General features: G+C 66.7%; 212 protein-coding genes, 1 tRNA gene and 1 riboswitch (2 of these 214 cut by a window edge). Of the genes, 144 read left to right on the top strand and 69 right to left on the bottom strand.

Annotation, left to right across the window (positions count from 1 at the left end):
• The 5 genes in view from ACSQ3M_RS11260 to ACSQ3M_RS11240 are tightly spaced (each overlapping or abutting the next) and all read left to right on the top strand, a layout consistent with a single transcriptional unit that may run on beyond the window.
• Positions 1–85: the final stretch of an ABC transporter ATP-binding protein gene (locus ACSQ3M_RS11260; RefSeq protein ID WP_436150145.1), read on the top strand. 881 nt of this gene lie to the left of the window's left edge; the window shows 85 of its 966 coding nt (coding positions 882–966); its start codon lies beyond the left edge, outside the window; its stop codon occupies positions 83–85.
• Complete coding sequence (locus ACSQ3M_RS11255) at positions 82–960, top strand: ATP-binding cassette domain-containing protein (RefSeq protein WP_436150144.1); 879 nt, start codon at positions 82–84, stop codon at positions 958–960. The genes ACSQ3M_RS11260 and ACSQ3M_RS11255 overlap by 4 nt, the downstream gene beginning before the upstream one ends.
• On the top strand, positions 947–3,022 hold the full coding sequence (locus ACSQ3M_RS11250; protein ID WP_436150143.1) for a hydantoinase/oxoprolinase family protein: 2,076 nt from the start codon (positions 947–949) through the stop codon (positions 3,020–3,022). The genes ACSQ3M_RS11255 and ACSQ3M_RS11250 overlap by 14 nt, the downstream gene beginning before the upstream one ends.
• Positions 3,019–4,761, top strand: coding sequence for a hydantoinase B/oxoprolinase family protein (locus ACSQ3M_RS11245; protein WP_436150142.1), 1,743 nt, complete (start codon positions 3,019–3,021; stop codon positions 4,759–4,761). The genes ACSQ3M_RS11250 and ACSQ3M_RS11245 overlap by 4 nt, the downstream gene beginning before the upstream one ends.
• The gene (locus ACSQ3M_RS11240; protein WP_436150141.1) at positions 4,758–5,915 is read left to right on the top strand and encodes a DSD1 family PLP-dependent enzyme; all 1,158 of its coding nucleotides are present in this window, start codon (positions 4,758–4,760) and stop codon (positions 5,913–5,915) included. Before ACSQ3M_RS11245 ends, ACSQ3M_RS11240 begins: the two co-directional genes overlap by 4 nt.
• Before the next feature lie 81 nt (positions 5,916–5,996).
• On the opposite strand, the gene ACSQ3M_RS11235 is transcribed toward ACSQ3M_RS11240, so the two are convergent.
• Positions 5,997–6,890, bottom strand: coding sequence for a helix-turn-helix domain-containing protein (locus ACSQ3M_RS11235; protein ID WP_436150140.1), 894 nt, complete (start codon positions 6,888–6,890; stop codon positions 5,997–5,999).
• A 229-nt stretch (positions 6,891–7,119) separates the two neighbouring features.
• Between ACSQ3M_RS11235 and ACSQ3M_RS11230 the strand changes: the two genes are divergently transcribed.
• The 5 genes from ACSQ3M_RS11230 (at position 7,120) to ACSQ3M_RS11210 (ending at position 14,203) form a co-directional block, all read left to right on the top strand.
• Positions 7,120–9,333, top strand: coding sequence for a TonB-dependent siderophore receptor (locus ACSQ3M_RS11230; protein WP_436150139.1), 2,214 nt, complete (start codon positions 7,120–7,122; stop codon positions 9,331–9,333).
• 78 nt (positions 9,334–9,411) lie between these two features.
• Complete coding sequence (locus tag ACSQ3M_RS11225; RefSeq protein WP_436150138.1) at positions 9,412–10,290, top strand: ABC transporter substrate-binding protein; 879 nt, start codon at positions 9,412–9,414, stop codon at positions 10,288–10,290.
• Entirely contained in the window at positions 10,283–12,280 is a 1,998-nt protein-coding gene (gene fhuB, locus ACSQ3M_RS11220) for a Fe(3+)-hydroxamate ABC transporter permease FhuB (RefSeq protein ID WP_436150137.1), read from the top strand. The genes ACSQ3M_RS11225 and fhuB overlap by 8 nt, the downstream gene beginning before the upstream one ends.
• Entirely contained in the window at positions 12,273–13,352 is a 1,080-nt protein-coding gene (locus ACSQ3M_RS11215) for a siderophore-interacting protein (protein WP_436150136.1), read from the top strand. The genes fhuB and ACSQ3M_RS11215 overlap by 8 nt, the downstream gene beginning before the upstream one ends.
• Positions 13,352–14,203, top strand: a complete 852-nt coding sequence (locus ACSQ3M_RS11210) for an ATP-binding cassette domain-containing protein (protein ID WP_436150135.1) — start codon at positions 13,352–13,354, stop codon at positions 14,201–14,203. The genes ACSQ3M_RS11215 and ACSQ3M_RS11210 overlap by 1 nt, the downstream gene beginning before the upstream one ends.
• A gap of 46 nt (positions 14,204–14,249) precedes the next feature.
• On the opposite strand, the gene hpaH is transcribed toward ACSQ3M_RS11210, so the two are convergent.
• From hpaH to ACSQ3M_RS11195, 3 genes are all read right to left on the bottom strand, one after another.
• Positions 14,250–15,053 carry a 2-oxo-hept-4-ene-1,7-dioate hydratase gene (hpaH, locus tag ACSQ3M_RS11205; protein ID WP_436150134.1) on the bottom strand — a complete coding sequence of 268 codons (804 nt, stop codon included), beginning with the start codon at positions 15,051–15,053 and terminating at the stop codon, positions 14,250–14,252.
• 3 nt (positions 15,054–15,056) lie between these two features.
• Positions 15,057–15,920: a fumarylacetoacetate hydrolase family protein gene (locus ACSQ3M_RS11200; RefSeq protein ID WP_436150304.1), complete on the bottom strand. Its 864-nt coding sequence runs from the start codon at positions 15,918–15,920 to the stop codon at positions 15,057–15,059.
• A gap of 157 nt (positions 15,921–16,077) precedes the next feature.
• Entirely contained in the window at positions 16,078–16,920 is an 843-nt protein-coding gene (locus ACSQ3M_RS11195) for a LysR family transcriptional regulator (protein WP_436150303.1), read from the bottom strand.
• A gap of 120 nt (positions 16,921–17,040) precedes the next feature.
• Between ACSQ3M_RS11195 and ACSQ3M_RS11190 the strand changes: the two genes are divergently transcribed.
• The gene (locus ACSQ3M_RS11190; protein WP_436150133.1) at positions 17,041–18,351 is read left to right on the top strand and encodes an aspartate aminotransferase family protein; all 1,311 of its coding nucleotides are present in this window, start codon (positions 17,041–17,043) and stop codon (positions 18,349–18,351) included.
• Between the two features lie 27 nt (positions 18,352–18,378).
• Here ACSQ3M_RS11190 and ACSQ3M_RS11185 read toward each other — a convergent pair whose 3' ends face one another.
• Both ACSQ3M_RS11185 and ACSQ3M_RS11180 read right to left on the bottom strand, forming a co-directional pair.
• Entirely contained in the window at positions 18,379–19,020 is a 642-nt protein-coding gene (locus ACSQ3M_RS11185) for an NrsF family protein (protein WP_436150132.1), read from the bottom strand.
• A gap of 82 nt (positions 19,021–19,102) precedes the next feature.
• On the bottom strand, positions 19,103–19,672 hold the full coding sequence (locus ACSQ3M_RS11180) for a sigma-70 family RNA polymerase sigma factor (protein WP_436150131.1): 570 nt from the start codon (positions 19,670–19,672) through the stop codon (positions 19,103–19,105).
• 179 nt (positions 19,673–19,851) lie between these two features.
• Between ACSQ3M_RS11180 and ACSQ3M_RS11175 the strand changes: the two genes are divergently transcribed.
• The 11 genes from ACSQ3M_RS11175 (at position 19,852) to ACSQ3M_RS11125 (ending at position 31,910) form a co-directional block, all read left to right on the top strand.
• Positions 19,852–21,501 carry a thiamine pyrophosphate-binding protein gene (locus tag ACSQ3M_RS11175; RefSeq protein ID WP_436150130.1) on the top strand — a complete coding sequence of 550 codons (1,650 nt, stop codon included), beginning with the start codon at positions 19,852–19,854 and terminating at the stop codon, positions 21,499–21,501.
• Positions 21,501–22,700 carry an OpgC family protein gene (locus tag ACSQ3M_RS11170; RefSeq protein WP_436150129.1) on the top strand — a complete coding sequence of 400 codons (1,200 nt, stop codon included), beginning with the start codon at positions 21,501–21,503 and terminating at the stop codon, positions 22,698–22,700. The genes ACSQ3M_RS11175 and ACSQ3M_RS11170 overlap by 1 nt, the downstream gene beginning before the upstream one ends.
• Before the next feature lie 70 nt (positions 22,701–22,770).
• Positions 22,771–24,156 carry a tetratricopeptide repeat protein gene (locus ACSQ3M_RS11165; protein WP_436150128.1) on the top strand — a complete coding sequence of 462 codons (1,386 nt, stop codon included), beginning with the start codon at positions 22,771–22,773 and terminating at the stop codon, positions 24,154–24,156.
• Between the two features lie 22 nt (positions 24,157–24,178).
• Positions 24,179–24,664, top strand: a complete 486-nt coding sequence (locus tag ACSQ3M_RS11160) for a hypothetical protein (protein ID WP_436150127.1) — start codon at positions 24,179–24,181, stop codon at positions 24,662–24,664.
• Between the two features lie 23 nt (positions 24,665–24,687).
• The gene (locus tag ACSQ3M_RS11155) at positions 24,688–25,167 is read left to right on the top strand and encodes a YHS domain-containing (seleno)protein (protein WP_436150126.1); all 480 of its coding nucleotides are present in this window, start codon (positions 24,688–24,690) and stop codon (positions 25,165–25,167) included.
• Positions 25,168–25,454: 287 nt separating this feature from the next.
• On the top strand, positions 25,455–26,462 hold the full coding sequence (locus tag ACSQ3M_RS11150) for a LacI family DNA-binding transcriptional regulator (protein WP_436150125.1): 1,008 nt from the start codon (positions 25,455–25,457) through the stop codon (positions 26,460–26,462).
• Positions 26,463–26,540: 78 nt separating this feature from the next.
• Entirely contained in the window at positions 26,541–27,824 is a 1,284-nt protein-coding gene (locus ACSQ3M_RS11145) for an extracellular solute-binding protein (RefSeq protein WP_436150124.1), read from the top strand.
• 74 nt (positions 27,825–27,898) lie between these two features.
• Complete coding sequence (locus ACSQ3M_RS11140) at positions 27,899–28,747, top strand: carbohydrate ABC transporter permease (protein WP_436150123.1); 849 nt, start codon at positions 27,899–27,901, stop codon at positions 28,745–28,747.
• Entirely contained in the window at positions 28,744–29,550 is an 807-nt protein-coding gene (locus ACSQ3M_RS11135; protein WP_436150122.1) for a carbohydrate ABC transporter permease, read from the top strand. Before ACSQ3M_RS11140 ends, ACSQ3M_RS11135 begins: the two co-directional genes overlap by 4 nt.
• Before the next feature lie 11 nt (positions 29,551–29,561).
• Positions 29,562–30,608 carry an ABC transporter ATP-binding protein gene (locus ACSQ3M_RS11130; protein ID WP_436150121.1) on the top strand — a complete coding sequence of 349 codons (1,047 nt, stop codon included), beginning with the start codon at positions 29,562–29,564 and terminating at the stop codon, positions 30,606–30,608.
• Positions 30,609–30,611: 3 nt separating this feature from the next.
• Positions 30,612–31,910, top strand: a complete 1,299-nt coding sequence (locus ACSQ3M_RS11125) for an MGH1-like glycoside hydrolase domain-containing protein (protein WP_436150120.1) — start codon at positions 30,612–30,614, stop codon at positions 31,908–31,910.
• A 49-nt stretch (positions 31,911–31,959) separates the two neighbouring features.
• Here ACSQ3M_RS11125 and ACSQ3M_RS11120 read toward each other — a convergent pair whose 3' ends face one another.
• Positions 31,960–32,865 (bottom strand): LysR substrate-binding domain-containing protein, encoded by a 906-nt coding sequence (locus tag ACSQ3M_RS11120; protein WP_436150119.1) that lies wholly within the window; start codon positions 32,863–32,865, stop codon positions 31,960–31,962.
• 158 nt (positions 32,866–33,023) lie between these two features.
• On the opposite strand from ACSQ3M_RS11120, the gene ACSQ3M_RS11115 reads away from it, so the two are divergent.
• The 10 genes from ACSQ3M_RS11115 (at position 33,024) to ACSQ3M_RS11070 (ending at position 43,460) form a co-directional block, all read left to right on the top strand.
• On the top strand, positions 33,024–33,602 hold the full coding sequence (locus ACSQ3M_RS11115) for a VOC family protein (RefSeq protein ID WP_436150118.1): 579 nt from the start codon (positions 33,024–33,026) through the stop codon (positions 33,600–33,602).
• Positions 33,599–34,042: a nuclear transport factor 2 family protein gene (locus tag ACSQ3M_RS11110; protein ID WP_436150117.1), complete on the top strand. Its 444-nt coding sequence runs from the start codon at positions 33,599–33,601 to the stop codon at positions 34,040–34,042. Before ACSQ3M_RS11115 ends, ACSQ3M_RS11110 begins: the two co-directional genes overlap by 4 nt.
• 61 nt (positions 34,043–34,103) lie before the next feature.
• Positions 34,104–34,988: a fumarylacetoacetate hydrolase family protein gene (locus ACSQ3M_RS11105; protein ID WP_436150116.1), complete on the top strand. Its 885-nt coding sequence runs from the start codon at positions 34,104–34,106 to the stop codon at positions 34,986–34,988.
• A gap of 26 nt (positions 34,989–35,014) precedes the next feature.
• Entirely contained in the window at positions 35,015–36,676 is a 1,662-nt protein-coding gene (locus tag ACSQ3M_RS11100; RefSeq protein WP_436150115.1) for an FAD-dependent monooxygenase, read from the top strand.
• A 30-nt stretch (positions 36,677–36,706) separates the two neighbouring features.
• Positions 36,707–37,741, top strand: coding sequence for a TRAP transporter substrate-binding protein (locus ACSQ3M_RS11095; protein ID WP_436150114.1), 1,035 nt, complete (start codon positions 36,707–36,709; stop codon positions 37,739–37,741).
• Positions 37,738–38,283, top strand: a complete 546-nt coding sequence (locus ACSQ3M_RS11090; protein WP_436150113.1) for a TRAP transporter small permease — start codon at positions 37,738–37,740, stop codon at positions 38,281–38,283. The genes ACSQ3M_RS11095 and ACSQ3M_RS11090 overlap by 4 nt, the downstream gene beginning before the upstream one ends.
• The gene (locus ACSQ3M_RS11085) at positions 38,280–39,587 is read left to right on the top strand and encodes a TRAP transporter large permease (RefSeq protein WP_436150112.1); all 1,308 of its coding nucleotides are present in this window, start codon (positions 38,280–38,282) and stop codon (positions 39,585–39,587) included. Before ACSQ3M_RS11090 ends, ACSQ3M_RS11085 begins: the two co-directional genes overlap by 4 nt.
• Positions 39,588–39,687: 100 nt before the next feature.
• A riboswitch (glycine riboswitch) is annotated at positions 39,688–39,788 on the top strand.
• Positions 39,789–39,937: 149 nt separating this feature from the next.
• Entirely contained in the window at positions 39,938–41,182 is a 1,245-nt protein-coding gene (locus ACSQ3M_RS11080) for a D-amino acid dehydrogenase (RefSeq protein ID WP_436150302.1), read from the top strand.
• Between the two features lie 213 nt (positions 41,183–41,395).
• Positions 41,396–43,123: a cis-3-hydroxy-L-proline dehydratase gene (lhpI, locus tag ACSQ3M_RS11075; RefSeq protein ID WP_436150111.1), complete on the top strand. Its 1,728-nt coding sequence runs from the start codon at positions 41,396–41,398 to the stop codon at positions 43,121–43,123.
• Positions 43,124–43,253: 130 nt separating this feature from the next.
• The gene (locus tag ACSQ3M_RS11070) at positions 43,254–43,460 is read left to right on the top strand and encodes a hypothetical protein (protein ID WP_436150110.1); all 207 of its coding nucleotides are present in this window, start codon (positions 43,254–43,256) and stop codon (positions 43,458–43,460) included.
• 17 nt (positions 43,461–43,477) lie between these two features.
• Here ACSQ3M_RS11070 and ACSQ3M_RS11065 read toward each other — a convergent pair whose 3' ends face one another.
• Together ACSQ3M_RS11065 and ACSQ3M_RS11060 are read right to left on the bottom strand one after the other, a co-directional pair.
• Complete coding sequence (locus ACSQ3M_RS11065) at positions 43,478–44,677, bottom strand: Gfo/Idh/MocA family protein (protein WP_436150109.1); 1,200 nt, start codon at positions 44,675–44,677, stop codon at positions 43,478–43,480.
• Between the two features lie 10 nt (positions 44,678–44,687).
• A complete protein-coding gene (locus ACSQ3M_RS11060) occupies positions 44,688–45,647 on the bottom strand; it encodes a PDR/VanB family oxidoreductase (protein ID WP_436150108.1) in 960 nt (319 codons plus the stop codon).
• Between the two features lie 114 nt (positions 45,648–45,761).
• On the opposite strand from ACSQ3M_RS11060, the gene ACSQ3M_RS11055 reads away from it, so the two are divergent.
• The 3 genes from ACSQ3M_RS11055 to ACSQ3M_RS11045 all read left to right on the top strand — a co-directional run bounded on the left by ACSQ3M_RS11055 (position 45,762) and on the right by ACSQ3M_RS11045 (position 50,562).
• Entirely contained in the window at positions 45,762–47,096 is a 1,335-nt protein-coding gene (locus tag ACSQ3M_RS11055; protein ID WP_436150107.1) for a Rieske 2Fe-2S domain-containing protein, read from the top strand.
• Positions 47,097–47,232: 136 nt separating this feature from the next.
• Entirely contained in the window at positions 47,233–48,696 is a 1,464-nt protein-coding gene (locus tag ACSQ3M_RS11050) for an aldehyde dehydrogenase family protein (protein ID WP_436150106.1), read from the top strand.
• 78 nt (positions 48,697–48,774) lie between these two features.
• Positions 48,775–50,562: a thiamine pyrophosphate-binding protein gene (locus tag ACSQ3M_RS11045; RefSeq protein WP_436150105.1), complete on the top strand. Its 1,788-nt coding sequence runs from the start codon at positions 48,775–48,777 to the stop codon at positions 50,560–50,562.
• A gap of 14 nt (positions 50,563–50,576) precedes the next feature.
• Here the strand turns inward: ACSQ3M_RS11045 and ACSQ3M_RS11040 are convergent, their stop codons facing one another.
• Positions 50,577–51,083, bottom strand: coding sequence for a MarR family winged helix-turn-helix transcriptional regulator (locus ACSQ3M_RS11040; RefSeq protein ID WP_436150104.1), 507 nt, complete (start codon positions 51,081–51,083; stop codon positions 50,577–50,579).
• Positions 51,084–51,405: 322 nt separating this feature from the next.
• Here ACSQ3M_RS11040 and ACSQ3M_RS11035 point away from each other — a divergent pair, with 322 nt between their 5' ends.
• From ACSQ3M_RS11035 to ACSQ3M_RS11000, 8 genes are all read left to right on the top strand, one after another.
• Complete coding sequence (locus tag ACSQ3M_RS11035) at positions 51,406–52,257, top strand: ABC transporter ATP-binding protein (RefSeq protein WP_436150103.1); 852 nt, start codon at positions 51,406–51,408, stop codon at positions 52,255–52,257.
• Positions 52,258–52,260: 3 nt separating this feature from the next.
• The gene (locus tag ACSQ3M_RS11030; protein WP_436150102.1) at positions 52,261–53,016 is read left to right on the top strand and encodes an ABC transporter permease; all 756 of its coding nucleotides are present in this window, start codon (positions 52,261–52,263) and stop codon (positions 53,014–53,016) included.
• A 72-nt stretch (positions 53,017–53,088) separates the two neighbouring features.
• Positions 53,089–54,021 (top strand): LysR family transcriptional regulator, encoded by a 933-nt coding sequence (locus tag ACSQ3M_RS11025; protein ID WP_436150101.1) that lies wholly within the window; start codon positions 53,089–53,091, stop codon positions 54,019–54,021.
• A gap of 236 nt (positions 54,022–54,257) precedes the next feature.
• Positions 54,258–55,250, top strand: coding sequence for an ABC transporter substrate-binding protein (locus tag ACSQ3M_RS11020; RefSeq protein WP_436150100.1), 993 nt, complete (start codon positions 54,258–54,260; stop codon positions 55,248–55,250).
• A gap of 96 nt (positions 55,251–55,346) precedes the next feature.
• A complete protein-coding gene (locus ACSQ3M_RS11015; RefSeq protein ID WP_436150099.1) occupies positions 55,347–56,312 on the top strand; it encodes an ABC transporter substrate-binding protein in 966 nt (321 codons plus the stop codon).
• Positions 56,313–56,354: 42 nt separating this feature from the next.
• Positions 56,355–57,167, top strand: a complete 813-nt coding sequence (locus tag ACSQ3M_RS11010) for an ABC transporter permease (protein WP_436150098.1) — start codon at positions 56,355–56,357, stop codon at positions 57,165–57,167.
• Entirely contained in the window at positions 57,157–58,098 is a 942-nt protein-coding gene (locus tag ACSQ3M_RS11005; protein WP_436150097.1) for a DMT family transporter, read from the top strand. Before ACSQ3M_RS11010 ends, ACSQ3M_RS11005 begins: the two co-directional genes overlap by 11 nt.
• An 83-nt stretch (positions 58,099–58,181) precedes the next feature.
• On the top strand, positions 58,182–58,397 hold the full coding sequence (locus ACSQ3M_RS11000; RefSeq protein ID WP_436150096.1) for a DUF4287 domain-containing protein: 216 nt from the start codon (positions 58,182–58,184) through the stop codon (positions 58,395–58,397).
• A gap of 189 nt (positions 58,398–58,586) precedes the next feature.
• Here the strand turns inward: ACSQ3M_RS11000 and ACSQ3M_RS10995 are convergent.
• Positions 58,587–58,673: transfer RNA gene (locus ACSQ3M_RS10995), tRNA-Leu, on the bottom strand.
• A gap of 182 nt (positions 58,674–58,855) precedes the next feature.
• Between ACSQ3M_RS10995 and ACSQ3M_RS10990 the strand changes: the two genes are divergently transcribed.
• Positions 58,856–59,860: a complex I NDUFA9 subunit family protein gene (locus tag ACSQ3M_RS10990; protein ID WP_436150095.1), complete on the top strand. Its 1,005-nt coding sequence runs from the start codon at positions 58,856–58,858 to the stop codon at positions 59,858–59,860.
• A gap of 6 nt (positions 59,861–59,866) precedes the next feature.
• On the opposite strand, the gene ACSQ3M_RS10985 is transcribed toward ACSQ3M_RS10990, so the two are convergent.
• The gene (locus ACSQ3M_RS10985; protein WP_436150094.1) at positions 59,867–60,856 is read right to left on the bottom strand and encodes a quinone oxidoreductase family protein; all 990 of its coding nucleotides are present in this window, start codon (positions 60,854–60,856) and stop codon (positions 59,867–59,869) included.
• Between the two features lie 102 nt (positions 60,857–60,958).
• Between ACSQ3M_RS10985 and ACSQ3M_RS10980 the strand changes: the two genes are divergently transcribed.
• Positions 60,959–61,345, top strand: coding sequence for a winged helix-turn-helix transcriptional regulator (locus ACSQ3M_RS10980; protein ID WP_436150093.1), 387 nt, complete (start codon positions 60,959–60,961; stop codon positions 61,343–61,345).
• A gap of 58 nt (positions 61,346–61,403) precedes the next feature.
• Here ACSQ3M_RS10980 and ACSQ3M_RS10975 read toward each other — a convergent pair whose 3' ends face one another.
• A complete protein-coding gene (locus ACSQ3M_RS10975; protein ID WP_436150092.1) occupies positions 61,404–62,399 on the bottom strand; it encodes a 2-hydroxyacid dehydrogenase in 996 nt (331 codons plus the stop codon).
• Between the two features lie 350 nt (positions 62,400–62,749).
• Here ACSQ3M_RS10975 and ACSQ3M_RS10970 point away from each other — a divergent pair, with 350 nt between their 5' ends.
• Positions 62,750–63,286: an SH3 domain-containing protein gene (locus ACSQ3M_RS10970; protein WP_436150091.1), complete on the top strand. Its 537-nt coding sequence runs from the start codon at positions 62,750–62,752 to the stop codon at positions 63,284–63,286.
• 32 nt (positions 63,287–63,318) lie between these two features.
• Here ACSQ3M_RS10970 and irr read toward each other — a convergent pair whose 3' ends face one another.
• Complete coding sequence (gene irr, locus ACSQ3M_RS10965; RefSeq protein ID WP_436150090.1) at positions 63,319–63,780, bottom strand: Fur family transcriptional regulator Irr; 462 nt, start codon at positions 63,778–63,780, stop codon at positions 63,319–63,321.
• Between the two features lie 257 nt (positions 63,781–64,037).
• Between irr and fabA the strand changes: the two genes are divergently transcribed.
• The 7 genes from fabA (at position 64,038) to ACSQ3M_RS10930 (ending at position 68,343) form a co-directional block, all read left to right on the top strand.
• Positions 64,038–64,550: a 3-hydroxyacyl-[acyl-carrier-protein] dehydratase FabA gene (gene fabA / locus ACSQ3M_RS10960; RefSeq protein ID WP_110490985.1), complete on the top strand. Its 513-nt coding sequence runs from the start codon at positions 64,038–64,040 to the stop codon at positions 64,548–64,550.
• 232 nt (positions 64,551–64,782) lie between these two features.
• A complete protein-coding gene (fabB, locus tag ACSQ3M_RS10955) occupies positions 64,783–66,009 on the top strand; it encodes a beta-ketoacyl-ACP synthase I (protein WP_436150089.1) in 1,227 nt (408 codons plus the stop codon).
• Positions 66,010–66,139: 130 nt separating this feature from the next.
• Positions 66,140–66,430 (top strand): DUF3303 domain-containing protein, encoded by a 291-nt coding sequence (locus ACSQ3M_RS10950; protein ID WP_436150088.1) that lies wholly within the window; start codon positions 66,140–66,142, stop codon positions 66,428–66,430.
• A gap of 55 nt (positions 66,431–66,485) precedes the next feature.
• A complete protein-coding gene (locus ACSQ3M_RS10945) occupies positions 66,486–66,728 on the top strand; it encodes a type II toxin-antitoxin system VapB family antitoxin (RefSeq protein WP_436097004.1) in 243 nt (80 codons plus the stop codon).
• Positions 66,728–67,138, top strand: coding sequence for a type II toxin-antitoxin system VapC family toxin (locus ACSQ3M_RS10940; protein WP_436150087.1), 411 nt, complete (start codon positions 66,728–66,730; stop codon positions 67,136–67,138). Before ACSQ3M_RS10945 ends, ACSQ3M_RS10940 begins: the two co-directional genes overlap by 1 nt.
• Positions 67,139–67,160: 22 nt before the next feature.
• Positions 67,161–67,994, top strand: a complete 834-nt coding sequence (fabI, locus tag ACSQ3M_RS10935; protein ID WP_436150086.1) for an enoyl-ACP reductase FabI — start codon at positions 67,161–67,163, stop codon at positions 67,992–67,994.
• 103 nt (positions 67,995–68,097) lie between these two features.
• Positions 68,098–68,343 (top strand): DUF2188 domain-containing protein, encoded by a 246-nt coding sequence (locus ACSQ3M_RS10930; protein WP_126113984.1) that lies wholly within the window; start codon positions 68,098–68,100, stop codon positions 68,341–68,343.
• Positions 68,344–68,352: 9 nt separating this feature from the next.
• Here the strand turns inward: ACSQ3M_RS10930 and ACSQ3M_RS10925 are convergent, their stop codons facing one another.
• From ACSQ3M_RS10925 to ACSQ3M_RS10905, 5 genes are all read right to left on the bottom strand, one after another.
• On the bottom strand, positions 68,353–68,718 hold the full coding sequence (locus ACSQ3M_RS10925; protein WP_436150085.1) for a hypothetical protein: 366 nt from the start codon (positions 68,716–68,718) through the stop codon (positions 68,353–68,355).
• Positions 68,719–68,772: 54 nt separating this feature from the next.
• Positions 68,773–69,966, bottom strand: a complete 1,194-nt coding sequence (gene metZ, locus ACSQ3M_RS10920; protein WP_436150084.1) for an O-succinylhomoserine sulfhydrylase — start codon at positions 69,964–69,966, stop codon at positions 68,773–68,775.
• Positions 69,967–70,110: 144 nt separating this feature from the next.
• Positions 70,111–70,530, bottom strand: a complete 420-nt coding sequence (gene arsC / locus ACSQ3M_RS10915) for an arsenate reductase (glutaredoxin) (protein ID WP_436150083.1) — start codon at positions 70,528–70,530, stop codon at positions 70,111–70,113.
• Positions 70,527–71,225, bottom strand: a complete 699-nt coding sequence (locus ACSQ3M_RS10910; RefSeq protein ID WP_436150082.1) for an aquaporin — start codon at positions 71,223–71,225, stop codon at positions 70,527–70,529. The genes arsC and ACSQ3M_RS10910 overlap by 4 nt, the downstream gene beginning before the upstream one ends.
• Complete coding sequence (locus ACSQ3M_RS10905; RefSeq protein ID WP_436150081.1) at positions 71,222–71,569, bottom strand: ArsR/SmtB family transcription factor; 348 nt, start codon at positions 71,567–71,569, stop codon at positions 71,222–71,224. Before ACSQ3M_RS10905 ends, ACSQ3M_RS10910 begins: the two co-directional genes overlap by 4 nt.
• A gap of 46 nt (positions 71,570–71,615) precedes the next feature.
• On the opposite strand from ACSQ3M_RS10905, the gene ACSQ3M_RS10900 reads away from it, so the two are divergent.
• Positions 71,616–72,140 (top strand): DUF6428 family protein, encoded by a 525-nt coding sequence (locus tag ACSQ3M_RS10900; RefSeq protein ID WP_436150080.1) that lies wholly within the window; start codon positions 71,616–71,618, stop codon positions 72,138–72,140.
• Between the two features lie 73 nt (positions 72,141–72,213).
• Here ACSQ3M_RS10900 and ACSQ3M_RS10895 read toward each other — a convergent pair whose 3' ends face one another.
• The 3 genes from ACSQ3M_RS10895 to ACSQ3M_RS10885 form a co-directional block, all read right to left on the bottom strand.
• Positions 72,214–72,990 (bottom strand): ABC transporter ATP-binding protein, encoded by a 777-nt coding sequence (locus ACSQ3M_RS10895; RefSeq protein WP_436150079.1) that lies wholly within the window; start codon positions 72,988–72,990, stop codon positions 72,214–72,216.
• Positions 72,966–73,718 carry an ABC transporter permease gene (locus ACSQ3M_RS10890; protein WP_436150078.1) on the bottom strand — a complete coding sequence of 251 codons (753 nt, stop codon included), beginning with the start codon at positions 73,716–73,718 and terminating at the stop codon, positions 72,966–72,968. Before ACSQ3M_RS10890 ends, ACSQ3M_RS10895 begins: the two co-directional genes overlap by 25 nt.
• A gap of 132 nt (positions 73,719–73,850) precedes the next feature.
• Positions 73,851–74,879: an ABC transporter substrate-binding protein gene (locus tag ACSQ3M_RS10885; protein ID WP_436150077.1), complete on the bottom strand. Its 1,029-nt coding sequence runs from the start codon at positions 74,877–74,879 to the stop codon at positions 73,851–73,853.
• A 155-nt stretch (positions 74,880–75,034) separates the two neighbouring features.
• Here ACSQ3M_RS10885 and ACSQ3M_RS10880 point away from each other — a divergent pair, with 155 nt between their 5' ends.
• The 4 genes from ACSQ3M_RS10880 to ACSQ3M_RS10865 all read left to right on the top strand — a co-directional run bounded on the left by ACSQ3M_RS10880 (position 75,035) and on the right by ACSQ3M_RS10865 (position 77,824).
• Entirely contained in the window at positions 75,035–75,505 is a 471-nt protein-coding gene (locus ACSQ3M_RS10880; RefSeq protein WP_436150076.1) for an Lrp/AsnC family transcriptional regulator, read from the top strand.
• 307 nt (positions 75,506–75,812) lie between these two features.
• Positions 75,813–76,499 carry a fumarylacetoacetate hydrolase family protein gene (locus ACSQ3M_RS10875; RefSeq protein WP_436150075.1) on the top strand — a complete coding sequence of 229 codons (687 nt, stop codon included), beginning with the start codon at positions 75,813–75,815 and terminating at the stop codon, positions 76,497–76,499.
• A 24-nt stretch (positions 76,500–76,523) separates the two neighbouring features.
• On the top strand, positions 76,524–77,453 hold the full coding sequence (locus tag ACSQ3M_RS10870) for a dihydrodipicolinate synthase family protein (protein ID WP_436150074.1): 930 nt from the start codon (positions 76,524–76,526) through the stop codon (positions 77,451–77,453).
• A 215-nt stretch (positions 77,454–77,668) separates the two neighbouring features.
• Positions 77,669–77,824: a hypothetical protein gene (locus tag ACSQ3M_RS10865; RefSeq protein ID WP_436150073.1), complete on the top strand. Its 156-nt coding sequence runs from the start codon at positions 77,669–77,671 to the stop codon at positions 77,822–77,824.
• Between the two features lie 157 nt (positions 77,825–77,981).
• Here ACSQ3M_RS10865 and ACSQ3M_RS10860 read toward each other — a convergent pair whose 3' ends face one another.
• From ACSQ3M_RS10860 to ACSQ3M_RS10835, 6 genes are read right to left on the bottom strand one after another with little or no spacing between them, the layout of a single operon-like run.
• Positions 77,982–78,854 (bottom strand): alpha/beta hydrolase, encoded by an 873-nt coding sequence (locus tag ACSQ3M_RS10860; protein WP_436150072.1) that lies wholly within the window; start codon positions 78,852–78,854, stop codon positions 77,982–77,984.
• Positions 78,851–79,858 carry an ABC transporter ATP-binding protein gene (locus ACSQ3M_RS10855; protein WP_436150071.1) on the bottom strand — a complete coding sequence of 336 codons (1,008 nt, stop codon included), beginning with the start codon at positions 79,856–79,858 and terminating at the stop codon, positions 78,851–78,853. The genes ACSQ3M_RS10860 and ACSQ3M_RS10855 overlap by 4 nt, the downstream gene beginning before the upstream one ends.
• Positions 79,855–80,838 carry an ABC transporter ATP-binding protein gene (locus tag ACSQ3M_RS10850; protein ID WP_436150070.1) on the bottom strand — a complete coding sequence of 328 codons (984 nt, stop codon included), beginning with the start codon at positions 80,836–80,838 and terminating at the stop codon, positions 79,855–79,857. Before ACSQ3M_RS10850 ends, ACSQ3M_RS10855 begins: the two co-directional genes overlap by 4 nt.
• Positions 80,835–81,743 (bottom strand): ABC transporter permease, encoded by a 909-nt coding sequence (locus ACSQ3M_RS10845; RefSeq protein ID WP_436150069.1) that lies wholly within the window; start codon positions 81,741–81,743, stop codon positions 80,835–80,837. Before ACSQ3M_RS10845 ends, ACSQ3M_RS10850 begins: the two co-directional genes overlap by 4 nt.
• Positions 81,740–82,717 (bottom strand): ABC transporter permease, encoded by a 978-nt coding sequence (locus ACSQ3M_RS10840; RefSeq protein ID WP_436150068.1) that lies wholly within the window; start codon positions 82,715–82,717, stop codon positions 81,740–81,742. The genes ACSQ3M_RS10845 and ACSQ3M_RS10840 overlap by 4 nt, the downstream gene beginning before the upstream one ends.
• 30 nt (positions 82,718–82,747) lie before the next feature.
• Positions 82,748–84,358, bottom strand: coding sequence for an ABC transporter substrate-binding protein (locus ACSQ3M_RS10835; RefSeq protein ID WP_436150067.1), 1,611 nt, complete (start codon positions 84,356–84,358; stop codon positions 82,748–82,750).
• Between the two features lie 97 nt (positions 84,359–84,455).
• On the opposite strand from ACSQ3M_RS10835, the gene ACSQ3M_RS10830 reads away from it, so the two are divergent.
• On the top strand, positions 84,456–85,328 hold the full coding sequence (locus tag ACSQ3M_RS10830) for a MurR/RpiR family transcriptional regulator (protein WP_436150066.1): 873 nt from the start codon (positions 84,456–84,458) through the stop codon (positions 85,326–85,328).
• A 109-nt stretch (positions 85,329–85,437) separates the two neighbouring features.
• On the opposite strand, the gene ACSQ3M_RS10825 is transcribed toward ACSQ3M_RS10830, so the two are convergent.
• The 9 genes from ACSQ3M_RS10825 to ACSQ3M_RS10785 all read right to left on the bottom strand — a co-directional run bounded on the left by ACSQ3M_RS10825 (position 85,438) and on the right by ACSQ3M_RS10785 (position 96,263).
• Positions 85,438–86,472: a Gfo/Idh/MocA family protein gene (locus ACSQ3M_RS10825; protein WP_436150065.1), complete on the bottom strand. Its 1,035-nt coding sequence runs from the start codon at positions 86,470–86,472 to the stop codon at positions 85,438–85,440.
• A 7-nt stretch (positions 86,473–86,479) separates the two neighbouring features.
• A complete protein-coding gene (aroQ, locus tag ACSQ3M_RS10820; protein WP_346362638.1) occupies positions 86,480–86,929 on the bottom strand; it encodes a type II 3-dehydroquinate dehydratase in 450 nt (149 codons plus the stop codon).
• Between the two features lie 76 nt (positions 86,930–87,005).
• The gene (locus ACSQ3M_RS10815) at positions 87,006–87,968 is read right to left on the bottom strand and encodes a succinylglutamate desuccinylase/aspartoacylase family protein (protein WP_436150064.1); all 963 of its coding nucleotides are present in this window, start codon (positions 87,966–87,968) and stop codon (positions 87,006–87,008) included.
• A gap of 45 nt (positions 87,969–88,013) precedes the next feature.
• Positions 88,014–88,835 (bottom strand): ABC transporter permease, encoded by an 822-nt coding sequence (locus ACSQ3M_RS10810; protein ID WP_126113963.1) that lies wholly within the window; start codon positions 88,833–88,835, stop codon positions 88,014–88,016.
• Between the two features lie 9 nt (positions 88,836–88,844).
• Positions 88,845–89,780 carry an ABC transporter permease gene (locus ACSQ3M_RS10805; RefSeq protein ID WP_436150063.1) on the bottom strand — a complete coding sequence of 312 codons (936 nt, stop codon included), beginning with the start codon at positions 89,778–89,780 and terminating at the stop codon, positions 88,845–88,847.
• A gap of 205 nt (positions 89,781–89,985) precedes the next feature.
• On the bottom strand, positions 89,986–91,575 hold the full coding sequence (locus ACSQ3M_RS10800) for an ABC transporter substrate-binding protein (protein ID WP_436150301.1): 1,590 nt from the start codon (positions 91,573–91,575) through the stop codon (positions 89,986–89,988).
• Between the two features lie 195 nt (positions 91,576–91,770).
• Positions 91,771–93,399 carry an amidohydrolase gene (locus ACSQ3M_RS10795; RefSeq protein ID WP_436150062.1) on the bottom strand — a complete coding sequence of 543 codons (1,629 nt, stop codon included), beginning with the start codon at positions 93,397–93,399 and terminating at the stop codon, positions 91,771–91,773.
• A gap of 96 nt (positions 93,400–93,495) precedes the next feature.
• The gene (locus ACSQ3M_RS10790; RefSeq protein ID WP_436150061.1) at positions 93,496–94,983 is read right to left on the bottom strand and encodes a M81 family metallopeptidase; all 1,488 of its coding nucleotides are present in this window, start codon (positions 94,981–94,983) and stop codon (positions 93,496–93,498) included.
• A 152-nt stretch (positions 94,984–95,135) separates the two neighbouring features.
• Entirely contained in the window at positions 95,136–96,263 is a 1,128-nt protein-coding gene (locus tag ACSQ3M_RS10785; RefSeq protein WP_436150060.1) for a saccharopine dehydrogenase C-terminal domain-containing protein, read from the bottom strand.
• Between the two features lie 120 nt (positions 96,264–96,383).
• Here ACSQ3M_RS10785 and ACSQ3M_RS10780 point away from each other — a divergent pair, with 120 nt between their 5' ends.
• On the top strand, positions 96,384–96,815 hold the full coding sequence (locus ACSQ3M_RS10780; RefSeq protein WP_436150059.1) for an Lrp/AsnC family transcriptional regulator: 432 nt from the start codon (positions 96,384–96,386) through the stop codon (positions 96,813–96,815).
• A gap of 1 nt (position 96,816) precedes the next feature.
• On the opposite strand, the gene ACSQ3M_RS10775 is transcribed toward ACSQ3M_RS10780, so the two are convergent.
• Positions 96,817–97,620 carry an IclR family transcriptional regulator gene (locus ACSQ3M_RS10775; protein ID WP_436150058.1) on the bottom strand — a complete coding sequence of 268 codons (804 nt, stop codon included), beginning with the start codon at positions 97,618–97,620 and terminating at the stop codon, positions 96,817–96,819.
• 221 nt (positions 97,621–97,841) lie between these two features.
• Between ACSQ3M_RS10775 and ACSQ3M_RS10770 the strand changes: the two genes are divergently transcribed.
• The 7 genes from ACSQ3M_RS10770 to ACSQ3M_RS10740 all read left to right on the top strand — a co-directional run bounded on the left by ACSQ3M_RS10770 (position 97,842) and on the right by ACSQ3M_RS10740 (position 107,455).
• Positions 97,842–99,413: an ABC transporter substrate-binding protein gene (locus ACSQ3M_RS10770; protein ID WP_436150057.1), complete on the top strand. Its 1,572-nt coding sequence runs from the start codon at positions 97,842–97,844 to the stop codon at positions 99,411–99,413.
• Positions 99,414–99,615: 202 nt separating this feature from the next.
• On the top strand, positions 99,616–100,593 hold the full coding sequence (locus ACSQ3M_RS10765) for an ABC transporter permease (RefSeq protein WP_436150056.1): 978 nt from the start codon (positions 99,616–99,618) through the stop codon (positions 100,591–100,593).
• Positions 100,590–101,426 carry an ABC transporter permease gene (locus ACSQ3M_RS10760; protein ID WP_436150055.1) on the top strand — a complete coding sequence of 279 codons (837 nt, stop codon included), beginning with the start codon at positions 100,590–100,592 and terminating at the stop codon, positions 101,424–101,426. The genes ACSQ3M_RS10765 and ACSQ3M_RS10760 overlap by 4 nt, the downstream gene beginning before the upstream one ends.
• The gene (locus ACSQ3M_RS10755; RefSeq protein ID WP_436150054.1) at positions 101,426–103,033 is read left to right on the top strand and encodes an ABC transporter ATP-binding protein; all 1,608 of its coding nucleotides are present in this window, start codon (positions 101,426–101,428) and stop codon (positions 103,031–103,033) included. The genes ACSQ3M_RS10760 and ACSQ3M_RS10755 overlap by 1 nt, the downstream gene beginning before the upstream one ends.
• A gap of 134 nt (positions 103,034–103,167) precedes the next feature.
• A complete protein-coding gene (locus ACSQ3M_RS10750; protein ID WP_436150053.1) occupies positions 103,168–104,457 on the top strand; it encodes an ArgE/DapE family deacylase in 1,290 nt (429 codons plus the stop codon).
• 90 nt (positions 104,458–104,547) lie between these two features.
• Positions 104,548–105,432: a DMT family transporter gene (locus tag ACSQ3M_RS10745; protein ID WP_436150052.1), complete on the top strand. Its 885-nt coding sequence runs from the start codon at positions 104,548–104,550 to the stop codon at positions 105,430–105,432.
• A 67-nt stretch (positions 105,433–105,499) separates the two neighbouring features.
• Positions 105,500–107,455, top strand: a complete 1,956-nt coding sequence (locus ACSQ3M_RS10740; RefSeq protein WP_436150051.1) for a PAS domain S-box protein — start codon at positions 105,500–105,502, stop codon at positions 107,453–107,455.
• A 3-nt stretch (positions 107,456–107,458) separates the two neighbouring features.
• Here the strand turns inward: ACSQ3M_RS10740 and ACSQ3M_RS10735 are convergent, their stop codons facing one another.
• From ACSQ3M_RS10735 to ACSQ3M_RS10710, 6 genes are all read right to left on the bottom strand, one after another.
• Positions 107,459–108,478 (bottom strand): LacI family DNA-binding transcriptional regulator, encoded by a 1,020-nt coding sequence (locus ACSQ3M_RS10735; RefSeq protein ID WP_436150050.1) that lies wholly within the window; start codon positions 108,476–108,478, stop codon positions 107,459–107,461.
• Positions 108,479–108,619: 141 nt separating this feature from the next.
• Positions 108,620–109,744, bottom strand: coding sequence for a substrate-binding domain-containing protein (locus tag ACSQ3M_RS10730; RefSeq protein ID WP_436150049.1), 1,125 nt, complete (start codon positions 109,742–109,744; stop codon positions 108,620–108,622).
• 83 nt (positions 109,745–109,827) lie between these two features.
• Positions 109,828–110,811 (bottom strand): ABC transporter permease, encoded by a 984-nt coding sequence (locus tag ACSQ3M_RS10725; protein ID WP_436150048.1) that lies wholly within the window; start codon positions 110,809–110,811, stop codon positions 109,828–109,830.
• Positions 110,808–111,788 carry an ABC transporter permease gene (locus ACSQ3M_RS10720; protein ID WP_436150047.1) on the bottom strand — a complete coding sequence of 327 codons (981 nt, stop codon included), beginning with the start codon at positions 111,786–111,788 and terminating at the stop codon, positions 110,808–110,810. The genes ACSQ3M_RS10725 and ACSQ3M_RS10720 overlap by 4 nt, the downstream gene beginning before the upstream one ends.
• A complete protein-coding gene (locus ACSQ3M_RS10715; RefSeq protein WP_436150046.1) occupies positions 111,785–113,299 on the bottom strand; it encodes a sugar ABC transporter ATP-binding protein in 1,515 nt (504 codons plus the stop codon). The genes ACSQ3M_RS10720 and ACSQ3M_RS10715 overlap by 4 nt, the downstream gene beginning before the upstream one ends.
• A complete protein-coding gene (locus ACSQ3M_RS10710; protein ID WP_436150045.1) occupies positions 113,296–114,171 on the bottom strand; it encodes a sugar phosphate isomerase/epimerase family protein in 876 nt (291 codons plus the stop codon). The genes ACSQ3M_RS10715 and ACSQ3M_RS10710 overlap by 4 nt, the downstream gene beginning before the upstream one ends.
• Between ACSQ3M_RS10710 and ACSQ3M_RS10705 the strand changes: the two genes are divergently transcribed.
• Positions 114,170–114,313, top strand: a complete 144-nt coding sequence (locus tag ACSQ3M_RS10705) for a hypothetical protein (protein WP_436150044.1) — start codon at positions 114,170–114,172, stop codon at positions 114,311–114,313. The two genes, ACSQ3M_RS10710 and ACSQ3M_RS10705, sit on opposite strands and share 2 nt — an antisense overlap.
• Before the next feature lie 93 nt (positions 114,314–114,406).
• Here the strand turns inward: ACSQ3M_RS10705 and ACSQ3M_RS10700 are convergent, their stop codons facing one another.
• Positions 114,407–115,099 carry a protein-L-isoaspartate(D-aspartate) O-methyltransferase gene (locus tag ACSQ3M_RS10700; protein WP_436150043.1) on the bottom strand — a complete coding sequence of 231 codons (693 nt, stop codon included), beginning with the start codon at positions 115,097–115,099 and terminating at the stop codon, positions 114,407–114,409.
• A gap of 284 nt (positions 115,100–115,383) precedes the next feature.
• Here ACSQ3M_RS10700 and ACSQ3M_RS10695 point away from each other — a divergent pair, with 284 nt between their 5' ends.
• Positions 115,384–116,451: an NAD/NADP octopine/nopaline dehydrogenase family protein gene (locus tag ACSQ3M_RS10695; protein WP_436150042.1), complete on the top strand. Its 1,068-nt coding sequence runs from the start codon at positions 115,384–115,386 to the stop codon at positions 116,449–116,451.
• Between the two features lie 5 nt (positions 116,452–116,456).
• Here ACSQ3M_RS10695 and ACSQ3M_RS10690 read toward each other — a convergent pair whose 3' ends face one another.
• Together ACSQ3M_RS10690 and ACSQ3M_RS10685 are read right to left on the bottom strand one after the other, a co-directional pair.
• Positions 116,457–117,032, bottom strand: a complete 576-nt coding sequence (locus ACSQ3M_RS10690) for a peroxidase-related enzyme (RefSeq protein ID WP_436150041.1) — start codon at positions 117,030–117,032, stop codon at positions 116,457–116,459.
• The gene (locus tag ACSQ3M_RS10685; RefSeq protein ID WP_436150040.1) at positions 117,029–117,523 is read right to left on the bottom strand and encodes a CMD domain-containing protein; all 495 of its coding nucleotides are present in this window, start codon (positions 117,521–117,523) and stop codon (positions 117,029–117,031) included. The genes ACSQ3M_RS10690 and ACSQ3M_RS10685 overlap by 4 nt, the downstream gene beginning before the upstream one ends.
• A 116-nt stretch (positions 117,524–117,639) precedes the next feature.
• Here ACSQ3M_RS10685 and ACSQ3M_RS10680 point away from each other — a divergent pair, with 116 nt between their 5' ends.
• The 5 genes from ACSQ3M_RS10680 to ACSQ3M_RS10660 are packed head-to-tail and all read left to right on the top strand — an operon-like array spanning position 117,640 to position 123,045.
• A complete protein-coding gene (locus ACSQ3M_RS10680; RefSeq protein WP_436150039.1) occupies positions 117,640–118,620 on the top strand; it encodes a LysR family transcriptional regulator in 981 nt (326 codons plus the stop codon).
• Complete coding sequence (locus ACSQ3M_RS10675) at positions 118,617–120,083, top strand: NAD(P)-binding domain-containing protein (RefSeq protein ID WP_436150038.1); 1,467 nt, start codon at positions 118,617–118,619, stop codon at positions 120,081–120,083. The genes ACSQ3M_RS10680 and ACSQ3M_RS10675 overlap by 4 nt, the downstream gene beginning before the upstream one ends.
• A 12-nt stretch (positions 120,084–120,095) precedes the next feature.
• Entirely contained in the window at positions 120,096–121,058 is a 963-nt protein-coding gene (locus ACSQ3M_RS10670) for a Bug family tripartite tricarboxylate transporter substrate binding protein (RefSeq protein WP_436150037.1), read from the top strand.
• Entirely contained in the window at positions 121,049–121,552 is a 504-nt protein-coding gene (locus ACSQ3M_RS10665) for a tripartite tricarboxylate transporter TctB family protein (protein WP_436150036.1), read from the top strand. Before ACSQ3M_RS10670 ends, ACSQ3M_RS10665 begins: the two co-directional genes overlap by 10 nt.
• Complete coding sequence (locus ACSQ3M_RS10660; protein WP_436150035.1) at positions 121,549–123,045, top strand: tripartite tricarboxylate transporter permease; 1,497 nt, start codon at positions 121,549–121,551, stop codon at positions 123,043–123,045. Before ACSQ3M_RS10665 ends, ACSQ3M_RS10660 begins: the two co-directional genes overlap by 4 nt.
• 46 nt (positions 123,046–123,091) lie before the next feature.
• On the opposite strand, the gene leuA is transcribed toward ACSQ3M_RS10660, so the two are convergent.
• Positions 123,092–124,759: a 2-isopropylmalate synthase gene (gene leuA, locus ACSQ3M_RS10655; RefSeq protein ID WP_436150300.1), complete on the bottom strand. Its 1,668-nt coding sequence runs from the start codon at positions 124,757–124,759 to the stop codon at positions 123,092–123,094.
• A 300-nt stretch (positions 124,760–125,059) separates the two neighbouring features.
• On the opposite strand from leuA, the gene ACSQ3M_RS10650 reads away from it, so the two are divergent.
• From ACSQ3M_RS10650 to ACSQ3M_RS10635, 4 genes are all read left to right on the top strand, one after another.
• Positions 125,060–126,001, top strand: a complete 942-nt coding sequence (locus ACSQ3M_RS10650) for an ABC transporter permease (RefSeq protein ID WP_436150034.1) — start codon at positions 125,060–125,062, stop codon at positions 125,999–126,001.
• On the top strand, positions 125,998–126,876 hold the full coding sequence (locus tag ACSQ3M_RS10645) for an ABC transporter permease (protein WP_436150033.1): 879 nt from the start codon (positions 125,998–126,000) through the stop codon (positions 126,874–126,876). The genes ACSQ3M_RS10650 and ACSQ3M_RS10645 overlap by 4 nt, the downstream gene beginning before the upstream one ends.
• A 4-nt stretch (positions 126,877–126,880) precedes the next feature.
• Positions 126,881–127,651, top strand: coding sequence for a glycerophosphodiester phosphodiesterase (locus tag ACSQ3M_RS10640; RefSeq protein ID WP_436150032.1), 771 nt, complete (start codon positions 126,881–126,883; stop codon positions 127,649–127,651).
• 65 nt (positions 127,652–127,716) lie between these two features.
• Positions 127,717–129,279: an ABC transporter substrate-binding protein gene (locus ACSQ3M_RS10635; protein WP_436150031.1), complete on the top strand. Its 1,563-nt coding sequence runs from the start codon at positions 127,717–127,719 to the stop codon at positions 129,277–129,279.
• Between the two features lie 66 nt (positions 129,280–129,345).
• On the opposite strand, the gene ACSQ3M_RS10630 is transcribed toward ACSQ3M_RS10635, so the two are convergent.
• The 3 genes from ACSQ3M_RS10630 to ACSQ3M_RS10620 are packed head-to-tail and all read right to left on the bottom strand — an operon-like array spanning position 129,346 to position 132,911.
• Positions 129,346–130,815, bottom strand: coding sequence for an alkaline phosphatase family protein (locus ACSQ3M_RS10630; RefSeq protein ID WP_436150030.1), 1,470 nt, complete (start codon positions 130,813–130,815; stop codon positions 129,346–129,348).
• Positions 130,816–130,839: 24 nt separating this feature from the next.
• Positions 130,840–131,829 (bottom strand): ABC transporter ATP-binding protein, encoded by a 990-nt coding sequence (locus tag ACSQ3M_RS10625; RefSeq protein ID WP_436150029.1) that lies wholly within the window; start codon positions 131,827–131,829, stop codon positions 130,840–130,842.
• Positions 131,826–132,911 (bottom strand): ABC transporter ATP-binding protein, encoded by a 1,086-nt coding sequence (locus ACSQ3M_RS10620; RefSeq protein ID WP_436150028.1) that lies wholly within the window; start codon positions 132,909–132,911, stop codon positions 131,826–131,828. Before ACSQ3M_RS10620 ends, ACSQ3M_RS10625 begins: the two co-directional genes overlap by 4 nt.
• A 261-nt stretch (positions 132,912–133,172) precedes the next feature.
• Between ACSQ3M_RS10620 and ACSQ3M_RS10615 the strand changes: the two genes are divergently transcribed.
• The 5 genes from ACSQ3M_RS10615 (at position 133,173) to ACSQ3M_RS10595 (ending at position 139,506) form a co-directional block, all read left to right on the top strand.
• Positions 133,173–134,030, top strand: a complete 858-nt coding sequence (locus ACSQ3M_RS10615; RefSeq protein WP_436150027.1) for a helix-turn-helix transcriptional regulator — start codon at positions 133,173–133,175, stop codon at positions 134,028–134,030.
• A gap of 154 nt (positions 134,031–134,184) precedes the next feature.
• Positions 134,185–136,362 (top strand): TonB-dependent siderophore receptor, encoded by a 2,178-nt coding sequence (locus ACSQ3M_RS10610; RefSeq protein WP_436150026.1) that lies wholly within the window; start codon positions 134,185–134,187, stop codon positions 136,360–136,362.
• Positions 136,363–136,373: 11 nt separating this feature from the next.
• Positions 136,374–137,228 (top strand): alpha/beta hydrolase, encoded by an 855-nt coding sequence (locus tag ACSQ3M_RS10605; protein WP_436150025.1) that lies wholly within the window; start codon positions 136,374–136,376, stop codon positions 137,226–137,228.
• The gene (locus ACSQ3M_RS10600; RefSeq protein WP_436150024.1) at positions 137,225–138,364 is read left to right on the top strand and encodes an ABC transporter substrate-binding protein; all 1,140 of its coding nucleotides are present in this window, start codon (positions 137,225–137,227) and stop codon (positions 138,362–138,364) included. Before ACSQ3M_RS10605 ends, ACSQ3M_RS10600 begins: the two co-directional genes overlap by 4 nt.
• Positions 138,365–138,393: 29 nt before the next feature.
• On the top strand, positions 138,394–139,506 hold the full coding sequence (locus ACSQ3M_RS10595) for a DUF2218 domain-containing protein (RefSeq protein WP_436150023.1): 1,113 nt from the start codon (positions 138,394–138,396) through the stop codon (positions 139,504–139,506).
• Positions 139,507–139,537: 31 nt separating this feature from the next.
• Here ACSQ3M_RS10595 and ACSQ3M_RS10590 read toward each other — a convergent pair whose 3' ends face one another.
• Genes ACSQ3M_RS10590 through ACSQ3M_RS10570 form a run of 5 tightly spaced genes read right to left on the bottom strand, consistent with a single transcriptional unit; the run spans position 139,538 to position 143,581 of the window.
• The gene (locus ACSQ3M_RS10590; protein WP_436150022.1) at positions 139,538–139,873 is read right to left on the bottom strand and encodes a hypothetical protein; all 336 of its coding nucleotides are present in this window, start codon (positions 139,871–139,873) and stop codon (positions 139,538–139,540) included.
• Complete coding sequence (locus ACSQ3M_RS10585; protein ID WP_436150021.1) at positions 139,873–140,757, bottom strand: DUF6772 family protein; 885 nt, start codon at positions 140,755–140,757, stop codon at positions 139,873–139,875. The genes ACSQ3M_RS10590 and ACSQ3M_RS10585 overlap by 1 nt, the downstream gene beginning before the upstream one ends.
• A gap of 4 nt (positions 140,758–140,761) precedes the next feature.
• Complete coding sequence (locus ACSQ3M_RS10580; RefSeq protein WP_436150020.1) at positions 140,762–141,589, bottom strand: carbohydrate ABC transporter permease; 828 nt, start codon at positions 141,587–141,589, stop codon at positions 140,762–140,764.
• Positions 141,582–142,457 (bottom strand): carbohydrate ABC transporter permease, encoded by an 876-nt coding sequence (locus ACSQ3M_RS10575; RefSeq protein ID WP_436150019.1) that lies wholly within the window; start codon positions 142,455–142,457, stop codon positions 141,582–141,584. Before ACSQ3M_RS10575 ends, ACSQ3M_RS10580 begins: the two co-directional genes overlap by 8 nt.
• Positions 142,457–143,581 (bottom strand): mandelate racemase/muconate lactonizing enzyme family protein, encoded by a 1,125-nt coding sequence (locus ACSQ3M_RS10570; protein WP_436150018.1) that lies wholly within the window; start codon positions 143,579–143,581, stop codon positions 142,457–142,459. Before ACSQ3M_RS10570 ends, ACSQ3M_RS10575 begins: the two co-directional genes overlap by 1 nt.
• A gap of 96 nt (positions 143,582–143,677) precedes the next feature.
• Between ACSQ3M_RS10570 and ACSQ3M_RS10565 the strand changes: the two genes are divergently transcribed.
• Genes ACSQ3M_RS10565 through ACSQ3M_RS10550 form a run of 4 tightly spaced genes read left to right on the top strand, consistent with a single transcriptional unit; the run spans position 143,678 to position 147,838 of the window.
• Positions 143,678–144,469 carry a FadR/GntR family transcriptional regulator gene (locus ACSQ3M_RS10565; protein WP_436150017.1) on the top strand — a complete coding sequence of 264 codons (792 nt, stop codon included), beginning with the start codon at positions 143,678–143,680 and terminating at the stop codon, positions 144,467–144,469.
• On the top strand, positions 144,441–145,742 hold the full coding sequence (locus ACSQ3M_RS10560; protein WP_436150016.1) for an ABC transporter substrate-binding protein: 1,302 nt from the start codon (positions 144,441–144,443) through the stop codon (positions 145,740–145,742). Before ACSQ3M_RS10565 ends, ACSQ3M_RS10560 begins: the two co-directional genes overlap by 29 nt.
• A 54-nt stretch (positions 145,743–145,796) precedes the next feature.
• Entirely contained in the window at positions 145,797–147,086 is a 1,290-nt protein-coding gene (locus ACSQ3M_RS10555; protein ID WP_436150015.1) for an ABC transporter substrate-binding protein, read from the top strand.
• The gene (locus ACSQ3M_RS10550; protein WP_436150014.1) at positions 147,086–147,838 is read left to right on the top strand and encodes an SDR family NAD(P)-dependent oxidoreductase; all 753 of its coding nucleotides are present in this window, start codon (positions 147,086–147,088) and stop codon (positions 147,836–147,838) included. Before ACSQ3M_RS10555 ends, ACSQ3M_RS10550 begins: the two co-directional genes overlap by 1 nt.
• 7 nt (positions 147,839–147,845) lie before the next feature.
• Here the strand turns inward: ACSQ3M_RS10550 and ACSQ3M_RS10545 are convergent, their stop codons facing one another.
• Positions 147,846–149,234, bottom strand: coding sequence for an ATP-binding protein (locus ACSQ3M_RS10545; RefSeq protein WP_436150013.1), 1,389 nt, complete (start codon positions 149,232–149,234; stop codon positions 147,846–147,848).
• Positions 149,234–149,998: a response regulator gene (locus tag ACSQ3M_RS10540; protein WP_436150012.1), complete on the bottom strand. Its 765-nt coding sequence runs from the start codon at positions 149,996–149,998 to the stop codon at positions 149,234–149,236. Before ACSQ3M_RS10540 ends, ACSQ3M_RS10545 begins: the two co-directional genes overlap by 1 nt.
• Before the next feature lie 178 nt (positions 149,999–150,176).
• Between ACSQ3M_RS10540 and ACSQ3M_RS10535 the strand changes: the two genes are divergently transcribed.
• The 11 genes from ACSQ3M_RS10535 (at position 150,177) to ACSQ3M_RS10485 (ending at position 158,299) form a co-directional block, all read left to right on the top strand.
• A complete protein-coding gene (locus ACSQ3M_RS10535) occupies positions 150,177–150,392 on the top strand; it encodes a hypothetical protein (RefSeq protein ID WP_436150011.1) in 216 nt (71 codons plus the stop codon).
• Positions 150,389–151,873 (top strand): TolC family protein, encoded by a 1,485-nt coding sequence (locus ACSQ3M_RS10530; RefSeq protein ID WP_436150010.1) that lies wholly within the window; start codon positions 150,389–150,391, stop codon positions 151,871–151,873. Before ACSQ3M_RS10535 ends, ACSQ3M_RS10530 begins: the two co-directional genes overlap by 4 nt.
• A 21-nt stretch (positions 151,874–151,894) precedes the next feature.
• A complete protein-coding gene (locus tag ACSQ3M_RS10525) occupies positions 151,895–153,331 on the top strand; it encodes a multicopper oxidase family protein (protein WP_436150009.1) in 1,437 nt (478 codons plus the stop codon).
• Between the two features lie 28 nt (positions 153,332–153,359).
• Positions 153,360–153,842: a cupredoxin domain-containing protein gene (locus ACSQ3M_RS10520; RefSeq protein WP_436150008.1), complete on the top strand. Its 483-nt coding sequence runs from the start codon at positions 153,360–153,362 to the stop codon at positions 153,840–153,842.
• A 21-nt stretch (positions 153,843–153,863) separates the two neighbouring features.
• On the top strand, positions 153,864–154,142 hold the full coding sequence (locus ACSQ3M_RS10515; protein WP_436150007.1) for a copper-binding protein: 279 nt from the start codon (positions 153,864–153,866) through the stop codon (positions 154,140–154,142).
• On the top strand, positions 154,139–154,429 hold the full coding sequence (locus ACSQ3M_RS10510; RefSeq protein WP_436150006.1) for a hypothetical protein: 291 nt from the start codon (positions 154,139–154,141) through the stop codon (positions 154,427–154,429). Before ACSQ3M_RS10515 ends, ACSQ3M_RS10510 begins: the two co-directional genes overlap by 4 nt.
• A gap of 147 nt (positions 154,430–154,576) precedes the next feature.
• Positions 154,577–155,317, top strand: coding sequence for a GntR family transcriptional regulator (locus tag ACSQ3M_RS10505; RefSeq protein ID WP_436150005.1), 741 nt, complete (start codon positions 154,577–154,579; stop codon positions 155,315–155,317).
• 179 nt (positions 155,318–155,496) lie between these two features.
• Entirely contained in the window at positions 155,497–155,895 is a 399-nt protein-coding gene (locus ACSQ3M_RS10500; RefSeq protein WP_126115457.1) for a cupin domain-containing protein, read from the top strand.
• A gap of 26 nt (positions 155,896–155,921) precedes the next feature.
• Complete coding sequence (locus tag ACSQ3M_RS10495) at positions 155,922–156,977, top strand: Ldh family oxidoreductase (RefSeq protein ID WP_436150004.1); 1,056 nt, start codon at positions 155,922–155,924, stop codon at positions 156,975–156,977.
• Positions 156,978–156,994: 17 nt separating this feature from the next.
• Positions 156,995–157,393: a RidA family protein gene (locus tag ACSQ3M_RS10490; protein ID WP_436150003.1), complete on the top strand. Its 399-nt coding sequence runs from the start codon at positions 156,995–156,997 to the stop codon at positions 157,391–157,393.
• 6 nt (positions 157,394–157,399) lie between these two features.
• On the top strand, positions 157,400–158,299 hold the full coding sequence (locus ACSQ3M_RS10485) for a fumarylacetoacetate hydrolase family protein (protein WP_436150002.1): 900 nt from the start codon (positions 157,400–157,402) through the stop codon (positions 158,297–158,299).
• A gap of 55 nt (positions 158,300–158,354) precedes the next feature.
• Here the strand turns inward: ACSQ3M_RS10485 and ACSQ3M_RS10480 are convergent, their stop codons facing one another.
• The 8 genes from ACSQ3M_RS10480 to ACSQ3M_RS10445 all read right to left on the bottom strand — a co-directional run bounded on the left by ACSQ3M_RS10480 (position 158,355) and on the right by ACSQ3M_RS10445 (position 164,353).
• A complete protein-coding gene (locus tag ACSQ3M_RS10480; RefSeq protein ID WP_436150001.1) occupies positions 158,355–159,308 on the bottom strand; it encodes an amidohydrolase family protein in 954 nt (317 codons plus the stop codon).
• Entirely contained in the window at positions 159,305–159,868 is a 564-nt protein-coding gene (locus ACSQ3M_RS10475) for an NADPH-dependent FMN reductase (RefSeq protein ID WP_436150000.1), read from the bottom strand. The genes ACSQ3M_RS10480 and ACSQ3M_RS10475 overlap by 4 nt, the downstream gene beginning before the upstream one ends.
• A 24-nt stretch (positions 159,869–159,892) precedes the next feature.
• Positions 159,893–160,663: an ABC transporter permease gene (locus tag ACSQ3M_RS10470; protein WP_436149999.1), complete on the bottom strand. Its 771-nt coding sequence runs from the start codon at positions 160,661–160,663 to the stop codon at positions 159,893–159,895.
• An 11-nt stretch (positions 160,664–160,674) separates the two neighbouring features.
• The gene (locus ACSQ3M_RS10465; RefSeq protein WP_436149998.1) at positions 160,675–161,487 is read right to left on the bottom strand and encodes an ABC transporter ATP-binding protein; all 813 of its coding nucleotides are present in this window, start codon (positions 161,485–161,487) and stop codon (positions 160,675–160,677) included.
• Positions 161,484–162,494, bottom strand: coding sequence for an ABC transporter substrate-binding protein (locus tag ACSQ3M_RS10460; RefSeq protein WP_436149997.1), 1,011 nt, complete (start codon positions 162,492–162,494; stop codon positions 161,484–161,486). The genes ACSQ3M_RS10465 and ACSQ3M_RS10460 overlap by 4 nt, the downstream gene beginning before the upstream one ends.
• Positions 162,495–162,581: 87 nt before the next feature.
• A complete protein-coding gene (locus tag ACSQ3M_RS10455; protein WP_436149996.1) occupies positions 162,582–163,553 on the bottom strand; it encodes a Bug family tripartite tricarboxylate transporter substrate binding protein in 972 nt (323 codons plus the stop codon).
• Entirely contained in the window at positions 163,550–163,876 is a 327-nt protein-coding gene (locus ACSQ3M_RS10450) for an AraC family ligand binding domain-containing protein (RefSeq protein WP_436149995.1), read from the bottom strand. The genes ACSQ3M_RS10455 and ACSQ3M_RS10450 overlap by 4 nt, the downstream gene beginning before the upstream one ends.
• 246 nt (positions 163,877–164,122) lie before the next feature.
• Positions 164,123–164,353: a hypothetical protein gene (locus ACSQ3M_RS10445; RefSeq protein WP_436149994.1), complete on the bottom strand. Its 231-nt coding sequence runs from the start codon at positions 164,351–164,353 to the stop codon at positions 164,123–164,125.
• On the opposite strand from ACSQ3M_RS10445, the gene ACSQ3M_RS10440 reads away from it, so the two are divergent.
• The 9 genes from ACSQ3M_RS10440 to ACSQ3M_RS10400 all read left to right on the top strand — a co-directional run bounded on the left by ACSQ3M_RS10440 (position 164,352) and on the right by ACSQ3M_RS10400 (position 174,307).
• Positions 164,352–165,056 (top strand): L,D-transpeptidase, encoded by a 705-nt coding sequence (locus ACSQ3M_RS10440; RefSeq protein WP_436149993.1) that lies wholly within the window; start codon positions 164,352–164,354, stop codon positions 165,054–165,056. The genes ACSQ3M_RS10445 and ACSQ3M_RS10440 overlap by 2 nt on opposite strands.
• A 113-nt stretch (positions 165,057–165,169) precedes the next feature.
• Positions 165,170–165,919 (top strand): SDR family NAD(P)-dependent oxidoreductase, encoded by a 750-nt coding sequence (locus ACSQ3M_RS10435; protein WP_436149992.1) that lies wholly within the window; start codon positions 165,170–165,172, stop codon positions 165,917–165,919.
• Between the two features lie 191 nt (positions 165,920–166,110).
• Complete coding sequence (locus tag ACSQ3M_RS10430) at positions 166,111–167,763, top strand: ABC transporter substrate-binding protein (RefSeq protein ID WP_436149991.1); 1,653 nt, start codon at positions 166,111–166,113, stop codon at positions 167,761–167,763.
• Positions 167,764–167,969: 206 nt separating this feature from the next.
• Positions 167,970–169,568 carry an ABC transporter substrate-binding protein gene (locus ACSQ3M_RS10425; RefSeq protein ID WP_436149990.1) on the top strand — a complete coding sequence of 533 codons (1,599 nt, stop codon included), beginning with the start codon at positions 167,970–167,972 and terminating at the stop codon, positions 169,566–169,568.
• A 37-nt stretch (positions 169,569–169,605) separates the two neighbouring features.
• Positions 169,606–170,559, top strand: coding sequence for an ABC transporter permease (locus ACSQ3M_RS10420; protein WP_436149989.1), 954 nt, complete (start codon positions 169,606–169,608; stop codon positions 170,557–170,559).
• Position 170,560: 1 nt separating this feature from the next.
• The gene (locus ACSQ3M_RS10415) at positions 170,561–171,460 is read left to right on the top strand and encodes an ABC transporter permease (protein ID WP_436149988.1); all 900 of its coding nucleotides are present in this window, start codon (positions 170,561–170,563) and stop codon (positions 171,458–171,460) included.
• A 3-nt stretch (positions 171,461–171,463) separates the two neighbouring features.
• Positions 171,464–172,504, top strand: coding sequence for an ABC transporter ATP-binding protein (locus tag ACSQ3M_RS10410; protein WP_436149987.1), 1,041 nt, complete (start codon positions 171,464–171,466; stop codon positions 172,502–172,504).
• Positions 172,501–173,496: an ABC transporter ATP-binding protein gene (locus tag ACSQ3M_RS10405; protein ID WP_436149986.1), complete on the top strand. Its 996-nt coding sequence runs from the start codon at positions 172,501–172,503 to the stop codon at positions 173,494–173,496. Before ACSQ3M_RS10410 ends, ACSQ3M_RS10405 begins: the two co-directional genes overlap by 4 nt.
• A 169-nt stretch (positions 173,497–173,665) precedes the next feature.
• Complete coding sequence (locus ACSQ3M_RS10400) at positions 173,666–174,307, top strand: alpha/beta hydrolase family protein (protein WP_436149985.1); 642 nt, start codon at positions 173,666–173,668, stop codon at positions 174,305–174,307.
• A gap of 63 nt (positions 174,308–174,370) precedes the next feature.
• Here the strand turns inward: ACSQ3M_RS10400 and ACSQ3M_RS10395 are convergent, their stop codons facing one another.
• Positions 174,371–175,279, bottom strand: coding sequence for a LysR substrate-binding domain-containing protein (locus ACSQ3M_RS10395; RefSeq protein ID WP_436149984.1), 909 nt, complete (start codon positions 175,277–175,279; stop codon positions 174,371–174,373).
• Between the two features lie 128 nt (positions 175,280–175,407).
• Here ACSQ3M_RS10395 and ACSQ3M_RS10390 point away from each other — a divergent pair, with 128 nt between their 5' ends.
• The 5 genes from ACSQ3M_RS10390 to ACSQ3M_RS10370 all read left to right on the top strand — a co-directional run bounded on the left by ACSQ3M_RS10390 (position 175,408) and on the right by ACSQ3M_RS10370 (position 180,294).
• Positions 175,408–176,502 carry an ABC transporter ATP-binding protein gene (locus ACSQ3M_RS10390; RefSeq protein ID WP_436149983.1) on the top strand — a complete coding sequence of 365 codons (1,095 nt, stop codon included), beginning with the start codon at positions 175,408–175,410 and terminating at the stop codon, positions 176,500–176,502.
• The gene (locus ACSQ3M_RS10385; protein WP_436149982.1) at positions 176,499–177,350 is read left to right on the top strand and encodes an ABC transporter permease; all 852 of its coding nucleotides are present in this window, start codon (positions 176,499–176,501) and stop codon (positions 177,348–177,350) included. The genes ACSQ3M_RS10390 and ACSQ3M_RS10385 overlap by 4 nt, the downstream gene beginning before the upstream one ends.
• Positions 177,351–177,352: 2 nt before the next feature.
• The gene (locus tag ACSQ3M_RS10380; RefSeq protein WP_436149981.1) at positions 177,353–178,156 is read left to right on the top strand and encodes an ABC transporter permease; all 804 of its coding nucleotides are present in this window, start codon (positions 177,353–177,355) and stop codon (positions 178,154–178,156) included.
• Between the two features lie 19 nt (positions 178,157–178,175).
• On the top strand, positions 178,176–179,294 hold the full coding sequence (locus ACSQ3M_RS10375; protein WP_436149980.1) for an ABC transporter substrate-binding protein: 1,119 nt from the start codon (positions 178,176–178,178) through the stop codon (positions 179,292–179,294).
• A 64-nt stretch (positions 179,295–179,358) separates the two neighbouring features.
• Positions 179,359–180,294 (top strand): arginase family protein, encoded by a 936-nt coding sequence (locus ACSQ3M_RS10370; RefSeq protein ID WP_436149979.1) that lies wholly within the window; start codon positions 179,359–179,361, stop codon positions 180,292–180,294.
• A gap of 170 nt (positions 180,295–180,464) precedes the next feature.
• Here ACSQ3M_RS10370 and ACSQ3M_RS10365 read toward each other — a convergent pair whose 3' ends face one another.
• Positions 180,465–181,202, bottom strand: a complete 738-nt coding sequence (locus ACSQ3M_RS10365) for an FCD domain-containing protein (protein WP_436149978.1) — start codon at positions 181,200–181,202, stop codon at positions 180,465–180,467.
• 127 nt (positions 181,203–181,329) lie between these two features.
• Here ACSQ3M_RS10365 and ACSQ3M_RS10360 point away from each other — a divergent pair, with 127 nt between their 5' ends.
• The 9 genes from ACSQ3M_RS10360 to ACSQ3M_RS10320 all read left to right on the top strand — a co-directional run bounded on the left by ACSQ3M_RS10360 (position 181,330) and on the right by ACSQ3M_RS10320 (position 189,611).
• Positions 181,330–182,454, top strand: coding sequence for a cupin domain-containing protein (locus tag ACSQ3M_RS10360; protein ID WP_436149977.1), 1,125 nt, complete (start codon positions 181,330–181,332; stop codon positions 182,452–182,454).
• 12 nt (positions 182,455–182,466) lie between these two features.
• Positions 182,467–183,378 (top strand): fumarylacetoacetate hydrolase family protein, encoded by a 912-nt coding sequence (locus tag ACSQ3M_RS10355; RefSeq protein ID WP_436149976.1) that lies wholly within the window; start codon positions 182,467–182,469, stop codon positions 183,376–183,378.
• Between the two features lie 63 nt (positions 183,379–183,441).
• The gene (locus tag ACSQ3M_RS10350) at positions 183,442–184,632 is read left to right on the top strand and encodes an ABC transporter substrate-binding protein (protein WP_436149975.1); all 1,191 of its coding nucleotides are present in this window, start codon (positions 183,442–183,444) and stop codon (positions 184,630–184,632) included.
• Positions 184,633–184,694: 62 nt separating this feature from the next.
• Positions 184,695–185,609: a branched-chain amino acid ABC transporter permease gene (locus ACSQ3M_RS10345; RefSeq protein WP_436149974.1), complete on the top strand. Its 915-nt coding sequence runs from the start codon at positions 184,695–184,697 to the stop codon at positions 185,607–185,609.
• A gap of 8 nt (positions 185,610–185,617) precedes the next feature.
• Positions 185,618–186,589, top strand: a complete 972-nt coding sequence (locus ACSQ3M_RS10340; RefSeq protein WP_436149973.1) for a branched-chain amino acid ABC transporter permease — start codon at positions 185,618–185,620, stop codon at positions 186,587–186,589.
• Entirely contained in the window at positions 186,582–187,358 is a 777-nt protein-coding gene (locus tag ACSQ3M_RS10335; protein WP_436149972.1) for an ABC transporter ATP-binding protein, read from the top strand. The genes ACSQ3M_RS10340 and ACSQ3M_RS10335 overlap by 8 nt, the downstream gene beginning before the upstream one ends.
• Positions 187,352–188,047: an ABC transporter ATP-binding protein gene (locus ACSQ3M_RS10330; RefSeq protein WP_436149971.1), complete on the top strand. Its 696-nt coding sequence runs from the start codon at positions 187,352–187,354 to the stop codon at positions 188,045–188,047. The genes ACSQ3M_RS10335 and ACSQ3M_RS10330 overlap by 7 nt, the downstream gene beginning before the upstream one ends.
• A gap of 10 nt (positions 188,048–188,057) precedes the next feature.
• The gene (locus ACSQ3M_RS10325; RefSeq protein WP_436149970.1) at positions 188,058–188,945 is read left to right on the top strand and encodes an alpha/beta hydrolase; all 888 of its coding nucleotides are present in this window, start codon (positions 188,058–188,060) and stop codon (positions 188,943–188,945) included.
• A 9-nt stretch (positions 188,946–188,954) separates the two neighbouring features.
• Positions 188,955–189,611 (top strand): flavin reductase family protein, encoded by a 657-nt coding sequence (locus ACSQ3M_RS10320; RefSeq protein ID WP_436149969.1) that lies wholly within the window; start codon positions 188,955–188,957, stop codon positions 189,609–189,611.
• Between the two features lie 581 nt (positions 189,612–190,192).
• Here ACSQ3M_RS10320 and ACSQ3M_RS10315 read toward each other — a convergent pair.
• The gene (locus ACSQ3M_RS10315; protein ID WP_436149968.1) at positions 190,193–191,050 is read right to left on the bottom strand and encodes a MurR/RpiR family transcriptional regulator; all 858 of its coding nucleotides are present in this window, start codon (positions 191,048–191,050) and stop codon (positions 190,193–190,195) included.
• 155 nt (positions 191,051–191,205) lie between these two features.
• Here ACSQ3M_RS10315 and ACSQ3M_RS10310 point away from each other — a divergent pair, with 155 nt between their 5' ends.
• From ACSQ3M_RS10310 to ACSQ3M_RS10200, 23 genes are all read left to right on the top strand, one after another.
• Positions 191,206–192,495: an ABC transporter substrate-binding protein gene (locus tag ACSQ3M_RS10310; RefSeq protein ID WP_436149967.1), complete on the top strand. Its 1,290-nt coding sequence runs from the start codon at positions 191,206–191,208 to the stop codon at positions 192,493–192,495.
• A gap of 71 nt (positions 192,496–192,566) precedes the next feature.
• Positions 192,567–193,487 (top strand): branched-chain amino acid ABC transporter permease, encoded by a 921-nt coding sequence (locus ACSQ3M_RS10305; protein ID WP_436149966.1) that lies wholly within the window; start codon positions 192,567–192,569, stop codon positions 193,485–193,487.
• A gap of 4 nt (positions 193,488–193,491) precedes the next feature.
• On the top strand, positions 193,492–194,520 hold the full coding sequence (locus tag ACSQ3M_RS10300) for a branched-chain amino acid ABC transporter permease (protein ID WP_436149965.1): 1,029 nt from the start codon (positions 193,492–193,494) through the stop codon (positions 194,518–194,520).
• A complete protein-coding gene (locus ACSQ3M_RS10295) occupies positions 194,520–195,269 on the top strand; it encodes an ABC transporter ATP-binding protein (RefSeq protein WP_436149964.1) in 750 nt (249 codons plus the stop codon). Before ACSQ3M_RS10300 ends, ACSQ3M_RS10295 begins: the two co-directional genes overlap by 1 nt.
• Positions 195,262–195,957, top strand: coding sequence for an ABC transporter ATP-binding protein (locus ACSQ3M_RS10290; RefSeq protein ID WP_436149963.1), 696 nt, complete (start codon positions 195,262–195,264; stop codon positions 195,955–195,957). The genes ACSQ3M_RS10295 and ACSQ3M_RS10290 overlap by 8 nt, the downstream gene beginning before the upstream one ends.
• A gap of 2 nt (positions 195,958–195,959) precedes the next feature.
• Positions 195,960–196,601, top strand: a complete 642-nt coding sequence (locus tag ACSQ3M_RS10285) for an ATP-binding cassette domain-containing protein (RefSeq protein ID WP_436149962.1) — start codon at positions 195,960–195,962, stop codon at positions 196,599–196,601.
• Positions 196,598–197,419 (top strand): SDR family NAD(P)-dependent oxidoreductase, encoded by an 822-nt coding sequence (locus ACSQ3M_RS10280; RefSeq protein ID WP_436149961.1) that lies wholly within the window; start codon positions 196,598–196,600, stop codon positions 197,417–197,419. Before ACSQ3M_RS10285 ends, ACSQ3M_RS10280 begins: the two co-directional genes overlap by 4 nt.
• Entirely contained in the window at positions 197,416–199,140 is a 1,725-nt protein-coding gene (araD, locus tag ACSQ3M_RS10275; protein ID WP_436149960.1) for an L-arabinonate dehydratase, read from the top strand. The genes ACSQ3M_RS10280 and araD overlap by 4 nt, the downstream gene beginning before the upstream one ends.
• A gap of 17 nt (positions 199,141–199,157) precedes the next feature.
• Positions 199,158–200,597 (top strand): NAD-dependent succinate-semialdehyde dehydrogenase, encoded by a 1,440-nt coding sequence (locus ACSQ3M_RS10270; protein WP_436149959.1) that lies wholly within the window; start codon positions 199,158–199,160, stop codon positions 200,595–200,597.
• A gap of 313 nt (positions 200,598–200,910) precedes the next feature.
• Positions 200,911–202,266: a winged helix-turn-helix domain-containing protein gene (locus ACSQ3M_RS10265; RefSeq protein ID WP_436149958.1), complete on the top strand. Its 1,356-nt coding sequence runs from the start codon at positions 200,911–200,913 to the stop codon at positions 202,264–202,266.
• Between the two features lie 625 nt (positions 202,267–202,891).
• Positions 202,892–209,386: an autotransporter-associated beta strand repeat-containing protein gene (locus ACSQ3M_RS10260; RefSeq protein ID WP_436149957.1), complete on the top strand. Its 6,495-nt coding sequence runs from the start codon at positions 202,892–202,894 to the stop codon at positions 209,384–209,386.
• Between the two features lie 803 nt (positions 209,387–210,189).
• Positions 210,190–211,512 (top strand): extracellular solute-binding protein, encoded by a 1,323-nt coding sequence (locus tag ACSQ3M_RS10255; protein WP_436149956.1) that lies wholly within the window; start codon positions 210,190–210,192, stop codon positions 211,510–211,512.
• Positions 211,513–211,561: 49 nt separating this feature from the next.
• Positions 211,562–212,467, top strand: a complete 906-nt coding sequence (locus tag ACSQ3M_RS10250) for a carbohydrate ABC transporter permease (RefSeq protein ID WP_436149955.1) — start codon at positions 211,562–211,564, stop codon at positions 212,465–212,467.
• A gap of 1 nt (position 212,468) precedes the next feature.
• Complete coding sequence (locus ACSQ3M_RS10245) at positions 212,469–213,314, top strand: carbohydrate ABC transporter permease (RefSeq protein ID WP_436149954.1); 846 nt, start codon at positions 212,469–212,471, stop codon at positions 213,312–213,314.
• A gap of 56 nt (positions 213,315–213,370) precedes the next feature.
• Entirely contained in the window at positions 213,371–214,180 is an 810-nt protein-coding gene (locus ACSQ3M_RS10240) for a GntR family transcriptional regulator (RefSeq protein ID WP_436149953.1), read from the top strand.
• A complete protein-coding gene (locus tag ACSQ3M_RS10235) occupies positions 214,180–216,324 on the top strand; it encodes a DUF3604 domain-containing protein (RefSeq protein WP_436149952.1) in 2,145 nt (714 codons plus the stop codon). The genes ACSQ3M_RS10240 and ACSQ3M_RS10235 overlap by 1 nt, the downstream gene beginning before the upstream one ends.
• A gap of 23 nt (positions 216,325–216,347) precedes the next feature.
• Positions 216,348–217,118: an ABC transporter ATP-binding protein gene (locus ACSQ3M_RS10230; RefSeq protein WP_436149951.1), complete on the top strand. Its 771-nt coding sequence runs from the start codon at positions 216,348–216,350 to the stop codon at positions 217,116–217,118.
• Positions 217,115–217,915 (top strand): ABC transporter permease, encoded by an 801-nt coding sequence (locus ACSQ3M_RS10225; protein ID WP_436149950.1) that lies wholly within the window; start codon positions 217,115–217,117, stop codon positions 217,913–217,915. Before ACSQ3M_RS10230 ends, ACSQ3M_RS10225 begins: the two co-directional genes overlap by 4 nt.
• On the top strand, positions 217,912–218,667 hold the full coding sequence (locus ACSQ3M_RS10220) for an ABC transporter permease (RefSeq protein ID WP_436149949.1): 756 nt from the start codon (positions 217,912–217,914) through the stop codon (positions 218,665–218,667). The genes ACSQ3M_RS10225 and ACSQ3M_RS10220 overlap by 4 nt, the downstream gene beginning before the upstream one ends.
• Positions 218,668–218,707: 40 nt before the next feature.
• The gene (locus ACSQ3M_RS10215; protein WP_436149948.1) at positions 218,708–219,736 is read left to right on the top strand and encodes an ABC transporter substrate-binding protein; all 1,029 of its coding nucleotides are present in this window, start codon (positions 218,708–218,710) and stop codon (positions 219,734–219,736) included.
• Positions 219,736–220,767, top strand: coding sequence for a Gfo/Idh/MocA family protein (locus tag ACSQ3M_RS10210; RefSeq protein ID WP_436149947.1), 1,032 nt, complete (start codon positions 219,736–219,738; stop codon positions 220,765–220,767). The genes ACSQ3M_RS10215 and ACSQ3M_RS10210 overlap by 1 nt, the downstream gene beginning before the upstream one ends.
• Before the next feature lie 9 nt (positions 220,768–220,776).
• A complete protein-coding gene (locus ACSQ3M_RS10205; RefSeq protein WP_436149946.1) occupies positions 220,777–221,823 on the top strand; it encodes a Gfo/Idh/MocA family protein in 1,047 nt (348 codons plus the stop codon).
• A gap of 2 nt (positions 221,824–221,825) precedes the next feature.
• Positions 221,826–222,154: the beginning of a Gfo/Idh/MocA family protein gene (locus ACSQ3M_RS10200; protein ID WP_436149945.1), read on the top strand. The gene runs 664 nt beyond the window's last position; only the first 329 of its 993 coding nucleotides appear in the window; its start codon is at positions 221,826–221,828; its stop codon lies off the right edge, out of view.

Raw genomic sequence — 222,154 nt, 5'->3', positions numbered from 1 at the left:
CGATGCCGCCGAGCCCTGCGCCGTCGATATGCCGCCGCTGGTCACCGAAGCCGGGCACCGCACCGCCTGCTGGAGGCCGCGATGACCGGCCCGATCCTCTCGCTGCGCGGCGTCTCCAAGTCCTTCGCGCAAGGCGGGCTGCTCGATCGTCTGCTCGGGCGCGATGGCCGGCTCGTCGCACTCGAAGCTGTCAGCCTCGACGTCATGCGTGGTGACGTCGTCGGCGTCGTCGGCGAGAGCGGCTCCGGCAAGTCGACGTTGGCCGGGCTCGCGGTCGGGCTGGCGCAGCCGACCTCCGGCGAGGTGCTGCTCGACGGCGCGCCGATGTCTGAGCTGATGCGCGACCACGCCGGCCCATGGCGCCGGCGCGTGCAGATGATCTTCCAGGATTCCAGCAGCGCGCTTAACCCGCGCAAGAGCGTGACGCGTTGCCTTGGCGAGACGCTGGCGCTGCGCGGCGTGCCCAAGGCGCAGCGCGAAAGCGAGATCGCCGAACTGCTGACTCTGGTCGGGCTTGGGCCCGAGATCGGCCCACGCCTGCCGCACGAGCTTTCTGGCGGGCAGCGCCAGCGCATCGGCCTGGCACGGGCCCTGGCGATGAAGCCGGAGGTGCTGATCGCCGACGAGCCGGTCTCGGCCCTCGATGTCTCCTTGCAGGCGCAGGTGATCAACCTCCTGTCGCGCCTGACCCGCGAACTCGGCCTGACGCTCCTCTTCATCAGCCACGACCTCGCTTTGGTGCGCACCCTGTGCAGCCGCATCGTCGTGATGCGCAAGGGCGTGATCGTCGAGCAGGGGCCCTGTCTCGACGTGCTCGACCGGCCGCAGCACCCCTACACGCAAGCCCTCATCTCGGCAGTGCCGAAGGGCCTCGCCGGTCGGCGCACGCCGCTGCCGCGACGGGCCCCGGATGGCGCAGCGATCCCAGAAACCCGGGAAGATATCCATGGCGCAGCATAGCTACCGGATCGGCATCGACATCGGCGGCACCTTCACCGATGTCGTCGTCGCGCGCGATGACGGGTTGATCGAGACCCGCAAGGTGCCCTCGACCCCGGACGATTACAGCCGCGGCATCGCCCAGGCGCTGAAGGCGCTGATCGAGGACTATCAGACCACGCCTGACTGCATCACCGGCATCGTTCACGCCACCACCGTCGCGACCAATGCCATCCTCGAATACAAGGGCGCCCGCACCGGCCTTCTGACCACAGAGGGCTTTCGCGACGTGCTCGAAATGCGCCGCCTGCGCATCCCGGTGCTCTACGACCTGCAATACGACAAGCCGAAGCCGCTCGCGGCCAGGCATTTGCGGCTTGAGGCGCGCGAACGGCTCGCTGCGGATGGCTCGGTACGGATCCCGCTCTCGGAAGAGGACGTCGTCGCGGCGGCGCGGCGCTTTCGCGAGGAGGGCGTCGAGGCGGTCGCGATCAGCTTCCTGCACGCCTACGCCAATCCCGCGCACGAGATCGAGGCCGAGGCGATCCTGCGCGCCGAACTCGGCGACGGCGTCTATATCTGCCGCGGCTCCGAGATCCTGCCCGAGATCCGGGAATACGAGCGCACCTCGACCGTGGTGGTGAACGCCTATATCGGCCCGGTTGTGCGCAACTACGCCAGCGCGCTGACGGCGCGGCTCGCCTCGATCGGTGTCGCCTGCCAGGTCGAAATGATGCATTCCGGCGGCGGCATCATGCGGCTGGGCTCGGCCGTGAAGCGCGCCGCCTCGCTGGTCGAATCCGGTCCTGCCGCCGGCGTCATCGCCTGCGCGCGGCTGGTTTCGGGGAGCGACGAGCCCAGCATCATCTCCTTCGACATGGGTGGGACCACCGCCAAGGCGGCGCTGATCGAGCACGGCGAGCCGGCCCGCACCACCGAGTACGAGGTCGGGGCCGGCATCAATCTGTCGAGCAAGCTGGTCAAGGGCGGCGGATATCCGATCAAGATGCCCTTCATCGACGTCTCCGAGATCGGCGCAGGCGGTGGCAGCATCGTCGCCATCGACAGGATGAACCAGGTCTCGGTCGGCCCGCAGAGCGCCGGCGCCTGGCCCGGCCCGGTCTGCTACGGGCTCGGTGGCCGGCAGGCGACGCTAACCGACGCCTTCTTGACGCTCGGCTACATCAACGATGTCGCGCTCGCCGGCGGCAGCTTTCCGCTCAAGGCCGATGCCGGCCGCGCTGCGTTGAACGATCAGGTGGCGCGTCCGCTTGGCCTCGACCTGACGCAGACGGCGCGCGGTGTGCTGACGCTCGCGGTCACCACGATGACGCGGGCGGTCAAGGCGGTCTCGACCTATCGCGGTCGCGATCCGCGCCAGGCGACGCTGGTCGCTTTCGGCGGTAACGGCCCGGTGGTTGCGGCGGAGGTCGCGAGTGCGCTCGGCATCCGCCGCGTCATCGTCCCGCGCGCCGCCGGCGTCTTCAGCGCACTCGGCCTGCTGCGTTCCGATGTCGAGCAGGAGTTCGTGCGACCGTCGCGGCGGCGGGCGGGAGAACTGGACGATGCGGGGCTGGTGCAGCTCTTCGCCGAGCTCGGCGCGGACGCACGCAGCATCCTTTCGCTGGAAGGCTATGATCTCGCTCAGGCCGAATTCCGCTATGCCGCCGACCTGCGCTATGTCGGCCAGGCCTATGAACTGACTGTGCCGGCGAAGCGCTTCGACATCGCCGAGCTGGCCGAGCTCTTCCATCGCGAGCATGAGCGGACCTATGGCCACCGCTCGCAGAAGGACGCGGTCCATCTCGTCAACGCCCGCCTGACAGTGCGCCTGCCGCTGGTCGCGCCGCGCCACCAGTTCGCGGCGGAAGCGCCGATGCGGCGCGCCGATCGGACTGTCTCCTTCAACGCCAGCGGGGCCGCAGCCTCAATCGCCGTGATCAGCCGTGCCGATCTCGACGGTACCGCAAGGCGCGGCCCCTTCGTCGTCGAGGAGTACGACTGCACCTGCGTCGTCGGGCCGGGCCAGAGCGCAAGGCTCGACGAGGCCGGCAACATCGACATCGCCCTGGAGGCGGCATGAGCATGCGCGAGATCGACCCGATCACCCTGGAGGTGATCCGCAACGCGCTCGCCTCGACCGCGGACGAGATGGCGCTGATCGTGATGCGCTCGGCCTATTCGCCGGTGGTGCGCGACATCATGGATTACTCGACCGCGCTCTGCGATGCGAAGGGCAGGGTGATCGCGCAGGGCCTGACCCTGCCGATCCAGCTCTGCTCCTTCCCGCGCATCATGGGCTTTGTCAGCGAGCGCTATGGCGGCGGGCTGAAGCAGGGCGATGTCCTGATCGCCAACGATCCCTACGGTTCCGGCGGCCAGCACCTGCCGGACATCTATATCCTGAAACCGATCTTCGTCGCCGGCCGGCTCTCGGGCTTTGCCGCAACTGTCGCGCATCACACCGATCTCGGTGGCATCGTGCCCGGCTCGGTCGCGATCTACGCCACCGAGATCCAGCAGGAAGGCCTGCGCATCCCGCTGCTCAAGCTCTACGAGGCCGGCGAGGCGGTCGATTCCGTCTTCCGCATCATCGAGGCCAATACCCGCTCGCCGGTGGAGGTGCTCGGCGACATTCGCGCCCAGATCGCCGCGTGCAATGTCGCCGAGGAAGGGCTGAAGACCCTGATCGGCCGTTACGGCGCGGAAGAACTCGATGCCTATATCGACGCTCTGCACGACCATGCCGAGGCGATGATGCGCGATGTCATCCGCGCCTTGCCCAACGGCGTCTACCGCGCCACCGACTATATCGACGGCGTTGGCGAGAACCCCGAGCCGCTGCCGATCGTCGCGACCGTCACCGTCGCCGACGACACGATCGACATCGATTTCACCGGTACCGCCGGCCAGGTCGCAGCTTCGATCAACTGCCCGATCTCGCTGCCGGAATCGGCCTCCTTCTGCGCGATCCGCTGCCTGTCGCAGCAGGACATCCCGAACTGCGAGGGTTACCTCAGGCCGATCACGGTCCGTGCGCCCGAGGGCTGCCTAGTCAATCCGCGCTATCCGGCGGCCTGCGGTGCCCGCGGCGTCGTCGGCTATCGCGTCTTCGACGCGATCATGCAGGCGCTGGCGCAGATCGTGCCCGAGCGCGCCATGGGCGGCTCGGAGGGCGGGCCCTATCTACTGGCCGCTGGCGGCACTCATGAAGGACGGCCCTTCGTGCTCAACGAGATGGTGGTGGGCACCTGGGGCGCGCGCGCCGGCAAGGACGGCATCGAGGGCATTTCCAATCCTGCAGCAAACCTCTCCAACCAGCCGGTCGAGATGATCGAGGCCGACATGCCGGTCGAAGTGCTGCGCTATGGCCTCGTGCCTGATAGCGGTGGCCCCGGCGAGTTCCGCGGCGGGCTCTCCCTCATCCGCGAATTCCGCTTCCTGGCGCCGGTCCGCTTCGTCCTACGGGGCGACCGGCGCGATCACCCGCCCTTCGGTATCGAGGGCGGCCGCCCCGGCGCACCCTCCGCTCATATTCTCGTCCGGGCCGATGGCGCGGAGCAGGTGCTGCCGACCATGCCGATGGAGAGTTTTTCTGCTCGCGCTGGAGACGTCTTCCGACTCATTGGAGCGGGTGGCGGCGGCTATGGCGACGCGTTGCAGCGCGACCCGATCCGCATTGAGGAGGATCTGCGCGAGGGCAAGGTCACCCCGGCGGGCGCTGCCCGCGACTATGGTGTGGTCTTCGCTGCCGATGGCACAACGATCGATCTCGCGGCCACGACGCGCCGGCGAGCCGAACTTGCGGGAGCCCGGCCATGACCATGTCGTTGTTCGGCGCGGCTGCGCTCAACCAGAAGCTCGTGGGCGAAGCCGGCAGCCGGGCCCGGCTGGAGACGCCGGCGGCCGTGCTCGATCTCGACCTGTTCGAGCACAACATCGCGCTGATGGCAGAGACCTGTCGCAAGGCCGGGCTGAATCTCCGGCCGCACGCGAAATCGCATAAATGCGCCGAGATCGCGCGTCGGCAGATGGCGGCCGGGGCGCTCGGAAATTGCTGCGCCAAGCCCGGCGAATTGCTGGCGCTGTTCGAGGGCGGCGTCCGCGACCTTTTGCTCAGCGCGCCGATCGCAAGTCCGGCGAAGATCGACGCCCTGGCGCGCGCTGCCGCTGCCGGCGGGCGCATCGGCGTCGTGGTCGACCGGGCCGATCTCGCCACCGCCTATGCCGAGGCGGCGCGGCGGCATGGCACCGCCTTCGACGTACTGGTCGATCTCGATGTCGGGCTGAAGCGCAGCGGCGTCGCGACGCCGGCCGAGGCGGTCGCGCTGGCTAGGCTCGTTTCGGGGCTGGCCGGCCTGCGCTATCGCGGCGTCCAGGCTTATCAGGGCCGCGTCCAGCACATCGACGATTTCGCTGCGCGCCGCGTTGCCAACCAGGAGATGGGCCGGCTGCTCGCGTTGATGCTGGAAGCCCTGCGCGAGGCCGGGCTGGCGCCGGAGATCGTCTCGGGCGGCGGCACCGGCAGCCATCTCCTCGACGGCGAGGATCGTCTGCTGACCGAGATTCAGGCCGGCTCCTACGTCTTCATGGACGAAGCCTACAATACCGTCGATATGCATGGCCTGGGCGGGCCGGAGTTTCGTCCGGCGCTGCGCATCGCGGTGACCGTGATCGGACATAGCTCGCTCGGTTTTGCGATCACCGATGGCGGCAGCAAGAGCTTTGCGCTGGACGGTCCGCCGCCGCGTGTCTTCCTCGACGGCGAATTGGTTGGGCGGATCGAATGGTGTGGCGACGAGTTCGGTCGCATCCTTCCGGCGGAAGGGCAGGGCACGCTGCCGATCAGCACGATCGTCGAATGCACGGCCCCGCATTGCGACCCGACGATCAACCTGCACGATATCCTGCACGTGGTCAGGGGCGACAGGCTGATCGAGCTGTGGCCCGTCGAGGCCCGCGGCAGAGCCGATTAGCTCGCGACGATTCCTCGGGGTGCGTGCCGCGCCGCCCCGAACCGCCGTCCGAAAGGGGCGGCGGCGCGCCCGGCGGCCTGGCTAGCTTGATGGCTGCGCCGCCGCGCCGCGGCGCCAGGCGGCCGGCGTCTCGCCGACCATGCGGCGGAAGACGCGGGTGAAATGCGCCTGGTCGGAGAAGCCGGCATCCGCCGCGATCTCGGTCAAGGGCCGGTCGCCCGCTGCGAGCAGGCGCTGGCCGCGCTCGATCCGCGCCTTGAGCTGCCATTGGTGCGGCGGCAGGCCGGTCGAGGCCTTGAAGGCGTGGCTGAAATGCGATTGCGACATGCCGACGAGCTCGGCGAGGTCCTGCAGCCGGATCGTGCCCGCCGCATGGTCGTTGATGTGGTCGGTCACCGCCTTGAGCTGCCAGCTGCTCAGCGGCGTGCGCTGGCGTGGCGCGTTGGCGCGCACACCGAAGAGATCGATCAGGACCGCGAGCACCAGTCCGTCGCCATAGAGGTCATGCCGCGCATCCGGTTCGGCACACTCGCCGGCGATCAATCGCGCCAATGTCAGAATGCGCTCGTTCGAGAAGGCGATACGCGGCTGCGCCAGCCGCTCGGGCGACAAGGCTTCACCGAGCCGCTCACTGACGGTGGCGGCATCGAAATGCAGGTCGAGATGGCGGATGCGCATGCGCTGCTGCGTGCGTCCCCAGACCGGCAAGCCGGCCGGCATGAAGCTGATGGCATTGGCGCGGGCCCGGCTGGAAATCCCCGGCTCATGCGGATTGAGCCGCGTCTCGAAATTGCCGCCGACCTTGTCGAGCACCACGAACAGGCGCGGATGCTCGGAGACGTACTCGCCGCTGGCGCCGGCCTGGCATTCAGCCTGCCAGAGATCGGCGACGACGCCGTTCCAGACCCGGTATTTGAGCGAGCCGATGACGCTGATGCCTTCGCGGACCGAGCGCATGCGCGGCTGGAAACCCATCTTTAGCCTCCGCAGTGCCGGATGATCGCGCCTCGGCGCGTGTTCAAAATGCAACGTGATCAGCGCAATTGTAGACGCGCGCCCAAGAACGTTCAATGCATGACAGGAACGATCAATCCCGCCTCGCGCGATACTGATATTGCCCAACGGAAAGCTGAGCGCTGCTTTTGAACAGTTCTAAGTTCGATCAGTTCTGAAGTGGCGGCAATTATTGGGGCTGAGATCGAGAATGTGCTACTATCTGGCGATGAAGACTAGATTTCTTCTTGGCTCGACTGCGTCGCTCGCTCTGCTTTGTGCCGGGACTGCCTGGGCGCAAGGGCAGCCCGCTCCCACGGTCCAACTCGACACCATCACGGTCGAGGGTGAGGGCGGCGCCACCGGGCCGGTCAACGGCTATGTTGCGACGCGCTCGACCGCGGGCTCGAAGGCGAACACGCCAATCACTGCGATCCCGCAGGCGGTCTCGGTGCTCGGCCGCGACGAGATCGACGACCGCAAGGCGCTCAAGGTCGACGAGGCACTGCGCTACACCGCGGGCGTCGCTGCCCAGGCCTTCGGGCCCGATCCCGATACCGACTGGATCTTCATCCGCGGCTTCCAGGCGACGCAGACCGGCGTCTTCATGGACGGGCTGCAGCTCTACGGCTACGGCTTCGGCGGCTTCCAGATCAATCCGTTCCTGCTCGAACGCGTCGAGGTGCTGAAAGGCCCGGCCTCGGTGCTCTATGGCGGCTCGACCCCCGGCGGCATCGTCAATCTCGTCAGCAAGCGCCCTACGGCCAAGAATTTCGGCTATGTCGAGGCCGGCATCAACAATTTCGGCAACGCCTATGTCGGCCTCGATGTCGGCCTCAGCGACAAGCAGGGGGTCTGGAGCACGCGCCTGACCGGCAAGCTCTCCGGCGGCGACCAGTACACCGACGTCGCCAAGGATTTCCGCGGCACGATCATGCCGCAGATCACCTATCAGCCGACCGGCGCCACCCGCATCACCGCCTATGGCATCTATTCGGCGCTCGACCAGATCCATGTCGGCGGTGGCTTCCTGCCCTATGTCGGCACGGTGGTGAACGCGCCCTTCGGCAAGATCCGGCGCAAGGCCTTCCTCGGCGAGCCCTCGATCGATGATCAGGAGCGCACCGAGATGCTGCTCGGCTACGAGTTCCAGCATCAGTTCGCCAACAACTGGAACTTCACCCAGAACCTGCGCTACGGCACGATGAAGGGTTCGCAGCTCGGGCCCTACGGCTTCGGCTATGCTGGCCCCGATGCGCCCTTCGGCGACCGACTGCAGCCGCTCGGACCCGACTACCAACTCTACCGCATCGGCTTCCAGGAGAAGACGCGGGTTCGGACCTTCACGATCGACAACCGCATCGACGGCAAGGTCGTCACCGGCCCGCTTGAGCACTCGCTGCTCTTCGGCATCGACTACAAATACTTCAACATCGACCACACCCAGGCCTCGGGCGGCGCGACCACGATCAGCGTCACCAATCCGATCTATGGGGCGCAGCAGGGCCCGACCGGCGTCTACCTCAACCAGAACCTGAAGCATCATCAGATCGGCTTCTATGCTCAGGATCAGATCCGCTTCGGCGGCGGCTTCCTGCTGACGCTGAACGGCCGCTACGACTATGTCGACAAGAAGTCGGTCAGCCCCGCCGGCCTGCTGTTCTCGCCGACCTATGACAAGAAGGAAGCGTCCTGGAGCGGCCGCGCCGGCCTCGGCTACGAGTTCGCCAACGGGCTCACCCCCTATGTCAGCGCGGCGACCTTCTTCACCCCTGTCTTCGACGCCGTGCCCAATCTGCTCGGCGGGCCCGGCCAACCCTTCCGGCCGGAAGAGGGCCGGCAGTTCGAGGCCGGCGTGAAGTACAAGCCGACCTTCATGGACGCGCTGTTCACCGCATCGGTCTTCCAGATCACCAAGCAGAACGTGCTCAACCCGGCCCCGACCGCGCTCAACCCGTTCGCGCAGCAGCAGCTCGGCGAGGTAACCTCGCGCGGCGTCGAGTTCGAGGCCAAGGCCAACATCACCAAGGACCTGAAGCTGCTCGCCTCCTTCACCGCCTTCGACCTGAAGACGACCAAGGATACCCGCCCGCTGCTGGTCGGCAGGACGCCGGTCGTCGTGCCCGAGGTCACCGCCTCGGCCTGGCTCGACTACACCGTGCCCGAAGGCTTCTTCAAAGGTATCGGGCTCGGTGCCGGCGTGCGCTATGTCGGCAGCTCCTACGCCAATGCCGAGAACACACTGAAGGTGCCGTCGGCGACCTTGGTCGATGCCGCGATCCGCTATCAGATCGGCAATTGGGGCATGGCGCTCAACGTCACCAACCTGTTCGACAAGGCCTATGTGAAGAGCTGCAACGGCCAGTCCGGCTGCGGTTATGGCGATGCTCGCACGGTCACCGTCTCCGCCAATTATCGCTGGTAGAGGCGTTGCACCCGGTACAAAGGCCGCAGCGCCTGCTGCGGCCTTTGCCTGTGATAGACCGCTGATATGACCGACCCGATGGCGTTCCCGACCCGACGCTCCACGCTCGCCATGCTGGCGGCGGTGGCCCTGCCGCGGTCGGCGCAGGCGGCGGGTCTTCGCATCGCGACGGTGGATTGGTCGGTGCTGGAAACGCTGCTCGCACTCGGCGTTGCTCCGGTCGCCGCCCCCGAGCTTCTGCAGTTCCGCGAGGTTGCGGTCGAGCCGCAGGTGCCGGGAACGGTGACCGATCTCGGCCTGCGCGGCACGGTCAATTTCGAACTGCTGCTGCTCTCCCGGCCGGAGCTGATCTATTCGTCGAGCTTCTATGCCAGCTCGGAGCCGCGGCTACTGCGGATCGCGCCGGTGGAACGTTTCTCGATCTATGCGCCGGGCCGGCCGCCCTTCGAGCCGGCGGCAGCGATGATGCGCAGCATCGGCGAGCGTCTCGGCATGGGCGGCATCGCCGAGCGCTATCTCGCCGAGACCGAAGTCGAGTTCGCTCCCCTGCGCGAACGCCTGAAGCCGCATGCGGGGCGCCCGGTGATCCCGATCAATCTCGGCGATGCCAGGCATTTCCGCGTCTTCGGCGCCGACAGCATGTTCGGCGAAGTACTGAAGCGACTCGGCCTCGCCAACGCCTGGACCGATGATACCAGCTATTCCGCCACGGCGCCGGTCGGTCTCGAGGCGCTGGTGCGTGTACCCGACGCCTGGATCGCCCTGATCCCGCCCGTGCCGCCCGGCGCATTGGAGGTGCTCGCGCGGAGTGCTTTCTGGAATGCTTTGCCCAATCTGCGCGAGGGACGGCTGCTGCGGCTCGCCTCGATCAATCCCTATGGCGGCCTGCCGGCGGCGCGGCGGTTCGCCCGGCTCCTGACCGAAGCAGTGCTGGCGGCGGAGGCGGGCCGTGGCTGACACTGCCCTGCCGCTGCGACGGCTACCACATCGCGATCTCGGCCTCTGGTTCCTCGCTGTGCTGGCGGCTGCGCTGCTCTTTGCTGCCGTGGCAGCGACACGCCCGGCGCTGCCGGCCTCGGGCGAGCTCGCCCGAACGCTCCAATCCATCCTGCTTTGGCACAGCCTGGTGCCGCGCAGCGTCACCGCACTGATCTGCGGTGCAGCGCTCGGCCTTGCCGCCGTTCTACTGCAGCGCGTGCTGCGCAACCCGGTCGCGGATGCATCGACGCTCGGTGTCGTCTCCGGCGCGCAGCTCGCCTTGACGGCCGCGACGGCCTACGCGCCAGCCCTGATCGTCTTGTCGCGCGAAGGTGTCGCGCTGGCGGGGGCCATCGCCGCTGTCGCGCTCGTGCTCGGCCTGAGCTGGCGGCGCGGGCTCGATCCGATGACGGTCATCCTCTCCGGCATGGTCGTCGCGCTGATCGCGGCGGCGCTGAGCGCGACCGTTATCCTCGCCAAGGGCGACTACGTGCTTTCGCTCTTCATCTGGGGCGCCGGTTCGCTCAACCAGCAGAGCTGGGATGCCGCGCTGGCACTCGGCCCGCGCCTGCTGCTCGGTGGCATCGCCGCAGCGCTGCTATTGCGCCCGCTCGGCCTGCTTGGTCTCGGCGACGACGTCGCCCGCAGTCTCGGCCTCGCCTTGCACGCCGCGCGGTTCGCGGTGCTCGGCGTAGCGGTCTGGCTCGCGGCCAGCGTCACCGCCGAGGTCGGCGTCATCGGTTTCGTCGGCCTCGCCGCGCCGACGCTGGCACGCGAATTCGGCGCGCGTACGCAACGCCAGCTGCTGCTGGCGGCGCCTGCGCTCGGCGCACTCCTGCTCTCGATCACCGACAGCGCAGTGCAGTTGCTCGGTTCCGGCTTCAACGACTTCGCTCCGACCGGCGCTGCCACCGCCTTGTTCGGTGGGCCACTGCTGCTCTGGCTGATGCGCCGCGTGCCTCCCGCACCGCCCGCGCAGACCGTCGATGCGCTGGCCCTGACGCGCCGCATCGCACGGCCATTCCTGGCGCTGGCCGCCCTCGCGGTGGCGATCGCGATCATCGCTCTGCTCGGCCTCGTCCTCGGCCGCGGGCCGCAGGGCTGGGGGCTGGCGACCGGCGCGCTCTTCGCCGATCTGCTGCCCTTCCGAGGGCCGCGCCTGGTCGCTGCCGGCGCGGCCGGCGCCCTGCTCGGCGCTGCCGGCTGCCTGATGCAGCGCCTCACCGCCAACCCATTGGCCGGGCCGGAAGTGCTTGGCGTCAGTGCCGGCGGCGGCGTCGGGCTGACGCTTGCACTCGCATTATTGCCCTTCAGCCCGTTCTCAATGCTCGCCGGCATCGCCGGCGGCTCGCTCACCGTGCTCCTCATCATGCTGATGCTGGCGGGCCGTCCGGGCATCGGCTCGCAACGCCTTTTGCTTGCTGGCATCGCCATGGGCGCGCTCTGCATGGCACTGGTCTCGACCGCGCTCGCGAAGGGCGATCTGCGCGCTTATGTGCTGCTGACCTGGCTGTCGGGCTCGACCAATCGCGCCGGCGAATTCGAGGTCTGGATTGGCTTGATCGGCTGCGTCGTCCTGATCGCGCCGCTCTTCCTCGCCGCGCGTTGGCTGGATCTGATGCCGCTCGGCGAGGCGACGAGCCGCGGCCTCGGCCTCGGTGTCGAACGCAGCCGCCTAATTCTCGCCGCCGTTGCGGCTCTGGCAACGGCGGTCGCGTCGCTGTTGACCGGGCCGCTCAGCCTGGTCGGGCTGATCGCGCCGCATCTGTCGCGCCTCGCCGGCTTTGCGCGCAGTCGCGACCAGCTCGCCGCCTCGGCCCTGATCGGCTGCGGCGTGATGATCCTGGCCGATTGGCTCGCGCGCCTCGTCGCCTTCCCTTATCAGGTGCCGACTGGGCTGTTTGCGGCACTGATCGGCGGACCCTATCTGATCTGGCTCTTGAACCGCACAGGGAACCGGCATGGCTAACGAGACCAAGCTGCAAGCCACAGCGAGCGTTGCTCTGGCGGATCCGGCAGCCATGCTCGAGCGGCTCTGCGGCCATTTCGTCGAGCATGGCGAGGTGACCCGCCGCGACGGCGGGACCCGGCTCGACGGCCCGTTCGGGTCGGTTAACCTGACCGTGGGTGAAGGCGCACTGCGCATCGCCGTGACCTGTCCCGACGAGAGCCGGCTATTCGTCGTCAAGTCCTCTGTCGCCGAGCATCTCGTCGAGTTCGCGGAGGGCGAGACCGTCTCGCTGAGCTGGCAGGGCGATGCTCCCGCGCAGACGCGCATTCCCTATTTCCGTGAGGTCGTGGTGCGTGGCGCCCGCGACATCACCCCGGCGATGCGGCGTATCACCGTCGCCTGCGACGATCCCCGCCATTTCACCAGCGGCGGCCTGCATGTGCGCGTGCTGATCCCACCGCGCGGGCGCGCGCCGACCTGGCCGAGTGTCGGCCCCGACAGCCGGGTGATCTGGCCGGCGGGCGAGGATGCGCTGGCCAAGCGCACCTATACCATCCGCGCGATCGACCATGCTCGCGGCGAGCTCGATATCGACGTCGTGCTGCACGACGATTCGCTTGGCTCGATCTGGGCACGCGAGGCGCAAACGGGTGACCGCATCGGCCTGCTCGGGCCGGGCGGCGGCGACGTGATCCCGGCCGACTGGTATCTGCTCTGCGGCGACGAAACCGCCTTGCCGGCGATCGCGCGGATCGCCGAGGAATTGCCGAGTTCCGCCCGAGCCAGCATCGTCATTGAAGTGGCTGATGCCAGCGAGCAGCAGGATATCGCCTCGCAGGCTGCGATCGAGGTGACCTGGCTGCATCGCAAGGGCGCGCCTGCCGGCTCGACCGATCTGCTGACACAGGCGGTGCGCGGTATCGCCCTGCCGGAGCATGGCAGACCGTTCGTCTTCGCCGGCTGCGAGCAGGCGACGGCCCGCGCGATCCGCAAACACCTGCGCAGCGAGCGCCAGCTGCCGAAGGATCGGCATCTCGTCGCGGCCTATTGGCGCAAGGGCCACGCCGATGTCCACGACCACGGTGATTGATGCAGACTGAAACCATCTCCAGCCCAGCCGACCTCATCGACATAGCATCGCCTGATCGCGCAGCCGACGCCGCTTCAAGCGAGCCGCTCTTCGCGCTGGAGGGCGTCGGCTTCTCCGTCGGTGACCGCGTCCTGCTCGAGCCGCTGACGCTCGATCTCGATGCAGGCAAGGTGATCGGCATCCTCGGTCATAACGGCTCGGGCAAGTCGACGCTGCTGAAGCTACTGGCGCGCCAGCAACGGCCCTCGCGAGGGGCCTTGCGCTTCGCCGGCCGCCCGATCGAGAGCTGGGACAATCGCGCTTTCGCCCGCAAGCTCGCCTACCTGCCGCAGCAGACGCCGCCCGCGGCCGGGATGCTGGTCAAGGAGCTGGTCGCGCTCGGCCGCTACCCCTGGCACGGCGCGCTCGGCCGCTTCGGGCAGCGCGATCGCGACAAGGTCGCGCAGGCGATGGCGCTGACCGATGTCGAGCCCTTCGCCGATCGCCTGGCCGACAGCCTCTCCGGCGGCGAGCGCCAGCGCGCCTGGCTGGCGATGCTGGTTGCACAGGATGCGCAATGCCTGCTGCTCGACGAGCCCATCGCGGCGCTCGATCTCTCCCATCAGGTCGAGGTGCTGACGCTGGTGCGGCAGCTCTCGCACCAGGGGGGTCTCGGCATCGTCGTCGTGCTGCATGACGTCAACATGGCCGCCCGCTTCTGCGACGAGATCGTCGCGCTCCACTCCGGTCGGCTGGTCGCGCGCGGCACGCCCGAGCAGATCGTGCGGCCCGATATCCTGCGCGCGATCTATGGCATCGAGGTCGGCGTGATGCCCCATCCAGACGGCGGCCGGCCGCTCGCCTTCGTCTGACGCTGCGCCCAGAAGCGTTCTGTGTGGCGCACCGTCACTTGCGTGCTTACTCGAAGAAGCAGCTCACGGTGCCGAGCGGGCCGTAATCGGCTGTGATCGTGTCGCCGTGGCGGGCTTCGACAGGTCGGATGAAGGACCCCGCCAGCACGATCTGTCCCGCCTTGATCTCGCCGCCATAATTCGCGAGCCGGTTGGCGAGCCAGGCGATGCCGCGTGCCGGGTCGTTGAGCACCCCGGCGCCGAGGCCGGTCTCCTCGACCTGGCCGTTGCGCGAGACGATGGCGCCGACCCAGCGCAGATCGACCTGATCAGGGCGCATCGCGCGCCCGCCGGCGACGATGCCGGCATTGGCGGCATTGTCCGAGATGGTGTCGACGATGGTGCGGGCCTTCTTCGTCTGCGGATCGACGCGCAGGATGCGGGTGTCGAGGATCTCCAGCGCCGGAACGACGTAGTCGGTCGCGTTGAGCACGTCGAAGACCGTGACGCCCGGCCCCTGCAGGTCGCCCTTCATGACGAAGGCGATCTCGGCCTCGATGCGCGGCTGGATGAAGCGGTCCTTGGGAATGTTGCTGCCATCGTCGAAGCGCATGTCGTCGAACAGCACGCCGGAATCGGGCGTGTCGATGTCGAGCGCGTACTGCATCGCCTTCGAGGTCAGGCCGATCTTCCAGCCGATGATCGTGCGGCCGGCCGCGCGCTTGCGCTCCACCCAGGCGGCCTGGACTGCATAGGCATCGTCCATCGTCATCTGCGGAAAGCGCAGCGACATCAGGCCGGTCTGCTGGCGTGTCCTCTCGGCTTCGTCGAGGCTGAGGGCGGCAGCTGAGATTTCGTCGGAGGACAGCATCGCTCAGGCCTCGTCGGAGATGGTGTTGCGGAGGAGGCCGATACCCTCGGCCTCGACCTCGACGACGTCGCCCGGCTTCAGCCAGATCGGCGGGTCGAACCGCGCGCCGGCGCCGGTCGGCGTGCCGGTGATCAGGATGTCGCCGGGGACGAGCGTCGTGAAGGTCGAGATGTAGCTGATGATCTTCCTGAACGAGAAGATCATGCGACTGGTCCGGTCGCTTTGGCGGACCTCGCCGTTGACCCTGGTGGTCAGGGCGATGTCGGCGATCTGCGCCTCATCGGTGAAGGGCACCAGCCAGGGACCGATCGAACCGGAGCGGTCGAAGTTCTTGCCCTGGGTGACGTTGAACTTGGCGTGCCGCACCCAGTCACGCAGCGTCCCCTCATTCGACAGCGTCAGCGCCGCGATGTGGCCGAGCGCGTCGCGCTCGGCAATGCGCCGCCCCGCCTTGCCGATCACGATCGCGATCTCGCCCTCGTAGTCGAGCTGCTCGCTCTCGGGCGGCCTGATCAGCGGCTGCTCATGCGCGGTGAACGAGCGCAGGAACCGCGGAAACAGCGACGGATTCGGCGGCGCTTCCTGCCCATCCTTGTACTCGGCATTGCGGTCGGGGAAATTCACGCCGACGCAGATGATCTTCTCGGGTGCGAGGCTCGGAATCTCGTAGCGGAGGCCGTCGAGCGGCAGATCCGGAGCCAGCGTCGCACCCTTCTCCGCCAGGAGCGCAAAAGCTTGGTCGATAACGACGTGCTGCAGCGTCGGCCATTGCGCCCGATACCGGGCAGACAGGTCGACGACGCCGTTCGCAACGATCAGGCCATAGCGCGCTTCAGTGTCGTGACGAAAACTGACGAACTTTGGGATCAAGGATCGTATCCTCATGATTGGCGAGGCGATGAACCGCTGAATTTACGCATGGCGCCCGCTCTCAGGGGTTCTGGATGGAAGCCCACGAGTGCTGCGCCATATCAATTAATTATCATGTTAATCAGTTTTCATGACGCGGTGTCAATCAGCGGGTTCAAAGCCTCGGCAGCTCGACCCTGATGTGCTCGCCAAGGGCTTTCGCGGCCGCCGATGGTTGCTGATCGGCGAACTCCACAGCGATGCCGATCGAGGGAAGCGGCGGTAGCCCAACGTGCACGATATGGAGATCGGGTGGCACGGCCGTCTCGGTCAGCACGCTGATCGCATGTCCGGAGCGGGCGATTGCGATCAGCCCGGCAAGGCTGTTGCTGGCGAAGGCGATCCGGTAGCGCCGGCCGACCGCTTCCATCGCGTCGCAGGCAGCTCGATGATCGAGCGTCATCGGCGCCGACAGCGCCAAAGGCAGGCTGGTGCTGTGGAGTATGGCGGGCTGCGCTTCGTTCGCGACCCAGACGAAGCGCTCCGGCCGAATGACCTCCTTGCTGGCGGCATCGGCGAGCGAGACGAGCGCCATCTCGATCTGGCGGCGATGCAGCAGCGGCCGCAATTCCGAGGTCGGCGCGCAAACCATGCGCAATTCGACATCGGGGTGCAGTGCGCAGAAGCCGCGCAGCAGGTTCGGCAGGAAGGCGATCGAATAATCCTCGGGGCAGCCCAGGTTCAACGCGCCCTTGAGCCCGGTCCCGCGCATGTCGGCGAGAACTTCGTCGTGGGCGGCAACCAGGGCCTCGGCCTGAGCCAGGAATTTGTGGCCCGCCGTGGTCAGGTGCACCCCTGAGCCGCTTCGATGCAGAAGCGGTTGGCCGATCTGGCCTTCAAGGCGCTGCATCTGCATGCTCAGCGCCGACTGCGTCCGCCCGATCTGGAGCGAAGCGAGGCTGATCGAGCCGGTGCGCGCGATCACGGCGAAGTTCCTGAGCAATACGAGGTCGAGCATCGACGCGCCATCAATCCAATCGATATCGGATTGAAGAAGTATCAATTTGCCTGCTGAGGCAAGCATCGGTAGCGCTCTGGAACGGCAATTGCTGAGAAGACTGCCGAAAAGGGGAACGTGATGTCGCTCAATGCCGATCCCGCCTTCTGGGCTGTCGCGGACAAGCACCTGACGCGTTATGGGCCCAGCTTCGAATCGATCATCGTCGAGCGGGCCGAGGGCTCCTTCGTCTACGATGCCGATGGTCGCGGCATTCTCGACTTCACCTCCGGCCAGATGAGCGCTGTGCTCGGCCATACCCATCCCGACATCGTCGCGACGGTCAACCGGCAGATGGCGTCGGTGGCGCATCTGTTCAGCGGCATGCTCTCGCGCCCGGTCGCGGCACTGGCCGAACGGCTGGCTGCGCTCGCACCCGGGCTTGACCGGGTGCAATTGCTGACCACGGGAGCCGAGTCGAACGAGGCCGCCATCCGCATGGCCAAGCTGGTGACCGGCGGCCATGAGGTCGTCGCCTTCGCCCAGAGCTGGCATGGCATGACCGGTGCGGCGGCGTCGGCGACCTACAGCGCCGGCCGACGCGGTTACGGGCCGGCTGCGGCGGGCTCCTTCGTGATCCCCGCGCCGAATTCCTATCGCCCGCGCTTCAAGCATCCCGATGGCAGCAATGACTGGCAGGCCGAGCTCGACGATGCGTTCGAGCTGATCGATCGGCAGTCGACCGGGAATCTGGCGGCCTTCATCGCCGAGCCGATCCTGTCGAGCGGCGGCATTCTCGAGCTGCCGCCCGGCTACCTGGCTGCGCTCAAGCGCAAATGCGAGGAGCGCGGCATGCTTCTGGTTCTCGACGAGGCGCAGACCGGCGTCGGCCGGACTGGCCACATGTTCGCCTTCCAGCGCGACGGGGTGACGCCGGACATCCTGACGCTCTCCAAGACCCTCGGCTCCGGCCTGCCGCTGGCGGCGGTGATGACGACGGAGGCGATCGAGCAGAAAGCCTTCGAACGCGGCTTCCTGTTCTACACCACCCACGTCTCCGATCCGCTGACGGCGGCGGTCGGCGTAACCGTTCTCGATGTGGTCGAGCGCGATGGCCTCGTCGCCCAGGCCCGCGAGCGCGGCGAGCGATTGAAGCAGGGGCTGCTCGCCCTCCAGCAGAAATACGAATGCGTCGGGGACGTGCGCGGGCGAGGGCTGCTGCTCGGGCTCGAGGTCGTGAGCGACAGGCAGAGCAAGGCGCCGGGCTTCGAGCTCGGGGCGCGGATCATGGAAGAGGCCATGCGCCGCGGCCTGAGCATGAACATCGTCAAGCTCCCCGGCATGGGCGGCGTCTTCCGCATCGCGCCACCGCTGACGGTCTCGGACGCCGAGATCGACCACGGCCTCGCAATCATGTCCGACGCGATCGAGACCGCCGCCAGAGCGCAATGAGCCTGGCGGGCTGTTCGGCCGCGTCGATTACCAGCGCAGGAAACGCGGCAGGACGAGCGCCGCCAGGCCTGAGACCAGGGCCATCGCGATCGTGTACCAGGTCGCCAGAAATGGCGCCGCATCGTCCGGGCAGTGCAAGGCGTAGGCGACCGTCGCGAGCCCGGCCGAGGCAAGGCCGGCGGAGGCGCCGGTGAGTGTGCTGTCGACCGGGGCCCCGCGGCGCGCCAGCAGCAGCAAGGCGAGCAGCGGGACCATCGAATAGGCCGAGACATAGATCAGACAGCTATTCCAATAGCGACCGAAGGTCAGCGTGCCCCATTGCGCGGCCGGGGCCTGAGCCAGCGCGACAGCGGCCCAGATAGCGACTAGCATGACCGGAATAGCTGCCAGCGGTGCCAGCCGCCTCGGCTTCAGCCCGGGCCGCAAGCTCTGCTGGAACAGGATGAGCGCGACCACCGCGATGCTGCCGCCGAACAGCAGCTTGGCGATGACCGGCATCGTCATGATCGCAGCCGCCAGGTCGGGACGGGTGCCGAGCGTGTTGACGAGCAGCAACGCGGTGACGGCGAGCGCGGCTACGGCCGTAAGCCAGGTCGCATGGCTCAACCGGCCGGTATCGACCGGCTGGTGGCCGGCAGCCATGAGGGAGATCAGCTCGTCGGTCTTCATGTCCAGTTCCGCCCCGGGGGTGGTTCAGGGGAGTTCGCCGCAAGCCGGCGAAAGGTTACGCTGCCGCGCATCTTCGAGCCGGTCATGGCGGGCGCCCGCGCCGCGACAGGAACTTCGCCATCGCCTGAAGGCCGCGATGGATCGCGACCTTGGCGGCCGTCTCGGTCATGCCCTCGACGCCCGCAACCTCGGCGATGCTGGCGCCCTGGAGCTTGACCTGCTCGACCAGGCGGCGCGTGCGCTCCGGCAGCGCCTGCATGGCGCGTTCGAGGTCGAGTCTGGCGTCGGCCGCACCGCTTTCCGGCGCGGCCAGCTGATAAGCCTCGTCGTCGAGCGGCAAATTCCCGGCATGGCGGCCGGTCCGGCGCAAATGGTCGATGAGCTTGTAGCGCGCGATCGCATGGGCCCAGGCCGTCACCGGGCTCGACGGCTCATAGGTATGGCGGGAGAGATGCAGCGCTAGCAGCGTCTCCTGCAGCACGTCCTCGGCCTCGCTCGGTTCGCTGCGGCCGGTGCGCGCCAGCAGCCGGCGCAGATAACCGCGCAGACGGGCGCTGATCGCATCGAGGAAGACCTTGTAGGCCGCGGCATCGCCGGCGAGCGCGGCGAGGAAGATTGGCCGAAGCTCGGTTTCGAGGTCGTCCAGCGACAAGGCTTGCTTTTCCAGAATGGCGCGAACTCGCCAATGCGTGCCATGGCGCGGGCAAGGTCACAAGCCGTCGTTGCCTTTTCGACGCTTTGGTCGGGCTCATAGCCAAAGAGCCTGTAACCAAACCCCCTCCGATTGCGATCTCGTCAGCAAGCCGCTGCAGCGGCCGGCGGAGAGATCGTATGCGGCAGGACCTCGAGCGAAGCGAGACAGGGGCAACCGATAGCCCTGCGCCGATGGTGACGGGCGCGGATCTGCTGGCGGCGCGGCTGCGGGCTGCCGGCGCGACCCACGCCTTCGGCATTCCCGGCGGCGAAGTGCTGGCCCTTGTCGACGCGCTGAAGCGGGCCGGCATCCGCTTTGAGCTCGCCAAGCACGAGAACGCCGCCGGCTTCATGGCCGAGGGGCTCTGGCATGCGACCGGCGCCTTGCCCGTCCTGGTCGCGACGCTGGGGCCTGGCGTCGCCAATGCGGTCAACGTCGTCGCCAATGCCCAGCAGGACCGGGTGCCGCTGATCTTCGTCACCGGCTGCGTCGACCAGGCCCTCGCCGAGAGCTACACGCATCAGATCTTCGACCATCAGGCCGTGCTGCGCCCTCTGGTCAAGGCGAGCTTCCGTGCCGCGCCCGGCACCGAGGATCTGGTCGCCGAAAAGGCTGTCGCGCTCGCCCGGCGCGGCCGCCCCGGCCCGGTGCATATCGACCTGCCGATCTCGGTCGCCGAAGCGCGCACGCCCTGGCGAACACCGCCGGTGACACCGGTGATGCAGCCTGCTGTCTCCGCAGATCTGAGCTTCGCCCGGGGTTTGCTCGCGCAGGCGCAGAGGCCGCTGGTCATCGCCGGGCTCGACCTCGTCAACCAGGGTGGCGCCGCCGCGCTCGATCGCTGTCTCCAACGGACCGGCGCGCCTCTGCTGACGACCTACAAGGCCAAGGGACTCGTGCCGGAGGGCGACGCGCGCGTCATCGGCGGTGTCGGCCTGTCGCCGAAAGCCGATGCGATCGTCCGGCCGCTGATCGACGCCGCCGACCTGATCATACTCGCCGGCTATGACCCGATCGAGATGCGGCAGGGCTGGCGCAATCCCTGGCCGGCCGGGAAATGCGTCATCGATATCGTCGCCGAGGACATGCCGCACGGCATGCATGCGGCGACGCTGCGGCTCGAAGGCGATGTCGGCACGATCCTGGATGCGCTGACGGATAACCAGGAGATCAAGGCGACGTGGCCGGGGAACGAGCCGGCTGAAATTCGCTCGCGCTTTCGTGCGGCCTTCGCCGCGCCGTCCGGCTGGGGGCCGCATGCCGTCTTCGAGACGCTGCGCGAGGTCGCTCCGGCTGGAACGGTCGCGACCGCCGATTCCGGGGCTCACCGCATCCTGCTCAGCCAGATCTGGCGCTGCGACGGCCCGCGTGGCCTGCTGCAATCGACCGGACTGTGCACCATGGGCTGTGCGCTGCCGCTTGCCACTGGCGCGGCGCTGGGTTCGGACAGGCCGGTGCTCTGCTTCGTCGGCGATGCCGGGCTCGAGATGGTGCTCGGCGAGCTCGCCACGCTACGCGACCTGAAGCTCCCGGTCGTGATCGTCGTTCTCGTCGATGAAAGCCTCGGCCTGATCGCGCTGAAGCAGCGCCAGCTCGGCCTGAGGCGCGCCGGAGTTGATTTCGGTGCGACCGATTTCGCTGCGGTCGCCCGGGCGATGGGAGGTCATGGCGTCGCGGCCGGCGATCGCGAAGGCTTGCGGCGCGAGGCGAAAGCCGCTTTCGGGCGCGAGGGCTTCTCCCTGCTCGCCTGCCGCATCGACGCCACCAGCTATGACGGGGCGTTCTGATGAGACAGGCTCTCCAGCAACCGGAGAAGCGGCCCCGCGACGAACGGCTCGATGTCTTCCGCGGGCTGACCATGCTGATCATCTTCGTGGCGCATCTGCCGCAGAACAGCTGGAACGCCTTCATCCCGGCCCGCTTCGGCTTCTCCTCCGGGGCGGAGCTCTTCGTCTTCTGTTCGGGTTTTGCCAGCGCGCTCGCTTTCGGCCGCGTCTTCACCCGGCGCGGCCTGCTGCTCGGGACGGCGCGCATCGCCTACCGGATCTGGCAGGTCTACTGGGCCCAGCTCGGCCTTGTGCTGGCCGTCATCGCGCTCGCTGGCTTGCTGGACCATGCCTTCGGGATGGCCGAGCTCCCCAAGCAGTTCGCGCCGCTCGTCGCCGATCCCGCCGGGGCGATCGTCGGTCTCGTAACCCTGACCTGGCAGCCGGACTATCTCGACATCCTGCCGATGTACCTCGTCATCCTGGCACTGGTGCCGGTGATGATGGCGCTGCGCCGCCTGCATTCGGCGCTGCCTTTCGCGCTCTCCGGATTGCTGTACGCGCTGGTCTGGACCAGCGATCTCAACCTGACCGGCAATCCCTGGAACGGCGCCGGCTGGTTCCTCAATCCCTTCGCCTGGCAGCTGATCTTCTTTATCGGCTTCTTCCTCGGCATGGGCTGGCTGCCGGCGCCGCGCCTGCGCGACCGGCGGTTAATGCTGGCCTGCGCAGTGATCCTGGTGCTCTCGGTGCCGCTGTCCTTCTGGGGCGTCCTCGAACACTGGCCAGCGGCGCAGGCGTTGCGCGATCTCGTCCTGCCCGCGAGCGAGAAGAGCAATCTGCATCTCCTGCGTCCGCTGCACTTCCTCGCTCTGGCCTATCTCGTGCTGAGCCTGATCGAGCCGGTGCGCGACCGGCTCGACAAGGGGGTGGGCCATCTCCTCGTCCTGATCGGCCGGCAATCGCTCGCGGCCTTCCTTGCCAGCGTCGTCCTCGCCCGGCTCGCCGGCAGCATCGCCGAGCTGGCCGGGCACGGCGAGCCCGTGGTCGCGGCGCTCAACCTCGCCGGCTTTGCCCTGATCCTCACCACGGCGGTGGTGGTCGGCTGGTTCAAGCGCGCCCCTTGGACCGGGCCGGCACCGAAGCCCGAGGCCAATCCGCTATCCGAGCCGGCCAGGGCCGGCCCGGCAGTGCCTACACGCGTCCGTGAAGCGAGTTGATCGCCGTTTGATCGCCCGCCTGCGAACTCCCCGATGAGCGCTCGTCACAGGCGCTGCAAAGGAGCCTGCCATGTACCACGACCTTTCCGGCGACCGCGTCACCGTCGCGAACGATGCCGCCAGGCTCGCCTGGAACGACACGCTCGAAGCGGTGCTGGCGCATGCCGCCGCGGCACCGGATCACCTCGCCCGCACGCTTGCCGCCGATCCCGACTTCGCCCTGGCCCATGCGGCCAAAGGGCTGATGCTGATGTCGCTCGCCCGAGCCGAGCTGCTCGGCGCCGCATGCGACTGTCTCGCCAGGGCACGCGCTGCCGTCGCGCAGCGGCTGGTGACGCCGCGTGAGCGCATGGTCATCGAAGCGCTTGCGCTTTGGCTTGGCGAAGCGCCGCGGCGAGCAGCCGAACAGCTCGAAGCGATCCTGAAGAAGCACCCTCACGACGTGCTGGCGCTGAAGCTCTCGCATGGCATCCGCTTCATGCTCGGCGACCAGCGGGAGATGCTGGCGACCTTGCACCGCACCGCGCCGGGCTTCGGCGAGCACCACCCGCTCGCCGGCTATGTCCATGGTTGCTACGCCTTCGCCCTGGAAGAGCGCGGCCTTTATGCTGAGGCCGAACGGGTCGGCCGCCGCGCTGTGTCCCTGAGCCCGCGCGACGCCTGGGGCCGCCATGCCGTCGCTCATGTCCTGGAGATGACGGGCCGCGTCGACGAGGGCATCGCCTGGCTCGGTGACAGCCGCACCTTTGCTCATGCCAACAATCTGCGCTTCCACATCTTCTGGCACCTCGCGCTGTTCCATCTCGAGCGCGGCGAGACCACCGAGGTGCTGCGCCTCTACGACGAGGAGATCCGGGCCGAGCAGACCGACGATTATCGCGACATCGCCAATGGCGCTTCGCTTCTCGCGCGGCTGACCTATGCCGGCGTCAATGTCGGTGCGCGCTGGGAGGAGCTCGCCGCCAAGGCGGAAGGCCACGCCCGGGACGGTCGCCTCGTCTTCGCCGACCTGCATTATGCGCTCTCGCTGCTCGGCGCCGGCCGTCCCGATGGCGCCGAAGCGATCGCCCGCAGCCTCGTCCTCGATGCGCGGTCCCACCCCAGTGAAGAGCGCGCCGAGGCCGCCTATGCCGGTGCGCTCGCCGCTTTGGGCCTGATCGCGTTCAACGAAGGTGATCATGCCGAAGCGGCTCGCCGTCTCGGCACCGCTCGCGATCATCTTCTGGCCATCGGCGGCAGCCACGCCCAGCGCGACCTGTTCGAGCAGGCCTATGTCGAGAGCCTGATCCGCTCCGGCAATCACGACCGCGCTGCGGCCGTGCTGCGGCAACGCCTGGCCCGGCGTGGCGGCCACAACCGCTTCGCCAGCCGAAGGCTCGCAACGCTCGGAAAATCTGCAGGCGGTCTCATCGCCGCGCTCGCCGTCGCGTCGACCCCGCTCGCCATCGTCCATTGAATCGAAATCAAGGGAACCCGTCATGACCAGCGCCACCATGTCCCGCAGCCTCGCGCTGCCCTCTGCCCGTACCGTGCTCAATCTCGCACTTGGCGGCTTTGCCGGTCTCGGCTTCTGGGAGCTGTTCTCTGCAGTGCCGACCGCCTGGCTCGCCGAGTACCCGCTGGAGCCGCCGGAGCTGGTCAAGTCGCTGTTTTCGCATCAGTTCGGTCTGGCGCTGTCGACGCCGGTGGCCAAGCTGCTGCATTTCCTGACCGGCTTCCTGTTCTATCCGCTCGGCTACTGGCTACTGACCCGCTGGGTGAAGAGCTTCGGCATGCCGGCCGATGGCTGGATCTGGGGGGTGATCACCTATTTCATCGCGCTCGGCTTCTTCGCCCCGCTCGCCGGGCAGCATTTCCTGCTCAGCGACGTGCCGCGGCTCTCGCTGATGAGCCTCATCGGCCACGCCATCTACGGCTATCTCGCAGCTTATGTCTTCGAAGCGCTCGAAGCGCGCTCGGCTTGACCATCACCACAGGGAGAAACGCCATGTTCGACAGGCGCAGCCTCATTCTGACCGCCGCTGCGGCCTTCGCGGCGACGGTCCTCACACATGATGTCCATGCCGAGGCGCTCAGCCCGATCAACACGCTCGGCTCAGCCGACGGCATCGCGATCCGCGGCTACGATCCGGTCGCCTATTTCCGCGAGGGCGGCCCGAGGTTGGGCAAGGCGGAGTTCTCGATCAGCCACGCAGGCGCGACCTGGCGCTTCGCCAGCGCGGAGAACAAGGCGGCGTTCCAGGCCGAGCCGGCGCGCTATCTGCCGGCCTATGGCGGCTTTTGCGCCTACGGCACCTCGCGCGGCTACCTGGTCAAGATCGAGCCGGAAGCCTGGTCGATCGTCGATGGCAGGCTCTACCTCAACTACGACCTCGGCGTCCGCAAGACATGGCTAGGCAAGCCGAAGACCTACATCGCCCACGCCGATGGCAATTGGCCGCGCCTGGGCAAGGCGGATATCCAGTGATCACCTGTTGGTGGCGAGGGCCGTACCAGAGGGGCCAGGACGCGCCTCTTACAATGTCCGCGCCAGGCGCGGGTCGAGCATGTCGCGCAGGCCGTCGCCGATGAGGTTGATGAACGTGCTCGGCCTCAGAGCCCGGGCGCAGATCGGCACTCTCCGCTGTTCGCTCGCATAAGTCCTGCGGACGCTGAATCCGCCGCCGTTTGAGAACGCATTGGGGCTTCCCAAAACGTTTCGGATCGCGTTATCCTGCCCCCTCGCGATTGGCTCAACCGAGTTCCGAGACGCCAATGAGTTCGTTGCGCGCGCTGGCGCAGACACTGGGATTGTCGATCACGACCGTGTCGCGGGCGCTCGACGGCTATGGCGATGTCGCGCCCGCCACCCGGGAACGCGTTCAAGCTGCTGCCGAGCAGGTTGGCTACCGCCCCAATTCGGCGGCAAGGCGACTGCGCCGCGGTCTCACCGAGATTGTCACAATGGTGCTCCCGGCCGAGCCGGGGCATTTCAACGAGCCGCTCTATATCGAGCTCCTGGGCTCGATCGGCGAGCGGCTTGCGGAGCAGGGCTACGATCTGACTTTGATCGCCGCGCTGCCCGGCCCCGACGAACTCAAGACTTATCGCCGCCTGGTCGACGGTCGCCGCACCGACGCCATCATCGTCGTCCGCACCCGACGCGAGGATGCGCGCCTGCGCTACCTCACCGATGCCGGCTTCCCCTTCGTCGCGATGGGGCGCAGCGATTTTCCCGAACCCTATGCCTTTGTCGACGGCGATGGCGAGGCTGCATTCCATGACGCTGTGTTGCGGCTGGCCGCGCTTGGCCACCGCAATATCGGTCATCTGGCGGCTCCCTCGGCCTTCACCTTCGCGCATCTGCGCCGGAGTGGCTTTGCGCGCGCCTGCCGAGAGGGCGGTCTTGCGAGCCAAGCGATGGAGGACAGCGCGACCGAGGCCGGTGGCTATCGGGCAGCAGCTACGCTGCTGGCGCACCCGGAGCCGCCTACTGCCTTGCTTTGCGCCACCGACAGCATGGCGCTGGGGGCGATGCGAGCCATCCGCGAGCGCGGTCTTGTCGTCGGACGCGACATCGCGATCATCGGCCATGACAACATCCCGGCCTCGGCCTTTTCCGATCCGGCGCTCGCGACCATGGAACTGCCGATCGCAGCGACAGGTCGCCGCCTCGCGGAAATGGCGCTGGCACGCATCGGCGGGGCCGATCCCCGCGACCTGACCGAGATCAACTCGGTCGAGTTCATTTCACGTGCCTCGCTCGGAGAGGCGCGAGCCTGACCAGATAACGGAAGTGGCTGGCCGCTCGCAGCCGCTGCTTCCGACGCAAACCAGAACAAGCGAGACAGGGAGGACCCTATGAGGACATTCAATCATCTGGCGATCGCCGCGATGGCGGTAGGAGCCGTGCTCGCTGCGCCGGCTGTGAAGGCGCAGGATCTCGTCTTTCTATCGACGCAGCTGCGCCCCATCGACGAGGCGCAGAAGGTTCGCGAGGTGCTGCTCAAGGGGGCGCCGAAGACCACCTATGTGGTCGAGGAGCCGCCGCAATTTGCGGTTCGCATGAAGGCAGAGCAGGCCGCCGGCAAACGCACAATCAGCCTGATGGGCGCGCTGCATGGCGAATTGCAGCCACTCGTACCTGCGGGCTCGCTCGACGCCGTCGACGATCTTGTGGCCAAGCTCGGCTCGAGCGGCATTCCGGCTGGCCTGATGGAGCTCGGCAAGCTCGGCACATCCAGGCAGCAATATATCCCGTGGATGCAGGCGACCTATGTTCTTGTCGTCAAGAAGGAGGCGCTGCCCTTCCTGCCGGCCGGCGCCGATGTGAACGCGCTGACCTACGAGCAGCTCGCCGCCTGGGGCAAGGCGATCCAGGACAAGACCGGTCAGCGCCGCATCGGTTTTCCTGCCGGGCCGAAGGGCCTGTTCGCCCGCTTCGTCCAGGGCAATCTCGTGCCCTCCTATACCGGCTCGATGGTGACCGAATTCCGCTCTGCCGCGGCCGAGAAGGGTTGGGCCGACTTCAAGGCGCTCTGGGCGACGGTCAACCCCAACGCCAACAACTACAATTTCATGCAGGAGCCACTGATGGCCGGCGAGGTCTGGATCGCCTGGGACCATATCGCCCGCGTCAAGGACGCTCTCACCGCCCAGCCCGACCAGTACCTCGTCGTGCCGCCACCGGCCGGCGCGAAGGGCCGCGCCTACATGCCCGTGATCGCCGGTCTCTCGATCGCCAAGGATGCGCCGGACCGGGCCCGGGCCGCGGCTGTGATCGAGCATCTTCTGAAGCCCGCGACCCAGATCGCGACGGCGGTGGAGGTCGGCTTCTTCCCCGTCGTCGACGCGCCCTTGCCGGCCGATCTGCCCGCAGGCGTCAAGCTGCTCGCTGATGGCGTCGCCAGGACGCAAGGGGCCAAGGACGCGATCGTCGCGCTTCTGCCGGTCGGCCTTGGCGACAAGGGCGGCGAGTTCAACAAGGTCTATTTCGATACCTTCCAGCGCATCGTGCTGCGCAACGAGCCGATCCGCGCGGTCCTCGATGGGCAGGCCGAGATCCTGCGCAACCTGATGATCCAGACCGCCGCACCCTGCTGGGCTCCGGACAAGCCGAGCCAGGGCGCCTGCCCGGTCACCTGAGCTCCCCACTGCCTCGCTCCGGTCGTCATGGCCGGAGCGAGGCGACAGGGAATTCTCCGCAAAGGCTACCGACCATGCCCCAGCCGCGCTGGCTGCCCTATCTGCTGATCGCGCCCTCGGTCGCCTTCCTCGCGGCCTTCTTCCTGGTGCCGCTCGGCCAGACCATCCTGCTCTCCTTCGATGGCGGGCAGGGGCCTTCGCTCGCCAACTACGCCCGGATGGCCGGCGATCTGAATTTCCCGACGGCGGTGCGCAACACCTTCGCACTCGTCATCGTGGTGATTCCGCTGCAAGTCGCGCTCGCGCTGGTCATGGGCCTGATGCTGCAGAAGATGACGCGCGGGCGTGAGCTGGTGCTCTGGATCTGGACGATCCCGCTCGGGGTATCCGATCTCGCAGCTGGCCTCGTCTGGCTCGCGATCCTGCAGGATTCCGGCTATCTCAACACGCTCCTGTTCCAGTTCGGGCTGATCAGCGGCCCGACCGCCTATCTCAACAGCGAGGCCCCGGCTGCGCTGTTCTTCGCCGTCGTGCTGGCCGAGGTTTGGCGTGCGACCGCGATCGTCCTGATCATCCTCGTTGCCGGCATCCAGCTCATTCCGAAGGAATTCGGCGAGGCGGCAGACATTTTCGGCGCGAGCCCCTGGACCAAGTTCCGCAAGATCACGCTGCCACTGCTCAAGCCCAGCCTGCAATCGGCGCTGATCCTGCGCACTGTACTGGCCTTCGAGGTTTTTGCCGTCGTCTACGCGCTCGGCGGCCGAAACTTCCCGATCCTCGTCGGCGAAGCCTACACCTGGCAGAACGAGAACCAGAATTACGGCGTCGCCGCGGCCTATGCCGTGCTGGTGATGCTGATCTCGCTCGCGGCGACGATCATCTACCTCAAGGCGCTGCGCGTCGATCCGGAGACGCAAGCATGAGCGCTCCCCGAAAATGGCTCTATGTCACGGGCGTGCTGATGCTCTGCGCCTGGGTGCTGGTGCCGATCTATCTGATCGGGCTGGGCGCCATGGGTGGGCGGCTCGCGGTGTTCAAATGGCCGAAATCCTTCGCGCCTGGCGAGGCCTCCTTCGCGGTGCTCACGACCTTCCTGAAGATCGAGGGAGTCTGGAACGCGGCGCTCAACTCGCTGATCGCAGCGTCGTTGACCATGCTGTTCTCGATCCTGCTCGGCGCGCCTGCGGGCTACGCGCTGGCGCGGTTCGCTTTCCGGGGGCAGGGCGCCTTTCGCCTGCTGGTGCTGCTGACGCGCGCCTTCCCGCTGGCGATCCTCGCTTTGCCGCTCACCGTCATCTTCATTCGCGTCGGGCTCTACGACACGCCCTTCGGCGTCTCGCTGATTCACACCGCCCTGGCCTTGCCCTTTGCGGCTCTCGTGACCTCGTCGCTCTTCATGGGCATTCCCCGCGAATATGAGGAGGCGGCCTGGGTCTTCGGCTGCACGCGCTGGCAGGCCTTCCGCAAGGTGGTGCTGCCGCTGGCGCTGCCCGGCATCGCGGCTGCGGCGATCTTCGCCTTCGTCATTTCATGGAATGAGGTCTTTGCCGCCTCGGTCCTGACGGTGCGGGAGCGCACGCTCACCGCCTATCTGCTCGCCGTGCTGTCCGAATCGCCGCTGCATTACCGCTTCGCTGGCGGCTTCATTCTCATCATTCCCTCGGTGCTCTTCATCTTTGCGGTCAGGAAATACCTGTTCGCGATGTGGGGCGTCTCGAGCAAATAGGGAGGAGACCGTTGGCCGGGATCCTGATCGACAAGGTCGCCAAGCAGTTCGGCAGCGCCATCGCCCTGCAAGAGATTTCGCTCACCGTCGAGGACGGCGAGTTCGTCGCGTTGCTTGGCCCCTCGGGCTGCGGCAAGACTACGCTGCTGCGCATCATCGCCGGGCTGGAGGTGCAGAGCTCCGGCAAGGTCATGATCGGCGAGCGTGACGTCTCGCGCCTGAAGCCGGCGCAGCGCGGCCTTGCCATGGTGTTCCAGAACTATGCCGTCTTCCCGCATATGACGGTGTTCGAGAACGTCGCCTTTGGCCTGCGCATGAAGGGCGCCGACCAGGCGCGCGTCGAGGCAAAGGTGCGCAAGGCGGCCGAGCTCCTGCATATCGAGCAATACCTCGATCGTTATCCGGCAAAGCTCTCGGGCGGCCAGCGCCAGCGCGTCGCGGTTGCGCGGGCGCTTGCGGTCGAGCCGGCTGTGCTCCTGATGGATGAGCCGCTCTCCAATCTCGACGCGCTGCTCCGGCTGGAGATGCGAGCGGAGCTGCGGAGCGTGCTGCGCGAGGCCGGCACGACCACGATCTACGTCACCCACGACCAGACCGAGGCCATGGGCCTGGCCGACCGGATCGCGGTGATGCATGGCGGCCATATCGTGCAGATGGACACGCCGACCAATGTCTATTCGCGGCCGGCGACACGCTTCGTCGGCGGCTTCGTCGGCTCGCCGCCGATGAATTTCGTCAACACCGTCGCGGCCTCCGGCAGCGCCCGGCTTGGCGGCATCACCCTGGCCTCTCCCGTCGACGGGCCGATCATTCTCGGCTTTCGTGGCGAGGACGCCAGGCTGACCGACGCCGCCAGCGGTGTGCCGTTCACGGTTCGGGTCGCCGAACCGATGGGCTCCCATCTCCTGCTCACCGGCCGGATCGGCGCTGATCTTGCCCGCATCGTTGCTCCGCCAAACGCCCAGATCGACGCGGGTGCAATGCTCGGCCTGGCGCTCGACCCCGCCCGCGTCGTCTGGATCGACCCGGAAACGGGCCGCGCCCATCCTGGAGCCTGAGCCATGCTGTCGATGACACCTCCTTCCGATCTCGATGAAGGGGCGCGCGCCGTGTTGCGTCGCAATGACCGTGGCGGCTTCACCGTTCCCAATGGCCGCGTCTATCCGTTCCAGTGGAACTGGGATTCCGCCTTCGTCGCGCTCGGCTTCGCGACCTTCGATCTCGACCGGGCCTGGCGCGAGCTGGAAACCCTGTTCGAGGGCCAATGGGATGACGGCATGGTGCCGCATATCGTCTTCCGCGCCCCGGCCGATGGCTATTATCCCGGCCCCGAGGCCTGGGGCATTCATCGTCAGCCGCTGACCTCGGGGATTTCGCAACCGCCTGTCGCGGCGACCGCAGCGCGGGTGCTGCATGAGCTTTCAGGAAGCGAAGCAACGCGCATCAAAGCGCTGTTCCCAAGACTGTTTGCCTCGCATCGCTGGTGGCACGAGACCCGTGACCCCGACGGCTCCGGCCTCGTCACCATGGTCCACCCCTGGGAGTCGGGACGGGACAATTCGCCGGACTGGGACGAGCCGCTCGCCAATGTGGTTCCGAGCGTCGACATCGCGCATCTGCGCAAGGATATCGGCCATGTCGATGCGGCCCATCGCCCGACGCATGACTTCTACAACCGGGTCATGACTCTGGTCGAAGAGGCGAAGGCTCTGCAGTGGGAAGGCGTCGCCGTCGCGCGCGGGCTCTCTTTCCGTGTCTGCGATCTCGGTATCCAGTCGATCCTGCTGCGCGCCGATCGCGATCTCCTGAAGCTGGCGGAAGAACTGGGCTTCACCGACGAGGCCGCTTCCCTGAGTGGCTGGGTCGCGCGCAGCGAAGCGGCCATGCCGCGTCTCAAGGGGCCTGATGGGCTCTATCGTTCGCTCGACCTGCGCAGCGGACGGCTCAGTGACGCTGTGACCTGCGCCGCCTATCTGCCGCTCTATGCGCGAACGGCGAGCCAGGAGGACGCAATGGCGCTCAAGCGGCATCTCGAAGCCACTCGGGCGGTCGCCGGCTTCTCAGTCGCCAGCACCGATCCACGTGACCGGCGTTTTGATGCTACCCGTTATTGGCGCGGCCCGGTCTGGCTGATGATGAATCGGATGATCGCCGACGGCCTTGCCGCCTATGGCCTGGTCGACGAGGCGCACAGGCTCCAGCGGGACAGTGCCGATCTCGTCCAACGAAACGGTTTCTGGGAGTATTTCGATCCGCGAGACGGTGCGGGCTGCGGCGGCCCGGATTTTTCCTGGACCGCGGCCATGTGGCTCTCCTGGGCGGGATCGAAGGACCATGGGCAGGCCTTGTCCGCGCTCTAGTTAAGCCGACCCGGGCTGGCCGCCACGCAGTGGACCCAGAGCTCAGAACCTAGCGCTCCGTCGTCAAGCGAGACGTGGCCCGGCGCATCAGGTCGAGCAGGTGCAGGGCGGCCGGGGTCAAGGGCAGGTCGGCGCGCTGGACCAGGACCAGCGGCGGCGCCGTCAACTCTTCCTCGACCCTGATCGTGGTCAGCGCCTTCCCGGTCATCTCGAAGTGCTCCCATTGTGCCGGGACCATCGCCAGGAGATCGCTGTTGGCGAGGCAGGTCAGCAATGTCAGCGCCGACTGGCTGCGCACTGCCAGGCGCGGCGCGGGCAGGCCATGGCGGGCGAAGAAGGCGTTGATCTCGTCGCTGGCATCGGCGGTGATCGAGGTCGTGACCCAGTCCTGGCCGACGAGCTCGCGCAGCGAGGTCGCCGCCGCCAGCGGGTGGCCGGCGCGGCAGAGCACGATGCGGCGGTTGTGGAACAGCACCTCGCGGCTCAATTGCGGGACCGGCTGCGCGCCGCCATCGGGGCCGATATAGAAGTCGACCGTGCCGTCGCGCAGGCGTTCTTCGAGAGTGGGATAAAAGCCCTCGATGATATGCAGCCTGATATCGGGATAGCGCGCGCGGAACGGGCGCAGGCTCGGCGGCAGCAGAGCGAGATGGGCCGCGATCGACAGCCCGACCGTGACCGTACCGGTGCCGGCTCCGCGCAACTGCTCGACTTCTTCGCGGGTCCGCCTGATCTCGGTCAGGATCGACCTGGCGCGGGCGACGAAGGCTTCCCCCAGCGGCGTCGCGACCACGCCGCGGGCGCGGCGTTCGAACAGGGGCGCGCCGAGCTCGCGCTCCAACAGGGCAAGGCTGCGCGTCAGGGCCGGCTGGGCGATCTGCAGGTGCCGGGCCGCGGCGCGCATGCTGCCGCGCTCGGCGATCGCCACCACCTCCTCGAAATGATGCAGTTTCATCGCGCCCGCCCCGCAAGTCGGCGTCATTGATACTGATTTGCTATCGCTCCTGCAATTTTGACATCTGTTCAGGTATCTGTGCGAGCGATAGCCATTCCTCACGAACAAAGCAGCGGCCGCCCCGGAGACCCGGGAGACGGCCCTTACGGGAGGACCGCATGGAGATCATCAAGCCCGTATTCCATCACGTCACCTTCAAGACGAGCCGGCTCGACGAGATGGTGGCGTGGTACGGCACGGTCGTCGGCGCCAGGCCGAACTTCCAGGACGCCAACAATGCCTGGACGACCAATGACGAGGCCAATCACCGCGTCGCCTTCCTCTCGGCACCGGGGCTCGGCGACGATCCGGACAAGCGCAGCCATAACGGCATGCATCACAGCGCCTTCGAGTATGAGAGCTTCGCCGACCTGATGTCGTCCTATGCCCGTTTGCGCGACGAGGGCATCCAGCCTGCCTTCAGCCTCGACCACGGCATGACGATCTCGATCTACTACAGGGATCCCGAAGGTAATTTCGTCGAGCTCCAGTCCGATACCTATGGCGATTGGCAGCAGTCGAGCGAATGGATGCGCTCTTCGCCTGATTTCGCCGAGAACCCGATCGGCACCTTCTTCGATCCGGAGCGGGTCTACCAGGATCACAAGGCCGGCCAGAGCTTCGACGACCTCCATGTCGCGATGCGCAGGGGTGACTACCAGCCTGCTGACACGCCCGATCTCGGATTGCCGGCGTGACGAGCGCCGTGCCGATCGCGGCGTCCGGGCTCGATCCGCAGGATCGCGCGGCAATCGAGCAACTGATCCAGCGCCATGCCTGGCTGATCGACCATGGCGCGGCGGATCGGATCGGCGAGCTCTTCTGCGAGGATGCGGCGCTCTATGGCATCGGGCCCGACAAGCTCGGCCGCGCCGCCATCGCCGAATGGGGCCGGCAGCGTGCCGCTTTGACCGAGCGCCGCTCGCGCCATCTCCAGAGCAATGTCCTGATCGAGCCGCTCTCGCCTGAGACCGCGCAGGGTTGGGTCGCGCTGACGCTCTACCGCCATGACGGGCCGGACGAAGGCCAGGCCGTGCCGCTGCTGATCGCCGAATACGCCGACCATTACCGCAAGGCGCCGGACGGCGCCTGGCTCTTCGCCGAGCGGCGCCTGACCGTGCTGTTCGGCGCCGCCTGACGACCCACGACACCCATCGCCTCGCCGCAGTGGCTTGAGGCGTCCGAAGAGGAGTAAATCAATGCGTCTCGCCACTATCCTTCACGACGGCAAGCCCACTCTCGCCGCCTATCGCGGCGCCGATCTGATCGACCTCGCCAAGGCCGGCTCGGGGCTGCCGGAGAGCGTGCTCGCCTTCCTGGAAGGCGGCGACGAGGCCCGCGGCGCCGTCGCCCGGGCGATCGACGCTGCACCCGCCGAAGCTGTGCTCGACCCCGAAGCCGTGACCTTCCTGCCGGTGGTGCCGCGTCCCGGCAAGATCATCTGCGTCGGGCTGAACTATGCCGATCATTCGGCCGAGAGCGGCTTCAAGCAGCCGGACTATCCGACGCTGTTCGGTCGTTTCGCCACAAGCCTGATCGGCCATCGCGCCCCGCTGATCCGGCCAAACCTTTCCGACCAGCTCGACTATGAAGGCGAGATCGCCGCCGTGATCGGCCGGCGCGCCAAGCATGTGCCGAAGGCCGCGGCGCTCGACCATGTCGCCGGCTACGCCGTCTTCAACGAAGGCTCGGTGCGCGACTACCAGTTCAAGGCACCGCAATGGACCGTCGGCAAGAACTTCGACGGCACCGGCGCCTTCGGCCCGGCGCTGATCACATCGGACGAACTGCCTCCGGGCGCCCGCGGCCTCAGGATCGCGACGAGGCTCAACGGCGAGACCGTGCAGAGCGCCAGCACCGACGACATGGTCTTCGATGTCGCGACCCTGATTTCGATCATCAGCGAGGCGATCACGCTGGAGCCCGGCGACGTCATCGTCACCGGAACGCCCGCCGGTGTCGGCGTGGCGCGCAAGCCGCAGCTCTTCATGAAGCCCGGCGATGTCTGCGAGGTCGAGGTCGAGGGCATCGGCCTGCTCGTCAATCCGATCGTGCAGGAAGAGACCAGGCGGGCCGCGGCCTGACCTCGGCACCTGGCGGAGAAAGAACCGTGAGCAAGAGCCGCAACGACATCGATGTCCTGATCGCCGGCGCCGGCCCGGTCGGCCTCGCGGCTGCGATCGAGCTCGGCCAGCGCGGCGTCCGCTGCCTCGTGGTCGAGCGTAACGACCGCGTCGGCTATTCGCCGCGCGCCAAGACGACCAATGTCCGCACCCGCGAGCACCTGCGGCGCTGGGGGATCGCCGACAAGCTGCGCGAGGCATCGCCGATCCCGCCGGACTATCCCTCCAACGTCGTTTTCGCGACGCGGATGAACGGTTCCGAGCTCGCCCGATTCACCAACGCGCTGAACGGCAGCCGCGCCCGCAACGACCTCTATTCGGAAGAGGCGCAATGGGTGCCGCAATATGTGCTGGAGGAGGTGCTGCGCCAGCACGCTTCCTCGCTGCCGGGCGTCACCGTCGCCTTCAATACCGAATTGGCCTCCTTCGCCGATGATGGCCGCGGCGTCGTCTCGCAATTGAAGGATGTCGCGAGCGGCGCGGTGCGGCAGGTGGCGAGTGCCTATCTGATCGGCGCCGATGGTGCCCGCAGCGCGGTGCGCCAGGCCATCGGCGCGAAGATGCAAGGCGAGGGCGCCTTCTCGAAGAACTACAACATCATCTTCCGCGCCCCCGCGCTGGCAACCAGCCATGCCCATGGTCCGGCGATCATGTACTGGATGGTCAATGAGGAGGTGCCGTCGCTGCTCGGGCCGATGGACAGCGAGGGCCTCTGGTTCTTCATGGCGACCAAGCTGCCCAACGACGTCGACCCGGCGAGCGTCGATCCGGTCGAGTTGATCCGCGCCGGCACCGGGCTCGCCGATCTCGAGATCGAGATCGTCGGCCTCGACCCCTGGGTGGCGCATCGGCTGGTCGCCGACCGCTACGAGAAGGGCCGCGTCTTCCTCGCCGGCGACGCCTGCCATCTGCACCCGCCCTTCGGCGGCTTCGGCATGAACATGGGGATCGGCGACGCCGTCGACCTCGGCTGGAAGCTGGCCGCGGTGCTGCAGGGCTGGGGTGGGCCGGAATTGCTCGCGAGCTACGCGGCCGAGCGGCGCAAGGTACATGAGCGCACGATCGCCGAGGCGGTGATCAACTATGGCGCCGTTGGCAACCAGCTCGTCCGTCCGGGGCTCGAGCAGCCCGGTCCGCTCGGCGACGCAACGCGGCGCGAGGTCGGCGAGATCATCGAAGCGACCAAGCTGCGCGAGTTCCGCACGCTCGGCATCGTGCTCGGCTCGCGCTATGAGGATTCGCCGATCATCGTGCCTGATGGCAGCGAGCCACCGGTCGAGCACTTCATGCTCTATCTGCCCTCGGCCCATCCCGGCTGCCTCGCGCCGCATCTCTGGCTCGCCGATGGCTCGTCGCTTTACGACCATTTCGGGCAGGGCTTCACCTTGCTCGCGACCTCCGGCGATGGCACGGACGCCGCGCCGCTGACAGCGGCTGCCGATCTTCTCGGCCTGCCGCTGAAGCTCCTGCTGCCGGGCGACCAGCGCCTGCCGGCGCGCTATGGCGCGCGCTTCGCGCTGATCCGGCCGGACCAGCATGTCGCTTGGCGCGGCGACGAGTTGCCCGCCGATGCCGAGGCCTTGCTGGCCCAGGTGACGGGCGGAACGACGACAGGAGCCGCGGCGCAGGTTCCAGCCACGGCAGCTTGATAACCAGAACAACAAACCGGGGAGGAAGACATGAAACGGGGAGTCATCGGTGCCTTGATCGGCGCAGCGCTCGCGCTCACGAGCTTCGGGGCCGCGGCACAAACGATCGAGCTCAAGGTCTCGCACTACCTGCCGCCCAACCACCAGATGCACAAGAACCTGGAGGCCTGGGGCGAGGAATTGTCGAAGCGCTCCAATGGCCGGCTCAAGCTCGCCATCTTCCCAGCGGCGCAGATGGGACCTATGCCGCGGCAATACGACCTCGCCCGCACCGGCGTCGCCGACATCGCCTTCTTCCTGCACGGCGCGCTTCCCGGTCGCTTCCCGCTGACCGAGATCTCGCATCTGCCCTATGCCTTCAACCGCGGCGAGGGCGCGACCGCCAAGGCGCTCTCGACGGCCGAGGCCTCGGGCATCCTGACCGAGCTCTCCGGCAAGCTTGCCGCCGAGCACGAAGGCACCAAGCCGCTCTACTTCATCGCGACGCCGACGCTGAGCCTGTTCTTCAACCGGCCGGCGGTGAGGAGCCCCGCCGGCATGCGCGGCCTGCGCATGCGCCATAACGGCCCGATCGCCTCGGCGATCCTCGAAGCCTGGGGCGCGACGCCGGCTGCCGTGCCGCCGGCGGAACTCTCCGACTCGCTCGCCAAGGGTACGATCGCCGGCATGTTCTTCAACTACGAGGCGGCGAAGTCCTTCCAGATGGCCGAGAGCGTCAAGTCGGTGACGCAGCTCGATGCCGCCGCCGGCACCTTCGCCTTGGTGATGAACGCCGAGAAGTACAAATCCCTGCCCGACGACCTGCGCAAGCTGATCGACGAGACGACCGGCCCGGCCGCCGCCCGCAAGGTTGGCGCGATTTACGACCAGGCCGAGGACGACGGGCGAAAGTACCTGCAGGCGGCAAATGTCGAGATACTCGAGCTGACGGGGCCGGAACGCGCTGCCTTCGAGGAGTTGGCCAAGCCGATCACCGCCAGCTTCATCGCCAGGGCCGAGGCCAAGGGCGCCAAGGCGAAGCAGTTCTATGACGAGCTGCGTGCTGCTGTCAGCGGTGCGAAATGAGAGGCGGCAAGCATCGCCGCTTCGACCCGGCGCGGCTGCTCACTGCCTCCGGCGCGCTGGCGCTAGCGGTGATGCTGCTGTGGACGATGGTCGATATCGGCGCCCGGCTCGCCTTCAACAAGCCGCTGCACGGCACGCTCGACCTGGTCGAGGTCACGCTCGTGCTCGTCGCCTTCCTCGCCCTGCCGGAGTGCTTTCGCCGCGACGAGCAGATCAAGGTCGATCTCTTCGACACCATGGTTCGCCCACGGACGCTGGCGCTGATGCGGCTCGCCGGCGAAATCGCGACGCTTGCCTTCCTCACCTTGCTGGCTGTGACCCTGATCCAGCCGCTCGCCGACGCCTATCGCTTCGGCGACCAGAAGCCTGACCTGCCGGTGCCGGTCTTCCTGTTGCTGCTCGCGATCGAGCTCGCGCTGGTCGTCTCGGTCTTCGTCGTGCTCGGCCGCGCGATCGGGCAAGTGCGCGCCTTTCCGCGCGCTAACGACGCTGTCGCCCCGCCTCCTTCGGCCCTGCACGGCAACAATGGGGCGGCGTCATGAGCGCGACCTCCATCGGCCTGATCGGCATGGCGACGCTCGTCGGCATGATCATGGCGCGTATTCCGGTCGCCGTCGCGCTCGGCCTGGTCGGCTTCGTCGGCTATGCCGCCATCGACGGCTTCGCCAAGGCGCGGCTCGTCTTCGGGGCGGTACCGCTCGAGCTCTCCTCCGCCTATGCGCTCTCGGTGCTGCCGCTGTTCACGCTGATGGGCGCGCTGGCGACCATGGCCGGCCTGTCCGGCGACCTGTTCCGCGCCAGCAATGCCGTCTTTGCCGGCATGCGCGGTTCGCTCGCCATGGCGGCCGTCGGGGCCTCGGCCGCCTTCGGCGCGGTCTGCGGCTCCTCGCTGGCGACCGCCGCGACGATGAGCCGGATCTCGATCCCGGAAATGCTGAAGGCCGGCTATTCGCCGGCGCTGGCGGCCGGCGTGGTCGCGGCCGGCGGCACGCTTGGCATCCTGATTCCGCCCTCACTGATCCTGATGATCTACGGCATCATCGCCCAGCTCTCGATCATCAAGCTCTTCGCCGCGGCGCTGATCCCCGGGCTCGTCCTGACCGGGCTCTATCTGCTGACGGTCTGGATCTGGGTGCGCCTGTGGCCGCAGGCGGCGCCGAAACTGCCGAGCCAGAGCAAGGTGCAGGCGCTGCGGCTCGTCCTGAACGTCTGGGACGTCGCGGCGCTCTTCCTCGTCACCTTCGGCGGCATCTATCTCGGCTGGTTCAGCCCGACGGAAGCCGCCGCCGTCGGGGCGTTCGGAGCCTTGCTCCTTGGCTTGCTGCGCAAGGGCTTCGCACGCGGCGACATCGCCACCGCGTTCACCGAGACGACGCGGATCACCGCCAACCTCGTGCTCATCGTGCTGGGATCGACGATCTTCGCGTATTTCGTCGTGCAGACCGGAATGGCGCAATCGGTTGTCAGGTCGATCGCCGCGATCGGCCTGTCACCGCTGGCGGTGATGCTCCTGCTGATTGCCTTCTACGTCTTCCTCGGCTGCTTCCTCGAGGGCATCGGCATGGTGCTGGTGACGGTACCAGTGCTGCTGCCGCTGGTGCTATCGACGGGATACGATCCGATCTGGTTTGGCGTGCTGCTGGTCATCGTCGTCGAGATCGGGCTGATCCACCCGCCGGTCGGGATGAACCTCTTCGTGATCCGCACGCAGGCGCCAGAGATCAGCCTCGGAGCGATGTATCGCGGTGTGCTGCCCTTCCTAGTCGCGCCATTCGTGCTGATCGCCATGCTGCTGGCCTGGCCGGATCTGGCACTTTGGTTACCCCGGTCGATGTCGCTCAATTAGCACGCCGATTCCCGGCCACGGCCCAGAGGTCTGATTCCGACGAGCGGCAGGATGGGCGCCGGCCAGATCACGCTTGACAGAAACGGTAGACAAACTAGCACTCGTGGCAGCGGGAGAGATCGGTCCGACGTCAAAATCGGGCCGGCGCCGACGGAGCAACCGCCCCGGAAACTCTCAGGCAAAACGTACCGCTACCGATGATTCGACTCTGAAAAGCAGAACCGCAGTTCTGCGCCGATGGTGCAAGTCGACAGCCCAGCTGATTGGGCGCGACGAAGCTCTCAGGCCAATGACAGAGGGGGTGCTGACGACCCGCATTGCGGGCAGGAGCACCTATGAGCACATCCGACATCTCGCGCGTCGCCGTGATCGGCGCGGGCATTACCGGCATCACCACCGCCTACAACCTGACCCGGCGCGGTTGCGAGGTCACGGTCTTCGACCGCCAGCCCTATGCCGCGATGGAAACATCCTTCGCCAATGGCGGCCAGCTCTCGGCCTCGAATGCCGAGGTCTGGAACAGCTGGGCCACGGTGCTGAAGGGCATCAAGTGGATGTTCACGCCGGGAGCGCCGCTTCTCGTCAATCCCAAGCCGTCCTGGCACAAGCTGTCCTGGATGGCGGAGTTCGTCGCCTCGATCCCGAGATATGAGGAGAACACGCTCACCACCGCAAGGCTCGCGATCGAAGCCCGGGCGCATCTCATGCAGATGGCGCGGGATGAAGGCATCGCGTTCGACTGCGAGGAGCGCGGCATCCTGCACTTCTACCACAGCAAGGCCGAGTTCGACGCCGCGGCCCGCGTCTCGGCGCTGCTCGCCAGGGGAGGGCTCGAGCGCCGGGCCGTTACGCCGGAGGAGATCCGGGCGATCGAGCCTTCCTTGAAGGGCGAGTTCTACGGCGGTTTCTACACGCCGTCGGACTTCACCGGCGACATCCACAAATTCACCAATGGGCTCGCTCGCGCCTGCGAGCGCCGGGGCGTGAGGATGTGCCTGTCGAGCGAGGTTCTCTCGATTGAGCACAGCGCCGGCGACGCCGTCGAGGTGAGCTGGAGACCGACGGAGGAAGCGGGCGAGGCCGGCACACAGATCGACCGGTTCGATCGCATCGTGGTCTGCGGCGGCGTCGCATCCCGTCGGCTCGCCGCCGATCTCGGTGATCGCGTCAACGTCTACCCGGTGAAGGGCTATTCGATCACGGTCGATCTCCCGGAAACCTCAGACCAGCGGGCCGCACCCTGGACGAGCCTGTTGGATGACCGCGCCAAGATCGTCACCAGCCGGCTGGGCGCGACCCGTTTTCGCGTCGCGGGCACGGCCGAATTCAACGGCTACAACAAGGACATCCGGGCCAGCCGGATCGAGCCGCTCGTGCAGTGGTGCCGCACGCACTTTCCCGGGATGAGCACACGCCAGGTCACGCCCTGGGCCGGCCTGAGGCCGATGATGCCCGACATGCTGCCGAGGGTCATGCGCGGACGGAATCCGCGCGTGTTCTACAACACCGGGCATGGCCATCTCGGCTGGACCTTGTCGGCCGCGACGGCCGATGCTGTGGCGGCGCTGGTGACCGCGCGGCCGAACGCCGGCTGACCGAGAAGCCTCTCGGGCGGGGTGGGCGCTGCTGCGTGCAGAGCCCACCCGATCGCCATGGCAGCTTCAGCTTGCGACAGCTGGAGAAGAGCGAGTTCAGGACGGCGAGTGCTACTTCAGTACGCGGCTCACATTCGATGATATCACCTTTGCCGGAAGCGGCTTCGCGCCGATACCGTTCAAGCTCTGCAGCTGCTTTCGTTGATCGGTGACATGAACTCTGCCGTACGACACGATAACGGGATCGCTGTCGCTCCTGGTGACGCCGCCGGGCCGATCGTCGTTCTGAGCGAGGCTCTCAGCTTCTGGGGCGGCGTCGATCCCGCCACGGGAGTGGTCATTGACGTGCACCACCCCTCGCATGGCGTCTCGCTCGCTGGCGCGGTCGTGATGATGCCGGGCAGCCGAGGCTCCTGCTCCGGCTCGGGCGTGCTGCTGGAACTCGCGCTTTCGGGCAGGAGCCCTGCGGCCCTGATCTTCGCCGGTCCGGAGGACACGCTGACGCTTGGGGCGATCGTCGCCTGGGAGATGTTCGGGCGCCACACCCCTGTCATTCGTCTTTCGGAAGCGGCCTTTGCCGCTCTGTCGGCAGCGACGGACGCGACGATCGCGCCGGACGGGTTATGGGCGGATGGCGGGCGTGTGCGGATCTCTCTCTCCGCGACGGCCCATGACGACTTGCAGCTATCCCCTGCCGACCATCGCATGCTCGACGGGGCTGAAGGGGTCGCTGCCCAGCAGGCGATGCGCATCATCTGCGCCATGGCTTGTCAGCAGGGAGCGAGCGACCTGATCGACGTGACACGGGCCCATGTCGACGGCTGCATCTATGCCGGCCCGGCCAATCTGATCTTCGCCGAGAAGATGGAGGAGCTGGGAGCGCGCGCTCGCGTCTCAACGACGATGAACGCCATCTCGGTCGATCATGCGAACTGGCGGCGCCAGGGCGTGGCACGCGATTTCGGCGAGCCCGCGACGCGTCTCGCCGACGCCTATGTGCGCATGGGATGCCAGGCAAGCTTCACCTGCGCGCCTTATTCCCTGCCTGATCCGCCGGGTTTCGGAGAGGCGATCGGCTGGTCGGAATCGAATGCGGTGATCTTCGCCAATTCCGTGCTCGGAGCCCGCACGGCGAAGCACCCGGACTTTCTGGATTTCTGCATCGCCGTCACCGGCCGAGCACCGCGCGCCGGAGCTTTTCTCGACGAGGGCCGGCGGGCGCGCCGCGTGATCCAGGTCGACCTGCCGGACGGCGCGGATGCCTCGGCCTGGCCCCTGATCGGCTATCTCGCCGGCCTCGCCTCGCCTGACCGGATTCCGCTGATCAAAGGTCTCGCGAAGACGCAGCCGACACGAGACGATCTCAAGGCGCTCTGTGCCGCTTTCGGGACGACCTCCGCCGCGGCTATGCTGCATATCGAGGGCATCACGCCGGAAGCCGAAAGCCTCGATGGCAGCCCTGAAGACGAAGTCCCCGTGACCCGCGAAGACCTTGCCGCCGGCTGGCGCAAGCTGAACAGCGGCCCCTCGGATGTCGATCTCGTCGCAATCGGCAGCCCTCATGCCTCCCTCGACGAATGCCGGGCTGTCGCGCAACGGCTCGATGGCCGCCCGCTCGCCAAGACCGTCTCCGTCATCATCACAGCCGGGAGAGAGGTCGTGGCTGCGGCAGAAGCCGATGGAACGATGACGAGGTTGCGGGAAAGCGGCGTCGCCATCATTCCCGACCTCTGCTGGTGCTCGATCACGCGCCCGGTTTTTCCGGAGCAGGCCAAGGTGGTCCTGACCACCTCCGGCAAATACGCCCATTACGGGCCGGGCCTCTCTGGCTGCACGGTGAGGCTCGGGTCGCTCGACGACTGCATCGAGGCTGCTCTCACGGGCGCCGCGGCCGCTCGTTTGCCGGACTGGCTCGTCGGGGCTGTCGCGATCTCCGCGTGAGAGCGCCGCCCACCCGGGGGTCGGCACGAAAATGCTTGGCAGGAGAAGTCTTTTTGTCTTGGACCGGATAGGCGCCGCGCGGTCTAGTTCTGGGAGAGGCGCGTCTGCCAGTACCACCGGAGAACTCGTGATGCCACTGATCCGCATCGAGCCCGTCGAGGATCACGCGACCGGTCGCTTCGCGATCGAGATCTATTATCCGGCTGACGCAGAACGCCCGCTGGTCACCACGGCCCCGCGCTACAAGAGCGCTGCTGCGGCCGAGCAGGACACGATTGCGATCCTCGCCTCGAACGCCAACAATCCCGTCCCGGAGGAGCCGGCCAACCGACGGTAGCGGGTTATCGCGCCCGCTCAGCCAGGCGCAACCTGGTGCTGGAGCGCGATCTCCCTGCCGGTACGCCCCGATTCGAGGATCGCGAGACAGACCTCGAGGGTCGCCATGCCCCATGCGCCGCAGTGCAATGGCGCGATGCCGGACCTGACGGCCGCATAAAGCTCATCGACGACCTCGGCGCGCGGTACGGTCGGTGCCGGCAGCGCCTCCAGCCAACGGCGATCGTCGGCGTAGACCATCACGCCCTCGGCCAATGGACGAAGGTCGGCCAGCTCGCAGCAGACCGTGATCGGCCCGAAATGATTGTGTCCGAGGGCGGCCGTTGGTGCCGCGACGGGGCTCTTCGCCACGCCATAGGTGCGCGTGTTCTTGAGCGCGGCCTCTTCCTCCGGCGTCGAAACCTCAGCCAATCCGCGCCGCGCCGTGCCGTAACTCTCTGGGTCACGTGGCTGGCCCATCTCGCCGATCCAGCCGAGCTGCTCGTCGCTGTCATAGCGACCATAGCCGCTATAGGTCAGCGTCGCGCTGGCCCCATCCGCGAAAACCAGGAGTGCCTGATAAGCGCCCTCCGTCGGGCGCGCCGGGTCGAACCGGCCGGTCGTGGCCCGCACGGTGGAGACCAGCCCGCCACCGAGCAAGCGAACGATATCGACCTGATGGGCGCCCTGGCTGAACACCACGCCGCCGCCCTGCGCTGTATCGAGCTCTTCCGGCCGGCGCGGCCGGTAGAGGAAATCTGTGTGGTTCGAGGCCGTGATCATCCGGGCACGGCCGAAGCGCCCCGAACGGATCAGCTCGGCGGTGCTGAGGTAGGGCGCGTCGTAGGAATGGCTGTGTCCGACGAGGAGATGCACGCCGCCGGCATCAGCCGCTTCGATCATCGCCTGGCAATCGGCGATGGTCAGCGCCATCGGCTTCTCGACCAGGACATGCTTGCCATGGGCCGCGGCGAGGCGGACATGCGCGACATGGAACTGGTGCGGGGAGGCGATGTAGAGCGCCTCGACCGCGTCGTCGGCGCAGAGCCTCTCGACACTGTCATAGGCGCGCGCCGGCGCACCTGCCCGAGAGAAATCGCTCTCGAACTGCCGGCGCGCCTCCTCGCGCGGGTCGGCCGCCGCGACGAGTCGAACGAGGGGATGATGCGCCAGGGTCGGCAGCATCAGCATGAAGGCGCGTCCCAATCCGACGACGCCCAGACGTAGCGGCTCAGTCATCGCAGGCACCTTAGAGGTCGAGTACGAGTTCGGCGGACTTTGCGCGCGATACGCAGATCATGATGTTGCGGGCGCGCTCGTGCTCGGCCAGCGCCAGATCGCGATGGTCGGGCTCTCCCGAGACGAGCCGCGTCCTGCAGGTGCCGCAGGTGCCGCTTTCGCAGGATGAGGGCAGCACCTTGCCGGCCTCGCGCAGCAGCTCCAGGATCGACTTGTCGGCCGGCACGTTGAGGCGCTCTCCGCTTTTCGCCAGCACGATGGTGAACGGCGTATTGTCTTCCGGCCGGACCCTGGCCGCGCCGAAATCCTCGAAATGCACGGCGGCCGACGACCAGTGCCCGGTCATGTCGCGCACCGCTTCCATCAATCCGCGCGGCCCGCAGCAATAGAGATGGGCGCCTTTCGGCTCCTCCAGGATCGGCCAGAGATCATAGGCCTTGTCCGGGTCGCCGCCGTCATGGTGGATCACCACCTTCCCGCGGAATTCCGGCGTCAGGAACTCGTCCCGGAAGGCCATTATCTCCGGGCTGCGCGTGAAGTAATAGAGCTTGAACGGCTTCGCCCGTGTCGCCAGCAGATGCCTGATCATCGCCCGGATCGGCGTGATGCCGATGCCGCCGGCGATGAAGATATAGCTGGAAGGGCCGGGCTTCAGCGCGAAATCGTTGCGGGGCGCCGTGATCGCGATCTCGTCGCCGACATGGGTCCTGTCGATCAGGCTGATCGAGCCGCCACGGCCGCCGAGCTCCTTCTTGACGGCGATGACGTAGTGATCGGCCTCGTCCGGATCGTTGCAGAGCGAGTATTTTCGCATCTCGCCAGTGGGGACCCTGACGCCGAGATGGGCACCGGGCGTGAACGGCGCCAGCGGCCCTCCATCTGCCAGGCGCAGTTCGAACAGGCAGATGTCTTCTGCCACCATCTGCTTGTCCGCGATCGTGACCCGGATGGTCGCTGCTTCCTCGGTCATGTTCCCCTCCGCGAGCCGCTCTCGACAAGCGTTTCGAACCGGACTAATCTTACACTTAGATATCTAAGTAATTTGCCGCTGGCTAGTCCGCGCCGCATTTTGGGAGGGGTCCGCATGCTCACCCGCGAAGAGAACGAACTGCTCTGCCGCGTCGAAGGCGACACTCCGATGGGCGGGCTGATGCGGCGGCACTGGGTGCCGGCGCTGCTCTCCGAACAGCTCGTCGAGAGCGACGGTGCGCCGGTTCGCGTACGGCTCTTTGGCGAGGATCTTGTCGCCTTCCGTGACACCGACGGGCGCATCGGCGTGCTCGGCGAGTTCTGCCCGCATCGCAAGGCCTCGCTGTTTTTCGGGCGCAATGAGGAATGCGGTTTGCGCTGCCTCTACCATGGCTGGAAGTTCGACGTAGACGGCAAGGTGCTGGAGATGGTCTCCGAGCCGGCCGAAAGCGGCTTCGCCGAGAAGGTCCAGCACAAGGCCTATCCGACTGAAGAAGCCGGCGGCTTCGTCTGGGTCTATATGGGACCGAAGGAGCTGATGCCGGAATTCGAGCCGCCGCCCTGGGCCCCGACGCCGGAGGCCAAGGTCTCGATCGTGAAGATCGATCTGCCGTGCAACTGGGCTCAGATCATGGAAGGGCAGATCGATTCCGCCCATTCCTCCAGCCTGCATTCATCCGACATGAAGCCCGCCCGCGTGACCACGGCGGGCACGACGGCGACGCACTGGACGCGGCCGTCGACGGACAAGAATCCGCGCATCCAGGTTCAGCTGACGAATTACGGCTTCCGCTACGCCGCGATCCGCCGGCCGATCGTCAACGCGCAGACGCATGACTACATCCGCCTGACGGTCTTCGTTGCACCCTTCGCAGCGCTGATCCCGCCGAATGCGTCCTACAACGTCGCCACGGTCATCGTACCCAAGGACGACGTCTCGAGCTATTTCCATTTCATCGCCTGGGGCAATGACGACTGCATCGACCAGGAGAGCTGGCGCAAGTTCTGCGTCGCGCAGGTCGGCATCGATCTCGACAAGACCTACAAGCCGATGCTGCGCCACAAGGCGAACAACTACCTGCAGGACCGCAAGGCGATGAAGCTCGGGGATTTCACCGGCGTGCCGGGGATCCCGAACCAGGACATCATGATGTGGGAATCGATGGGGCCGATCGCGGATCGCACCAGCGAGCGCCTCGGCGCCAGCGACATCGCCATCGTCCAGTTCCGCCGCGTGATGATCGACGCGGCGCGCAAGCACGCCGCCGGCAGCGAGGCCATCGGCCTGATCCAACCGCATATCCCGCAGGCCAAGCTGCGCTCCTACCAGGGCATCGTTCCCAAGAGCGAGGACTGGCGCAAGCTCGGTGCATCGAGCGAGGAGGTCGCGGTGCTCGACGGGATGGAGCAGGACGAGACCGAAGCCGAGATGGCGGCTGCGCGGGGTTGACCCGTCAGGGCGCTGCGCCTCTCGCAACTGCGAAGTAGTTTTTCGGCATCGCCGCCAAAGCGGGAAAGTCTTTGAACGCAGGCTGAGCGTGCGCGAGTGTTCGCGCCGACGTGCACAGCCCGCCGTGAGACCAGCCATGCTCGATAAGCCCGCGCCGACCGGCCGCAGCCTCTATATCGGCGGAAGCTGGCGCCATCCGCTGTCCGGACGCTATGCCGCCACGCTTAACCCCGGCACGAATGAGGCCATTTGCGATGTCGCCGAGGCGTCCGCGGCCGATGTCGATGCTGCGGTCGCCGCGGCGCGGACGGGGTTCAGGATTTGGCGCCAGGTGCCGCCGCTCGAGCGCGGGCGCATCCTGAAGGCGATCGCCGCAGTCGTCCGCGAGAACGCCCGCGAACTCGCCGCGCTCGACGCCGCCAATTGCGGCAATCCGGTGCGTGAGATGATCGGCGACGCCGCCATCGCCGCAGCCCAGCTCGACTTCTTCGGCGGCCTCGTCACCGAGATGAAGGGCGACACCATCCCGATGGGCCCGGATGCGATCAACCTCACGGTACGCCAGCCGCTCGGCGTGGTCGCCCGCATCCTCGCCTTCAACCACCCCTTCATGTTCTGCGCCGGCAAGATGGCGGCGCCGCTGGCGGCTGGCAACGCCGTCATCATCAAGCCGCCGGAGCAGGCTCCGTTGTCGTCGCTCAGATTGGCCGAGCTCATCGGTGGCCTGCTGCCGGAGGGTGTCCTCAGCGTCGTGCCGGGCGGGCGTGAGGCGGGAGCGGCGCTGGCCTCTCATCCCGGTATCGACAAGGTCGCGCTGATCGGCAGCGTCCAGGCCGGCCGCGCCGTGATGAAGGCGGCGAGCGACACGATCAAGCCGGTGCTGCTGGAGCTCGGCGGCAAGAACGCGCTGATCGCTTTCGCCGACGCCGATCCGGAGCGGGTCGCCGCCGCGGTCGTCGGCGGCATGAACTTCACCTGGTGCGGCCAGTCCTGCGGCTCGACCAGCCGAGCGTTCATCCACCGCGACATCTATGAAGCGGTTCTCGCCCGGCTGCCGGAAAAACTGTCCGGCTTCGTGCCCGGCATTCCCACGGACGAGGCGACGACCATGGGCGCGATCGTCAGCGGAGCCCAACATGCCCGCATCCTCGATTTCATCGCATCGGCAAAGGCCGAGGGCGCTAGGCTGATCTGCGGCGGCCGCGTGCCGGACGATCCTAGGCTCGCCGGGGGGTTCTACATCGACCCGACGATCTTCGCCGACGTGACGCCGCAGATGCGGATCGCGCGCGAGGAGATCTTCGGCCCGGTCCTCTCGGTCATGCCCTGGAGCGACGAGACGCAGATGCTGGAGACGGTCAACAGCGTCGAGTACGGGCTGACCTGCTCGATCTGGACCAATGACCTCGTCAAGGCGCACCGCACCGCGCTGGCGGCGGAGGCAGGTTTTGTCTGGATCAACGAAGTCGCGAAGCATTTCCTGGGCACGCCCTTCGGGGGCTGGAAGCAGTCGGGCATCGGCCGCGAGGAGTGCCTCGGCGAACTCATCGCCTTCACCCAGGAAAAGAACATCCATGTCAGCCTGAAATTGCCGGGCTGACGCTTCAGGGACGGGCGGGATCGCTGCCCCAGGCAGCTGGTCGCAGCTCCTGCACAAGAACTAGTCCGGGGAAACGCCATGAACGACCTGACGCTGTCCGGCATCGATGTGCCCGTTGCCTCAAGCGACAATGGCATCTGGGGAAGCGATGTCGTCGCGCAGATGCTGCGCGCGCTCGACATCCCCTATCTCGCGCTGAACCCCGGTTCCAGCTTCCGGGGTCTGCATGACAGCCTCGTCAATCATCTCGGCAACCAGCAGCCGCAGATGCTGCTGTGTCTGCATGAGGAGCATGCCGTCGCCGTCGCCCATGGCTACGCCAAGGTGACGGGCAAGCCGATGGGCGTGATCCTGCACAGCAATGTCGGCCTGATGCACGGCGTGATGGCAATCTACAACGCCTGGTGCGATCGCGTGCCGATGCTGATCCTGGGCGCGACCGGCCCGGTCGATGCCGCCGAGCGCAGGCCCTGGATCGACTGGCTGCACACCGCCAAGGACCAGGGCGCCCTGATCCGGCCTTACGTGAAATGGGACGACCAGCCCGTCTCGGTCGCGGCGACGGTCGATGCGCTGATCCGCGCGGCCAACCTGACGCGCAGTGCGCCGCAGGCCCCGACCTATGTCTGCCTCGACGTCTCGATGCAGGAGAAGCGGCTCGATGAGATGCCGCCTCTCCCTGACCCGAAACGCTTCGCGGTGGCTTCGCCGAGTGTTCCCGCAGCCGCCGAGATCAGCCGGGCGGCCGCCCTGCTGCGGGAGGCGAAGGCGCCGCTCATCCTGTTCGGCCGGATGTCGCGCGCAGAGGGCGACTGGGGCCGCCGCGTCGCGCTGGCCGAGCATCTCGGCGCTTCCGTCCTGACCGACATCAAGACCGCGGCCGTCTTCCCGACGGACCATGCTCTGCACGCAGCCAAGCCGTCCTTCTTCCTCGATGCGCAGGCGGTCGACGCCATCCGGGCCGCCGACGTCATCCTCGCCTTCGACTGGGTCGATCTCGGCGGCACCCTGCGTCAAGCCGATAGCCCTCTGTCCGCCCGCGTGATCAGCGTCTCGCTGGACCACCATCTGCATAATGGCTGGAGCATGGACCATCAGGCGCTTGCGCCGGCCGATCTTCATCTCGCAGCCGATCCCGATGCGGCCATGCACCTGATCGCCGACGCATTGGGAGTCGGCCCCGGCACGGCCCCGGCCGTCCGCCCGACCTTGCCGGCGCTGGCCTTCGATGGCGAGCGCCCGCTGGACGTCGTTTCGCTCGCCGCAGCCATGGGCGAGGCGCTGCGGGACGAGGTCATCAGCCTGGTTCGCCTGCCGCTCGGCTGGGCCACCGAGGCCTGGCATTTCCGGCATCCGCTCGACTATCTCGGGATCGACGGCGGCGCCGGCATCGGCTCGGGGCCGGGCATGCTGATCGGCGCGGCCCTGGCGCTCAAGGGCTCGGGCCGGCTCCCCGTGGCGGTTCTGGGAGACGGCGACACCATGATGGCGGCCTCCGCTCTGTGGACGGCGGCGCATTACAAGCTGCCCTTCGTCGCGATCGTCTCGAACAACCGCTCCTTCTACAATGACGAGATCCATCAGGAGCGCGTGGCGAAGCAGCGTCAGCGCCCGGTCGAGAACAAGTGGATCGGCCAGCGCATCGACGAGCCCGATATCGATATCGCCGCCATCGCCAGGGCGCAGGGGCTGACGGGCATCGGCCCCATCCGAACGGTCGATGCCCTCCGTGACGCAGTAGTCGAAGCGGTGAAGGCAGCCAAGGCCGGTGCTTCGGTTCTGATCGATGCCCGCGTCATGCCGGGCTACAATCCGGCGATGGCGGCCGGCATGACGCGCCATGCCGGACAAACCCCGAAGGACTGAGCGCTGGGGGCTGTTCAGGCAGCTCCAGCCGGGTCAACGACGTCCGGCACATCGGCGAGATTGCGCTGGACAGCGGCGAGATAGCCGAGGAAACGGGCCTTATCCTCCGGCGTGAAACCGGCGGTCGCCTGCTCGACGACCTCCTGCGCCATCGGCAGGAGCTCGGCTCTGAGCGCTTGGCCCTTCGGAGTCAGCAGCACATGCAGCTTTCGCCTGTCATGCAGGTCGCGTTCGCGGCTGATCAGGCCGGCCCTCTCCATAGCGGTGAGTGCGGCCAGCGTCGTCGGCTCCATCGTGCCGATCCGGCGGGACAGCTCGCGCTGGGTCAGCCCGTCTTCCTGCCAGAGCGCTCGCAAAAAGTACCACATGCCCGTGGTGACGCCGTGCGGCTCGATTTTGCTCTGCAGGTAGCGCTGTGTCGCGCGGTTCGCCATCCGCAGTTGGTAGCCGACACTGCTCTCGAACGGCAGGTCGTGCTGCGCTCCAGTCAGCCCGCCGTTCTCGTCCCCCGTCGTCGCCACGATCGTTCACATCTCCAAGGTCAGGCCGGCCAGTATAGGCCGCAAGCGTGCCCTCGATAGCGGGTTCACCCGCCCATCCTGAAAAGTTTGACTGGCCAAGCAAGATAATCTTGGACCTTGCCCGCGCCGCCTCACTAACGTGGTGCCTGCGTAGGCCGCGAACGGAAGCGAAGACGGCCGCGCGAGGGAAGGATGACATGCCGCCGCCTCAGTCGGGCCTCGACCGCTCCGGGCGCGCCAGCGTAGCGCGCCATCCAGCTGCTGTCGCAGCTCGGCGAGGGTTGGGGCGATGAGCGACGGCCAGCCAGGGGATGAGCACGCAATGCCCGCTTCGGCCGCAAAACTGCGTCTTGCCGAGACCGTGAAAGAGGCCGACCTGGTCATCGACGGCGTGACGATGCGCTTTGAGACGCGCGAGGGCGCCATCACCGCCGTCGACGATATGTCGTTTTCGGTCGCGCGCGGCGAGTTCGTCTCGATCATCGGCCCGTCGGGATGCGGCAAGTCGACCGTGTTCAATATTCTGGGCGGGCTGGTGCGCGGCTACGAGGGCAAGGTCAGCGTCGACGGCGACGTGATTTCGGGCCCGCACCCCTCGATCGGCATGGTCTTTCAGGAGGAATCGACCTTCCCCTGGCGGACGGTGCTCGACAACGTCGCCTTCCCGCTCGAGGTCAAGGGCGTGCGCAAGGCCGAGCGCCATGAGGCGGCACGGCACTTCATCGACATGGTCGGCCTGAACGGCTTCGAGCAGCGTTACCCGGCCGAGCTCTCGGGCGGCATGCGTCAGCGCGTCGCCATCGCCCGCACGCTGGTGTTCGAACCCAAGATCCTGCTGATGGACGAGCCCTTCGCCGCGCTGGACGAGCAGACCCGCCTGCTGCTCGGCGACAAGGTCCTGAAGATTCAGGAAACACTGAAGCAGACCACCCTGCTGATCACCCACAATATCACCGAGGCCGTGCAGCTCTCCGACCGGGTCATCATCATGACGTTCCGCCCCGGCAAGGTGAAGCGCATCGTCGATATCCGCCTGCCACGCCCGCGCACCGGCGACGTCGTCGGCAGCGAGGCGTTCGGCCGGCATGTCGCCGAGATATGGAACGATTTGCGCGAGGAGGCCTCGCGCGGCATGGCCGAATCCGAGGCGGGCGCCCGCCGCCGGAAGGGCTGAATCATGCGGCTCGCCGGAATTCCGCCGCTCGCGATCGGTTTCGCCACAGTCGGCCTCGCTCTGGGAGTGGTCGAGCTCCTCCTGCTGCTGGGCCTCCTCAACCAGTTCGTGATCCCGTTGCCCTCGGCCGTCCTCGGCAGCTTCGGCCGGTTGTTCGCCGAGGAACAGCTGCTGGAGCGATTGATGATGACCGGGAGCGAGGCGCTGGCCGCGAGCGTCCTCGTCGCCATCGTCGGCATCTCGCTCGGCGTGTTGCTCTACAAGGTCCGGATCCTCGCACTCGCGACCGAGCCCTGGGTGGCCGCCGTGGCCGCCGCGCCCGTGGTGCTGGCCTATCCGCTTTTCCTGGTCATCTTCGGACGCAGCGCTGCCACGATCATCGCCATGGGCTTCGTGGCCGGCCTCGCTCCGGTCATCCTCAAGACGCTGGAAGGACTGAAAGGCGTCAGGAAGAGCCTGATCAATGTCGGGCTGAGCTACAATCTCACGCCCGCGCAGCAGTTCTGGAAGATCGAATTCCCCGCTGCCATCCCGACGATCTTCGTCGGCGTTCGCCTCGGGCTCGTCTTCGCGCTGATCAACCTGATCGGCGTCGAGTTCCTGATCAATTTCGGCGGGCTCGGTCAGCTGATCAACGATCTCGCGGAGCGCTACGACCTCGCCGGCGTCTTCGCGACGATCGTCTTCGTCATCCTCGTCAGCGTCGTCATTTTCGCGGCACTCGAGCGCATGGAGCGCTGGCTCCGGCCCGGCCGCTGACGGCAGGCCGCGCCTTGTGGCGACTGCTGAAGCGCCGCATGATGGCCGCCAAGACGACATGCCCGGGAGGCAGTGATCAATCTCCGCCAGCTTCGATATTTCGTCGGGATCGCCGAAGTCGGGAACATCACCAAGGCAGCGGAGCAGCTCAACGTCGCGCAACCTGCCCTCGGCCTGCAGATCCGGCAGCTCGAGCAGAACCTCCAGACCGAACTTCTGCTGCGCCATTCGCGCGGCGTCGTGCTGACGCAGGCGGGAGAGCTGCTGCTCGAGCGCGCAAGACGCATCCTGAAGGAGGTCGAGGATGCCAGGCGCGATGTCAAAGCGCTCGCCGGAAACGATCAGGAAATGCTGACGATGGGCCTGACGCCGAGCATCATGCTCCAGCTTGGCCCCGATTTGCTGATCGACGCCAAGAACGGCATGCCCTCGGTCTCGCTCAGCCTGGTCGAAGAATTGAGCCACGGCCTCATCGCTGCGATGGAGCGCGGCGAGCTGAACGCGGCCTTCGCCTATGGCATCGACCAGCCGCGCCCGGGGATCGAGCGGACGGCCCTGTTCGAAGAGGAACTGGTCCTCATCAGGCCGATCGCCGACGAACCGCTGCCGGAGACGGTGACCCTGGCCGAGGCCCTGAACCACGACCTCGTGCAGGCCGGTGAGCGCGACATGGTCCAGCAGCTGCTCAAGGCCGCTGCCGAGAAATTCTCGCTGCCGCTGCGTATCGTCTACGAAGCGCAATCGGTTCCGGCGATGCGGGCGCTCGTCGTGCGCGGCGTGGCGGCGAGCATCATGCCCTATGGCACGGCGATCGAGGAGCTGCGCACCGGCAAGCTCGCCATGCAGCGCATCTCGGACCAGCCGCCGAAGCGGACGCTCTACCTGATCAGGCCCGGCAATGCGCCGGCTTTCCGCCAGCAGGAGGCGGTCGACCGCTTCTTCGCCTCGGTCACCGAGCATCTGCTGGAATCGCTGGGCTCGCTCGCCCGACGCGTCGGTTCCTGAACCGCCTCCCATACGGCCTACGTCTTGTTCTCATTTCGCGGAAGTCTTTGTGCCCTCCGCCGGCGCGGCGCACTCTGCCGCAAAATGATGGCGCGCCCGACGCGCTAGAGCACGCGCCGATCAGGTTGCTATGCAATCTGATCGGATAACGCGTTCTCTTTCAATGATTTAGAGGCGGATTCATCGATCAGGTTGGTTCAACCTGATCGGATCCGGCTCTAGCCGGGAGGAATTGCGTGTCCGATCTGCGCCTGTCCATCGCCATCGGCGACTATGATCGCAATCGCCCCCTGCTCGACGGCGCGGTCCAGATCGACGGTGTCGACCCCGTCTTCATGAAGCTGGTGCCGGAGGAAATCTTCTTCCGCGCCTTCCGCCATGCCGAATTCGACGTCTGCGAGGCCTCGCTATCGAGCTTCACCCTCAAGACGGCGCGTGGCGACAGCCCCTATGTCGGCGTCCCGGCCTTCCTGTCGCGCGCCTTTCGCCACACCGGCATCTTCATCAGGACCGATCGCGGCATCGCTCGGCCTGAGGATCTCCGGGGCAAGCGTATCGGCTGCCCGGAATATCAGCTCACCGCCTGTGTCTGGATCCGCGCGATCCTCGAAAATGATTATGGCGTGAAGCCGAGCGAGGTGACCTGGGTTCGTGGCGGCCTGGAGCAACCCGGTCGCGCCGAGAAGATCAGCGTTGAATTACCGCCAGAGATCACGGTCATGCAGGCTCCGGCCGATCGCTCGCTCAACGAGATGCTGATGAACGGCGAGATCGACGCCTATATCGGGCCGCGGTCGCCGCCGGCCTTCGAAGCCGGGCACCCGAAGATCGCGCGTCTGTTTTCGGACCCGACTGCCGCGGCGTCGGACTATTATCGGCGCACTCACATCTTCCCGATCATGCATGTGCTGTGCGTACGGCGCAGCATCGTCGAAGCCCAGCCCTGGCTGCCGGCCGCACTGCTGAAAGCCTTCGAACAGTCCAAGGCGGCCGCCCTCGCCAAGCTCGCGGACACATCCGCCACCAAGATCACGCTGCCTTTCGTCGAGGAGCAGTTGCAGGCGGCCCGTAGCCTGATGGGGCAGGATTTCTGGTCCTATGGTGTCGGCCCCAACCGCCACGCGCTGGAGGCGTTCCTCGAGGCCCATCACAGTCAGGGGCTGTCCTCGCGGCGGCTCTCGGTCGAGGAGCTCTTCCATTCCAGTACGCTGGAGGCCTTCAAGATCTGAGAGGCCGAAGGATTTCCGGACTTTTCACTTCGCCAGAGAAGCGAAGGCAGGACGATGAAGGCCAGCCGCACCGAGCTGGCGACAGGGGAGGACAGGATGACGACATTCAAGACGATCATGTTGACGCTTGCGGCACTCGGCTTCACGCTGTCGATGGCGCAGGACGCGGCGGCCCAGGACAAGCTTAAGCTGGCGATCGGCCAGCGCGGCAACTGGGATACCTCGGTGTCGGAAGTCGGCACGCGGCTCGGCATCTTCAAGAAGCACAATCTCGAGCTCGAGATGCTCTACACCCAGGGCGGCGGCGAGACCCAGCAGGCCGTGCTCTCCAACAGCGTCGACATCGGCGTTGCCGGCGGCATCATGGGCGCGCTCTCGGCCTATTCGAAGGGCGCGCCGATCCGCATCATCGGCGCGGAGACGACCGGGGCGAAGGATCTCTACTGGTATGTCAAAAGCGACTCTCCGGTGAAGGCGCTCAAGGATCTGCAGAACCACACGGTCTCGTTTTCGACCAATGGCTCGTCGACCCATGGCGTCGTCAACGCCTTCATCAAGGAGAACAGCCTCAAGATCCGGCCGACCGCGACCGGAGGCCCGGCGCCGACGCTGACCCAGGTGATGTCCGGCCAGATCGATGTCGGCTGGGCCGCGCCGCCCTTCGGCCTGCCCCAGCTCGACAAGGGAGAAATCCGCGTCGTCGCAACCGGTAACGACACCCAGGCCTTCAGGAGCCAGACGGTCCGCCTGCTGATCACCAACACCAGCGCGCTGCAGAACAAGAAGGCCATGATCGATCGCTACATGGCCGCCTATCGCGAGACCATCGACGCGATGTATTCCAGCGATGCGGCGATCAAGGCCTATGCCGATTTCGTCGGGATTCCGGAGGCCATCGCCAGGCGCACACGGGATGATTTCTTCCCGAAGGCGGCGCTCGACCCCGATAGGATCGTTGGCCTGGACACCATCGTTCCCGACGCGGTGGCGCTCAAATACACGGCCCAGCCACTCACCAAGGAACAGCTCGCCGAGTTGATCCAGATTCCGCCGCGCAAATGAGCCTGCGCATCGACGGCCTCGTCTACCTGGAGTGACGGCGCGATGACGACAACGACCCTCGGCCGGACGGAAACCCGCCCGGTGACGATGGACCAGGCACGGGCCGTGCTGATCACGCGGATCGGCATCGTCGTGGTACTTCTGGCGATCTGGGAGATCGCGGCGCGCTCGGGGTTGCTCTATCGCGACGTCGTGCCGTCGCTCCTCCTCATCATGCGCGCGCTCGCCCATCTCCTGGTCGAGCCGACCTTCTACGCCAATCTCGGCGTCACCGCCGGCGAGGTGGCGCTCGCGATCCTCATCGGCGGCGGCGGCGGGGTCGCCGTCGGCATCCTGCTCGGGAGCAATCGTTTTCTGCAGCGCGCCTATGAGCCGCTGCTGCATTATCTCGGGCCGACCCCGAAGATCATCTTCTTTCCGCTGTTGATCATGTGGTTCGGCGTCGGGCCGGGTTCCAAGGTCGCGATGGGCGCGCTGTCCTCGTTCTTTCCGGTCGCGATCAGCGTCGCTGCAGCGATGCGCGAGATCGACACCGTGCTTATCCGGGTCGGCCTCAGCTTCCGGCTCAATGTCGGCCAGATGGTCTCCAAGATCTACCTGCCGGCAATGCGCGCACCGGTCATCAACGGCCTGCGCATCGGGCTCGGTGTCGCCATCATCGGCACGCTGCTGGCCGAGACCAAACTCGCCAATCAGGGGCTCGGCTACGCCGTGATCCAGACCTATGCGACCTTCGACATGCCGCGCATGTACGCGCTGCTGATCGTCGTCTTCCTGCTGGCCGTCGGCGTGAACGTGGTACTCGGGCGCTACACCGAGTTGCGCACCACCGGGCGCCCCTCGGATGCGCACTGAACCTGTCGGTGGAGCTATCCCGGCCACGAAGCCGCAGGCAGGCGTGCCGCGCGCGGCCTATTGGCTGGCAACGCTGCCGCCTCTGTTCTGGTCGGGCAATTTCCTGATCGCGCGGCTGATGCGCGAAACCATTCCACCCGTGCAGATGTCGTTCTGGCGCTGGAGCCTGGCCCTTCTCATCCTAGTCCCGTTCTGCTGGCGACCGATCGTCGATTCCTGGCCGCGCATTCGCGGCAACCTGCCATTCCTCGCGCTGCTCGGCGCGATCGGCGTGACCGCATTCAACTGCTTCGTCTATGCGGCGCTGCACTACACGCCGGTCGCCAACGCAGCGCTGGTCAATTCCCTGCTCCCCGTCGCCACCTTCCTGCTGGCCTATCTGATCCTGAAGGAGAGGCTGACGCGGCGACAGCTTGCCGGGATCGCAGTCTCGCTCTGCGGGGCGGTTCTGGTGATCTGCAGGGGGGACCCAAGGACGCTTCTGAGCGTCGCGCTCAACCGCGGCGACATTCTCGTCTTCGCCGGCATGAGCTGCTGGGCGTTGTACACCGTGCTGATCCGCTGGCGGCCGGCTGGGCTGCCGGCAATGGCGTTCCTCGGCGTGACCGTGTTCTTCGGTGTCCTGTTCCACCTGCCGGGCGTCGCCTGGGAATACGCCGTGCAGGGAGGTTTCCGACTCAGCATGGCGACCGCCGGCGCGCTGGTGTATTTCGCGCTCTTCCCGTCGATCCTGGCCTATGTCTTCTGGAACCGCTCGGTCGCTGTGCTCGGCCCCGGCAGGACCGGCATGTTCATGCATCTCCTGCCGCCAACCAGCGCTGCACTGGGCTTCATCCTGCTCGGCGAGCAGATCGCCTGGTTCCACTTGGCAGGCTTCGCAATCATCCTTCTGGGCATCTGGCTCGTCACGTCGGCGCCGCGCAAAGTGTGATCACGGAAGGTTGCCGGCCTCTCGATATCGCAGATAAGAGCTGTTGTTCGGTCCCGGCCGTGGCGGGATCAAGGAGGCTTCGGATGACTGTCGAAAAAGTAAAGGGCCCCGCGTCCTATTTTCCGTCCATCGAACGGACCTATGGACAGCCGATCAGCCACTGGCTCGCGGTCCTCGCTGCGCTCGGCGACAAGAAGCACGCGGAGATGATTGCCGTGCTGAAGTCGGAGCACGGAATGGGGCATGGGCACGCCAACGCCCTGGTGGCACATCATCGGGCCACGGGCGCCAGCAGCTAGCCTTTACACGAGGCGTCGCCGATCCGATCGGCGACAGGTGTCGGAGCGCTAGCCGCATAGCAGGTCATGACGGGCGTGGGCGCGCGATGCAGGGGCCGCCGGGCCACTTTTGCTTTGAACGCCCATCAGGGCGATACATGCCTTCGATATCAGCTAAGGTGCTGACAAACCACCACTCTGGTAGCTGAGTGGTGCCCAGGAGAGGACTCGAACCTCCACGCCCTTGCGAGCGCCAGCACCTGAAGCTGGTGCGTCTACCAATTCCGCCACCTGGGCAACGGCGGTTCGTTTACGGGGGCCGAACGCGCCTGTCAACGGGCGAAGCCGGCTTTATTGACAACACCGCATCTGCCCCTCCTCCGGCAACGCCTCGCTGCCTTCACAGCTGCGTTGCGATGCACTAGGACAGGCGCAGCGATCCCAGTTTTCAGCGCTTCCAAACGGAGCTTCGCGTCATCATGACGGTCCTGCCTCCCGCTTCGCAACTCGTCACGGTCTTCGGCGGCTCGGGCTTCCTCGGGCGGCATGTCGTGCGGGCGCTGGCGCGGCGGGGCTACCGTGTCCGCGCTGCGGTTCGCCGTCCGGATCTCGCCGGTTTCCTGCAGCCGCTCGGCACCGTCGGCCAGATCACCGCGGTGCAGGCCAATCTGCGCTATCCCGATTCGGTCGCGGCCGCCGTGAAGGGCGCCAATGCGGTGATCAACCTCGTCGGTATCCTGCAGGAGAAGGGCCGGCAGAACTTCTCGTCGGTGCAGGCGCAGGGCGCGCGCACCGTCGCGCAGGCCTGCGCAAATTTCGGCGTCGACCGGCTGGTCCAGGTCTCCGCGCTCGGCGCTAACGCTGATTCGAAATCAGCCTATGCCCGCAGCAAGGCCGAGGGCGAGGCCGCGGTCCACGCCCTGGTCAAGCATGCGGTCGTCATGCGCCCCTCGGTGATGTTCGGGCCGGAGGACACCTTCTTCAACCGGTTCGCCTCGCTGGTGCGCATGCTGCCGGTGCTGCCGCTCGCGGGGGCGCAGACCAAATTCCAGCCGGTCTTCGTCGGCGACGTCGCCGAGGCGATCGCGCGCGCCGTCGATGGCAAGCTCGAGGGCGGCAAGGTCTATGAGCTCGGCGGCCCGGAGGCGAAGACCCTGCGGGAGCTGATCGACTATGTCTGCGAGGTCACCGGCCGCAAACGCCTGATCGCGCCGATGCCGTTCGGGCTCGCCCGCCTGCAGGGCCAGATCCTCGAGATCGCGGACATGCTGACGCTCGGCCTCTTGCCGAAAGAGCTCATCCTGACGCGCGACCAGGTCAACCTGCTCGAGAGCGACAACGTCGTGTCCACGACCGCTGAAAAGGAAGGCCGGACCTTGCGCGGGCTCGGCATCGCCCCGGTCTCGGCCGAGGCCGAGGTGCCGGGCTATCTCTGGCGCTTCCGCAAGTCCGGCCAGTTCGACACCGCCCGCGCCGGCGGCTGAGCCCGGTCACGGCACCAGCACCAGCTTGCCGGCCGTCTGCCGGCTCTCCAGCGCGGCATGGGCGGCGCTCGCTTGCGCCAGCGGGAAGCTGCCGCCGGGCAGGAGCTTCAATTCGCCAGCGGTAACCAGCGCGAACAGCTCGCCAAGATCGTGTGCAAGGCGCTCCGGTGCCAGATGCGGCAGGAGCGAGAAGCCGGCGACCGCGCGGTTGCCGAAGATCAGGGCCTTCAACGCCTCGGCATCCGGCCGGAAATCGGCGATCGAGAGCGGGCCGTAGAGCACGAGGCGTCCGAACGGGGCGAGCAGCGCGAGACATTTTGCCGGGATATCGCCGCCAGACGCATCGAAGATCAGGTCCGGACCTGCGCCATCGGTCAGGGCGCGGACCTGCTCCGGCCAGTCGGGCCGCGTGTAGTCGACACCCGCATCGGCACCGATGTCCTGTGCCAGCGCGCGTTTCTCGTTCGAGCTCGCCATGGCGATGACCCGCTTAGCCCCGGCCCGTTTCGCCAGCTGGACCAAAAGACTGCCGACGCCGCCGGCTGCGGCGCTGATCAGGACATTGCGTCCTGCCGCCGGATTGCTGCGCAACAGGTGCAGCGCGGTCAGGCCTTGTACCTGCAGCGCCGCGCCCGCAGCAAAGGACAGCGCCTCCGGCAGGCGCACGAGGACATCGGCGCTGACCGCGACATATTCGGCATAGCCGCCACTCTGCACGCCGGCGAGGTAGAGCGCTGCCGCGACCCGTTCGCCGACGGAGAACGTCGTGACGCCTTCCCCCAGCGCGGCGATGGTGCCGGCGATCTCGACGCCGGGGCTGAAGGGCAGGGCGGGTGTGACGACATAGCGGTCCTGCCGCATCAACACCTCGAAGAAATTGACGCCGACGGCGCCGACCGCGATCAGCACCTCGCCGGGGCCGGGAGAGGGCTGGTCGGTTTCGACGATCTCGAGCACGTCGGGACCACCGAAGCGGCTGTATTGGATGGCTTTCATGATGGGCCTCACGCGAAGGGGATGAGCGTGAGGCGGGTTCTGGGCTAGGATGCCGGCCGGTGGCTACACACCGATTTGTTCGCTGCAGACCAAGAGGTGAGCATGGCCGACCCGATGAAGCGCTTGCCGATGCTGCCGGTGGAACGGGCGCTCAAGGTGATCTCCGGCCGCTGGAAGGCCGTGATCCTCTATCAGCTCTTCGACGGCCCCAAGCGCCTGACGGAGCTGCAGAAGCGCATTCCACCGATCACGCAGAAGGTGCTGATCCAGCAATTGCGCGAGATGGAGGAGCACGGCCTCGTCAGCCGCGAGATCTTCCGGCAGGTGCCGGCGCGCGTCGACTATGCGGCGACGCCGCTCGGCCAGAGCCTCGCCCCGGTGATCGCGACGCTCTGCGACTGGGGCCGCCGCCACGCCGCCGATCTCGGCGAGCTCGATACCTTGTCAGAGTGCCGCTACCGCCCTGATGCGCAGTCCGAAGCAGCCTGAACGAGGATATGACTGATCGCGCAGACGGTCGCGTCAGGCGGCCACCCCGGTAGACGTCTCAGAGCATGCTGGGCAGGACGCGATCCGGCGGCTTGTGACCGTCCATGAAGGTCTTGATGTTGACGATGACCTTCTCGCCCATGTCGGCGCGGCCCTCATGGGTGGCCGAGCCCATATGCGGCAGCACGACGACGCGGTGCTGGCGCGCGAGCTTGAGCAGGCGCGGATTGACCGCGGGCTCGTGCTCGAACACGTCGAGCCCGGCGCCCGCGAGTTCGCCGGCTTCCAGCATGCGCGACAGCGCCGTCTCGTCGACGATCTCGCCGCGCGCCGTGTTCACCAGGATGGCATCCGGCTTCATCAGCTTGAGGCGGCGGGCCGAGAGCAGGTGGTAGGTCGCCGGCGTATGCGGGCAGTTGACCGAGACGACGTCCATCCGCGCCAGCATCTGGTCGAGCGAATCCCAATAGGTCGCGTCGAGTGCCTCCTCGATGCGGGCCTCGAGCCGGCGGCGGTTATGATAGTGGATCGACAGGCCGAAGGCGGCGGCGCGCTTGGCCAGCGCCTGGCCGATCCGGCCCATGCCGACGATTCCGAGGCGCTTGCCGGTGATGCGGCGTCCCAGCATCCAGTTCGGCGACCAGCCGGCCCATTCGTCATCGGTGATGATGCGCGCGCCTTCGGCGATGCGGCGCGCCACGGCGAGGATCAGCGCCATCGTCATGTCGGCGGTGTCGTCGGTCAGCACGCCCGGCGTATTGGTCACGGTGATGCCGCGCTGCACGGCACTGGCGACGTCGATATTGTCGACGCCATTGCCGAAATTGGCGATCAGGCGCAGCTGCTCGCCGGCCTGGGCGATCAAGCCGGCATCGATCTTGTCGGTCACGGTCGGGACCAGCACGTCGGCGGTCTTCATCGCCTCGACCAGCGCGGCCTGGCTCATCGGCGTGTCGTCGAGGTTGAGCCTGGCGTCGAAGAGCTCCCGCATCCGTGTCTCGACCACGGCGGGCAGCTTGCGCGTGACGACGACCAGGGGCTTCTTCTTAGACATGGACGGCTCCCTAACAGGCCCCTCGGGCTCCGATATTGCTGGCGTGCGCCGGTTAGGCGCGACCAGAGCCGGATCCGATCAGGTTGAAGCAACCTGATCGGTGAATCCGTCTCTAACCCAATAATAGAGAACGCGTGATCCGATCAGATTGCGGTGCAATCTGATCGGCGCGTGCTCTACTGGCCGCTTCGTCGCCATTCCGCCTCAACCCGCCATTAACCGAGGCGCTTCAGGAATGAGTCGGTTGGTTTCGGCGATCAGCGGCCGTTTCGTTGTCTAGCAGCGTTGCGGCGGAACACAACCTGACCCATTGGCGCGTAGCGACGGCGGTCAGGTCGAGGAGTGGTTGGATGACGGTTCAGACGATGCGCGGCACAGCCGGCTTTCTGCTTGCGGTGGGCCTGGCCCTGCTGGCGACGCGGAGCACGGCGCAGGAGGTCGCCGCCGGGCCCGTCTCCGGCCTGCCGCTGCCGCGTTATGTCAGCCTCAAATCGGACCGGGTCAATCTGCGCGAGGGCCCGTCGAAGGAGCATCGCACCAGCTGGGTCTTCCAGCGCGCCGGCCTGCCTGTCGAGATCACCGCCGAATTCGAGACCTGGCGACGCGTGCGAGACGCCGACGGCACGGAGGGCTGGGTGCTGCACAGTCTGCTCTCGGGGCGGCGCACCGTGCTGGTCTCGCCCTGGTCGAAGAACAAGAGCGAGGCGTTTTCCCTGCGCGATACCGCGAACGAGGGCGGGGCTGTGGTCGCGACCCTCGAGCCCGGCGTCATCGCCAATGTGCAATCGTGCCAGAGCGCCTGGTGCCGCGTCACGGTCAGCAAGATGTCGGGCTACATCCGGCAGGACAGGCTCTGGGGCGTCTACCCCAACGAGACCGTGCAGTAGCGATCCGGCGTTCGATCGAACGCCGGAGGGCGTCAGCCAGCGATCTTGCGCAGCCTGACCACGACATCGACCCGGCTGATCTCGTAGCCTTCAGGCGCGGGCGGCAGCGCGGCGACATCGACCGCCGAGGCCGGGATGTCGATCACCTTGTCCTCGCCGTCGACGACGAAATGGTGGTGGTCGCTGTTGTCGGTGTCGAAGAAGGTCTTGGCGCCGTCGATCGCGAGCTCGCGCAGCAGGCCGGCCTCGGTGAACTGGTGCAGCGTGTTGTAGACGGTCGCAAGCGAAACCGGTACGCGCGCCTTCATTGCTTCCTCGTAGAGGATCTCGGCGCTGACATGCCGGTCTCCTTTGGCGAAGAGCAGCCAGCCGAGCGAGACGCGCTGGCGCGTCGGCCTCAGACCTACCCGGCGCAGCTTCTGGCGCACGTCGTGGAAGGGGCAGCCCTGCCGTGCGTCCGATCCGTAGCCCTGGTCCTGCGTCAGGCCGTCCATGCCTCGCGTCGACTCCTTACGTCCTTTCCCGGAATGGGAAAGCGCTAGCTTAGAGTCGATGTAAGGCTTTGATCCCTTAGCCGCAAGCATCGCGGCGCCGCCGTCAGGGCTTGCCGGGGCGGGTTGATCTTGCCAGCTGGCCATCCACGGCCGAGCCGGCCTTGTGCCCTTCCGTTTCGCTGCGACACCGTGTTAGGCACATTGCATCGGGGGTTGGCAGCCGAATGCATGGCGGCCGGAATGGAGTGAAGTCGGATATGGAGCGGCAATCGTCATTCAGCTACGAGGAAATCCTCGCTTGCGGGCGCGGTGAACTCTTCGGGCCGGGCAATGCGCAGCTGCCGCTGCCGCCGATGCTGATGTTCGATCGTATCGCCGAAATCAGCGAGGATGGCGGTCCGCACGGCAAGGGCCTCGTCCGTGCCGAGTTCGACATTCGCCCCGACCTCTGGTTCTTCGATTGTCATTTCAAGGGCGACCCGGTCATGCCGGGCTGCCTCGGGCTCGACGCGCTCTGGCAGCTCACCGGTTTCTTCCTCGGCTGGCTCGGCCTGCCGGGCCGTGGCCGGGCGCTGGGTGTCGGCGAGGTCAAGTTCGCCGACCAGGTCCTGCCTTCGGTCAAGCGTGTCGTCTACGGCGTCGACTTCAAGCGCGTCTTCAAGTCCAAGCTCGTCCTCGGCATCGCCGATGGCTGGCTCGAAGCTGACGGCAAGCGTATCTATACGGTCTCGGATATGCGCGTCGGCCTGTTCAAGCCCGAAGCGGCCTGAGCAAAACCAGCCGGAGCGGGATACGGAAAAGTGGGAGCCGCTTTTCCGCAGGGATCCCGCTCTAAAATATTAGAATCGATGGCGTTTGCGATTTTGGACCGTTCCCGTCCGGAGTCATCGTGATCGAGGTGTCTTGCGTTCGCCGTCCGCGCGGTCCATTTGCGCAGGTATCGACTGAACGAGGGTCCGGGGCTGGCTTCCCGGTCCGTTAGTAGAGAGCCGGAGAAGCAGCATGAGACGCGTTGTGGTCACCGGGATGGGCATCGTCTCGTCCATCGGCAACAATACGCAGGAAGTGCTGGCCTCGCTGCGCGAGGCCAAGTCCGGCATCTCCTATGTCCCGGATTTTGCCGAACACGGCTTCCGCAGCCGGGTCGCCGGCGTGCCCTCGCTTGATCCCGCGACCGTACTCGACCGCCGCGCCATGCGCTTCCATGGCGGCGGCTCGGCCTGGAACCAGGTCGCGATGGAGCAGGCCATCCGCGACGCGGGCCTGGAAGAAAAAGAAATCAGCCACGAGCGCACCGGCATCATCATGGGCTCGGGCGGCCCTTCGACCCGGGCGCTGATCGATGCCTATGACAAGGCCCGCGAGAGCGGCTCGTCCAAGAAGGTCGGCCCGTTCGCGGTGCCCAAGGGCATGTCCTCGACCGCCTCGGCGACGCTTGCGACCTGGTTCAAGATCAAGGGCGTCAACTATTCGATCTCCTCGGCCTGCGCGACCTCGAACCATTGCATCGGCAACGCCTATGAGCTGATCCAGTGGGGCAAGCAGGATGTGATCTTCGCCGGCGGCTGCGAGGAGCTCGACTGGACGCTCTCCGTGCTGTTCGACGCGATGGGCGCGATGTCGTCCGACTTCAACGAGACGCCCGCGGTCGCATCCCGCGCTTATGATGCGCGCCGCGACGGCTTCGTCATCGCCGGCGGCGCCGGCGTGGTCGTACTCGAGGAGCTCGAGCACGCCAAGGCGCGCGGCGCCCGCATCTATGGCGAGGTCGTCGGCTATGGCGCGACCTCGGACGGCTACGACATGGTCGCTCCCTCCGGCGAGGGCGCCGAGCGCTGCATGCGCATGGCGCTTGATAGCGTGAAGGCCAAGATCGACTACATCAACCCGCATGGCACCTCGACCCCGGTCGGCGACGCCAAGGAGATCGAGGCGATCCGCGCCGTCTTCGGCGCCGGCGAGAAGAGCCCGCCGATCTCCGCGACCAAATCGCTGACCGGCCATTCGCTCGGCGCCACCGGCGTGCAGGAGGCGATCTACTCGCTGCTGATGCTCAATAACGATTTCATCGTTGAGAGCGCCCATATCGAGGAACTCGATCCGGCCTTCGCCGACATGCCGATCGTGCGCAAGCGCATCGACAATGCCGGTCTCGGCTGCGTGCTCTCCAACTCGTTCGGCTTCGGCGGCACCAACGCCACCATCGTGATGAAGCGGCTGGAGGCCTGAGAGACCTTCCGATAAATCTACCAGCGTGGCCGTCTGACGCGGTCGCCTGCGCTTCCGGTGCTCACGGACCAAAAGTCCGCTCCGCTCCGGTTCTCGGCAACCGCGCCAGCCGACTCACGCTGGCGAATTCTTGGAAGGTCCCTCCGCCATGCTCTTCATGGTGATCGAACACTTCGATCAGGCGCGGGTGAAGGAGATTTATGCCCGCTTCCATGAGCGCGGCCGGATGATTCCGGACGGCCTGACCTATATCGACAGCTGGATCTCGGCCGATTTCGCGCGCTGCTTCCAAGTGATGCAGTGCGACGACGTCACCAAGCTGCAGGAATGGGTGCTGGCCTGGGGCGACCTCGCCCGCTTCGAGATCGTGCCGCTCGCGGCCTCGAAGGATACGGCGGCGGCGGTGAAGAAGCATTTGTAGCATGACGGGCCACGTCTAGACGGCTATATGGATCGTCTAGACCAAGGAGGCGGGCATGGCGTTCCATATTCGCGACGATCGCGCGGACGAGGCTGTCCGCAAGCTGGCCGCCCGGCGCAATCTGAGCATCACGGAGGCCGTGCGCATTGCCGCCGAGAATGAACTTAAGCGCGATGATGCGGAAGACGCAGCCTTCATGGATCGCATCCGCGAGATTCAACGGCAGGCTGCGGCCTACCCGAAGACCGGTTTGAAAGCCGACAAGGCTTTCTACGACGAATTATCGGGCGAGGCCTGATGTATATCGACGCTTCCGCGCTGGTGGCGATCATTGTCGATGAGCCGGATTCCGATGCTTTAGGGTTGGCCATGCGCGGCTCGAAGACGGGCCGGATCACGTCGCCGGTCGCGATCTACGAAGCGACCCTGGGTGTCGCACGTGTCCTGGCCTGTCCCGTGCCCCGGGCACGGCAACTGGTGGTCGGGCTTTTGAAGGCGACGTCGATCAGCGTCGCCGCTATCGGCGAGCGCCATGCCGACGCAGCTCTGGAAGCGTTTTCCCGGTTCGGCAAAGGATATCATGCTGCGAAATTGAACATGGGCGATTGCTTTGCCTATGCCGTGGCGGCCGAAGCAGCGCTGCCGATCCTGTTTAAGGGCGACGACTTCAGCCAGACCGACCTGCCCTCCGCCCTTTCCGCCCCTTGAACGACGAACCGAAACGGTCCTCATGCTCCCCCTGATGCACAACAAGCGCGGCCTCGTCATGGGCGTCGCCAATCAGAACTCGATCGCCTGGGGCATTGCCCGGACCCTCCATGCCCATGGCGCCGAGATGGCCTTCACCTATCAGGGCGACGCGCTCGGCAAACGCGTCAAGCCGCTCGCCGAGAGCATCGGCTCGAAGCTGGTGCTCCCCTGCGATGTCGAGGACGTCTCGACGCTCGACGCCGCCTTCGCCGCGATCGACGAGGCCTGGGGCGGCGATCCCGAGCGCAACACGCTCGATTTCCTGATCCACGCGATCGGCTTCTCGGACAAGAACGAGCTCAAGGGGCTCTATGCCGACACCACCCGCGAGAATTTTTCGCGGACCATGGTGATCTCGTGCTTCTCCTTCACCGAGGCAGCCAAGCGTGCCGCCGAGCGGATGCCGCAGGGCGGCAGCATGATCACGCTGACCTATAGCGGCTCGACCCGCGTGATGCCGAACTACAACGTCATGGGCGTCGCCAAGGCGGCGCTGGAGGCGAGCATGCGTTACCTCGCCGCCGATTTCGGACCGAAGGGCATCCGGGTGAATGCGCTCTCGCCCGGGCCGGTGCGCACATTGGCCGGCGCCGGCATTTCCGATGCACGGGCAATGTATTCCTGGCAGCGCGCCAACTCGCCGCTGCGCAAATCGGTGACGCTGGAGCAAATCGGCGGCTCGGCGCTCTATTATCTCTCCGATCTCTCGGGCGGCGTCACCGGCGAAATCCATCATATCGATGCCGGCTACCACATCACCTCGATGCCTGTGTTGGACGGGCTGCGCGCTGCCGACACCGGCAACGGCGACTGAGTCAGCAGGGCCTTCCGCCGACCGCGCGGCAGGGCTATCCTCCAGGACGGTGGAACCCGGCGCGTGCCCCGCTGGTTCGACCATTGAGCCACGGAGGACGCTCATGGTCATGGTGAAATACGAGATCGTCCAGCACGATGGCGGCTGGGCCTACAAGGTCGGCGACGCCCTGTCCGAGACCTTTCGCTCGCATGATGCGGCGCTGAAGGCGGCCAACAAGGCTGCCGCCCGCCAGAAGCGACCGGGCGTTACCGACGGCATCGTCTATCAGGATGCGAAGGGCGAGTGGCACGAAGAGCTGGCCGACGGTCGCGATCGACCCAATACCCGGATCGTCGACGGCGGCTGAGGCTGCGCCTCATCTCTGCGTGAAGAAAGTCAGCAGCACTTTGCCTTTTTCGCCGATGAGGCAGAGGAAGCGGCGCGGCTTGTCGGATTTGTCGGTCTTCAGATAGGCCTCGCCCATCAGGATGCGCGTGATCGGCGTCGTCTCGACCTTCGTCTCCGCGACCGCGATCGTCAGCCCATCCTCGTCGATGAAGATGTCCTTGATCTCCGGCTCGCGCGCCGTCAGCGCCGCCATCGCCGTCGATTTGCAGGCGGCAAGCTCCGGCGAGGCTGGCTTCTCGACCGGCGCGGGGGAGGCCGGCAAGGCGTTCTGGGCGAGCGCCGGGGCGGCCAGGAAAGCGAGCAGCGCAGTCGTGCAGGCGGGTTTGCGGAGCATGTGAACCTCGGTTGTTGCCGAGGTTCAAACGCGCGGTCGCGGTTCTGGTTCAGATCAGGCAGTAAGCGCCTGCTTCAGATCGGCGATCAGGTCGTCGGCATGCTCCAGGCCGATCGAGAGGCGGATCAGCCCGTCGCTGACGCCCATGCTGGCGCGAACCTCAGGCGTGAAGCGTTGATGCGTCGTCGTCGCCGGATGCACGATCAGGCTCTTGGCGTCGCCGAGATTGTTGGAGATTCGGATCAGCTTGAGCTTGTTGAGGAAGCGGAAGGCGGCGTCCTTGCCGCCCGCGACCTCGAAGGCGATCAGCGTCGAGGGGCCGCTCATCTGTCTGGCGATGATCTCGGCCTGCGGGTGGTCGGGGTCGCCGATGAAGGCGACATGCGGCAATTCCTTGCGCCCCTTCAGCCAGGCCGCGACGGCGGTAGCGCTCTCGGCCTGGCGGCGGATACGCAATGGCAGTGTCTCCAGCGCCTTCAGCATCACCCAGGCGTTGAAGGGCGACATTGCCGGCCCGGTCTGGCGCAGGAAGGTCTGGATATCGCCCTCGATCAGCTCTTTCGAGCCGAGCACCAGCCCGCCCATGCAGCGGCCTTGGCCGTCGATGTGCTTGGTCGCGGAATAGGCGACGAGATCGGCGCCGAGCTCGAGCGGGCGCTGGAACAGCGGCGTCGCGAAGACATTGTCGACGATCAGCTTGGCGCCGGCTTCCCTCGCGATCGCGGCGACGGCGGCGATGTCGATCACCTCCAGCGTCGGGTTCGCCGGGCTCTCCAGGAAGAAGGCCTTGGTATTCGGCCGGATGGCGGCGCGCCACGCATCGAGATTGGTGCCGTCGACCAGCGTCGATTGCACGCCATAGCGCGGCAGATGATCCTCGACGATGTAACGACAGGAACCGAACAGGGCGCGCGCCGCAACGACATGGTCGCCGGCCCGAACCAGGCTCGACAACGCGGCGGTGACGGCAGCCATGCCGGTCGCGGTGGCGCGGCAGGCCTCGGCGCCCTCGAAGGCGGCCATGCGCTGCTCCAGCATGGTGACGCTGGGATTTGAGAAACGCGCGTACTGGAAGCCCGGATCCTTGTTCAGGAAGCGCGCCTCGCATTGCTCGGCCGAGTCGTAGACGTGGCCTTGCGTCAGGAACAGCGCCTCGGAGGTCTCGCCGAACTGCGAGCGCAGCGTGCCGGCATGGACCAGCCGGGTTTCGGGATGCAGCGCTGCTGTGTCTGCCGCTTCGATTGCCATGATATGTCGCCCGGTCCGTTCTATATAACGGACAAGGGGAATATCACCGTCGATTGCGTTCGTAAAGGCGAACGAATTTCTCTTTTGGGGAACGCGCGGCGAGCCCGGTGCAACGTCAGGAAAGATCGGAGGCGGAGTTCTGCCCTAGGCTCTCAGGACGTCAGCCGGAACGACCACTTCGCCGTCTTCCTTCGTGAACGGGCCCATATCCGGGTTCGGCAGTATCTTGAGAACCTCTTCAGAAGGCCTGCAGAGCCGGGTTCCTTTGGATGTCTCGACGATCGGGCGGTTGATGAGGATCGGATGCGCCACCATAAGGTCGACCAGTTCGCCATCGGTCCATTTTGCATTGCCGAGATCGAGCTCGGCGTAGGGCGTGCCCTTCTCGCGCAGGAGCCCGCGCGCGTTGATCCCCATGGCCTCGATCAATTCGAGGAGCCTGGCACGGCTCGGCGGCTCCTTGAGATACTCGACGACGACAGGGTCTTCGCCGCTCTGCCGGATCATGGCGAGCGTGTTGCGGGAGGTGCCGCAATCCGGGTTGTGGAAGATCGTGATCGTCATGACTGTTCCTCGGCGGTCTGGATCGCTGCGTTGTCGGCGGGCGCTTGCAGCAGCCAGGTCATTGCTATCAGGGCGCAAAGCGCGCCTGCGAGTTCGGCAAGGATGAAACCCGGCAGGTCGATGGCGCGGATTCCGGAGAATGTGTCGGTCAGGGATCGCGCGATCGCGACGGCCGGATTGGCGAACGAGGTCGATGCGGTGAACCAGTAAGCCGCGCAGATATAGAGGCCGACCAGCCAGGGGACGGCTTTTCGCTCGAACCGGAGGCCGGCGAGGATCGTCGCGGCAAGTCCGAAACTCGCCACTCCTTCCGAAAGCCATTGCGCGCCGCCGGTCCGAATCCTGAGAGAATTCTGGAGCAGCGGCAGCGCGAACATCGCATGGGCGATGACGGTCCCGGCGATGCCGCCGACGACCTGGCCGAGGACGTAGACTCCCGCATCCCTGCGCGACAAATCGCCCTTGAGCGCAAAGATCAGGCTGATTGCGGGATTGAAATGCGCTCCTGAGATCGGCCCGAGCGTCGTGATCAGAACGACAAGCATCGCACCGGTTGCCAACGTGTTGGCGAGAAGAGCCAGCGCCGCATCGCGGGCGAGCGTATCCGCCATGATCCCGGAGCCGACCACGGTCGCCACCAGGAACGCCGTGCCCAACGTTTCGGCCGCAAGACGTCGGGGGAGCGAGCTGATCACGGTGCCACCGGCTCGCAGCAATTCGCGAGGGCGGCGACGGCGGGGCCGCAGACTTCGGGGTGGCCTTGGCAACAATCGCGCATCAGGAAATCGACAAGGGCTGACAGCGCCGGATAGGCCGCGCTGTAGATGATCGAGCGCGCCTCGCGCCGGGACTGAACCAAGCCAGCCTGCTCCAGATGATTCAGGTGGAAGGAAAGCCGCGACGAGGAGGCGCCGACCGCTTCGCCGATCGCGCCGGCCGCGAGACCGTGCGGCCCGGCCGTCACCAGCAATTGGACGATGCGCAGCCGTGTTTCTTGCGACAGGGCGCCAAAAGCCTCGAGGGCTTGCGCTTCAATCATTTTTACCTCAACATCTCAATAGATATTGAAATTAAGGTAACCGAAGATGAACGTCAACGCCAGCCTTTCAGCGATCGACTCTCAGGGCGATGCCTTGCTCGGAGCCCTTCTGGACTCGCTGGAGCCCCACGCTTCGAAGCCGCTTGTGCTCGAATATGCGGAGCGAACGATCCAGCCGGGCTATCATGTGACGGAGATCAAGGCAGGCTCTTTTGTCACGCTGGATTGCGGCGGAAACCCAGACCGATGGCAGGAGACCATTCTCCAGGTCGAGGATCAGCCCTCGCGTGACGGGCACGGCTACATGCTCGCTGGCAAATTTCGCGCGATCCTCGATCAGGTCGCGGCACGGATCGCCCTAGCGGCGGAGGCGCGTCTGACCTTCGAGGTCGGGACGTCCGGCGAGGCGATGCGGGTTTTCGATGTTGCAGCGATCCAGCCGCAGGCGGATCGTGTCATTCTGCGGTTGGAGGCGCGGTCTGCCATCTGCAAGCCGCGTCATCGCGCAGCGCAGCAAACAGCCGGTGCAGCCTGTTGCAGCACCTTGCCGTCAAACGCGAATTGCTGCTGATCGCATCCGACCCGTCGAGGCAGCCGAGCTCGGCAATTGCAGGTCGGACACTGGCTCTGAAAAGAGCGCCTGCTCAGATCGCCGCGCCGTCGGCAACGATGTCCGCACCGAGATCGATGCGCACCGCCCGCACGATCTCGGCCTCCGCCTCGGCTCCGCGCCGGCGCGGGTGTGCCGCAGAAATCCGGTGCTCGGCGATGATCTGGCCGGGCGCACCGGAGAGCACGACGACCCGGTCGGCGAGATAGGCGGCCTCGTCGATATCGTGGGTGACGAACAGCACGGTCTTGCCCGTCCGCTGCCAGACCCGGATCAACTCGTCCTGCAGCGTCTCGCGGGTCAGCGCATCGAGCGCCGAGAACGGCTCGTCCATCAGGAGGATCTCGGGCTCGACCGCGAGTGCGCGCGCCAGCGAGACGCGCTGGCGCTGGCCGCCGGAGAGCTGGTGCGGCCAGCGCTGCGCGAGCTGGCCGAGGCCGACGAGGTCGAGAGTCTCCTGCGCCTTGGCGAGGCGCTCGGCGCGCGGCGTCTGGCCTTCGAGGCCGAAGCCGACATTCGAGATCACTTTCCGCCAGGGCAGCAGCCGCGAATCCTGGAAGACCAGTGCGACCGGGCGCCTCGTATTGTCCCTGGCGTCGATCACGACTTCGCCGCCGCTCGGGCGGGCGAGACCGGCAATGACGCGCAGCAGCGTCGACTTGCCGACGCCCGATGGGCCGACGATGGCGAGAAACTCGCCTGGTGCCACCGACAGATTCAGCTTGCGCAGGACCTCGGTCGCCTCGCCGTCGCGGGTGAAGGTGAGCGACAGCTCCTTGATGTCGATCACGCTTTCCAACGCAGCACCCATCCCTGGAAGGCGACGAACAAGGTGTCGAGCAGGCCGTAGAGCGCCGCCATGGTCAGCATGTAGATCACCACGATATCGGTCGCGAGCAGGCTGGAGGCCTGCATCATGCGCTGGCCGACACCGGCGACGCCGAAGATCTCGGCCGCGACCACCGCCATCCAGGCCTGGCCGAGCGCGGTGCGCACGCCGACGAGGATGCCGGGCATCGCCGCCGGCAGCAGGATCTTGGTGAGGCGCTGGAAGGGCGAGCGGAAGCCGAAAGCATCGGCAACCTCGATCAGGTCGCGGTCGACGCCGCGGATCGCGCCCTGTGCCGCGAAGAACACGATCCAGAACACGCCGATCGCGATGATGAACACCGCCGCCGACGGATTGACACCGAACCAGATGATCGCGAACGGCACCCAGGCGAGGCCGGGGATCGGCCGCAGCAGCCGGACCACCCAGGCGGTCGTCTCCTCGGCGATCCGCGACATGCCGGTCAGCACACCGAGCGCGACGCCGAGGCCGGCGCCGGTGATGAGGCCGATGAAGTAGTGGCCGAGCGAGCCCATGATGGCCGTGAGCCAGGCACCGGACTTTACTTCGCGCAGGAAGGCGTTCGGCAGGGCGCTCGGCCCCGGCAGGAAGGCCGGGTTGACCAGGCCGAAATAGGGAATCGCCTCCCACAGCAAGAGGAAGGCGATGAGGCCCGTCAGGGCGAGGGCCGGAGCCCGCAGTGAACGCAAATGGATAGCCCTGTCAGCCCAGAGCCGGATCCGATCTCGCTGGAACAGCCTGATCGGTGAATCCGTCTCTTACTTTTAGTTTAGAGACCGTTTTTCCAGTCAGCTTGCCGTGCAAGCTGACTGGAACGGGCTCTAGATCGCGCGCTCGTAATACTGCGTCTCGAACAGGCCGTCGAACGGAAGTTCCTTCTCAAGCGAGCCGAGCTTGACCTGATAGGCCTGCATGGCACGCGCCGGCGCGATGATCTTGCGCGGATCGATCTCGAACCTGGTCGCCGGCGAGACCAGCGCCTTTTCGATCAAGGCGGGATCGACGATGCCCTTGCCGAGCGCGGCGCTGACATGGGGGGCGGCCTTGGCGGGCGTCTTGACCAGCACCTCGGCGGCCTTGACCAGGCCGGACACCAGCCCCTGCACGGCGGCGTTGTTCTTGGTGAGGAAGGCGCCGGAGACGGCGACGACCGTGCCGGGCTGGCCGGGGAAGACGTCCTCGCCGCCGGCGATCAGCTTGATGCCCGGGTTGCGGGTCTGGATGATGGTCAGCGCCGGCTCACGCACGATCGCGCCCTCGACGGCACCGGCGAGCACCGCCTGCTGCGTCGCGTCGATGCCCATCGGCACCACCTCGACATCGGCCTTGTCAGCCTTGGCGACTTCCCAGAGCCAGTATTGCAGGACCGTATTGGGTACCGAGCCAGCCGGCTGGGTGGCAAGACGCGCCGGCTTGCCGGTCGCGGCCTTGTGCGCCTTGAAGGCAGCGGCGGCGCTCGTTCCGGTCGTGAAGAACTTCGCCAGAGCGGGGGCGGCGACGAAGACGTTCTCGCCGGTGGCGGTCGAGGCGACGACGCGGATATCGACGCCGCGCGAGCGAGCCACAGCCAGGGGGGCAACGCCGGCGACATAGAGGTCGATCGTGCCCGAGGCGAGCGCCTGGATCATGTTCGGGCCGGATTCGAACACCGTGAACGTCGGGGTGATGCCGGCCTGCTTCAGCCAGCCTTCGCCATTGGCGACGAAGATCGGCGCCGTGCCGATGACGGGAATGTAGCCGATACGGGCCGGGATGGCCTCCTGAGCGCGGGCCGCGGTGAAGGGCGCGACGGCCAAGGGCATCGCGGCAGCGAGCGAAGAGCCGGCGAGCAGGAACTGGCGGCGGTCCATAATCGTATTTCCCCAGATGGCACGTGATATCTAGCCTATTGACTGCTGATAAAAGGATTTTCTATCTAGATACAAGTTAGCTACACAAAAAAGATGAAATTTCTCCTTTTAATGAATCTTGTAGGAGAATTTTCTCTATGAAGATGGATCGAGAGATGGACGCCATTGATCGCAAGATTCTGACTGTGCTGCAGGCAGACTCCAATATCTCGATCGCGGAGCTCGCCGATCGGGTCGGGCTGTCGCAGACCCCATGCTGGAAGCGCATTCAGCGCCTCGAGCAGACCGGTGTGATCATCAAGCGCGTCGCGCTGGTGGCGCCCGAGAAGATCGGGCTGGGGCTCACCGTCTTCGTCCAGATCGAGACAGCCGACCATTCCGGTCCCTGGCTGGAGAAGTTCGCCCAGAGCGTCGCGGCGATGCCGGAGGTGATCGAGTTCTACCGCATGGCCGGCGACGTCGATTACATGCTGCGCGTCGTCGTCGCCGACATGGCCGCCTATGACACCTTCTACAAGAAGCTGATCGAGACGATCCCGCTCAAGAACGTCACCTCGCGCTTCGCCATGGAGCGGATCAAGGCGACGACCGCCTACAAGGTGCCGGACCTGCCGAAGGCGCCCTGATCCTCTGCGAAACGCCGGTCGCCTTGGTTCCACCCTTCCCTCTTGTGGGGAAGGGTTGGGGATGGGGGGCGAACGACCGGGTGCAAGGCTGTTCGTAGAAGCGGACCGGTCCATTTCCCTGCGAATGCGCTCCGACTTTACGCCCCCCAACCCCTGCCCCTCCCCACAAGGGGGAGGGGTTTTCCCGCGTCTCCATCCCTGCTGTCGCAGATGACCGCAACGCAGCCCCACCACCCGGCGCAAGACCCTTGCCGAAGCCGCCCCGCTCCCGCATGAACGCTCCGGATTTCTCGAACGGGGCGCCGCCATGTCCAGCTATGTCATCGATCCGCCGAAGGTTGCCGTGATTCCGGTGGCCGGGGGCGGGCTCTTCCCGGTGCGCCGCATCTTCTGCGTCGGTCGCAACTACGCCGAGCACACCCGCGAGATGGGCGGCGATCCTGATCGCGAGGAGCCGTTCTTCTTCACCAAGCCGTCCGATGCCGTGCTGACCGGCGGCGCCGACATGCCCTATCCGCCGAAGACCGCAGACCTGCACCACGAGATGGAGCTCGTTGTCGCGATCGGTAAGGGCGGCAAGGACCTCGCCGAGGCCGACGCTCTCTCCCATGTCTTCGGCTATGCCGCGGGCTTCGACATGACCCGCCGCGATCTGCAGGGCGCGGCCAAGAAGGCCGGCAAGCCCTGGGACATGGGCAAAGGCTTCGATTCCTCGGCGCCGATTGGCGAGATCGTTCCTGCCGCCAAGGCAGGCCATCCCGACAAGGGTCTGATCGAGCTCAAGGTCAACGGCGCGGTTCGCCAGAGCTCCGATCTCGCCAAGATGATCTGGAGCGTGCCGGAGACGATCGCGTACCTGTCCAACTTCGTCACGCTGGCGCCGGGCGACCTGATCATGACCGGTACGCCAGAAGGCGTCGCCGCCGTCGTCAAGGGCGATCTACTCGAAGGCACGATCGCGGGTGTCGGCACTGTCCGCACCAGGATCGTCTGATCTGCCCGGCCTGAGGAGAATACCATGCGTCTGACCCCTGAAGCCTCCGGCGTCTTTCCGATCGCGCCGACCCCGTTCAATCCGGACGGCAGCGTCGACTGGACCTCGGCCGACCGGCTCTTCGAGTTCTATGCCGGTATCGGCTCGGATGGCGTCACCGTGCTCGGCATCATGGGCGAGGCGCCCAAGCTCGAGCCGGAGGAATCGCTCGGTCTGGTCAAGCGCGCGGTGGCGAAGATGGGCGGCAAGCCGATCATCGTCGGCGTCTCGGCGCCGGGCTTCGCCGCGATGCGCTCGTTGGCGCGGCAGGTCATGGAATTGGGCGCCGGCGGCGTGATGATCGCCCCGCCGACCAACCTGCGCACCGACGACCAGATCACCGGCTATTACGCCCAGGCCGTCGAGGCGATCGGCAGCGACATCCCCTTCGTCATCCAGGACTATCCGCTGACGCTTTCGGTGGTGATGACGCCGACGGTGATCCGCAAGATCATCCAGGACAATCCGTCCTGCGTGATGCTGAAGCATGAGGACTGGCCGGGCCTCGAGAAGATCTCGACGCTGCGCAAGTTCGAGGCCGAGGGCTCGCTCCGGCGCGTCGCCATCCTGACCGGCAATGGCGGGCTCTTCCTCGATTTCGAGATGGAGCGCGGCGTCGACGGCGCCAACACCGGCTATGCCTTCCCTGAGTTGCTGATCGACGTGGTCAAGGCCAGCAAGGCCGGACGCCGCGACGATGCGCACGACATCTTCGACGCGCATCTGCCGCTGCTGCGCTACGAGCAGCAGCAGGGCGTGGGCCTCGCCGTGCGCAAATATGTGATGATGAAGCGCGGCATCCTCGCCCATGACGCCCAGCGCAAGCCGGGCCCCGGCCTCACTGCCGCTGCCAAGGCCGAGGTCGATTACCTGCTCGGCCGCCTGGCGGAGCACGATCCGCGCGCGAAGCTCTGAGCAGCAGCGGCCGATCGATTGGATTGCGAGACCGCACATTTGGCGTGCGGCTCTCGAAGGCCATGGACGCGGCCCCCGAGCCATGCAACCCTGAGCTGCGGCTTTGGGGATTTGATATGCGTCTTGCTCTTCTGCTCGGCGGTGCCGCGCTGGTCGCTCTTAGTTCGTCGGGGCCCGTATCTGCGCAAGGCGGCAGCAATCCGGAATGCCGCGGCATGAGGGATCAGCGCTCCTGCAACTGCGCGCTGAGCAACGGCGGGCGGGTCATCGACGATCCGGCTCGCCCTGGCCGCAAGGTCTGGCGGTCGGCCAAGGTCGGCACGGCCGCGCACATGGCGTTCATGAACTGCACCAATGGCTCGGGGCGATAGCCGCGTCGGCTTTAGCAGATCATGAGCCGGAGCGCGCAATTCGATGGCTAAGACGCGGTGATTGGTGCGGCTGGCCCCTGCGATTGCGTTAGAACGCAGAGCTTCCGGCCGTCGGCAATGCGGCAGTCGGCGGTCCAGCCGCCATAGCTAACCGAGTTCAAGCGACGGCTGTCGCCTCAGGCTTCAGCTCGTCCACCGACGGGATGCGGCCTTCGAACCACCAGGCGGCGGCGGCGCGCGACATCGCCGCGCCGTCATGGCCGATGCCGGGCACGGTGATCAACGACCAGTTGCAGGGCAGGCCCCGCCTGGCGGCTTCCGCCTTGGCGAAGTCGAGCATGAAATGGGCGCGGGCATAGCGCATCGGCCCCTGCGCCAGCGCCTCTGCTTGAGCCGGTAGGTTCGGGTCGCTGGTGACGATGTCCTGGTCGCCGGCGAAGATCACCATCGGCCAGGCCAGCCAGCGTGCCAGCTCTGCTTCACCGAGGCCGAGCCCATCGAGCCCTTCCGGAAAACGCCGTTCCAGCGTCGGCAGCGTGTACCAGCCGGAATTGGCGGCGAAGGCGACCTCGTAGGGCGTCTCAGCCTGCGTCGCCAGCAGGCGGTGCACGAACTGGCCGCCGGCGGAATGGCCGAACAGCTTGACCTTGTCGCGCCTGGTGACGCCGGCCTGGCGCAGCGCCGCCAGCACGCGGGCCGGCACGGCATAGAGCCAGTCGGCCTTCGCGGCGACCGCGCCATCTTCACCGAGGAGCAGGCCGTTGTTATAGCCCTCCGCCTGCGAGAAATGCTCGTTGCCGAAGGTCGGCGCGACGATCAGCAGGTTGTGCCTCTCGGCGGCGTCGATCCAGAAATCGCGATAATCGTCGCCATTGCGCAGCATGCCGTGCTGGACGAAGACGACCTCGTCGTCCGGGCGATGCCGCGCCGGCCGATAGAAATTGACCTCGAGCGGGCGCTGCGGATGGCGAGCGTCGACGAAAGGCAGGGCGCTGCGGCCCTGCGGCGGATCGAGTGTGAGCGTGGTCATGCGGCCTTCGCGATGCTGTGCAGGTGGCAGGCGGCGCTGCGGCCGGGTGCTATCTCGGCGAGTTCCGGACGGACCTCGCGGCAGACCGCCATGGCGTGCTCGCAGCGCGGGTGGAAGGGGCAGCCGGGGGGCGGGGCCAGCGGCGACGGCAACTCGCCCTTCAGCGGCTGGAAGGCGCTCTTGCGGCGCCCGGCCGAGGGGATCGCCTTGATCAGGGCTGCGCTATAGGGATGCGCCGGTTCGGCGAAGATCGCCGTGGCGCTGCCGATCTCGACGATGCGGCCGAGATACATGATCGCGACGCGGTCGCTGATATGGCGGACCAGGCCGAGATCATGGCTGACAAAGAGATAGGTCAGCCCGTGCCGCGCGCGGATATCCATGAACAGGTTGATCACCTGTGCTTGGATCGAGACGTCGAGCGCCGAGACCGGCTCGTCGCAGACCAGGAAATCGGGCTTCACCGCGAGCGCGCGGGCGATGCCGATGCGCTGGCGCTGGCCGCCGGAGAACTGGTGCGGGTAGCGCTCGCGATAGGCGAGATCGAGACCGACCTCGGTCAGCGCCCGGTCGACCGCGCCGTCGAGCTCCGCCTTCGGCACGAGCTTGTGGACCGCCAGCGCCTCGCCGACGATGCGGCTGACCCGCATGCGCGGGTCGAGCGAGGCATAAGGATCCTGGAAGATCATCTGCACCTTGAGCAGATAATCGAGCCGCTCCTTGCCCTTGAGGCCGGCCGCCGAGCGCCCCTTGTAGAAAACCTCGCCCTCGGTCGGCGGCAGGATGCCGGTGGCGATGCGCGCCAAAGTCGACTTCCCGCAACCGGATTCGCCGACGAGGCCGAGCACCTCGCCCTTGCGGACGCTGAGATCGACGCCATCGACTGCCTTCAGGGTCGCAGGCGGCGCATGCCGGCCGATCGCGGTCAGGATGTGCTCGGCGATATTGGCCTTGCCGCGAAAGTATTTGCGCACGCCGCGCAGCTCGAACAGGGTCTCGCTCATGCCGCCACCCGGTCCGGCACGGGGTTGTGGCAGCGCAAGGTGCGGCCGTCATAGGCCTGCGGCTGGGGATCGACGTCGGCACAAACGGACAAGGCGCGTTCACAGCGCGGGCGGAACGGGCAGCCCGAAGGGCGCGAGTCGATGCGCGGGGCGACGCCGTCGATCTGGTGCAGGCGCTCGCCGACTTCGACCATGGTGGCCGAGGAGTTGAGCAGGCCGAGCGTATAGGGATGGCGCGGCCGGTCGAGCACGGTCTCGACCTCGCCGATCTCGACGATGCGGCCGGCATACATCACAGCGACCCGGTCAGCGAGCTCGGCGACGACGGCGAGGTCGTGGGTGATCCAGATCACCGCGGCGCCGGTCTCGCGCGAGAGTTTCTGCACCTCGTAGAGGATCTGCGCCTGGATGGTGACGTCGAGCGCCGTGGTCGGTTCGTCGGCGATGATCAGGTCTGGGTCGTTCAGCAGCGCGGTCGCGATCGCGACGCGCTGGCGCATGCCGCCGGAGAATTCATGCGGGAACTGCTTCAACCGGGTCTCCGGCGAGGAGATGCCGACCCGTGCCAGCGCCTTTGCCGCCTTGGCGAGCGCTTCCTGCCGGCTGCAGTCGCGATGCTCGAGGATCGCCTCGCTCATCTGCTCGCCGATGCTCAGCACCGGGTTCAGCGTCATCAGCGGGTCCTGGAAAATCATCGCGATCCGGTCGCCGCGCAATTGGCGCAGGCGCTCTTCGGAGGCTGCGCGCAGGTCGGTGCCGTCGAACAGGATCTCGCCGGCGACGACCTCGCCCGGCGGATCGATCAATTGCACCAGCGAGAAGCCGGTGACCGACTTGCCCGAGCCGGACTCGCCGACAAGCCCGAGCACCTCGCCCTTGGCGACGCTGAAATCAACCCCGTCGACAGCCGGCCAGGCGCCGTCCTGCGCATGGAACACGGTCTTGAGGCCGCGCACGGAAAGGAGAGGGGCCTCACTCATGCGCGCACGTTGAAGCTGCGGCGCAGGCGGTCGCCGACGAGGTTGAGCGACATGATCAGCAGCACGAGCGCGATCCCGGGGAAGACGGCGATCCAGTACTCGCCGGAGAGCAGGAACTCGAAGCCGTTGGCGATCAGCAGGCCGAGCGAGGGCTGCGTCACCGGCACGCCGACGCCGAGGAAGGAGAGCGTCGCTTCCAGTGTGATCGCCGAGGCGATGCTGATGCTGGCGACCACGAGCACAGCGCCGACCGAGTTTGGCAACAGATGCGCCAGCATGATGTGGCGCGTCGGCAGGCCGAAATTCACAGCCGCCTCGATGTACTCCTTGCGCCGCTCGACCAGCGCCGCGGCCCGCATCAAGCGGGCATATTGCGCCCACTGCACAAGGACGATGGCGAGGATGACCTTGTCGACGCCGCGGCCGATCGAGGCGAGCAGCACGAGCGCCACCAGGATCGAGGGGAAGCCGAGCATGAAGTCGACGATACGCATCAGCACGGCATCGACCGCGCCGCCGAACTGCGCCGCGGCGAGTCCGGCGAGGATGCCGATCGAGAGCGCGCCGATGGTCGAGGCGAGGCCGACGAGCAGGCTGGTGCGCAGGCCGTAGAGAATGGCGCTGAGCATGTCGCGGCCCTGCGCATCGCTGCCGAGCCAGTAGCTGAAGCCGGTCATGCCCTGCTCACCGGGCGCGAGCCGGTTGTCCATCACGCTGAGCGAGCCGAGGTCATGCGGGTTCTGCGGCGCGATCACCGGCGCGAGCAGGGCGAGCAGCACCATGATGCCCAGCAGGATCACGGCGCCGCGTGTCGTCGGGCGGTTGCGCAAGCGGCGCAACACCTTCTCGCGCAGCGGTGTATCGGCCTGCGCCGGCCCGGCGAGGCGGGGAGCGTCCAGGCTCATGCCTGTTCTCCGGCGAGCTTCACCCGCGGGTCGAGCGCGGCATAGAGCACGTCGACCAGGAAGTTGACGGTGACGAAGAGCAGCGTCGCCAGGAGGACATAGGCGACGACCACCGGGCGGTCGAGCTGGTAGACCGAGTCGATCAGCAGCTTGCCCATGCCCGGCCAGGCGAACACGGTCTCGGTGATCGTCGAGAAGGCGACGAGGCTGCCGAACTCGACGCCGACCACGGTGACGACCGGGATCAGGATGTTGCGCAGCACATGTCGGTTGACGATGCGCCGCGGCCGCACGCCCTTGGCGCGGGCGTATTTGACGTAGTCCTGCGTCATCGTCTCGGCAGTCCCGGCCGCGACGAGGCGCACGATCAGCGCGAGGTTGGGGATTGCGAGGTTGAGCGCGGGCAGGGCGATGTGCTGCAGCCCGTCCAGCGTCAGCAGGCTGGTCTGGACGCCGAGGAGCGAGACGGTCTCGCCGCGCCCGGCGGTCGGCAACCAGCCGAGCAGCACGGCGAAGAGCAGGATCAGCATCATGCCTTTCCAGAAGCTTGGCAGCGAGAAGCCGAGTACGGTTCCGGCCATGACGATGCGGGCGCGCCGGCTGTCCGGATTCAAGCCCACCATCAGCCCGAGCGGGATGCCGGCGGCGAGCGCCAGTGTCATCGCCAGCAGAACCAGTTCGAAGGTCGCGGGCAGGCGCGCCAGGATCAGCTGCAGCGCCGGGACGCCATGCACGAAGGAGCGGCCGAGATCGCCCTTCAGCGCGTTGCCCATGAAGGTCAGGTATTGCTGCCAGACCGGCAGGTCGAGCCCGAGTCGCGCGATCAGCGCCTGCCGGTCGGCCGCGCTGGCCTGCGGCGAGACCAGCAGCTCGATCGGGTCGCCGATGCCATAGACGGCGAAGAAGACCACGACCGAGACCGCGAGCAGCACAAGCACGCTCTGGATCAGCCGCTGCAGGACATAGGCGGTCATGCACCGAACCTCGAAAGGGTGATCGCCGGCTTACTTTGCCGGCTTCACCGACATGGCGAGCATGAACTGGTCGGCGCGGCCGGCGACCGCGAGTTCGGTCTTGTAGGCCCAGATGCCGCTTTCGAAATGGAGCGGGATGAAGGCGCCGTCGGCGAGGACGAGGGTCATCGCCTGCTGCAGCAGCTCCGCGCGTTTGGCATCGTCGAGCGTCGAGATCGCGGTGCGGATGACCTTGTCGAACTCGTCGTTCTTGTAGCCGCCATAGTTCGAGCCACCGATGGTCTTGGCCTCGTTCGGGGTCGGCGGCCACTGCCGCAGGAAGGAGGCGGCCTCGCCGGTGCCCGACCCCCAGCCGCCGAGTGCGACGCTGAATTCCTTCTTGGCCCGGCGCGGGAAGTAGATCGCGCGCGTCATTGCATCGACTTCGGCCTTGATGCCGATCTGGGTCAGGTACTGTGCGACGGCCTGGGTGATCTGGCTGTCATTGATGTAGCGGTCGTTCGTCGCCGAGAGCGTCAGCTGGAAGCCGTTGGGATAGCCGGCCTCGGCCAGCAGTTTCTTGGCCGCGGCCGGGTCATAGGCGAGCTTGGGCGGGTTCGGCAATGTGCCGGACATGCCGGTCGGCAGATACTGGTAGGCCGGCTCGGCGGCGCCATCCATGATACGCTTGACGATCGCCTCGCGGTCGATGGCGAGCGACATCGCCTTGCGCACGCGCACATCCTTCAGCGGGTTCTTGCCGTCGGGCGCCTTGACGAAGGGGCTCTGGTCGCGCTCGACGTCGAGCTGGAAGTAGATCACCCGGGTCGAGGGCGTGATGACGTGGCCGAAGCGCTTGTCGCTCTTGATCCGGCCAAGGTCGCGCGCCGCCGGGTTCTCGATCACGTCGTAGTCGCCGGCGAGCAGGCCGGCGAGGCGCGGGCCGGCATTTGTGACGGGCACGAAGCGCACGCTCGCCCACGGTTCGGCGGGGCCCCAATAGGCCGGGTTGCGCTCGAGCTCGATCGCCGATCCGCGAACGTAGGATTTCAGCTTGTACGGCCCGGTGCCGATCGCCATCGCGCCGTCGTTGAAATTGTTGACCGCCGGCCAGGCCCCGGTGACGCCGCAGTTCTTTTCGACATCGTAGCTGATGGCGCCGTGCTCGACGATCGAGGCGGAGAGGATCGGCAGGCCCGAGAGCAGCGTCGGCAGCAGCGGCTCGGGCTCCTTGGTCTCGATAACCAGAGTGCTGGCGTCGGGTGTCTCGACCTTGGCGAAGTTGCCGGTGATATCGGCGAAGGAGCCGGAGACCTTGGTCTCGTTCTTCAGCGTGCGGCAAAAGGTGAAGACCACGTCCTGCGCGCCGAAGGTCTGGCCGTTGCTGAACTTGACGCCCTGGCGCAGCTTGAAGGTCCAGCGATTCTTGCCGTCATTCTCCCAGGAGCTGGCGAGGCCGGGTTTCAGCGCCTGCTTCTCGTCCTGCAGCACGAGGCTGTCGAAGATATGAGCGGCGAGCGCGTTGTTGGGGGTGAGGTCGTGATAATGCGGATCGACGGCGGTCGGCTCGGAGGCGAGCGCGATGCGCAGGCTCTGCGCCATGGCCGGCGCGCTGAGCATGCTGGCGCCGAGCAGAATGGTGATGAGCGCATGCTGACGCATCGGTCCGTCTCCGTTCCCGTAGCTGGTCGTTTTGACAGCTTTATTTTCACACGTTAGCAAACATGAAAATGATCCGACGTCAATCAGCGGGAGAGCCATGTCACGCGCCCTGAAGCCGACGACGGACCTCGCCAACCGTATCGCCCAGGTCTACCCCTCGCTGAGCGAAGGCCATCGCAAGGCGGCAGACTTCGTGCTGCAGAGTCCGCTCGATTCCGCGACGGTGACGATCGAGGGGCTGGCCGAAAAGAGCGGGACCTCGACCGCGACCGTGACCCGCTTCGTCCGGGCCCTGGGCTACCGCAACTATGGCGATTTCCGTGCGGCGCTGTCGACGGCGCTGAAGGTAGCTATGGGACCGGTGGAAGGCCTCGCCGACGCCCGCGCCACGGCCGGCTCGGTCTTCGCCACCATGACGACGACGTTGAAGGGCGAGGCCGCCAATCTCGACGAGGCGATCGCGACGCTGGAGGAGGAAACGGTCAACCGCGCCATCGCCCTGCTCCTGAAGGCGCGCCGCATCTTCATCGTCGGCTCGGGCGCCAGCCACTATGTCGGCGCCTTCCTCGAGGACGGGCTCGCGCTCTATCTCGACGCCGACGTGGTCTTCGCCTCATCGCGCGGCGGGCCGGAGCGCGCCGTCCGCCATATGCTCTCGACCGGGCCGAAGGACGTCGTCATCGCGATCTCGCTGCCACGCTATTCGCGCGCCACGCTGGAGCTCGCCAAGTTCACCAAGAAGCGCGGTGCCATCCTGATCGCGCTCACCGACGGGCCTTCATCGCCCCTGGTTCCACTGGCGGACATGACGTTGTACGCCCCGGCCCGCAACAGCTTCCTGCCCAACTCACCGACCGCCGCCTTCGCCGTGGCCGACGCCTTGATCACCACGCTGGCGCGCGAGCGCCCCGATGCGGTCGAAGCGTTGAAGGGCCTGAGCGAGAGTCTGCTCTGGACCTTCCACTACTAGAGCAATTCCAGCAGAAGTGTGCAGCGGTTCTGCGTCCGGAATTGCGCCAAAAAACGAAGAGCTAGGGCCTTCTCGGCAAACTTAGTTTGGCGGGAAGGACCCAGGTCGCTCAGCCGAGCTCGACCATCGCGCCGGTCTCGGCCGAGCGCTGCACGGCGGCGATCACCTTCAGCGTGTTCAGGCCTTCGCGCCCCGAAGCGATCGGCACCGCGCCCTTGCAGATGACGTCGCAGAAGTGCCGGACCTGGACCCTGAGCGGGTCCTCCTGAACGACATGAACCCGCTCGCGCACCAGCGGCTCCCACCAGCTGCGCTTAGCCGGATTGGACCAGATTTCGAGCTGCGGGATGGTGAGCGAGCCGTGCGTGCCGCCGATCTGGTAGCAGGACTGGTCCTGCTGCGGGTAGACCGGGTTCTCGCCGGTCGTCATCTCCCAGCTCCATGGCGCCACGATCGAGTCGGACACCGTGACCGTGCCGAGCACGCCATTGGCGAAGCGCAGCAGGATCGCGGCGGTTTCCTCGACCGCATGGCCGCGAACGGCATTCGATGAATGCGCCTGCACTGAGACGACCTCGCCGCAGAGATAGCGGAACAGGTCGACATCGTGGATCAGATTGAGCAGGATCGGCCCTGCGCCCTTCTCACGCCGCCAGTCGGCCTCGAAGTAATCGTCCGGCTTCATCAGCCAGAAATGCCCGCTCAGGGCCAGAACCCGGCCGAGCCGGCCGGAGTCGACGATCTCCTTGGCCTTGCGGATCATCGGATTGTAGCGCCGGTGATGGCCGGTGAGCAGCGGCACGCCGGCTTTCTCGGCCGCCGCGACCAGGCGCTCGCCCTCGGCGAGGTCATCGGCCAGCGGCTTCTCGACGATGGCCGGGATGCCGGCCTCGACCGCTTCCAGCCCGTTGCGGACATGGAGCTGGTTCGGCGTCGCGATGATCACGCCGTCTGGTCGATCCGCCGCCAGCATCTCGGCGAAGGACGAAAACCAGGGCGCACCGAGCGCCGCCGCGACCGCGCGCCCCGCCGGTGTCGGATCGACCACCGCCGACAGCACCGTACGTGGCTCGGCCGCGACATGCTCGGCATGGCGCCGGCCGATCAGCCCGGCGCCGATGACGGCCAGCTTGACCGGAGTCATGAGCGGTTCAGGCCTTCTTCTCGTCAGCGAGCTTGGCGACGCGACGCAGCGAGAGCAGGTAGCCCTGCGTGCCGAAACCGGCGATGACGCCGTCGGCGCGCAGCGACATGTAGGAGTGGTGCCGGAAGCTCTCGCGCTTATGCACGTTCGAGATGTGGCACTCGATCACCGTGCCGTCGAAGGCGTTGAGCGCGTCGAGGATCGCGACCGAGGTGTGGGTGAAGGCGCCGGGGTTGATGACGATGCCGACCGCCTGCTCGCGCGCCTCGTGGATCCAGTCGATGATCTCATATTCGCGGTTCGACTGGTGGAAGCGGATTTCCAGGTCGAGCTCCTTGCCCAGCGCCCGGCAGGCATCCTCGACATCGGCCAGCGTCTCCGAGCCGTAAATGTGCGGCTGGCGCTTGCCGAGCAGGTTCAGGTTCGGGCCGTTGAGAACATAGACGAGACGGGACATGATAGGCTCCTGAGATCGCGGCGGCATGTTGCCGCGATCCCGCCGCGGCGCAAGATCGAGTTTCGGGGGATGAGGCTCAGCCGTCGGCCCGTCGGCCGCTGGCGACACCGAAATGGCAGATCGCCTCGCCGAGCTTGGGCGCGGTGTTCGGGAAGATGATGTAGCCGTCGCGCGGCGCCGTCACCCTGGTGCCGTCGGCGCGATGGGCGAGGACGGCGCCGGCCTTGACCGCGTCACCGGTACGCCAGCCCGTTTCGGCGCGGTCGCCTTCCGCCTCACAGAGCAGGACCTCGACCATCTCGATCACGTCGCCGAGCGCTGCCGGCGGCAAGGGCGCATCGACCAGCTGCAATTGCGCCAGCGTATTGCGGATCGCGGCATAGCCGATGTCGGCGGCCTTCGGATCGTCATGCGTGCCGCACTCCAGCGTCACCGCATAACCGCCGCTAAAACGCATGAACTCGGTGGTGCCATAGCCCTCGGTGACGTTGAGCCTGGGCACCGGCAGGCGCGCGCGGATGTCGAGCAGCCTTGCGTAGTTGTCGAGCCAGCCATGGATCGCGGTCGCGACGCCGAGGCAGGACGCAAGCGCCATTTCCTCTTCGGCCCGCGCGAAGGGTTCGAGCCCGCCGCGATTATTGCCGGGTCCGAAAAAGACGAAGGGCTCGCCCTCCTGCCGGAAGGAGTGGATGTCGAGCAGGGCATCGTGCTGACGCAGCAGCGCGCAGATCGGGTTGCCGATCCGGTCCTCGTAATCGCCCGCCAGCGGCCGCTCGCGCAGGTCGCGGTTGAAGTTGCGGTCGCCCTCGCGCGTCTTCTGGCGGAAGGCCTTGGGGTTGGTGACGGGCAGGAAGGTGACCTCGCCGCGCAGGATCTTGATGCGGCCGCTGCGGCAATCCTCGATGGCGCGGCGGATCGCGGCCGGCCCGCAGGGCTCGTTGCCATGGACGGCGCCCGTCACGATCAGTTTCGGGCCGGGCTTCAGGCCGATGAAGCGGATGGTTTCGAGCGGGCCGTCGTCGAGGTCGGTTGTGGTCAAAGGCGTGGTCTTTCGTCAGATGGAAAAGTCAGGCGAGCGCGCCGTTCAGGCCTTTCGCGTCTGCGAGTGCGGATCGAGGATGTCGCGCAGGCCGTCGCCGAGCAGGTTGAGGCCAAGCACGGTCAGGAAGATGGCGAGGCCCGGGAAGATCGAGATCCAGGGCGCGGTCGAAATCTGGTCGCGCGCGTCCGACAGCATCGAGCCCCAGCTCGGGAAGGGTGGGCGAATGCCAAGGCCGAGGAAGGAGAGCGAGGCTTCGGCGAGCACCGCGCCGCCCATGCCGAGTGTGCCGATCACGATGATCGGGCCGGCGATGTTCGGCAGGATCTGCGTGAACATGATCCGGAAGGTGCCGTATCCCAGTGATCTGGCGGCCTCGACATAACCGAGCGACTTCACCGACAGGGTCGCGGCCCGAGTCAGCCGACAGGTGAAGGACCAGTTGGTCAGGCCGAGCGCGATCAGCAGGCTGGTGAGGCCCGGCTGCAGGATGGCCATGATCGCGAGCGCAAAGATCAGCGAGGGGATGGCGAGCATCATGTTGGTGAGGCCGTTGACGAAGTCGTCCCACCAGCCACCCCAATAGCCGGCGGAAAGGCCGAGCGCGACACCGATCAGCGTGTTGATCAATTGCGAGACAATGCCAACCGTCAGCGAGATGCGCGCGCCGTGGAGCACGCGGCTGTAGATGTCGCGGCCCTGCGCATCGGTGCCGAACCAGAACTCGGAGCCGGGCGGGACCTCCGCGTTCATCAGGTTGGCGTCCATGACCGGGTCGGTATGGGCGAGCCAGGGCGCGAAGACGCCGCCTGCCACGACGAGCGCAAAGCAGGTGGCGCCGATCCAGAGGTTGGCACGGAACTTCATCGGGGCGGCCTAGCTGTACTTGATGCGCGGATCGACGACGGCGCAGAGCACGTCGACGGCGATGTTCACGACGAGGAAGAAGAGCACGATCGTCAGGATGCAGCCCTGCACCGCCGGGATGTCGCGCCAGGTGACGCTGTCGACCAAGAGCGAGCCGAGTCCCGGCCAGGCGAAGAGCTTCTCGACGACGACCGCCTGGCCGAGGACCGAGCCGAACTGCAGGCCGAGCGTGGTCAGCACGATGACGAGTGCATTGCGGGCGACATGCCAGCGCATCACCCGGTAGGCACTCGCGCCCTTGGCACGGGCAGTGCGGACGAAGTCGGCGTGCAGGATCTCGAGCACGGCAGCGCGGGAGGTGCGGGCGAGGAGCGCCAATGGCGAGACGCCGAGCGCGAGTGCCGGCAGCACGATGTAGCGTGGATCGCCATCGCCATAGCCGAAGCTCGGGAACCAGTTCAGCGTCAGCGCGAAGAAGTACATCAGCAAGAGGCCGAGCCAGAACATCGGTAGCGACAGGCCGGACACGGCGAAGACCATCGAGAGCATGTCGAGCCAGCCCCCCGGCTTCAACGCCGCTAGAAAACCGAGCGGCACGCCGATGACGATGGCGAAGAGCATCGCCGCGAGCGCGAGCTGGAGGCTGGGCCAGAGCCGTTCGCCGATCAGTTTGATCACCGGCTGGCGGGTGCGGAAGGAATCGCCGAGATCGAAGGTGACCAGGCCGCCGACATATTTGGCGAAACGAAGCGGCAGCGAATCGTTGAGGCCGAACTGCTCGTTCATGCGGGCAATGGTTGCAGCGTCGATATTGCTGCGCCCGTCTGCCATCTGGCTGGTGGCGAAACTGCCGGGGATGACGCTGAACAGCACGAAGATCAGGGCCGCGACCGCCAGCAGGATCGGGATGGCCTGCAGGAGACGGCGAAAGACATAAGGCAACATGGAAAAGCTCCTGAGTGCCGCCGCGCGCTTTCCGTTCGATCGATCCGATCGAACGAAAAGAATGCGCGCCACTCAATCGAGTTGAGCGTGTTCTTGTCGCAAAAGTGGTTCCCACTTTTGCGGAACATGCTCTGGCGGGTCGTGACCAACGAGCGGAGGCGGGCAAGCCCCCGCCGTCAGGTGACGGCGGGGGCTCAGGATGGTGTTACTTCGCCGCCGGCGAGGTGGTGTCGACCCAGAGCTCCTCGTAGCGCTGCAGCGCGAGCTCGGTCGAGTTCGGCTGGAGCCCGTGCAGCCAAGGCTGATAGGCCAGCACCGCCTTGTTGTAGTTGAAGAACCAGACCGGCGCCTCTTCCTGCAGCAGGGCGTTGGCCTTCTTCAGGAGGTCGAGCTGCTTGGCCGGATCGGCCTCGTTCGAGGCGTCGTCGATCAGCTTGTCGTAGCCTGCGTTCTTGAAGGTGGTGTAGTTGCAGGATGAGCGCGGCGTCGCCGAGTGGAAGCACTTCAGCGCCGTCAGCGTGTCGGGCCCCGAGGTGTTCGACCAGATATAGGCCTGGAAGTCGCCGCCCACGACGACGCCGCCGAGCGCCGAGGTTTCGACCGGCTTGACCTTCACCTTGATGCCGACCTTGGCGAGCATCGGGATCGTCGCCTCGACGATCGGAACGCCCCAGCTCTCGTTCGGCGTCGCGGTCCACTCGAACTCGAAGCCATCAGGATAGCCGGCTTCGACCAGGAGCTTCTTGGCCTTCTCCGGATCGAAGGCGTAGGGCTTGGCATCCTTGTCGAAGGCCGGCGAGGACAGTGGCAGCCAGCTCGCGGCGCGATAGGCCTTGTCGCGGACCAGGCGCTTGATGATCAGCTCGCTGTCGATGGCGTAATTGATCGCCTGGCGCACCCGCTTGTCGGAGAAGGGCTTGAAGGTCGGGTTCATGCCCATATTGCGGGTGAAGACCTCGGCGACCTCCAGAATGCCCTTCGACAGATTGGGATCGGCTTTGTAGGCGACGTACTGGGTCGAGCCCAGGATCGAGACGTCGACCTCCTTGTTGCGGAAGGCGACGTCACGCGCCGCCGCCTCGCCCATCGGCGAGATGACGAGTTTGTCGGCATAGGGCTTGCCGGCCAGATAGTATTTGTCCCAGCGCTCGAAGACCATGCGCGAGCCGGGGACGTGCTCGACGAACTTGAAGGGCCCGAGGCCGATCGGCTTGTCGAAGAAGCCGGCGGCCTGCGCCTCCTTGGCCGGCAGAATCGCAGTCTGCGCCTGGAACAGGAAGTAGCCGGGATCGGCCTTGTCGGTCAGCGTCATCGAGAAGCTGGAATCGTCGATCTTCTTCAGACCGGAGATTTCCTTGGCCTGGCCCTTCTGGACGTCGGTCGCGCCGACGATACGGGCGACATAGCGCGCGCCAGGATAGTTCTTCGAACCATCCATGATGCGGGCATAGGACCAGATGACGTCGTCGGCCGTCAGCTTGCGGCCGTTGTGGAAGAGCGCATTGTCGCGCAGCTTGTAGGTATAGGTCTTGCCGTCGGCCGAGACCTGGACGCTCTCGGCGATGTCGAGCACCGGCTTGCCGTTCTTGGCGTCCCATTTGTAGAGCATGCCGTGCAGCGCATAGCCGTAGATCTCGTCCTGGATCTGGTTCGAGACATGGCTGTCATTGCTGACGAATGACGCCCCATATGGCGCGGTGAAGCGGATGGTACCACCGCGGCGCGGCTCCTGGGCCTGCGCCTGGAGGGTGAAGGCCGCGAGTGTCAGCGCGGTCGTGAAGGCAAGCTTTTTCAACACGTCGAAACCTCCCAATTTATTGGTGAACTCTTTTGAGGTCGGCGCCGTTGGCCGGCGCCGATATTCGTTCCATCTGAGACTTTAGCGGGCTTTCGCGCCCTGTCTTCTTGTTTCCATTGTGCAGCGCGTTCAGGCGCTAGAGCAGGATGCGAAAAAGTGGGAACCGGTTTTTCGCATTGATCCTGCTCCAAATTATCCAGTGCCCGATCGCTCGTACACAACCTTGCCGCCGCGAATGGTGAGGTCGCAGCGCGTGTCCTTCAGGATATCTTCCGGCGCGGCCGAGAGCAGATCGCGCGAGAACACGGCGACATCGGCGAGGAAGCCGGGCTTCAGCTTGCCCTTCACCGCCTCCTGCTTCTGTGAGAAGGCGCCGTATTCGGTGTAGGCCTGCAGCGCCTCCTCGATCGAGACGCGCTGGCGTTCATCCATCACCGTGCCGCGCCAGGTCTGGCGCGTCAGCATGGTGTGGAAGTTCGGGAACGGATCGGGATCGCAGACCGGCGCGTCGCTGCCGGTCGCCGGCTTCAGGCCAAGGTCGAACCAGGTCCGGAACGGATAGCTCGGCAGCGCCCGTTCTTCGCCGAGCACCTTGATGTAGGCGTCGCCGAAATCATGGATGAAGACCTGCTGCGGGCAGGGATAGATTCCGGCCTTGACCATCCGCTCGTGCTGCTGCGGCGTCGAGAAGCCGCAATGCTCGATGCGGTGGCGCCGGTCGGGGTCGGGATAAGCCACCAGCGCCTTCTCATAGGCGGTGATCAACTGCTCGATCGCCGCGTCGCCGATGGCGTGGCAGGCGAGCTGATAGCCCTTGGCATGGGCGTCCAGCACCTGGCGCTCGAGATCCTCGTCCGAGAGCATCTGGACGCCGGTGGTCTTGTCCTCGCCGAGATAGGGCTCGCTCATCCAGGCGGTGCGCCCGCCGGCCGAGCCGTCTAGGAAGATCTTGACCGCGCCGATCATCAGCATCTCGTCGCCGGTGCCGGAGATCAGCCCTGCATCATGGCACTGCGGCACGATCGAGCGCCCTTCGTCGCCGAGCAAGGCGAGCCAGGTGCGCACCGGCAAACGGCCATCGCGCTTGGCTTTGTGATAGGCCGCGATCTCGTCGAAGCCGGTGACCATCCCGACTGCCGCATCCATGCAGCTGGTGATCCCGAGCGAGAGCAGATATTGCCCGCCGCGCTCGATCGCAGCCAGGAGCTGCTCCTCGTTCGGTGCCGGAATCGCGGCTTTGACCGGGGCGCGGGCGTTCTCCGCCAGCATGCCGGTGAGCCGGCCGTTCTGCTGCTCGATCAGCCCGCCAGGCGGCGTCGGCGAGCTCTCGTCGATGCCGCCGAGCGCCAGCGCCTGCGAATTGCAGATCGAGATGTGGCCGCAGGTTCGGACCAGCATCACCGGATTGTTCGGGGAGGCGCGGTCGAGCTCCTCGCGGAACGGGTGCCGGCCGGTGTCGAGTTTGGTCTGGTCGTAGCCGCGCGCCAGCACCCACTCGCCGGGTTTCGACTGCGCGGCGCGGGCCGCGATCTGGCCGAGCAGCGCTTCCAGCGTCGGCGCTGCGGCGGGACGGGCGTCGACCCAGTCCATGGTCAGGCCGACCGAGATCAAATGCAGATGGGAATCGTTCAGCCCCGGCGTTGCCAGCCGGCCGGCGAGGTCGATGACGCGGGTCGACGGTCCGACCAGCTCGGCGATCTCAGCCTCCTTGCCGGCGGCGAGCACCTTGTCGCCCCACAGCGCCAGCGCTTCGACAATGCCTTCCTCGCGACCGCACCAGATCGGTCCGCCGCGCAGCACGATATCGGCCTTGACGCTCATGCCATTGTCTCCGTCGTCCTCGCCATCGAGGCGTCCTCCAGTCTTGTCGCCGCCGGCGCTTTTTGGCCGGTCGTCTCGTCGGGGCTCAAACCTCGCTCAGATGTCATCGAGCGGGAAGATCGGGCGGCGCACCTTCTGGTAGGGGCGCTCCTTGAAGTTCTTGGTCGAGAGCGCACCGGTGTCGACCTCGATCACCTCGCGCGCGATCGGCTCGAAGGCGGCGCGGAAGTGCTGCATCGACTTGACGATGATAGTCGATTTCCGCGTCGGCTCGACGCCGAGCGAGGTGAACTGCGCAAGATCGGTCGCCTGGCCGTTATGGGTGATGACGATGATCTCGACATCGTCGACACGCAGCAGGGCCGAGAGGCCGTAGTTGCGCCAGACGCCGCCGGCCATCGGCCCGTAGCAGATGAAATGCCCGTCGGTCAGTGCCACGACATGGGCGTCGAGCTCCAGCGGTCCGCCGCCGGTATTCGGATCGACCTTGCCGCCGAGCTTGAGCTTGACGCGATTGCCGACGCCGGCCGCCTGCGCCGCGAGCGCAGCCTCCGGATCGCGGATCGCGTGGAAGCCGACATTCTTCAGGCCGGCGTCGAGCACGGCGCGCAGGAGGTTGGTCGCGTCGCCATAGGCGCCGGAGCCGGGGTTGTCGGAATAATCGGAGATCACCAGCGGCTTGCCGCCCGCTTCCGGCCCGAGCGTGCCTTCGCCCGCCTTGGCCTTGGCCATCGCCTCCTTCAGCGGCGTGAAGTGGATCGAGGAGAAGTGCCGCTGCTCCCAGGCATAGTCCATCAGCTCCTCGGCAATGGCCTGCGCCTTGCCGCGATCGTCATGGGTTACGGCGATGGACGGGCCGATATCGTGCACATCGGCCGAGGAGAAGCCGGCCTGGACACTGACGACGAGCGCATCACCCGCCGCTTCCAGCGCGTCGCCGCGACGCAGCAGCTCCATGAACGGCGGCGAGGTCGTGCGCCCGCCATCGAGCGCGTAAAGGATCGGCCGGCGCGCGACGGCGACACGTGGCCTGATCTCGCCCTTCATCGCCCGTTCCAGCAGCTCGGCGGCCTGCCAGGTCCGCTCGTACTGATCGATATGTGGATAGGTCCGGTAGGAGATCAGCGCATTGGCGTTGTCGGCCATCGCTTGCGTCAATGTCGCGTGCAGGTCGAGGATTGCGACGACCGGCACGCCCTCTCCGACCTTGGAGCGGATGCGCTTCAGGAGCTCGCCTTCGCCATCGTCGGAGCTTTCCGTCGCCATGGCGCCATGCAGGTGCAGCAGCACGCCGTCGAGCCGCTCGCAGGCGGCAAGGATCATGTTGGCGAAGACATCGAAGGCGTCGTCGGTGACGCGGCCGGAGGGGTTGGCGCCGGTGACCAGCGGATGGACCAGGCTCCAGCCGAACTTCTCGGCCGCTTCGAAGGCCGCACCCATCGAGGTCCGCGTGCCCTGGAAGGCAGCCGGCACCTCGTTGTCGCGAAAGACGCCGTGATGGCGGAACACCGCCTCATCGGTGAGCTGAACACTGAAGGTGTTCGTCTCGTGCATGAATTCCGCGATCAGGACGCGTCTGGCCATCGTTCGATCGTTCCCCCGGAAACGTTCCCTATGGAACCATTTTTTGTCTTGTAGCTCGGCTTTGGGCTGCTGCCAGCCCAAAGCCGTTCATGCGCGCCCTGCATTGGCTCGCTTGCGAGCCGGGGGCGAATATGCTTGGCGCCGCCAAATGCTCAGGCGGCGCGGGCCGCGTGGCTCTCGCCGGGCGCGTTACCGAGATCCTCGGGCCGGGCATAGGCGCGGCCAAAGCGGTTGGCGAGGAAGGCGTCGAAGCCGATATCCTCCTGCTTGACGAAGCCCCTTTGCGGCAATTTGCCCTGGGCGAGTAGGTCGAGCACGGCGCAGATGCCCGACGCCGTAGTGATCTGGATGGCGCTACGCATCACGCCGCCGACCACGGCGCTATAGACCTTGTTGGCATAGGTCTGCTGGGTCAGCCGCCCGTTCATCTGTCCGCTGGCGGTGACGAAGATCACCACCACGTCCTGCAGCGTGCTCGGCAGGGCGTTCTCGAAGATGTCCTTCAGCACGTCGCGGCGCTCGGACAGGCGCAGATCCTGCAGCAGCGCCTTCATGATCGCGCAATGGCCGGGATAGCGGATCGTCCGGTAGTTCAGCGTGCGCACCTTGCCGGCGAGCGTGTCGCAGAGCGTGCCGAGCCCGCCCGAGGTGTTGAAGGCCTCGTAGGTGATGCCGTCGAGCGAGAACTCCTCGCGCTCCTCCATCGCCGGCACCAGCACGCGTTCGCCGTTGACGACCGCCTCGCAGGGCTCGCAATACTCGTTGATGACCCCGTCCGTGCTCCAGGTCAGGTTGTAGTTCAGAGCATTGGACGGATACTGCGGCAGCGCGCCGACCCTGAGCTTGAGGCTATCCAGCTGGTCGAAATCGCGGGCGAGGTCGGCGGCGACGATCGAGATGAAGCCGGGCGCGAGGCCGCATTGCGGGATCAGCGCCGCCTTGGCGGTCAGCGCCAGCTCCTTGACCCGCCGCGTCGAGGCGACGTCCTCGGTCAGGTCGAGATAATGCACGCCCTGCGCGGCGGCCGCTTCGGCGATGCGCGTCGTCAGATCGTAAGGCGCGGCCGAGAGCACGGCGAAGGCGCCGTTCAGGACCTGGGCGAGCTCAGCCGCGTCGGTGATATCGACCCTGCGGGTCGAGATCGTCGGGCTGGTCTTGATCGCGGCGAGCTGCTCGTTGGAGCGGTCGGCGATCACCACGCGGTAATCCCCGGTGGCGCCGAGCAGGTCGGCGATGGTTGCGCCGATCTTGCCGGCGCCGATGACGACCACGTTTTTCATGGTTCCCCCGATGAATCTGTTTCTGGAGAACAGCTTCGCCGAAGGTTTCGTCGGATAGAAGCCGACGACGCGACGATTCATATGGGATTTTTCAGCGAAACGCCGTAAGGTCTCGGCATTATGCCGATAGACCAGACAGATAGACACCTCCTGATTCTGCTCACCGAGAACGCCCGCGCGCCGGTGGCCGAGCTCGGCCGCAAGCTCGGCCTGTCGCGGACCACTGTGCAGAGCCGGATCGAACGGCTCGAACGCCGCGGCGTCATCGCCGGCTATACGGCGCGGCTCTCCGAGGATTACGAGAAGGGCCAGGTCAAGGCGCATGTGCTGATCACGGCCCTGCCGAAGCTCGCGGCCCGGGTCGAGGCCGAACTGCGCCGGATTCCAGAGATCAGGACGCTGCATTCGGTCAGCGGCCAGTTCGACATGATCGCCGTGGTGGTGGCGCCTTCGATCGGCGAGCTCGACGGATTGATCGACCGGATCGGCGCGCTCGAAGGCGTCGAGCGCACCATGTCCTCGATCATCCTGTCGACCCGGATCGAGCGCTAGCTCAGGCCGGCAGCACCCGCGCCCCGATCCGTGCTGCCGCGTCGCGCAGCGCGTCGAGATGCACCGGGTGTCCTTCCGGCGCGACGATCGAGGTCAGCGAGGAAATGCTGAGCGCTCCGGCGAGCACGCCGGCGCGGTCGAAGATCGGTACGCCGACGCCGGTCAGCCCGATGAAGAAATCGTCGGCGGCGAGCTCCCAGCCCTGCGTCCGGATGCGGTCGGCCTCGCGCCAGAGCAGCTCCGGATCGGTCTGGCTTGCCGGCGCGCGCTTGGGCAGATCGAGCGAGAGGGCGAGCCGGCGCTGTTCCTCGTCGAGATAGGCCAGCAGCACGCGCGGGCCGCCGCCGCAATTCAGCGGGGCCTGCGCGCCGACCGCGAACCAGGTTGCATCGACATGCGGCAGCGAGGCGCGCACCCGGTCGACGCAGAGCCCGCGCCCGGCGATATGGACCCAGAGGAAGGCGGTCGCACCGGTCTTTTCGGCGATCTCGGTCAGATAGGGCCCGGAGATATCGCGCAGCTCCCGGCCAGTCGTGACGGCGCTGCCGAGCTCGATCAGCCCGACCGCCAGCGCATAGCTCTGTGCGTGTTCGTCGTATTCGACGAGTTCGTTGAGCTGGAGCGTCAGCAGGAGGCGCCGCGTCGTGCCCTTGTCGAGGCCGACCTGCCGCGCGAGTTCGCTCAGGCCGAGCCGCGGGTGCTCCGGGCGGAAGGCCCTGAGTAAGGCGATGGCGCGGTCGACCGCCCTGACGATCGGCACGCCTGGCGGCAGTTGCGCGGCCCTGTCCCGGTCTTCCTGATTCATTGCACGTGAAGGCTGCGCCATGTTCGTTTGCTAAGCGTGTCGCCTAATAACACGGCATGTCAATCCTTGACACGGAATTTGTCTCTCGCTTTCATTGCGGCGGAGCTTGCCAACGGGCGCCTGATCGAGTGCGATCCGCCTGAGCTGGCCGGTGAATGAAAAACGGGGACGCTTGGACCGCTGCGTGCTGCGGATCTCGGCGCTGGGAACGGAGAACGACGATGACCGGATTGAGATTTGGCCTGGCGCTTGCCGCCTCCGTCCTGGCGCTCGGAGTGGCCCAGAACCCGACAGCGCAAGCCCAGACACCCAAGAAGGGCGGCACGGTTCACGTCGTCGTGCAACCCGAGCCGCCGATGCTGATGCAGGGGCTCAACCAGAACGGCCCGACCAACATGGTCGCCGGCAACATCTACGAATCCCTGCTGCGCTATGACGAGAAGCTCAACCCGCAGCCCTCGCTGGCCAAGAGCTGGGAGATCTCGCCCGACTCCAAGGTCTACACCTTCAAGCTGCAGGAGGGCGTGACCTGGCATGACGGCAAGCCGTTCACGGCCGATGACGTCGTCTTCACCCTCGACAAGTTCCTGCGCGAGGTGCATCCGCGCTGGCGCCCGATCGTCAATGCCCAGGTCGAGAAGATCGAGAAGGTCGACGACCTCACCGTGAAGATCACGCTGAAGCAGCCCTTCGGCCCGATGATCATGACGCAGGAGGTCGCTTCCGCGCCGATGATCCCGAAGCATATCTATGACGGCACCGATTATCGCGCCAACCCGGCCAACAACACGCCGATCGGCACCGGCCCGTTCAAGCTGAAGGAATGGAAGAAGGGCTCCTACATCCACCTCGTCAAGAACGAGAACTACTGGCTGAAGGGCAAGCCGAACCTCGACGAGATCTACTGGCAGATCATCCCTGATGCGGCGGCGCGCGCCGTCGCCTACGAGACCGGCAAGGTCGATGTGCTGACCGGCGGCTCGGTCGATGTCTACGACGTGGCGCGCCTCTCCAAGCTGCCCAACACCTGCATGACCACCAAGGGCTGGGAGATGTTCGCTCCGCATGCCTGGCTGACGCCGAACGTGCGCAACGGCATTTTGGGCAACAAGCAGTTCCGCCAGGGTCTGATGTACGCGATCGACCGCGAGTTCGGCCGCGAGGTGGTCTGGGGCGGGCTCGGCAAGCTGCCGACCGGGCCGATCTCGTCGAAGACCAAGTTCTATTCGTCCGACGTGCCGCTCTACGCCTTCGACCCCAAGAAGGCGAAAGAGCTGATCAAGGCCTCCGGCTACAAGGGCGAGGCGATCAGGCTGCTGAACCTGCCCTATGGCGAGACCTGGACGCGCTGGACCGAGGCGATCAAGCAGAACCTCGAGGATGTCGGCGTCAAGGTGCAGATCGAGAACACCGACGTGCCCGGCTGGACGCAGAAGGCCAGCAACTGGGACTTCGATCTCAACTTCAATTTCCTCTACCAGCTCGGCGATCCCGCCATGGGCGTGGCGCGCAGTTACATCACGAGCAACATCGCCAAGGGCAATCCCTTCGCCAATGTCGGCGGCTATTCCAATCCCGAGGTCGACAAGCTCTTCGCCGAGGCAGCCATCGCGCCGACCGACAAGGAGCGCCAGGACCTCTACACCAAGGTGCAGAAGCTCCTCGCCGATGAGTTGCCGGTGCTCTGGCTGCTCGAGATGGACTTCCCGACGATCTATCGCTGCAACGTCAAGAACCTCGTCACCACCGGCATCGGCGTCGACGACGGCTTCCGGGATGCCTGGAAGGAGTGACGTGATCGCTCGCCTTCCCTTCTCCCCTTGCGGGAGAAGGTGGCGCGCAGCGCCGGATGAGGGGTCGCGCTGCCCTATCCGGATTTTGCGCATGCCATCCGCCGGCGCGGCAATCGTCGCGAGACCCCTCATCCGTCAGCGCTGCGCGCTGCCACCTTCTCCCGCAGGGGGAGAAGGGTGCGCGCCCAGCCGGGTAACCTGAATGAACCTCGCGCAATTCCTCGCCGGCCGCCTCGCGAAGGGGATCGTCGTCCTCTTCGCCATCGCGGTGCTGAACTTCTTCCTGATCCGGGCCGCGCCGGGCGACCCGGCGCAGGTGCTGGCCGGTGAGGCCGGCGCTGCTGATGAGCAGCTGCTGATCCAGCTGCGCGAGCGCTTCGGCCTCGACCAGCCGCTGCTCACTCAGCTCTGGGTCTATCTCAAGGGCTATCTCACCTTCGATCTCGGCTTCAGCTATCGCCAGCAGCAGCCGGTGCTGAGCCTGATCCTCGATCGCCTGCCGGCGACGCTGCTGCTCACCGGTGCAGCTTTCGTCGTCTCGCTCGGCCTGGGAGTCCTGATGGGGGCGCTCGCCGCCCGCCGCGCCGGCCGCTGGCAGGACAGCGTCATCACCACGCTGGCACTGGTCTTCTATGCGACGCCGCTGTTCTGGGTCGCGCTGATGAGCCAGATCGTCTTCTCGCTGAAGCTCGGCCTCGTGCCCAATGTCGGCTACGAGACCATCGGCGCGAACTATACCGGATTTGCCCGGGTGCTCGACCTCGGCAGCCATCTCATCCTGCCGGCCATGACGCTCGGCCTGTTCTTCACCGCGCTTTACGCAAGGATGATGCGGGCCTCGATGCTCGAGGTCGCCGGCGCTGATTTCGTCAAGACTGCCCGTGCCAAAGGCCTCAGCCCCGGCGTGATCTCGCGCCGGCATGTCGCGCGCAACGCCATCCTGCCGGTGGTGACGCTGGCGGGGCTCCAAGCCGGCCAGCTTGTCGGCGGAGCCGTGCTGACCGAGACCGTCTTCGCTTGGCCCGGCATTGGCCGCCTGATGTTCGATGCCTTGGTGCAGCGTGATTATTCGGTGCTGCTCGGCGTCTTCTTCATCTCCTCGGCCATGGTCGTCGGCTTCAACATCCTGACCGATCTTGTCTACCGGCTGGCCGATCCGCGCATCGAGGCGGTGTCATGAACTTCCTCAAGCGCTTCGCCCGCAATCGCGGCGCCCTGATCGGCCTCGCCATTCTGATCGTGGTGGTGCTCTTCGCCATCATCGCGCCCACGCTTTATCCGCAATCGCCCTGGCGGACGGTGGCGCGGCCCTTCCTCGCGCCCTTCGTGATGGAGCGTTTCCCGCTCGGCACCGACACACTCGGCCGCGACCTCGCGTCTGGCCTGGCGCATGGCGCCCGCGTCTCGCTGACGATCGGCCTCGTCTCGACGCTGGTCGCGTTGCTGATCGGCGTGCCGCTGGGCGCTGTCGCCGGCTATGCCGGCGGGCTCGTCGACGATGCGCTGATGCGCTTCACTGAGTTCTTCCAGACCATTCCGTCGTTTGCGCTCGCCATCGTGCTGGTCGCGATCCTGCAGCCCAAACTCGGCTCGATCGTGCTCGCCATCGGCGTGGTCAGTTGGCCGCCCGTGGCGCGGCTGGTGCGCGGCGAGGTGCTGTCGCTGAAAACGCGCGAATACGTCCAGGCCGCGATCACCATCGGCCAGCCGACCGCGCGCATCATCTGGAGCCAGGTCCTGCCCAACACGATCGCGCCGATCATCGTCATGGGCTCATTGATGATCGGCTCGGCGATCCTGCTCGAATCCTCGCTCTCCTTCCTCGGCCTCGGCGACCCCAATCTGATGAGCTGGGGCTACATGGTCGGCGCCGGCCGCACGCGCCTGCTCGACGCCTGGTGGATCAGTTTCTTCCCCGGTGTCGCGATCTTCCTGACCGTGCTGGCGCTCAATCTCGCAGGCGAGGGGCTGAACGACGCGCTGAACCCGCGCCTTGCCCGGGAGAGGGAATGATGGCCGCTCCCGTTCTTGCGATCGAAGGCCTGAAGCTCGCGCTGCCGTCGCTGGCCGACCGCGCCTTTGCGGTCGAGGATGTGACGCTCAGCATCGCGCCCGGCGAGACGCTCTGCGTCGTCGGTGAATCCGGCTCCGGCAAGTCGATGATTGCCCATGCGGTGATGGGGCTTCTGCCCAGGGCAGTGAAGCCGGTCGCGGGCGCGATCAAGCTCGCCGGCCGCGACCTGCTCGCTCTCTCCGAAGACGCCATGCAGGACGTGCGCGGCCGCGAGGTCGGCATGATCTTCCAGGAGCCGATGACCTCGCTCAACCCGGTCATGCGCGTCGCCGATCAGATCGTCGAGACCTTCGAGGCGCATCGCCTGCTCAGCAAGGCCGAGCGCTATGCCCGCACTATCGCCTTGCTGACCGAGGTCGGCCTGCCCGAGCCCGAGCGATTGGCGCGCGCCTATCCGCACGAGCTTTCCGGCGGCCAGCGCCAGCGCGTGATGATCGCGATGGCGCTGGCGCTCGAACCCAAGCTCCTGATCGCCGACGAGCCGACCACCGCGCTCGACGTGACCACGCAGGCGCAGATCCTCAAGCTGCTCGACAATCTCCGCCATAAGCACGGCACAGCCGTGCTGTTCATCACCCACGACATGGGCGTCGTCGCCGAGATCGCCGACCGCATCGCCGTGCTGGAGAAGGGCGTCCTGGTCGAGGAGGGCACGGTCGATCAGGTACTGGGTTCGCCCCGCCACCCCTATACCCAGAAGCTGCTCGCCGCCGTGCCGTCGCTGACGCCGCCGGAGCGGCCGGCGCTGCCGGAGAGCAAGCCGGTCCTCACTGTCGAGAACCTCGGCAAGATCTACCGCAAGCGCGCCTTCTTCCGGCCCGGCCGCGAGGTCAGGGCCGCCGACGATGTCAGCTTCACACTGGCGAGGGGCGAAACGCTCGGGCTCGTCGGCGAATCCGGCTCGGGCAAGTCGACGGTCGGGCGCTGCTGCCTGCGCCTGATCGAGCCGGATACAGGCCGCATCATGCTCGGCGATCTTGCCATCACCGATCTCAGCGTTGCGGCGCTGCGCCCGCATCGCAAGCGCATCCAGATGGTCTTCCAGGACCCGTTCGCCTCGCTCAACCCGCGCCAGACCGTCGGCCGGATCATCTCGGACGGGCCGGTCGCGCATGGCGTCTCGCGCAAGGACGCACTGGCGCGGGCGAAGGAGCTGCTCGAACTGGTCGGACTTTCCGCCAATGCGATCGACCGCTATCCGCACGAATTCTCCGGCGGTCAGCGCCAACGCATCGGCATCGCGCGGGCACTCGCGCTCGAGCCCGACGTGCTCGTCGCCGACGAGGCGGTCTCGGCGCTCGACGTCTCCGTGCAGGCGCAGATCCTGACGCTGATCAAGGATATCCAGCAGCGGCTCGGCCTCGCCATTCTGTTCGTCACCCACGACCTGCGCGTCGCCGCGCAGATCTGTGACAAGATCGCGGTGATGCAGCGCGGCAGGATCGTCGAGACCGGCCCGACCGCAGCGCTCTTTGCTGCCCCCCAGCACGCCTACACCCGCCAGCTGCTCGCCGCCGTGCCCGGCGGGCACTGGTTCGGGCGGTGACCACACCTCGTCATGGTCGGGCTTGTCCCGACCACCCACGTCTTCATCCGTTAAATGCGGTGTTCAAGACGTGGATGCTCGCCCCAAGGGCGAGCATGACGGCATAGCCCTACGATCTGCCGGAGACCCCAGCCATGCCGCTCGACCCCGCCTTGCGCGACCGTATTCTCGCCTCCGTCGAGGCGGGCTTTGCCGAGCAGGTCGCCTTCACCCAGGAGATGATCCGCTTCCCTTCGACGCGCGGCGATGAGCACACCGTCCAGGATTTCGTCTTCCGTGCTCTCAAAGCACGCGGCTTCACCATGGACCGCTTCGCCATGGATCGTGAGGCGATCGCCAACCATCCCGGTGGCGCGCCGTTCTCGGATACGCATTCCGAGGCGCCGATCGTTGTCGGCATCCACCACCCGCGCGAGGAGAAAGGGCGCTCGCTGATCCTGCAGGCGCATGTCGACGTGGTGCCGACCGGCCCGGCCGAACTCTGGACGCACCCGCCCTTCGACCCCGCCATCGACGGCGACTGGCTCTATGGCCGCGGCGGCGCCGACATGAAGGCGGGTGGCGCCGCCAACCTCTACTGCCTCGACGCGCTCCGGCGCATCGGCCTGCAGCCGGCGGCAACCGTCTACGTCCAGTCGGTGGTCGAGGAGGAATCGACCGGCAACGGCGCGCTGATGACGCATCTTCGCGGCTATCACGCCGATGCCGTGCTGATCCCCGAGCCGGAGGAGGAGATGCTGGTGCGTGCCAACACCGGCGTGCTCTGGTTCCAGTTCGAGGTCCGCGGCGAGCCGGTGCATGTCCGCGAGATGGGCGTCGGCGCCAACGCCATCGATGCGGCCTATCGCGTCGTCAGCGCGCTGCGCGAGCTCGAGGAGGAACTGAATCGCGAGAAGATCGGCCGGCCGCATTTCGAGGATGTCGCCCATCCGATCAACCTCAACATCGGCAAGATCGAGGGCGGCGACTGGGCCTCCTCGGTGCCGTGCTGGTGCAAGGTCGACTGCCGCATCGGGCTCTATCCCGGCATGTCCGCCGACGAACTCGCCAAGCGCATCGAGGCGAAGGTGCTCGCCTTCGCACGCGCCGACAGCTTCCTCTCGAACAACCCGCCCAAGGTTGTCTTCAACGGCTTCTGGTCGGAGGGCTATGTGCTCGAGCCCGGCAGCGAGGCGGAGGCCGTGCTCGGCCGCGCCCATCAGGGCTCGACCGGCAAGCCGCTGAAGAGCTTCATGACCCCGGGCTATCTCGATACCCGCGTCTACGCGCTCTACGACAAGGTGCCGGCGCTCTGCTACGGGCCGATCTCGCAGAACATCCACGCCTTCGACGAGCGCGTCAGCCTGGCCTCGCTGAAGCGGATCACCGGCACCATGGCGCTCTTCGTCGCCGAGTGGTGTGGCGTCGAGCCGGTCGCCGGCTGAAGACGGCAGGCTGGATGCACGCCTGTCGTGCATCCAGCTTCCATCGAAATGGCATGACGTCGCCAGCGTATCCTCCCGCAGAGTCGCCTCATGCTGTCCGCTCCCGCTCGCTCGCTCCTGCTCGTCCCGCTGCTCGGACTGCTCTGGGGCTTCAACTGGCCGGCGGTCCGAATCTCGCTGACCGAGATCGCGCCCTGGACCTTGCGGGCCGGCGGCATGACCTTCGCCGGCCTCGCGCTGGTTGCGGTCGCGCTGGCGCGAGGCGTCAGTCTCAAGGTGCCGACAGCGCATTGGCCGAGGCTGGTCGTCGCCGGCATCCTCTCTATCGCCGCCTTCAACATCCTGCTCGCCTTCGCGCAATTGATGGCGCCGACCTCGCGTGCCGCGATCCTCACCTTCACCATGCCGGTCTGGGCGACGCTCATGGCCTGGCCGGCGCTCGGCGAGCGTTTCGACCGCCCGAGGCTGATCGGCCTGGGGCTCGGTATCGCCGGACTGCTCTGCCTCGGCCTGCCGCTGATCCGGGCGGGCCAGTTCTCGCCGGGGCTCGGCCTTGCCCTGCTCGCCAGCATCAGCTGGGCGCTCGGCACCATCGTCACCAAGCGCTGGCCGGTCGCGGCACCGACGCTGGCGATTGCCGCCTGGCAATTGCTGATCGGTGGCGCGGCCGCCGGCATCGGCATGCTGATCTTCGAAGGCGTGCCCATTCCGAAGGCCCTGTCGCCGCCCGTCGCGGCGGCGCTCGCCTTCCATATCCTCGGCGCGCAGGCGCTCGCCTATTTCCTCTGGTTCACCGTGATCGCCCGGCTTCCGGCCGGCATCGCCAGCCTCGGCACGCTGATGGTCCCGGCGGTCGGGGCATTGGGGTCTGTCCTCTTGCTCGGCGAGCGCCCGGCGACAAGCGACTGGCTTGGATTGGTTCTCGTCGTCGCGGCCTCGGGCGCGATCCTGATCTCGCCCAAGCCGGCGCGCTGACCTTGCGTCAATTTTTCTTTGTTCCAACGGGAACCTTTTACATGGCGCCGCGTTCAGCGCGTTCGACATGTCACATGCCAAGGTTCCAAACGTGCTGCAGATTGCGGAAGGTCCGGTGACCGCCGAGCGCTACCGGCTGCTGGTGGAGTCCGTCACGGACTACGCGATCTACATGCTCGATCCGCAGGGAACGGTGATCAGCTGGAACCCGGGTGCCCGGCGCTTCAAGGGCTATGAGGATCACGAGATCATCGGCCAGTCCTTCTCGCGGTTCTACACCGAGGAGGACCGGGCTGCCGGACTGCCGGCGCGCGCGTTGCGCCAGGCCGCCGAAGAGGGCCGCTTTGAGAAGGAAGGCTGGCGAGTCCGCAAGGATGGCGCCCGCTTCTGGGCCCATGTCGTCATCGATCCGATTCTCAACCCGGGAACCGGCCGTGTGCTCGGCTACGCCAAGGTCACGCGCGACCTGACCGAGCGGCGCGAAGCCGAACAGGCACTGCGGCGCAGCGAGGAGCGTTTCCGCCTGCTGGTCCAGGGCGTCACCGACTACGCGATCTACATGATCGATCGCGACGGCCTGGTCACGAACTGGAATGCCGGGGCGCAGCGGATCAAGGGCTATTGCCCCGACGAGATCGTCGGCAAGCATTTCTCGCAGTTCTATCGCCCGGAGGACCGGGCCAGCGGCGAGCCCGAGCGTGCCTTGCAGACGGCCATCGACAACGGCAGCTTCGAGAAGGAGGGCTGGCGCCTGCGCAAGAACGGCGAGGCGTTCTGGGCGCATGTCGTGATGGATCCGATCCGCGACGACGCCGGCGAGATCATCGGCTTCGCCAAGATCACCCGCGATCTGACCGACCGCCGCAAGGTCGAGGCCGAGCTCGACACGGCGCGCGAGTCGCTGTTCCAGTCGCAGAAGATAGAGGCGCTCGGCCAGCTCACTGGAGGCGTTGCGCACGACTTCAACAATCTGCTCACCGCCGTCATGGGCAGCCTCGAATTGGTCCGCCGTCAGATCAGCGACGAGCGCCAGCTCGGCCTGATCGACAATGCGATCAAGGGGGCGAGCCGGGGAATCTCCTTGACGCAGCGCATGCTCTCCTTCGCCCGCAAGCAGGAGCTCGAGCTCCAGCCTGTGGCAGTCGACGTGCTCGTCGCCGGGATGGGCGATCTGCTGCAGCGCTCGCTGGGGCCGCTGATCCGGATCGAGACTGATTTTCCCGCCGATCTTGCGATGGCCACAGCCGATCCGAACCAGCTCGAGACCGCCTTGCTCAATCTCGCCGTCAACGCTCGTGATGCCATGCCGGAAGGTGGCGTGCTGCTTATCGGCACCAGTAACGAGCGCGTCGGCGGTGGGCACCGCACCGGCTTGCCGGCGGGGGATTATGTCCGCCTTTCGGTGGCCGACAGCGGCATTGGCATGGATGCGAAAACGCTCGCCCAGGCGACCGAGCCCTTCTTCACCACGAAAGGGGTGGGCAAGGGCACGGGGCTGGGCCTCTCGATGGTGCACGGCATGGCTGAGCAACTCGGCGGCCGGCTGTTGCTCGACAGCCGCCCAGGACAGGGCACGACCGTGGAGATCTGGCTGTCGGCGGCTACCGCGGCAGCGATTGCGGCCGAGCCTGTCCGACTGCCCGTGGGAGACAAAGTCGAAGCTGCGGCGGCCCGCCCGCTTACCGTGCTCGCGGTCGATGACGATGCACTCGTGCTGATGAACACCACCGCGTTGCTGGAGGACCTCGGTCACAAGGTCATCGAGGCCTGTTCAGCCCGGGAAGCGCTTGCCGTGCTGGAGAACAACGAGATCGACCTGCTGATCACAGATCACGCCATGCCGCAGATGACCGGCGCGCAACTGATCGCAGTGGTCGGCGAACGCTGGCCGGCCCTGCCGGTCATCCTCGCAACCGGCTATGCCGACCTGCCTGCGGGCGCCGGAGCCGGCGTGCTGCGCCTGAGCAAGCCGTTCTGGCAGGCGGATCTGGAAAAGGCGGTCGCTGGGGCGATGGCGGCCTGAGGCTTATCCCGGCTTTCCGTCTTTGTTGGGCGGTGGCGCCGCCGAGGCGCGTTCGATGAGCCGTGTGGGCAGCACGAGGTCGGATCGGTCGCCCTGTCCCGACAATTGCGCGATCAGCAGCGCCATCGCCGCCTGCCCGATCTCGCGGCGCGGCTGATGCACGGTGGTGAGCTGCGGCTCGACCGCCTCTGCCAGCACGATATCGTCGAAGCCGACGACGGAGACGTCGTCCGGAACGTTGCGACCACGGGCGCGAAGCTCGCCCATCGCGCCGACCGCCATCTGGTCGCTCGCTGCGAAGACAGCGGTGTAGTCGACGCCGCTGGCGTCGAGCGTGCGGATCGCGGCGCGTCCGGCGGCGAGGCCGAAATCACCCTCGACGACGAGGCGGGGGTCAGCCGCGATGCCGGCATCGGCGAGGCCGGCGAGATAGCCGTCGCGGCGGTCGAGGCTCATCGGATCTGGCATCGGCCCGGCGATATGGGCGATGCGGCGATGGCCAAGCTTGGCGAGATGGGCGACCGCGGCACGCGCCGCAGCGTGATTGTCGACCTTGACCGTCGGCAGGTTCAGCCCGGGCAGCATCTCCAGCGCGACCACGATCGGCGGCAGCCGGCCGCGCGCCGCAAGCACCTCGGGGAAGCGCCCGACCATTAGGATCAGCCCGTCGGCATGGCGCTCGCGCACCATGTCGACATAGCGCAGGATGCGCTCGTCATCGTCGCGGGCATCGCCCATCAGCACCTTGTAGCCGGCATCGATCGCTGCCTCTTCGACGCCCTTGTAGATCTCAAGATAGAACGGATTGCTGATATCGCGCACCAGCAGGATCACGGTGCGCGTCGCCTGGAGCCTGAGATTGCGGGCCTGGGCGTTCGGGATGAAGCCTGTCGCCTTGACCGCTTCGAGCACGCGCTCGCGGGTGCGCGCCTTGACCTTCTCCGGCTGCGCCAGGGCGCGCGATACCGTCGCCGTCGAGACGCCGGCGAGGCGCGCGACTTCAGCAATGGTAGGAGCGGTCAAGGATATGTCTTGCAAGGCCAATGATCTGGAAAAGCGGCGGCGAATCGGTGGGAGCGCGGCAGGAGGTCCATCATGCCGCAATCGCTGCCGAATGGGCAAAGGGCAGGGCGCCCGCGTCGCGCGGGCGCCCCATCGTTGTCGTTACTTGCCGCCCCAGCGGGCCGGATAGTTCGTCATCTGCTCGCAGCCGCAGAGCGCGTAGTGCAGCGGTGGCATCTTGTCGTTGACGAACTTGTCGAGCGTCTCTGTCGTGATCGCCGGCTGCGGCAGTTTCCAGGTCGGGCCAACGACCGGCTCGCCCTTGAGGATGCGGATCGCCGCGATCACCGGGGTGCGCCACTGATAGGTCGGATAGGTCGGCGCGATCGCGGTGAGCTTGTTCTTCTTCCACTTCTGCAGGAAGTCCTGCTGGTCCTCGCCATTGATCACCGGAAAGGGCTTGCCGGCATCCTCGAAGGCTTCGAGCGCCGCAACCGCGGTCGCGCCTGCGTCCATCCAGACGCCGTCGATCTTGCCGAAGCGGTTGATGTAGTCCTCGACGATCGCCTTGGTCTTGGCGTTGTCGCCATTGGTGAACTCGGCGCCGACGACCTTGATGCCCTTCTCCTTGAAGATGCGCTCGGCCGCGGCCCAGCGATTCTCCAGCACGTCGACTCCCGGCAGGATGCGCAGCGCCAGCACCGAGCCGCCGGCCGGGATCTTCTCGGCGATGAAGCTCGCGCCCTGGATGCCGAAGCCGTAGCCGCCGATCGGGTTGATGAAGGTGACCGGCGCCTTGCTGTCGACGCCGCGGTCGAAGACGACGACGGGCAGTTTCTTCGCGGCAGCCTCGACCGCCGGCGTCAGCGCCGCCGTGGTGTTCGGCGAGACGATCAGCGCATCGCACTGGCCGCTGTTGACGAAGGCGTTGATGTCCGAGATTTGCTTGTCGTCCTTGCCCTCGGCGTCGGCATGGGTGAACGAGGCGATGTCGGCCTTGTTGGCGTCGACCTCGGCCTGCATGTTGGTGAAGCCGACGACGCGCCAAGGATTGTTCACGCCGGCATTGGAGAAGCAGAGCTTGTAGGGGCCCGGCTTCTTGTATTTGGCGGTGTCGACCTTCTCGCCACCGAGATTCTGCTCCCAGGGCTTGCTGTCCGGTCCCTGCGGGGCGACCGTGAGCAAGGCTTTCTGCCGCTCGAACTCGGCCGGATCGTTGAAGTTCTGCGCCAGCGCGGCGCTCGACAGGCCTGCCAGCAGTGCGGCCAAAGCGATTTGCGTCTTCATCGTCACCTCCCTCTCTGTCGTGCCGCCTTGCCGGCGGCCTTTGGCGGAGCGCGTGGGGTCACGCGCTTCCGAAAATCCAGTCTTCACGACCGCTTGCTGCGCCAGGCGCTCGACGCCACCGCGGCGATCAGGATCAGGCCCTGCACCGTCTCGCGCAGCGGCTGCGGCAATCCCATCAGGTTGAGCAGGGTGAACAGCGCAAACAGGCTGAGCGCGCCGGCGACCGCGCCGGTCACGCTGGCGCGTCCGCCGAGCAGTTGCGCCCCGCCGATCACGCAGGCTGCGATCGCCTGAAGTTCCAGCCCCTGGCCGACCGCGGTCGAGACCCCGGCGAAGCCACCGAGCAGGATGCCCGCGGTAACCGCCGACAACGCCGAGATGATGAAGACGAGCACCCGCGTCGCACCGACCGGCACGCCGGAAAGCTCCGCCGCGCGCGGATTGTCGCCGACCGCCAGCACCTGCCGACCGAAGACGGTCGCGTGCAGCAGCCAGGCGGCGAGCGCGACGAAGACTGTGAGGACGATCACCGAGAGCGGCATGATCCCGGTGACCGGAACGTCGCGGTAGACGAGGCGGCCGAGCACCCTGAAGTTCTCCGGCAGATAGCCGCGTGGCGCTCCGCCCGACCACATCAGCGCCGCGCCGTTGAGCGAGAGCAGCATGCCGAGCGTCGCGATGATCGAGGGCACCTTCAGCAGGGTCACGACCAGCCCGTTCACCAGCCCGACGCCGAGCCCGATCAGATAGAGCACGCCGATCGTCCACCAGGTGTTGTCGGGATTGCCGCCGGCCAGCATCGAGCCGCCGAGCACGGTCAGCGTCACCAGCGAGCCCATCGACAAATCGAAGCCGCCGCCGGCGATGACGAAGAGCTGGCCGCAGGCGAGGATGATCAGCGGTGCAGCCCGGCGCAGGAAGTTGAGGAAGCCCTCGACCTCGAAATAGCTCGGCTGCAGCACGGCGATCGTGCCGTAGAGCACGAGGAAGACAGCGACGCCGACATTGACGCCACGCGCGAAGCGCAGCGCGATCGAAGGGGTATTTTGGGCGGCCGCGGCGCTCATGCGACATGCCCCCTGCTGCGTACCGCATAGACGGCGACGGCGAGGATGACGATGGCGCCGCGCAGCACCTGTTTTGGGAAGGCGTCGATGCCGGTCATGTTGAAGACGGCGTCGAGCGTGGCGAACAGGAAGACGCCGGCCATCGTGCCCCAGACCCCGCCGCGACCGCCGGCGAGCAAGGTACCGCCGATCACCACGACCGCGATCGATTCAAGGTCGTAGACGCCGTCGCGGCCGACCCAGGGCGCACCGGCGCGCAGGCGGCTGGCGAGATAGAGCCCGGTCAGCCCGGCCATCAGCGAGCACAGCATATGCGCACCGATGATGACGCGCTCGGTGCGGATGCCGGCGAGGCGGGCGCCGTCGCGATTGCCGCCGGTGGCGTAGAGATGCGCGCCGAAGCGCGTGCGGGTCAGCATCAGCCAGATCGCGAATGCCAGCACGAACAGCAGCAGCACCGACCAGGGCAGGAGGCCGATCCGGCCATAGGCGAAGACCTGGAAGGCTGATGGAACCGAGCCGGCGAAATTGCTGAAGCTCGCGGAGAGCAGGCCTTGCAGGATCAGCCCGACGCCGAGCGTCGCGATCAACGGATTGACGTCGAGCCGTGCGATGATGAGGCCGTTGACGAGTCCGACCGCCGCCGACAGAGCCAGCACCGCCAGCACGGCCGGGGCGATCATCGCCGGCTCGCCCTTCATGATGAAGGAGGCGAGCACGGCTGCGACGCTGATCAGGTTGGCGACGGACAGGTCGATCGAGCCGACCAGGATGGTCAGCGTCTGCCCGAGCGCGACGATGCCGAGGCCGACCATCCGCTGCGTCAGGCCGACGAAGCCCTCGCCGGTGAGATAGGCGTGCTGCCCGGTCGCGAGCGCGGTCACGACATAGAGCGCGAGCGAGCCGGCAAAGAGCAGCGGCGCCACCGGTAGCTCGCGCGTCGGGCGGGGGGCCGCGATGTCGGCGCTGGCGCTCATGCCGCGGCCTCCGTCGTCCCGGTGCCCAGCGCGAGGTGCATCACATCTTCTTCGCTCGCGCCGCGCGCGAGCTCCCCGGCTAGGCGGCCCTCATGCATGACGAAGATGCGGTCGCTGACGCCGATGATCTCCGGCAGGTCGGAGGAGATCATCAGGATGGCGCGGCCGCGGTCGGCGAGACCGCGCATCAGTTGGTAGATTGCCGCCTTGGCGGCGACGTCGATGCCGCGGGTCGGCTCGAGGAAGATCAGCACCTTGGGATCGCGCGCCAGCCAGCGGCCGATCACGACCTTCTGCTGGTTGCCGCCGGAAAGTTCGCGGATCTCCTGCGCGAACCCGGCCGCACGGACATCGACCGCCGTCAATTGCCGGTCGGCGGCGGCACGCGCCATCCCGCCGGAGCCGGGCGGCAGCAGACGCCGCGCAAAAGCACGCAGGGTCATCAGGACATTGTCGCGCAGCGATTGCTGCGGGGCGATGCCCTCCTTCTTCCGATCATCGGAGAGGAAGCCGATTCCGGTGGCGATGGCGGCGCGGGGCGAGCCGATCAGCCCGTCATTCCCGTCGATCATCATGCGGCCGCGGGTGAAGGGCTCGTCGCCGAACAAAGCCCGCCCGAGCGCGCCCTTGCCGGAGCCTTCGAGCCCGGCGACGCCGACGATCTCGCCGGTCCGCAGATCGAGAGCGATGTCGGAGAGGATGGCGTTGCCGGCATCCTTCACAGACAAAACGACTGGTCCGAGCCGTGCCGGATCGCCCGGTGCTGGGAAGAAGTCGGCGAGGTCGCGCCCGACCATCAGCCTGACGATCATCGCCGGCGTCAGTGCCGCAGCCGGGCGCGTCGCGACGAGCTTGCCGTCCTTCAGCACGGTGATGCGATCGGCGATCGCCTTCAGCTCGGCCATGCGGTGCGAGATGTAGAGGATCGCCGCGCCCTCGCGCCTGAGCGTGCCGACCAGTTCGAGCAGCCGGCCGGCATCGCGGTCGTCGAGCGCCGCGGTCGGCTCATCCATCACGATGATCTGCGCATCGAGTGCCAGCGCCTTGGCGATCTCGACCAGCTGCTGCTCGGCGATCGAGAGCGATTTCACCAGCGCGTCGGGATGGACCCTGGCGCCGACGCGTTCGAGCAGCCTGCGGGCACCATTTTGCATAGCATCGCGGTCGAGCAGGCCGCCGCGGGTCGGCTCCAGGCCGAGGAAGATATTGTCGGCGACGCTGCGCTCGGGCAGCAGGCTGAGCTCCTGGTGGATGATGCTGATCCCGGCCCGGCGCGCCTCGACCGGATGCCTGAACGCGATCGGCTCCCCCGCCAGAAGGATCTCGCCCTCATCGGGACGATAGACGCCGCCCAGCACCTTCATCAGCGTCGACTTGCCGGCACCGTTCTCGCCGCAGATCGCGTGGACCTCGCCGGCATGGCAATCGAGGCTGACATCGTCGAGCGCCCGCACGCCGGTGAAGCTCTTGCCGATGCCGCGCATCGAAAGGACCGGCGCGCCCATGCTCATGCGGCACCTGCCTTGGCAGGCTCGCCCGCTTTCGCCCAGCCTTGCCGGATGAAGCCGTGGCTCTCGACGAGCAGCGTGTCGAGATCGGGGAAGAGATCGCGCCAGACCCGTGTTGCCGCCGCCAGCGAGGGCAGCGCCCGGCCGAAGGCCTCGACCGTCAGCCAGCCATCATAGCCGGTGGCGCGAATGGCGCGGAAGGTCGAGGCCCATGGCACATGGCCGCGCCCGACGATGCCGCGATCGTTCTCGGAGAGATGGATGTGATTGATCTCGGGAGCGTAGCGGCTGTAGGCGCCGATCGGGTCGCGCTCTTCGATATTGGCGTGGAAGGTGTCGTACATGTAGCCGAAGTTCGGATGCCCGACCCGCGCATGCAGCGCGCTCGCGGCTTCCATCGTGTTCAGCGCGTAGCATTCGAAGCGGTTGATCGCCTCCAGCGAGAGCGCGATCCCGGCCTTGCCGGCATAGTCCGCCATGGCATGCAGCGCCTCGGCGAGATAAGCGAGCTCGTCCTCGCGCGGGCCTTCGCCGGTGAAGACGCCGACCGGCGAGTGATAGGGACCGGCGATGACGGTGGCGCCGAGCGCCGCGGCGCAGTCGACCGCCCAGCGATGGCGCTCACGCGCCCGCTGGCGGATGGCCGGGTCGGGCGAGAGCGGGTTGCTGTCCTCGGCGACGATGGTGACGATGGTGCGCGCGAGGCCGATCGCGTCGAGCCGGCGGCCGAGCTTCTCATAATGGCCGACATCGCCCTCGAAGACGGGGATCTCGACCCCTTCATAGCCGATCTGCCGGATGCGCTCGCACAGGGGCAGATGCGCTTCGTCGATGAAGCCGCCGACCGTCAGCAGGTTGAAGCCGATCTGGACCATGGTTCGCGGCGCCGCTCAGTGCAGCCGTGGCGCGGTCATGTTGCCGGAAAAAGCCGACGAATCGACGATGCTGATACGCATGATCGGCACTCCTCCCAAATACGGCTCATTCTTCGAAGCCGCCTTGGAATGGATTATGTAATCGATTGCAAAACTGTCAACTGGCGAGTTTCCACGCCGTTCGTCCGCCCGCGCCGCTTGGCTCTGGAGGGCGGCATCGTCATGACGGACAGGGCTAGTCTCCGCATCGGCGCGATTGGTCGCCTTCCGGCGCCGGCCAGCCATCCTGGCCGATCAGAGGCACGAAGCTGACGGCAGCGAGGCGTTCGCTGGTGAAGGCGTCATCAGCCTGCCGCGTCAGCTTGGTCAAAACCTGGTCGTGCCCGCTGTGCCCGACCGGGATCACGAGCCGCCCGCCAATGACGAGCTGTCGTTTCAAGGGCTCGGGGATGTCAGGGCTGCCGGCTGAGACGATGATCGCATCGAACGGCGCCCCTGCGGGCCAGCCCTGCGTCCCGTCGGCACACAGGATTTCGACATTGTCGCAGCCGAGCTGCTGCATTCGTTTCGCAGCTTGCGCCACCAGTGTGGCATGTCGCTCGACCGCGAAGACCTTGCGTGCCAACCGGCTCATCACCGCAGCGGCATAGCCCGAGCCGGCGCCGACCTCGAGCACGGTGTTCTGCGCATCCATTTCCGCCGCCTCCAGCATCAGGGCGACGACATAGGGTTGCGAGATCGTCTGCCCGTCCCCGATCGGGATCGGGCCGTCGCGATAGGCGAAGTCCGCGAGCTTCATTGCCACAAACGCTTCGCGTGGAACCCAACGCATCGCATCCAGTATCCGCTGATTGCGAATGCCGCGGCCGGCAAGTTGCTGCTCGACCATCCGTTTGCGGGCGCAGGCGAAATCGATGGTCGTCGGCATGGGCCGCCTCCGCGGATGGCGAAGCGCCGCGCGGCAAAGTTACCACCTGCGAAGGCGCCACCGAAGAGACAACGCCGTGATGGTGCACGGGTTCTCCGGCGCAATTGCCGCCTCATTCCAGCGGAGAGCCAGAGAGCTGGGCTATAGGCGGGTTGTCGGGCCGGGGGGTTGCGGGGCAGAAGGCATCCGGTCGAAGCTGCCGGACGCCGGTCCCCGGATTCGGATGGGGACGTGGTCGGCCGTCGCCGGCCCAACCGGCATTGTCTCAACTGTTCGAGGGATTCATGCGCGTCGCGATCATCGGCTCGGGTGGAATCGGGCGCGGCTACGCGGCCTATCTGGCTTCGACTGGCCATCAGCCGGTGCTCTGGTCACCGAGCGGCGCGGCGCTCGCCGATTTCGCGGATCGCGCCGAGCTTTCGGTGACCGGCAAGCTCGAAGGGGTCTTTCCTTTCGTACCCGCACGCGATTGCGCCGAAGCTGTCGAGGGGGCGCAGGCTGTCATCGTCGCCGTGCAGGCCAATGGCTTTCGCGCGGTGTTCGAGGCGCTGGCTCCGCAACTGCGTGCAGGTCAAGCGGTGATCGTCAGCGCCCATTGCTCCTTCGCCGCGCTCTATCTGCACCGCCTGCTGGCGGTGCGCGGGCTCGATCTGCCGATCGCCGCCTGGGCAACGACAGCCCTGACCGCGCGCAAGAGCGGGCCGCGCAGTGTCCATATCTCCGGCATCCGCGCGCGGCTCGACGTCGCGACCCTGCCGCTGCGCCATGCCGAGGCCGGGCTGGTGCTCTGCCGCACCCTGTTCGGCGACCGCTTCGAGCCGCGTCCGGACCTGCTCGCGATCATGCTGAGCAATCTCAATCCGCCGGCCCATATGGCGACCATGCTCGGCAACCTGACGCGGGCCGAGAAAGGCGAGGACTGGCCGAATTACGGCTCGATCACGCAGGGCGTCGGCCGCATCATCGACGCCATGGACGTCGAGCGCCTAGGGCTGGCGCGTGCCTTCGGGCTCGAGGTCCGCAGCGTCCAGGACCATTACCGGCTCTCCTTTGGCGTCGAGCCGGCCCCGGTCGGCAAGATGGCGGCGGAAATCTACCGCAAGCGGCCGGAGCTGCTCGGGCCAAAGTCGCTCGACACCCGCTTCATCACCGAGGACGTGCCCTTCGGCCTCGTGCCGCTGGAGCTTCTCGGCGCGGTGGCCGGCATGGAGCTGCCGCTGCACAAGGCCGGAATCGCGCTGTTCGACGCGATCTGCGCACGGGATTTCCGAGCCGAGAACGACCTGCTCCCGGCGCTCGGGCTCAGCGGGTTGAGCGCAGCCGAATTGCATCGCCAACTGCGCGAGGGCTGAGCGGCTCAGTCCCTGACCGGCTCGCCGAGCGTATGCATCAGCCGGTTGGCCCAGCCGAAGATCGCGGCCGACAGAACGAGGTCGAGAAGCTCGACCTTGGAGAGGCCGAGCTCGGCAAGTCTGGCGATGTCGTCGGCCGTGGCCTCGGACGGGGTCTTCGACAGCTTCGCAGCGAAATCGAAGATCGCCTGCTGGTGCTCCTCCAGTTCGGCGTCCAGCCCTTTGTCGAATATTTCTTCGATCACATCGGGGCGCTTGGTCAGGCTGTTGAAGCGCGAGGCGTGCACCGCTGCGCAATAGACGCAAGCGTTGACGATCGAGGCCGCGACGGCGCCGAGCTCGCGCTCGGCCGAGGACAAACCGCCCTTGCCGTACATGATCGCGTTGAACAGCGGCGAGCGCACCTTCAGCGATTCCGGATCATGCGCCAGCGTCAGGACGTAGTCGGAAATCTTCTTGTTCGACGGCGTAACCTGCATCGCATCGAGCTGCTCCGGCGTCGCCTGCGCGAGGTCGACCGGCGTCACATAGGGTGACCAGCGTGGGATCTCGGCAGTGAACTCGTGGACGACGGCGCTCATGCGATGGTCCCCAGCAGCCGCAGCCCGGCGATGACGCGGGCCTGGTAGTTCACGAAGGCGATCAGCTCGGCGAGCCTGACGATATCGGGCTCGGACAAGCCCGCTGCGACCAGCGTGGCGATGTCGGCCTTGGTCGCGTCCTTAGGCGAGAGCGTCACCAGGTCGACATGGCGGATGATCGCGCGCAGCCGCACGTCGGCGTCTGCGGTGGGATCAATGCCGTCCGCGATAGCGAGCAGGGCAGGGCTCTCGCTGGCCCGGCGTAGCAGCGTGCGATAGTGCTCGGCGAGCGCATCGTCGGCATTGGCGCGCGCCATACGGGCGGCAAATGCGGCGCGCTCGCCATGGCCGATACCGCCGGGCTCGCGCGGCAGCAGCACCGCGTCATGCGCGGCCTGGCTGAGGCCGAGAATTTCAGACCGCTCGGCCAGCGTCCCGGCGAGGCCGGAGCCCGCACCCGACAGGGTTTCGATGAGATGGGGGCTGCTCATCCGCATCCTCCTGGGCTGCCTTCGAAGCGATCAAGCACAGCCTACGCTTCATGCTTGACCTGCATCAACTACGATCTATCATCCGATTTAGGAATAATGATCCAGCCAGTGAACGCATGGACCTGCGCCAGCTCGAGGCCTTCGCCGCAGTCTTCTCCGCCGGCAGCATCACCGGCGGCGCGAAGCTGCTCGGCCGCTCGCAGCCGGCGCTGACCCGGCAGATCCAGGAACTGGAGGAAACGCTCGGCTTCAGCGTGCTGCACCGCGCCGGCCCGCGGGTGACGCCGACCGAGCAGGGCTTGCGCTTCCATCAGGAGGTCGAGCCGGTGATCGCCTGGCTCCGGCAATTGCGGGAGCGCGCTGACGCGATCGCCGCCGACAAGCCGCGCTCCCTCGAAGTCGCCTCGATCGCCTCCTTCGCTGCCGGCATGCTGCCGGCCGCCCTGGCGCGGCTCGGCGAAGACGCGCTGCCCGAGCAGGTCCACATCCGCGCGGCGCTGGCCGAGCAGGTCGTGCAATCGGTCGCGACCCATGTCGCCGAGATCGGCATCACCAGCCTGCCGGTCGATCACCCCGCGCTTGAAATCCATTGGATCGGCGAGGCGCCCTGCGTCGTGGCGGTGCGCGCCGACGATCCGTTGGCGCAGGCCGAGACGATCCCGCTTGCCGCGGTCGCGGGCCGCCGGCTGATCGCCATGGCCAATCCATTCCGCTGGCGCCGGCGTGTCGATGCCGCGCTCGAACGCGCCGGGGTCAAGCCCGCGGGAATGCTCGACGCCAATACCTCGAACACCGCGCTGATGGCGGCGCGCGCCGGGCTCGGCATCGCCATCCTCGAACCGGTCATCGCCTATGGCATGCCGCTTGAAGGCGTCGCGATCCGCAAGCTCGACGTTCCCATCTCCTTCCTCTGGGGCGTGGTAACGCCCTATGGCCGCCCGGCGACGCCGCTGGTCGACGGGCTGATCGCGGCGCTGGAGGCGATCTCGCGCGAGACGTTGCCCGGCTTCGTCAAGCATCCGCCGACGGCGCGCGAGCGACTGATGGTCGAGCTGTTCGGCCCCGCGCCTGCCAGGCCTGCCCGGGGCGCGGCATGAACGCGGTGTCTCCCGTTCCGGTTGGCCTTCCTGCGCTGGAGCAGCGCCTGCGCCAGGATCTCGAATGGCTGGAATGGCCGGCCAAGGACTGGGTGCCGCCGCGCGAGCATGAGGGGCAGCGCGTCCGTGACGTGGTGATCGTCGGCGCCGGCATGTGCGGCCTCGCCGCCGCCGGCGCACTGAAGGGGCTCGGTCTCTCGAACATCGTCTTGCTCGACCGCGCTCCCGCCGGCCGGGAGGGGCCCTGGGTGACCTATGCTCGGATGGAGACGCTGCGCTCGCCGAAGCAGCTCACCGGCCCGGCGCTGGGCTTGCCGGCGCTGACTTTCCGGGCCTGGTACGAGGCGCAATATGGCCGCGCCGCCTGGGACGCCCTCGGCAGGATCCCGCGGCCCATGTGGATGGATTATCTCATCTGGTATCGAAAGGTGCTGGACCTGCCGGTCGAGAACGGCGCCTGTGTCGATGCGGTCGTGCCGCGAGGAGATCTCTTGGCGCTGACGGTCTCGGGCGCGAGCGGCTCGCGCACGATTTTCGCCCGCCATCTCGTCCTTGCCACCGGCCGCGACGGGCTGGGCGCCCCGTGGGTGCCGCCGATCGCTGAGGCGATCGATCGCCGCTTCTGGGCACACAGCGCCGACGACATCGATTTTACGGTGCTGGCGGGCAAGCGCGTCGGCGTCGTCGGCGCCGGTGCCTCGGCCATGGACAATGCCGCGACCGCGCTGGAGCACGATATCGCCAGCCTCGATCTGTTCGTGCGCCGCAAGGAGTTGCCGCGCATCAACAAATTCACCGGCATCGGCAGCCAGGGCGTCGTCCATGGCGTCGCGGGCCTGCCGGACGAATGGAAATGGCGCTTCTTCGACTATGCGCTGAAGGCGCAGACGCCGCCGCCGCGCGACTCGACCCTGCGCGTCTCGCGTCATGCCAATGCCCGCTTCCATCTCGGCAGCCCGATCCTCGCGCTGGAGGAGCGTAACGACGCGCTGGCGCTGACGACGCCGAAGAGCAACTACACCCTCGACTTCCTGATCTTCGCCACCGGCTTCTCGGTCGATCCCGGCGAGCGTCCGGAACTCGCTGCGATCGCGCCGTTCATCCGCTTCTGGAAGGACCGCTACGTCCCCGAAGGGATCGATAATCCCGAGCTGGCGCATTCGCCCGATCTCGGCCCATCCTTCGAGTTCCAGGAGAAGCGGGCGGGCGAATGCCCGGCGCTGTCGCGCATCCACTGTTTCAACTACCCGGCGATGCTGAGCCACGGAAAACTCTCCGGCGACATTCCCGCCGTCAGCGCCGGCGCCGACCGGCTCGGCCGCGGCATCGCCCGCGCCCTCTTCGTCGCCGACCGCGAGGCGCATTACCGCTCGCTCGTCGCCTATGACACGCCCGAACTGCTCGGCGACGAGTGGACCGATGCCGACGCTATGCCTGCCGACCTCTCCGTTTCCACCTCCTGAAGGAGTGCCTCGATGATCAAGCGCCTGTCGATCGCCGCCGCCCTCGGAGCCACGCTCCTCATGACCGGCGCCGCCCGCGCCGACTACCCGGAGAAGCCGATCGAGATGATCGTCGCCTTCGCGCCCGGCGGCGGCACCGACGTCGCCGCCCGCTCGATCGCCCGCTACATGGAGAAATATCTCGGCGGCAATGCCCGCATCGGGGTGATCAACAAGCCCGGTGCCGGCGGGGAGATCGGCTGGACCGCGGTCGCCCAGGGCAAGCCCGACGGCTACACGATCGGCTTCATCAACGCTCCGGCGATCAATGCGCTGGTCGTCGAGGGCAAGACCAAGTTCAAGATGGGCGACCTGCAGCCGATCGCCAATCTGGTCTATGACCCCGGCGTCCTCGTCGTGCCGAAGACCAGCGCCTACGCCTCGCTGAAGGACCTGATCGACGCCGCGAAGAAGGCCTCGACCCCGATCGTGATCGGCACCTCCGGCGCCAGCGGCTCCTCCGAGCATATTGCGCTGCTGAACTTCCAGCGCCTCGCCGGCACCAAGTTCACCCCGGCCTTCTTCGGCGGCACGGCCCCGGTCCGCCAGGCCGTGCTCGGCGGCCATGTTCCGGCCGCGACGATGAACCTGAGCGAGGCGCTCCAGATCGCCCGCGAGGGCAACATCAAGGTGATCGGCGTGATGAGCGCCGAGCGCTCCGCTTACCTCCCGGACGCGCCGACCTTCCGCGAAGCCGGCTACGACGTCGTCGTCGGCGCCTCGCGCGGCATCGCGGCACCCAAGGGCGTGCCGGCCGATGTCGTCGCCAAGCTGGAGAAGGCGATCGACCAGGCGCTCAAGGATCCCGAATATCTCGACGCTGCCAAGAAGGCCGAGATCCCGCTGCAATATCTCGCCTCGAACGACTTCAAGGCCTTCCTCGATCGTGCCACCACCGATCTCGAGGCGACCTGGAAGGCGACGCCGTGGAAGTGACGGAGGAGGCGCCGCCGGCCGTCGCCGAGGGCCGCTCGCGCAGCCCGGTCGAGATCGTCTTCGCGCTCGTCCTCGTTGCGGTCTCCGTCGCGGCCATCGCGACCGCGTCCCAGTACCCGGTCGAGAGCGCTGCCTATCCGGTCACGATCGCCGCCGGCATGGCGGTGCTTGGAGGCTGGATCGCGATGCGCGAGCTCCTGCGCCGTCGGCGCGGCAACCCGACGGCAGGCGCCTTCGCGCAGCACGGCCCGCGCCTCGCCATCGGGGTTGCGGCGCTCGTCGCCTATTTCGCTGCGGTCAGCGTGGTCGGCTTCATTCTGCCAAGCCTGGCGCTCTGCGTGCTGCTGCCCGCGGCGGTGGGCTTCCGGCGCTGGCGGCTTGCGGCCGTGGTTGGGCTCGTCTGCGTCGTTTCGATCCTGCTGATCTTCGTCTACGCGCTCGGTCGGCCGATCCCCGAAGACCTTCTTTCACCCCTGCTGGCGAAGCTGCGATGATCGACGCCCTGCTGCACGCGCTGCCGCTCGTCTTCGCCCCGATGAACATCCTCGCCATGTTCATCGGCTTGATCGCTGGTCTCGTCGTCGGTTGCCTGCCGGGGCTCACCGTCGTCACCGGCCTTGCCGTGCTGATCCCGCTGACCTTCGGGCTCGATCCGCTCTTTGCGCTCGGCATGATGGCCGGCATGTACAATGGCGGTTCCTATGGCGGCGCGATCCCGGCGATCCTGATGCGCGTGCCGGGCACGCCGGCTTCGGTCGCGACCGTGCTCGACGGCTACAAGATGACCCAGAAGGGGCAGGCGGCCTATGCGCTGCAGGTCGCGCTGCTCTCGGGCGTGATTGGCAGCGTACTCTCCTCGATCTCGCTGATCCTGCTCTCGCCGCCGCTGGTCTCGTTCAGCCTGCTCTTTGGGCCGATCGAATATTTCTGGCTCGGCATCCTCGGCCTCGCCACCGTCTCCTCCCTGCTCGGCGACGACCTGCCGAAAGGTCTGATCGCCTGCGGCATCGGCCTCCTGATCGGCGCGGTCGGTCAGGACATCTCGAACGGCACCGAACGCTTCACCTTCGGCCAGCTCGATTTGCTCGACGGCTTCAGTGCGATCGTGCTGCTGACCGGGCTCTTCGCCGTTCCGCCGGTGCTGCAGATCGTCGAGGAAGCCGTGAAGACCGGCATGAGCGGCGACAAGCTCAAGCTGCACCGCCAGGGCTCGGCACTCAGCCAATGGCGCTTCTTCACCCCGGTTTGGATCCGCAGCTCGATCATCGGCATCATCATCGGCATCCTGCCGGGCGCCGGCGGCAGCATGTCGTCCTTCCTCGCCTATAACGAGGCCAAGCGCGTCGCCCGCAACCCCGAGACCTTCGGCCACGGCAATCCGGAAGGCGTCGCGGCCTCCGAATGCGGCAACGGCGCCGACAATGCGGCGTCGCTGATCCCGGCGCTGGCGCTCGGCATTCCAGGCTCCGGCGTCGCCGCCGTCATCCTCGGCGGCCTGCTCGTGCATGGCCTCAGGCCTGGCCCGCAGCTCTTCCGCGAGCATCCGGACATTGTCTACGGCTTCATGCTGCAGTTCCTGGTGACGTCCTTCATGCTCGCCATCGTCGGCGGCCTGGCGGCGACGCGCATCTTCGGCCAGGTGTTGCGCCTGCCGCGCATTGTGCTCGCCCCGGTGATCCTGCTCTTCGTCACTGTTGGCGTCTATTCGGTCAACAACTCGCTGTTCGACCTCTGGGTCCTGCTCGGCGTCGGCCTGATCGGCTACGTGCTGGAGCGCCTGGATTACCCGAGCGCGCCGATCGTACTCGGCCTGCTGCTCGGCCCGATGGTGGAAAGCCAGCTGAGACTGGCCCTGACCATCTCGGGCGGCAACGCTTCGGCGCTGGTCTCGACGCCGATCGCGATCATCCTGGCTTTGCTCAGCGCCGCGATCCTGCTGACGCCGGCCTGGCGTCGCTTCCGCCAGCGCCGCACCGTCGCAGCCTGAGCGGCGCGGCGGAATCGCCGCGCTCGCTATTCGCAAATGACGCTGTTCAGCCCTTCTGGCCAGCCATTACCCGCTGCATGCCGCTCAGCACGGCCTTGAGCGAGGCCATGACGATGTTCGGGTCGATGCCGACGCCGTGCACGACCCGGCCCTTCTCGTCCTGGAGCTGGACATAGCAGGCGGCGGTCGCATTGGCGCCGCGCCCGACCGCATGCTCGTGATAGTCGAGGAAGGAGAACTCGACGCCAAAGGTCGTCTTCAGCGCGTCGACGAAGGCGTCGATTGGCCCATTGCCGACGCCCTCGATCGTCCGGATCGCGCCGTCCTGCTTCAGCTCTGCCGTCAGCGTCCGCGAACCCTGCGCGTCCGGGAAGGTCTTGTGCGTGATCAGCTCAAGCGGCGCGTCGGCGAGGAGGTAGGTCTTGCTGAACAGGGCCCAGAGCACCGCGCTGGTGAGCTCCTTGCCCTCTTCGTCCATCTGCTCCTGCGCGATCTTCGAGAACTCGATCTGCAGCGGGCGCGGCAGGTCGAGGCCGTGATCGGCCTGCAGGATATACGCGATGCCACCCTTGCCGGATTGCGAGTTGATCCGGATCACCGCCTCGTAGTCGCGGCCGACATCCTTGGGGTCGATCGGCAAATAGGGCACCTGGAAGATCGGATCGTTGCGCTTCTCCTGCGCGTCGAAGCCCTTCTTGATCGCGTCCTGATGCGAGCCGGAGAAGGCGGTGTAGACGAGCTCGCCGACATAAGGGTGGCGCTCGTGGACCGGCAGCTGCGTGCAGTATTCGGCGATGCTGCGGATCTCGTTGACATCGCGCAGGTCGAGCGCAGGATCGATCCCTTGCGTGAACAGGTTCAGCGCCATGGTGACGATGTCGACATTGCCGGTACGCTCGCCATTGCCGAACAGCGTGCCCTCGACACGGTCGGCACCGGCCATCAGCGCGAGCTCGGCCGCCGCCACCGCCGTGCCGCGGTCATTGTGCGGATGGATCGAGAGCAGCACGCTGTCGCGGTCGGAGATGTTGCGGCCGAACCATTCGAACTGGTCGGCGTAGACATTGGGCGTCGCCATTTCGACGGTCGCCGGCAGGTTCAGGATCAGCTTGTTCTGCGGGGTCGGCTTGATCACCGCCTTGACCGCCTCGCAGATCTCCAGGGCGTAGTCGAGCTCGGTGCCGGTGAAGCTCTCCGGCGAATACTCGAAAGTGAAGTTGGTCTCAGGTGCTTGTGCAGCGAGCGCCTTGATCTGGGCGGCCGCATCGGTCGCGATCCTGACGATGCCCTTGCGGTCGGAGCGGAAGACCACGTCGCGCTGCAGCGTCGAGGTCGAATTGTAGAAGTGCAGGATGACGTTCTTCGCCCCCTTCACTGCTTCGAAGGTGCGCTCGATCAGCTCGGAGCGGCACTGGGTCAGCACCTGGATCGCGACATCGCCCGGGATCGCGCCGCTCTCGATGATCGAGCGGACGAAGTCGAAATCGGTCTGCGACGCCGCGGGGAAGGCGACCTCGATCTCCTTGAACCCCATCTTCACCAGGAGGTTGAACATGCGGTCCTTGCGATCGACGCCCATCGGCTCGATCAGCGCCTGGTTGCCGTCGCGCAGGTCGACGGAGCACCAGATCGGCGCCTTGGTCAGCACCTGCGACGGCCAACGGCGATCGGGCAGGTTGACCGCCGCATAGGCGCGGTACTTGGAAATCGGCATCGTGGTCATAAGGAAACCCTTGCGAAGGATGCGGCGTCCGGCCTGCTCAGGGCTGGGCTGCGCCGCCATGCGATGGACAGGCCTTTAATCCCGGCGCGCTCACGGCGCCGGGCGGCTAAGTCGAAGGGTCAGGCCCCGGATGGCGGACCGAAATCGCATGGTCGGACATAACCATCATGGCGGAGGAAGATCAATCCTGATGCCGCGACCGCTCCCGAACCGCGCGGGTTGAAGACAAACTGTCATTCGTTTGTCGCGTAAGCATCTGCACAAGCTCGGCCTTCGAGTCACGAGCCGGCGATGCTGCGTTTCCTCACCCTTCGCGTCCTGCGCGCGCTGCTGACTGTCGCGATCTGCGTCTCGGCGGTGTTCCTTGCGCTGCGCCTCGCCGGCGACCCCGCCGACATCATGCTCTCAATCGAGACGCCGCCTGATGTGCGCGCGCATTACCGCGAACTCTGGGGGCTCGATCGTCCGCTCGCCGAGCAGTATCTGCGCTATCTCGCCAGTGTGGTCCGCGGCGATTTCGGCCTCTCCTTCGCCGATGACCGGCCGGCCTTCGCCGCGGTCGTCGACGCCCTGCCAAAGACCTTCCTGCTTGGCGCCTGCGCGCTCATGCTCGCTCTGCTGATCGGCATGCCGCTCGGCGTCCTGGCGGCGCTGCGCCACAACAGCGCGGTCGACCGGCTCGCCATGGCGGTCGCGGTGCTCGGCTATGCGATCCCGATCTTCTTCCTTGGAATCCTGCTGATCCTGCTCTTCGCGCTCAAGCTGCGCGTGCTGCCCTCGGCGGGGTCCGAGACGCTGTGGCACCTGATCCTGCCGGTGGTGACGCTGGCCCTGCCGCTCTCCGGGCGGCTCGCCCGCTTCTCGCGCACCGCCACGCTCGAAGTGCTCGGCAAGCCGTTTATCCGCGCCGCCCGGGCTCGAGGGGTGATGCCGCTTTCCGTCATCCTGCGCCATGCCTTGCCCAATGCGGCGGTACCGCTCCTGATGTTCATCGGCATCGAGATCGGCCACATTCTCGCCGGCAGCGCCGTGGTCGAGACGATCTTCGCCTGGCCCGGCATCGGCCGGCTCCTGGTTGATTCCGTCTCGTCGCGCGATCTCGCCGTGGTCCAGGCAGTGATCCTGACGGTTACTGTGGTCATGGTCGCGGCCAATCTCCTGGTCGACATCCTGCACATCCTGATCGACCCGCGCCTCGGCGGCTTCTCGCGCAGCCTGGGCAAGCCGGCATGACGGCGAGCCTCGATCTCGGCGCTGTTCCCGCCGCCCGTCCGCGCGGGCGCCGCATGTCGCCGGTGGTGAAGCTCTCGGCCGGCTTCCTGATCCTGGTCGTCATGATCGCAACCCTGGCGGACTGGCTGGCGCCGATCCACTACACCACCCAGAACCTGCTCGCGCGGCTGAAGCCGCCGCTGACGCAGGGCGGCGGCATGACCTACTGGCTCGGCACCGACCAGCTCGGCCGCGACATCCTCAGCCGCATGATCTACGCGGTGCGCACCTCGATCCTGATCGCGGTGATGGGCACGCTGATCGGCGCGGTGTTCGGCACGCTGCTCGGCTTCATAGCAGCGCGGATGCGCGGCATCGTCGACCAGATGATCATGATGCTGGTCGATGCACAGGCGGCGATCCCGGCGTTGTTCCTGGCGCTGACCATGCTCGCTTTCTTCGGCAACAACATCGTGCTGTTCATCGTCCTGGTCAGCATCGACGGCTGGGACCGTTATACGCGGCTGGCGCGCGGCCTCGTCGCCTCCGAGCAGGAGAGCGACTATATCCACGCGGTCGAGGCACTCGGCGCGCGCACTTCCCGCGTGGTCCTGCGCCATCTCCTGCCGAACATCCTCGCCGCGCTCGTGGTGCAGGCGACGCTCAATTTCCCCGGCACGATCCTATTGGAGACTTCGCTCTCCTTCCTCGGCCTCGGCGTGCAGCCGCCCGGCACCTCGCTCGGCCTGATGCTCGGCGAGGGCCGGCGCTATCTCCTGAATGCCTGGTGGATCGCGGTCTTTCCCGGGCTCATTATCTTCCTGACGACGCTGTCGATGAGCCTGTTCGGCGACTGGCTGCGCGACCGCCTCGATCCGACCAGCGAACGGCACTGAGGCCATGGGTTTCGATATTCGCAGCAATGCCAGCCCCCTCCCGCTCGCCATCGCCCATCGCGGCGGCGCGCTGCTCGGGCCAGAGAACAGCGCGGAGGCGTTCGAGCAGGCCAAGGCCGTCGGCGCCGAGATTATCGAGACCGATCTGCGATTGAGCGCCGACGGCGCGCTGATCTGCCTGCACGATGCCGACCTCCGGCGCATCGCCGGCGACCGGCGCCTCGTAGCGGAAACCGGGCTTGCAGAACTGCGGGCGGTCCTGCCCGGCCTGCTGACGCTGGAGGAGGCGATCGCCGCCTCCGCGCCGATCGGATTGCTGCTCGACCTTAAGCTGACCGACCCGGCCGTGCTGCCGCGCATTCTCGATACCGTCACGGCAGCCGGCGCGACCGAGCGTGTGCTGCTGGGCCTGCGCTCGCTCGACCTCATCGCCGCCGCGCGTGCCTTGTCGCAGGAGATCGCGATCCTCGCTTTGGTCCCGGATCCGGAAAGCTTCGAGCAGACGAAAATCCTCGGCGCCGACTGGTTCCGCTTCTGGCAGGGCGAGGCGACGGCCGAGCGCATCGCCGCCGCGCGTGCCGTCAGCTTGCGCACTGTCGTCATGGTCGGGCAGCCGCGCTCGGTCGCCATAGCCGGCTATCCGCCCTTTCCGGTCGGGCGGATCGATGCCGACGGGATCGATCACGTCCTGTCGCTCGCGCCCGATGCGGTAATGCTCGACGATCCCCGACAACTGTTGTCCACACGCTCCGTCATGGCCCTGTCGTCCAACTGAGGCATGGCAGCGCGATCGCGGCGAGCCGGACCGGCATCGCCGCCGACATCGCTGCGAGACATGCCATGACCCCGATTTCCCGCCGCCGTTTCCTGGAGGGCGCCTCCGTCGCCTCGGCGCTGCTTGCTACCCCGCAGGCCTTCGCGGCAGGCGAGACGCGCCAGACCTTCACCGTCGCGGTCGCCGATTTGCCGGCGACGCTGGAGCCGGCGCGCGAGCTTTCCAATGTCGGAACGCGCGTCACATACTCGATCTTCGACACGCTGATCCGACGCGATTTCTTGGGGGCCAGCGATGGCGGCGGTTCGGAGCTGAAGCCGCATCTGGCGGTGAAATGGGAGCGCGTTTCGCCGCAGGAGCTGGTCGTCACGCTGCGCCAGGGCGTCAAGTTCCACAATGGCGACGAGCTGACCTCGGAAGACGTCGCCTACACCTTCCGTGACGGCCGCCTCTGGGGCGACAAGGCCCAGATCCCCGGCGGCAAGCCCTATTTCGGCATCCTCGCCAGCGTCGAGCCGATCGACCGCTACAGCGTCCGCTTCCGCACCAAGGTCGCCGACGTCTTGCTGGAGCAGCGGCTCGCCTCCTGGTGCGCCTGGATCGTCAACAAGCGTGCCTATGAGGCGATGGGCTTCGAGGCCTATTCGAGGAAGCCGGTGGCGACCGGCCCGTACCGCGTCGTTTCGCACTCGGCTGCCGAAGCCACGGTGCTGGAGGCCTTCGACGACTACTTCATGGGCAAGCCGACGGCGAGGCGCGTCACCTTCCGGCGCGTGCCGGAGCTGGCGGCGCGTGTAGCCGGCTTGGTCGCTGGTGATTATGACCTGATCACCAATATCCCGCCTGACCAGATGAGCGTGGTCGGCGCCTACAAGGATATCGACGTCCGCTCCGTCGTCCTCGCGAACGTCCATGTCCTTGCCTATAACGAGCAGGACAAGGTGCTGGCCGACAAGCGGGTTCGGCAGGCGCTGAACCTCGCGATCGACCGGCAGAAGCTGGTCGATGCGCTCTGGCAGGGCACGGCGCAGGTGCCGCCGAGCCACAATTTCCCCGAATACGGCCAGATGTTCGTTGAAGGCCGCAAGCTGCCTTACGATCCGGCCAAGGCCAAGGCACTGCTGCAGCAGGCCGGCTACAAGGGCGAGCCGATCGTCTACCGCACCATGGCGAACTACTACACCAATGCGCTCGAAGCGGCGCAGATCCTTGTCGAGCAGTGGAAGGCCGTCGGCATCAACGCCTCGCTGCAGGTCGTCGAGAACTCGACCCAGATGCGCGGGGCCGGCGCGCAGATCTTCAACTGGTCGAACTCGACGCGCCTGCCCGATCCGCTTGGCGCGATCTGGGTCGCCTGGGGCCCCGCCGGCGAACACCAGATCTCGAAGTTCTGGACCTCGGCTGAGGGCTTCAACAAGGCCGGCACCGCGCTGGAGGCGGAGGTCGATCCGGCCAGGCGCAAGGCGCTGTTCACTGAGATGCTCGACATCTGGGAGGACGAGGCGCCGGCCACGATCCTCTACCAGCCGAGCGAGGCCTACGCGATCAAGAAGGCGATCGCCTGGCGGCCGACGACCTTCTATTTCATGGACCTGCGCCCGGACAACCTGTCCTTCGCCCGCAGCTGAACATCACAGGCACGACAATGAGAAAGGGGCGGCTCAGCCGCCCCTTTTTGCATTCTTTCGCTTAGATCAGTGGCCGCCGAGAATGAAGCGGCGGCCGTCCTGCTCGGCGATCTCGACATGCTGGGTGAAGCCGCCGCGGCCGGCCGCGAAGCGCTGCGTGCGAGCCTCTTCCAGCGCCGGACGGGAGAGGTCGCGTCCGACCATGCTCCGCGCCTTGGCGAGGCCTGAAAAACCGAGAACGGTCGGGCCGATATCGATGATCCCGGCCGGTTCCTGCGAGACGCTTCCGCCGTCGGTCGCGCCGCCGGAGACGATCAGCACCGTATTGAGCTCGTGCGGGTTGATGCCGCCATGCATGCCGCCGCCGAGCGGCACGTCGCCCGGCGTCATCGCGCCGAGACCAGGCAATCCATATTGGTCGGCGTCGAGCGAAGATTTCAGGATGAACATCAGGTCCGGCTGACGCCCGGCATGACCGGCGCCGACCAGATCGAGCGACAAGGTGCCGGCGACTTCGCCTTCCTCTCTGCCGTTCCCGCGTGAGAAGACATGGCCGATCGTCGGCTGCTCCATCAGCCAGCTGGCGATGCGCTCGAGCCCGGTCCGGTCGCTTCCACGCAGGCGGATCTCGCCGCTGATGCCGCCCGTTGCGAGGAAGGCCGCACCATCGACGGACTTGGCGTTGCTGAGGTCGAAGCCGGCCTGGCGCGCCGCCTCGAACAGCGGTTCGACCGCGCCGGTCGAGATCTGGCCATGGTCGGAGGCGGCGATCACCGCGATGCGCTCGGCGTCGGGCTGAGCCTCGACCCAGTCGAGGATATCGCCGAAGGCACGGTCCGCTTCCTTGAGCCCGGCCTTCGCCTCGGGAGAGCCGAGCCCGCGATAATGGAAGGTCGTGTCGGGCTCGTTGAACCAGATCAGCGCGACATCAGGCTTCAGCACCGGCAGGACATGCTCGGTCATCAGCCGGCCGCCATAGGCGAGTTCGTCGAGACGCGGCAGCTGGCGCTCCGGCAGCGGGCCGAGCCTGTCGATGGCTTCCTCGACCGCCTCCGGCGTCTGCGTCGCGCCGGTACCGTGCATCGAGAAGGTCCAGTGCCCGTTGGCGCGGGCGCGCGGATTGATGAAATGCGCTGAACCGGCCGAGCCGGTATGGACGACGGCGAGCCGCTTGCCGGCGCGCGCCAGCACGTCGCCGAAGGTGTCGACTGCGACCAGCCGGCCGTCATGATGCGCCTCGGCCCGGCGGATCAGCGCGGCGTCGCTGGTGTCGAAGATGCGCTCGGGGATGGCGTCTTCGAGATAGAAGGCGTTGCCGACGATACCGTGCACGGCGGGCGGTGCACCGGTGGCGATCGAGCTGGTGGCGACGCGGGTCACAGATGGGAAAACGCTGCGCGCCCGCCGGAACCAGGTGCCGCGCGTCGCCAGCCGCAGGATGTTGGGCGTCAGCTCGGGCGTGACGAGATCGGGTCTCAGCCCGTCGAAGACCGCCACGATCACGCGTGTGGCGGGGGAGCGATCGTCTTGGGCCATGTCGAGTTCCGGCAGTTGGATGGATCAGGCGGCAGCCGCTCGGGCGTCGGCAGCCACGGGTACCAGATGGCAGGCGGCAAGTCGCCCGTCGCTCGTGGGACGCAGCAATGGCGCCTCCTCGCGGCAGCGGGTGACGGCGCGCGGGCAGCGCGGATGGAAGGCGCAGCCCGATGGCCGGTCGACCGGATTGGGCGGGTCACCGCGCAGGATGATGCGCTCGGCCGTGCCGCGCAGCAGCGTCGGCACGGCCGAGACCAGCGCCTCGGTGTAGGGATGGGCCGGCGCATGAAACAGAGCGTCAGGAGGGCCCTGCTCGACGATCTTGCCGAGATACATCACCGCGACTTCGTCGGCGATCTGCCGGACCACCTTCAGGTCGTGGCTGATGAACAGATAGGCCATGCCGAAGCGCGCCTGCAGATCCTGCAGCAGGTTAATCACCTGGGCGGCGACAGAGACGTCGAGCGCCGAGATCGGCTCGTCACAGACCAGCAACTCAGGACCGAGGATCAGCGCGCGGGCGAGCACGACGCGCTGGCGCTGGCCGCCGGAGAGCTCATGCGGATAACGCTGGAACAGGTCCGGCCTTAAGCCGACCGCCTCGAACAGCGACAGCGCCCTCTGCTGCCGGGCTCCAGCGCCCACCTCGATGCCATGGATGGCGAGCGGCTCGACGATCTGCTCACCGACGGGGAGCCGCCGGTCGAGTGCCGCGAGCGGGTCCTGATGCACCAGCTGCATCCGCCGGCGCAACGCCCGCCAGTGTCGGTCGCGCGCCGCGCTCACCGGCTCGCCGGCGAAGTCGATCCGTCCGCGCGTCGCCGGCAGCAGGCCGAGCACGAGTCTCGCAGTAGTCGACTTGCCGCAACCGGATTCGCCGACCACGCCGAGTATCTTGCCGGAAGCGAGAGTAAAGCTCACGCCGTCGACCGCATGGAGCATCCGCTTCTGCCCCGTTGCCGTCGCGGCCGGATAATGCCGTGCGAGATCGCTGACGCGAAGCAACGGGCTCATGCGAACGCTCCGGCGGACGCAGGCTCGCGCGTCACCGGCGCCATCGCGGTCTCGGCAAGGCGCAGGCAGGCGGCGCGCTGGTCCTGTGCCGCCAGCACGAGAGGCGGCGTTTCGCCTTGGCACGCCTCGATCGCCAATGAGCAGCGCGGCGCGAAGGCGCAGCCCGGCGGCATCCTGTCGGGGGCGGGAACGGTGCCGGCGATCGGCGTCAGCCGTTGGCGCGGGCCGCCGAGCGTCGGCAGGGCGGCGAGCAGGCCGCGCGTATAGGGATGGCGCGGCCGGCCGAGCAGGTCCTGCGTTGCGGCGGTCTCGACGACGCGGCCGGCATACATCACCGCCACCCGGTCGCAGAGGTCGGCGACGACGCCGATATCGTGCGAGATCAGCACCAGCCCCATGCCGCTCTCGCGGCGAATGTCGCGGATCAGGTCGAGGATCTGCGCCTGGATCGTCGCGTCGAGCGCGGTAGTCGGCTCGTCGGCGATCAGCACCTCGGGCTCGCCGGCGAGCGCCAGCGCGATCATGACGCGCTGGTTCATGCCGCCTGAGAATTCGTGCGGATATTGCCGCAGCCGCCGCGGCGCATCGGCGATGCCGACGCGGTCGAGCAGGCGCAGCGCCTCGCGATGGGCGCCGTCGCCGCGCAGTCCGCGGTGCAGGCGCAGCACTTCCGTGAGCTGCGTGCCGATCCGCTGCACCGGATTGAGCGAACTGGTCGGGTCCTGGAAGATCAGCCCGATGCGTCCGCCGCGTATGGTCGCCAGAGCGCGCTCCGGCAGGCGGGTGATGTCCTGCCCCTTGAGCAGGACTTCGCCGGAGGTGACGACACCGCGGCCGAGCAGGCGCAAGGCCGCGAGCCAGGTCACGCTCTTGCCGCAGCCCGATTCCCCGACGATGCCCAGCGCTTCGCCGGGCGCGAGCCTGAGGTCGATGCCGCGCACGACCGGGACCGGTCCGTTGGCGCCCTGGAAGGCGACCGAGAAGTTGTTCAGCGCCAGCAGCGGCGGCGGATTCGCCTCGGCGCCGGGCAGCAGCGCGGCGATGCCGGAGCGATCTTTATCGCGGGCGGTCAGGAACGTCATCGCAGCGGGATAGACGCGTTTCCGTGACCGTGATGTGACGAGGCAGGAAGAGTAGATATGTCGGCGGCTCGGCTAGTGCCATGCGGTGTCCGACCGCGAACCGCGATCTGTGTCGAGTCAGGGCAGCTGGTTCAAGGATGACGGTCTGGGCGAGCTCCAGTGAAAGCATTGGCCATGAATTGCCGAGCTTAGAAGATGCGTAATCTGGCAGCAAAGTCTTGAGGTCGGAAACGATTGAACTATGCTGCCCTCGTGAATTCGATGGCGACTTTTTCCGATCCCGAATCCTTGGTGGGCATTCCGCTGTTCTCGCGGCAGCTGTCGCTGTCGGCGGGCTACTTTCCGGTGCCCGAAGGCGAACGGATCGTCGGGCCGATGCGCCGGGGCCTCAAGATCGCGGTCATGCTGGATGGGCGGCAATCCCTGGAGATCGATGACCGCCCTGCCGTCCTGGTTCGCGGCCCGGCTCTGCTGGTCGCTGCGAATGGCGGCGATCATGTCCAGCAGCGCACCGGCCTCAGCGGCGGCGTGGTCCGCTGCGTCCTGATGCAGTTCGACCTCGATTTCGTCGAGCGGGAATTCGAGGCCCCGATGCAGCAATTATTCGCGCTCGCCGGAGCCGAAGATGCCGGGATCTGGGTGCGCCCGGCCGATGCCGATCTGTGTGCGCTCGCCCTCCAGATCGCCGAATGTCCGGTGGCAAAGCCGCTGCGGCGGCTCTATTTGGCCGGAAAGGCGCTGGAGCTTACCGCTGTGGCACTCGACCGGATCGTCGGCCAGCCACCTTTGCGCCCTGCACGTCTCCCGGCCCGGACGCGCGAACAGGTCCATGCTGTCAGGGACATGCTCGTGGCTGCGATGCAGGAACCCCCGAGCCTCGCCGAGCTCGCCCGCGCGACCGGCCTCAACCCGACAAAGCTGACCTCTGCCTTCCGCGCCGAATTCGGCGACAGCGTCTTCGGCTATCTGCAGGAGCAGCGGCTGCAGCAGGCGCACGCGCTGATCGCCGAAGGCGAAGCGAGCATCGCCGAGGCCGCGTTTCGTGTCGGCTATACGCCGGCGCATTTCTCCGGCCTGTTCCGCAAGCGCTTCGGCATGTCGCCAAGCGCGCTGCGTTGAGGGACGCCGCCTGTTTCAGAGCTGGAAAGGCTCGAAACTGCAGCGAAAGAAATACTGCCGCGATCGAAAGCCGACAGCGTTGCCGGCCGAGCATGCTTCCTGAAAGAACCCTGCCAACGGGTCGCCAGAACGGCGAAGGGGCAAGGGCGCAGGCATGACTGGGGTTCTCATCACCGGCAATCGCGCGGCATTGGCTGCCGGCGTTGCGTTCGGCGCCATCATCGCAGCCTGGTCTGGCGAAGCACTGGCGCAGACTGCGGGCGGGATCAGCCTCGATACCATCGAGGTCCAGGGTGAGCGCGCCAGCGGGCCGGTCAATGGCTATATCGCCCGGCGCAGCGAGAGCGCGACCAAGACTGACACGCCGCTGATCGAGACGCCGCAATCGGTCACCGTCGTCACCCGCGACCAGATGGACGACCAGGGCGTCCAGAGCGTCAGCCAGGCGCTGCGCTATTCGGCGAGCGTGCTCGGCGAGACGCGGCTGTCGATGGGGCGCTATGACAGCGTCTTCATCCGCGGCTTCGGCGGTGCCGGCACCGGCGCCGGCTTCGTCAACTTCCTCGACGGCCTGCGCCTGCAACGCGGTGTCAACTTCCTGGTGCCGAGTGTGGATCCCTGGGGTCTGGAGCGCGTCGAGGTGATCCGCGGCCCGGCCTCCGTGACCTTCGGCCAGGTCAAGCCGGGCGGCCTGATCGAGATGGTCAGCAAGCGCCCGCGCGACGTGGCGCATGGCGAGGTGCAGGTCCAGTTCGGCAGTTTCGAGCGCAAGCAGTTCGCCTTCGACATCGGCGGGCCGGTGACGCCGGACAAGACCGTGCTCTATCGCATCGTCGGGCTTGGCCGCGCCGCCGACACCCAGGTCGATTTCACCAAGGAAGAGCGCCTCTACATCGCGCCCTCCGTCACCTTCCAGCCCAATGCCGCGACGAGCCTGACGCTGCTGACCTCGTTCCAGCGCGATCCCGAGACCGGCTTCTACGGCTTCATCCCGTCGGTCGGCACCGCGCTGCCGAACCGCAACGGCCGCATCCGCAGCAACTTCTTCCCCGGCGAGCCGGGCTATGAGGGCTACAGCCGCAACCACCTGACGGCCGGCTACGCCTTCGAGCATCGCTTCAACGAGGTCTTCAGCTTCCGCCAGAACGTCCGCTATTCGGATATGGAGTCGCGCTTCCGCACGGTCGCGGCGGCTTCGCTCGGCGCCGACCAGCGGACCCTGACGCGCCGCGTCACCGCCTCCAACGAGAAGGCCAAGACCTTCGGCGTCGACAACCAGATCCAGGCCGATTTCCGCACCGGCGCGCTGACTCACAAGGTGCTGTTCGGCGTCGACGGCTATTGGAGCGACGGCACCGCCTATACCGGCGCCGGCGGCACGGTGCAGACGCTCGACGCCTTCAACCCGGTCTATGGCCGCTTGCCCTTCGCGGTACCGGCGGTGCCGAGGACCGGGCAGGCTCAGCAGCAATACGGCGTCTACATCCAGGACCAGATCAAGTTCGACCGGCTCTCCCTGGTGCTCGGCGGCCGCTTCGACCGGGCGATGGCGCGCACGCGCAATCTGACCAACGGCGCGCTGACCAAGCAGGATGACTTCGCCAATACCGGCCGCGTCGCCCTGATGTACAATTTCGACAACGGCTTTGCGCCTTATGCGAGCTACTCGACCTCGTTCGAGCCGGTCGCCGGCACGACCTTCCGCGGCGTCGCGTTCAAGCCGACCGAGGGAGAGCAGTACGAGGCCGGCTTCAAGTACCAGCCGCCCGGCACCAATGCCCTTCTGCAGGCCGCGGTCTATCAGCTGACCCAGACCAATGTGCAGACGACAGACCTCGCCAATCCCGGCTTCCAGATCCAGACCGGCGAGGTCAGGGCGCGCGGCGTCGAGGTCGAGGCGCGCGCAACGGTCTTCGACAATCTCGATCTCGTCGCGGCCTATACCTTTACCGATGCCGAGGTCACCCGGAGCAGCGGCGTCGATCTCGGCAAGCGCCCGACCGTGGTGCCGCGCCACATGGCCTCGCTCTGGGCGCACTACACCTTCAAGACCGGCCTGTTCTCCGGCTTGGGCCTCGGCGCCGGCGTGCGCTATGTCGGCAAGGGTGCCGGCGATCCCGGCAACACCTTCTTCACCGACGACTACACGCTGGTCGATGCCGCGATCAGCTATGATCTCGGCGCAGCCAATGCCGCGATGAAGGGCTGGAAGGTGCAGGTCAACGCCCAGAACCTGTTCGACAAGGAGTATGTCGCCGGCTGCTACGGCGCCGTGCAGTGCTCCTTCGGCATGCGCCGCACCGTGCTCGCCACCCTGTCCTATCGCTGGTGAGGGCAGGCGGGATGCTGCGGCCGGAGCGGGTTGCGTTCGAGGGGCACCTGGCCCCGGCTCTCCCGCCGGTCGAGCTGCCGCATACGCATAGCCTTGCATTCACGTCGCCGGGCGGGGCTGAGTACCGGCTGCTGGTCGCAATCCCGCCCGAGCCGGCGCCGGCCGCCGGCTTTCCGGTCCTGGTCCTCGTCGATGGTGATGCGCTGTTCCCGACCGCGCTGTCTGCTGCGCGGCTGCAGACCGGGCGTCCCGAGGTTTCTGGCGTTGGCCCGGCTGTTATCCTCGGCGTCGGCTATCCGGGAGCGGCGCCCTTCGATGCCGAGCGGCGCCGGCAGGATCTCTTGCCGACAGATGGCGGCGCCGACCGCTTCCTCGACCTGATCGCTGGCGAAATTCTGACGCAGGTCGAGAAGCTCGCGCCAATTGACCGGGCGCGCCTATCGCTGGTGGGGCATTCCTTCGGCGGGCTCTTCGTCCTGCACGCGCTGTTCGCGCGCCCCGGCCTGTTCCGCAGCCACGTCGCCGGCAGCCCGTCGATCTGGTGGGACGAGCGCGCCATCCTCGCGACGCGCACACGTTTCCTGAATTCACCCGCGACGGCGGCCTTGCCGCGTCTGCTGATCACCGTCGGCGGCGAGGAACAGACTTGTGATGAGCGGCGCGATCCGCAGCGCGCGGCCCGGCTGCGCATGGCGCAGATGGTCGACAACGCCGCTGAGATGGCAGAGGTGCTGGCGGCTTCCGGGCGTGTCGATTGCGAGCACATCGTCTTCGCCGGCGAGAACCATATCTCGGTCCTCCCGGCCGTCCTGTCGCGGGCAGTCGCCTTTGCGCTGGGCGGCACACAAGGAAAGGTCTCGCCATGACCGCTACACCGCTGCGGTTCCTGGCGCGGTTGCTGCTTGCCGTGGCCGTTCTGCTCCCAGTCTTGTCGGCTCCCGCCCGCGCTGAATCGGTCACGGTTACCGACCTGCTCGGGCGCAACGTGACCTTGCCCGGTCCGGCGAAGCGGATCGTGCTGGCGCAGGGGCGCCAGCTCAACGCGCTCGGCCTGATCCACCCGGACCCGATCAGCCTGCTGGCCGGCTGGGGCGCCGACCATCGTCGGCAGAACCCTGATGCCTATGCGCGCTACCAGGCGAAGTTCCCGGCGATCGAGACCGTTCCGACCGTCGGCGACGGCGCGACGCCGGACGGTTTCTCCTTCGAGAAGGCAGTGTCGCTGTCGCCGGATCTGGTGATCCTCAGCCTCTCGCTCGTGGGCACGCGGCGCGGGCCTGGCGATCTCGTCCAGCGCTTCGAGGCGGCCGGCATCAAGGTCGCCGTCGTCGATTTCTTCCTGCAGCCGATGCGCGACACGCTGCCGAGCCTGCGCATCCTCGGCAGGCTGATCGGTCGCGAGGAGCAGGCTGATGCCTATATCCGCTTTTACGAGGAGCGCCGGCGCCTGATCGAGGAGCGCGTGCGCGGGGCGGAGCGCCCTTCGGTGTTCATGCATGCCCATGCCGGCGGCTTCGACTGCTGCCAGACGCCGGGCAAGGGCACGTTCGACGACTACATCACGGCCGCCGGCGGCCGCAACATCGCCGCCGCGATCCTGCCGGGCGCGACCGGGCAGATCAGCCTCGAGCAATTGCTGGCCGCAGACCCTGCCATCTATATCGGGACCGGCGGCACGCATCTTCAGAAGAACGGCGGCCTCGTCCTCGGGCTAGGCGTAGCGCGCGAGACCGGGACGCAGAGCTTTGCCGCGCTGCTGGGCCGCCCTGGCATCTCTGCGCTCGCCGCGGTGCGCAATGGCCGCGCCTACGGGCTCTGGCACCTGTTCAACGACAACCCGCTCCACATCGTCGCCATCGAACGGCTGGCGAAATGGTTCCACCCCGACCGCTTCGCCGATGTCGACCCACAGGCGACATTGAACGAAATCTCCAACCGGTTCTCGGCGATCCCGCTCGACGGCCCGCTCTGGATCGAGAGCGCCGGCCAGGCGAAGCCCTGAGTCTAAAGGGCCGCGACAGGACAATTGCCATGACCATGCTTCGCGCCGAAACGCGTATCGCCTTGCCCGATCCCGCTGCCGTGCTGCAGCCGCTTTGCGAGCACCTGCTTGAGCACGAGGCTGAGGTGAGCGAGACCGATGGCGTGACGACGATCGCGTTCGGGGACAGCCGGGCCGAGCTGAGCGCGGTGCCGGGTGCGCTGTCAGTCGTCGTCGAGGCGGCCGATCTCGCCGGCGTGCAGGGCATGAAGCTCGTGATCGCGAGTCATGTCGTCGAGTTTGCGCCCGAAGGCGCCGTGCCGGCGATCCGCTGGAGCGGCGACGGCGCCGAGCCGATGCTGCCGCCTGATTTCCGGGTGCTGACCGTGGCCGGCGTGGAGCAATTGACGCCGCATATGCGCCGCATCCGCTTCCGCGGTGATGACCTCGCCCGCTACGACTCGCTGGAGGCGCTGCATGTGCGCCTGTTCATCCCGCCGGCGGGGCTGGCCGAGCCGGCCTGGCCGACGATCGGCGCGGATGGCCTGCTGCAATCGCCGCCACCGGAGCAGCGGCCGGCGATCCGCAAATACACGATCCGCGAGATCGACGTGGCGGCCGGCACGCTCGCCATCGATTTCGTGCTGCACGACGACGCCGGTCCGGGCTCGGCTTTCGCCGCTAGCGTGCAGATCGGCGACCGTATCGGCATGGCCGGGCCGGGCGGGCGTGGCTTGAAGCAGGCCGAGCGCTACCTCTTCGTCGCGGACGAGACCGGCCTGCCGGCGCTTGCCCGTATGCTGGCGCATCTGCCGGCGCAGGCTCGCGGGCTGGCGCTGATCGAGATCGCCGACGCGGCAGAGCGTCAGTCCCTGCCGCTGCCGGAAGGGTTCGACGTCCGCTGGCTCCACCGCGATGGCGCCGCGCCGGGCTCGACATCTCTGCTGACCGACGCCCTGGCGACGCTCGACTGGCCGCCGGGCGAGGGCAGTCTCTATCTCTGGGCCGCGGCCGAGCACACGGCCTTCCGCGAGATCCGTGCGATGGCGCGCCAGCATCTGCGCCCTGGGATCGACGAGCATCTCGTCGTCAGCTATTGGCGCGCCGGCCTCGCCGAGGAGCAGCACATGGCGGAGAAGAAGCAGGCCGCAAAGGCGGCTTGAAGCGCGCCTGGCAACGAGGTCGACGGCTGCCTCAAGCCTTCAGATGCAGCGTCACCAGCACGGTGATCTCGGCGCCATCCGGCAGTGTTGCGGCCACGCGCACGAAATTGCCGAAATGGCCGAGGCGCTGGAAGGTCACCGCGTCCTTGGCGGCCGGCAGCGGAAATTCCGAGCCTTCGTGGCACCAGTGCATGCCGTCGGCGGATATCTCGATCCGGGCCTTGGGCAGCGCTCCTTTCGGCTCCTTCAGCGCGCGCACGAAGACGATGGCTTCCTTGGCCCAACCGGCCTCATAGGGCTCGGTCGCGCTTGTCCCGGTCCAGCTCTCGTTGCGGGCGACGACGGCGGTGAGGTTCTCGGGCAGCATCAGAACTCTCCCGACAGGCAGACGGAATCGAGATAGGCGAAGGCGCGCTTGTCGGTGTCGGTCTCGGCGAAGAAGGCGAGATTGAGCATGCACCACAGGTTCTTCATCGCGGGGATGCGGATGCAGTCGAAGCCTTCCATGGCGAAGACGCGGTCATTGACCTGGAAACGCGTCGCCTGCATCGAGGCGAGGTCGAAGTCGAAGCGCAGATAGTGCCAGTTCACCTTGGTCGGGATCTCGTTGTAGCAGAGCCGCTGCTCGCCGCCGGGCAGATCCTCCCAGTCATCGGGCGCGAGATGGTAATGCGTGATCGTCTTGCCGGCATCGCCGATCGGCTTGATCGGTGTCGTCTTGCGCTTGAACTGCCATTTCTGCAGATGCTTGCCGTCTTGCGCGTTGAGGAAGCGCAGATGCGGCATCACCCGGTCGCCCGGTCCTGAGGTGTCGCCGATCTGGAGATCGTAGAGGAAGCCGAAGGAACGGATATCGGTCTCCGAGAGCTGCAGATCGGTCGCTTCCGGCTTGAAGGTGAAATAGGCCTCGAGCCGGATCGGACCCGGCTTGCGGAAGGTCAAGCGCTTGATCGCGACGTTCTGCGCGCCCTTCTTCGGCCGCGTCGCGATCTTCAGCGCATAGGAGCCGTCGACGCCGCCATGCGAGCCGAAATCCCAGTTCGGCAGGGTCGAGAGCATGGCGTGGCTGTGCTGGGCATAGCCCGGCAGCATGGCGTCGAGGCTGTCCTCGTAATTGCCGACGAGCTGGGTCCAGCCGCACATGCCCCGGTCGAAATCGTCGAGGCAGATGATGCGCGCGAGCGGATCGAAGCGGCTTAGCTGCGGGTCGGCCTCGCGGATAGCGCGGCGCATGTCGTCGAGCTGGGTCATTGTTTTACCCTTTCACCGCGCCGGCGGTCAGGCCCGCGACGAGGTGCTTCTGCATGAGGATGACGAAGGCGAGCACCGGCACGAGTTGCACGGTCGAGGCGGCGAAGAGCACGCCCCATTCGACGCCTTCGACGGCGCCGATCATCTCGGAGATCACCAGCGGCGCGGTCTTCGCCTTGGTGGTGGTGAAGATGAAGGCGAAGAGGAACTCGTTCCAGGTGTAGACGATGACGAAGACCGAGACCGCGAGCATGCCTTGCGCCGCCATCGGCAGGATGACGCGCATGATGATCTGGAACTGCGACGCGCCGTCCATCATCGCGGCCTCGTCGAGCTCGCGCGGGATCTGGTCGATGAAGGTGCGCATCACCACCGTCCCGAGCGAGACGAAGAAGGTGGCGTAGAGCACGATCAGCACGAAATGCGTGTCGTTGAGGCCGAGCCAGTTCACCACCGGAAAGAGCGGCAGCGTGATCACGATCGGCGGAACCAGTCGGATGAAGATCAGGAAGAAGGCCGAGGCCTGCAGGCCCTTCGAGGCGAAGCGCGAATAGGCGAAACCGGCGAGCAGCGAGACGCCGACGGCGAGCACGGTCGCGCCGACCGTGACGAGGAAGCTGTTCCACAGGCCGAAGAAGAAATCGCCCCAGCGGCTCCAGAGCGCCTCGTAGTTCGCCAGCGTCGGCGCGAACGAGAAGGTGCTGGAGGCCGAGAAGATGTCGCGATCGGCCTTGAAGGACGACATCGCGATCAGGCCGATCGGAACGAGCGACCAGGCGACGATGGCCGCGACGCCGACGAGCTTGAGCAGGGAGCGCAGGAGCTTAGGCATGCTTGCCGAACATCTCCCTGTAGAGCCCGCGCAGGTAGAACAGCGCGAGCAGGAGCGAGGCGAGCACGAGGAGCCAGCCGGTGGCGGCGGCAGGCCCGAAGGCGTTGTAGCGGAAGGCCTCGAGATAGAGATAGACCGCCATCACCTCGGTCGAGCGCGCCGGCCCACCGCCGGTCATCAGCCAGACCTCGGAAAACAGGCGGAAGGCGAAGATGTAGCGGAACAGGGCCGCGATCAGCAGTGCCGGCATCAGCAGCGGCAGCGTGATCCGGCGAAACGAGATCCAGGGCGAGGCGCCGTCGATCGCGGCTGCCTCGTAGAGATCGCTCGGGATCGAGAGCCTGGCCGCATAGAGGATGATGAAGCTGAAGGGCAAATGCAGCCAGATCGAGAGCAGGCTGACCATGGCAAGCCCATGGCTCGGATTCACTGCCCATTCGATCGGCGGCAGGCCGAGCGACATCAGGAGCCGGCTCATCATCCCGACATCAGGCTCGAACAGAAAGCGCCACATCACCACCGCCGAGACTTCGCTGACGGCATAGGGCGCGAGCACGATCGCGAGCAGCAGCGGCCGGAACGGCACGCCCGAGGCGAAGAACAGTGCCATGCCGAGGCCGAGCAGGAGTTCGACATGCACTACCACGGCGACGACGATCACCGTGTTGAGGAGCGCCTTCCAGAAATAGGCATCGCCCAGCACCTTGGCGTAGTTGGCGAAGCCGACGAAGCTTGCCGCCTGGCCGAAGGAGGACTGGTTGAGGCTGAGCCAGAAGACATAGATCGCTGGCAGGAAGATGATGCCGCCGATCATCAGTTGGACCGGCGAGACCAGCGCGATCGCCGAGAGAGGGGTGCGGGCGCTCATCAGGCGATCCTGAAGTGTGCAAGCGCGTCGCGGTCGATTTCGATGCCGAGCCCCGGGCCCTGCGGCACGGAAAGCTTGCCGCCTGCAAGCTGCGATCCCTCGCCGACGATCGGGTGGGTGAAGGCGTCGCGCAGCGGGTTCTGGTAGACCATGCACTCGAAGGTGCGGAAGGTTTCGGCCGCGGCGGCGAGCTGCAGGCTGGCGGCGACGCAGATCGCGCCCGACCAGCCGACATGCGGGGCGTAGGCCGTGTTGAAGGCGGCAGCGAGCTCGCAGATGCGCCAGGTCTCACTGATGCCGCCCGAGCGTGTCACATCCGGCTGGATCAGCCCGAGCGAGCGGTCCTGCAGCGAGATCAGCGCGTCCGAGGCGACGAAGTCGCTCTCGCCCGCGGCGAGCCTGATCGGCAGATGCTGGGCGAGGCGGCGATAGCCCTCGCGATCCTGCGGCGCGATCGGCTCCTCGAAAAAGCCATAGTCGAGATCGGCCAGCGCCCGCCCGACGATCAGCGCGTCATCGACATCATAGGCCCAGTTGGCATCGACATAGAGCGCGATGTCATCACCCGCGAGCTTGCGGACGAGTTTCGCGCGAGCGATCGCATCCCGGAGCGGATGGCCGAGCTTGACCTTGATCTCGCGGAAACCGGCCTTCAGCACGGCGGCGACCTCGGCCTCGACGGTCGCATCATCGAGCCAGTTGATCGAGGAGGCATAGGCCGCGAGTTCGGTGCGGCCCATGCCACCGAGCAGCTTGTGGATCGGCTGGCCCGCCTGCTTTCCGGCGATATCCCAGAGCGCGATGTCGACCGCCGCGATCGCCTCGATGATCTGGCCGCTGGGGCGTCCGGACAGGGCAGCCCGCATCGTCTTCCAGAGCGCGCGGCGATCGGTTGCAGCACGCCCAATCAGGCGCGGCACCAGCGCCTCCTCGATGAAGCGGGCATAGCCGGCGGCGCCGCGGCGGCAGAGTCCCTCGCCGAAGCCGACGACACCGTCCTCGGTCTCGATCTCGACCACGACGATCTCGATCGCCGGATAGTCGCCCTGCGACGTCCGCTGGACCTTGGGCAGCGTCGCCCGCAAGGGATGTGCGACGACCTTTGAGATGCGGCTGGCCGGCATGCGACGGCGTCCTCTTGAGTGCTTAACTTATCTGATAGGTTGAACAGTTGCCAAGCTAAGCGGCATCTGTCAATGATCATCGAATGGAGGTGATCGATGAGCGATGCCGCTTCATCCCTGCTGGGTGGCGACGACCCATTCGCCGGCGGCGACGTCGTGCCGATGCGGCTGGGCGATGCCGTGATCCAGCGCATCACCCAGGCCATCCAGGACGGCAGGCTGAAGCCCGGCGACGCCTTGCCCTCGGAAGCGCGGATTGCCGCCTCTTTCGGCGTCAGCAAGCCGATTGCCCGCGAGGCGATCCGTCAGCTCGCGGCGATGGGCGTCGTGCACATCCAGCAAGGCAAGCCAACAAAGGTTCAGGCGCTCGACGCCGCCCCGCTCGATCGCTTCTATCGCTTCGCCGTACGCGGCCGCCCGAGTGGCTTGACCGAGGCAGTCGAGCTGCGCCGCATCCTCGAGCCGCCGATCGCGGCCCATAGCGCCGCGCGTCGCTCCGCCGAGGAGGTCGAGAAACTCGAGCTGATCCTCGCCCGCATGGAGGACGCACTCGGCCATGTGCCGCGCTGGATCGAGGCCGATCTCGATTTCCACGAGGCCATCGCGGCTTCCTCGGGCAATCGTCTGCTCGATTTCCAGATCAGGGGTCTGCGGCCGGTGATCCGCGAGGTGATGGAGATCTTCAATTCGCGCGAGAAGCGCACCAAGGACGACTGGCGGCGCACCTTCGAGCGGCATGTGCGCGTCGTCGAGGCGATCCGCGCCGGTGATCCGGCTGCGGCTTTCGCCGCCATGAACAAGCATTTCGAAGCGGCAGAAGCCGCCATCGCGGAACTCGCGAACCATCGGGAGGACAGGCATGAGCACGGAGACAGGACTGAACCGTAGGCAGTTCGGCTTAGGGGTTCTCGGGCTGAGCTTTGCGACGCTGGGCGCCGGCGCTGCCCGTGCGCAGCAAAGCGGGCCGTTCAACGTCTTCACCCATCGCGTCATGCAGACGGTCGCGACCGGCGCGCAGGGCGGCGATATCACCAGGGACTGGGCCGCGAAGAACGGCGTCAGCGTCCAGTGGACGACCTTCGACACCGGCCCGCTGCAGGAGCGGCTCTTTCGCGAGGCCAGCCTCGGCGAGACCTCGGTCGATGTCGGCTTCGTCCTCAATACCCAGGTCGTGCCGCGCGCCGCGAACCTGTTCGAACCGCTCGACGACTATCTCAAGCGCGATCCGGTCGAGGATCTCGCCGACATCTTCCCGGGATTGATGAAGGGCATGAATGTCGGCGGCAAGCAGCTTGCCGTGCCGTTCCGCCACGCCTCCTCCGGGCTGCACTACAATGAGGAGATCCTGGCGGAGAAGGGCTTCTCCAAGCCGCCGGCGACGATCGAGGAGATGATCGAGATCGCCAAGGCCTGCAGCTATCGCCGCTCCGATGGCACGCAGGTCGTCGGCCTGTGCATGCCGGGCGTGACCTATCCCAACGTGATCGACCTCGCTCGCGCCTGGGATGGCGAGTTCATCACGCCCGACTTCAAATGCGCCGCCGACCAGCCGCCGATGCTGACCGCGATCAGGACCTTGCGCGAGCTCTTCCAGGCCAATGCCTTCCCGCGCAATTTCGCGACGCTTTCGCCCGAGGACGTCAATGTCTGGATGCAGCAGGGCCGGGCGGCGATGAGCCTGCAGAGCATGGGCCGCAATCGCATCTACAACGATCCGCAGAAGTCGAAATTCTCAGGCAAGATCAAGACGATCGCCGTGCCGGCCTCGAAGACGCTGACGGGCAAATACGATGCCGCCCCGGCCAAGGTCGAGTTCTGGGGCATAGTCATCCCGAAGAACGCCAAGCGCAAGGACCTCGCCTGGAGCTTCATCAAGGCGATGGCCTCGAAGGAGGCGACGCTCAAGGCGGCGCTCAACGGCAACGGGCCGGTGCGCGCCTCGACCTATGCCGACCAGAGCTTCGCCGGAACCGTGCCCTACGCGGCCGAGGAGCTGAAGGTGCTGAAGGTGGCGCGCGTGCCACTGCCGGCCTTCGACGAGGCGGCCCGCGCCGGCGATCTCTTCAAGGAGGAGGCGGAGGCGGCCGTGCTCGGCATGAAGACGCCGGAGGAGGCGATGGCCTCGCTGGTCAAGCGTGTGCAGCCGCTGCTGCCGGCCTGAGGCCCGCGCGACAAGGCGCAACGACAGCGCCCGACAAGCTTGTGGAGGAAGTCCATGTCACAGTCGATCTCGCGCCGCCGGTTCGGCGCTCTCGCCGGCGCGGTAGCCGCAACATCCATGTTGTCCAGCCGGGTCTTCGCGCAGGCGAAGACGCTGACCGTGCTCGGCCACCGTGTCCACCAGACCGCCGCAACGACCGGGTCGGGTGGCGATGCGACCGAAGCCTTCCGCAAGGCGAGCGGGGCGAACCTCAACTGGGTCACCTTCGGCGACGTCAACGCCGTGCATGAGCGGTTGCTGCGCGAGGCATCGCTGGCCGAGACTTCGATCGACGTCGCCTATCTCGTCAACGGCCGCGCCGTGCCGCGCAATCTCAAGCTGTTCGAGCCGCTCGATGCGCTGCTGAAGGAGGCGCCGATCGAGGCCTTCGACGATTTCGCGCCCGGCCTGATTGCGCCGCTCAAGGTCGACGGCGCGCTGCACGGCATCCCCGTCCGCCATGCCACCAATGCGCTGATCTACAACGAGGCGCTGCTGGAGGAGCGCGGCGTCAGCAAGCTGCCTGCGACCTTCGAGGAGCTGGTCGAGGTCGCGCGCAAGCTCACCTTCAAGCGCGAGGACGGCACGCAGGTCCACGGCCTTGCCTTCACCGCGGTCTTCGCCTCGAACTTCCTGACGGTCTCGCGCTGCCTCGGTGGTGACTATATGACGGCCAACGGCAAGCTGACCGCCAATGAACCGGCCATGGTCAAGGCGCTGACGATCCTCGCCGATCTCTACAAGACCGGCGTGCTGCCGCGGAACTTCGCCACGGTGAACAATGAGGAGATCACCACCTGGATGCAGCAGGGCAGGGCGGCGATGACGATCAATCCCTTCGCCCGGCTGGTCTCCTACAATGATCCCGCCAAGGGCAAATATGGCGGGCGCTTCAAGTCACTGCTGCCGCCGATGGCGGCCGATCTCGCCGGCAAGATGGCGTTCGCGCCGACGGTCGAGTTCTGGTCGCTGATGATCCCGAAGAACGCCAAGCAAAAGCCACTCGCCTGGGAGTTCATCCGCGCGCTGTCCTCGAAGGCCGGCACGACGACGATGGCGCTGAACGGCAACGGGCCGACCCGCATCTCGACCTATGCCGATGACAAGCTGAAGGTGGCGATGCCCTATGCGGCCGATGAGGCGGCAGCGCTGAAGGCCTCGCGCATCCATCTGCCCGCCTTCGACGAGCAGGCGCGCGCCCACGACATCTTTGTCGAGGAAACGCAGGCGGCCGTGCTCGGCCGCAAGCCGCCGCAGCAGGCGATGGACGATGCGGTCGCCCGCGTGAAGCCGCTGCTCGGCTGATGGCAGGCGTTCTGGCTGGGCGGACCGCGCTCGTCACCGGCGCGGCACGCGGGATCGGGCTCGCGATCGCGACAAGGCTGGCGGAAGCCGGCGCGCACGCGGTCATTCATGATCGGGACGCCGCGGCCGCGACCACGGCGGCTCTGGATCTGCGAACATCGAACCTCGCGGCTTCGACCTTGATCGCCGATCTCGCGGAGGCCGCGGCCCCTTCCGCCATGGCGGCGGAGCTGGCGGCGAACGGGACCGAACCCGACATCCTCGTGCTTTGCGCGTCGGTCGAAACCCTCGAGGCCTGGGATGCGGTCTCCGAAGCCGCGATGGCGGCTCAGACGCAGATCAACCTCCACGCCACGGTGCGGCTGCTGCAGGCCTTCCTGCCGGGCATGCTGGCGCGCGGCTTCGGCAGGGTCATCGCGATCGGCAGCGTGCAGGAGGCGCGCCCCAATCCGACGCATTTCTATTACGCCGCGACCAAGGCCGCGCAGACCAACATGATCCTCAACCTGGCGCGAACCCTGCGCGCCCCGGACGTCACCTGCAACATCATCCAGCCCGGCGCGATTCTGACCGATCGCAACCGCGCGGTTCTGGCTCAGCCCGGACGGGAGGAACAGGTGCTCGCACGCATTCCGCTTGGCAGGCTCGGTCGCGCCGATGATTGTGCCGGCCTGGCGCTGCTGTTGTGCTCGCCCGAGGGCGCCTACATCAACGGTGCCGAGATCGCGGTCGATGGCGGCATGCGGCTCTGAGCTGCGTTCAAGCCGAGGGAGGCTCACTGCGCCCTGATGCGGAAAGCTTCGGTAGGGAGAGCGTGACGCGCAGGCCACCTTCGGCCCGGTTCTCCAGCGCGATCGAGCCGTCATGCGAACGCGCGATGGCCAGCGCGATCGTCAGGCCGAGGCCCGAGCCACCGGTCTGGCGGCCACGCGATTCCTCGAGTCGCACGAACGGCTGGAACACCCGCTCCCTATCGGCTGGCGCGATGCCCGGTCCCTCGTCCTCGACGAGGACGGAGTAACTGTCCCCGGCATCGGCGATGGTGACCCTGGCCGCGTTTCCATATTTCACGGCGTTGCCGATGATGTTGGAGGCGGCGCGCTTCAGGGAGAGAACCCCGCCTCGGACGGGAGCCGAGCTCAGCCCGACCAGGGAGACGCGGTGGCCCTGGTCGACATGCTCGTCGACGATCGTCTCGATCACCGAGGCGAGATCGACCGGGCGCATCGGTTCGCTCGAGGTCCCGCCGCGCAGATAGTCGAGGGTCGAGTCGATCATCGCCTCCATCTCGCTGAGATCGGCGTCGATCAGGGTGCGGGTCGCGTCATCGTCGAGGAATTCGGAGCGGAGCCGCAGGCGCGTGATGGGGGTGCGCAGATCATGAGAGACTGCGGCCATGGCCTGCGTCCGCTCGGCGACGAGGTGCCGGATGCGTTCTCGCATCGTGTTGAAGGCCCGCGCGGCGCGGCGCACCTCGACCGGGCCGTTCTCGGGAAGCGGCTGCGGTGTCTGGTCGAGGCTGAAGCGCTCGGCCGCCATAGCGAGATCGCGCAAAGGCCGCGTCGCCCAGCGCAGCAGCAGCAGCGCCACGACGACGATGGCGACGGCAAAGCAGATCATGATCGCGGTCAGGCCCCAATCGAGATGCTGCGAGGCGCCGAGCGCTGAGGAGGAGAAATTGACCCAGGAGCCATCGTCGAGCCGGACCGAGACCAGCATCATGTGCCGGTAGGCGTTGGCTTCGCCGGCACCGAGCGCGCCATCATCGGCGAAGCCGACCCGGAAAGATTCTGCCGCCAGCTCCGGAGCGAGTTCCTTGAGCCGCGTTTCCATCGCCCGGGTCCGCTCGGTCAGGGGAGCGTTGCCGAGCACCAGGCTGATCTTACTCCAGTGCACTTCGAGGCTGGCGCTCGACAGATCATGCGCGACGCGGTCGCGTTCCGGCGCCTGCGGCAGGCTCGCGATCGCCCGCTTGATCGAGACGATGCGTTCGGCGAGACCCCGGTCCTGGCCTGCCGTCGCGAGGTTCTCGACGCCGACGCGATAAGCCCAATAGCCGAGCAGGTGGAAGGCGAGCAGCGCCGCGACCAGGATCAGGATGGCGCGGCTGGCGACCGTATCGGGCCAGAGCCGTTTGGCTGAGGACATCAAGCGGGCTGTCCTTGCTGGTGCCCGACCTGCGAGGCGAACAGGTAGCCGGCGCCGCGGATCGTCTTGATCAATTGGCCGCCGCGAGCGTCGGCTTCGAGCTTGCGGCGCAGGCGGCTGATCTGGACATCGATCGTGCGGTCGAACGGATCGTCGCTCATCCGCGCCTTGGCGAACTGCATCAGCGCCTCCCGCGACAGGACGCGATTGGCATGCTCGACGAAGGCGACGAGCAGGTCGAACTCCCCGGTCGACAGATCGATCAGCGTCCCGGACGGCGATTGCAGCTCGCGCCGTCGCAAATCCATGCGCCAGCCGTCAAAGGTCACGATCGCGCTCGTCTGCGTGACGGCCGCGCCGCGCCCCGCTCGAGCTCGGCGCAGCACTGCTCGGATCCGGGCCAGCAATTCGCGCGGGCTGAACGGCTTGGTGACGTAGTCGTCCGCCCCGCCCTCGAGACCGCTGATGCGCTCGCTCTCCTCGGTCCGGGCAGTCAACATCACGATCGGCACCTGCGAGGTCGCACGCACGTCTCGGCAGAGCTCGACGCCGGAGCGTCCGGGCAGCATCAGGTCGAGGACGATCAGGTCGATGGCACTGTGAGCCAGCGTTTCCATCATCGCGCGCCCGTCTGGTGCGCCGGTGACCTGGTAGCCATGCCGCTGCAGGAAGCGCGCGACGAGCAGCCTGATCTGCGGATCGTCGTCGACCACCAGGATATGGCCATGGTCGTCCGTGGCCGTCGCGGCGGGAGCCGGGTCCATCTCTGGCTGTGGTTCGGTCGGAATGTCCGTGCTCCCGCGAGCGGGCTCCTGCGATCTGGTCAGCAGAACATAGCGCGCTCGCGGCCCGGCTGCCCGCGCCGCTTTGAAACAATTTGTAACGGACGCCCGCGAAAGCCCGCTGCTACCCCTGTCGCATCGAAACAAGGGGCGCCGAATCGTGACGTTGGTGAAGATGCCGTTGCTGGCGGCGGTCGGTTTGGCGCTGGGCGCCTGCTCCGCCACGGTCCCAGACCATCTGGCGCGGCCAGCCGATCCGAACGCCCGCGTTCCCGCCATCACCTATCGCAGCGTGACGGCTGGTGCCGCCAGCTTCCGCCCGGCCGAGCCCAAGGACTGGCGCGAGCTCAACCGCCAGGTCGGACCGAAATCATGATGCCGTCTTTTCGCCTGACTGCTCCAACCGCTTCGAATGCCCGCCGCCTGCTGCGTTGGGGCCTGCTCGCCGGGACGGCGGTCCTGCTCGGCGGCTGCGCCGGGTTTTCGCCCGATGGCGGGATGGCGCCGATCCAGACCGCGACTTACGCCGAGATCGGCAAGGATGTGGTCAAGATCGGCGACGACAAGATCGCACTGACCGCGAAGACGCGGGTCGACCAGCTGCTGCGCAAGCCGCTGACGGCCGATGCCGCGGTGCAGGTCGCGCTGCTTAACAATCGCGGCCTGCAGGCCGCCTTCAACGAGCTCGGCATCGCCGAAGCGCAGATGGTCGCGGCCAGCCTGCCGCCCAATCCGCGCTTCGGCATCTCCAAGCTCTCCGGCCGCTTCGAGGTCGAGATCGAGCGCCAGATCGTCGGCAGCCTGCTCGCGCTGATCACCTTGCCGGCCAGGGCCGAGATCGCCGGCGACCGCTTCGCGACCGCGCAATTGCGCGCGGTCGAGGCGGTGCTGAGGCTCGCTGCCGACGCGCGGCGTCAGTACTACCGCGCGGTCGCCGCCAACGCCCAGGTCGCCTTCTACCAGGAGGCCAAGGGCTCCGCCGACGCAGCCTCCGAGCTGTTCAAGCGGCTCGGCGAGTCCGGCGGCGTCAACAAGATCGACCAGGCGCGCGAGTTCGCCTTCGAGGCCGAGCTGACGGTGCAGCTCGCCCAGGCGCGCCAGCAGCAGCTCCAGGAGCGCGAGCGGCTCATTCGCCAGCTTGGGCTCTGGGGCGAAGATCTGAAATTCCGGGTCGGCACCTTGCCGCCGCTGCCGCGGCTGCAATCGGTCAAGGCGATCGAGGCCGAGGCGCTGCGCAAGCGCGTCGATATCCAGATCGCCCGCGCTGAGCTCGATACGCTGGCGAAGTCGCTCGGCCTCGCCAATGCGACGCGCTTCGTCAACGATATCGATCTGCTCGGGCGCCGCACCTATGACCGCGGCCGCAGCATCGGCGCAGATGGCCATGTCGAGCGCGAATCCAGCCGCAGCAAGACGCTGGAGCTGGAGATCGACATTCCGATCTACGATTTCGGCCAGTCCAAGGTCGCGCTCGCCGAGCAGACCTATATGCAGGCCGCCAACAAACTGGCGGAGAAGGCGGTCAATGCCCGCTCGGAGGCGCGCGAGGCCTATACCGCCTACCGCGCCAATTACGACATCACCCGGCAGTACCAGAACAACGTCCTGCCACTGCGCAAGATCATCCAGGACCAGTCGCTGCTGCACTACAGCGGCATGCTGAACGACGTCACCGACCTCATCACCGATGCCCGCAACCGCATCCTCTCGAATGTCGCGGCAATCAATGCGCGTCGCGACTTCTGGCTCGCCCATACCGACTTCAAGCACGCGCTGATCGGTGGCGGCAGCGGAGGCGGCGGCTCGGCCACCGTCGCAGCGGCAGGCGGCGGCGATGCCGGCGGCGGCGGACACTGAGCGGGCGGAAGGAGCGAAACAATGACCACGCTATCGCGCAGGGGCTTCATCGGCTCGTCCGGGCTCGTTCTGGCCGGAGCGACCGCCGTCTCCGGGCGCACGGCCTTCGCCGCCGTGCCGGAGGCACCGACCATGACCGAGGCGACGACGCAGGCACCTCTGGTGCCGACGACGGGGCCTGATTACCAGCCGGTTGCCACACTGAACGGCTGGTCGCTGCCCTGGCGCATGAACGGCGACTGGAAGGAGTTCCATCTCGTCGCCGAGCCGGTGGTGCGCGAGTTCGCGCCCGGGATGAAAGGCTATCTCTGGGGTTATAACGGCCAGTCGCCCGGCCCGACCATCGAGGCGGTCGAAGGCGACAAGGTCCGCATCTACGTCACCAACAAGCTGCCCGAGAGCACGGCGGTGCACTGGCACGGCCAGCGCCTGCCCAATGGCATGGACGGCGTCGGCGGCCTGACGCAGCCGCATATCCCGCCCGGCAAGACCTTCGTCTACGAGTTCCAGCTCCGGCGCTCGGGCACCTATATGTACCACCCGCATTCGGACGAGATGGTCCAGATGGCGATGGGCATGATGGGCTTCTTCGTCGTCCATCCGAAGGACCCGGCCTTCCGCCGCGTCGACCGCGACTTCGTCTTCCTGCTCAACGCCTTCGACATCGAGCCGGGCTCCTATGTGCCGCGCGTCGCCGAGATGACCGAGTTCAACATGTGGTGCTGGAACAGCCGCGTGTTCCCGGGCATCGACCCGCTGGTCGTGGCTAAGAACGACAAGGTCAGGATCCGCTTCGGCAACCTGACCATGACCAATCACCCGATCCACATGCATGGCTATGAGTTCAAGGTCTCGTGCACCGATGGCGGCTGGGTCGATCCGGCGGCCGCCTGGGACGAGGTCTCAATCGACTGCGCCGTCGGCCAGATGCGCGCCTTCGACTTCGTCGCCGACGAGCCCGGCGACTGGGCGATCCACTGCCACAAATCGCATCACACGATGAATGCGATGGGGCATTCGGTGAAGAACTATATCGGCGTGAACAAGAAGGACCTGGCCAAGCGCATCGCCAAGATTGCGCCGGGCTACATGCCGATGGGTTCGAACGGCATGGGCGAGATGGGCTCGATGGAGATGCCGCTGCCCGACAACACCCTGCCGATGATGACCGGCTTTGCCCAGTTCGGCCCAGTCGAGATGGGCGGCATGTTCTCGGTGGTGAAGGTCCGGGAAGGGCTGGCGAAGAACGACTACAAGGATCCCGGCTGGTTCAAGCACCCGGAAGGCACCGTCGCCTTCGAATACAAGGGCCAGAAGCTCGCCGAGGCGCCGAGGGAGGCGTCACCAAACAGCGGTGTCGAGGCGAGCGAGTGGCGGGTCAAGGACCCGCGCAAGCCGAGCCTCGGGCCGGATGGCAAGCCGCTGCCTGCGGCCAAGAAGCCGCATTCCAACCACTGACATGCCGATCCTCGATCAGGAGAACCTCATGACGACAGCAGCATTCAAGCTCGCCGCGATGGCGATCCTGTTTTCCGCGGGCACCGCCTTGGCGGGCCCCGGTGGAGCCGGTCACGGCCATGGCGACGAGACCGCCTATGGCAAGCCCGGCGATCCCAAGAAGCCGGCTCGGGTCGTGCAGGTCGCGATGGCCGAGCGCGACGGCAAGATGTCCTTCATCCCCGACCGGATCGAGGTGCGCCGCGGCGAGCAGGTCCGCTTCCAGCTGCGCAACAATGGCGAGCTCGACCACGAGCTCGTCCTGGCGACGCTCGAGGAGAACCTCAAGCACGCGGTCGAGATGCAGAAGAACCCCGACATGGAGCATGACGATCCGAACGCCAAGCGCCTCGCGCCGAAGAAGACCGGCGAGATTGTCTGGGCCTTCACCAAGGTGGGCGAGTTCGACTTCTCCTGCCTGATCCCCGGTCACCGCGAAGCGGGCATGACCGGCAAGATCATCGTCAAGTAAGCCTCACGAAAGGAGCATTCCATGCTCAGGACGGCAGCCACAATTGCACTTCTTCTCCTCGCCCTGCCGGTCGCGGCGCAGTCCATTAGCGGCACGGTCACAAAGATCGACGAGCCCCAGGGCAAGCTCACCATCAATCACGGCCCGATCAAGAACCTCGACATGGACGCGATGACCATGGTGTTCCGCGCCGCCGATCCGGCCATGCTCAAGGGGCTGAAAGCTGGAGCCAAGGTCAAGTTCGACGCCGATCGCGTCAACGGCCAGATCACCGTCACCAAGCTTCAGAAGGCGAAGTGATCCGCTATCGCGGGGATGGATCGCGCCGGTCCATCCCGCTGTGCCGGGGCAGTGCCCCGGCGCTTGTTCTTCTGGGCGGTCTTTCCGCCGCGCTCGCCTCTGATGGCGACCTGCAGCGCATCCTGCTCGAGCACGCTTGCGTCAAGCCGAGGGTCGAGACCGTGCTGAAGCAGGCTTCCCTTACCGTCTATCGTGTCAACTGCCTCGGCACCGCGCACAAGATCCTTGATGTCGTCTGCGACGGCCATCGTTGCAGCGCAAGCCAGCGCAGAGACGTGACGGATTGAGGCCGCAGCCGGGGCGCTCCGTCCCCGACTGCCGATTTTCAACCAGGAAGTCGAACGCTATCCGCGTGATTTGCCCAGCTCTCGCTTCGACGGTAATGAATTGTCGGGGCGCTGGAATATCAACAGGCATATCTGCGGCATGATGCGATGACGGCAAAGAAGGGCGAGAGCGGGCAGAAGCGTCGTCCGGCGCCGCGCGGCAAAAGCAAGAAAGAGTCGTTGCCGCTGTCCGAGCAGGCCTACATCGCCATCAAGGACCGGATCATCACCCTGTTCTTCGCGCCGGGCCAGTATCTCAACGAAGCGTCGATCTGCGAGCAACTGGACATGGGCCGCACGCCGGTCCACCAGGCGCTGCAGCGGCTGCAGGCCGAAGGCCTCGTCGACGTCGTGCCGCGCAAGGGCGTAATCATCCAGCCTGACTCGATGGGGCAGGTGATCGAGATCCTCGACGCGCGCCTCGTCGTCGAGCCGGCAATCGCGGCGCGCGCCGCCGAGCATGGGCGGCCTGAGGATGTCGAGGCGGCCCGTGCCATCCTCGATCATCACCGTGACGATGCCCATGGCGGCGGCCGGATCGATGCCTTCGTCGAATGCGACCGCGCCTTCCACTCCCGGATCAGCGACATGTCCCAGTCGCGCATCCTCGGTGATTTCGCCAAGGCCCTGCACGAGCGCTCGATCCGCGCCTGGTATCTGCACCTCTGGCAGACGCTCGATACCGACGCATCCGACCGCCAGCACCGCGCCGTCCTCGCCGCGATCGAAGCGCGCGACCCAGCGGCGGCCGCAGCCGCGATGCGCGATCACCTGAGCGGCCTTCGCGAGCGGGTGGTTCTGCTGCAGCAGCACGCGCCAAAGCGCATTCCCTCGCTGCAGAGCCGCTAGGCGCCTTCCAGCGCGTCAGGCGGCGGCGCTCGGACGCCTCGCTCATCCCATTCCCGGCCCGCGGCTTCCTCGCCCCAGACAAAATCTGGGCGCGACGGCGCTTTGCGACTTGCATTAGACATCATGTGAAATATCATGACGGACATCGTAAGCGTGACAGCTTGAAAGAAGGGTCCATCATGCAGCTCCCCGCCGGCGCTCCGAGCCTCGAGGAAATCCTGATCCAGACGAACGACATGCCCTGGCGGGAAAAGTCGTTGAAGGGCGTGCACGAGAAGATGCTGTGGCGGGATGAGGCGACCGGCGCGTCCGTCGCCCTGATCCGCTTCGAGAAGGGCGCCGGCATTCCCAAACCGCACTCCCATGCCTCGAACCAGATGATGTTCTGCCTCTCCGGCCATTTCGAATACACGGCGACCGGCGTCACGCTGAAGCCCGGCAGTTTCTACTGCAATCCCAAGGGCAATGTGCATGGCCCGAGCCTCGCGATCGAGGAGACGGTCGTGGTCGAGATCTATGACGGCCCGCACTACCCGCAGACGCCGTCCTGGTACACCGACGAGCGCGACGCTCATTGATCCCCGGTCGAGCCGAGGTCCGCACCATGAGCAACCCCGCTTTCCAGCCAGCCGCCGCGCTGCGCGACCTGGCTCAGGCGCTGCTCGCAAAGGTCGGCGCTCCTGCTGACCATGCCAGCCTGGTCGCCGAGGCCTTGGTCGCTGCCGACATCGAAGGCCTTGGCTCGCACGGGCTGATGCTGCTGCCGATGTATCTCGAGCGCATCGAGAAGGGCTCGGTCGATGCCGCGGCGAAGGGCGAGATCGTGGTCGATGCCGGTGCGCGCGTCACCATCGACGCCAACAATGGCCTCGGCCAGGTCACGGCCGAACTGGCATCCGAACTCGCGATCGAGCGTGCGGCGGTGCACGGCCTCGCCGCTATCGCCGTGCGCAACGCCTTCCATTTCGGCGCCGCCGGCCGCTTCGCGCGCAAGATCGCCCTCTCCGGCCAGATCGGCATCGTCATGGCCAACACCCGCCCGCTCCTGCCCGCGCCGGGCGGGGCCGAGCGCGTCGTCGGCAACAACCCGCTCGCCATCGCGGTGCCGACTGGCGGCGAGCCGCTCGTGCTCGATCTCGCCATGAGCGCCGGCGCCATGGGCAAGATCAGGCTGGCGGGGAGCCGTGGCGAGCCGATCCCGGAGGACTGGGCCGCAACAGCGGACGGTCTGCCGACGACCGATGCGGCCGAGGCGATCAAGGGCATGCTCCTGCCGGCTGCCGGCGCCAAGGGCTTCGGCCTTGCCGTGATGGTCGACCTGCTCGCGGGCGGCTTGTCGGGCGGCGCCATCGGCGATGCCGTGCGTCCGCTCTATGGCGATCTCTCCGAGCCTTATGCCAGCGCCAACCTCTTCATCGCGATCGACATTGCGGGGTTTCGGCCACTGGACGAGTTCGAGGCCGCAGCCTCCGGTTTCGCGGAGCGCATCCGTGGCTCGAAGCCCGCTCCGGGTGCCTCGCCGATCCGTATGCCCGGCGACCGTGCAGCCAAGGCCCATCGCGATTTCGACGGCAACTGCCGCATCGCGCCGGCGACGTTCTCGGCCTTGCGCGCTGCCGCCGAGCGGCTCGGCGTCCCCGTTCCGTCTTCCCTGTCCTGATCTCAAGGAGTTTTCAAATGGCCAAGCAGAAGATCACCAGCGCCAAGCTGCGCCAGCCGAACGGCCATTTCTCGCAGGCGACTGCGATCGAGGCCCGCGGCCGCCTCGTCTTCCTCTCCGGCATGACCTCGCGCCGCGCCGACGGCACGATAGCCGGCATCGGCGACGTCTCGGAGCAGACCCGGCAGGTCTGCGAGAATCTGAAGGCTGCGGTCGAGGAAGCCGGTGGCACGCTCGACGACATCTGCCGCGTCGACGTCTATGTCCGCAATATGGAGCATTTCGACGCGATCCATAAGGTCCGCCGCGAATACTTCACCGGCATCGCGCCGGCCTCGACCATGGTCGAGATCTGCAAGATGACCTCGCCGGACTACCTGATCGAGATCAACGCCATCGCCGTCATCCAGGACTGACCATCGATGCGTTACGTCAATCTGCGCCATGATGGCGGCGAGCGGCTCGGCCTCGTCGTCGGCGACCAGATCGTCCTGCTCACGCCGGGCGCGGGCGATCTCGTCGCCTTTGTCGGTCTGCCGCACAATGAGCGGCAGTCGCTGATCGTCGCGAGTCTCGACAAGGGCGCGCGCCTGCCACTGGCGGACGCATCGCTGGCCGCGCCGGTGCGCCGCTTCCGGCGCGACGTGCTCTGCACCGGCTGGAACTACTGGGACCATTTCGAGGAGAGCAAGGGCAAGCGTGAAGGGCAGGACGTCGACCGCCCGAAGGCGCCGACCTTCTTCACGAAGTCGCCCGACGTGGTGATCGGTCCGCAGGACGACATCGCCTTCGATGCCCGCATCTCGGCCAAATGGGACTACGAGGCCGAGATCGCGATCATCATCGGCAAGGGCGGCCGCAGCATCCCCCGCGCGCGGGCGCATGAGCACATCTTCGGCTTCTGCCTCGCCAACGACGTCTCGCAGCGCGATCTGCAGCGCCGCCATGGCGGGCAATGGCTGAAGGGCAAGAGCATCGACGGCACCATGCCGCTCGGCCCTCATGTCGTGACGCCGGACGAGATCGACTTGCCCAAGGTCAGGCTGCAATGCCTGCTCAATGGCGAGCTCATGCAGAACGCTGTGGCGGCGCAGATGGCCTTCCCTGTCGATGAACTCATCGCCGAGCTCTCCTTCGGCATGACCTTGCATCCGGGCGATGTGCTGCTGACCGGCACGCCGAGCGGCATCGGCAATGCGCGCGAACCGCCAATCTTCCTGAAGGCGGGCGACGAAGTGGTGGTTCGGGCCGAGGGCCTGGGTGAGCTGCGTAATCGCCTCGTCGAGCGTGATCTCGCCGAAGATAGCGACATCACGCCCTGAAGGACGTTTTCATCAAAGCAAAAGGGCCGGCTCCTCGGAGCCGGCCCTTTTCATGTTAGCCTGTCAGCTTGCCAGGATTGTCGCAGAAGATCGCCCGGCGCCGGCTCTCGCTGAGGCCGGCGAGCTGCTTATGCGGCTCGATCATGCCCATCGGGAACGGCCAGTCGGAGCCGAAGACGATCCGCTCCGGGCCAAATACCGAGGCTGCCAGCTCAAGCAATTCGTCGTCATGCGCGATGCAATCGACGCAGAAGCGGCGCAGCGCCTTTGCCGGCGCTTCGACTTGCTTGTCGACGCCCGGCCGGCCGGTCTCGAAGCCGCGCTGCCAGCGCCCGGCCACGGCGGGCACGGTTCCCCCGGCATGGGCGAGGCAGATGGTGATGCGCGGATGCCGTTCCAGCACGCCGGCGAAGACGAGATGGCCGGCTGCGACCGCCGTTTCGCTCGGATTGCCGAAGAGGTTGTGCAGATAGAACGGGTCGAGCCGCGCGTCGCAGCCCTCGCCGGGATGCAGGAAAACGAAGGCCGAGGCAGCATCCAGCGCCTGCCAGAGCGGGATATGGCTGGCATCGGACAGCATCAGCCCAGGCTCGCCCGTCGGCATGGAGAAGCGGGCGTCGCTGGCCGTGGAGCGCCCGTGCACGATTTGAGCGGCGAGCTCGGGATGGGCGACCGGCAGATGGAAGAGCGGCGCCAGCCGGTCCGGATATGCCGCAGCGATCGCCGCGAGCCCGTCATTGAGCAATTGCGTCCACGCCTCGGCCTCGGCCGCATCGAGGCCCGGGCGGTAGGTTGGCGGCGGAGCCGAGATCCAGGCTCGCTCGACCTGCTGCTTGTCCATCCAGGCGATCAACGTCTCGGGGTGGAAGAGCGCCTTGATGCCGATCGCATGCCCGTCGATGACGAGCTTTTCGGTTGCCGCGTCCCAGCTCACGCCGGGAACGCTCGCCAGCGGCGCGCCGACCGGAATGAGGTGGGCGTGGACATCGAGGGCGATACGCTGGGTCATGCGGGAGCCATCGCGAAGCGCGCGACATGCGCGGAAAAGCGGGTGAGGAAGCCATTGAGGAATTGCCGCGTCGCAGGGTCGGCAATGTCACCATCGGCAGTGAAGAGCCCCTCGCGCATTGCCATGCAGACCTCGGGCTGAGGCAGGACGGGAACGTCGAGATGCGAGAGGATGTTGCGCAGATGCTGCTGGGCCGGGGCCGTCCCGAGCGAACCGCTGGCCAGGCCCGCGATCGCCGTCGGCTTGCCGCGCCAGGAGTTGGCGCCATAGGGGCGCGAGCCCCAGTCGATGGCGTTCTTGAGCGCTGACGGGACCGAGCGGTTGTATTCGGGTGATACGATCAGAACGCCATCGGCCGCCTCGATCGCCTGCTTGAAGCTCCGCACCGTTGGCGGCAGAGCGCGGTCCAGGTCGCGGTTGTAAAGCGGTAGCTCAGCGAGATCGCTTTCCTGGACATCGAAGCGGTCGGAACCGAGTCCGGCGAGCGCTGACGCCAGCCGGCGATTGATCGATTCACGGCTGAGCGAGCCGACGAGCAGCGCGATACGGGGCTTGGTCATGGCGAGTCCGTCATGGCAAGTCCATCAATGCCGGACTTCGCTGAACCACGGCTTCAGCGCGATGTCGACGAAGGCGACCACGGCGTAGAGCACCATGCCGAGCACCGCCAGCGCCAGCAGCGCGGCGAAGGCGAGCGGCGTGTTCACCTGCGAGTTTGCGACGAGCAGGAGATTGCCGAGACCTTCGTTCGAGCTGATGAATTCGCCGATCACCGCGCCGATGACGGCGAGCGTGATCGCGACCTTCGAACCGGTGATGACGAAGGGCAGCGCCGCCGGGAACTTGATCTTCCAGAAGGTCTGCCAGCCGGTGGCGCGGACCGAGGCCGCAAGGTCGAGCATCTCCGACGGCGTGGAGCGCAGGCCCGTTGCAGTGTCGACCACGATCGGGAAGAAGGCGACGAGCCAGGCGATGGCGAGCTTGGATTCGATGCCGGTGCCGAGCCAGACCAGGATCAGTGGCGCCAGCGCCACCTTGGGCAGGGCCTGCGTCGCGATCAGCAGCGGATAGAACATCAGGTTGAGCGTGCGCGACGAGGAGATCGCCACGGCGATCGGAATGCCCAGGAAGAAGGCGAGCAGGAAGCCGTAGACGCTTTCGAGCAGCGTCACGCGCCCCTCGGAGAGCAGCAGCGGCAGGTTGTTGATCGTCGCGTTCCAGACCGCGAGCGGGCGCGGCAGCACCGCCTGCGGCACGTCGAACATGACGATATAGCCCTGCCAGAACAGGAGCAGCAGCAGCAGGCCGAACACCGGATAGGCGACCCGCGTGACGGCTTCGGAGGAGATTTTCATGGCGCTGATCGTCACGCGTGATGAAGGACGCCGAGCCCGGCGCCGGCACGGCGCTCGTACTCGCTGAAAGTCGTCGTGAAGCGCTGGCTCGCTGCCCGCGGATAGGGCAGGTCGATCCTGATCCGGTCGGAGACGCGGCCGGGCCGGGCGCTGAAGACGAGGACCTCGTCGGCGAGATAAACCGCTTCGGAGATCGAGTGCGTCACGAACATCACGGTTGCCCCGGTCAGGCGCCGGATGCCGAGCAGCAATTCGTGCATTTCCATCCGGGTGAGCTCGTCGAGGGCACCGAAAGGCTCATCCATCAGGAGGAGGGAAGGGGAGTGGATCAGTGCCCGGCAGAGCGCGACACGCTGTTTCATGCCGCCGGAGAGCTCGTGCGGGCGGCTCTTCAGGAACTTGCCGAGCCCGACATGCTCAAGGAGCTCGACGGCGCGCGCCTTTGCTGCCGCGTCGAGCCGCCCTTTGATCTCCATCGGGAAGAGCACGTTGGAGAGAACGGTGCGCCAGGGCAGCAGGTTCGGGCTCTGGAAGACGAAGCCGAAATCATCCTGCGGCTCGGTGACCTCGCGACCGCGGATCACGACGCTGCCGCCACTGGGCTTGGTCAGGCCGGCGACGATCCGCAGCAGGGTGGTCTTGCCGCAGCCGCTGGGGCCCAGCAGGGCGACGAGCTCGCCCTTCCTGAGCTCGTAGTCGACATCGGAGAGCGCGATCATCGCGCCCTCCTGCTTGCCGAAGACCTTACGGACGCCGACGAAGCGGCCGTAGATGTCGTCCGCCTCCTTGGGCGTGCTCTGCGATTCTGCGACGGATGGGGTCACGGAAGAACCGGCGTCGCGGGCAGCAAGGTCGCATCGTAGACGTCGCCGGCGGCCAGCTTGGCGCCTGGCAGGGTCTGGAGGATGAGCGAGACGGAGGCGGCCATCGCATCAGGGTCGATCGCGCCCAGCCCCTTCTTCTCGGTGACGTCGGTCTTCACGAGCTCGCTCACGATCTCGATCTCCTCGAGAACGACATCCTTCTCGAGGCCCTTGTTGAGCTTGACGACGATGTCGGCCGCCTCGTCCGGCTTGGCGATCATGTCCTTCCAGCCCTTCAGCGAGGCCGCGATGAAGGCCTTGATCACGTCCGGCTTCGACTTGATCAGATCATCGCGCACGACGATGCCGTTCGAGTAGAGCACGAGCCCGTCATTGGCGAGCAGGTAGGTGCGGGCGTTCGACGAGCCGACCGCCTTGGCGACGCCCGGGCGCGTCATCACGAAGGTCTCGACCGCCGGGATCTTCTTGGCGGCGAGCATGCCGACGCGGGCGGACGGGTCGATATTCGTGAACTTGGCCGGCGTCTTGATGCCCTTCTGCGCCATGAACGCCTCGATCACCTTCTGGGTGAAGCTGCCGGCGCCGCTGCCGATTTCGAGCCCGGCGAGCTGATCGGCGGAGCGGACATTGGCGCCGTCGCGCAGCGAGAAGATGGCGTAGGGCGCCTTCTGGTAGATGACCGAGACCATCTTTGCGGTCGAGCCGCCATTGGCCCGGGCGGCGACGACGCCGGCGACGTCGGAGAAGGCGATCTGCGCGGTTCCAGCCTCGATGGCCTGGATCGCCTGTGCCGTTCCCTGCCCAGAGATGATGCTGACGTCGAGCCCGGCCTGCTTGTAATAGCCCTTGTCCAGGGCGACGAACCAGGCCGCGTGACGCCCAAGTGCGCGGAAATCGAGCGAGAAGGTGATCGGTGTCTGCGCCTGAGCAGGGGCAGCGGCGAAGCCCAGCGCGGTGGCGAACACCCCCGCAAGGCCGGCGATGGCGGTCTTCCTCATCCAGTGCATCGGCATTCCCCTCTTCCAGCGAGCATCAGCCCTTGGTCTGGAAGATGTCCGATCCACTGATATTTCTCAAGAGATATCTTTTGAGAATCACTCGACCGCGATGCCTGCCCTGGCGATGACCTCGCTCCATGTCCTGCGGTCGCGCTCGATGCGCGTTGCAAGCTCCCCCGAGCCCGCGGCAGCTACGGTCACGCCCGCTGCCGCGAGCTTGGCGGAGATCGCCGGCCGCGCCAGAACGCCCGTCACGGCCTGCTCGAGTCGAGCCAGCAATTCAGGCGGCGTCGCCTTGGCTGCGAGCACCGCGAACCAGGCGGAGGTATCGAAGCCGGGGATCGCCGCCTCTGCCACGGTTGGCACCCCCGGCAGCAAGGGCGAGCGGCTGGCCGATGTCACGGCCAAGGCCCGGAGCTGGCCGCCTTTGATGTGCTCGAGCACTGTCGGTAGGTTGTCGAACATCAGGTCGACCTGCCCGCCGACGAGGTCGGTCACCGCCTGGGCGCTGCCCTTATAGGGTACGTGGACGAGGGCGACGGCGGTGGCGAGCCGGAACATCTCGGCGTTCATCTGGCCGTTCGAACCGATCCCCTGCGAAGCATAGGTGAGGCCACCGGGTTTCGTCCTGGCGAGCGCGATCAGTTCGGCGAGGTCGCGGGCCGGGAGCCTAGGATTGACGACGACGACGTTGGGAACCTGCCCGGTGACGCTGACGGGAACGAGGTCGCGCTCCACGTCATAGGAAAGCTTCTTGTAGAGGAGAGGGTTGAGCGTCAGCGCACTCGAAGCCACGGCAAGCAAGGTGTGCCCGTCGGGGGCCGACCTCGCCACGGCCGAGACACCGATCGAGCCATTCGCGCCCGGCCTGTTCTCGATCAGCACCGGCTGTTTCCAGAGCTCGTTCAGCCCCTCGCCGAGCACGCGGGCGATGATGTCGCTGGTGCCGCCCGCCATATAGGGCGAGACGATGGTCACGGGGCGGCTGGAAAGCCCCTGGGCCCGCGCCGTCGCGGACAGCAACGGCGCGAGGAGCGGCAAAGCGAGGAGGCTCCTGCGCTCGATCATGGCGCGGGAGGCGTCGCAGCGGCCGGAGTCTTCAGCTCGACCAGCACGTTGCGATACTGCCAGGTGCTTATGTTCTCCAGCTCATGTGGAACGCCGGGCATGCGCCAGAGGCAGGCGCCCGGCTTCTCGTCTGTCGCGACCTCGCGCCCGTCATCGAAGCGCATGATGTTCTTGCCATCGGTCAGCGGCACGATCAGGTAGGGCAATTCGTGGACATGGCGCGACTGAATCTGGCCGGGGTCGAGCTCGACGAGCCACACCCTGACATGCTCGTTCTCCAGGACGATCCTGTCGCCGATCGCCCCGATGCCATTGGTTTTCACGTGAGATCCTCCACATCTGCTGGTTCGCGCCGAGCACGGCGACATGGGCAAACTATAAAATCTCTTGTGAAATATTTGCAACATATCGACCTGCCGGCATCAGCTGGGAGAGTGCCTACACAGTGTGCGGGGGGCAAATGGATATCCGCCCCATCTGTGTCGCCGCTGCCAGCGCCACCGGTAGAGCGATTATCGCTGCGCCCACCCGTAAGGATGATCGACCGCGCCGAAGTCAGGCTAACGACATCACAGCCAGTCCCGGTCGAAACCAGGACGCTGCAGGTTGTCATAAATGGGGGAGCGATCGTTGATGATCGAAATCCCAAGCCTTAAGCGGCCAGACGTGACGGTGCTGCGCAGCGAAGGCCCGAGCTTGCCAGTCGAGCCCTGTGCCGGCAATCTCGGCTCAGCAAGACGCTCAGCGTGTGTATGCCGGAGCATTATCTCGTCGGGCAGCAGGATATAGGAACTGATCATGGACGATTCGAAGGCCGACGCCCGCAAGATGCACGAGATCGCCCTGCTCGGGCGCAGGGTGGGGCTTCCCAGCCGCCGGTCGTTCCTGGCTGGCTCGGCCGCCGGACTCGGCGCGCTCGGGCTCGGCGGTTGCGCGACATCCGACGGCATGAGCCTCGCCGAGGCGCAGAAGCTCTACGGGCCGGTGCCGGAAGAGAAGTTCCCGATCCCGGCGATCGATGTCACCCACGTCGATCCGAAATATTTCCGCAAGACCGTTCGCTACGAGACCAAGGAAGCGCCCGGCACGATCATCGTCGATCCCGGCAACTACTATGTCTATCGCGTCGAGGACGGCGGAAACGCCACGCGCTATGGCGCCAATGTCGGCCGCGACGGTTTTCGCTGGAACGGCGACGCCTATGTCGGGCGCAAGTCCGAATGGGCGACCTGGACACCGCCCAAGGAGATGATCAAGCGCCAGCCCGAGGCGGCCAAATACGCCCGCGGCATGCCCGGTGGCCTCGACAACCCGCTCGGCGCGCGCACGCTCCATCTCTATCAGAACGGTGCCTACACGCTCTACACGATCTACGCCTCCCTCGACGCGGAATCGATCGGAAACGGCATCACCAGCGGCTGCATCGGCCTGCTCACACAGGACATGATCCACCTCTACGCACAGACCCCGGTCAAGGCGAAGGTGGTCGTCCTGCCGGCCTGAGGCGGCGGCGTCGGTTCCCGGTACAGGCACTGCCGATGCAGGCAGCGCGAAAGACAGCCCCGTTCCTGGAGGCCTAGCGATCGTGCGGGCGGCGATGAAGAGGAAATGCCCGCATGGACAATGAGTTCACCGGCAAGCGCGTGATCGTCATGGGCGGCAGCCGCGGCATCGGGCGCTCCATCGCGCTGGGGTTCGCGGCGGGCGGCGCGTCCGTTTCGATCTGTGCGCGGGGCGCAGGACCGCTCGAAGCGACACGCCGGGACATCGAGGCGCTCGGCGTCACAGCGCACGGGGCCAGCGTCGATCTCGCCGACGCAAAGGCGATCGAGGCTTATGTGCCCGAGGCGGTGACGGCTCTTGGAGGGCTGGACGTCCTCGTCAATAACGCTTCCGGTTTCGGCCATTCGGACGATGAGGAAGGCTGGGCCGCCTCGCTCAACGTCGACATGATGGCTATTGTCCGCGGCAGCCATGCGGCGATCCCCCACATGAGGCCGGGTTCGTCGATCGTGAACATCTCGTCGATCTCGGCCCTGCGGGCCTCCTCGCGTTCGGCGCCCTACGGCGCGATCAAGGCGGCGGTGATGCATTACACCGCGAGCCAGGCGAAGATGCTGTCGCGGAAGGGCATCCGGGTGAACGGCGTCGCGCCCGGTTCGATCGAGTTCCCAGGCGGTTCGTGGGAGGACCGGAAGACCTCGAATCCCGAACTCTATCAAGCGACCTTGGCCAGCATTCCCTTCGGCCGGATGGGCAAGCCCGAGGAGGTCGCCGAGGTCGTGCTCTTCCTCGCCTCCGGCAAGGCGAGCTGGGTCACCGCCCAGACCATCGTGGTCGACGGCGGACAACTCGTGGGACCCTGACCTCGGTTCGTCGAGGCATCTCCACCCATCCGGAAGGCGGCTTACTGCCGCGTTCATCACCAAGGTTGGCTTGAAGCTGCAACAAGCGCCTCTGGCGTTGTTTGCCACGGCCACCGATCCAATGGCACGCCCATTGCTAGCTCCTCCTTAATCCGCGCGAACCAACGCCGGGCCTCGAGGGGAGCATCGTCATGTCGTCCAGGTTCATCACGCGCGCCGCAGTGCTGGCGTTCGGATTCTCGACCGCGTTGGTCACCACCGCGCTGGCACAGGAGAAAGTGCTGCGCATCGGCATGACCGCCGCGGATATCCCGCGCACCCATGGTCAGCCCGACCAGGGGTTTGAAGGCAACCGCTTCACCGGCATCCCGATGTATGACGGGCTGACCAACTGGGACCTGTCCTCGGCCGAGAAGGCGAGCGTCGTCATTCCCGGTCTCGCGACCGAGTGGGCGGTCGACGCCAGCGACAAGACGAAATGGGTCTTCAAGCTCCGGCCGGGCGTCAAATTCCAGGACGGCTCGGCCTTCGATGCCGCCGCCGTCGTCTGGAATGTCGACAAGGTGCTCAACAAAGAGGCGGCGCAGTTCGCCCCGGACCAGATCGGCGTCACCGTCTCGCGCATGCCGACCCTCAAGGCGGCAAAGGTCGTCGACCCGCTGACCGTCGAGCTCACCACCTCCGAGCCCGACGCCTTCCTGCCGATCAACCTGACCAATCTCTACATGGCTTCGCCCACGCACTGGGCCGCCAAGCTCGCCGCCGTGCCGGCCTCGGTGGCCGACGCCGCCGAACGTTCGAAGCAGGCCTGGGCCGCCTTCTCGGCCGATCCGTCGGGCACCGGCCCGTTCAAGGGCGTGCGGCTCGTCCCACGCGAACGCTTCGAGATGGTCGCCAACAAGGCCTATTGGGATCAAAAGCGGGCGCCGAAGGTCGACCGCGTCGTGCTTCTACCCCTGCCGGAAGCGAACGCGCGGACTGCCGCCCTGCTCTCGGGCCAGGTCGACTGGATCGAGGCGCCGGCGCCGGACGCCGTGCCGCAGATCAAGCAGCGCGGCTTTTCGATCTATACCAACGCCCAGCCGCATGTCTGGCCCTGGCAGCTCTCCTTCGCCGAGGGCTCGGTCTGGCTCGACAAGAAGGTGCGCCACGCCGCCAATCTCTGCATCAACCGCGACGAGCTGAAGACCTTGCTCGGCGGGCTGATGGAGGTGCCGAAGGGCACGGTGCCGCCCGGCCATCCCTGGTGGGGCAATCCGAAATTCGAGATCAAATACGATCTCGATGCCGCCAAGAAGCTGATGACCGAAGCCGGCTTCTCGGCCGCCAAGCCGGCGAAGGTCAAGGTTCTGACCTCGGCCTCGGGCTCGGGCCAGATGCAGCCGCTGCCGATGAACGAGTTCATGCAGCAGGCGCTGAAGGACTGCTATTTCGACGTCGCGCTCGAGGTCGGCGAATGGAACGCCGTCTTCACCAACTGGCGCGAGGGCGCCAAGCACGCCAATGCCCGCGGCGCCAACGCGACCAACGTCACCTATGCGGCGATGGACCCGTTCTTCGCCATGGTCCGCTTTGTCTCGACCAAGACCTTCCCGCCGGTCTCGAACAACTGGGGCTATTTCGGCAATGACGAGTTCGACAAGCTGATCGCCGACGCCCGCACCTCCTTCGACGGCACGGCGCGCGATGCGGCACTCGCCAAGCTCCACGCCCGGATCGTCGAGGAGGCGCCCTTCGTCTGGGTGGCGCACGATGTCGGCCCGCGCGCGATGAGCGCCAAGGTCAGGGGCGTGGTCCAGCCGAAGAGCTGGTTCATCGACCTCGCGCCGATGTCGATGGAGTGACGAGGCCGTAGGCCTGACCTCTCCGTCATGGTCGGGCTTGCCCCGACCATCCACGTCTTCGCCTCGCCGGTTGAGCACCGTGTCCAAGACGTGGATGCTCGCCACGAGGGCGGGCATGACGGCGAGGCGCAGGCGTCCTTTCGGCCGTGAACATGGCACGGCCCTTGCTGAGCCGGTTCAGAACCCTTCCAGATCAAAGGTCCCCGATGGTCCGCACAACCCTGGCCCTCTCGCTCGCCGCCGGCGTCACACTCTTCGCTCAGCAGGCGCTCGCCCAAGGAACGCTGCGCATCGGCATGACCGCTTCGGACATTCCGCTGACCACCGGCCAGGCCGACCAGGGCGGCGAAGGCATGCGGTTCATGGGCTATACGGTCTATGACGCGCTGATCAACTGGGACCTCTCCAGCGCCGACAAGCCCTCCGACCTCAAGCCCGGCCTCGCCACCGCCTGGGCGGTCGATGCGAGCGACAAGACGAAATGGACCTTCACCTTGCGCGAGGGCGTGAAGTTCCATGACGGCTCCGAGTTCACCGCCGAGGCGGTGGTCTGGAATCTCGACAAGCTGCTCAAGAACGATAGCCCGCAATTCGACCAGCGCCAGGCGGCGCAGGGGCGCTCGCGCATTCCGGCGGTCGCCGCCTACAAGGTGATCGACAAGTACAAGGTCGAGATCACCACGAAATCGCCCGACGCAACGCTGCCCTACCAGCTCGCCTGGGTCATGATGTCGTCGCCGGCGCAGTGGGAGAAGCTCGGCAAGAACTGGGAGGCCTTCGCCAAGACGCCGTCCGGCACCGGCCCCTGGCAGCTGACCGCCTTCCAGCCGCGCGAGCGGGCCGAGCTCTCGCCGTTCAAGGACTATTGGGACAAGGCGCGGGTGCCCAAGCTCGACAAGCTCGTGCTGCTGCCGTTGCCGGAGCCGAATGCGCGCGCCGCGGCGCTGCGCTCCGGCCAGGTCGACTGGATCGAGGCGCCGGCGCCCGATCTCGTCGAGTCGCTGAAAGGTGCCGGCTACAGGATCGTCACCAACGCCTATCCGCACAACTGGACCTGGCATCTCTCGCGGGTCGAGGGCTCGCCCTGGAACGACATCCGCGTGCGCAAGGCGGCCAATCTCGCCATCGACCGCGACGGGCTGAAGGAACTGCTCGGCGGCATGATGATCCCGGCCGAAGGCTTCTATCCACCCGGCCATCAATGGTTCGGCAAGCCGAGCTTCAAGCTGAAATACGATCCGGCGGCGGCGAAGAAGCTGCTCGCCGAGGCCGGCTACTCCCCGGCCAAGCCGCTCCAGACCCGGATCCTGATCTCACCCTCGGGCTCGGGCCAGATGCAGCCGCTGCCGATGAACGAATTCGTCCAGCAGAACCTCGCCGAGGTCGGCATCAAGGTCGATTTCGAGGTGGTCGAGTGGAACACGCTGATCAACATCTGGCGGGCCGGCGCGAACCACGATTCATCGCGCAAGGCGACGGGGATGAACTACACCTATTTCATCCAGGACCCGTTCACCGGCTTCATCCGCCACCTGCAATGCGATCTGAAGCCGCCGGCGGGCACCAATTGGGGCATCTATTGCGACCCCGAGATGGACAAGCTCTTCGACCAGATCCGCACCACCTTCGATCCGGCCGAGCAGACGAAGATCCTGCAGAAGACGCATGAAAAATACGTCGACGACGCGCTCTTCCTGATGGTGACCCACGACGTCAACCCGCGCGCGCTGTCTCCGAAAGTCAAGGGCTTCGTCCAGGCGCAGAACTGGTTCCAGGATTTTTCGCCGATCTCGATGGACAAGTGAGGGCCGCAAGTGAGCACCGAATGACGCGGAGCCGGCCATGCTGATCTATCTTGCCAAGCGTATCCTCTATGTGTTGCCGGTTGCGCTCGGCGTCAGCCTTTTCTGCTTCCTGCTCGTGCATATCGCGCCGGGCGACCCGCTGACCTCGGTGCTGCCGCCGGACGCCTCGCAGCAGATGCAGGAGGAGATCAGGAAGCTCTACGGCTTCGACCGGCCGCTGCCGGTGCAGTTCGGGCTCTGGCTCTGGAAGGCGGTGCAGGGCGATCTCGGCACCTCGATCGCGAGCGGCCGTCCGGTCGCCGCCGAGGTCTGGCGCGCCGTCGGCAACACCTTGCTGATCGCCTGCCTCGCCACCGTGATCGGCTTCGTGCTCGGCTGCTTCTTCGGCTTCGTCGCCGGCTATTTCCGCGGCTCCTTCCTCGACAAGTTCGCTTCCATGCTCGCCGTGCTCGGCGTGTCCGTCCCGCATTACTGGCTCGGCATGGTGCTGGTGATCGTGTTCTCGGTGCAGCTCGGCTGGCTGCCGCCCGGCGGCGCCGGCCCTGGCGGCTCGGCCGCCTGGAAATGGGACTGGGAGCATGTCAGCCACATGATCCTGCCGGCGGTCACCATGTCGGTGATCCCGATGGGCATCATTTCGCGCACGGTCCGCGCGCTGGTCGCCGACATCCTGAACCAGGAATTCGTGCCGGCGCTGCGGGCCAAGGGCCTGATGGATTTCGGCGTCTTCCGCCATGTCGTGAAGAACGCCGCGCCGACCGCACTCGCGGTGATGGGCCTTCAGCTCGGCTACCTGCTGGGGGGATCGATCCTGATCGAGACGGTGTTCTCCTGGCCGGGGACCGGCTTCTTGCTCGGCAACGCCATCTTCCAGCGCGACCTGCCGCTGCTGCAGGGCACGATCCTCGTCCTCGCCATGTTCTTCGTCGGCCTCAACGTCCTCGTCGACATCGTGCAGGGCCTGCTCGATCCCCGCGTGAGGAGGCGTTGAGATGAGCGCGGTGACCTCCCCGGCCGCAGTGCCGACAGCGACATTGCCCCAGCCAGCGCGCTCTCCCGGCTACTGGTCCGGTGTCTTCAGGCGCTTCCGGAAGGACAAGGTCGCGGTCGGCGCCGGCATCGTCGTGCTGCTGATCATCCTGATGGCGGTCTTCGCCGACTATATCGCCCCGGCCGACCCGACCCGCTCGTCGATGCTGCGGCGCCTGCGCCCGATCGGCACGCCGGGCTATCCGCTCGGCGCCGACGAGCTCGGCCGCGACATGCTCTCGCGCCTGATCCACGGCGCGAGGCTGTCGCTGTTCATGGGCGTGGTGCCGGTCTTCATCGCCTTCGGCTTCGGCTCGCTGATCGGGGTCGCCGCCGGCTTTTTCGGCGGCAAATTCAACACGATCACGATGCGCACCGTCGACATCTTCTACGCCTTCCCCTCGGTGCTGCTGGCGATCGCGCTCTCCGGCGCGCTCGGCGCCGGTGTCTTCAACTCGCTGCTCTCGCTGACCATCGTCTTCATCCCGCCGATCGCGCGCATCGCCGAGAGCGTGACGACGCAGGTGCGCTCGATGGACTATGTCGAGGCGGCGCGGGCCAGCGGTGCCGGCTCCGGCACGATCATCCGCGTGCATGTCCTCGGCAATGTGCTCGGGCCGATCTTCGTTTACGCCACCAGCCTGATCTCGGTCTCGATGATCCTGGCCTCGGGCCTCTCCTTCCTCGGCCTCGGCACCAAGCCGCCAACGCCGGAATGGGGCCTGATGCTGAACACGCTGCGCACCGCGATCTATGTCCAGCCCTGGGTCGCCGCGCTGCCGGGCGTCGCGATCTTCATCACCTCGATCTCGTTCAACCTGCTCTCGGACGGGCTGCGCTCGGCCATGGACGTGAAAGGCTGACCCATGTCGCTCTCGCTCCATGTCGAAGACGGGCTCGACCGCGGCGGCGCCGGCACCCCGCTGCTCGAGGCGCGGACGCTGACCAAGCATTTCCCGCTCGGGCGCGGCGCGGTGGTGCGCGCGGTCGACGGCGTCGATTTCACGGTGATGAAGGGCGAGACGCTCGGTGTCGTCGGCGAATCCGGTTGCGGCAAGTCGACCACGGCGCGCGTCGTCATGCAGCTCATCCTGCAGGACAAGGGCGAGATGCTGTTCGACGGCGAAGCCGTCGGCAGCGCGGCGCTGTCGCTGAAGGAATACCGCCGCCAGGCGCAGATGGTCTTCCAGGACAGCTACGCCTCGCTCAATCCACGGCTGACCATCGAGGACTCGGTCGCTTTCGGTCCCACCGTGCACGGTGTCCCGAAATCCGGGGCGATCCTGCGCGCCCGCGACCTGCTCGCCCGCGTCGGGCTCGATCCGGCCCGTTTCGCGGCGCGCTATCCGCACGAACTCTCGGGCGGCCAGCGCCAGCGCGTCAACATCGCCCGCGCGCTGGCGCTCGGGCCTCGGCTGGTGATCCTCGACGAGGCGGTCTCGGCGCTCGACAAATCGGTCGAGGCGCAGGTGCTCAACCTGCTGATGGACCTGCGCGAGGAGTTCGGGCTGACCTACATCTTCATCTCGCACGACCTCAACGTCGTCCGCTTCATCAGCGACCGCGTCATGGTGATGTATCTCGGCGAGGTCGTGGAGATCGGCCCGGTCGAGGAGCTCTACGACGATCCGCGCCATCCCTATACGCGGGCGCTGCTCTCGGCGATGCCGTCGATGGACCCGGACAACCGGACGATGGAAGCCCCGCTCGCCGGCGATCCGCCGAACCCGATCAACCCGCCCGAGGGCTGCCGCTTCCACCCGCGCTGCCCGCAGGCGCAGACCGTTTGCGCCAAGGTGAAGCCGGCGCTGACCCGGACCGGCGCCGGAGCGAGGCTCGCCGCCTGCCATATGGAGATCGCAGGCTCCGGCCATAGTCGCGCACCCGCGCTGGAGGATGCCGCATGAACCCGGCTTCGACCAGCACACCGCTCGTCGCGATGGAGAACGTCACCGTGCGCTTCCGTGGCGCGCAGAATGTCCATGCCGTCAACGGCGTCTCGCTGACGCTGGAGCCCGGCAAGGTGCTCGGCATCCTCGGTGAGTCCGGCTCCGGCAAGAGCGTGACGCTGAAGACGCTGCTCAGGCTTTTACCCGAGAGCCGCACCGATATCGGCGGCACGGTCATGGTCGACGGCCGGGATGTGCTGGCGCTGGGGCCGCAGGATCTCGCCGATTATCGCGGCCGCGTCACCTCGATGATCTTCCAGGATCCGATGCTGGCGCTCGATCCGGTCTACACCGTCGGCGAGCAGATCGCCGAGGCCATCGTCCGCCACGAGAAGACCAGCCGGAAGGCTGCGATGCAGCGCGCGCTCGAACTGCTGCAACTGGTGCGCATCCCCTCGCCGGAGCGCCGACTGAAGGCCTATCCGCACGAGATGTCGGGCGGCATGCGCCAGCGCGCCATGATCGCGCTGGCATTGGCGGCGCGGCCCAAGCTCCTGCTCGCCGACGAGCCGACGACGGCGCTCGACGCCACCGTACAGATCCAGATCTTGTTGCTGCTGCGCCAGCTCCAGCGCGATCTCGGCATGGGCGTGATCTTCGTCACCCACGATATCGGTGTCGCCGTCGAAGTCTCGGACCGGCTCGCGGTGATGTATGCCGGCCAGATCGTCGAGACCGGCACGGTGCGCGAGCTGATCAGCGACCCGCAGCATCCCTATACGCGCGGCCTGCTCGCCGCCAATTTGCACGGCGCGAAGAAGGGCGAGCGGTTGGAGGCCATCCCCGGCGCGCCGCCGGCGCTGAACGAGCCGCCGAACTCCTGCTCCTTCGCGCCGCGCTGCAAGCATGTCGAGGATCGCTGCCGCACGGGCTTACCGCCGGCGATCATGCTGGGCGAAGGCCGGATCGTGCGCTGCACCAGGGTCGAAGCCGCGCTCGCGCCGGCCTGACATCGGCTCTCCAAGCTCATCATCAATCCGAACACCCTTGGCCATGCCTCTCGGTCTTCCGGCCTGAGCGGCTGCGGAAAGCCTTCAAAGCGGAGGGACTACTGCGCTAGCATCTCGCGCCGATTGCAGAATGAGGCGGAGGGCTTCGGCCCGAGAGCAGGAAAGCGTGATGTTTCTTTTCGATGGTCCGGGCGACGCCAGGATTACCATTCTGCTGGCTCACGGAGCCGGAGCCCCAATGGACTCGTCATCCATGACAGCGGCCGCCAAGGCTCTGGGCGAGGCCGGCTTTCGCGTCGCACGCTTCGAGTTCGGCTATATGGCGGGCAGGCGGACGGGCGCGAGCCGCGTGCCCCCTCCGCGCGCCGAAAAGCTGAATCCGGAATATCTCGCGGCCGTCGACGCGCTCGACACCAAGGGCCCCCTCATCATCGGCGGCAAGTCGATGGGTGGCCGCGTGGCGAGCATGGTTGCCGACGAGCTCCTCGCTGCGGGCCGGATCCACGGTCTTCTATGCCTTGGCTATCCCTTTCACCCCCCTGGCAAGCCGGAGCAGACACGAACGGGTCACCTTGCCGACCTGAAGACGCCGACCCTCATCGTCCAGGGAACGCGGGACGAGTTCGGCACCCGGGAGGACGTGTCAGCCTACAAGCTTTCACCGCTCATCGAGCTTTTATGGCTCGAGGACGGCGATCACGATCTGAAGCCCCGAAAAAGCATCTCGGGCTTTTCGACGGCCGACCATCTCAAGACCATGGCCGAGACAGTTTCGACCTGGGCTGAGCGCGTGACGAGCCCGGGCGGCTGAACACGATCAGCGCGTTCGTCAGGCGCTTGTCTCTACGGCTCGTTTCGGCCGCAGGCGGCGATTTCAGCCGAGATAAGGGTTGTTGGCGCGAATGAGCCGGGCGTTCTGATCCCGGAAGGCATCGACGAATTCGCGGGCGATCCGCGATAGCGGGCGCGGGGCCGGCTGGAACATCGCATAGCGATAGTCGAGTCTCGGCTCGAAGGGTCGTGCGACCAGACCGACCTTGCGGAAGTGCAGGCTGGTGATCACGTCGACGACCGTCACGCCGACATTCTCCATGGCGAGCGCGCAGGCCGTCCCGAAGAATTCGACATGGACGGCCATGCGCAGCCTTGCCCCCTGCTCGGCGAAGGCGCGCTCGATCGCCTCGTGCAGAAAATGGTCGGCATAGAGCGAGATGAAGGGAACGTCGTCGAGATGACGCGGCGTGATCACGGCCTCCGCCGCAAGAGGATGGTCCGCCGGCAGCATGCAGACACAGGGCACCTCGATCGTGTCGATGACGGAGGCCGGGCTTTCAATCGGCAGCTCGGCGAAGCCGATGTCGAACGCCTCGATGCGACCGAGATCGCGGACGGTGGGCGAGGATCGCGTGATGAAGCGCACCGTGCCGTCGGGCCAGCGCTTCAGCAGCCGGGCAATGATCGGCGGCAGGACATAAGTGGCGAGGCCAGGTTGGCTCGCGAGCGACAGCGTCCCCGATCGCAAGCTCTTCAGATCGCGCGCGACCTGGCGCGTGCGTTCGAGCACGCCGAGCGTCCGGCGCGCCTCTTCGTAGAACAGCATCGCTTCAGGCGTGACCTGGAGCTTGCCCTTCTTCCGCTCAAACAGCGCGACCCCGAGTTCGTCCTCCAGCCGCGTAATCAGATTGCTGACCGCCGGCTGCGATTTCGCCAGCACCACTGCCGCCGCGGTCATGGAGCCGGTCTCGATCACCGCGCGGAAGGCCTCCAGATGTCGCGTGTCCAATACCCCGCCCTTCTGCTCAAGTTATAATGCAGAGTTATACCTTTTAAGCCATTTCGTTTTTGACGCAGCCCTCAAAAGCACGACCATGACCACCAAGCCTGAAGGGCGAGGGGAATGGGACCGCATCGGTGAAAGACACTCTCGTCCTCGACAAGGTCGAGAAGCGCTATGGCGATTTTGTCGCGCTTCAGCCAACCGATCTGACGATCGGCGCCGGAGAATTCATCACGCTGCTGGGCCCCTCCGGCTCCGGCAAGACGACGATCCTGATGAGCATTGCCGGCTTCGTCGATCCGAGTCGCGGGCGCATCCTGCTCGACGGTCGCGATGTGACCGCACTGCCACCGGAGCGGCGGAACTTCGGCGTCGTGTTCCAGGGCTATGCGCTGTTCCCGCACCTGACCGTCTTCGACAACGTCGCCTTTCCGCTGCGGGCGCGGGGCATCACGGGAGAAGCCGCGCGGTCGAAAATTCTGGCGGCGCTCGACATGGCAAAGCTGCAGGCCTTCGCCCATCGCTATCCGCGCCAGCTCTCGGGCGGTCAGCAGCAGCGCGTCGCCCTGGCACGCTCCCTCGTCTTCTCGCCCGAGCTTCTGCTCCTGGACGAGCCGTTGAGCGCACTCGACCGGGCTCTGCGCAAGGAGTTCCAGACCGAGTTCAAGTCGATCCACCGCGAGGTCGGCACGACCTTCATCTACGTCACGCATGATCAGGAGGAAGCGCTGACGATGTCGGACCGCATCGTCATCCTTGATCGCGGCCGCATCCTCCAGATCGCTCCGCCATCGGAGCTCTATGAACGGCCCGCCACCGAATTCGTCGCGGGCTTCCTCGGCAAGAGCAACTTCCTGCGCGGCAGGATTGCGTCGGCCAGTCGGGGGCAGGTCGAGCTTCACATGCCGGGCTTCGCCTCGACCGCCGCCGAGAATGGCGTCGCCCCGCAATTTGGTGCATCGGCTGTCGCCGCGCTCAGGCCAGAGAAGATCAGGCTAGCAGCGCCGGCGAATGGTGCCGGCGCATCGCCCTGTCAGGTCCGGGGCAGGGTCAGCGACATCACCTATCTCGGCGCTTCCGTCGAGGTCGAGCTCAGGCTTGCGAGCGGCGAGCCGCTGCTTGCGACAGTTCCTGCCGGGCAGCGGCCGTTCGTCGAGGGCGAGGAGGTCGTTGCATCCTGGGCGCCGGACGCGGCCATCCTCGTGCGCCCGAGCGAGGCATCGCCGTGAATGCGCCCGCCGCAACCTCCAGCGGGACCGAGCGGCTCTACTGGCTGATGCTGCTCGCGCCTTGCGCCTTCCTGGCGCTGTTCTACCTCGCACCGGTTCTCAACGTGCTAGTGCTCAGCTTCACGGTGCCGCGGCCCGGCGTCGCGAACTACGCCGAGCTCGTCAACAACGGCGCCGTGCAGCGCGTGCTCTGGACGACGGTGCGGATCGGGGCGATCACCACCGTCCTGGCGCTCCTCATCGGATACGTCGTCGCCTATGCCCTGCTGCAGTGCGGGCCACGCGAGCGCCAGATCCTGCTCGGGATCGTGGTGGCGAGCTTCTGGATCAGCGCGCTTATCCGGGCCTTCGCCTGGGTCGCGCTGCTGCAGTCGCGCGGGCTCGTCAACTCGCTCCTGATGTCGACGGGGGTGATCGACAGTCCGCTCAGCCTCGTCCGCAACGAGTTCGGCGTGATCGTCGGCATGGTCCACTACATGCTGCCCTATGCGATCCTGCCGCTCTATACGAGCCTGCGCGGCATCGACGACCGGCTCGTTCCGGCGGCGCGCGCGCTGGGCGCTACGCCGTCGCAGGCGTTTCGCTGGATCTTCCTGCCCCTCAGCCTGCCGGGCCTGATCGGCGCGGGGGTGATCGTGATGATCTTCTCGCTCGGCTTCTACATCACGCCCGCGATCCTCGGCGGCGGCCGCATCATCATGGTCGCCGAGTTCATCAGCGTGCAGATCTCCGAGACCTTGCGCTGGGGGCTGGCGGCGATGCTGGCGACCGTCCTGCTCGGCACCGTGCTGCTGCTGGTGATGTGGCTCAGCCGCTTCATGGACGTCGAGCAGGCGCTGAGGAAATAGCCATGGCTCCTCCCGCCTCCACGGCCAACGGACAAGGCCTGTCGCTCAAGCGGATCGTTGCCTGGCTGGCCGCGGCCTTCCTGCTGCTGCCGATCCTGGTCATCATCCCGATCTCATTCACGCCGGAACGCTATCTCTCGCTGCCGAAGGGCGCGATCTCGCTGCGCCATTACGAGAGCCTGGTCACCGACGGCCGCTGGTCGAAGAGCATCGCCGACAGCCTCATCGTCGGGCTTGGTGCGACAGTTCTCGCAACCGTGCTCGGCGTCGCCTTCGCGGTCGGCGCCTGGCGCCTCGGCGTGCCGCTCGCAAGGCGCCTGAGGCTGCTGCTGCTCGCGCCGATCATCGTGCCGCCGATCGTCCATGCGGTCGCCTTCTACCGGGCCTGGGCGACAATCGGGCTGCTCGACACCTATCTCGGCCTGATCCTCATCCATGCGATGAAAGGGCTTCCCTTTGTCGTCCTCACCGTCGCCGGCACGCTTGCGAACGTCGATCCGCGGCTCGAGCAGGCAGCGCGCAGCCTGGGGGCCAATGCGCGCCAGGCGATGGGCTGGGTGATCCTGCCGCAGATCCGCGCCGGCATCGTCGCCGGCGCTGCCTTCGCCTTCATCACCTCCTGGGACGAGACCATCGTCGCGCTTTTCGTCACCAGCCGTGCCGTCACCACCCTGCCGCGCCGCATCTGGGAGGGCCTGGCAGACAACATCGATCCGGCGATCGCCGCTCTCGGCACGGTGATGATTGTCCTGACCTTCGTCGCCGTCGCGATCGCGACGGCGCGCAGCGCTCCTGCAAAAGCCTAAAAACAGAGGGGACCACGCCATGACCAATGAGCATCAGGAATTCCGTGACGACTGCCTGGCGATCCTGCGCCAGCAGACCGAGGGCAAGCGCGTGCATCGCCGGCGTTTCCTGCAGGCGCTGGCGCTGCTCGGCGCGATTCCAGCTGGGCTTCGCCTGACGCCGGCGCATGCCGCCGCCAGCGAGATCGTGATCGTCAACTGGGGCGGCGATGCCGTGCCGGCCTATGACGCGATCTGGGCGCAGCCGTTCAATGCCGCCAATCCGGGAGCGAAGGCGCTCATCAATGGCTCGGGCCCGAGCTCGGGCAAGATCAAGGCGATGGTCGAGAGCGGCGCCGTGACCTGGGACGTCTGCGACCGCACGGTGCCGGCATCGATCGAGCTCGGCCGCCAGAACCTGCTGGAAAAGGTCGACTGGTCGATCGTCGCGCAGGACAAGCTGCGCCCGGCCCATCGCTCGGATTGGGGCGTCGGTGCCTATCTCTACTCCTTCGTGCTCACCTACGACGCCAAAGCCCTGCGCGGTCCGGCGCCGAAGGACTGGAAGGACTTCTGGAACGTCAAGGACTTCCCCGGCAAGCGGACGCTGCGCAACAACATCGAGGGCATGCTCGAGGCGGCGCTGCTGGCCGATGGCGTTCCGCGCGACAAGATCTACCCGATCGATGTCGACCGGGCACTGGCCAAGATCAAGGAGATCAAGCAGCACACCATCTTCTGGACGACCGGTGCGGAAAGCCAGCAGCTCTTCCGCAACCAGGAGGTCGTGATGGGCAACATCTGGCACACGCGCTCGATGCTGCTCGCCAAGGAGGTCGGCGAGCACATCAAGTTCACCTTCGAGGGCGGCGTCCTGTTCCCCGGAGCCTGGATCGTGCCGAAGGGCAACCCGGCCAAGGCCCGCGCCTGGCAGTTCGTCGCCTCGGCGCAGGACCCCAAGAGCCAGGTGGAGCTGTTCAAGCGTGTCGGCAACGGGCCGGTCAATCCGGCTGCCGCCGCAATGGTCCCCGCCGAGATGAAAGCGCTGGACTGCGGATCGCCCGAGAACTTCGCGCGCCAGGTCGCCGTCGACAACGAATGGTATGCCGAGCACTACGCCGCGATCCTCGCCCGCTACCTGGACGCCATCGCGTCTTGAGCCCGACACCCACGGGCGGCGTGCAGCCGCTCGTTCCTCGCCTCCCGAACGCACAGGCAGATCGATGACGACGGCCCCATTCTCACTCGCCCAGACCTTCATGGGCGTTCCGCACCGCACCGAGATCGGCGACGCCAGGGCGGTGGTCCTCGGGCTGCCCTTCGACTGCGGCACCCATCCCCAGCGTGTCGGTTCGCGTCTCGGGCCGTCGTCGATACGCGAGCAGTCGCTGCTGCTGCGCGCCTTCGACTTCGCCAACGGCATCAACCCGCTCGAAGCGCTCGGCGTCATCGATGTCGGCGATGCCAAGGTCAGTCCCGGCGACCTCGACACCTCCTATGCCGCGATCGAAGCGGCCGTCGGAGCGATCGCCGAGACGCGCGCGGTCCCCGTCACGCTGGGTGGCGATGGGGCCATTGCCCTGCCGGAGATGCGCGCCCTTCACCGCGTCTATCCCGATCTCGTCACGGTCCATATCGACGCCCACACCGATGCCTATCCGATCGACGGATACAACACGGCGACGGCCTTCGGGCGCGCCGCGGAGGAAGGGCTCGTCGATGCGACGCGCTCCTACCAGGTCGGCATGCGCGGCACGACGATGCTGCCGGGCGTGGGCGAATATGGTCGCAGCCTCGGCTACAACGTGATCCCGATGAGCGAGCTGCTCGAGCGGGGCATCGCCGCGGTTTTCGCCGATATCCGGGCCTGCATCGGCGACCGGCCCGTCTATCTCTCCTACGATATGGATTTCTTCGACCCCTCGGTCGCTCCGGGTGTCTGCACGCCGACTTGGGGCGGCGCGACCTCGCGCGAGGGCCTCGCCGTGCTGGAGGCCTGTGCCGACCTCAACCTGGTCGGGGTCAACATCAACACCGTGAGCCCGCCCCACGACGTGGGAGGCATGTCGGCTCTGCTCGCCGCCCAGGTGACCTTGAACGCTCTGAATCTCATCGCGAGGCAACACCAGTCGGGAGCGGCATCAGCCTCCAAAGGCTGATCGTCCAAGGGGCCCTGGGTCTGCCCATCAACGCTCCGGCAGCCTGAAAAAAGAGCAACGCGCCAACTGTGGAGGTCGGCTGCCTGCTCGATTGCATTCAAGGCGAACTCGCGGACGCCCGCCGCGATAGCGAACGGGCTTGGCAGCGCTTCGGCTTGTCTTGAAGTGCGTCAGCCGGATCGAGGCGACATCTGCGTCTCGATCAGTTCAGCCGTCCTGCGATAATGCGCAGCCAGAAGATCCTGGGCCTTGTCGGACTCCCTTGCGAGAGTAGCGTCCATGATCTGCCGATGCTCGAACGCCACGTCGCGCGGGCCCGTCGGCATCTTTCCTGCCAGGGCAGGCAGGCGATAGCGCTGAGTCTCGACATGGAGCTGGTCGGACAGGTTGATCAGCCGGCGCGAGCCACACTGGGCAATGAGCGCCCTGTGGAACTCCTGATGGCGGATTTCGAGCGCTGAAAGCTCGTCGACGCTGAGCTCGCGGCCAACCGGAACGTGCCGGCGCACCTGCAGGTCGAGGGCGTGGAAGGCCGCAACGATGCCGGCCTCCCAGTCATCGTCGCCGCGAGCGATGGACCGCTTGAGAGCCTCGCATTCGATCAGCGTTCTTGTCTCCGTCACATCCCACATCTCTTCGATCGAGACTGGGGCGACCGAAAAGCCGCGCAGCGCTGCCGCCAGGACGAGCCTTTCGGTCTGCAGGCGGTTCAAAGCCTCGCGTAGCGGCGAGAAGCTCAACCCGTAGCGCTGGCGCAGGAATTCGAGCCGCAGCGGCTGCCCGGGTTCGAAGACACCCGCGACGATGTCGCTCCGCAGCTTCCGATAGGCAGTTTCGGCCGCTGTGAACGACGCCTCCGGCGACGGCATTTCCTCATGGCCCGCCATAGCTGCCGCATTTCGCTTCACGCGCAAGTTCCGATCCCATTCCCAGTTCACAGCTCCACCGTACACGAATGCCAAACTAACGCAAAAACATCTTTCTTTCGAAAATCCTGCATGCTAACCAAAATCCACAGTTTGAGAGGAGGTCGCCATGTCAGCTCCGAAGCAGAACCACCGAGAGGACGTCGCCGGCCGGGCGAACGTCGAGGACACGCCAGAGCTGCTGGCCTATTACGAGCAGCTGGAGGCGCTCGAAGCAGGCGCGCTCTGGACCGTGGCCAACAAGATCGAGCCCTGGGCGCCCAAATCGGCCTCTGTCCCCGTGCTCTGGCGCTACCGCGACCTGCGCGAGCATGTTCTGCGCTCGGTCGAGCTGGTGACACCGGAAAAAGCCGGCCGCCGCGTGATCTATCTGAACAATCCGGGCCGGCGGGACGTCTCCGCCGCCGTGGGCTGGCTCTATTCGGGCCTGCAGGTCATGCACCCCGGCGAGACCGCGTCCGCCCACGCACATTCAGCCTCGGCGCTGCGTTTCATCATGGAGGGCGCCGGCGCCTACACGATCGTCGACGGCCACAAGATGACGCTCGGAGCCAACGACTTCGTGCTGACGCCGAACGGCACCTGGCACGAGCATGGTGTCTCGTCGGATGGCTCGACCTGCATCTGGCAGGATGGTCTCGACATCCCGCTGGTCAACACGCTCGAAGCAAATTTCTACGCGGTCCATTCGGACCTGCGCCAGGCGGTCGGCTATCCGGTCGACGACATGACCGGGGCCTGGGGCAATCCCGGCTTGCGGCCGGCCGGCCATGACTGGGGCAAGCCCTATTCGCCGCTGCTGAAGTATGAATGGGCCCCGACCTACGAGGCGCTGACGCGCTTTTCCAAGGTGACGGACGGCTCGGCATTCGACGGCGTGCTGATGAACTACGTCAATCCCGTCACCGGCGGCCCGGTGATGCAGACGATCGGCGCCTCGATGCAGATGCTGCGGCCGGGCGAAAAGACCAAGGCGCATCGCCATACCGGCAGCTTCATCTACCAGGTCGCCAAGGGCAGCGGTCACTCCGTCATCGACGGCAAGCGCTTCGATTGGCAGGAGCGCGACATCTTCTGCGTGCCGTCCTGGGCCTGGCACGAGCACGCCAACGCGTCGGCCAGCGATGATGCCTGCCTCTTCGCCTTCAACGACATGCCGGTGATGAACTCGCTCGGCCTCTATCGCGAGGAAGCGTTCGGCGACCATGGCGGCCACCAGCCGCTCGCACTCTGAGGGCTGCCGATCATGCGTCTTGTAACCTATCGCAGCGCGATCGATGCTGCCGCGCGGCTCGGTGTCATCGAGGGTGACCTCGTCGTCGACGTCGCCACGCTCGGCGCCGGAGCCGGTCTCGACCTGCCTTCGACGATGCTCGGCCTGATCGATCTCGGCCCGGCCGGGCAGGCGTCGCTGAGCACGCTGCTGGACCAGCATCGTGGGCGCTGGCCCGCCCATTCCGCCTTCCCGCTCGTCAATGTCAGGCTGCTGGCCCCGATCCCGCGGCCGCGGAAAAACATTTTCGGCATCGGCCTCAACTATGTCGAGCACGTCGCGGAATCGGCCCGCACGCTCGACACGTCGAGTGATCTGCCGAAGCAGCCCGTGATCTTCTCTAAGCCGCCGACCAGCGTCATCGGCCCCGGCGAGGCGATCGAGCATAACGGCAAGATCACGCAGCAGCTGGACTGGGAGGTCGAGCTCGCGGTGGTCATGGGCCGGACCGCGCGCCGCGTCACGGAAGCCGAGGCGATGGGCTTCGTCTTCGGCTACAGCGTGATGATCGACGTCAGCGCCCGCGACAACCGCCGGGCTGGCCAGTGGATCTACTCGAAGGGCCAGGACACCTACGCGCCCTTCGGCCCCTGCATCGTGACGGCAGACGAGATCGCCGAGCCGCACGCGCTCGATCTCTGGCTGACCGTCAACGGTGAGACCAAGCAGCGCTCCAACACGCGCCACATGCTGTTCAAGATCCCGGTTCTGATCGCGGATATCAGCGCGGCGATCACGCTGGAGGCCGGCGACATCATTGCCACCGGCACGCCGGACGGGGTCGGGGCGGGCCGGACGCCGCAGGAATGGCTCTGGCCGGGAGATGTCGTCGAGGCCGGCGTCGACGGCATCGGGCAGATCCGCCACCCCGTCGTGGCGGCCTGACATCCAAGCATCAAACGACAAAAGGGCAGCGGTGACAGCCGTGCCGAAACCGAGGGGAATTCGATGAACAGGTCAGCATTCACGCGCCGGATGATCGTCGCCGGCCTCGCATCGGCGGCAGCGATGCCGATGACGCAATCAGCCTTCGCCCAGGCCAGCGCCCCGGTTACGATCGGCTTCATCACCACGCTGTCGACCCCGGCCGGCTATATCGGCGAGGACATCCGCGCCGGCTTCCAGCTCGCCTTGACTGACGGCAAGCTGGGCGGCGTGCCCGTCAACCTTGCGATCGAGGACGACGCGCTGAAGCCGGCAAACGCCAAGCAGGCCGCCGACCGGCTGATCCAGTCCGGCGTCAAGCTCTTCACCGGCGTGAACTTCTCGAACGTGCTCGCTGCCGTGGTTCCCGGCGTGCTGGAATCGGGCGGCTATTATGTCAGCCTCAATCCCGGCCCCTCTTCCTTCGCCGGCGAACGCTGCCACCGGAACTATTTCGTCGCCTCCTACCAGAACGACGCCTTCCACGAGGCGGCGGGGCTCGCCGCCAACCGGCTCGGCTACAAGCGCGTCGCGCTGCTGGCGCCGAACTATCAGGCCGGCCGCGATGCGCTGGAGGGCTTCAAGCGCACCTTCAAGGGCGAGATCACCGGCGAGATCTACACCAAGCTCGACCAGACCGACTTCTCCGTCGAGCTCGCGCGCGTCCGCTCGCTCGCGCCGGAAGCGATCTACCAGTTCCACCCCGGCGGCGCCGGCATCAACTTCGCCAAGCAATATGCCAATGCCGGCCTGGCGAAGACCATTCCCATGCTGATCCCCGCCTTCTCGATGGATGCGCACATGGTCGGCGCGACCGGCGATGCCGCCGACGGCATCTACGCCTCCGCACTCTGGACGCCCGAGGCCACCACCCCTGCCTCCAAGGCGTTCGTGGAAGCCTTCCGCAAGGCCTATTCGAGAACGCCGACCATGTATGCCCAGCAGGCCTACGATACGGCCAACCTGATCGGCAGCGCCCTCAAGGCGGTGAACGGCGACATCGGCAAGCAGGACGAATTCCGCAAGGCGCTGCGGGCGGCGCAATTCACCGCCGTGCGCGGGAAGTTCTCCTTCGGGCCCAACCAGCACCCGGTCCAGGACTACTACCTGACGAAGTTCGAGAAGCGCCCGTCCGGCGAGATCGTGCAGACGATCATCCGCAAGATCGCCGAGGACTACGGTGATGCCTATGCGGCCCAGTGCAAGATCAACTGAGCGCTGCGAAACCCGTCGACACATCTGACCCCTGATTCACCGCGCAACAAGGGTGTGTGGAGATGATCCTCTTTATTGAGCAGGCGCTCAACGGCCTGCAATACGGATCGATGCTGTTCCTTCTGGCATCGGGATTGACGCTGATCTTCGGCATCATGGGTGTGATCAACCTCACCCATGGCGCCTTCTACATGGTCGGCGCCTATAGCGCGGCTTTCGCCGTCCTCTCGACCGGCTCCTTCCTGGTCGGCATCGCAGCCGCCCTGATCGGTGCCGGGCTCTACGCGGTGCTTATCGAGGTCGCGGTGGTGCAATGGCTTTATCGCCGCGACCATCTCTACCAGGTGCTGGCGACGCTTGGCCTGATCCTGTTCACCAACGAAGCTGTGAGCCTGATCTTCGGGCGCCGTCCGCCGCTGATGGACATCCCGGCTTTCTTGCAGGGCTCGGTTCCGCTGCTTCCTGGCCTCGACTACCCGCTGATGCGCATCGCCTTCATCGTGACCGGGGCGCTGGTCGCGATCGGCTTGTGGGCGCTGGTCAACCACACCCGCGTCGGCATGCTGATCCGGGCCGGCGCCGACGACCGCGAGATGGTCGATGCGCTCGGCGTCGACATCCGCCGGCTCTACACGCTGGTCTTCGGCCTGGGCGGCGCGCTGTGCGGCCTCGCCGGCGTCATGGCGGCGCCGCTCCTGGCCATTGAGATCGGCATGGGCGAGCGGGTGCTGATCACCACCTTCGTGGTCATCGTCGTCGGCGGCGTCGGCTCGGTTCGCGGCGCGCTCGTCGGGGCGCTGCTCGTCGGCATGGTCGACAGCCTGGGGCGGGCCTACATCCCGCAGCTGCTGCAATTGTCGCTGCCGGCCTCGACCGCCGACACGCTCGGCGCCGGGCTGGTCTCGGCCAGCATCTACGTGCTGATGGCGATCGTCCTCCTCGTACGGCCGAACGGCCTGCTGCCGGCCAGGGGATGAGCGCGATGATGACCTCCCGTCTCCGCCTGGCCGTCATCGCCAGCGGGCTTATCGTCCTGCTGGCCGCCCCCTATCTCGCGCAGCTGACCGGCTCGGCCGGTCTGCTCGGCCTCGCCAACCGCATCGCCATCTACGCCATCGCCGCCGTCAGCCTCGACCTCATCCTGGGCTATGGCGCATTGGTCAGCTTCGGCCACGCCATGTTCTTCGGGCTCGGCGGCTACGCCGTCGGCATCATCGCCTTCCACACCGGCGCGGGCGAACCGCTCCTCGGCTGGCAGGGGTCGAATGCGGCGCTGATCGTCTGGCCATTGGCGCTGGTGGCCTGCGCGCTTCTGGCCGCGATCGTCGGGACGCTCTCGCTGAAGACCAGCGGCGTCCAGTTCATCATGATCACGCTGGCCTTCGCGCAGATGGTCTTCTTCGTGCTGGTCTCGCTGCAGAGCTATGGCGGCGACGACGGCCTGCTGCTCGACCGGCGCAATACGCTGCCTTTCATCGACCTCTCGCGGCCGACGACCTTCTACTATGTCTGCGTTGCGCTGCTGATCGGCTGGACGGCCTTCTGCGCCAGGGTGGTGAACTCCCGCTTCGGCCTGGTTCTCCAGGCGCTGCGGCAGAGCGAGCGACGCGCGATCAACCTCGGCGTCGATCCGTTTCCGTTCCGGCTCACCGCCTTCGTCATCTCCGCAATCGGGACCGGCCTCGCCGGCGTCCTCTGGGCCAATTACGCCCGCTTCGTCTCGCCCGACATGGCCGCATGGAGCAAGTCGGGCGAGTTCATCGCCATCGTCGTGCTCGGCGGGCTCGGCACGCTGCTCGGCCCGATCGCCGGTGCCGCCGTCTTCATCGCGCTCGAGCAGATCCTCTCGATCTGGACCGAGCACTGGATGATCGTGATGGGCCCGATCCTGACGCTGGTCGCTCTGTTCGGTCGCCGCGGTATCGCCGGGCGCCTGTTCGGAGAGCGCAATGGCTGAATTGTCCTCTCAGCAGCAGGCGCCGATCCTGGCGATCGACGGCCTGCGCAAGGCCTTCGGAGCCCTGGTCGCGACCGATGACGTCACGCTCGACATTCGCGCCGGCGAGCTCCACGCGCTGATCGGTCCGAACGGCGCCGGCAAGTCGACGCTGATCACCCAGATATGCGGGGAATTGAAGCCGGATGCCGGTCGCATCCTGTTCGACGGGCGCGACGTCACGCGGCTGCGCCCGCATCTGCGCTCGCGGCTCGGGCTCGGGCGGACCTTTCAGATCACCCAGCTTTGTCCGGATTTCAGCGCCATCGAGAACGTGCTGCTGTCGATCGAGACCCGCGGCGGCGGCTCGTTCGACATGGTCTCGAACCCGCGCGGCAATGCCGGCGCCATCGCCAGCGCGCGGGAGCGGCTGGCCGAAGTCGGCCTCGGCGATCTCGCCGACAGGCGGGCGGAGACGCTCGCCCATGGCCAGCGCCGGCAGCTCGAGATCGCGGTTGCGCTCGCACGCGAGCCGAGGCTGCTCCTGCTCGACGAGCCGATGGCCGGGCTCGGGCCGGAGGAAACGGCGGCGATGACCCGGCTGCTCGACGGGCTGAAGCGGCGCTACGCCATCCTTCTGGTCGAGCACGACATGGCCGCCGTGTTCGCACTGGCGGACCGCGTCAGCGTGCTGGTCTACGGGCGCGTCATCTTCACCGGCACGGTGGCGGAGGTGCGGAGCGATCCTGCCGTCCGTGCCGCCTATCTCGGGGGAGAGCCGGCATGCTGAGCGTGCGCGAACTCGCGGCCGGCTATGGTCATGCCCGGGTCCTGTTCGGATTGTCCTTCGAGGCCCGCGCCGGCGAGGTCGTCTCGCTCATCGGGCGCAACGGCATGGGCAAGACCACCACCATCCGCGCCATCATGGGGCTGACGCGACCCACCGCCGGCGAGATCGCCTTCGACGGCCGGCCGCTTGCCGGGCTGGCGCCGAACGCCATCGCACGGCTCGGCATCGGGCTCGTGCCGGAAGGGCGGCGGGTGTTCCCCTCGCTCACGGTTGAGGAGAACCTCATCGCCACCGCGCGCGGCGGCAGCGGAGGGCACTGGACCTTGCCGCGCGTTATCGAGCTGTTCCCGCGCCTCGGCGAAAGGCGGCGCCAGTCGGCGAGGACGTTGTCGGGCGGCGAGCAGCAGATGCTGGCAGTCGGCCGGGCGCTGATGACCAATCCGCGCCTGCTCATTCTCGATGAGGCGACCGAAGGGCTCGCGCCGCTGATCCGCGCCGAGATCTGGCGCTGCCTGCAGATGCTCAAGCAGGCCGGACAGACCATCGTCGTCGTCGACAAGAACCTGGCGGAGATGGCGTCCCTGGTCGATCGCCACCACGTCGTCGAAAAGGGGCGGATCGTCTGGGCCGGCACGCCGGCCGCGCTCCACGACGACCCCGATCTCGCCAGTCGCTATCTCGGTCTGTGAGGACATCGCCATGGCATCCAACACCAACGAACCGATCTACCGCAGCTTCGACCGCGCCACGCTCGACTGTGAATACAATGCCCGCGAAAGCGTCGCCTCCTTCGATGCCGAATATGCCAAATACGTCTCCGTCAGCGCAGAGGTGCAGCAGGAGCACGAACGCATCGCCGACATCGTCTATGACGAGGCCAGCGGCGAGACGCTCGATATCTACCCTGCTGAACCGGGCGCGCCGCTCTTCCTCTGGGTCCATGGCGGCTACTGGCGGGCGAGCTCGAAGGACGACAATGCCTTCGTCGTACCGGGCCCCAAGGCGCATGGCTTTGCCGTCGCGGTGATGAACTACACGCTGGCGCCGCAGGCCTCGCTCGACGAAATCATCAGACAGACGCGCGCCGCCGTAGCCTTTCTCCACGCCCGCCGCGCGCAATACGGGACCGGCGGCCTTGCCGTCGGCGGCTCCTCGGCCGGCGGCCACCTCGTCGGAATGCTGCTGGCCGGCGGCTGGCAGGCGGATTTCGGGTTACCGGACGATGCGATTGCGGTCGGCCTTGCTTTGTCGGGGTTGCACGACATCGCGCCGCTGCGCGCCACTCATGTCGATGCCTGGCTCGGGCTGGACGATGCGGCGATCGCCCGCAACAGCCCGATCCGGCACATCCCCGATAGGTCGGCCACGACATTGCTGGCCTCGGTCGGCGGACTGGAAACCAGCGAGTTCCGGCGGCAGACGGCAGACTACGCCGCGGCCTGGATGGCGGCGGGCCACCGCGGCGAGGTGATCGCCATGCCGCGGCACAATCATTTCGACATCGCGCTCGATCTGGCCAGGCCCGATGGCGTGCTGGCGCCCGCCCTCGCAAAGGCGATGGGCATCTGCTCCGGGCCGAAGGACTGAGGCCCGGGCATGATCTTCGACATGGGCGCGCTGCCGCCGCAGGACCGCTACAAGATCATGACGGCGACGATCGTGCCGCGGCCGATCGCCTGGATCACCACGCTGTCGCGCGACGGCGTGCTCAACGCCGCTCCGTTCAGCTTCTTCAACATGATGGGCAACGATCCGCCGACCGTCGCCATCGGCATCATGCCGAAAGCCGGCCTGCTGAAGGATACCGCCGCCAACATCCTCGAAACCGGGGAATTCGTCATCAACCTGGTGGCGGAAGCCGATGCAGCGGCGATGAACACGACTTGCATCGATGCGCCGCCGGAGGTCGACGAATTGGCGCTGGCCGAGCTCGAGGCCGCGGCGTCACGTTTCGTCGCTCCGCCGCGCATCGGGACAGCGCGGGTGGCGTTCGAATGCCAGGCGCTCACCTCGCTCGTCACCGGTCCGCTGCAGACCATCGTGATTGGCCGCGTCCAGTGCGCCCATGTCGAGGACCGCTTCGTGCTGGATGCGGAACGCTGCCATATCGACACCCCGGCGCTCGAGCTGATCGCCCGCATGCATGGCGGAGAGGCCTATCTTCGAACTTCCGACCTGTTTCACCTGAAGCGACCGAACTGGGCCGAATGGCGAGCGGGGGCGTCGCGAGAGGAGAGCGCCGCCAGAACCTAGATCGTCCGAGGTGCGACCTCTTCAAAGTGCAAAAGGCTGCTGGATCAGCGCCCCAAATCACTTCCCAGGACGGGCGAGCCGAAAGGTCGCTGCTACCCGTCATATGTTCGCGTCAGCGGCGGCTGTAGCGGTCTCCGACGGTACGCGCAGTTCTCCATCACGCCAGCCTCAACCGGCCCGTCACACCGCCCTAAACCGGATCTCGCGAGAGCCGGCAAAGGGTCGATTGTGTTGAAAAAGTCCGCTGCAATGCTTCGGGCGAGCTCGGTCGGCTCGAATGTAGAGATTTCATCTCCCTGCAGGTGGTTTTTCTAGTTTTGATGGCTTTTCTTCGAAATAGAAAGAATGTTCTTCTCCTCCAATCGCCGGCGCGAGGTCGCCTCGGAGTTCATCGCCATAGCGATCGGCATGCACTGAGCAATTTTGGGCATGAACTCAAAAGTCGAACGGCCAATACATCGAAAGGGGTGATGAATTTCAGTCTTGATAAGGTTGCAGGCGGAATTGGTTGCAGCGATTTGAAGTGGGAGGTATTTAACGTTCGTTGCTGAAATCCAACGTTAGCGATCGTCGTTGCTTCATTATCTCGTTCCTAGACCTGTGATCAAGGTCTGAACCAGTGCGATTGCCCCCGAGATCGGCCTGAACTGACTGGTGGCCGAATTGTCGACGAGGAAGGTCAGGTCCGCGTGGCGAGCCAGGGGGCTCTCGGGCACGTCGGTCAGCACGAGGATGCGCTTGCCGCTGAGATGGGTATCGAGCGTGATGTCGACCACCGACTGCGTGTAGGGCGTGAACGCGATCGCGACCAGGAGGTCGCGGGAGCGCATGGTGGCGATCTGTTCCGCCGCCATGCCGCTGCCGAAGTCGAGCAGGCTGCACTGACGTTCGCAGCGCGTCAGCCCATAAGCCAGATAGGTCGCGATCGGCCGCGATCGGCGCAAGCCTGCAATGTAGACATGCTCGGCCTCGCGCAGCATTTGCGTCGCCCTCTCGAGGGAGTCTGGCGAAACGGTTCGCCGCAAATCCTCGAGCGAGGCGATGAGCGCGTCGACGCAGCCGTTCAGCAAACCGCCGAAATCCCTCGCCTCGCCCGGCGATACCTGTCGTGCAAAGACCTCTTCGCGAGCGCGGGGTGCGCCTTCGATCAGGCGCAGCCGGAAGACCCGCTGCATCTCCGAGAAGCCGCGATAACCGAATTCCTTGGCGAAACGGATCAGTGTCGATGGCTGGACCTCGAGTTCGCCGGCGATGACGACCACGGTGTTCAAGGCAAAATCATTGGGCTTCTCGAGCGCCGACCGCGCGATACGTTGCAGGTGCGGACTGAGTTGATCGAAGCGATTGCGCAGACGCTGGCGTAGCGCCTCGAACGTCTCCTGCGCGGCCTCTCCCGAAGAGACTGCTAGTATCTGATTGTTGAATGAATTTTCGTTCATTATTTTTTCTAGCCTACTCGCGGCGCGATATAAAGCACAAAATTTACGAGGCTAGTTGACATAACAGAAAAAATATTCATGCTCTTTGAAAATTAGTTCTGGCTTTCGATCAGGCAAGAGGCGGGCTCGAGCCCGCCCGTTTCGGGGAGGACATCATGTCGAAGACCAAGATTTCACGGCGTGGACTGCTCGGCGTCGCCGGCGCCGCTTCCGCGGTTTCGCTGTTTGCCGGCCCGTGGAAGCACAATCGCGTCTGGGCGCAAGGCGCGGCCAAGCCACTCCGGATCGGCATCACGGCCGATGCCAGCGGCATGTATGCGAACTCCGGCGCCAGCGACAAGCGCGGCATGGCGATGGCGATTGCCGAAGCCAATGAGCGCGGCGGCGTTCTCGGTCGCAAAGTCGAGTTCGTCCATATCGACACGGAAACCACGGCCGCGACTGGCAGCCGCGTGGCGGAACGCATGATCAGCCGCGAGCAATGCGGTTTCCTGGTCGGCGCGGTCCATTCGGGCGTCGCCAACGCGATCAGCCAGGTCGCCCAGAAATACGGCGTGATCTACATCAACACGAACTCGTCCTCGCCGACGGAGGCCGGCCAGAACTGCCACCGCGTCAAGTTCGTCTTCGACGGCAACGGCACCAACTTCGCCAAGGCTGCGGTCAAGAGCGCGATCGAGCGCTTCGGGCCGGACTGGATGCTCCTGACCAACGATTATGTCTGGGGTCACGATACCGCCGCGGCGACCAAAGCCCTGCTGAAGGAATATGGCGGCAAGGTCATGGAGGAGGTGCTGATCCCTCAAGGCACCCGCGACTTCACCTCGGCCTTGCTCAAGGTGCAGCAGCGCAAGCCCGGCGTCATCTCGGCGGCGATCGGTGGCGACGACCAGAAGGCGATGCGCCAGCAGGTCGTCCAGCTCAAGATGGGCGACAAGCCGGCCTGGATCAACAGCCAGCAGGACTGGGATGACGTCTATGGCCTGCCGATCGAGACGCTCTTCGGCGTGTTCGGCACGACCTGGTACTATCGCCTCGATCTTCCCGGCGTCGCCGACTTCGTCAAGCGCTACCAGGCGATGTATCCCGAGACCGCCATGCGCTCGCCCGGCAACGTCTTCTACAATGGCTACATGTCGATCCGGGAGCTTCTCGGCGCCATCGAGCGGGCCGGCACGACCAACAACATCGCCGTGATCAAGGCGCTCGAAGGCCACAAGATCTCGGCCAGGGACCGCATGCAGCATTTCGATGCGACGATCGACGCCCAGACGCATCAGGTCCAGCAGACGATCTACCTCGCCACGGCCAACAAGGCGCCGAAGGAGAAGGACGATATCTTCGACATCCTGAGCCAGGCCAAGGCGGAAGATGTCCGCGATACGGACTCAGCCAAGCTCTGCAAGCTCGAATCCTACGAACAGACGCCGACCTTCGACGCCTGATCCGCCTCGCCATCCGCGGCCGTCATCTGGCGGCTGCGGATGACGGCAGCGCTGCCTCTGGACGGATCCGCATGATCGATCTTCTGCCGCATATCATCAACGGCCTGACGCTGGGCCTGCTCTTCGCGCTGATCGCCCTTGGCTTCACCCTGATCGTCGGCGTGATGGAGGTGATCAATCTCGCCCACGGCTCGTTGTTCGCGATCGGCGCTTATTTCGCGCTGACGGTGATCGCCGGCAGCTGGTTCGCCGGAACGCCGTTCGGCGCCTGGTGGCTCGGCCTGCCGCTCGGCCTGCGCTATGTGCTGGCGCTCGCCATCGGCCCGGCGCTCGCCGGGCTCGCCGGCATGCTGCTCGAGCTCTGCCTGCGCCCGACCTATGGCAAGCCGCCGCTCTACGGCCTGCTGCTGACCTTCGGCGCCGCTCTCGTCATCGAGGAGCTGATCCGCCTCATCTGGGGCACGGGTGAGCAGAACCTCGCGCTGCCGCAGGCGATCAACGGCGCCTTCCTGCTGAACGGCATGATCTTCTCGACTTACCGCTTCTTCGCCGCCGGCTTCAGCATCGCCGCGATCATCGCCGTCTGGCTCTTCCTGGAGCGCACCTCGGCCGGCGCCGTGATCAAGGCCGGCGCGCATGACAGCGAGATGGTCCGGGCGCTCGGCTACGATCTCGCCAAGCTCAGGCTCGTCGTCTTCGGCTTCGGCGCGGCACTGGCAGGACTCGCCGGCGTGGTGATGGTGCCGATCTGGGGCCTTCGTCCCCATGTCGGCGTCGACATCGTCATTCCCGCCTTCCTCATCATCGTCATCGGCGGTGTCGGCAGCTTCTGGGGCGCTGTCATCGCGGCGCTTCTGGTCGGCCTCGCTATGGGCATCACCGGTGCCTATGCGGCGGCCTGGTCGACGATGTCGATGTACCTGCTCCTGATCGCGATCCTCGGATTCCGCAGTCGCGGCCTGCTCGGTCGCAAGAGCGCCCTGGAAAATTGACGCCATGATCTCGCTTTCGGATATCCCTGCGCGCCCCTCGGCCTGGATCACGCCGCCGATGATCGTGCTCGCCTTGCTGCTGCTGGCCGCGCCATACCTTCTGCCAGCCGTCGGACTCTACCAATATCTCGGCATCGAGATCGCGATCTGGATCGGCTTCGCGCTCGGGTTCAACCTGCTCTTTGGCTATACCGGCCTGCACTCCTTCGGCCACGGCGCCTATCTCGGGATCGGCGCCTATGCCTTCGGGCTGTTCCAGCACCATGTCACGGTCAGCCTGTGGGGCGGGCTCCTGGCAGCCGTGCTGGCGGCTGGGGTCGCGGGCGCCCTCGTCGGGGCATTCCTCTCCCACCGCCGCGGCATCTACTATGCGCTGCTGACGATCGGCTTCGGCCAGATCTTCTGGTTCCTCGCCATGAAGCTCCATAGCGTCACCGGCGGCGAGGACGGGCTGCTCGGCATTCCGCGCCCGCCGCTGACGCTGGGACCTTGGCAGGTCGCCCTGACCGACAACCGCGCGCTGTTCTACTTCGCCGCTGCGCTGCTGATGATCGTGGTCGTGCTGTGCTGGCGGCTGGCGAACTCGCCCTTCGGCCGCGTACTGCAGGCGATCCGGCAGAATGAGACCCGCGCGCGCTTCGTCGGCTACGAAGTCTGGCGCTTCAAATGGGCCGTCTTCACACTCTCTGCGGTGATCGCCGGCCTCGCCGGAAGCCTGCTCGCGATGGCCCAGCAGAGCGCCTATCCCGATGTGATGAGCCTGCATCAGTCGGGCCTCATCGTGATGATGGTGCTGGTCGGCGGCGGCCTCGTCAGCTTCTGGGGGCCGGTGCTGGGCGTGGTGTTCTACTTCGTCGCCCGCGACGTCCTCGGCGGCCTGACCGAGACCTGGTTGCTCTGGTACGGCCTGATCTTCATGGCGATGGTGATGCTGCGGCCCGAGGGGCTGGCGGGCATGCTGCACAACCTGTCGCGGCGCAGGCCCGCCCTGAAGCCGACTGCAGTCTCCGCGCCCGCGACGGAGACTGCGTGATGGCCCTCTTCGAAGCCCGCAACATCCACAAGCGCTTCGGCTCGCGTGTCGTACTGGAAGATATCTCGCTCGCCTTCGAGGAAGGCCAAGTCAGCGGTATCATGGGTCCGAACGGCGCCGGCAAGTCGACCTGCTTCCATGTCCTCACCGGCCAGCACAAGCCCGATCGCGGCGAGGTGCTGTTCGACGGTCAGCGCATCTCCGGCTTGCCGCCGCAGCGCATCGCCCGGATGGGCGTCTCGCGCTCCTTCCAGCTGATGAACCTGTTCGACGACACGGTGGTGATCGAGAACGTCATGCTGGCGCTGCCGGCCTTCAGAGCACGCCGGCTCAGGGCGATGTCGGCGGTCTTCTCGGATACAGCGCTGATCGACCAGGCGCTGGCGGTGCTCGATCAGGTCGGCCTTGTCGCACGGGCCTGGGACGCTGCAGCCTCGCTCAGCTATGGCGATCGCCGCGCGCTGGAGATCGCCGTCGCCCTCGCGGCCGAGCCTCGCATCCTCTTCCTCGACGAGCCGACATCGGGCCTCGGCGCCGAGGCGACGCGCCGCCTCGCTTTGCTCGTGAAGCGCCTGCGCGACCGCTACACGATCGTGATGATCGAGCACGACATGCGCTTCCTGTTCGAACTCGCCGACAGGATCTCGGTGATCCACTGGGGCCAGGTCATCGCCGAGGGGACGCCTACGCAGCTCGGCGACAACAAATGGGTGCGGCGCTCGACATTGGCGGAGGCGACCCATGCTTGAGGTCCGCGACATCGAAACCTTCTATGGCGAGACGCAGGCCCTGTTCGGCACTTCGCTGCGGGTCGGCGAGGCCGAGGTGGTCTCGCTGCTTGGCGCCAACGGCGCCGGCAAGACCACGACCATCCGCTCGATCCTGGGCTTGACGCCGGCGCGGCGCGGCCAGATCCATTTCGACGGGCAGGACATCACCCGTCGCCCGACCCATCGCATCTCGGCCATGGGCATCGGCTGGGTGCCGGACGACCGCCGTGTCTTCCCGACGCTGACCGTCGCGCGCAACCTGCAGCTCGGCATGCGCAAGACCCGTTTCCGGTCCTGGCAGGTCAGCGAGATGTTCTCGATCTTCTCGGCGCTGGAGCATCTGATGCCGCGCGAATGCGAGAACCTCTCCGGCGGCGAGATGCAGATGGTCGCGATCTCGCGGGCGCTGCTGGGCTCGCCTGGCCTCGTCCTGCTCGACGAGCCGAGCCAGGGGCTGGCGCCCAAGATCGTCCAGGACGTGCTGGCGACGGTGCGGCGCCTCAAGGCCGAGGGCATCTCCGTGCTGATCGTCGAGCAGAACGCGCTTGCCGCGCTCGAAGTCTCGGACCGCGCCTACGTCATGGACCGCGGCCGGATCGTCCATGAAGGACCGGCCCGCGCCCTGCTCGACGACAGCTCCCGGCGCCAGCGCCTGATCGGAATGTGACCATGAGCGCGATGCTTGACGTCAGCCATCTGTCAAAGACCTACACGCGTGGCCGGTTCGACCGGACGCCGACCTTCAGGCTCGATGCGGATTTCAGCATCGAGGAACCGGCGATCGTCGGCATGATGGGCCCCAACGGCTCGGGCAAGACGACGCTGTTCGAACTGATCACCGGCTCGAACAGCCCGACATCGGGCGAGGTGCGGATCTGCGGCCGCGACATCCACCGCGTCCGCACCGACGAGCGCGACCGCCTCGCGATCCACTACCATCAATCCTACCAGGTCAGGCATTTCCGGTCTTTGCGCCCCAACGCCCTGATGGAACGCGCCGGCAGCAAATACCCGCTTGTCCATCTCTTCGACGAGCCGCAGTTCAATACGCAGGATGGCTATATCGGCTTCATGCTCGATTTCTTCCGGCGGTTGCGAGCCGAGGGCCGGCTGGTCTTCCTCTGCGTCCATCCCAACGAGCGCTTCCATCTCGAGATCCTCGAGGAGATCTGCGAGCGCTTCATCTTCGTCAACAAGGGCGTCGTCACGCCACTGCCGGACTATGCCGGCCTGCTCGCTCACGAGCCGGCTCGCGCCTATCTCGGCAATCTGCTGACGGAGCGTGCCGCCGCCCTGGAGCCTGCCGCATGAACCGCTCCGAAGGGCACCTGACGCCGCAGATCGACCTCGACGCGATCGACCGGCTTTTTACCATCCGCGGACTGCGTGTCTTTCTGCCCGGCGGCTACGGTGCGCTGGGCGAGGCGATAGCCTTGGCGATGACGCGGCACGGCGCCCATGTCGCCATCGCCGGACCCAGCGGGGCCAAGGCGCAAGCGTTGGCGGACAGGCTGCGCGGGCAGGGCGTCGAGACCCATGGCTTCGAGCTCGATGCGCGCTACCCGGCCGCGATCGCGGTGGCGACCGACCGTGCTGCCAAGGCGATGGGCGGCATCGACGTGCTCGTCAACTGCGTCGGCATCCAGCGCGAGCAGCGGCTGATGGATGTCGATGAGCAAACCTTCGACGACGTCTACGAGATCAACCTCAAATCGGCGATGTTCCTGGGCCAGGCGGTGGCCCGCCATCAGATCGCGCAGGGCAAAGGCGGCCGCCAGATCCACCTGCTCTCGGTGCGTTCGCAGCTGGCCTTGCGCAATCGCGGCTACTCGGCCTACTGCGCCACCAAGGGCGGTCTCGTCATGCTGGTCAAGCAGCATGCGATGGAACTGGCCGAGCACAACATCACCGTCAACGGCGTCGCGCCGACCTTCATCCAGTCCGAGCGGATCCGCCCTCATCTTGAGCGCGAGGGCTTTCGCGACTTCATTCTCGACCGCAATCCGCTCGGGCGGATCGGCGACCCCGTCGAGGTCGTCGGGCAGGTCATCACCTTCGCCGCGCCGGCCGGCAGCTATATGACTGGCCAGATCGTCTATATCGACGGCGGCGTGACGGCGAGCCAATGACGGGAAAGCCGCTTCGCAGCGCCTGCTGGTTCGACACCGACGACCTTCGCGGTTTCGGCCATCGCTCGCGTCTGATGCAGATGGGCTACGGCGTCGAGGATTGGAACGGCCGCCCGGTCGTCGCGATCATCAACACCTGGTCCGACATCAACCCTTGCCACGCGCATTTCCGCCAGCGCGTCGAGGATGTGAAGCGCGGCGTGCTGCAGGCTGGCGGCTTTCCGCTGGAGCTGCCGGCGATCTCGCTCTCGGAGAATTTCGTCAAGCCGACGACGATGCTCTATCGCAACCTCCTCGCGATGGAGACCGAGGAGCTGCTGCGCTCGCATCCGGTCGACGGCGCAGTGCTGATGGGCGGTTGCGACAAGACCACGCCCGGTCTCATCCTGGGGGCGATCAGCGCCGACCTCCCGGCGATCTTCCTGCCGGCCGGGCCGATGCTGCGTGGCAATCTGCGCGGCGAGGTGCTCGGCTCCGGCTCCGACGCCTGGAAATACTGGGACGATCGCCGCGCCGGCAAGATCGATGCGCAGGAATGGCAGGCGGTCGAGGCCGGCATCGCCCGTTCCTACGGCCACTGCATGACGATGGGCACGGCCAGCACGATGACGGCCATCGCCGAGGCGATGGGGCTGACATTGTCCGGCGCTTCGTCCGTCCCCGCCGCCGATTCCGGCCATATCCGCATGGCGACCGAGACTGGCCGGCGCATCGTCGCGATGGTTGGCGAGGACCTGCGGCCCTCGCTCGTGCTCTCGCTCGCCTCGTTCAAGAACGCCATCGCCGTCGCGATGGCGATGGGCTGCTCGACCAACGCCATCATCCACCTGATCGCGATGGCGCGCCGCGCCGGCCAGGATATCGGCCTCAGCGATTTCGAGGCGGCGAGCCGGACCATCCCCGTGCTGGCCAACATCCGCCCCTCCGGCGAGCGCTATCTGATGGAGGATTTCTACTATGCGGGCGGCCTGCCTGGGCTGATGAGCCGGCTAACGTCGCGTTTATCTCTCGATGCGCTGACCATAGAAGGGCGCACGCTCGGCGCCGCGATAGAGGGCGCGCCGATCTGGAACGACGACGTCATCCGCCCCCTCGACAGGCCGGTTTCGACGGAACCGGCGCTGGCCGTGCTCTATGGCAACATCGCGCCGCTGGGCTGCGTGATGAAGCCGTCGGCGGCCGAGCAGCGCCTGCTCAACCATACCGGCCCCGCTCTCGTCTTCGACAGCTATGCACAGATGAAGGCTGAGATCGACGATCCCGATCTGGCCGTCACCGCCGACACGATCCTGGTGATGCGCGGCGCCGGCCCGCAGGGCGGCCCTGGCATGCCGGAATGGGGCATGCTGCCGATTCCGAAGAAGCTCCTCGAGCAAGGCGTGCGCGACATGCTGCGGGTGTCTGATGCCCGGATGTCGGGCACGAGCTACGGCGCCTGCATCCTGCATGTCTCGCCCGAGGCCCATATCGGCGGCCCGCTCGCTCTCGTCCGCAGTGGCGACCCCATCCGCGTCGATGTCGCGGGCCGCAGCATTTCGCTTGGGATCGACGAGGCCGAACTCGCGCGCCGGCGCGCCGCGCTGCGCCTCCCCGAGCCGCGCTTCGAGCGCGGCTATGGCTGGATGTTCTCGCGCCATATCGGCCAGGCCCATGAGGGCTGCGACTTCGATTTCCTGCAAACCTCGTTCGGTGCGCCCGTGGGCGAGCCGGACATCCTTTGATTGAGTTGGAGATACCCATGTCCAATCCTGCGCCGAAGCTTCTCATCGGCGGCGAGTTCCGGTCGGCTACCGCGCTGCCCGCCCTCTCCGTCTGCAATCCCTGCACCGAGGAATTGCTCTGGACGGCACCGCGTGCAGGCGCGGCCGAGGTCGAGGAGGCGCTTCACCATGCGCGCGCCGCGCTCAAGACCTGGTCGAAGGTCCATGGCTGGGAGCGCGCCAAGGTGCTGCGCGGCATCGCCCGAGCGATGGAAGCCCGCAAGGGTGCACTGGCCAGCGCGCTATCCTATGAGATCGGCCGGCCGATCGCCCAGTCCGAAGGCGAGGTGCTGATCGCGATCGAGCAGTTCGACTGGTTTGCCGGCGAGGCCGAGCGCCTTTTCGGCGAGACGATTCCCTCGCGCCAGGGCGGGCGCCTGGCCACGGCGCTGGAGCCGGTCGGCATCGTCGCTGCCTTCACCGCCTGGAATTTCCCGATCAATTTGCTGGCACGCAAGATCGCTCCCGCGCTCGCCGCCGGTTGCCCGATCATCTGCCGGCCTTCCGAACAGACGCCACTGACCTCGACCCTGATCGCGGAGGCCTGCGTCGAAGGCGGCGCGCCGGCCGGCACCGTCCAGATGCTCTTTGGCCCGGCCGAGACGATCACGCCCGCTTTGATGGCGGCTGAGGAGGTGCGCAAGATCTCGCTGACCGGCTCGACGCGCGTCGGCCAGATGCTGCTCGCCGAAGCCGCCAAGACCGTCAAGCGCTGCTCGATGGAGCTCGGCGGCCATGCGCCCGTCGTGATCTGCGAGGACGCCGACGTCGACAGCGCGGCGACGTTGTGCGCGCAGTTCAAGTTCCGCAATGCCGGCCAGGTCTGCATCGCGCCGAACCGCTTCTATGTGCATGAGAGCCTGGCCGAGCGCTTCGCCAGCGGCATGGTCAAGGCGGCCGAAGCGCTGGTGCTGGGTGACAGCCAAGACCGGGCGACGACGATGGGCCCACTGACGCTCGCCAGTCAGCGCGACCGGATCGAGCTGCTTTCGGCCGAGACCGAGACCTCAGGCGCGAGGCGCCTTACCGGCGGACGACGGCCCGCCAGCCGCAACAAAGGCTTCTATTTCGAGCCGACCGTCTTCGCCGACGTGCCCGACACCGCCCGGATCATGCACGACGAACCCTTCGGCCCGCTGGCGCCGATCGCCACTTTTCGCGACTTCGACGACGCGATCGCGCGGGCGAACGCGACGCCTTATGGGCTCGCCGCCTATGGCTTCACGGGCAGCCAGCGCCATGCCGAGGCGCTCAGCGCCGGCCTCAGCGCCGGCATGGTCGGGATCAACACCTTCATGATCGCCCATGCCGAGGCGCCCTTCGGCGGCATCAATCATTCCGGCATGGGGCGCGAAGGCGGCCGTCAGGCCATCCAAGACTATCTCAACGTCAAGCTCACGCATTTCATATCGATATGAGATGACCTCGAACTGGCGCCCGGCAAAGGCCACAAATGCCCTCCACCGGCCGGAAGAAATGCGCCAGCTACAGACGTTGAGGAGTTGTCCAAAAGCTGACGTTCGTCGCTCGGCTGCACGAGGTCAGCATTGGGCGCATGGGGCCGAACCGACTTGGCCATTTTCGCTCTCGCAGCCTGGCCCAGTCGAAAGTCGGAATTGATCAACTGGCCGCCCACCAAACCGGCAGCGGGCCAGTGGCAGACAACTCAACGATGTATTAGGGTTACTCTGATCCTCCCAATTGGGGCAGGCCTAGATTGCTTTGGTGAGGATGACTGACCAACTGGAATCGCCGCGCACCCTCCTCGCCTTCGATGGCTTCGTCCTCGACCTCACGCGTGGGGTTCTGACTGCTGAGGCGCGGGAGGTGGTGCTGCGCCCCAAGACCACGGCGGTGCTCGCGCATCTGCTCGCACATGCCGGCCAGATCGTGTCGCGTGACGCCTTGCTCACCGTCGTCTGGGGCGATGTTGCCGTCTCGGACGACAGCTTGACGCAATGCGTTTCGGAAATCCGGCGCGCGCTGGGAACCGTCCAGGCGGACATGCTGCAGACCCACGCACGGCGGGGCTATGTGATGGCGACGCGGTTGCGCCCGGTTGGGCCAGCCGCCGATCCGTCAGGGCTGTTCACCCCGGGTTCCGGCCCCAATGCCGCAACGCCGCCCGGCTCGGAAGCACCGATGCAGGCTGGCAGTCGACCGCGCAGCCGCGTGGCCTGGGCCGCCCTTATCGTGGGTGGCTTCGGTCTCGTGTTTTCGGCCGCCGCCTGGATCAGCGCAAACCGCCTGCCCGCTCCGGCAGCGCCGTCCGTTGTGGCATCTGCGGAGCCCTCCTCTTGGGACGAGGCGCGGCGACTGCTGGCGGAAGGGCGGACCGCCCAGCAAGGCGACGGGACCTATGAGGAACGCCTGCGTGCGAGCCTGCCGCTGTTCATCCGCGCGCTCGCGGTCGAACCGCGCCTGGCGGAAGCGGCGTCCGAGGCGGCCTTCGTCCATACGAATCTGCGCACCACCGGCGCCAGTCGGGACCGGGAGGGGGACTTACGCGAGGCGGAGCGCTTTGCCGCCCTGGCGATGGCGGCAAAGCCTGAAGCGTCCCTTTCGCTTGCGTCCCAGGCGGCCGTCCTGAGGCAACACCGCCGCTTCGCCGAGGCGATCGTTTTCTACGAGCGCGCTGGCGCAGACCCCACCCGGGTCGTGGACCGTGCCAATGCCGGTGTCATGCATCTGATGCTGGGCGACGCCGAATCCGCCCTGCTGCCGCTGCGCGCCGCCTTGCTGGAAAAACCCGTTCACCAGTTCGCGGCGACATGGCGGGTCTATCTCGGCTTGGCGAAGCTGATGACCGGGCAGCCGGACGAGGCAGCCGATGACTTTCTGACGTCCACCGGGCTCAATTTTCCAGTTGAGGAACGGCTTTTTTATCGCCTGGTTGCGCTGCAAGGCGCCGGTCGCCTGGCCGAGGCGCAGGCGCTTGATACCAATCTGCGGCAGCGGGATCTGGCGCTCCTGGCGCGTCCGCTGCGGGCGCTTGGCATGTCGGATGAGGCCGCCTATCGCGCCCGTTTCGAGACGGCGGTTCTGGCCCCGTTGCACCGGATGGGCTGGGCCGAGGTCGGCCGTTAGGAGCGGCCATTGTCAGCTTGCGCCTGAGCCTCGGCCCGGTTCCAACCCCGCATCATCGAAGCCTCGCAGCCTGCGAGATGATGAGGTCCAGGCGGTCTTCGCCTCCTTCGGGCGTCGCTATCGCATTGCCGCGATCCATCCGGCACGGGCGGCTGCGGAAACGGGCATCGAACCACCGGACAGCGGCGGTGGCGACGTCTACGGCAGCGGCGCAGCTACCTATGGCGTCGGGCATGAAGCTGCCGAAGTCCAACGCTCTCGAAAGCGTTGAGCGGCGAAGCGTTGCGCCAGTCAGTCGGTGGCTCCGTTTGCGGGCGAATTGTCCCTGATCAGCCGAAATATGGTTGCGGGACTGCAAAAAAGGCGCCTTCGGCGAAACATCGAGGACAAGCCTGTCCCGCTGAGTTTCGGGTAAATTTCGGATATTTTTCGTTCGGGTTTCAGGACGGGTGCCGCCACGTCCGCCTAGTTCCGCGCAGGGGTCATGTCGCCCTGCCGGAGACCTCGCCATGAAGCGCACTGCGGCCCTCCTGAAACTGTAGCCCCGCTTAACGGGTCCACGCACGACCGGCGCTGCAAAGGCCGGGAGCTTCAAACGCGATATCTGGGCTGCGGGGAATGTGTTTTGGTCTGTATTCTGGTCTCATCCAACCGCACTCTTTCGCGCAGCGATCGCTCCCTGAATGTCTCGGAACGCCGCCGCGGCCTGCTTGCCGCCACCGCGCTCGTCAGCGGCCTATCCATCGCCCTGATCGTCGCTGGCGCCGTGCCGGCAGCCGCGCAGAGCGGCGGCAATGGCGGCGGTAGCGACAACTCCTGCAGTGGCGGCGCAGGTGGCGCTTACGGTCAACCCGGTGCAACCGGCGGCATCGCCACCCAGGGCGCTGGCCAAGGCGGCGGCGGCGGCTGTGGCGGCGGCGGCGGTAGTGGCGGCGGCGCCGGCGGTAGCGGCACCGCGGGCTTCGACTATCCGCCCTTTGACACGGGCGGCGGCGGCGGCGCGGGTGCCGGGGCCGGGGCGACCGGCGCGGCTGGGGGTGACGGGACGGCAAGTGGTCTTGGTGGCGTTGGTGGCGGTGGCGGCGGCGGTGGTGGCGGTGGCGGTGGCGGCCTTACCGGGCTGACGATCGCGGGGCCGGCCAGCAACGTAACGCCTTTGGCCGGCGGGGCCGGCGGGGCCGGCGGGGCCGGTGGCAATGGCGGCGGTCCAGTCAATGCCGGCGGCGGCGGCGGCGGCGGTGCCGGCGGCGACGGCCTGCAGCTGACCGGAGCCAGCACGGTCATGTCCAACTCATCGACCATCAGCGGTGGCGCCGGCGGTGCGGGCGGCCTCGGCGGTTCGGTCGTCACGCCGGTACCACCACCGGGGCAAGGCGGCTTTGGCGGCGACGGCGGCACCGGCGGCGCCGGCGGCAACGGCGTCACGGTCATGGATCTGGGTGTGATACTGACGAACACCGGTAGCATCCTGGGCGGCGCCGGCGGTGCGGGCGGCAATGGCGGCGCCGGAGGCAGCGGCCTCCATGACGGCCATCCCGGCTCAGCTGGCGCGGGCGGTCAAGGCGGCGCCGGCGTTGCCGGCAGCGGACTGACCATCAACAACGGCGGGCTCATCGCCGGCGGGTCGGGGGGCGGCGCCGGCGTTGTTGGCAGCGGCCTGACCATCAACAACAGCGGAACCATCGCGGGCGGATCGGGCGGCAGTGCCATCAACTTCACGGGCGGCGCCAATACGATCAACCTCCAGAACGGCTGGGCTCTGACTGGCGCCATCAACGTCGCCGGCAGCGTGGCGTTCAATCAATCCTCCGATGTCACCCTGTCCAATCCCATCACCGGCTCGGGGTCGGTGATTCAGAACGGCGCGGGCAGGCTCACGCTCACGAATGTCAACACATACACCGGCTCGACGACGGTTAGCGCGGGCAGCACTTTGGCCCTTGCCGGCAGCGCCAAAATTTCTGCTTCGAGCAGCGTGATTTTGACGGCGGGCGCGGTTTTCGACATTTCGGCCGCGACGACCTCTGGCACCGACATCGGGTCGCTGGCCGGCAACGGTGGAACCATCCTGCTCGGCGCCAACACGCTGACCGTGAATACGGGAGTCGCCTCCACGACGTTCGACGGCGTGATCAACGGAAGCGGCAACCTCCGAGTCGTCGTCACGCTGGGCGGGACCCTGACCCTGACCGGGAACAACGGATACACGGGGAGCACGCTCTTATCGCTTGCCACGCTGGCATTGAGCGGCACCGGCAGCCTCGCGGCTTCGAGTGGCGTGGACCTATCATATCTGGGTCATCTCGACATTTCCGGTGTGGCGGGTCCTGGTACGACCATCCGATCGCTGACCGATGACTACTTCAGCGGGTTCGGTGGAACGGTATCGCTCGGCGCCAAAACGCTGACGCTGTCGAACGCTTCCGGCGTGGTCGCCGGCTCCATCAATGGCAGTGGCGGGTTGACGCTGACGGCCGGGACCGAATTCCTGATCGGGGTCAATGGCTATACCGGCGCCACCACCATCAATGGCGGCACTTTATTGTTGGCCGAAGCCGGCAGCATCGCGGCTTCGAGTGGCGTGATACTGGCAACGGGCGCGGCGTTCGACATTTCCAATTCGAACACGCCTGGCGCAACCATCAAGTCGCTCGCCGGCAGCGGCGGGACCGTGACGCTGGGCTCCAAGACGCTGACGCTGTCGAACGCGCATGGCAGTTTTGCTGGCGACCTCACCGGAAGCGGCGGGTTGGCGCTCACGGCCGGGACCGAGACCCTGACCGGCGCCACCACCTACACGGGCGGCACCACCCTCAACGGTGGCACGCTGGCGCTGAGCGGCGCCGGCAGCATCGCGGCCTCGAGTGGCGTGATCACTGCAGCGGGCGCGGTCCTTGATATCTCCGCTTCGACGGGCGGCGCGACCATCCAGTCGCTGGGTGGCACTGGCGGAACCGTGACGCTCGGCGCGAATACGCTGACACTGTCGAACGCCACTGCCGGCTTCTTTGACCCCTCCGGCACATTCGCCGGCGCCATCAATGGAAGCGGCGGGCTGACGCTGATGGCCGGCAGTGAAGCCCTGGTCGGGATCAATGGCTATACCGGCGCGACAACCATCAATGGCGGCGTTCTGGCTATAGCCGGCAATGGCAGCATCGCCTCGTCCAGCGGCGTGAACCTTGCGACCAATGCGGGTCTCGACCTCACTTGGGCGAACTCCAACGTGACCATCAAGGCGCTGGCTGGCACTGGGGGCACCGTGACGCTCGGTTCGCGCACGCTGACCCTTTCAAACGCCTCCGGAACCTTCGGCGGTGCCATTTCGGATGCGGGCGGGGTGACGCTCGCGGCCGGCACGCAGACTCTCTCCGGCGCGAACACTTATTCGGGCGCGACCACCATCAACGGTGGCACCCTGGCGCTGAGCGGCACCGGCAGCATCGCGGCATCGAGTGGTGTGAGCACGGCAGCGGGCGCGTCCTTTGATATTTCCGCTTCGACAGGCGGTGGCGCGACGATCAAGTCGCTGGCCGGCACCGGCGGCACCGTGGCGCTCGGCTCCCGGACGCTGACGCTGTCGAACGCGTCAGGCACGTTTGGCGGTGCCTTTGTTGGAAGTGGCGGGCTGACGCTGACGGCCGGGACCGAGACCCTGACGGGGAACAGCTCGGCCTTCAGCGGAACGGTCAATGTCAATTCCGGTAGGCTACTGATGGGCGCGGGCGGAACGCTCGGCAACGGTGCGGCCGCGGTCAACGTCAACAATGGCGGCACGCTCGGCGGAACCGGCACGGTCGGCGGCAATGTCGCGGTCAATGCAGGCGGCGTCCTGTCCGCGGGCTTCAGTCCGGGGACACTGACCATCAGCGGCAATCTGGTTCAGAACGCCGGCGCAATCAGTAATTTTGAGCTTGGGCAGCCCGGTGTCGTTGGCGGCGCGAGCAATGATTTTGTGAATGTCGGCGGCAATCTTTCGATGGGCGGCACGCTCAACCTCGTCGCGGCGACGGCAGGCTGGTACCGCCTTTACGAGGTGGCGGGAACGATCTCCGGATCCTATGGCACCGTCAATTCCGGAGCGTTGAACCATACGATCTACACGACGATCCCGAACCAGCTGAACGTGCTGCTGGCCGGGGCCGGTCAGATCGTTCAATTCTGGGATGGTGCCGATACGGCCGGCAACGGGACCGCCAATGGCGGAACCGCGACGTGGAATGCCGGCAACACGAACTGGACTTCGCTGCCCGGCGCGCAAATTAATGACCAATGGCGCGCGGGCGTCGGCATTTTTGCTGGGACAGCGGGAACGGTCACCGTCGCTGGCGCGCAGAACATTCAGGGTCTGCAATTCACGGTTGGCGGCTATTCGCTGATCGGCGGAACGTTGAACATGACCGGCGATCCCTTCAGCGATCCGGCCAAGAGCTTTATCACGACCGATGCAGGCGTCACGGCGACGATCGACTCGACCATCGCCGGCGCTGGCATTGGCCTGACCAAGCAGGGCACCGGCACGCTCGTCCTGACCGGCACCAACAGCTATGATGGCGGCACGACCATCAACGCCGGCACCTTGCAGCTCGGTAATGGCGGCACCACCGGCTCGATTGTCGGCGATGTCACCAGCAACGCGATCTTTGCGATCAACCGCTCCGACACGGTGACCTTTGGCAATGTCGTGTCCGGCACCGGCGCACTGCATCAGAACGGCACCGGCATGCTCGTCCTGACCGGTACCAACACTTATACGGGCGGCACCACGATCAGCGCCGGCACCTTGCAGATCGGCGATGGCGGCACCATCGGTTCGATTATCGGCGATATCACCGACAACGCGGTCCTTGCGATCAACCGCTCCGACACGCTGACACTGCCCGGCGACATCTCGGGCACCGGCGCGGTGCAGCAGAACGGCACCGGCACGCTCATCCTGACCGGCACCAACTCTTATACGGGCGGTACCACCGTAAACGCCGGCGCCTTGCAGATCGGCAATGGTGGCACCACCGGTTCGATTGTCGGCGATGTCACCAACAACGGCGTCCTTGCGATCAACCGCTCCGACGCGCTGACGCTGCCCGGCGACATCTCGGGCACAGGCGAACTGCAGCAGAACGGCACCGGCGTCACCACGCTGGCAGGCGCGGCAAGCTATGTCGGCGCGACGGCGGTCAATGCCGGCACGTTGCGGGCGAATGCGGCCAACCGGTTCAGCGCTGCAAGCACGGTCACGGTCGCGGCAGGCGCCGCCCTCGACGCCAACGGCTTCGATCAGGCCATCGCCTCGCTCGCCGGCGCGGGCAATGTGGCGCTCGGCGCCGGGCGGCTGACGCTCGCCAACGCCGCATCCACCACATTTTCCGGTACGGTCGCCGGCAGTGGCGGGCTGACGCTCGCCGCCGGCACGCAGACCTTGTCTGGCGTCAGCACCTATACCGGCGCGACCGCCATCAATGGCGGCTCGCTGATCGTGAGCGGCTCGATCGCCGCGTCGTCCGGTGTCACCGTGGCAGCCGGCGCCATGATCGGCGGCTCGGGCCAGCTGCCCTCGATGATCGTGCACGGCACGCTCTCCCCCGGAAATTCGCCGGGTACGCTGACGGTGAATGGCAATCTCGTGCTGGGGGCGGGCTCGCTCTATCTCGCCGAGGTACAGGGCGCGGTTTCGGACCGGATCAACGTCACCGGCACGGCCTCGCTCGCCGGCACGCTGCGGCTCGTGCCGCTCGGCGGCGCCTATCTGTTTTCCGCACCCTACACGCTGCTCTCGGCGGCGGGAGGGCGCACCGGCACCTTCAGCCCTGTCGACACCACCGGCTCCTTCGGCGACGGCGTCACCGCGAGCGTCGCCTATACCGCGACCGACGTGCAGCTGACCCTGACGCCGAAGTCGCTGGCGCCGATCATTGTCGATCCCGCCCCGACGCCACCCACGCGTCTTGGCTTGAGCCGACCAGCCAATGCCTATGCGGTGGCACTGGGCATCGACGCGGCGGTCGCGAACGGCGCCGATCCGTCTGTGCTCTTCGCGATCTACAACCTGCCGGCGGCCGCCATTCCCGGCGCCGTGAATCAGCTCTCCGGCGAGACACACACCGCGGCGACTGCGATGGCCAACAGCGCGGCGGGGCAGTTCCTGCGCACAATGCTCGACGGATCGGGCGCCGGCAGGCTCGCGGGCGCCGCGAGCGGCCCCGGAGGCGCGGCCGGCTTCACAGCCGACCTGCCATCGAGGCAGGAGGGGCCGGGACGGACGAGCCTCGACCCGGCGCGCTTCTCGCTCTGGGGCGCGACATTCGGCTCGACGGGTCGCACTGACGGCGACAAGGTCGTGGGCTCGTCGAACCGCAACCTCTCCGACGGTCATGTCGCGGTTGGAGCCGACGTCAGGCTTGGCTCCAACACGGTCGCGGGTATCGCTGTCGCGAACGGCCAGTCGCACGCCTCGCTTTCGGGTGGGCTCGGCAAGGCGAAGGCTGATGTCTTTCAGGCCGGGCTTTACGGGCGCACCACGCTCGGCACGGTCAATGTCGCCGCCGCGCTCGGCTATGCCAGGCTCGACACCGACACCACTCGCGCGATCCCGGCGCTCGGCCGCACCGGCGTTGCCGCCTCCTACGCGACGCAGGCCTGGAGCGGCCGGATCGAGGCGAGCCTGCCGGTCATCACCTGGAGCGGCATCACGCTCTCGCCGCTCGCCGCCTTCCAGGCCGTGCGGGCGAGCAGCCCGGCCGCAGTCGAGCGCGACGGGTCGGGCGCGACCGCAGGCATGCTGACGCTGGCGCGGCGCTCCGACATGACCAGCCGCAGCGAGCTCGGCCTGCAGCTCGACGCCAACCTGATCGCGGGCGCCTCTCCCGTCACGGGCTTCGTCCGCGCCGCCTGGGGCCATTACTACCAGCGCGACGCCGACCTCACCGCCTCGATCAATGGGCTTGCCGGAGCCAGCTTCGGCGTCACGGGCGCAAGGCCTGACCGCAACGCGGCCCTGCTCGCGGCGGGGGCCGACATCAAGCTCAGCCCCAGCGTGAGCCTTGGCATGCGCATCGACTCCGAGCTCGCGGCAAACACTCGCCGCATTGGCGGTACAGCCCAGTTGAGAGTCAGCTTCTGAGCCAAGCGATAGCGTTTGGACCGCTGCTGGCAGGCATCGTACCGATGCGGAGCGAATGGCGCCATCTTCGCCGTCTCGGCCTCGCAGGGCGCTCCACGGGTTAACCTACCCACAAGCAGACATTCTGGATGTCGGGAATGGGCCAATTTGCGACATCGATCGCCTCAGCTGCAGGGAACTGCGGTTCTCTCCGACAACCGAAGCAGAGGGCTCTCGCGCCGAGAATGGCTCCCGGAAAGCGCCAGTTCTTTTGAATTTTCGCTTTACGAGAGAGACCGCCCCAGCGCTAACGCCCGGACATGCCGGCGAATTCGCCACGGCCTGCAGCATATGTGGGAGGTCGAGAACTAGCTGGCGGACAGGGCGGGATTGTGCCATCCGCGTCGTTAGTCTGGATAAATCAATGGCTTAAGAGCCGCTTATGTTGATCGTGTGTACCACTCCTGTGGTCCACCGTCGAGGCGCTCAGCGGGCGCCGTCGCCCCGGTATTTCCGGCAGTCGGCCATCATCGCCTCGGTCGTGAGCAAACCAGTGAAGGTGGCGTTCTCGGGCTGGATCTCGCGCTCGCCTGACCGGCCGCCAAAATGCCGGGGCGATGACGTTCTCCGCCCTGGCTCGCCCCGACCACATTGCCCGCGCTCGTTCCGCGGAGGACGCAGCCTGACATAGGCTGGAAGCCGCATGGCCAGGCGGGGCAGGGGCTGCCTTCATCCTGCCGTCGCGAAGGCCCGTGTGCCCTTGACTCTATCTATATGTTCAAACATTCTAACATATAATCAAAGATAGAGCGTTGGGGGATGACATGGCGACGACGAGGCGGGAGTTTCTGGTAGCTGCGGCGGCGGGCGGCCTTATGGCGCAGCCGGGATGGGCGGCGGCGCCCGGCATTACGATCGTGATCAATCAGTCGCCATGGCTCGGCGGCTTTGCCAAGCTCGTCGAGCTCTACACCAAGGAGACCGGTAATCAGGTCAAGCTGGACGTGAATCCATTCGCAGGCGCGGCCGAGAAGGCCCGGAATTCCGTGCGCTCGAGCGAAGGGCTCTACGACCTCATCCCGATCAACTCGGCCTATCTCGCCGAGTTTTACTATGGCGGCTTCCTGACGCCGCTGAACGAGATCGACCCGGCCTTCAAGCTCGATCCGGAGGTTATCTCTTACGACGATACCTCATGGTGGGACGCCGCCCGCAAGGCCAATACCTCCACGACCGGCCGCCTCTATGGGGTGCCGATCAACGGTAATGTGCCGGTCCTCTATTATCGCCGGGATCTGTACGACCAGCATGGCTTGAAGGTCCCCACGACCTGGGAGCAGTTGCTTGCCAACGCCCGCGCCTTGCACGATCCGCCGCGCGTCTACGGGATGGTCCTGCGTGCGGCCCGTAGCGCGTCCGACATCTCCTATGACTGGATGCCCTATCTCCATTCCTTCGGCGGAGCGATCTTCCGGGATGAGAAGGGCGGAGATTTCACCGTCACCCTGAACGATGCCGCGGCCAAGGCGGCGCTCGACCAGTATCTTGCGATCGCCAAGGCCGTCTCGCCACCTAATCCGGGCAGTTTCACGCAGACGGCTGTGGTCCAACAGCTTCTGACCGGCAAGGCCGCTCACGCCATGAACGTGATCGCGGCCTGGTCGCAGGTCGACGACCCCACGCGCTCGGCGGTCGTCGGGAAGATCGACGTCGCCGTCGCTCCGCATGGCCCGGGTGGCAAGCCGGCTCCGACGCTCGGCCATTTCATCGGCGCGATTCCCCGGAACGTTCCGCCGGAGCGCAAGAAGGCCGCTCTCGCATTCCTGGCCTGGTTTCAGACGCGGGAAGCCCAGACCCGTTATGCCGAATTCGGCTCGCCTCCCGTGCGTCGTGACGTGCTTGCCGGTCCGCTCAGCACGGAGCCCCGCTTCCGCTTCATGAAGGCGCTTCTCGACAGCGCGCCTTATGCCCGAATGATGCACACGATTCCGGAGGGCGCGCAGATCAACGCGGTCCTGGAATTGCGCCTGAATCAGGCGGTGATCGGGGAGACCGCGGCGACCGAAGCTCTCAACCTGGCAGCGCGCGAAATCCACGAGATCACGGCCAAGGGCGGTTATCGCACCGGCTTGCTGGCGCCGCTCTAAGGCCTTGGAGATGCGAGCGCCCAAGATGCCTTCGGAGGACGCTGCTGTCATGGCCATGGCCCGCGCATCCTGGTCGGACACGGGCTGGTCGGACCGGACATGGCGGCTGGCCCTGCTGGCGCCGCTTCTCTTCATCCTGGCAGCGCTGACATTGCTGCCGATCGCCGAGCTCGTGGTGATGAGCTTGCACCAGATCTCCTGGAGCGAGGGCCGCTCCCGCTGGGACTGGGCCGGCCTGCGCAACTATGCGGACCTCTGGCGGGACGCCCTGTTCCACAAGGGGCTGGTCAACACCACGATCTTCGCGCTCGTCGCCGTAAGCCTGCAGATGACGATCGGCCTCGGCCTGGCCCTTCTGACCAGCCGGATCGCGCGCGGACGGGCCTTCTACCGGGGCGTCCTGCTCCTGCCGATCCTCGTGCCCGGCATCGTTGTCGGCGCGATCTGGAAACTGCTCTACAGCCCGGATTTCGGCGCCATCAACCAGATCGTCGGTCTCGTCGGCATCGAGCCACGCGACTGGCTGGGTGAAGGCGCGCTCGCATTGCCGGCCGTCATCGCCGTCAATGTCTGGCACTGGACGCCGTTCTGCTTCCTGCTCCTTTTCGCCGGGATCGAGAATCTGCCGCGCGACGTCTACGAGGCCGCGGAGATCGATGGCGCATCCGGCTGGCAACGCTTCCGCCACGTGACCTTGCCCCTGCTGATGCCGACCATCGCGGTCACCCTCGCATTTCGCCTCATCACGGCCTTCAAGGTCTTCGACGAGGTCTACCTGCTGACCGGTGGCGGCCCCGGCACGGCGACGGAGGTCGTCAGCTTCAGCATCTATCGACGCTTCTTCACCGAAGACCGGGCCGGCTATGGCTCGGCGCTGGCGATCGTGACCCTCTTTCTGCTCGCGCTGGCGGTCATCCTGGCGCAGGGCGCGGCGCGGCGTCGCCGGGAGGCCTGAGATGATCGTACGCAGGCAACGTGTCGGCGACTGGGCCAGCGCCGTCTGGCCTCATCTCGTCCTCCTCCTCGCTGCAGCACTGATGCTTGGGCCGTTCCTCTGGATCGCCGCCGCTGCCTTCCGAACCCAGATTTCGCTGATGATGGGCGAGGTTCTGTTCACTCCGACCTTGTCAAATCTGCACGAGCTGCTCTTTTCCAGCACGTCGAACTATGCGCGCAGCTTCGCCAACAGCCTGGTCGTGGCCACCCTGACGACGCTCCTCGTCCTGATCTCGGCTCTCGCTTCCGCCTATGCGCTCGTGCGACTAGAAGCACCGCCTTTGCTGACCAAATTGATCCTGGTCTGGGCGCTCGTCTTCCAGATGATCCCCCCGATCACGCTGGTCGGCGCCTGGTTCGCGCTGTTTCGGGCGCTCGGCCTCGACAACACCTATACCGGGCTTGTTCTTGCCCATGTCGCGCTCAACCTGCCGCTCGCGCTGTGGATTCTCATCGGCTATGTCCGCGACCTGCCTGTCGAGCTCGACGAGGCCGCCCGGATCGACGGTGCCTCGGTGCCCGTCATCCTCGTCCGTATCGTCCTGCCGCTGGTAAGGCCGGGGTTGCTGGCCGCAGGCGTGCTGGTCTTCATCTTCAGCTGGAACGAGTTCCCGGTCGCTCTCAATCTGACGTCCGAGCGGACGGCCACCGTGCCCGTTTCGATCGCGAGCTTCGCGCAGGAATACGTCATCCAGCATACCGGGATGGCGGCAGCCTCATTGCTCTCGATCGTGCCGGCGCTTGCCTTCCTGATCCTGGCTCAGAGGACCATCATCAGGGGCCTCACCGCAGGCGCCGTGAAATAGCGGATTGACAAAGTCTAAATGTTCATACATTTAGACCGATATAGAGGGAGGTCGTGATGCCCCGACGTAGTACCCAGCCATCGAAGCCGACAGCGGAGCCGGCAGAGCCGGCGGCGGGGCAGGGAGAAAGCGTCATCACGCTGCGTCCCTTCGAGCAGGGCCCGTTCCTGCCGCTGCATTTCCAGGTCCGCAACGATCTGTCGCTTCAGCTTCGCTCAGGGCGCTTCGGCGCCGGCGCGGCGCTGCCCAGCGAAGGCGATCTCTGCCAGCATTACGGCGTCAGCCGGGGCACCATGCGGCACGCGCTGCTCGAGCTGGCGCGCGAAGGCATCATCGAGCGCTTCGCAGGCCGAGGCTCGTTCCTGCGCCAGCCGAAATTCGAAGGCCATATCGCGGCCTCCTATCGTCAGTTCAGGCTGGAAGGCCCGCCCATCGATCCCGGCGGTCGCATCCTGTCGCTGTCGCGCCACCGTGCGACCGCCGAGATCGCCGACCGCCTCGGCCTGAAGCCGTCGGCCTTTGTCTGGTCCCTCGACCGCGTGCGCTTCGTCGGCGCGTCGCCGGTGGCCATTCAGATGAGCGCCATTCCGGCCGATCTTTGCCAGGAGCTGACCAAGGAAGAGCTGACCACCCGTCACCTCATCGACGTCCTGCGCGATCGCCACGGCATCGAGTTCACGCATGCCGACGAGTATGTGGATCCGGGTATCGCAGACGCTTTCGTTGCCACCCATCTCGAGGTCGCTCCGGGGACACCGGTCTACGAGCTCGAGCGCAAGACCTATCTGGCCGATGGGCGGGTCGGCGAATACCGGCGCGCGGTGATGCGCGGCGACACGCATCGCTACAAGATCGAGCTGCGCTGATGACCGCTGAGGCCGCTACCGAGCAAGTGCGGATCGTGGTCGAGAGCGATCTACCCGAGATCGTCGCGGCGGATTCGCTGATCTGCTGGAGCTTGAATCTGAAACCGGCTGCTCCCCTTCCGCCGGGAGCGGCGATCGGGCTGGCGCGCCATTGGCCCAGCGATTGGGGCAGCCCGCAATTCGACCGGCCGGATGCGGCGGACTATGTCACGATCGTTGCAGCGGAAGGCTGTCCGACCAAGGTCGAGGTGCGTCGCCAATCGTCGTGGCATCCCTTCGACCATGCCCTGCTCATCGAGCTCCCAGACGGCTTGAAGTCGGATCTCACGGTCACGTTCGGCGCCGGGGGCAGCCCCGGGCACCGCGTGCAGACCTTCGTCGAAGATGCCTCACCCTTGAGCCTGCGCCTGCGGTCAAGGCCGGACGGCGCATGGCACGAGATCGAGCGCCTGCGGACATGGGTGGTCGGCGGCCCGATCGCCGGGCTGGCGGTGACGGTGCCGAGCGTCGTCAGGCCGGGCGAGCGCTTCTCGCTTCATATCCTGGCGGAAGATTGCTGGGGCAACCCGGCTTCGGGCGCCGATCTAGAACTGCGCGTTCCGGAGCTCGGCTTGAGCGGCCGCCTGACGAGCGCCAGCGGCTCGGTCACGCGCATCGAGGCGACGCTGCCGGCTTCTGGCGTGTACCGTCTCGCGGTCGAGGACGAGGCGGGTCGCTGGCGGGCACTGAGCAATCCGATCCGCTGTGATGCCGCACCGGCTCATCGCCTGTACTGGGGTGACATCCATGCCCAGTCCGCGATCGGTTGCGGGGCTCAGTCGATCGCGGGCTATTTCCGCTTCGGACGGGACGTCGCCGCGCTGGATTTCGCCAGCCATCAGGGCAATTGCTTCCTCGTCTCAAATCCCGAATGGACCGAGAGCCGCGAGGTCACGCGTCAATTCAACGAGGACGGCCGCTTCGTTGCCCTGCTCGGGTACGAATGGTCCGGAACGACCTCTGTCGGCGGCGATCACAACGTCTATTTCCCCGGCGACGACGGCGAGCTTCGCCGCTGCAGCCATCGGCATCTCACCGATGTCTCGGATGTGGCTACCGACCTGCCGCATGTCACCGATCTGCACGACCATGTACGCGGTCGCGATCTGCTGATGCAGGTCCATGTCGGTGGCCGCACCTCGAATCTCGACTGGCACGAACCCTCGACCGAGCGCCTGATCGAAGTTCATTCGACCCATGCCACCTCCGAATGGTTCCTGCACGATGCCCTCTCACGCGGCTGGAAGTTCGGCGTGACCGGCGGCAGCGACGGGATCGACGGACGGCCCGGCCGCAGCCGACCCGGCCGCATGTCGGTGCGCAATCTGGGCGGCGGCCTCGCCGCGCTCGCCGCGCCCGATCTCAGCCGGGCCTCGGTCTGGTCGCAGCTCGCCGCCCGGCGGACCTATGCGACGACCGGTCCGCGCATCCTGCTGGCCTTTTCCTGCGAACAGGCGGGCTTCGGTGAATCGTTGCGGACGAAAACGGCCCCGAGCTTCGAACTCGATGTCGCCGGCACCGCCCCATTGCGCTCGGTGCAGGTCTTTCGCGGCATCACGCCTGTCTTCCATGCTCCGATCCAGGCCAGGGACCCGCGCCCAAGCGATGTCCTGCGCGTGGCCTGGCGCGGCGCGTCCGGCTTCGGCAATTGGGAGCGCGCCAGGATGATCTGGGACGGCTCGCTCGCGATCCAGGGAGCGACGATCCGCGGCGTCAGACCCTATGCGATGGACACGGCTGCCGAAGGCGTGACGGGCTGGTCTTCTCAAAACGTCAGCTGGACCTCGATCACCGCCGGCGATTGGGACGGGATCGAGCTCGATCTCGATCGGACCGGCCCCGTGAGCCTGCGGTTCGAATCCGGCCCGATGGCGCATGTGTTTTCGGCGGCGGAAATCGAGGCTGGAGCCTCGCATCGACTGACCGGTCCCAACCGGGAGCTGCGAGCCGAGTGGCTGCCTGGCTCGCCGGCGTCGGAAGACTGGAGCGGCACCTGGACGGAAACCGAAAACCCTGCGGGGGAACAGGCCTACTGGCTGCGCGTAGAGCAGGATGACGGCGCTCTCGCCTGGTCGAGCCCGATCTATGTGACGGTATCGCCGTGACCGGCCCGTCATCATCTCGGCCGATGATCGAGGTGCGTGGAGTTACGCAGCGCTTTCCCGGCGACCCGCCCGGCACCGCGCCCGTCCTCGGGGAAATCGACCTCGCCATCGGCGAGAACGAATTCGTGGTCCTTGTCGGGCGCAGCGGCTGCGGCAAGACCACGCTCCTCAACATCATCGCGGGTCTGACCACCGCCTCGGAAGGCGAAGTGCTCGTCGATGGCCGGCGGGTGACCGGGCCGGGCCATGGCAAGGGCATGGTCTTTCAGCAGAGCGCATTGTTCCCATGGCTGACCGCCAGGAAGAATATCGCCTTCGCCGGCCGAAATCGCGGGCTGCGCGGCGTCGAAGTCGACGCGCTGGCCGAGTCGCTCCTGGATCTCGTCGGCCTCGCGGGGCAGGGGGACAAATACCCGTTCGAAATGTCGGGCGGCATGCAGCAGCGTGTCGCCATCGCGCGGGCGTTGGCGCTCGACCCGGCCGTGCTGCTCATGGACGAACCCTTCGGCGCGCTGGACGAGCTGACGCGCGACGAGATGCAGGAGGAGCTTCTTCGGGTCTGGGCGGCGCGCCGCAAGACGGTGGTGTTCGTCACCCATTCGATCTCGGAAGCGCTGGCGCTGGCCGACCGGATCATCGTGCTCGCCCCTCGGCCGGGCCGCATCGTGCTCGATCGCCGCCTGGAGGCAGCCCGGCCGCGCGCCCGCACCGATCTTGAACTGCTGCGCCTTCACGAGGAAATCCGCGAAGCCCTGCGCGAACAGGGTGGTTCAGCACCCGGGCTGGTCGCATGACGCCCCGCGGCCTTCCGCATCGGCTTCTCAGCGCGGCGTTGCCGATCGCAGTGATCGCCGCCTGGCTGCTGGCCTGGGAGGGCGCGAGCCGCATGGAATGGCTCAATACCTTCCGGTTCCCGCCGCCCTCCCGCGTTTGGGAGAGCGCCGTCGATCTCGCCACCAACGGCTTTCCAATGGGCACGCGCCTGGGCAGCCATATCGCGGCCACGCTGCAGCGGGTCGTTTGCGGTTATCTCCTGGCGCTTGCACTCGCCATTCCGCTGGGATTGGCGATCGGGCGCAATCCCGTCGCGGACAGGATGACGGCGCCGATCATCGCATTCTGCCGTTCGGTCGCAACCCTCAGCCTGCTGCCGCTCGCACTCGTCTGGTTCGGAACAGGCGAGGCCTCGAAGATATTCCTGATCGGCTATGGCTGCTTCTGGGTGATGTTGTCCGCGGCGGTTGCCGCCGCCAAGCTGATCGACCCCGTATTGATCCGCGCTGCCCGGACCCTTGATACCAGCCGCCGCGATCTCTTCCTGCGAGTCTCGCTCCCGGCAACGCTGCCCCGGCTGTTCTCAGGTGCGCGGATCGCACTCGGCGTCGGCTTCATGGTGATCGTCGGAGCCGAGATGATCGGGACGACGACGGGGCTCGGCGCCCTGATCATGGAGGCGCGCACCTTCTACCGGAGCGACCTGACGGTGGTCGGGATGGCGCTGATCGGCCTGATCGGGTTCGGCCTGACGGCGGGACTGGCCTGGCTCGAGGCCAGGCTGATGCCCTGGCAGGAGCGGGAGGCATCGCGATGACGCGCTCGCCCGCTCTCGCCGGTACGATCGGCACCGCCTTGCTCCTGGTCGTCTGGGAGCTCGCAGCCCGGTATCTCTGGCGCGACCCTGGGACATTGCCTTCGCCGAGCCAGGCCCTGATCGCGGCGACGAAGATGCTGAGCCTTCGGGAGTTCGCCGAGCACCTCGCAATCAGTCTCTGGCGCATCCTGGCCGGTTTTGGCCTGGCGAGCCTCGTCGGAATCGCGCTTGGCGTCGCCTGCGGCCTTTCGCGCGGGTTCTCGGCAGCCATCCGGCCGGTCATGGACTTGTTGCGCCCGATCCCGCCTCTCGCCTGGATTCCACTGGCCATCATCTGGTTCGGGCTGGGCGAAGGTTCAAAGATCTTCGTGATCTTCCTCGGCGCGGTCTTTCCGATCTTCACCGCCAGCTGGCGCGGCGTGACGCTGGTACCGACGCTCCTCGTCCGCGCCGCGCGGACCATGAATATCGGCCGCGTGCGGATGGTCGGCTCCGTCATCTTGCCGGCGTCGCTGCCGGACATCGCGTCGGGCCTGCGCATCGGCTTTGGCCTCAGCTTCGGCATCCTGGTGGCGGCCGAGCTGATCGCAGCGCGCAGCGGGCTCGGCTACCTCGTCATGCAAGGGCGCGAGCTCGGCCAGCTTGGCATCACCGTTTTCGCCATCGGGATCATCGGGCTCGTGAACCTCGTGGCGGACGCTGCCTTCGCTCTCGCCATTCGCAGGACGGTCGGACGCTGGAGCTCGATCTAACAACCAAAAAAGGGGGATAATCATGTTGAGACGAGATTTCATGACGGCAGCCGCCGCCGGTGCTGCAGGCGCATTCTTGAGCCCTCTTGCCGCGCTGTCACAGCCCAAGCCGCAACTCGGCAAGATCACGCTCGGCTTCGGCCTCGACCCGGTCTTTGCACCGCACATCGTCGCCATGGAGAAGGGCTGGTTCAAGGAGGCCGGTTTCACCGAGGTGGCCACGAAATCCTTCTCAGGCGGCGCCCTGGCGGGCGAAGCCCTCCTCGCCGACGAGATCCAGCTTTGGACACCGGGCAATCTGCCGCCGATCTCGATGGCCCATACCGGCGTTCCGATCGTCGTGATGGGAACGAACTGCATCGCTGCGGCAGCCGACAAGCTCGTCGCCCGCAAGGATGCGAACATCCGCAACCCTGAAGACCTCTACAAGATCAAGATCGGCCTGCTCGCCGGCTCCACCGCGAGCGCTGTGCTGCACAAGCTCGCTGGCATCTACCGATTGGACGTCAGCCGGCTGCAGACCGTCAACATGCCGCCGCCCGAGCAACTCGCGGCGCTGAATGCCGGGCAGATCGGCGCGATGCTGTGCTGGCAGCCCTGGGGCTATCGCGCCTTGCAAGGTGGCGCGGCAGAGCTCATCCACTCGGGCGTCGCCAGCGGCTTTGCGGCGAACAAGGGCGCTGCGGTTCTGGTGTCCGCGACCCGCTCGCTTTTCGTGACGAGCGCCGCCTTTGCCAGACGCAATCCAGCCGCGCTGTTCGCGATGATGGCGACGCTGGTGCGCGCGCAGGCCTACGTGGCCAGTCCTGCAAACCGCGACGAGGTCGTCGGGCTCGTTGCCCGCGAAACCAAGCAGGATGCGGCGCTGGTCGCGTCGATCTGGGACGAATACGTCTTCGATCCCATTTTCGACTTCTCTTATCTGTCCGACATGCGCGCGATGACCGACTACCTCGTCTCGTCGGGGCGTATCAAGGAGGCGAAGGACCCGCTCGACTATACCTATTCGGGTGCGATCGCCGCTGTGAACGAGCAGTTGGTCAAGTTGCCAGGCCGTTGGAAGCCGTGATGCCCGGAGCGCAAACCGGGCTCGCCTTGATCGGCGCCGGCTTCATCGCCGAATACCATCTCGGTGGATTGGCGGCCGTGCCGGAGGCTGTAGTCAAGGTCGTCGCCAGCCGCTCCCTCGCAGGCGCGCAGCAGTTTGCCGGACAGCTGCCGGGCGCCGTCGCGACGACCGATGTCGCGGCGGCCATAGGCCGCGATGATGTCGATGCTGTTCTGGTGACGACCCCAGATGACACGCATGAGGCGATCGGCGCGCTCGCGCTGCAAGCTGGAAAGGCTGTGTTGCTCCAGAAGCCGATGGCGACATCGAGCGCGGCCTGTCGGCGCCTTATCGCTCTCGCCGACCAGACCGGCTGCGACCTGCAGGTCAGCTTCATGCATCGGCATTTCGAGGAGGTCGTCACCGCACGCCGCCTCATAGCGGAGGGCACCATTGGAACCATCACCAGCGTGCGCATGCGCAACGCCACGCCCGGGCCGGACTGGGGGGAATGGTTTTTCCGGCGCGATCGTGTCGGCGGCGGCGCGATCCTGCAACTCGGCATCCACGGCATCGATCTCATCGAGCATTTGGTCGGTGAGGTCGCTGCCGTCAGCGCGCGGACCGCGACGCTGCTCAGCGAGCGCCGGCTGCGCGACGGCCGCATCGTGCCGGTCGAGAACCCCGACAGCGCCTGGGGCATCTACGAACTCGCGAATGGCGCCATCGCGAGCCACGAGGTCTCGATGATCGAACAGGCCGGCTGCGATCGCTTCCGCATGGAAATCTATGGGACGAAGGGCACGATCTGGCTCCGCTCCGAGCGAGGAGCCCTCGCCGTCGCACGCAAGAGCCAGTGCGAATGGTCGGTCCCGGACCTGCCGACGCCGCCCTTCGGCCAGCGCCAGCATCGGGCATGGCTCGAAGGCGTGACCAATCTGGTGCCGCGAGAGCAGACGGCACGCGCCGGCCTGCGCGGCCTGCTCGTCGCCGAGGCGATCGAGCAGTCGCAGGCTGCAGGTGGGCAACGCGTCGCCGTCTCGGCCGAATGAGAGGTGGCCATGTCCCGTCCCCACAAGATCGCTATCCTCAGCTTCGCCCATTACCACGCGAACTTTTGGGCCGAGCAGTTCGCCCGTGAGGCCGAGATCGATCTCGCCTGCATCTGGGACGATGACGAGGAGCGCGGGCGCGACGCTGCCGGCCGCTTCGCGACCCGCTATGAGCCGGATCTCGATGCGGCGCTCGCCTCGTGCGAGGCGGTGGCGATCTGCTCGCAGACGAGCCGGCACGCCGAGCTCGCGATCCGCGCCGCCCGGGCGGATCGCGCCATCCTGTGCGAGAAGCCGATCACGACCAATCTGGCGGATGCCGACGCAATTCTGGCAGCGCTCCGCGAGACCGGCACGCTCTTCATGCAGAGCTTCCCGAAGCGCCTCGACCCGGCCTCTCAGGCGCTGCGCGAAGGCGTCGCAAGCGGGCGGCTCGGCCGCATCCATCTCGTGCGCATCCGGCACGGCCATCATTACGGGCTCGACGAGGCGTTTCGGCGAAACTGGTATGCCGACCCGGTGCTGGGTGGAGGCGGAGCCCTCATCGACGAGGGCGTGCACGGCGCCGACCTGCTGTGCTGGCTGTTCGGTCTGCCTGAGAGCGTCGTCGCGACGACGTCCTCGGTGCTGCCCGACCTCGCCGTCGAGGACGGCGCCACCGCGCTCTTCACCTATGCCGACGGCATGACGGCCGAACTCACGGCCAGCATTGCTTTCGTCGCGGCCGACACCTCGATCGAGATCTACGGGACGGGCGGGACGATGCTGCTCTCGGCCGTCGATCTCGCCTCGCGCGACATCACGCAGGGCGGCTTCCTGCGCAGCTTTATCGCGGGCGAGGAGCGGCAGTGGCGGGTCCACGATCTCGTGCCGCGCTTCAAGCAGGGCGAGTTCCATCACCAGAACGCCGCGGCCTTCGCCCGCTGCCTGCGCGAGGGCGCACCGCCGCCGGCAACCGCCGAGGACGGGCGCCGCGCGCTCCTCCTCATCGTCAGCGCTTACGAGGCGGCGCGCACGGGCCGCCGCCAGCTCATCGCAGATCACGAGAAGGGTTGAGAATGGGCGAAACCATCGACATCGTCATGATCGGCTGCGGGAATTTCTCCCGGCGCTATCATGTCCCGGCGATCGAGGCGGATGCGGATGCCGCGATCGTCGCGATCTACGATCCCGTTCCCAGCGACGGCACTCGCCAGCTTGCGCTGGCACACGATGCTGTCCTAGTCGCCGATCTCGCTGACCTGCCGGCGACACCGCGGCCGACCGTCGCCATCGTGACGACGCCGCACACGCTGCATTTCGAGCATGTCCGCTTCGCGCTCGCACGCGGCTGGCACGTGCTCTGCGACAAGCCGTTCGTCATGCGGCTTGCCGAGGCCAAATCGCT

The organism is Allobosea sp. LjRoot90 (assembly GCF_964254315.1).
Taxonomy (GTDB): domain Bacteria; phylum Pseudomonadota; class Alphaproteobacteria; order Rhizobiales; family Beijerinckiaceae; genus Allobosea.
This window is presented reverse-complemented; position numbering and strand designations above follow the sequence as displayed.

What these genes read in the sequence shown, in the direction of transcription:
- ACSQ3M_RS11255 (WP_436150144.1), top strand. Translation starts at nt 82, where the DNA reads ATGACCGGCCCGATCCTCTCGCTGCGCGGCGTCTCCAAGTCCTTCGCG.
- ACSQ3M_RS11250 (WP_436150143.1), top strand. Translation starts at nt 947, where the DNA reads ATGGCGCAGCATAGCTACCGGATCGGCATCGACATCGGCGGCACCTTC.
- ACSQ3M_RS11245 (WP_436150142.1), top strand. Translation starts at nt 3,019, where the DNA reads ATGAGCATGCGCGAGATCGACCCGATCACCCTGGAGGTGATCCGCAAC.
- ACSQ3M_RS11240 (WP_436150141.1), top strand. Translation starts at nt 4,758, where the DNA reads ATGACCATGTCGTTGTTCGGCGCGGCTGCGCTCAACCAGAAGCTCGTG.
- ACSQ3M_RS11235 (WP_436150140.1), bottom strand. Translation starts at nt 6,890, where the DNA reads ATGGGTTTCCAGCCGCGCATGCGCTCGGTCCGCGAAGGCATCAGCGTC.
- ACSQ3M_RS11230 (WP_436150139.1), top strand. Translation starts at nt 7,120, where the DNA reads ATGTGCTACTATCTGGCGATGAAGACTAGATTTCTTCTTGGCTCGACT.
- ACSQ3M_RS11225 (WP_436150138.1), top strand. Translation starts at nt 9,412, where the DNA reads ATGGCGTTCCCGACCCGACGCTCCACGCTCGCCATGCTGGCGGCGGTG.
- ACSQ3M_RS11215 (WP_436150136.1), top strand. Translation starts at nt 12,273, where the DNA reads ATGGCTAACGAGACCAAGCTGCAAGCCACAGCGAGCGTTGCTCTGGCG.
- ACSQ3M_RS11210 (WP_436150135.1), top strand. Translation starts at nt 13,352, where the DNA reads ATGCAGACTGAAACCATCTCCAGCCCAGCCGACCTCATCGACATAGCA.
- hpaH (WP_436150134.1), bottom strand. Translation starts at nt 15,053, where the DNA reads ATGCTGTCCTCCGACGAAATCTCAGCTGCCGCCCTCAGCCTCGACGAA.
- ACSQ3M_RS11195 (WP_436150303.1), bottom strand. Translation starts at nt 16,920, where the DNA reads ATGCTCGACCTCGTATTGCTCAGGAACTTCGCCGTGATCGCGCGCACC.
- ACSQ3M_RS11190 (WP_436150133.1), top strand. Translation starts at nt 17,041, where the DNA reads ATGTCGCTCAATGCCGATCCCGCCTTCTGGGCTGTCGCGGACAAGCAC.
- ACSQ3M_RS11185 (WP_436150132.1), bottom strand. Translation starts at nt 19,020, where the DNA reads ATGAAGACCGACGAGCTGATCTCCCTCATGGCTGCCGGCCACCAGCCG.
- ACSQ3M_RS11175 (WP_436150130.1), top strand. Translation starts at nt 19,852, where the DNA reads ATGCGGCAGGACCTCGAGCGAAGCGAGACAGGGGCAACCGATAGCCCT.
- ACSQ3M_RS11170 (WP_436150129.1), top strand. Translation starts at nt 21,501, where the DNA reads ATGAGACAGGCTCTCCAGCAACCGGAGAAGCGGCCCCGCGACGAACGG.
- ACSQ3M_RS11165 (WP_436150128.1), top strand. Translation starts at nt 22,771, where the DNA reads ATGTACCACGACCTTTCCGGCGACCGCGTCACCGTCGCGAACGATGCC.
- ACSQ3M_RS11160 (WP_436150127.1), top strand. Translation starts at nt 24,179, where the DNA reads ATGACCAGCGCCACCATGTCCCGCAGCCTCGCGCTGCCCTCTGCCCGT.
- ACSQ3M_RS11155 (WP_436150126.1), top strand. Translation starts at nt 24,688, where the DNA reads ATGTTCGACAGGCGCAGCCTCATTCTGACCGCCGCTGCGGCCTTCGCG.
- ACSQ3M_RS11150 (WP_436150125.1), top strand. Translation starts at nt 25,455, where the DNA reads ATGAGTTCGTTGCGCGCGCTGGCGCAGACACTGGGATTGTCGATCACG.
- ACSQ3M_RS11145 (WP_436150124.1), top strand. Translation starts at nt 26,541, where the DNA reads ATGAGGACATTCAATCATCTGGCGATCGCCGCGATGGCGGTAGGAGCC.
- ACSQ3M_RS11140 (WP_436150123.1), top strand. Translation starts at nt 27,899, where the DNA reads ATGCCCCAGCCGCGCTGGCTGCCCTATCTGCTGATCGCGCCCTCGGTC.
- ACSQ3M_RS11135 (WP_436150122.1), top strand. Translation starts at nt 28,744, where the DNA reads ATGAGCGCTCCCCGAAAATGGCTCTATGTCACGGGCGTGCTGATGCTC.
- ACSQ3M_RS11125 (WP_436150120.1), top strand. Translation starts at nt 30,612, where the DNA reads ATGCTGTCGATGACACCTCCTTCCGATCTCGATGAAGGGGCGCGCGCC.
- ACSQ3M_RS11120 (WP_436150119.1), bottom strand. Translation starts at nt 32,865, where the DNA reads ATGAAACTGCATCATTTCGAGGAGGTGGTGGCGATCGCCGAGCGCGGC.
- ACSQ3M_RS11115 (WP_436150118.1), top strand. Translation starts at nt 33,024, where the DNA reads ATGGAGATCATCAAGCCCGTATTCCATCACGTCACCTTCAAGACGAGC.
- ACSQ3M_RS11105 (WP_436150116.1), top strand. Translation starts at nt 34,104, where the DNA reads ATGCGTCTCGCCACTATCCTTCACGACGGCAAGCCCACTCTCGCCGCC.
- ACSQ3M_RS11095 (WP_436150114.1), top strand. Translation starts at nt 36,707, where the DNA reads ATGAAACGGGGAGTCATCGGTGCCTTGATCGGCGCAGCGCTCGCGCTC.
- ACSQ3M_RS11090 (WP_436150113.1), top strand. Translation starts at nt 37,738, where the DNA reads ATGAGAGGCGGCAAGCATCGCCGCTTCGACCCGGCGCGGCTGCTCACT.
- ACSQ3M_RS11085 (WP_436150112.1), top strand. Translation starts at nt 38,280, where the DNA reads ATGAGCGCGACCTCCATCGGCCTGATCGGCATGGCGACGCTCGTCGGC.
- lhpI (WP_436150111.1), top strand. Translation starts at nt 41,396, where the DNA reads ATGAACTCTGCCGTACGACACGATAACGGGATCGCTGTCGCTCCTGGT.
- ACSQ3M_RS11070 (WP_436150110.1), top strand. Translation starts at nt 43,254, where the DNA reads ATGCCACTGATCCGCATCGAGCCCGTCGAGGATCACGCGACCGGTCGC.
- ACSQ3M_RS11065 (WP_436150109.1), bottom strand. Translation starts at nt 44,677, where the DNA reads ATGACTGAGCCGCTACGTCTGGGCGTCGTCGGATTGGGACGCGCCTTC.
- ACSQ3M_RS11060 (WP_436150108.1), bottom strand. Translation starts at nt 45,647, where the DNA reads ATGACCGAGGAAGCAGCGACCATCCGGGTCACGATCGCGGACAAGCAG.
- ACSQ3M_RS11055 (WP_436150107.1), top strand. Translation starts at nt 45,762, where the DNA reads ATGCTCACCCGCGAAGAGAACGAACTGCTCTGCCGCGTCGAAGGCGAC.
- ACSQ3M_RS11050 (WP_436150106.1), top strand. Translation starts at nt 47,233, where the DNA reads ATGCTCGATAAGCCCGCGCCGACCGGCCGCAGCCTCTATATCGGCGGA.
- ACSQ3M_RS11045 (WP_436150105.1), top strand. Translation starts at nt 48,775, where the DNA reads ATGAACGACCTGACGCTGTCCGGCATCGATGTGCCCGTTGCCTCAAGC.
- ACSQ3M_RS11035 (WP_436150103.1), top strand. Translation starts at nt 51,406, where the DNA reads ATGCCCGCTTCGGCCGCAAAACTGCGTCTTGCCGAGACCGTGAAAGAG.
- ACSQ3M_RS11030 (WP_436150102.1), top strand. Translation starts at nt 52,261, where the DNA reads ATGCGGCTCGCCGGAATTCCGCCGCTCGCGATCGGTTTCGCCACAGTC.
- ACSQ3M_RS11015 (WP_436150099.1), top strand. Translation starts at nt 55,347, where the DNA reads ATGACGACATTCAAGACGATCATGTTGACGCTTGCGGCACTCGGCTTC.
- ACSQ3M_RS11010 (WP_436150098.1), top strand. Translation starts at nt 56,355, where the DNA reads ATGACGACAACGACCCTCGGCCGGACGGAAACCCGCCCGGTGACGATG.
- ACSQ3M_RS11005 (WP_436150097.1), top strand. Translation starts at nt 57,157, where the DNA reads ATGCGCACTGAACCTGTCGGTGGAGCTATCCCGGCCACGAAGCCGCAG.
- ACSQ3M_RS11000 (WP_436150096.1), top strand. Translation starts at nt 58,182, where the DNA reads ATGACTGTCGAAAAAGTAAAGGGCCCCGCGTCCTATTTTCCGTCCATC.
- ACSQ3M_RS10990 (WP_436150095.1), top strand. Translation starts at nt 58,856, where the DNA reads ATGACGGTCCTGCCTCCCGCTTCGCAACTCGTCACGGTCTTCGGCGGC.
- ACSQ3M_RS10985 (WP_436150094.1), bottom strand. Translation starts at nt 60,856, where the DNA reads ATGAAAGCCATCCAATACAGCCGCTTCGGTGGTCCCGACGTGCTCGAG.
- ACSQ3M_RS10980 (WP_436150093.1), top strand. Translation starts at nt 60,959, where the DNA reads ATGGCCGACCCGATGAAGCGCTTGCCGATGCTGCCGGTGGAACGGGCG.
- ACSQ3M_RS10975 (WP_436150092.1), bottom strand. Translation starts at nt 62,399, where the DNA reads ATGTCTAAGAAGAAGCCCCTGGTCGTCGTCACGCGCAAGCTGCCCGCC.
- ACSQ3M_RS10970 (WP_436150091.1), top strand. Translation starts at nt 62,750, where the DNA reads ATGACGGTTCAGACGATGCGCGGCACAGCCGGCTTTCTGCTTGCGGTG.
- irr (WP_436150090.1), bottom strand. Translation starts at nt 63,780, where the DNA reads ATGGACGGCCTGACGCAGGACCAGGGCTACGGATCGGACGCACGGCAG.
- fabA (WP_110490985.1), top strand. Translation starts at nt 64,038, where the DNA reads ATGGAGCGGCAATCGTCATTCAGCTACGAGGAAATCCTCGCTTGCGGG.
- fabB (WP_436150089.1), top strand. Translation starts at nt 64,783, where the DNA reads ATGAGACGCGTTGTGGTCACCGGGATGGGCATCGTCTCGTCCATCGGC.
- ACSQ3M_RS10945 (WP_436097004.1), top strand. Translation starts at nt 66,486, where the DNA reads ATGGCGTTCCATATTCGCGACGATCGCGCGGACGAGGCTGTCCGCAAG.
- ACSQ3M_RS10940 (WP_436150087.1), top strand. Translation starts at nt 66,728, where the DNA reads ATGTATATCGACGCTTCCGCGCTGGTGGCGATCATTGTCGATGAGCCG.
- fabI (WP_436150086.1), top strand. Translation starts at nt 67,161, where the DNA reads ATGCTCCCCCTGATGCACAACAAGCGCGGCCTCGTCATGGGCGTCGCC.
- ACSQ3M_RS10930 (WP_126113984.1), top strand. Translation starts at nt 68,098, where the DNA reads ATGGTCATGGTGAAATACGAGATCGTCCAGCACGATGGCGGCTGGGCC.
- ACSQ3M_RS10925 (WP_436150085.1), bottom strand. Translation starts at nt 68,718, where the DNA reads ATGCTCCGCAAACCCGCCTGCACGACTGCGCTGCTCGCTTTCCTGGCC.
- metZ (WP_436150084.1), bottom strand. Translation starts at nt 69,966, where the DNA reads ATGGCAATCGAAGCGGCAGACACAGCAGCGCTGCATCCCGAAACCCGG.
- arsC (WP_436150083.1), bottom strand. Translation starts at nt 70,530, where the DNA reads ATGACGATCACGATCTTCCACAACCCGGATTGCGGCACCTCCCGCAAC.
- ACSQ3M_RS10905 (WP_436150081.1), bottom strand. Translation starts at nt 71,569, where the DNA reads ATGATTGAAGCGCAAGCCCTCGAGGCTTTTGGCGCCCTGTCGCAAGAA.
- ACSQ3M_RS10900 (WP_436150080.1), top strand. Translation starts at nt 71,616, where the DNA reads ATGAACGTCAACGCCAGCCTTTCAGCGATCGACTCTCAGGGCGATGCC.
- ACSQ3M_RS10895 (WP_436150079.1), bottom strand. Translation starts at nt 72,990, where the DNA reads ATGGGTGCTGCGTTGGAAAGCGTGATCGACATCAAGGAGCTGTCGCTC.
- ACSQ3M_RS10885 (WP_436150077.1), bottom strand. Translation starts at nt 74,879, where the DNA reads ATGGACCGCCGCCAGTTCCTGCTCGCCGGCTCTTCGCTCGCTGCCGCG.
- ACSQ3M_RS10880 (WP_436150076.1), top strand. Translation starts at nt 75,035, where the DNA reads ATGGACGCCATTGATCGCAAGATTCTGACTGTGCTGCAGGCAGACTCC.
- ACSQ3M_RS10875 (WP_436150075.1), top strand. Translation starts at nt 75,813, where the DNA reads ATGTCCAGCTATGTCATCGATCCGCCGAAGGTTGCCGTGATTCCGGTG.
- ACSQ3M_RS10870 (WP_436150074.1), top strand. Translation starts at nt 76,524, where the DNA reads ATGCGTCTGACCCCTGAAGCCTCCGGCGTCTTTCCGATCGCGCCGACC.
- ACSQ3M_RS10865 (WP_436150073.1), top strand. Translation starts at nt 77,669, where the DNA reads ATGAGGGATCAGCGCTCCTGCAACTGCGCGCTGAGCAACGGCGGGCGG.
- ACSQ3M_RS10860 (WP_436150072.1), bottom strand. Translation starts at nt 78,854, where the DNA reads ATGACCACGCTCACACTCGATCCGCCGCAGGGCCGCAGCGCCCTGCCT.
- ACSQ3M_RS10855 (WP_436150071.1), bottom strand. Translation starts at nt 79,858, where the DNA reads ATGAGCGAGACCCTGTTCGAGCTGCGCGGCGTGCGCAAATACTTTCGC.
- ACSQ3M_RS10850 (WP_436150070.1), bottom strand. Translation starts at nt 80,838, where the DNA reads ATGAGTGAGGCCCCTCTCCTTTCCGTGCGCGGCCTCAAGACCGTGTTC.
- ACSQ3M_RS10845 (WP_436150069.1), bottom strand. Translation starts at nt 81,743, where the DNA reads ATGAGCCTGGACGCTCCCCGCCTCGCCGGGCCGGCGCAGGCCGATACA.
- ACSQ3M_RS10840 (WP_436150068.1), bottom strand. Translation starts at nt 82,717, where the DNA reads ATGACCGCCTATGTCCTGCAGCGGCTGATCCAGAGCGTGCTTGTGCTG.
- ACSQ3M_RS10835 (WP_436150067.1), bottom strand. Translation starts at nt 84,358, where the DNA reads ATGCGTCAGCATGCGCTCATCACCATTCTGCTCGGCGCCAGCATGCTC.
- ACSQ3M_RS10830 (WP_436150066.1), top strand. Translation starts at nt 84,456, where the DNA reads ATGTCACGCGCCCTGAAGCCGACGACGGACCTCGCCAACCGTATCGCC.
- ACSQ3M_RS10825 (WP_436150065.1), bottom strand. Translation starts at nt 86,472, where the DNA reads ATGACTCCGGTCAAGCTGGCCGTCATCGGCGCCGGGCTGATCGGCCGG.
- aroQ (WP_346362638.1), bottom strand. Translation starts at nt 86,929, where the DNA reads ATGTCCCGTCTCGTCTATGTTCTCAACGGCCCGAACCTGAACCTGCTC.
- ACSQ3M_RS10810 (WP_126113963.1), bottom strand. Translation starts at nt 88,835, where the DNA reads ATGAAGTTCCGTGCCAACCTCTGGATCGGCGCCACCTGCTTTGCGCTC.
- ACSQ3M_RS10805 (WP_436150063.1), bottom strand. Translation starts at nt 89,780, where the DNA reads ATGTTGCCTTATGTCTTTCGCCGTCTCCTGCAGGCCATCCCGATCCTG.
- ACSQ3M_RS10795 (WP_436150062.1), bottom strand. Translation starts at nt 93,399, where the DNA reads ATGAGCGTCAAGGCCGATATCGTGCTGCGCGGCGGACCGATCTGGTGC.
- ACSQ3M_RS10790 (WP_436150061.1), bottom strand. Translation starts at nt 94,983, where the DNA reads ATGGCCAGACGCGTCCTGATCGCGGAATTCATGCACGAGACGAACACC.
- ACSQ3M_RS10785 (WP_436150060.1), bottom strand. Translation starts at nt 96,263, where the DNA reads ATGAAAAACGTGGTCGTCATCGGCGCCGGCAAGATCGGCGCAACCATC.
- ACSQ3M_RS10780 (WP_436150059.1), top strand. Translation starts at nt 96,384, where the DNA reads ATGCCGATAGACCAGACAGATAGACACCTCCTGATTCTGCTCACCGAG.
- ACSQ3M_RS10775 (WP_436150058.1), bottom strand. Translation starts at nt 97,620, where the DNA reads ATGAATCAGGAAGACCGGGACAGGGCCGCGCAACTGCCGCCAGGCGTG.
- ACSQ3M_RS10770 (WP_436150057.1), top strand. Translation starts at nt 97,842, where the DNA reads ATGACCGGATTGAGATTTGGCCTGGCGCTTGCCGCCTCCGTCCTGGCG.
- ACSQ3M_RS10765 (WP_436150056.1), top strand. Translation starts at nt 99,616, where the DNA reads ATGAACCTCGCGCAATTCCTCGCCGGCCGCCTCGCGAAGGGGATCGTC.
- ACSQ3M_RS10760 (WP_436150055.1), top strand. Translation starts at nt 100,590, where the DNA reads ATGAACTTCCTCAAGCGCTTCGCCCGCAATCGCGGCGCCCTGATCGGC.
- ACSQ3M_RS10755 (WP_436150054.1), top strand. Translation starts at nt 101,426, where the DNA reads ATGGCCGCTCCCGTTCTTGCGATCGAAGGCCTGAAGCTCGCGCTGCCG.
- ACSQ3M_RS10750 (WP_436150053.1), top strand. Translation starts at nt 103,168, where the DNA reads ATGCCGCTCGACCCCGCCTTGCGCGACCGTATTCTCGCCTCCGTCGAG.
- ACSQ3M_RS10745 (WP_436150052.1), top strand. Translation starts at nt 104,548, where the DNA reads ATGCTGTCCGCTCCCGCTCGCTCGCTCCTGCTCGTCCCGCTGCTCGGA.
- ACSQ3M_RS10740 (WP_436150051.1), top strand. Translation starts at nt 105,500, where the DNA reads ATGTCACATGCCAAGGTTCCAAACGTGCTGCAGATTGCGGAAGGTCCG.
- ACSQ3M_RS10730 (WP_436150049.1), bottom strand. Translation starts at nt 109,744, where the DNA reads ATGAAGACGCAAATCGCTTTGGCCGCACTGCTGGCAGGCCTGTCGAGC.
- ACSQ3M_RS10725 (WP_436150048.1), bottom strand. Translation starts at nt 110,811, where the DNA reads ATGAGCGCCGCGGCCGCCCAAAATACCCCTTCGATCGCGCTGCGCTTC.
- ACSQ3M_RS10720 (WP_436150047.1), bottom strand. Translation starts at nt 111,788, where the DNA reads ATGAGCGCCAGCGCCGACATCGCGGCCCCCCGCCCGACGCGCGAGCTA.
- ACSQ3M_RS10715 (WP_436150046.1), bottom strand. Translation starts at nt 113,299, where the DNA reads ATGAGCATGGGCGCGCCGGTCCTTTCGATGCGCGGCATCGGCAAGAGC.
- ACSQ3M_RS10705 (WP_436150044.1), top strand. Translation starts at nt 114,170, where the DNA reads ATGGTTCGCGGCGCCGCTCAGTGCAGCCGTGGCGCGGTCATGTTGCCG.
- ACSQ3M_RS10710 (WP_436150045.1), bottom strand. Translation starts at nt 114,171, where the DNA reads ATGGTCCAGATCGGCTTCAACCTGCTGACGGTCGGCGGCTTCATCGAC.
- ACSQ3M_RS10700 (WP_436150043.1), bottom strand. Translation starts at nt 115,099, where the DNA reads ATGCCGACGACCATCGATTTCGCCTGCGCCCGCAAACGGATGGTCGAG.
- ACSQ3M_RS10695 (WP_436150042.1), top strand. Translation starts at nt 115,384, where the DNA reads ATGCGCGTCGCGATCATCGGCTCGGGTGGAATCGGGCGCGGCTACGCG.
- ACSQ3M_RS10690 (WP_436150041.1), bottom strand. Translation starts at nt 117,032, where the DNA reads ATGAGCGCCGTCGTCCACGAGTTCACTGCCGAGATCCCACGCTGGTCA.
- ACSQ3M_RS10685 (WP_436150040.1), bottom strand. Translation starts at nt 117,523, where the DNA reads ATGAGCAGCCCCCATCTCATCGAAACCCTGTCGGGTGCGGGCTCCGGC.
- ACSQ3M_RS10680 (WP_436150039.1), top strand. Translation starts at nt 117,640, where the DNA reads ATGGACCTGCGCCAGCTCGAGGCCTTCGCCGCAGTCTTCTCCGCCGGC.
- ACSQ3M_RS10675 (WP_436150038.1), top strand. Translation starts at nt 118,617, where the DNA reads ATGAACGCGGTGTCTCCCGTTCCGGTTGGCCTTCCTGCGCTGGAGCAG.
- ACSQ3M_RS10670 (WP_436150037.1), top strand. Translation starts at nt 120,096, where the DNA reads ATGATCAAGCGCCTGTCGATCGCCGCCGCCCTCGGAGCCACGCTCCTC.
- ACSQ3M_RS10660 (WP_436150035.1), top strand. Translation starts at nt 121,549, where the DNA reads ATGATCGACGCCCTGCTGCACGCGCTGCCGCTCGTCTTCGCCCCGATG.
- leuA (WP_436150300.1), bottom strand. Translation starts at nt 124,759, where the DNA reads ATGCCGATTTCCAAGTACCGCGCCTATGCGGCGGTCAACCTGCCCGAT.
- ACSQ3M_RS10650 (WP_436150034.1), top strand. Translation starts at nt 125,060, where the DNA reads ATGCTGCGTTTCCTCACCCTTCGCGTCCTGCGCGCGCTGCTGACTGTC.
- ACSQ3M_RS10645 (WP_436150033.1), top strand. Translation starts at nt 125,998, where the DNA reads ATGACGGCGAGCCTCGATCTCGGCGCTGTTCCCGCCGCCCGTCCGCGC.
- ACSQ3M_RS10640 (WP_436150032.1), top strand. Translation starts at nt 126,881, where the DNA reads ATGGGTTTCGATATTCGCAGCAATGCCAGCCCCCTCCCGCTCGCCATC.
- ACSQ3M_RS10635 (WP_436150031.1), top strand. Translation starts at nt 127,717, where the DNA reads ATGACCCCGATTTCCCGCCGCCGTTTCCTGGAGGGCGCCTCCGTCGCC.
- ACSQ3M_RS10630 (WP_436150030.1), bottom strand. Translation starts at nt 130,815, where the DNA reads ATGGCCCAAGACGATCGCTCCCCCGCCACACGCGTGATCGTGGCGGTC.
- ACSQ3M_RS10625 (WP_436150029.1), bottom strand. Translation starts at nt 131,829, where the DNA reads ATGAGCCCGTTGCTTCGCGTCAGCGATCTCGCACGGCATTATCCGGCC.
- ACSQ3M_RS10620 (WP_436150028.1), bottom strand. Translation starts at nt 132,911, where the DNA reads ATGACGTTCCTGACCGCCCGCGATAAAGATCGCTCCGGCATCGCCGCG.
- ACSQ3M_RS10615 (WP_436150027.1), top strand. Translation starts at nt 133,173, where the DNA reads ATGGCGACTTTTTCCGATCCCGAATCCTTGGTGGGCATTCCGCTGTTC.
- ACSQ3M_RS10610 (WP_436150026.1), top strand. Translation starts at nt 134,185, where the DNA reads ATGACTGGGGTTCTCATCACCGGCAATCGCGCGGCATTGGCTGCCGGC.
- ACSQ3M_RS10605 (WP_436150025.1), top strand. Translation starts at nt 136,374, where the DNA reads ATGCTGCGGCCGGAGCGGGTTGCGTTCGAGGGGCACCTGGCCCCGGCT.
- ACSQ3M_RS10600 (WP_436150024.1), top strand. Translation starts at nt 137,225, where the DNA reads ATGACCGCTACACCGCTGCGGTTCCTGGCGCGGTTGCTGCTTGCCGTG.
- ACSQ3M_RS10595 (WP_436150023.1), top strand. Translation starts at nt 138,394, where the DNA reads ATGACCATGCTTCGCGCCGAAACGCGTATCGCCTTGCCCGATCCCGCT.
- ACSQ3M_RS10590 (WP_436150022.1), bottom strand. Translation starts at nt 139,873, where the DNA reads ATGCTGCCCGAGAACCTCACCGCCGTCGTCGCCCGCAACGAGAGCTGG.
- ACSQ3M_RS10585 (WP_436150021.1), bottom strand. Translation starts at nt 140,757, where the DNA reads ATGACCCAGCTCGACGACATGCGCCGCGCTATCCGCGAGGCCGACCCG.
- ACSQ3M_RS10580 (WP_436150020.1), bottom strand. Translation starts at nt 141,589, where the DNA reads ATGCCTAAGCTCCTGCGCTCCCTGCTCAAGCTCGTCGGCGTCGCGGCC.
- ACSQ3M_RS10575 (WP_436150019.1), bottom strand. Translation starts at nt 142,457, where the DNA reads ATGAGCGCCCGCACCCCTCTCTCGGCGATCGCGCTGGTCTCGCCGGTC.
- ACSQ3M_RS10570 (WP_436150018.1), bottom strand. Translation starts at nt 143,581, where the DNA reads ATGCCGGCCAGCCGCATCTCAAAGGTCGTCGCACATCCCTTGCGGGCG.
- ACSQ3M_RS10565 (WP_436150017.1), top strand. Translation starts at nt 143,678, where the DNA reads ATGAGCGATGCCGCTTCATCCCTGCTGGGTGGCGACGACCCATTCGCC.
- ACSQ3M_RS10560 (WP_436150016.1), top strand. Translation starts at nt 144,441, where the DNA reads ATGAGCACGGAGACAGGACTGAACCGTAGGCAGTTCGGCTTAGGGGTT.
- ACSQ3M_RS10555 (WP_436150015.1), top strand. Translation starts at nt 145,797, where the DNA reads ATGTCACAGTCGATCTCGCGCCGCCGGTTCGGCGCTCTCGCCGGCGCG.
- ACSQ3M_RS10550 (WP_436150014.1), top strand. Translation starts at nt 147,086, where the DNA reads ATGGCAGGCGTTCTGGCTGGGCGGACCGCGCTCGTCACCGGCGCGGCA.
- ACSQ3M_RS10545 (WP_436150013.1), bottom strand. Translation starts at nt 149,234, where the DNA reads ATGTCCTCAGCCAAACGGCTCTGGCCCGATACGGTCGCCAGCCGCGCC.
- ACSQ3M_RS10540 (WP_436150012.1), bottom strand. Translation starts at nt 149,998, where the DNA reads ATGGACCCGGCTCCCGCCGCGACGGCCACGGACGACCATGGCCATATC.
- ACSQ3M_RS10530 (WP_436150010.1), top strand. Translation starts at nt 150,389, where the DNA reads ATGATGCCGTCTTTTCGCCTGACTGCTCCAACCGCTTCGAATGCCCGC.
- ACSQ3M_RS10525 (WP_436150009.1), top strand. Translation starts at nt 151,895, where the DNA reads ATGACCACGCTATCGCGCAGGGGCTTCATCGGCTCGTCCGGGCTCGTT.
- ACSQ3M_RS10520 (WP_436150008.1), top strand. Translation starts at nt 153,360, where the DNA reads ATGACGACAGCAGCATTCAAGCTCGCCGCGATGGCGATCCTGTTTTCC.
- ACSQ3M_RS10515 (WP_436150007.1), top strand. Translation starts at nt 153,864, where the DNA reads ATGCTCAGGACGGCAGCCACAATTGCACTTCTTCTCCTCGCCCTGCCG.
- ACSQ3M_RS10505 (WP_436150005.1), top strand. Translation starts at nt 154,577, where the DNA reads ATGACGGCAAAGAAGGGCGAGAGCGGGCAGAAGCGTCGTCCGGCGCCG.
- ACSQ3M_RS10500 (WP_126115457.1), top strand. Translation starts at nt 155,497, where the DNA reads ATGCAGCTCCCCGCCGGCGCTCCGAGCCTCGAGGAAATCCTGATCCAG.
- ACSQ3M_RS10495 (WP_436150004.1), top strand. Translation starts at nt 155,922, where the DNA reads ATGAGCAACCCCGCTTTCCAGCCAGCCGCCGCGCTGCGCGACCTGGCT.
- ACSQ3M_RS10490 (WP_436150003.1), top strand. Translation starts at nt 156,995, where the DNA reads ATGGCCAAGCAGAAGATCACCAGCGCCAAGCTGCGCCAGCCGAACGGC.
- ACSQ3M_RS10485 (WP_436150002.1), top strand. Translation starts at nt 157,400, where the DNA reads ATGCGTTACGTCAATCTGCGCCATGATGGCGGCGAGCGGCTCGGCCTC.
- ACSQ3M_RS10480 (WP_436150001.1), bottom strand. Translation starts at nt 159,308, where the DNA reads ATGACCCAGCGTATCGCCCTCGATGTCCACGCCCACCTCATTCCGGTC.
- ACSQ3M_RS10475 (WP_436150000.1), bottom strand. Translation starts at nt 159,868, where the DNA reads ATGACCAAGCCCCGTATCGCGCTGCTCGTCGGCTCGCTCAGCCGTGAA.
- ACSQ3M_RS10470 (WP_436149999.1), bottom strand. Translation starts at nt 160,663, where the DNA reads ATGAAAATCTCCTCCGAAGCCGTCACGCGGGTCGCCTATCCGGTGTTC.
- ACSQ3M_RS10460 (WP_436149997.1), bottom strand. Translation starts at nt 162,494, where the DNA reads ATGCACTGGATGAGGAAGACCGCCATCGCCGGCCTTGCGGGGGTGTTC.
- ACSQ3M_RS10455 (WP_436149996.1), bottom strand. Translation starts at nt 163,553, where the DNA reads ATGATCGAGCGCAGGAGCCTCCTCGCTTTGCCGCTCCTCGCGCCGTTG.
- ACSQ3M_RS10440 (WP_436149993.1), top strand. Translation starts at nt 164,352, where the DNA reads ATGGACGATTCGAAGGCCGACGCCCGCAAGATGCACGAGATCGCCCTG.
- ACSQ3M_RS10445 (WP_436149994.1), bottom strand. Translation starts at nt 164,353, where the DNA reads ATGATCAGTTCCTATATCCTGCTGCCCGACGAGATAATGCTCCGGCAT.
- ACSQ3M_RS10435 (WP_436149992.1), top strand. Translation starts at nt 165,170, where the DNA reads ATGGACAATGAGTTCACCGGCAAGCGCGTGATCGTCATGGGCGGCAGC.
- ACSQ3M_RS10430 (WP_436149991.1), top strand. Translation starts at nt 166,111, where the DNA reads ATGTCGTCCAGGTTCATCACGCGCGCCGCAGTGCTGGCGTTCGGATTC.
- ACSQ3M_RS10425 (WP_436149990.1), top strand. Translation starts at nt 167,970, where the DNA reads ATGGTCCGCACAACCCTGGCCCTCTCGCTCGCCGCCGGCGTCACACTC.
- ACSQ3M_RS10420 (WP_436149989.1), top strand. Translation starts at nt 169,606, where the DNA reads ATGCTGATCTATCTTGCCAAGCGTATCCTCTATGTGTTGCCGGTTGCG.
- ACSQ3M_RS10415 (WP_436149988.1), top strand. Translation starts at nt 170,561, where the DNA reads ATGAGCGCGGTGACCTCCCCGGCCGCAGTGCCGACAGCGACATTGCCC.
- ACSQ3M_RS10410 (WP_436149987.1), top strand. Translation starts at nt 171,464, where the DNA reads ATGTCGCTCTCGCTCCATGTCGAAGACGGGCTCGACCGCGGCGGCGCC.
- ACSQ3M_RS10405 (WP_436149986.1), top strand. Translation starts at nt 172,501, where the DNA reads ATGAACCCGGCTTCGACCAGCACACCGCTCGTCGCGATGGAGAACGTC.
- ACSQ3M_RS10400 (WP_436149985.1), top strand. Translation starts at nt 173,666, where the DNA reads ATGTTTCTTTTCGATGGTCCGGGCGACGCCAGGATTACCATTCTGCTG.
- ACSQ3M_RS10380 (WP_436149981.1), top strand. Translation starts at nt 177,353, where the DNA reads ATGGCTCCTCCCGCCTCCACGGCCAACGGACAAGGCCTGTCGCTCAAG.
- ACSQ3M_RS10375 (WP_436149980.1), top strand. Translation starts at nt 178,176, where the DNA reads ATGACCAATGAGCATCAGGAATTCCGTGACGACTGCCTGGCGATCCTG.
- ACSQ3M_RS10370 (WP_436149979.1), top strand. Translation starts at nt 179,359, where the DNA reads ATGACGACGGCCCCATTCTCACTCGCCCAGACCTTCATGGGCGTTCCG.
- ACSQ3M_RS10360 (WP_436149977.1), top strand. Translation starts at nt 181,330, where the DNA reads ATGTCAGCTCCGAAGCAGAACCACCGAGAGGACGTCGCCGGCCGGGCG.
- ACSQ3M_RS10355 (WP_436149976.1), top strand. Translation starts at nt 182,467, where the DNA reads ATGCGTCTTGTAACCTATCGCAGCGCGATCGATGCTGCCGCGCGGCTC.
- ACSQ3M_RS10350 (WP_436149975.1), top strand. Translation starts at nt 183,442, where the DNA reads ATGAACAGGTCAGCATTCACGCGCCGGATGATCGTCGCCGGCCTCGCA.
- ACSQ3M_RS10345 (WP_436149974.1), top strand. Translation starts at nt 184,695, where the DNA reads ATGATCCTCTTTATTGAGCAGGCGCTCAACGGCCTGCAATACGGATCG.
- ACSQ3M_RS10340 (WP_436149973.1), top strand. Translation starts at nt 185,618, where the DNA reads ATGACCTCCCGTCTCCGCCTGGCCGTCATCGCCAGCGGGCTTATCGTC.
- ACSQ3M_RS10335 (WP_436149972.1), top strand. Translation starts at nt 186,582, where the DNA reads ATGGCTGAATTGTCCTCTCAGCAGCAGGCGCCGATCCTGGCGATCGAC.
- ACSQ3M_RS10330 (WP_436149971.1), top strand. Translation starts at nt 187,352, where the DNA reads ATGCTGAGCGTGCGCGAACTCGCGGCCGGCTATGGTCATGCCCGGGTC.
- ACSQ3M_RS10325 (WP_436149970.1), top strand. Translation starts at nt 188,058, where the DNA reads ATGGCATCCAACACCAACGAACCGATCTACCGCAGCTTCGACCGCGCC.
- ACSQ3M_RS10320 (WP_436149969.1), top strand. Translation starts at nt 188,955, where the DNA reads ATGATCTTCGACATGGGCGCGCTGCCGCCGCAGGACCGCTACAAGATC.
- ACSQ3M_RS10315 (WP_436149968.1), bottom strand. Translation starts at nt 191,050, where the DNA reads ATGAACGAAAATTCATTCAACAATCAGATACTAGCAGTCTCTTCGGGA.
- ACSQ3M_RS10310 (WP_436149967.1), top strand. Translation starts at nt 191,206, where the DNA reads ATGTCGAAGACCAAGATTTCACGGCGTGGACTGCTCGGCGTCGCCGGC.
- ACSQ3M_RS10305 (WP_436149966.1), top strand. Translation starts at nt 192,567, where the DNA reads ATGATCGATCTTCTGCCGCATATCATCAACGGCCTGACGCTGGGCCTG.
- ACSQ3M_RS10300 (WP_436149965.1), top strand. Translation starts at nt 193,492, where the DNA reads ATGATCTCGCTTTCGGATATCCCTGCGCGCCCCTCGGCCTGGATCACG.
- ACSQ3M_RS10295 (WP_436149964.1), top strand. Translation starts at nt 194,520, where the DNA reads ATGGCCCTCTTCGAAGCCCGCAACATCCACAAGCGCTTCGGCTCGCGT.
- ACSQ3M_RS10290 (WP_436149963.1), top strand. Translation starts at nt 195,262, where the DNA reads ATGCTTGAGGTCCGCGACATCGAAACCTTCTATGGCGAGACGCAGGCC.
- ACSQ3M_RS10285 (WP_436149962.1), top strand. Translation starts at nt 195,960, where the DNA reads ATGAGCGCGATGCTTGACGTCAGCCATCTGTCAAAGACCTACACGCGT.
- ACSQ3M_RS10280 (WP_436149961.1), top strand. Translation starts at nt 196,598, where the DNA reads ATGAACCGCTCCGAAGGGCACCTGACGCCGCAGATCGACCTCGACGCG.
- araD (WP_436149960.1), top strand. Translation starts at nt 197,416, where the DNA reads ATGACGGGAAAGCCGCTTCGCAGCGCCTGCTGGTTCGACACCGACGAC.
- ACSQ3M_RS10270 (WP_436149959.1), top strand. Translation starts at nt 199,158, where the DNA reads ATGTCCAATCCTGCGCCGAAGCTTCTCATCGGCGGCGAGTTCCGGTCG.
- ACSQ3M_RS10265 (WP_436149958.1), top strand. Translation starts at nt 200,911, where the DNA reads ATGACTGACCAACTGGAATCGCCGCGCACCCTCCTCGCCTTCGATGGC.
- ACSQ3M_RS10255 (WP_436149956.1), top strand. Translation starts at nt 210,190, where the DNA reads ATGGCGACGACGAGGCGGGAGTTTCTGGTAGCTGCGGCGGCGGGCGGC.
- ACSQ3M_RS10250 (WP_436149955.1), top strand. Translation starts at nt 211,562, where the DNA reads ATGGCCATGGCCCGCGCATCCTGGTCGGACACGGGCTGGTCGGACCGG.
- ACSQ3M_RS10245 (WP_436149954.1), top strand. Translation starts at nt 212,469, where the DNA reads ATGATCGTACGCAGGCAACGTGTCGGCGACTGGGCCAGCGCCGTCTGG.
- ACSQ3M_RS10240 (WP_436149953.1), top strand. Translation starts at nt 213,371, where the DNA reads ATGCCCCGACGTAGTACCCAGCCATCGAAGCCGACAGCGGAGCCGGCA.
- ACSQ3M_RS10235 (WP_436149952.1), top strand. Translation starts at nt 214,180, where the DNA reads ATGACCGCTGAGGCCGCTACCGAGCAAGTGCGGATCGTGGTCGAGAGC.
- ACSQ3M_RS10230 (WP_436149951.1), top strand. Translation starts at nt 216,348, where the DNA reads ATGATCGAGGTGCGTGGAGTTACGCAGCGCTTTCCCGGCGACCCGCCC.
- ACSQ3M_RS10225 (WP_436149950.1), top strand. Translation starts at nt 217,115, where the DNA reads ATGACGCCCCGCGGCCTTCCGCATCGGCTTCTCAGCGCGGCGTTGCCG.
- ACSQ3M_RS10220 (WP_436149949.1), top strand. Translation starts at nt 217,912, where the DNA reads ATGACGCGCTCGCCCGCTCTCGCCGGTACGATCGGCACCGCCTTGCTC.
- ACSQ3M_RS10215 (WP_436149948.1), top strand. Translation starts at nt 218,708, where the DNA reads ATGACGGCAGCCGCCGCCGGTGCTGCAGGCGCATTCTTGAGCCCTCTT.
- ACSQ3M_RS10210 (WP_436149947.1), top strand. Translation starts at nt 219,736, where the DNA reads ATGCCCGGAGCGCAAACCGGGCTCGCCTTGATCGGCGCCGGCTTCATC.
- ACSQ3M_RS10205 (WP_436149946.1), top strand. Translation starts at nt 220,777, where the DNA reads ATGTCCCGTCCCCACAAGATCGCTATCCTCAGCTTCGCCCATTACCAC.